We start from the raw sequence: 163,873 nt of genomic DNA, 5'->3' as shown, positions 1-163,873 counted from the left end.
GTGAACCGTTTTGTTGACGGGATCAAGTCCCACGGGCCATAACGTTCTACCCCGGCTACTATCAATCTATAAATTGAATAAAAAATAGTCAACCAGATTTCTCTGGCTGACCTTATAATACGAACTGGCCATATTGTTGAATAACACTTCTTTATAAAAGAAGGTCCGCTAACCACTTCACCAATTCTTTAAAAACAATATTTATATTCATTTCAACCTAATTACCGATAGCATATTAAACGATTATCCTTTATGGTTAATAGGTCGTAAAAGAAACTATCAGGTATATCCTGCAAATATGTGAAATGATAGGTGGAAACAATGAATTATCAAGTTTTATTATATTACCATTACACGAAGATTGAAGATCCAGCTGCGTTTTCAGCAATGCACTTAGAAATGTGTAAAGAAATCGGTTTAAAAGGTCGTATTTTAGTAGCTAATGAGGGCATTAACGGAACTGTTTCGGGTACGATTGAGCAAACAGAGCAATATATGGCAAACATGCAAGCAGACTCATTATTTGAAGGCATTGTCTTCAAAATTGATGCGGCAGATGGCCATGCATTCAAAAAAATGCACGTACGCCCACGTCCTGAGTTAGTAAACTTAGGCTTAGAAGAAGACGTAAATCCGCATGAATTAACAGGTCGCTACCTGTCACCAGAACAATTCCTTGCTGAAATGCAAGATGAAAATACAGTAGTATTGGATGTGCGTAACACGTATGAATACGATGTCGGCCATTTTCGTGGCGCGATTCGACCAGATGTAGAAAACTTCCGTGATACACCGGAATGGGTACGTGAAAACCGCGAGCTATTTGAAGGTAAAAATGTTTTAACATATTGCACGGGTGGGATTCGTTGTGAGAAGTTTTCAGGATGGATGAAACGTGAAGGCTTTGGCGATGTCGGTCAATTACATGGCGGTGTTGCAACGTACGGAAAAGACCATATTACGAAAGGCCAATTATGGGACGGTCAAATGTACGTATTTGATGAGCGTTTAACGGTGCCAATCAATCAAGTAGAGCGTGTGATTATCGGTCGTGATCACTATGACGGTGAACCTTGTGAACGTTACATTAACTGTGCAAACCCTGAATGTAACAAGCAAATCATAGCATCTGAAGAAAATGAAGCAAAGCATTTAGGGGGCTGTACAATCGAATGTACAGAGCATGCGCGCAATCGCTACATCGTGCGTCACAATTTAACAGAAGAGCAAGTAGCTCAAACAATTAAGGCGTTACATGCATAAGCATGAAAAGCTGTCTAAACATAAAAAACGTCATTAAATATCTTTTATAACCTAAACCAACTATATAGAGGTACTTAAATCACTCTATGTAAGTGTTCAAACTATCCATTATAGGACTAGTCTGCTCGCTTACATTGGGTGTTTTTTCTTTTGTAAGGAAAAAGTAAATGACTAGAATAGCATTATTTAATAATAACACAGTATAAAATAATCGAAGTCTCTTAATCCTATAATTTCCCAACTACTTTTCTTTATTATAATGATATTCCATAATCCGGCGCAATTCTTGAATTGGAATTGGGCCTTTTTCAGTGCTATGGACTCTACTAATCTTTATTGGAATTTAATACTACATATTTTGAACTAAGTATCTACTGTAATAAAATTAATATTTTAATATGATATTATAAATAGATTAACTATGTTAATTTATGTTTTATTCAAAGATTTCTTGAATGTTCAATAGAAAAATACTATAAGGAGTACTAAAATGAAAAAGAAAATAAACTATTTAATCTTACTTTTAACTGCCATCTTTATAATTGGTTGTACTAACGTAGAAGATGCATCCGTTACTGATAAAGAAACAGATTCACAACAAGTAACCACAAATAATAGTGAAACAGAAAAAACTACTGTAACTGAAAAATCAGTATCAGAAAAAACATCAACTCAATCAAAAGATGAACTGTTCAAAGGATACAAACTGATTGAAGTTGATGGTGGCGATTTGTCAGGACATCGCGAACCTAACGTCGTCGTTGACATTGGCTTTGGGGACCGACATTACTATGCATTCACGAATGAGGCAGGGCAATTGGTTCGAGTCATTGCTGACGAAATCGTTCTACAAGATGACCGTACCGAACCCGTAACATCATCTGGCAGATACTACGCTGATGAAGCAAAAGTTCCTGGTGTTGAGAAAGCAGATTTAGATGAAGGACATATTATTGCAGATTCTCTTGGTGGGGTATCAAACGCTTATAATATTACGCCACAAGATAGTACGCTTAACCGACATGGTGATCAAGCATATATGGAAGACGCTATTCGTAAAGCGGGTGGAGCTACTAATTTCGAAGCAATTATCACATATCCTAATACGGAAACGCAGATTCCTTCTCATTACAAGTACACATACACTTTAAAAGGGAATAAAATTGTAGATGAGTTTGATAACGGCAACCCTGATGAAATAAATAAATCTCTAGGATTAACTGGAGGTAAATCAACTAACTCAAATAAGTCCAATGCTTCGAATGGCACTGAAGATATTTCTAAAGTTGATACAGATGGAAATGGACAAGTGACGATTAAAGAAGCAAAAACAGCAGGTTATAGCATGCCAATAACAAGTGATCATTGGTTATATCCATATATGGATGATCGAGATAATGATGGTATGGTTGGGGAATAAGCACCTAGAACTCAAGGAATGGAAATAAACGAATGACTTTACAGAAACAATCAGGCGCGATTGTTAAATAAATCTTAGATTTTCAAACGACTTTATTGTTATATTTTTTAGTATAGTGATGTTTCGTAAATTAATAATTAATCAACTATATTTTAACCCCGTCCTAACTTGAACGGGGTTATGTTTGTTTGAGCTTATAAAATTAAATAACTTTATTTTCATTTCATAGCAACTTATTTTAACTTAATTTCAAACTAAATATTCTTAAAGAATTAACGACCTTCTCATTTTTTTCTCGCAATAACTTATTTTCCTTTTCGAGTAAAACGTCTCAAACTTTTATTTTTAAAAATTTAAGGCGTTTATATTTTTTTGAGATATCCGAAAGAATATAAAAAAATTCAGTTTTTTCATACTTTCTAAAAGTTTCTCTTTAACTTTATCAGTAATGATGGTGCTTAAAATAAATGCTGTAAGGATGTCCGTAACATAAATGTGAGATTGCAAAAAAATAACTACAACAAAATTTATCACACAATTTTTAGACAACGATCATGTCATTTATCGAAATTGATATACGACTTAAAAATAAATAAGTGTCATCGGCTATAATTGACACTTATTTTCAAATAAGTTGTATATCGAAATCGCTTATTGCGCAAAACGCGATTTAGAAAATCCACTTTCAAAAACTCCTTCAACTTTTTAAACAGCTTGCAAAACCCTAATCGTAGGTATTTTTATTTCTCCACACTTGATGTAATTAATGCAAAAAGAGAAAAAAAGCATTAAATATCTAAATTACTTGTAGAATAATTAGTTGATTTACAGCGAATTTTAGCATTAATCATAAAGTTAGAGTGGAGAATTAGTGAGTAAAATGATAAATTAAGCGCAATTTTTATAAGATTTTTGGATCAACATTGTCACATAATAATGTGAAAACAGATGAAAAAAGAATAAAATACATGAGCTAATAAGGCGATTTATATAATAAATTTGAGCAAAAATAGATTGCACAGCTTGAACACATCTAAAATCCATTTCCATCAGTAGTGCAACATTGCTGTCTGAAATGCCTCGTATATAAGTGAAATTATCCCGCAATAATATCAATTTTCTTTCATTTCACGCTTTTCTAGCATAATATCTCACACCCTATGCTATTTATTTTCCACAAATATTCTCTTTTCAACTTTATTTCCTCGCATTTACAAGTATTAATGGAAAGTATTCAGTATGAGAAATTGTTGTAATTAACAAAAACATCTACGTAGTGTAGTGAAAATTCTAAATTATGCATTTACATATTTTTCCCTGTATTGTAGAATGAGAAAGAACAAAACAAACTACGGTCTGTTTTGAGGAGGGGGAAAAGTATGTGGAGTTTACTGACGATTGTTATTTCTTTAGCACTTCTCGTTTTTTTAGCAATGAGAGGTTTTACTATCGTTATTATTGCACCAGTTGTTAGTTTATTTGTTATCTTGAGTAACAACCTACCGATTTTAGAAACTTTCCAAGGCGCGTACATGACTGGTTTCACTAATTATGTAAAGAATTATTTCTTAATTTTCCTATTTGCAGCGATGTTCGGAAAGTTTATGGATGATTCTGGGGCAGCACGTACAATTGCACACGGTTTATTAAAATTACTAGGTCGAAATAGTAAGTTACGTGTATTAATTAGTATTATGTTTGTCTGTGCGTTTTTAACTTTTGGGGGAGTTAGTTTATTCGTAGTAGTATTTGCGATCCTACCTATTGCAAAACCAATTTTCCGAGAAATGGATATCCCTTGGCATTTATTTATAGCAGCATATTTCACGGGTGTTGCGACATTCACAATGACAATGGTTCCTGGTACACCAGCAATTCAAAACATCATCCCAATCAAATATTTAGGGACAACAGTAACTGCGGGAGTATGGATTGGTATTGTTGCAGCTATTACTTTAATTGCATTTAATATTTGGTATATGAATTATGCGTTGAAAAGATCAGAGAAGAAGAATGAAACATATGCAAATATGAAAAATCTTGAAAAATCTGATGATCCCGCACTTCTTGTAGATAAATATGCCAATAGAGCATTGCCTAATATGATTGTTAGTTTGATTCCGCCAGTATTATTAATTGTGCTATTAAATGTATTTAAGTTAGAAGTACTTTACACATTGATGATTACTTGTTTAGTAGCAATGATTATCTTTTGGAAATTCATTGAGAAAAAGAAAGAATCTATTAATATAGGTGCTACAAATGCTGTATTACCAATCATTAATACATCAGCTGATGTTGGATATGGGGCAGTTATCGCTGTGACAGCTGGTTTTACAGTATTCCAAGATATGATTACAAATATTCCAGGTAATCCATTAATTTCGTTATATGTTGCAACAACATTATTAGCGGGAATTACAGGATCAAGTTCTGGTGGTTTAGCGATTGCGATGGAAACCTTGACGGATACATATTTAAAATTAGGTGTAAATCCTGAAGCGTTTCACCGAGTAGCAGCCATTGCATCTGGTGGTCTTGATGCTTTACCACATAATGGCGCGGTTATCACTACTTTAGTAGTAACTGGATTAACGCATAAAGATGCCTATAAACATGTATTTTTTGTTGCAGTAGTTGGACCAGTCCTTGCCGCAATTCCAGCATTAATTGTTGCGATTATGTTCTACTAAGGGAGATGAGCACGTTGAAACAAGTGGGTGTAATAGGTTCAGGTACTATGGGATTTGGTATTGGATTTTACTTTGCCATACATGGTTATAACACAGTAATTTTTGATGTTTCAGAGGACCATTTAAATTTAGCAAAAGAGAAATTTAATACGTATTATGATTTATTTGAGAAAGCACAGTTTCCACTTCAATTATCAAAGCAAAATGCATTTAAACTAATAGAGTGGACAACAACACTAGATAGTTTTAAAGAAACGGATTTAATTATTGAAAGTGTTATAGAGCAAATTGAAGTAAAACAAAATGTATTTGCAAAGCTAGACACTATAGTGAAAAGTGATGCAATATTAGCCTCGAATACTTCAAGTCTTAAGTTATCTGAAATTACTGAAAACGTGTCGAGGATGAAAAATCGAGTTATATTAACGCATTTCTTTAATCCAGCGCAAATAGTGCCGTTAGTTGAGTTGTTACAACTACCAAACACTGACCATGGTGTTTTAGAAAAGGTACATGCCTTATTTGAGTCAATTGGAAAGACACCAATTAGAGTTTATAAAGAGGTAGCAGGTCTAGTAGCAAATCGTATTCAAGTAGCGTTAGCTCGTGAAGCAATATCCCTTTTAGAAGATGGTGTTGTCACGAAAGAAGATCTTGAAAAAACAATATTTGATGGGCCAGGCTTTAGATATGCTACAAGCGGTTTACTAAAAATAATGGATTTTGGTGGCTTAGATATTTGGGATAAAGTATTAGGGAACTTGCAAGGAGAAATTGAATCTTCTATACGAACTTTCCCTGTAATTAAAGATTTAGTAAATGAGCAAGCATATGGCGTAAAAACGGGTAAAGGGTTCTTCGAATATCCAGGAAAAGGATTTGATGAGCTCGTCTTGCAAAGAGATGAAGAGTTATTGAAACATTTACTTACAACGCATTATTAGGAGGAATTTGTATGACACCAAAAGTAGTATTAGTAACTGGGGCAACAGGTGGTTTAGGTTCTGCGATAGTTGAGAAATTCATTGCACAAGGTGATTTTGTTTACTTACTTGATTTAGACGAAAAACGTATTGATGAAGCTGTAAACCACTACGGCAGTCAAACAAGTGGTTTTGTTTTAGATGTTCGTAGTGAAGAGTCTGTGGCAAATGGAATTGCACGTATTATAGCTGAAAAAGGGAAAATCGATGTATTAGTTAACAATGCTGGCTTGCAACATCGTGATAAAGTGGAAGATTTCCCTTTAGAAAAATGGCAGCTTTTAATCGATGTCATGCTTACAGGCGTATTCCTAATGACAAAATACGTATTCCCACATATGAAAGAAGCGCGATACGGTCGTATCATTAATATTTCTTCTGTTCATGGGAAAATGGCTTCACCAGAAAAGGCTGCTTACGTTGCGGCAAAACACGGGGTCATTGGTTTAACAGATGTAACAGGTATTGAAGGCGCTAGCTTCGGTATTACTGTAAATGCTGTTTGTCCAGGAGCAGTAAAAACACCATTACTCGTAAAGCAATTAGAAGACTTAAATAAATCAGAGGGATTAACAGAAAGCGAAGCATTAAGTCGTATCGTATATCCACGCCAAGCTATGAATCGTTTTATCGAAGCAGAAGAAATTGCAGATACAGTTGTATTCTTAGCATCAGAGGCAGCTAAAGCCATTACGATGGAGCATATTAAAGTAGCTGGTGGAATGTAAGAAAACTTTAAGAAAAGAGGAGAGTATTATGGCATATATCGTTGAAGGTGCACGTACAGCGTTTGGTAGTTTTGGAGGTATTTTTAAAGATGTTTCGGATATTGATTTAGCAGTAACCGCGGTAAAAGAAGCTTTAAACCGTTCAAATGTAGATCCGGAAGAAGTAGATGAGATTATTATTGGTAATATCATTCATACTTCTGCCAACTCAGCTTATTTAGCGCGTCATATTGGCTTAAATAGTGGTTTGAAAAATGAATCACGTGCTCTAACAGTAAACCGTTTATGTGGTTCTGGTATGCAGTCAATTGTATCGGGCGTTCAATCAATCTTACTTGGTGACGCACATATTATTGTAGCTGGTGGTACAGAAAATATGTCACAAGCACCTCGTATTTTACGTGATACACGTTTTGGTTCGCCAAATAAAGTACCACAAATTGATGACATGCTATGGGGGACATTAACAGATAACTATATTGGCTGTGGAATGGGCGTAACAGCTGAAAACCTTGCAGAAAAATATAATATTTCTCGTGAAGAACAAGACGCATTTGCGATTGAGTCACATAAAAAAGCATCTACAGCAGTAGAAAGCGGTCGTTTTGCAAAAGAAATCATTGGTGTGGAAGTAAGAGACCGAAAAGGTAATGTTCTAGTTTTAGATAAAGACGAGCATATTCGACCTCAATTAGATCCTGAAAAAATTGCACAATTAAAACCAAGTTTCAAAAAAGACGGTACAGTAACTCCAGCAAATGCTTCAGGTATTAATGACGGTGCAGCTGCTGTTGTTGTTATGAGTGAAGAAGCAGTGAAAGCACATAATGTAAAACCACTTGCCAAAATTGTTGCCTATGCTGTTGCTGGTGTGGATCCTAATATTATGGGAATTGGACCTGTTCCTGCTACGCGTCAAGTAGTGGAAAAAGCAGGTTTAACACTAGAGGATATAGATTTATTTGAGTTTAATGAAGCGTTTTCTTCACAGTCTTTAGCTGTAATAAAAGAATTAGGTGTACCAGCTGAAAAAGTGAATGTAAATGGGGGGGCAGTTGCACTTGGCCATCCTGTAGGTGCTAGTGGAGCACGAATTTCCTATTCTTTAGCATTAGAATTACATGAAAAAAATGCTCGATACGGTGTTGCATCATTATGTATCGGTGGCGGTCAAGGCATCGCGATTTTACTAGAAAGAGTCTAAAAAATCGTATATAAGGTGTCTTATAAGTGATGGCTTATAGGACACCTTATATTTCTCAAATAATTTAATAGAAGCTATACAAAAAGTGATGAATAGGGGCATTTGCACTTTCGTGTAATGATTTATCGTTTCGTAATGTACACCAGTAATAGATACTTCCCATTACGACCTGAATGAGTGCTTGCTTTAATGCATGTAATTGTAAATCAGAAGAATCCGGATTTTCTTTCAATATTTCAGCTAATAATTCTTCCAAAAGAATGAATAACTTACGATTCGGATTACGGAAATATAATTGTTCTTCAGATTCTAAAGATGTTGAATACATGATTGCCAAAAATTCACGGCCAAATGTTTTTTCTAAGTAAACATACATTTTATGCAAAAAAAGTCGTAAGCGCTCTTTAGCTGATAGATCAGTTGGAAGTGTTATATACATTTTTTCATAGTATTTATCTGCAATAGTAAAATGTTCGTTTAAAATATCGGCTTTAGAATTGTAATGATGATAGAATGATCCTTTTGATGTGTTACATACTTTTACTATTTCATCAACGGTTACATTGATATAACCATTTTCTTTAAATAATTTCAAGGCTACTTTTGCAATAAGTTCTTTCTTTTCCTCTCCTCTTTGTTGTTTTTTCTCTATTTTGTTCATATTTTTTCTTCCTCCGTATGCAGGTTATATTTGTATTTTAAAACAAAATTATACTACGGTATAGTTTTGTGATTTGAAAGGGTGATAGACATGAAAAATAAAGTGGTTCAATGTGTTACAGAATTGAAGGATATATTTAAAGATAACCAAGTAATTTTAGCAGGCGGATTTGGTTTATCTGGTTCACCACTAACTGTAATTGATTTAATGGCAGAAACGGATGTAAAGGGATTACATATTGTAAGCAATAACTTAGGGGATCATGGAATTGGATTACACAAATTATTTATTCAAGGGCAAATAGAGAAAGCTATTGGTTCATTTTTTACGATGAACCGTGAAGCTGTTGTTGCTTGGTCAGAAGGAAAGCTTGAAATTGATTTAATACCACAAGGAACGTTAGCTGAAGCTTTACGTTGCGGTGGTGCTGGTATTGGTGGGTTTTATACGAAAACAGCTGTAGGGACAGAATTAGCAAAAGGGAAAGAAGAACGGGAAATTGATGGAGAGCGTTATATTTTTGAAAAAGCAATTAAAGGCGACGTTGCTATAATTCGAGCAAAAACAGCCGACCGTTTAGGGAATTTAACTTATCACACGACTGCTCGAAATTTTAATCCAATGATGGCAACTGCTGCGAGCGTTGTCATAGCTGAAGTAGACGAAATATTAGAAGTAGGCGAGTTAGATCCAGAAGTAATTGTCACACCGCATGTGTATGTTGATTATATCGTACAAACAAAATATACAAAGGTAGGTGAAAGTTATGTCAAAGCTTGATGTTCGTGCTGTCATTGCGAAACGCATTGCACAAGAATTAGAAGAAGGGCAAGTGGTCAATTTAGGGATTGGAATTCCGACTTTAGTTACTTCATTTATGGAAGGTAAAGAAGTATATTTACAATCCGAAAATGGTTTACTTGGAATGGGTCCTCCACCAACAGAAGATCAAGTCGATGCTGATTTAATATCAGCTGGAAAAGAGTCTATTACTATTTCAAGTGGTGCTTCTTTCTTTGATAGTGCAGATTCGTTTGCAATGATTAGAGGAGGACATATTGATGTCGCTGTTCTAGGTATTTTGCAAGTAAATACAATGGGGGAAATAGCAAACTGGGCAGTTCCAGGACAACCAATTTTAGGTGTAGGTGGTGCCATGGATTTAGTTGTTGGTGCTAAAAAAGTCATTGGTGCCGCCACGTTATTTACTAAAGACGGGGAACCGAAAGTGGTGAAGGATTTATCCTATCCAACAAGTGGTATTCGCCAAATTGAATTACTTGTAACAGAATATGCTGTTTTCGCTTTTGAAAATGGAGAAGTTATAGTAAAAGAAATCATTGGCGATTTATCGTTTGAAGAATTGCAGGAGAGGTTAAGCATCCCACTTCGTAATGAGGCGATTTCTTTAATTAATATGTAATAATTGATTTACTCTTAATTGCTGGCTGTTTTACTAAGAAAGAATTAGACACTTAACTGCATTATTTGCAGCTAAGTGTCTAATTTGCTTTATGTAAATATCTTTTGGAAATAATGCGCGGCTTCTTTCATCTTTGAACCGTACCAAAACATTTCGCCATTAATAATTTGGATAGTCGTATTTGGCAAATGAACGGCTAATTCATCAATATGCTTTTGAGCAAAAGGGAAGGGCTCTGTCGATAAAAATAAGTAATCGAGTTGCTCCTGTTGCAATGCAGTTATATCAACGGCTGGATAGCGTCCTTCATACGTTGTAAATGGATTTTCAAAGCCGAGAGTTTGCAGTACATCGTTAATGTATGTAGTTGCACCCACAACCATATAAGGTTTACGCCACATCATATAGGCTGCTCTTCCACGTTTTTTTGGTAGCTGTTGAAATGATTCAGAAACTTCTCCGAGTAATTTTGTGCTTTCTTCCTCTCGTCCTGTTAGCATACCAGCATCTTTTATCATGCGATAAGCTTCATGAATAGATTCTATTTGGAATACGAAGACAGGGAAATGGGTTTCTAGCATTTCAATGATTTCTGGCGTATTTTCTTCTTTCTCAGCGATAATTAAATCAGGTTGTAACGATTGAATTACATCAAATTCTACTTGTTTTGTACCACCAACAATTGTCGCGTGCTCCACTTGTTGCTTCGGGTAAATACAATATTTAGTTCGTCCAACAATTTCCTCTTCTAAACCTAAGTGATAGAGCGTTTCTGTAATAGCTGGACAAATCGAAATAATACGCTTTGGAGGAAATGGAATTTGTACTTTTCTACCTAAATGGTCTATGATTTCTCTCAAGTGAACATCTCCTTTATAAATAGTTTGTTAAAAAAAATACTAACACTAATTAATATAGCGAAAGTCGGCGAGTGTGGCTGACGGCTACGCCTTTCGCTGCAGAGCAAAGCTTTCGGTGAGAAAGCAATAAAAGAACGAAGGCTAAAAACGTCACATCGTGTGACAATTTATCTGCGCGAAAGCAAAGCGACAGCGGCAACGCCTTCGTGACTAACATCCCTGCAACTTAGTGAAAGAGGCTCATCTCTCGCCCACGGAACGAATTCGTATGTAGTGCGAAAATACGAATAATTCAGATATATTTATATAACATTATCCGTAAATTTAGATGAGAAAGTTAATAATGTAATTGTTTCATTTGAATTTACTTATGAATTTCTGATAAAAATAATAAATGATTAAATAAGAGACGAACAATAAAATCGTAAATACAATTGACGAGTAAAGGAAACTACCATATTTAGAATAATTATATATTAATACTAAATATGAAGAGATCAACATTATTAAAATAATACAAATAAATGCTATATTGATTAGTGTCTCTTTAAATCTACCTTTTAACACTCAATATCAACTCCCTTATATGTCATGGTCGCACTATTATTCATTATTCTTATTATACTATGATTTTCCTGTGGAAGTGAAAAGAAAAACGATTACGTGAACAAAGATCCATTCACGTAATCGTTTAAGTTTTTTCTTGGCCTTTTTCAGTGCCGCCATCCATAAAAGGAGAGAATGGTTTTTTTACGACTGTTTACAGCTTAGCCCAACGTTCCTCTAACCAAGTCATAAATTGTTCACCTTTGTCGCCTTCATACGCATCATATACATCTATACGCATGCGTTTTAGCTTCTCTGCAAAGTCAGCCACTGTGTGGTCTTTTGGTAAGCTTTTTTTCACACGTAGGAAAATTTTATCTGTACCTTTAATAATATCAAAACGAGCAGGTGTTGGTTTTTCTACGTTCTCACCAAACGCTACAAGAGCTTTGTAAGCTGCCATTTGCACTTTGTAAACTGTATCATTTTTCATACGATTATTTAATAAATCGATAACTTTTGCATGTTGATAAGCTGATAACGTTTCAACTGCTGCTAAACGCTCGCGCCAGCTAGACGTATAGTTTGCTTGTTTCTTTAATGCTTCATATTGTTCTGGTAATTCTTTTTCAAACTGTTTCAAGTAATTGCACCTCTTTTTTTAACTAGAGGAAAAATTGAATTCTTCTTCTGCTTCTTTACATTATACGTTGTTTCGATGGAAAAAGCGATGAATAGTATTTAATGATTCCGTTTATTAAATGTCAATACTATGCGCGGGTACATATACAAACAGCATGAAGCGGTCCCATGGTGTAAATAGATGTCCTATTGGCGAAAAGAATGTTCCCATGAGCGGAAATTAGGTTGCCACGGGCGAAAAGTGGGTTGCCATGAGCGAAAATTAACCTCCCACGGGCGAATCGCTACTTTTTTCATGGTACATAGTAAGTATTTGCTTATAAATTTTATAATAGTAGAAAATATAAAAAAGAGTGATCTCCTGCCTTTTTCGGCAAAATTAAGTACATACCCCAACAAATATAATAGAACCAATTTAATATTAAAAAATCCCCCGATCTCCTCCCAAAAAACAGGGGGAGAACGGGGGAATGCGGAAAGGCTAAAAATTCGTCACTTTATAAAACGTTGATAAATCAACACTTTGAAAGTTGTACGGGTTATTTAATTTTCTCTTTATCTTTCCACTCAAGGAATTCATCATAAGTTAATTGCTTGTCAAGAATTGAACCGTCTTCACGGATTTCAATTACACGGTTAGCAATTGTTTGAATGAATTGGTGGTCATGAGATGTGAATAACATTGCACCTTTAAAGCGGATTAAGCCTTCGTTTAGTGCTTGGATTGATTCTAAATCTAAATGGTTCGTTGGTTCGTCTAAAATTAAAACGTTTGAGTTTGATAGCATCATTTTAGAAAGCATGCAGCGAACTTTTTCTCCCCCTGAAAGTACAGAAGGGGATTTTTTCACTTCTTCACCAGAGAATAGCATACGTCCTAGGAAGCCGCGTAAAAAGCTTTCTGTTTCGTCATCAGGTGAGTATTGGCGTAACCATTCAACTAATGATTTTTCGCTACCAGTAAAGTATTTGTCATGGTCATTTTCAAAATAGCTTTGTGAAGTTGTTACGCCCCATTTGAACGTACCAGCATCCGCTTCAGCTTGACCAGTTAAAATATCGAACAATGCTGTTTTCGCGATTGGACTACCAATTAGTACGATTTTATCTTCTTTATTCATAGAGAAGCGAATGTCTTTAAATAATGTTACGCCTTCTTGTGAGGCAGATAAACCATCGACTGTTAATACATCATTACCAATTTCACGTCCAATTTGGAAGTTGATGAATGGATATTTACGGCTAGATGGTTTAATGTCATCAAGCTCGATTTTATCTAACATTTTCTTACGAGAAGTGGCTTGGCTTGATTTAGAAGCGTTCGCAGAGAAACGAGCAACGAATGCTTGTAGCTCTTTAATCTTTTCTTCTTTTTTCTTGTTTTGATCTGCCATCATTTTTTGTGCTAATTGACTAGATTCATACCAGAAATCATAGTTACCAACGTATAGTTGAATTTTACCGAAATCAAGGTCCGCGATATGCGTACATACTTTGTTTAAGAAGTGACGGTCATGGGATACTACAATAACTGTATTTTCAAAGTTAATTAAGAACTCTTCTAACCATTGGATAGCTTTTAAGTCAAGGTGGTTGGTAGGCTCATCCAGTAATAGTACGTCTGGCTTACCAAATAGAGCTTGAGCTAATAAGACTTTGACTTTGTCAGAACCTTCTAGGTCAGCCATTAGCATGTAATGAAGGTCGTCGCCAATTCCTAAACCATTTAATAATGTTGCTGCTTCTGATTCAGCTTCCCAACCATTTAGGTCAGCGAATTCACCTTCTAATTCTGCAGCACGCATGCCATCTTCATCAGAAAATTCTTCTTTTGCGTAGATCGCGTCTTTTTCTGCTTTTACTTCCCAAAGACGTTTGTTCCCCATAACAACTGTATCTAATACGTTAAACTCATCGTATTCGAAGTGATTTTGTTTTAGGACAGATAAACGCTCATCTTTACCCATAGATACGTGGCCTTCTTGTGCCTCGATATCACCAGATAAAATTTTTAAAAATGTTGATTTACCAGCACCATTAGCACCGATTAACCCGTAACAGTTGCCAGGTGTGAATTTAATATTTACGTCGTCAAATAATTTACGGTCGCCATAGCGAAGACCTACACCACTTACTTGAATCATGTAAGTTCCTCCTCGTGATTTGGATTATAATTTTGTGGTTTGTTAATGATTTAAACCTTTTTACACAATACTTTTTATTATATCACATAGGATAGGTGAAATTAAATAATGAGATAACTTTTGTAAAAAGGTAAAAGATTAGGTTAGCAAATATCATTAATTTTCTCTGTTTATTACTTTTTCCTTAGCTTCAACAAGTGTAAAAAGTGTACCTGAAATAAGATTCAGCGATGGACAACTAATAGAAATAGCACACTATACCTACAATCAAACTTTTGATAAATTCACTTATATAAAAAGCAGTTTAGTTGAACAAGAAAGTTTGTTAAAATTGTAAAATATGTATGAAAGGATTAAATATCCATGTCGATACATTCGGTTTACAGAGAAAGGGGCAACAAATACATGTCAATTCACCATAAAGTAATTGGAGATGGATATCCCATCATTATGTTGCATGGTTGGACACTTGACCATCAAGTAATGTTACATGCAATGGAACCGTTATTCGAGAAACGAAGCGGTTGGAAGAGAATATACATAGACTTACCCGGTATGGGGCATTCCGAGTCACACCCATCTATTCAGAACTCTGATGATATTTTAGCAGCGATATTACGTCTTTTGGATGAGATTATCCCAAGTCAACCGTTTATTATTTGTGGTAATTCATATGGAGGGTACATTGCAAGAGGTATAGTCCGTTCACGACAAGACACAGTTCGAGGATTATTACTGATGGCACCATTGACTATACCTGAATTCGATGAAAGGGTAGTACCACCGCACACCGTTCTAAAAAGAGACAGTAAATTGATTTCACATTTGTCCCCAGAAGAGGCTGATGAATTTTGCTCCATGGGGGTAGTACAAGGTCAAACTGAATGGGAGAGGTTTCGAAATGAAATTTTACTTCCTTCTAAACAAACTAATTATGAATTCGTAAACCACATTCGTCAAAATGGCTATGACTTTACATTCGATATTTCATCAAAACTTGAGTATCCCACGCTAATTATCACTGGGCGTCAGGACAATGTAGTCGGATACCATGATGCGTGGCGACTAATAGAAGATTACCCAAGGGCAACTTTTGCAGTGCTTGATATGGCTGGTCACAACCTACAAATCGAGCAAACCGATGTATTTAACGCATTAGTTCATAATTGGTTAAATAGACTTGAGTCAGAAGTTTTTCTGATGGAATAACTTTTCATAAATATGAGTTTCCTATTACATTAACGAGGTCTTTACTTGAATACTTATTCGAATGCACCCAAACACTGCTTTGGGTGTATTTTTTATTAAACAAAAGAGGTAGGTTGTTGTACAATATTATGTTTTATATTGAAACTTTTACCAATATATTACGTCGGATTTACGTATGGAGAATTGTTGTGGAGTGTGCAATTTGATTTTGAAAGGGGAATTTAGATGTGATGAAAAAAGCTATAATTTCAGGAATTGCATTTAGTTCAATTTTGTTAGTTGGGTGTAATGGAGAGCCCGAAGTGGAAGTAATAGATATTATGGAAAACGGGGAATTTGATGCAATTTTACCACCAGAAAATATATTTCTTTCAGAATTAAAAGATGAAATAATCGTAGCTATTACAGAACAAACGACAATTGAGGCGGATTCAATGATGTTAGAAGGTATTTTAAAGAACTTTCTATATCAGTAGGTTTCCTGAAGGATGTAAAAGTTGATGATACGTTGATTCAACAAATAGTTGAAGATTCTATTAAGAAAGTTTCTAAAACAGAAAACGTAACAATTAGTGAAGAAAATATCAAAATAAAAATTGAGAAATACTAACGGAGAAGTTCTTAAAGGAAAAATGAATTTATTTGATAATAACGATTATCTGAGAGAATTTAAGGAGGAAATGATGGACTACATACAAACAATTCGTAAGTTAATTGGAAATGAAGTGCTAATGACTGTTGGCTGTGGAATTATTATTGAACAAGAGAATAAGATTTTACTACAACATCGAAAAGATCGAGATGTTTGGGGTATCCCAGGCGGTTTTATGGAGCTTGGGGAAACCGTTCTTGAAACTGCTGTGCGCGAAACATTTGAGGAAACAGGATTGAGAGTTGAACAATTAAAGTTGTTTGGTATTTATTCAGGTAAAGAAGGATTTGCAGAATATCCGAATGGAGATAAGGTTTTCAGCATTCAGATCATTTTCCATTCAAGTTGTTTTTCTGGAGAATTAATGCACGATACAGAAGAAAGTCACGAACATAGATTCTTTACTCGCAATAACCTACCTCATTTGAATGCACATCAAGAGCGATTCATCCAGGATTGGGTAAATCAAGTGACCTTGCCTATAATAAAATAATCTGATGGAGTTCGACCATTAAAAGGGTAGAGATAACAACTTTTTCTTGAGCAACTTACGGGTGCTTTAGTGCAACAAGAACTAATAAAGTATACAAAACAAACCTAATAAAAGTTCCCAAATGACAGTTTGGAAATGATCCTAAAAGCCGTAGATGTTGTTAAATCAACGTTTGTTGGCTTTTTATATGAACATTAAACAAAGAAGCAGATTAATGATAATAGCTAAGGCAATATTGAGAATTTTATTCAAAGATATTTACTTACCTACCTCATTAACTATCCTTGATTTTAAAGGGTATACCACTTATAAACTTCATAATCCATCTTCAACGTGAATTTAATATTTACGTCGTCAAATAATTTACGGTAGCCATAGTGAAGACCTACACCACTTACTTGAAGAGTTCCTCCTTAATAAATACGTCAATTTTCATATGATTGTTTGGAAAAGAACGCAATGTCCTCTTTTGTACACAATACTTTCTATTTTGGCGTGAAATAAATATTATTGATATTAGCAATAATGGACAAATTAAAACACAAAATAAATTTATGCGATGGACAGTAGAAAGGTTATTGGACATCTGTTAATATGTTTTACTAGCATTATGTATAGAAGAAATGAGGATTTTTATGCAACAAATGAAAGGTTGGAAATTTATTTTAGCTCTTGTAGCAATTTTTTTAATTTCCATTAATTTAAGACCATCGATTACGTCTGTTGGTCCATTATTGAATACGATAGGTGAGGATTTGCAAATTTCCAATACGAAAATGAGCTTACTGACATCAATTCCAGTATTCTGTATGGGGTTATTTGCACCACTCGCAGTTCAATTCCAAAAGAGAATGGGTTACCGCATGGCGATATTCTTTTTTGTAACATTAATTGGTATCGCCACATTTGCAAGATTATTTTTCACAAGTTATGCATCACTACTTGTAACTTGCTTTGTTTTAGGCTTTGCCATAGCAATAATAAGTCCGATGATCAACGCATTTATTAAAGAAAAATTCCCAGAACAATTGGCATTAGTTATCGGATTATATTCACTAGCAATCGGTGCGGGTGCAACAATAAGTGCAGGATTTTCAGGGATCTTTTATGAGCGTTTTAATAGCTGGTCATTTGCACTAGGCATATGGGGTGTACTAGCTATTGTCGCAATGATTATATGGTTAATAGCAATTGATAAAGACAAGACAGTAAACGACGTTACAGTTACCGATGAAGCGGCTCGCAATCCATGGAAAACGAAAACTGCCTGGCTATTACTATTTTACTTCGGCTTACAAACATCGTTATTCTTTTCGTTAACTACGTGGCTATCACCAATTGCAATGGATGAAGGATTTTCACTACTAACTGCGGGGTCAATTTTAACGACAATGTCGATTGTACAATTAGTTAGTAATATTTTTATTTCAATGCTTATTCAAAGGTATCCAAATCGTATTGCGTGGTTATACGGCTTACTGGCCATTGGTGCTTTAGGTGTTGCTCTTTTATTTTTCGAAGCAGCATGGGCAACATGGACTGGCGCAATCATTTTAGGGATTACATTAAGTGGTTTATTCCCAATTGGCTTGATACTACCATTAGATGAAGCGAAAAATAAACGTGAAGCGAATGAATGGAGCGCGATGGTTCTTTCAGGAGGATTTATGATGGGTGCGATTACCCCATTATTAATTGGTATCGTTTATGATATGACCGGTACGCATTTCTATACGAAAGTGATTTATGCTCTATTATTTATCGCACTGTTTATTTCAGTGTACTTGATTCAGCGAAATAGAAAATAAAATCGACAGGAGAAATCAATTACGATTTCTCCTGTTTTTTAATAGCTTCATGCGCTAATATAAATACAGAAACTTGAGGTGAATTATATTGAAAAAGATTCTATTAATAATGGTGATGCTATTACTGAGTGGTTGCCAAAGTAATGCCAATCAATCAGTTAACTCGATGTTTGAAAAACAAGAGTCAGCACCCGTTGAAAATGTTGAGCCAAATGTAAAAGTATATAGTACTAGTGGTAGTGCAGATGGTTATGTTATTTATGTAGATGGAAGAGAAAAATGGATTGTGACTATTGGATCTGTTGTGAGAGCTCATCCAAAGGCACTTGTTGTACTAGCAAACGGTCAACAGCTTGAAGGGGAAATACGTGTCCTGAATTCTGAATATAATTTCGCACTTATTTCTATAAAATCATCTGCCAATATTATCCCTTATGAATTAGCAAATACACCAAGTGATTCTACTAAGGAAATTGGGGGAATTGTAGCAAAAGATAATATATTGCAATCCTTTACATCATTTAAAATGGTTGATGGGGAAATACAGCCTGTAATTATTCAACCTGCAATAATTAAACAAGCAATTAATCCGAAAGCGAAGTCAATTCTTGAAGATCGTCAGGCTTTTAACAGCGCAATGAAAGATTATGAGGTTATAGAAGTGTATGATATGTCAGTATTAGACCAATATGAGAAGGCAACATTTACATACAATCCAGATGATATTGAGCAGTTTACCCATTTGTTTATAGAAGACTTTAATACATTTTTACAAGAAGGTAAGTTGGATGAAATTAATAAATATATTGCATCTGATGATTTAAAGAAAAAGCTAATAGAAAGTTATTCAGTTACAGAAAATGTTCGATTTGAAGTGAGCAAAATTAAACAGATTACGTATGCAGATACTCAATTTATTGTTGAAGCAGTAGCGGACTATGTTACTGGCAAAGAAACATCGGAGGTAAAGATTATTTTGAAACTTATATTGATTGATAGCGAATATAAAATCATCTCAATGAATATAATAGAATAATGGGAATGTTGTATTTAAGAACTAATTTGCGTTTAAGAGCGAATTAGTTCTTTTTTGACTCTTTTTTTTGACGAGCATTCGAATTTTGTTTATTGTTAATATAGATATAATTTTCTGATTATTGAATAGTTTAGATATTTCGTTTGCGATAATATTAGATTGTAGGTGGAATAATGTATTTTCCGAAAGAGGTAGAAATAATCGAAGTTGGACCGCGTGATGGATTACAAAATGAAAGTCAATTCGTTCCAACAGCATTAAAAAAAGAATTAATAAAAAAACTTAGTGCAACAGGGGTTAGGCGAATTGAAACAGCTTCATTCGTTCATCCAAGGGCAGTACCACAAATGGCTGATGCACAGGAAATTGTTGAATTTTGTAAAGAGATCAATCTTGATTTTATTGTGCTAACTCCAAATATGAAGGCGTTGCAGCTTGCAATAGATGCTGGAGTAAAACAAATTGCAGTATTTGTTGGAGCTAGTGAAACTTTTAATCAAAAAAATATTAATCGCTCCATCGAGGAATCATTACAAGAATGTGTAAATATGTTTGCTAAAGCTAAAGAGCATAATCTATTTATTCGAGGGTATGTGTCGATGTGCTTTAGCTGTCCATATGAGGGGGCTGTGTCCTTTGATCAAGTGGAACGGGTTGTACGCCATTTTGTACAACATGGAGTAGATGAAATTTCAATTGGTGACACGAATGGACAAGCGACACCTAAAATTGTTTATGAACGTTTTAAGAGATTACTAGAACTTTTTCCAAACACAGTGTTTGTTGCTCATTTCCATGATACGAACGGTTTTGCTTACGCCAATACTATTGCTGCGATACAAGCAGGTATAAAGAAGTTTGATAGTTCAATAGCGGGTCTTGGTGGATGTCCTTTTTCACCTGGTGCAACAGGCAATATTTCAACAAAGAAACTTGTCGAATTACTGCATAAAATGGATATCGAAACAGGTATTGATGAACAATCATTACAACTAGCAAATCAATTTGCCAAACAGCTTATTGATTAACATGACTTTGAGCGTCTTTAAGGCGCTCCTTTTTTAATGTAACTATATATACTTTTAATAATATTATTATGTAAACTAAATCACAGAACATAACGTTCAAAATCTATGTATAATAGAAAGAGAGGAAGGATGAAATAACGAGATTATGATGACATTAGCAAAACAACATTTAAAAACTTACTTTGGATATGATACGTTTCGAGAGGGCCAGCAGCAAGCAATTGAGCGTGTATTAGCTGGACAAGATACTCTTATCGTTATGCCGACGGGTGGAGGTAAGTCACTTTGTTACCAAGTACCTGCGCTCGTACTAGAAGGAACAACAATTGTAATATCGCCACTTATTTCATTAATGAAGGATCAAGTTGATATGCTTGTTGCAAGCGGTATACGGGCAGCATTTATTAATAGTTCTCAATCGTATGAAGAAGTACAAGATGTAATGTATGGTGTGCGCAGTGGGCAAATAAAGCTTCTTTATATTGCTCCAGAAAGATTAGAAAATGAAGCTTTTTGTACGGAGTTAATGAATATTCACGTACCGCTAATTGCTATAGACGAGGCACATTGTATTTCGCAATGGGGCCATGATTTCCGCCCTAGTTACCGTGGAATTCAAAAAATATTGAGGCTATGGCAACAACGTCCGACTATTATTGCTCTTACTGCAACAGCTACACCAGCAGTTTGTGACGATATTCGTTCGATTTTAGCTATATCAGATGATAATACGTTTATAACGGGATTTGCGCGGGATAATTTACATTTTTCAGTACAGTCTGCTGTTAGTAAAGATATGTTTGTCAAGCAGTTTATAAAAAACAATCAAGCTGAGTCAGGCATTATTTACGCATCTACAAGAAAAACAGTGGAATCGGTTTATGACATGCTACAAAAAATGGGTGTGAAAACTGCAAAATATCACGGAGGTATGGGGGAAGAAGACCGTACATATGAGCAAAATCGTTTCTTGCGTGATGAAGTGCAAGTAATGGTGGCGACAAATGCCTTTGGTATGGGTATAAATAAGACAAATGTGCGCTTCGTTATTCACTACCAAATGCCTCGCAATATGGAAAGTTATTATCAAGAAGCTGGGCGTGCGGGACGAGACGGCTTGCCTAGTGAATGTATTTTGCTTTATGCCTCTAGTGATGAGCAAACGCAGCGCTTCCTAATCGATCAAGCATTAGACCGCTCGCGAATTCCTTTAGAATTAACAAAGCTACAGCAAATGGTCGATTATTGTCATACAGAAAATTGTTTGCAAAGCTATATTATTAAGTATTTTGGTGAAGAAGAAGCTGTTAACTGTAAGCGATGCAGTAATTGTGCAGATGAACGACCGAAGGAAGATGTTACAGAGCAGGCACAAAAGGTATTATCATGTGTTGTAAGAATGGGACAAAAATTTGGGAAAACGATTACGGCACAAGTGTTAGCAGGCTCTCGCAATAAAAAAGTAACAGAGTTTGGTTTTGAAAGACTTCCGACATATGGGATTTTAAAACCGATGTCAGCAAAAGATATTGCCAATTTTATCGAGTTTTTAATAGCTGAAAAACTCCTCGCTGTTAGTAATGGACAATTTCCTACGATATATGTGGCAGAGCGCGGCAAGGAAGTTTTGATGGGGAATTCACAAGTTGTTCGCCGCAAACATGTAGAGCAGCGTGTTACAACGGAGAACGACCCATTATTTGAACAATTACGTACCATTCGTAAAACAATTGCGACACAAGAGGGCGTACCACCATTCGTAGTATTTTCGGATAAAACATTGCAAGATATGTGTGCAAAACGCCCGCAAAATGCAACAGAGTTTCTTGCAGTTAGCGGTGTAGGGGAAAGTAAGCTTGAAAAATACGGCGATGCATTCCTAACAGCAATTAACGCTTTTGTTCAACAATAATATTATTATGTAAACTAAATATTTTTACAAATGGCTGTACTGCATTGAAGCGAGTACAGTAGGTTTGAATTAAGTATAAATGTTGGGGGTGTGGTGATAAATTCATTGCACCCCTTTCTAACATAGGGCGTTGATTTCCGCTTTGGTCCGCGCGGTTTCCCCGGGGCACGGCTCCAACTAATTTTTTCCGAGAAACTCCCGGAAAAAATGGATTTTCCGCTCGCGCTTATCCCGGTGGAGTCGGCGGCCCTCCGCTACAATCAACGATTCTAGAAGGTAGTTCAATCGAAAAAAATTTAAGTATATAAGAAATAGCGGGAAAAACGAATGAAATAGGCGATATTTTCATTCGTTTGAATTTTGTGGGAAAATTCTTAAGTAAGATTTTATCGAACTTTATTATTAATTATCAATCATTATTTGAAACCAACTAGATCAGCCATTTCGTTATTTTTCCCAATGCACTTGGATAAAATCATCACGACCGGATTTACTACGGTCTTCTTTATAATGCTCAGGGTCTTTTTTGTAATAATCTTGATGATAATCTTCTGCTGCGTAAAAAGTATGTGCTTCTCTAATAGGAGTTACAATTGGCTTGGAAAAACGACCACTTTCAGCTAACTTACTTTTTGATGCTGCAGCAATTGACTGTTGCTCTTCGCTATGTGTAAAAATCGCCGTTGTATAAGATTCACCTCGGTCATGAAATTGCCCACCTGCATCAGTTGGATCAATTTGCATCCAAAAAATATCGAGCAATTTTTCATAGCTAAAAATCGCTTCATCAAATTCAATCTGTACGACTTCTAAATGCCCCGATTGGCCACCTTTAACATCTGCATACGTAGGTTTTTCTACATGACCGCCCATATAACCGCTCGTTACTTTATGTATACCGTCCCATTCATCAAACGGCTTAACCATACACCAAAAACATCCGCCAGCAAATGTAGCTTTTTGCACGATAATCACTCCAATCATTTAAGACATATTGTAGCATGACATAAAAATGCTACACAATATTCAATTTTTTCGTAAACTACAAGGGCTAATCTGTGACAGGCTGGGAGAAAGTAGTATAATGGTTGTACTACTAGGAACAAAATGTGAGTGACAATCGTCAACATAGCACGAATAAAAAAAGGAGAAAGAGAATGGCACAACAAGATCGTGAAACTCGCTATAATAAGAAGCGTTTAAGAAAAGGGCGCTTGCTTATTTTCTTGCTACTAGTACTATTTATTTTGTGCGGAGTTTATATTGTACAGCAATATAACAGTGGGAAGGAATATGCAAGCCAAACGAAGATTCCTGAAGAAAAATTTGTCCCAGATGAAAAAGTAAATAAAATTGAAAACTATTTAATACTTGGCGTAGATAGTCGAGGAGAAGAGAAATCTCGAACGGATACAATGATGCTGCTTTCATGGAATAGAGAAACTAATAAAATGAAGCTTGTTTCATTTATGCGTGATATTTATGCAGAAATCCCAGGTTTTCAATCTTATAAACTAAATACAGCATACTATTTAGGTGGTGTGCAGCTTTTAAAAGATACGCTAACAAATATGTTTGATGTGCCAATACATCATTATGCTCTAATAGATTTTAAAAGCTTTGAAGAACTGATTGATATATTAGCACCAAATGGTATAGAAATATATGTTGAAAAAGATATGTCAGCTTATATTGGTGTCTCGTTAAAGCAAGGAACGCAAAGGCTAAATGGCCAACAATTACTTGGCTATGCGCGCTTCCGTCATGACGCTGAAGGAGATTTCGGTCGTGTAGCACGTCAGCAAAAAGTAATAGAAGCATTGAAAGACGAACTGTTTTCTCCTAGTAATGTGAAAAATTTACCTAAATTTGTTGGTGCAGCACAAGGTTATATTACAAGTGATTTAACATCAGCACAAGAACTCAAAACAGTCTTATCTGTCGTGGCAGGTGGTCCAGTCACAATTGAAAAAATGACGGTTCCATTAGAAGGGACGTATTCATTCAATTCTTATAGCCATGCAGGATCTGTCCTTGAAATTGATAAAGAAGCAAATAAAACAGCGTTACATGAATTTTTACAGCTAAAATAGTATTTTTATTACTAATTGGTTTTTTCATGTTAATATAGAAATATTAGAAAATTTGACAATTGGTCGGGGTGGTTTTTTGGAACACGAGAAAGAAAATTTACAAGATAAACAATTGCCACAAGAGAAGTCCAATTTTTTCTCGACGCGATTTATCCGATTTTTAGGCGGAAAAAATTTATTGTTCTTGCTAATTATTGTATTGTTAATAGGCTGTGTTATATTAGTTTACGACAAAATAGCCTTTATTTTTCAACCACTGCGAGTATTATTTGAAGTTGTCGTTTTGCCAGGGGTATTAGGGGTTATTTTATATTATTTACTAAGACCGTTCCTACGTCTTTTCATGAAATGGCGAATACCAAAAATATGGGGCATTCTCATAATTTATTTAGGTGTAATAGGGCTCATTACGTTACTTGTATTGCTCGTTTATCCATTTTTACGCGATCAATTTACAAATTTAATGCAAGAATTCCCAATTTACTTTATGTCTTTTGTTGAAGACATTGTATCTTGGATGAACAGTTCAAGGATAAGTGAATATTTTGAATTGATTAACTTAAATTATGATGATGTAGTGATGAAGTTAACAGGTGACCTAGTCAATACGGTAAAAGATCTTGTTACAGGCTTTGCTTCTGGTGTAGCTAGTGGTATTACAGGCTTTGTATCTGCTTTAACAGGGTTTGTTTTATCGCTAGTAATTGTACCGTTCATCTTATTTTACTTACTGTATGAAGGCGAAAAAATGCCGAAGTTTATTTTACGTTTATCGCCTCCAGGTATACGCGGCTTCGTTGGTGAAGTGTTGCATGATATGGATAAACAGTTTAGCTCTTATATTCAGGGCCAAATTTTAGTATCCATATGTATAGGGATGATGGTAACAATTGGCTTTTTAATTATCGGTTTAAAGTATGCATTACTCCTTGGCTTCTTAGCGATGATTACGAGTGTTGTTCCATATCTAGGTCCTGTTATTGCCATTACACCGGCTTTTATTATTGCCATTGTGTCAGAACCATTCATGGTCGTGAAGCTAATTATTGTATGGACAATTGTACAGCTTATTGAAGGGAAGTTTATCTCTCCTCAAATTATGGGGAAATCACTCAGTGTACATCCAATTACAATCATTTTCATTTTGCTAACAGCAGGTTCATTGTTTGGTGTACCAGGAGTAATTTTAGGGATTCCGGTATATGCTTTAATGAAAGTACTCGTAACACATTTCTATACATTATTTAAAATTCGTTACAACCGATTCCAAACGGATCCAGACAATTTATACAAAGATATTAATCGATAGCTTATGCTATCGATTTTTTATAACAAGGGGGATGCCAATTGAAAGTATTTACAGTGATTGAATTCGATTCAGTAAAAGTGGAAACCATTTTAACGAACATGGAGATTATTGAAGGGGATACGCTAAATGGCTCTCTCTTTGTAACCGCAGAGGACGAGGCAGAGCATATTGATTTCATTACATTGAAGGTGCTTAAAATGTCGGGTGAAAGTTATTCAATTATCGGCAAGCATTCAGTAGAAATGGTAGGGACGATTCACACGAAGGACGCAGAAATAGTACCGTTTGAAATAATCCCAGATGAGCGTTGGGGATGTTTAGAAGGAGAAAAAATTATTTTCCAAACAATTGTAACTTTCTTAAATGGCACTGAAGTTAAGGCTGAAGAGGAAATTACATATACGTTATTAGACTAAAAAAGCTATCTTTCACATGTATTTTCGTGTGGAAGATAGCTTTTTATTGTAGTTTGAATTTTATAAACAGCAAGAGTACTATTTCGAGGCTCTAAACTATATGCTGTTCCAGGACTAATGCTGTTTATAAGGTACTGGATAAGCATTTAGATTTAATATAAGTAACATCGCTTTTTATGCAATCTCTACTGACACACTCTTTAAGTTTGATATTTAACCATTTTCTTAATTATTGCCATGTAAAAAGGTTCCCGCACCTGTTCATTCTTTAATACGTTAGAACTATTCAATTTGAGTAATAGATAATCTGGTTGTCTTGTTCCTAAAATGACGTTTTACATAATTATACAATCACTTTGTATTACTATACTATCTATTTTTACATATTTAGGTATTTTAGGTTTATTTTGGCAATCGGTGTTTTATACTTGTTCAGGAAATCGATAATGGGAGTGTAAAATTATGGTAAAATATTTGAAAATTTCTTCAGCAGTTCTTTCTTTAATGTTACTAGCAGCATGTGGTGAGGATAAATCAAATGAATCACCAAAGGATTCAGAGGCAGCTGAAACATCAAGCAATTCAGAAACATCTGCTGAAGATACGACTAATGAAGCTACAACAAATGATAAGGAAACAGAAGAGGAGGAGTCAGAAGTACAGGAAGTGGGGGCAGCTTCCGGAGAAATATTTAACCCAAACATTGCCAAGCAATCGGAAGGGAATGTTGAAGTTATTTATACAAATGAAAATCCAGGTTATTTGCATGATATGGATGGATTTAAAGTAAGTGTAGACGCATATCAAATAGTTAAAGTAACCGATATGAATACTGATTTCTATATCGAATTTGATGATCAAACAGAAGGGTATGTAATTACAGCAAAAGTAACAGTCGAAAATACAATAAACAAGACAATGAATTATCCTCTTAACATGAACATTCAGTTGACAGGTCCATCCGATTATATTCATAAACGAAATACGTTTGTGAGAGATGAATATCCAAAATCAGCTACTGAAAAAGTGACAAAATGGGCTGCAGGAGAAAAAGTCACTGGCCTTGTAACATTTACTTTGACGAATGATGATTTTAAGCTTTTAGATACTGTGAAGCCTAAATTTGTCATTGAAGGTGGCGTTGCCGATAATGATCAATTCTCCGGTAGCTACAAAGGAAATGCGATTTTCGACTTTACGTATAATGAGGTACAAGCCGAGGCTGTTGCTAGTGCACATGTGTTTTACCCAGATCGTCTAACTACAGATAACATGGCTGATAAAGAGCTGATTTTTGAGAACATGGCGATAAATGAGACGCAACAATTGGCAGATGTCAAAGTAACGCTTGAAGGGATTCAATATACTGAAATAATCCCAACGAAAGCTCATGAAGATCGATTCCGAAATTTTGGGGATAATGGCATTGTCGCATTAACAGCAAAATTCATTATTGATAATCAATCTAGTGAGAAAATTAGCATTACGAATTTAAGTTCAAAAGTAACGATTGATCAAAATCGAGGAAATGTTTTTGCGCAAGGAATGGTAGAGCCTAATAATCCTCGATATATTGAAGCAGGGGAACAAGGTGAGAAATATCATGTTTTCTTATTTAGAAAAGATGAGTTCGAAATCTTTAAAAGGTTTGATTTAGAATTCGGTCCGTTTGTACAAGATGATGGCAAAAAACAATTTAAAGGTCATTCAGTGATATTCTCATTACCAAGATAAGCTATATTATTGGAGAATGGATCCCCAAATAGGTTTTAGTATATTTTTAGTGTTGAATAAGCTTATGCAAAGTAAAGTCGCCGGTAATTCAAAATTATTGCCGGTAAACCACCAAAAACTACGAAAGTATTGGTTTTCAAACTAAAAAGCTATCTTTCACACGACGTATAATCCCGTGGAAGATAGCTTTTTCTTATAATGTTAACTGTTTTAATTTTTCAACAGCTCGTGTTAATGTATCAACGTCCTGCACTAAAGCTAGGCGCATATAGCCTTCACCAGCACTACCAAATGCAGTTCCAGGTACCATAATGACACCTGTTTGTTCAATCGCTTTAAAGGCTAATGTTTTACTATCTATATCATACGGATGTTTTGCCCAGACGAACATACCGCCGTTAGATGGGGCAACTTCCCAACCGATGTCAGTTAAACCGTTCATTAACGCTTTATGACGTGCTGCAAATGTAGTACGTAAATTTGCAGTAATTTCTTCTGCATGATCTAAAGCAAGTGCAGCTGTTTGTTGTATTGGCTCGAAAATACCGAAGTCTAAGTTTGACTTTAAATCTTTTATTATACGAATCATTTCCGCATTACCAACGATATACGCAATACGAGTGCCTGCTAAACTAAAGCTTTTTGACAGCGAGTTAATTTCTAAGCCGACTTCTTTTGCCCCTGGTGTTGCAAGGAAGCTCAATGGTGCGTCGCCTGTAAAGTAAAACTCTGAATAGGCTGCGTCATGTAAAACGATAATATTATATTTTTTTGCAAAGGCCACTACTTCTTCAAAGTAAGCTACTGAAGGCATTGCGGGTACTGGATTACCAGGTAAGTTTAAAATAAGTAGTTTTGCTTTTTGAGCAATCTCTTCAGGAACACTTGCTAAGTCTGGTAAAAAACCATTCTCTTTATTTAATGACATATAGAATGGTTCAGCACCAGCTAAATGAATACCCGCATCGTATGCCACGTATGCTGGATTTGTTGTTAAAACGATATCTCCTGGATCACAAAATGCAACTGGCAAGTGTACAAGCCCTTCTTGTGAACCAATAGTTTGTACAACTTCTGTTGCAGCTTCTAAATCGACTCCATTTACTCGTTTATAATAACGGCAAACCGCTTCGTTAAATGCTTGAATGCCTGTTAATGTATAGCCGTATGAACTAGTTAAAGCACTAAGTTTTGACATATGTTCTCGGAGCATTTCGGCGGGAGGGATGTCGGGACTACCTAAACTAAGATCTATACATTCCATCCCTTTTTGTTGCTGCTGTTTTGCAAATGCTTTTAAATCGCCAAATATCGCAGGTGCAAAGAGCGACATTTTTTTTGATGGCACAATATTCAACTTCAAACACTCCTTAATAACTTTCTGATGTAAATAATATTTTAGCATATTAGCTTGTGAGTGTGTTTACTATGACAGAAAAAAGAGTTTATTCTTAATATATAGCAAATGTCTATGTAAAAAGAGCATAAACCGTATCGTAAAAAGAGATGCTATACACTAAACTAGTAGTAGGGGGCGATCGGATGATTGTATATTCACTAAGTGGTGCAAGTGGGACAGGCAAGAGTACATCTGCCTTACAATTTGCATATGAGCATCAAATTGAAGGTATTATTGATGATGGAATATTGATCGTAAATGGAGAAAAACGTGCTGGCACAAGTGCAAAGTTTGAAAAAAATACAGTAACAGCCGTACGTCGAGCGATTTTTGACGAGTCAACACATAGGGAAGCTGTCAAAAAAGCTATTACAGAAGCCAATTTAACTTCAATTTTACTTATTGGTACATCCGATAAAATGACAAAAAAAATAGCGAAACATCTCGACATTGAGCCTATTACATATTTTTATTACGTACAAGATATTCGTTCTCCGCGTGAAATAAAGATGGCTCGTTTTGTCAGGGAGACGAAGGGGCAACATGTAATGCCAATTCCTTACAGACAAGTTGAGCAAAACTTCTTTAAGCGCTTTATCAAAAAAGGTAGAGAAATATTTACGAGTAATCGTGTTAAGCTTGGTGAGACAACGATTGTAAGACCAGATTTCCATCATGAAACGATTAATATTAGTAAAAGGGTATACCACGATGTACTACAGCATGAAACACAACAACAAAAGTTTGTAGCTCGGATTGATAGCTTGCAAGTAGATCTTTCAACAGTTCCGACAGTGAAGCTTGTAATTTATATAAAAGCACCGTTGGATTATGAGGTCATCAAAGAAATTCAACAATTACAAATACTATTGGTTGGGGCATTTATAAAAACTTTTATGATTGAGCCAGAAGTTATTAACATAGAAGTGAAGGGGATTCATAAGTAAAAGTTGAAACTATTAATGAAAAGGGATTAAACTGATTCATCGCTGCATAATAAGGGTACAATTTAATAAAAATCAAAAGGACGTACATTACTATGAAAGAAGACTTGAAAGCGAAATGGATGGTTCATCATAGTGGTTGCCCTATCCCAAATTTGCCGTGGGTAATGAAGCAAACTTGGTCCGATTTATTATTTGCACATTATCCAGTAAAGCTCGAATTGCTACAAAAACATGTTCCAACAGTCCTCCCTTTAGATTCTTATAACGGTACTGGCTGGATTGGTATCGTGCCATTTTTCGTTAATAATCAACGAGTGCGGCTATTCCCACCAATTTACGGTACGAATAGATTTTTACAATTAAATTTACGTACGTATGTAACTATTAATGGGAAGCGCGGTATATATTTTATTAGGATTGATATGAATAACTTACTTGCAGGTGTACTGGCCAAAACATTTTACTATATGCCTATTCAAGCAGCTACTATAAAGATGAAGCAAGATGAACAACATATAGACTTCAGTAGTAAAAGGCATAATGTTGATGAATTTGAGTTTCATTGCCGTTATAGCCCTATTACTCAACCGTTTTATGCAGCGAAAGAATCTTTTGAACAATGGTTATTTGAACGCTACTCTTTGTTTTCATTAAATAGAAGAGGTGAAGTAGTGCGCTGTGATATTTTACATGATTATTGGCCGCTACAGCATGCTGAAGGTGAAATATATAATAATTCAATTTTATTTAATGAAGGTATTCAAGTAGCAAGCAATGAGCCGGTTTTACATTACGCTAACAAAATGGAAGCTCTATTATGGCCTATAATGCGAGTGGAAAATCAATGAAATAATAACTACGTTAGCTTATTGAAGGAAAAAAGACTGTCAATGTTCTGTAGTGGATGTGAATCGTGTCAATATAGAAAAACTATTAATAATAAAAGGAGTAAAAAGAGATAATTATGAGGTTACAAGAAATTATCGGGATACTTAGAGGGAATATTTTTTTCGCATTTAGTGCGCTTATCGTTTTAAGTATCCTTTTTTTAATCGCTTATTATGTAATTTATAAAAAGTTTTTAGGTGAAAAAAAAGGGATTAACAAGAAACGATTTTTACTAGTTGGATTATTTTTGAGCTACTTATTAATGGTGCTCGGTGTGACGTTTTTAAATCGAGGGGCGAACAATTTTTCAGGAAGCGTAAATTTATCATTATTTAGCTCTTACCGTGAAGCTTGGTATCTTTTTAGTGTAAGGCATTGGCAGTTTATTTATTTCAACATTTTAATGTTCGTGCCGTTTGGAATGATACTACCACTGCTACATTCTCGTTTTCAAAAAGTGCGTTGGACAATCGGACTTGCTATGATCTTCACACTATCGATTGAAACGGTACAATACATAACTGGTTTCGGAATTTTTGAATTCGATGATTTATTTAATAATGTACTTGGAGCTGTTATTGGTTACGGTTTTACCATGGGAGTAATGGCTTATAAAAGTAAAGGAATAAAGCAATCAATTGCATTTTTTTCGCCGTTCTTGTTAGTTATATTGTTCTCGTTTGGAATGATTGCTTACTATGAGACAAAAGAGTTTGGAAATTTATCGATCGTACCGAGTTCGAAGACAAATATGAAGAATACAACTGTTACGACAAGTATCCAACTAAATAATGAGCGGGATACGGCAATAGTATATAAAGCAGCAGGTCTAACTAATGAGTCGGCAGAACAATTTGTCAAGAATTTCTTTGAAGGGATGCAACTTGATTCATCCAATATGGAAATTATCTCGTACCAAAACGAAGCCATTTATTGGCTGGGTGAAAACAGGACTCATAATATGTGGGTGGATTTTTTAAATGGCAGCTATCGTTATCAAGATTTTTCAAGTTTTGATGAAAACGTTAAACCTCAGGTCAGTGATGAAAATACACTAAAAAACCGATTAAAAGAATTTGATATCACTATACCACAACAAGCAGACTTCAAGCAGCTTAAAACGGGAACCTATGAATGGACTGTTGACAAATTGGAGGTTGATAATCAATTAATCGATGGTTCGTTAAAAGTAGATTATTATGATGATGATACAGTGAAGGGATTCGATCATCAAATCGTTACATATGATAAAGCGAAGGACATCCAGTTGAAAGGTGAACTAGCAGCATATGAAGAAATTTTGGCAGGAAACTTTAAATATAATGAAAATAAAAGAATCAAAACCGTTCAGATCGAACAAGTGGATTTGAGTTATCAATTAGATTCTAAAGGTTTTTATCAACCAGTTTACGCATTTAGTACGCTGATTGATGGGAAAGAGGTAACGATATTAGTGCCGGGCATTCTATAAAATAAATGAAGAGCCAGAAATAAAAGTAAAAGGTTTGAATAATAAAATGCCTACACCCCCTTGTATCTTTTGGAATACAAGGGGGTTCTTCGTTATGATTTTGATTCTGTAAAAATTGCTTGATTGACCATTATTATTACAAAGTAAATAAGTATCGTTAATGTTTCCTTGTAAACTGAGGCTGACGCTTTTCAACGAATGCGCGAACACCTTCTGAGAAATCAGTTTGCGATACGAACGGTGTTGAACCTTGCCATAAAGCTGGAGTTGAATCAACACATTCTTTTACTGAGCGTTTAACTGCTTGTAGTGAGTCAGGGGACATTCCTGCTACAAGTTTACCCATACGGATCATAAATTTATTAAGATCTTTCTCAGCAACTAAATAGTTCAGCATGCCTGATTTATACGCTTCATCGGCTTTATACATACGGCCAGTAAAAACAAAATCCTTCGTCGCAGAAGGGCCGACTAAATCAACTAAACGCTTTGCAAATTTATTATTCAATGTAATCCCTAACTTACCTACAGGAATCCCCATTTTCGTTTTTTCTGAACCGATGCGTATATCGCATGCTAATGCTAGCTCAAGCCCAGCTCCCATTGCCGGACCGTTAATAACCCCGATTACAGGAATCGGTAAATTTTCAATTGTAGAAATAGTCTTTTCCATATGAATAAAAGCTTCTTCGGCTTTTTCCAATGAAATCGAATTGAATTCTTTTATATCAGAGCCTGCTGTGAAGTTTTCACCAGAGCCTCGTAAAATTAATACTTTATTTTTTGGATTTTCAAGTGTGCGAATAGCGATTTTTGCTAATTGATCCCACATATTTGCAGTTAACGCGTTTTTCGCTTGAGGGCGGTGTATTGTAATAATTGCGAGCTCCGCTGTTTCCTGATAAATAATCTTCGCATCTTCTGCTTCTAATCTTGTCGTACGAACTTGCATGATTGAACCCCCTGACTGTGAATTGGTCTTATTATATACTACTATAACAATTTATCCTACCGTTATGTGAGTATTGAACTAAAAAGGAGTTAGCTGTAGAAAAAGAGTGAAAAATAACTAAATACTTGCACGGCATTAGTGGTGAAAAAATAATAAAAATGCTATATAATAAAGATGGGAACAAGTGTTTCCTAAATATAAAAAAGCACTTTTCTTGTTAATAACTATGTTCTAATGGCTACACTAATTACATATTATCCGACACTTTGATTGATAAATACTAACCTTACTACGAACATATACTATAAAAAAACTAAATAACTCACGCCAGATTATATAAGGAGCATAGTATGAACAATTTAACTGTTTATGTGGAACACTTTAAAACATTTCTTGATGGACAGAGTAAATCAGCCCATACAATAAAACAATACAGCTTAGATAGCGCACAATTTATACAATTTGTTAAAAAAAATAAACTTGAATCGATTACTGCTGAAAGTATCGAACAATATAAAATACAGCTGCAAGAAAATTATTCATCAATTACTACGATCAATCGTAAATTGGCTAGTTTGAAAAGCTTTGTTCACTTTCTCCAATCACGAAATATTATGAAACCGGTTGATGATCAACTATTTTTACCGTTAGAGAACAGCAAAAACGAACTCAATGTTTTAACTAATAAGCAAATAAGGCAAGCATTACAAATTTGGTTCACTGTGTATGAAACAGTAGATGAAGTGGAAGTGCAGTGGATGGCACTACGAAATTATACAATTATGAGAATCATTTCAGAGCTTGGTATAAAACCAAGTGAAGTTGTTCGCATGAAATGGTCCCATATAAATAGTGAAAGTATCCGCATAATAAGCAAACAAAGCTATCGTGATTTGCCAGTATCTAAAGAACTGCTAAGATGGCTAGACCTATATAAGCTTTCAACCGAAGAGGTACTACCAATTGCTCAGCAGATTGATTATATATGGCTCGGTCTTGGCAATAAACAAGGGGAACCAATCTCTGTGAAGACGATTGAGCGGTTATTTAAGCATGTTTCGATAATGGTAGGATATAAAGTGACATGTACAAATGTGCGCTATTTTGCCATTCAAGAGGATATGCAAAAGCAAGATAATACGGATCTCGATCTTTTATTTGAAAAATATGGTTATGCTAGAAAAAGTGTATTAAAAGAGCGTGCTCTAAGAATGGAAGGGGATGCCTAATTCCCAGTAAAATGCTACAATTAAAATAGTTAAAAGAATTGGAGATGACAGCATGCAAATTTCAATGATGGAAGCATTTATTATCGAATCATTAAAAACAAAATATGATTACGAACAAGTAGAACAACAATTAAATACACGTGATCTGTCGTTATTTAAAGACTTTAATGTTGACCTTACGTTAATTCAAAAATTATACGATAATAATCCAACTGAATTAAAAGAAGCGTATACTAATACTTACACAGTAAAGTTTCTTACAATAAACGGTTTGAAAAACATATTACGACTGCGCTATGGTCTTAATGAAGAAAACTATGATGTACAGGAATTCGGTCTATACGGAATTACTGTTGATACTGACACAGAAAAAGCTATTTCTTCGATTCTTTCGTCAAATTGGAAAATCACACGTGATGGGGAAAAAATTAATCTTTTCGTATAGATTGACATAATTAGATTATGTGAGCTAAAATGTGAACTAATAAAATATGTATAGTTTTCTAGGGTTCCGTAGCAGCCGCTAGTCTGGTCCGAGAGAAAACACGCACATATTTGTGTGTCACGGAAGGATAAAAGCCTGGGAGAACTACTGTTAAAACAGTATTCTTTCAAGCTTTTTCTGATTTTAGGGAGGATTTTTATGAACACATGGTTACAAGTCGTTATTGCTGCCGTTTTTGAAGTCGGATGGGTAATCGGATTAAAGCACGCAGCTAGTCCATTTGAATGGATAATGACGATTATTTGTATTGTAGTAAGTTTTTATTTAATGATTCATGCAAGTGGCAAGCTACCGGTAGGAACTGTGTATGCTGTTTTCGTAGGGCTTGGGACTGCTGGAACTGTAACAGCTGATATGGTATTTTTCGGTGAGCCGGTGCAAATTATAAAGCTTTTACTCATCGCTTTATTATTAACAGGTGTAATGGGACTAAAACTCGTTTCTGGTAATAAGGAGGCTGATGTTTAATGGCTTGGTTTGCATTAATTTTAGCTGGTTTATGTGAAATGATGGGCGTTTTTATGATTGGGAAAATGTATCAGGTTCGAAATTGGCAGTCTGCTTTGTATATGATATTGTTTTTCACAGCTAGCTTCTTTTTACTATCTATTGCGATGAAAACTTTGCCAATGGGCACAGCCTATGCGATTTGGACAGGAATTGGTGCTGCTGGTGGTGCGATATTAGGAATGGTCGCATACGGTGAATCAAAAGACTGGAAACGAATTCTTTTTATCGCGATGATATTAAGCGCTACAATTGGATTGAAATTAATTTAATCGAGTAACGACGATTTAACTATGAATCGTCGTCGCTCGTTTTTTTAATTCATCAGCATTTAAAATCATATAATTTCGACCGCGCTTTTCTAGTATACCTGATTCACAAAACATGGATAGTACATGTAATAAATGACGGTAAGAAACGCCTAAATAATCACAAACTTCTGTATGCTTTTCATTATATACGTCATCATCTGCTGATAGTAAAATAAACTCTGCAAGTCTATTTTCCAATGGATAAGCTAGGCTTTGTGTAAATTTCGCAGTCATAAGTGACGTTTTATTGCCTAAAAAAGTACATAAATAACGTAGGAAAATAACATCTGATAAAAGTTTGTCTTTACATTTACTTAAGGGTAGCGCAATACAAATCGATTTATTCATTGTTTGTATGCCTTTAGAGTAGTAATCGTTATTCAATAACTCAATTTCACCTATAAATGTCCCAGGCTGTGCAAAGCTAATCAGTGCGACTTTACCATTTTCCTGTGTACAATATATTTTTGCTTTTCCTTCTATTAATAAATACAAATACTCTGGAAAAGATCCTTCACTATTAATCCACTCACCGCGCTCGAATTGATGAACTTCTAAAATGTCCGCAACATCGAAAGAGAAAAACTGTTGAATCGGGAATTGATCAATATAATCTTTTTTTAGTTTGTTTTGTAAAATTTGCATAAAACACCACCTAAATATGAGATATCTCACATTATTTTATGTGGAAACATGCTATGATGCAAGTCATACGGAGGGATTACAATGAATCAACAACGATGGATGTCTCAAAACTTCTTTACGTTTTTCATGACTTGGGGCATTTTCTTACCTTATTGGTCAGGGTTTTTAATCTATGGGAAAGGATTAACAGTTCCTGAGGCAAGTTTAATTATGAGCTTCGGATTAGTAGCAAGGGGTTGTTCAACGCTTTTTGCATTTCCGTATGTATCGAAAAAATGGAGTAGTAAACGAGTTTTAGATGTACTTGCAGCAGGTTCTTTCATTACAGCATTTTTCTATATTCCAGCAAGTTCATTTAGTTCATTACTAATTGTAACGATAGTTTTTAGTTTATTTTATCCAGCACTGATGCCTGCACTTGATAGTGTAGCTGGATTACTTGTACAAAATGGCCAGCTTCATTACGGAAAAAGTCGTTCTTACGGCTCAACTGGCTTTATTATCATGGTACTTATTATTAGTATGATTACTGCAAAATTTGGTGACGGGACGATTTTGTGGCTAATGATAGCGGGGTTAGGTGTATTATTTTTATTAAACGCTAGACCTGCGCCAGAAATATTGCTGGAAAAACCGAAAGCATTACACAGTAACGATTTTACAATAAAAGGCTTGCTAAAGGTGAAGTACTTCCCGGTCGTACTATTAATTGCGATATTATTGCAAGGGGCACACGCTTCTTATTACAATTACGGTTATATTTATTTGCAGCAATTAGGTGTGTCTAAATTTTATATCGGACTTATTATTAATATTGGTGTGATATTTGAAATTTTATATTTTGCAAAAGCAGACCGCGTGTTTGGTAATTGGAAACCGGCTTCATTATTAATTTTTGCGGCAGCGGGTTCAACAGTACGCTGGTTGCTCGTTTCGTTAATTCCATCTATTCCAGTGTTTATTTTCTCACAAGCACTGCATGCATTATCCTTTGCGATGGCCCATTTTGCAGTTATCTTATTTTTCACGCAATATTTACCGAAAGAGCAAATGCCAAATGCACAAGGGATGTACGGTGCACTTGCAATGAGCTGGAGTACAGCTGTGCTAACACTGTTCGGTGGGTTTTTATACGAAATTGAACCGCGCTTTGCATTTTTAGGAATGGTCGTTTGTACAATTCCAGCACTCTTACTATCAATTAATTTAAAACGCCGATTAGGGTAAACAGTATGGTTTTTCCATGCTGTTTTTTTTATATAGTGAGCAGTATTACAGTTAATGGCGTATAACGTGATTATACCCTAATACATATTAATGACAAATAAGAATGTTTCTCGGATGATTCAACAAATGATGCTAATATTAAAATCCTACATTAATTATTGTGAGTGCGATACACGTACTTAAACAAAATTAAAAGTAGGATTTTTTTGCCAAAATAAGAATTCGGTGACGTACGTGGAAGCCACAAGAAAATGGACAATATGTCTCCTGTTCTTTAGGGAATAAATGGGTTGACAATTATCGGTAAAAGAAATATACTGACAATTAATTTAATGATTAAACTATTTGATGATAAAACTAATGAAAAGGGGAAAATAAATGTCGCCGGATAATCAACAACTTTTTTTGCAATTTGAAAAGCTATTCTGGAATTTATCTAAAAATATGAGTTATTTATGGAAAGGTGTTTTTGAAGAACGCTTTCCGGGTTCACAATCGCATATTTTGTTTTTGCTTGAACGAAAAGGACATCTGAAAATGTCCGAGGTAGCTGAAGCATTGCATCTTACGCCTGGAGCAGTGACAACGGCTTCTGACAAACTAATAGATAATGGATATATTACAAGAGTTCGTGACGAACAGGATCGTCGTGTCGTTTATTTAGATATGACTAAAGAGGGGAAGGAAGTATTAGCTAATTTGCAAAAGGAAGCGCGTAAGGTAATGCAATTAGTGTTCAGCAATTTATCCGAAACAGATTTGAATTTTTTAATTAGCACTTTTGAACAGGCTGAGAAAAATATTAAAGAAATGAGAGAGGAATAGGATAAATGATTCATTTAACAGAGAAAAAGAAAGTTACAATCATGATTGCGATTATGATAGCTATGTTCTTTTCTGCAATCAACCAAACAATTATAGGGGTTGCTATGCCACGAATTATTGCAAAGCTTGGTGGAATTGATTACTATACATGGGCTATAACTATTTACTTACTGACAACGGCTGTCGCTACTATTCTCGTTGGTAAGCTTTCAGATATATATGGACGAAAACCGTTCATATTGGCAGGTATTGGTTTATTCATACTAGGCTCATTCTTGTCAGGCTTATCAACTAACATATTTCAACTAATTACGTTCCGTGGAATAACTGGATTTGGTGCAGGTGTCATTACGTCAACAGCCTTTACAGCTATTGGTGATTTATATTTACCAAGAGAGCGAGCACGTTGGACAGGATTGATGAGTGGTGTATTCGGTATCTCTAGTGTCCTTGGACCATTAATAGGCGGATATATCGTGGATCATTTAGATTGGCATTGGGTGTTTTGGGTTTTCCTACCTTTAGGAGTTTTCGCTTTTATAATGATTGCTGTCTTATTTCCAAAAGTACCACGAAGAGAAGGAGAAACAATCGATTATTTTGGTTCCCTTTTCCTAACTGTAACGATTGTTTCGCTGCTACTTACTTTTAGTTTAGCAGGTGAAGGTCCTGGGAAATATGCTTGGACATCATGGGAAATTGCTAGCTTAATTGGATTAACGATTGTTGGTCTTGGTGCTTTCATTTTTACAGAGTCAAAAGTAAAATCTCCAGTTTTGCCATTGTCTTTATTTAAAAATGATATTGTTACTATGTCGAATATTATCGGATTTTTACTTGGTGCGGGCATGATGGGGGTTATGATCTATGCTCCATTCTTCATACAAGGTGTAAAAGGCATATCACCTAGTGGTTCAGGTTTTATAATGATGCCAATGTCCATTGTGATGGTTTTTGCAACAGCTTTTGCTGGTCAACTCATGACAAAGATAGGGAAGTATAAAGGTTTGCTCATTTTTGGATTACTTATGACTACCATTGGCATTTTTCTACTGTATTTCATAACGATTGATACACCTATTTCCTTAATTATACTTTATTTATGTATTGTCGGAATCGGTCTTGGTGCAAGCATGCCTGTTATTTCATTAAGTGTGCAGAATGCGGTCCCTCTAAGACAATTAGGTGTGGCTTCTGCGTCTTCGCAATTATTCCGTTCATTGGGGAGTACAATAGGAATAGGTGTCCTAGGTACGGTTATGAGCTCCCGAATGGCAACAAGGATGACAGAAGTGTTCGCTAGCGACTCACAGACAGGTCAACTAAATATTCCAACTGAGCAAGCAAAACAATTCGGTGAACTTATGAATCCTGAAGTACTTTTGGATCAACCTAAGTTGGAACAAATACAAAAAGCGATGCCAGCAGATATGTTACCATTTGCAGAATCTGTAATTAGAAATGTGAGAGATGTTTTTAATGATGCTCTAACTTCTACTTTCCTTGTCGGTTCTATTATCATGCTTGTTGCAGTAATTGTAGCTGTTTTCTTAAGATCAATCCCACTTGTATCTGAAAAGGATTACCAGCAACAGCAGCCAAAAGAGACAGAATAGTCGAAATCGATGGGGTTTATAGCAACAAACACATATTACAATTTATAGAAAGTATGAATAATATCATCTCACCTCTATTCATTTCATAGAAGTGAGATGTTTTTTTATTGGCCCAACATCGTGGTATCCTCAGCCGTAGCGGAAATCAACTCACTTGATATTAATTTATTGTTAGGTAAAGCTACTTATCCTATGATTTTTATCATTGATAAGTAGCTTATTTATGGTTGAAACTTCTTGCTATACTAACCTATTTATAAAATTGACAGCCCTCTAAACTCCGCAAATTAGACAATTAATAAAATCTCCACTCGTTGCACATTTCCTACAAAATAAAATAGGGTGTCCAGATAGTCAGTAAAAATTCAAAAGCCGTTGTAGATATTTTTCTACAACGGCTTTATTTTAGGGGCTTGGAGCTTATTGGAAAGCCTCACTCTCTGTTGAAAAGTTATTATAATTCCTTTCTATATATGTAACTATTTGTATTTTAATCCGTCTAATAGAAAGTGAAGTCAGTTTAGAGGAATGATAGACAAATGCTTTACTTAGGAGAGATCAATAATGAAATTACGTCATAATAAAATCGTGTTGATGGCCATGGCATTATCTTTAACGACGCCTGTTATTATCGCACCCACAACAACAGATGCGGCAACTTATACGAAACTTTTTAAAGACGTAACAAAAAAGAATCCAAACTTTGATGTTATTCACATGATGGCAGAGAAGGGGGTTATTAGTGGTTACCCAGATGGTACATTCAAGCCAAATCAAACATTGTCTCGCAAACATGCCGCAGCACTTATTACGCGTACTGTCAAAACATTGCCGAAAACATCGACTTTTAAAGCACCTAAAGATTTATCAATAAATAATGCATATTATAGTGACATCAAAAATTTAATGGAAGCAGGCCTATTAGAGCTGGACAAGAAGGGTAACATTAACCCTGAAGCTCCATTAACACGTGGAGAAATGGCGAAAATTATTGCCATTGCTTATCAATTAGATACTAAAGAGACACATCCATTATCAGATGTATCAACTAAGTACGATCCATATGTAACTGCACTTTATCAAGCAAATGTAACATCAGGTTATGAGGATCGAACGTTTCGTGAAAACACGTATTTAACAAGAGCCCATTACACGGCTTTTATTTATCGTGCGATGCGAGAAGCGGGAGAAATGCCAGCAATTAAGCCAAGTGGTGATATCTTTTTACCGACGAATTACACAAGCGAGGATTATCGTCAATTTATACTGACCTATGAATACATGAATCTATGGAATGAGTCGCGACCTACAGCCATCCATCCGTTGTTCCCAGGTTGGACAGTATCTGAAGGTTACCAAGTAAAGCCTGTTCAGTATTTGATGAAAATAGGTGAAAAAGAGTATTATTATTCACAAGATATGGCTGAAAGAGTTGCAAAAAATTCTACTTATAACATGCCTACCCCTGATGAGATCGAGCAATTTTTACAGTTAAAGCAAACCGATTTTAAACGTCATGATGATTTGAACAAACAAGATCGAACAATTTTCTTTAATACTCCTAATACTATTACATTACCAAAAAAAGGTCCAGATCAGCATTCAAATAGTATCATAATAGAAGCTCTGTATAATAATAAAGAGGTGCTCAATCAAATTTTAGCTTATTTAATGAAAGAGGAAGCTAATGAAGCCATCGCTTGGTATGAAGAAAAAATGAAAATTCTTTATAATCCGCTTTATATGCACCAAAATTTACAAACAGGCTATTTTGCCAAGCAATTTGGCGACTACCTTATTCATTTTAAAGTTGCTTATTGGGGAGCTGTGGATGTTAGTGAAAACTTTGTTGGTAGCCAAGCCTTTTTGGATGATAAAATGTCTTTTAACTTCACAATTACAACGGCCAATCAGCTAAAATTAATTGAAAGTACGCCATTAAAACCAATTGAATTTAAAAAAGAAACATATGACCAATTTATGCGTGAAGTTATGCGAATACATGAAAGATATTAAGAGGCGCTCTAAAACTGCTTAACGTCAAGGCTTAAACATTGATGTTAAGCAGTTTTTCATTACACAATTACACTAAGGCATAAAAGCAGTACTAAGTCTTTTTCTAAGGAGATACTAATGCCGGAAATACTAAAGATATTTGATGAGAATTATAAACAAATTGGTACCAAATCTCGCGATGAAGTACATAAACAAGGATATTGGCATGAAGTGTTTCATTGCTGGGTATTGCAAAAGAAAGAAGATGAGTGGTTAATATACTTCCAGCTACGAAGTAAAAATAAAAAGGATTATCCTAACCAATTTGATATTACAGCTGCTGGCCATCTACTTGCCACTGAATCTGTAGAAGATGGTGTTCGTGAACTACAAGAAGAAATTGGATTAACGGTAGCATTTAATGATTTAACATCTCTTGGTGTCATTCAATATGTAATTGATAATAAATATATAAAGGACTATGAGTTTGCAAATGTATTTATATATGAACTTCAAGGGTCGATAGAAGATTTTCAGTTGCAAATTGAAGAACTCGACGGAATGTTTTATGGAAAACTTGCCGACTTTATGGAACTTGCTAAAGGCTTACGAGAAAACATACAAATTACTGGCTATCAATTGGACAATAATAAAAAACGCTACATAAATAAGCATGTAGCGCTAACGGATATGGCAGCACTGCCACAACAGTATCTACACTCATTTTTATCAAAACTTGAAAACAAATTATAGAGAACATTTTCATTTTCTAATTACACAATACATTCAATTGAAATTATGCTAACATGGCAATACTAGAAATAGAAAATGGAGCTAAAACTGATGAAAATAAATCAATTAATTGCTAACAATATTCACCGCATAAATATAGATTTACCGGATGATCAATCACTAGCGATTGCCGGATTATCTGGATCGGGTAAAACGACTTTTTGTCAAACAATTGGTGAAGAATCCAAGAAACGCCTTGTATCCTTATTGCCTAAAGCTGAATATCAATATTTATTCCCTAACATAATGAAAACGAATTTTAGTGCGATTAAGATGGAAGAAATGCCATTAGTCCTTTTTTTAGGACGATCATCTATTTCCTCTAATCCACGTTCGACAATCGGTACACATACTGGTGTGTTTACAGAGATTCGTGTAACGCTTGCAGAAAAACACCATCTTTCTCCAGAAGTTTTTTCATTTAATAATGAATTAGGTTGGTGTCCACCTTGTAAAGGTCGAGGTACGAATAAAAATATCGAGTGTAAAAAGTGTGAAGGAAAGCGCTACAATCCAGAAGTACTACAATATACTATCGAATTATTGGATCGACCACATAATATTTCTGATATTCACGAATTAAGCATTGAAACGATTCTTTCACTTGCAGAAGTTTTAAATATTAGCGAAGGTAAGCAAAAAATTCTTAAAAATATTATCAATATGAATATTGGCTATTTAACATTGAATCGTATTATGGGAACGCTGTCTGGTGGGGAATTAACACGATTGTACTTAGCTGAATTCATGGCAGCAAGTGAAAACACGGTCATCATTATTGATGAAATTTCTGTAGGTCTTGATCACAATACATTAGTGAATATTTTAGAGGAGATACAACAATTAGGTTGTAAAAATCAAATTTGGTTCATTGATCATTCTGATACGGTACTAAATACAACGGATGAGCAAATATTCTTCGGACCAGGTAGTGGTAAATACGGTGGGAAAATTGTTGAAGAGTCTCCGCGACCAAAACCAATTAATAAAGAACTCAATCAAACAACACCTACTGAGTATTACGAATTCCGCGATTTATATTGTCGTAATATCCAAATGGCCGAAATCCGAATTCCTAAAAATAGACTTGTAACGTTCACGGGTGAGTCAGGTTGTGGAAAATCTACACTTGTGAATGAATGTATAGCGAAAGATTTTGTAAAACGTTATCCAAAAGATAAACTCGTAATGGTTGGACAAGATCGAAACCAATCGATTACAAGCAGATCCACAATTGCGACATTCCTTGATATTAAACAGAAGCTAAAGAAGTATAGTGATGACATTGATGATTTATTTGAGCGTTCTATTGAAGATATTATTGATGAACTGCCAAAGGAAGACATCGTTCAAAAACGATTAAGCTTATTGATTAAACTTGGTCTCGGCTATTTAACATTGGAAAGAAAAACACAATCTTTATCTACTGGAGAGTTTCAATGTATCCATTTAGTTTCTGAGCTATTTGCTCAAACTAGAAACCCACACACGTTATTTATTTTTGATGAGCCTTCGAAAGGATTATCGCAAAACATCCTAAATCAATTTATCGATAGTATTAGAGATATTTTGAAGGATGAAACGATTTCCATTATTATGATTGAGCATAATTCGTATATGATTGATAACTCAGATTTTATTGCTGATTTTGGTAAAAGACAGCTTGAACCTGTAGAGGACCTTGATGTTGTCAGTCATAATGACTATAAGCAACAAGTAATTAGTGTCGCACCTGAGCATATTTCTTCAACATTGAACGAGCAAAAAGGTTTAAATTATTTAAACGAAAACCACATTGCCTATTTTAAAAATGCTGAAAATATTTATAAAGGTGGTATTTTAAAAAGTTTATCATCAATGGCTCGTTTAATTTATGGTGAGTACGAATCAAATATTATTGCCCCCGTAATCGCGATTGATTTGGAAAGGCACTTATATAGTCAATATAGTTTTCTTTTTGAATTAGGTGGGGTGATTAATCATATCGTTGCAGCTCATCCAACTAATAAAGATACGAATAGCTTTGATTTCTATTCTCAAGACAATCATTGCCCTTGCTGCTCTGGTCGAGGAGTAATAGAAAGATTCGATTATAATCTTGCCTTACAAGATAAAACGGTGCCGTTCTGGGATGGACAATTGAAACAAGAAGTAATAGAAGTATTAAAATTTTATCAATTGCCCAAAATCGAGTTTATATTTAATGAAATTAAAAACGAATTAGGACTCGATATGAGTAAAAGCTTTAATGACATGACTGAGGATGAAAAGCATACGTATTTATATGGTTATTGGGAAAAGTCATTTTACGATAAAGCTACGAAAGCATCGAGAACATGGGAAGGCTTCAATAAAATCATAGGTATGTATATGGTTGTATCAAAATCCGAGCTGAAGCAAGAAATTAAAGAATCAAAAGAAATGATTACTTGTCCAATCTGCCTTGGTACGGTATTAAAGCATCGTAAAAAGCTAACATTTGGTGACACAGATATTCGGGATATTATAAAGCAGCCAATTGATCAAGTGTTGAAATCTGTTGGAAGTATACCTATTTTAGAAAAGTTAAGAGCGATAGTTGGAGGAGATATGACTTTGCTAGAAGATGTTTCTCTATTACCAAGGGAAACTCAGGTCGCATTGAAAATGTTTGAACTTGAAATGGCAAGTTTCTCTCACTATGAAATCGTTTTACAAAATGCTTTACCATTCTGGAATCATATTAGCGTAAATATCGAGGCAATTAGCAAAAACAACAGAGTTACTATTTGCGATTTTGCCAATATAACAGAAACGCGAGAAACTTTTATTGACCAATACTTCACGAATGGAAAGTACAAAAAACTTACGTATGTGTATGAAGCATTTGGTTACAAAAAGCTTGTAACACAAATAAATAAGATTAAAAAAAGTCATCCATGTCCTTTCTGTAAAGGAAAGAAAGTAATATCAGAAGACAATCTGCATGATGGCGTATATAAATTATCTATTCCATGTGTGAGCTGTTTGGCAACGGGTATTAATGAAGAAGGGCTTCAAGACGTAGTTGAAGGAATAGATGTGAAAACATGGCTAACAGGCAATGTAGGCGATGTTATTTCTGAAAGCTTAAATATTGAGGCAGTTGCGGATATTCCAATCTTCAATCGAATTCGAGAATTGAATAAAAAAGAAATGATGGACATTTATCAATTCCTTGAGAGAAATAGTTAAATAAGCTTTTAATACATGGTTAGGCTAGGGAAGAAAACTCATTTGCATTTTTATTGCAAATGAGTTTTTTTTTAAAATCGAACTGATTGTTTGAATTCAACAATCAAGTCTTTTAATAGTGAATTTTATGAGCCGATTGCACCGTTTTTACCGTTTTCGCTTTTGTAAAAGTAACAGTAAAACAATTGTAGGAGATACTTGTCCAAATTTTTATTAATGTTCGTTTAACTGAAGTATAGATTGGATTAAAAATTCAAAATCTTCTTCATTTGGCATATGTGCTGAGTTTTCCAGAGTGATAAATTTCTTCTTAGGGGCATCAATTCGATCAAAGTAACTCTTTGCTAACTCAAAGTTTGCCACCTTATCGTGTTTTCCCTGAATTATATAAAAGGGTGTCTTAAATATTGTCAATTCATTAAAATCAGTATTAATAATTTCCTTTTGCAATTCCTTGCTATCTATTAAGCTAAAGGTTGCCCCTGAAACAAAACTTGCATAAATATCTTTCAAACTATAGTCGGGAGAAACAAGCGATCTTCCAGCTAACTTAAAAAGATTTGCACCTTTCGTATTTTCATCCTTGTAGTTAAATCCATTATATTTATTAACGATGTCGCTATATTGTGATTCTAGCTCCCCATAATACGGTGGTTCTCCAAAGGACTCAATTTGGTCTAGAAGATTCTTATCGTCTTTCGCTATATCCTTCAGCCATTGCTTTCCTAGAACTTGACCATCTTTAATATTTACTATTTGATCTATTCCAATGTAACCATAGAATTTGTCCGGATCTCGATTTGCTAACTGCAAGCCAATAATACTACCCCAGGACATTCCAACCAAGTACACCTTATCCTGAGAGTATTCCTTACGCACAAAATCAATTACTTCATTCGTATCAGAGATGAATTGTTCAATATTCATTGTCTCCACATCAATATTTTTATCGAAACTTTTCCCTGAACCTCTTTGATCAAAATAGACCGCATTAAATTTCTCAGTAATGACAGGGAATTGATTTCGTGAACTTACCCCAAATGGAAACGGCTGCCCTGGACCTCCATGCAAAAAAATTATGAATGGATTCTCTTTACTTTGTCCATCCACTAAAATATATTGAGATATTCCACCGATCGTTAATTTCCTAACTTCACTGATCCCGCCATTTTGAATAATCTCTTTAGATTCCATATTAATCTGATATTGCTTATATTCCCTAAAAACAAGCATTAATAAAATTATACTGACCAATGCTATTACAACATATAAACCTATCCTGATGAATAATTTCATAATTTTCCCCTTATACCTTAGTTTCCGGAAAGAACAGTAATATTATAGTTTACTTTCTAATTTTATACAATCCCTTATTGGAAGAACCTACTCCTGAAACATATGGTTAAGATAATGTGTTATATTATGGAATATAGGGATTAGGAATAATTATATAAAGTAGAAAGGCTGTGAAGTACTTTGAAAGCAATGCTGTTTGATTTAGATGATACGTTACTTGATAGAGATAAAGCAGTAGAAAAAATGTTTTTACTTATTTTAGATAAGTGTTATGAAGACCTTGAACTTACAATGAAAAATGAAATGTTGCAGCAATTTAAAGAGTTTGATAAAAGCAGTTATGGCCATAATGATAAATCAAAAGTTTTGGAAGCATTTTTCGAGAAATTCCCACCAATATATAGATTGCCAAGCAACTCTATTCAAGATTTTTGGAATGAACATTTTCCCCATTGTTTCTCTATTAACCAAAACACTATTAATATTGTAAATACAATTAAGAATCAAGTTAAAGTGGCCATAATAACAAACGGCTCAACGCAGAGACAAAAAGATAAAATAAATAACACAAATTTAAATAGTTGTTTTGATACAATAATTATTTCTGAAGAAGTGGGATATAGTAAACCTGACAGACGCATATTTGAATTAGCATTAAAAAAGCTCAATGTACAACCAGAGGACGCATTATTCATTGGAGATGACATAGAAAAAGATATTGCTGGTTGTCAAAATGCTAATATGAAGGGCATATGGTTCAATCCTCATATGATCAAGAATTCTACCGAAATAAAACCGTATGCCGAAATCAATTCTTTAGATAGATTATTAAGTTATATACCACAATAATATATTCAGAGGTTCTTTTACTTAACCATATTTTTAAATGAATGGAGCATTCGACAATGATATCTGAATTAACTAAGAATGAGTTTTATATATGTAAACGTTTATTAAGTCATCAAGGGCAATTAGAAGTAAAAGCTGTAGTTGAAGGAATTAATCCTGGCCGTGTTTTTGTGGATGATACTACATCTCCTAAATCTGCACTTGTATGGTTAGGCAATAATGATGGATTTATTTTTATTGGAGATGAAGAAAATGAAGTATTTAATAACCAAATGAATAGTTTTATTGATACCGTTATCAAACCCGAAGCTAAGAAAGTCGGACTAAATTGGTTTGAAGCAATAGGTAATCACCCCAAATGGAATAAGATTATAGAAAAGATGTTTGAACATCGTAAAGTAGGCAGCTGGAACCAGAGAGTCTATACACTGCAAAAAGAGATCTATAACGCTAGAAATGAGCCAGTCCTTGAACAGGGATATGCTGTAATAAAGATTAGTAGCACTCTCTACGAAAATAATAACAACGAAATTCATAATATTAAATTTTTACACTCTAAAATTTTAGAGTATTGGTCTTCGCCTGATAAGTTCTTTAATCAAGGAACTGGTTATTGTATTGTTCACAACAACCATATTATTAGTATATGCTTTTCGGGTTTTGTTGTTGGAAATATACATTGTGTAGATATTGAAACGTTAGAGTCTTATCGAGGGAAAAAAACAGCTCAAAAAGTTGCCCATCATTTTGTCAAAGATTGTTTAGAAAATGATATCGTTCCATATTGGGATTGTATGGAATCGAATAAGCCCTCTATTGCAATTGCAGAAAGTTTAGGTTTTAACAATACATTCAACTATATTGGGTATGAATTTTCATTAGATTAAAATTGTGTAGCTTTATAGCAGAATTACGGGCAGTAATACCCCTTGAAGATTAACTTTATAATAAAGATTTATAATTTGTAATAGGGTCCCTTTAGATTTATGAGGTTTTACAACGTTAAGAAGTAATGTCACTAAACGAGAGTTTGATAACTGGTTTGCTATGATAAAATTTTATTGGAAAATTTAGTGAGACAATACAAAGTTTAGAGGTGTAGATTAGGTGAAAAGAATTATAGTATGCTTAAGTTTTATGTTTATTCTTGTTGCTTGCTCAAATAAGAATGAGGACAACTCTACAAATAGTGACAAAATAGAGGAAGTAAACGCCTCAACACAGCTTCTGGAAGACAAAACTACTCAAATCAACAATCTAGAAAAGCAGAAAGAGGAACTTCAAGCTGCATTGCATAATATTCAAATTGATTTTAACTATAAGAAAGAGGAAGCAGATTATTATAAACAATTGATTGATGACCTTATTAAAGGTTATAGTAACGCTCAATTAAAAGATTTAGCAATAAAGTTATGGGATTATAAATTGCTAATTAACGGAGTAACTGTTCCAACAAACGGTAAAGTTGAAATACAAGAAAACGCAATTGAGATTTCTTTGACACAAAGGCAATCAGAATATCCTATTTTACCATATGAAATTTTTATACAAGGAAAAATAAGTGGAGATTATATGGAGCATTTAAAAGTGAACTCTAATCCTGCTGAAACATATGTCACTGATGGCACCGTTGTTACTGGAATACATCATAAATTTGTAGATGTAGAAAAAGGTTCAACTATTTCATTTACTATTACTGAAGAATTAAAAAAACGATTAGGATTAGAAACCACTCAAATTATTATTTTTAACAAATAAATCACTATTGTCGCATAAACGTTATTGGAATTCTCTGTCTTTTCCTAAGCCAACTATGTGTATTATTGCATTAATAATAGGTGCAGCATACATCGGTTGGGAGAATATGAAGAATTCAGAATTCACGATAAAAAAACAGCAATCTAATAAATAATTTTTTAAATACATATTTTTTACAACACTATAAGGAATCTCGTCCGATTTATGCGGATCTACAAGGTTAAGCAAAAAAATGTACCCAAACGACGCTTTTGGGTGCATTTTTTATTCAACTAAAAATAGGTGGCTTCATCCCTGTTTGACGCTCTAAATCTTGTAAATAAGCGGTTAACTCCTCTAACCTTCTTCCCTATGATTAACTTTCACACTGTTTTTATCTGGCATCTTCTTATCCAAGAACATTTGAACCTGACTTTCACCTTTTGCGATATCAAGTCAACAACTAGATTCATAAATTATCTACTCCTTAGGTAATGGATTAACCGCTGTTGATAAAGTGATTTGGGTTTCAAGAACTTGGATTAGAATGTATAGGTGCAGTTGTTTTTGTTGAAAATAAAGGTTCGAGTCAGTTATTAATAAGATTAGGTTATACAAAGGAAGGTACGCTAAAAAAGTATATGTATCCAAATGATAAACCATATGATACGGATGTTTATTCACTGTTAAAGAGAAACAGGTTTAGTTATTTTTTAACATTCTAATAATGATATAAATCTAAAGGCAGACTTTATCGCAGATTAACGGGATGTAAGACCTCCACTTCAAGAAGTTGAGAGAAACAAAAATTTCTAAGTATATAATGATAATTTTTTTTGTGATTTTTGTAACGAAATTTACTTTACTTAGTCTTAATTATGAAAGGAGGTAGAAATGTGAAAGAGTTTGAGAGTATATACAATCAATATTTCCGAGATGTATACTCGTTTGTATTATCGATAAGTCGTAACGAAAAGATTGCCGAAGAAATTACGCAAGAAACATTTTTTAAGGCTTTAAAAAGTATTGATAATTTCAAAGGCAATTGCAAAATCAATGTATGGCTTTGTCAAATAGCCAAAAACACATATTTTACTTATCTCGATAAACAAAAGCGATATGAAACAGACGAAATACCAGAAGAAATAAGCGAGAATAGTATTGAATCAATAATAGTAAATAAAGAAGATACCTTTCGTTTGCACAAGGTCTTACATTCCTTAGAAGAGCCATATAAAGAAGTTTTTACATTAAGAGTATTTGGAGAGCTTTCCTTTAAGGAAATAAGTGAGCTTTTTGAGAAAACAGAAAGTTGGGCAAGAGTCACATTTCACCGAGCTAAAGGTAAAATTCAAGATTTGTTGAGGGAGGAATAGGAATGAGTAAAGTGTCATGTGAAATAATTAGAGATATGCTTCCATTGTATTACGACAGTGTATGTAGTGATGAAAGCAAAAGAATGGTGGAAGAACATCTTGCAAAGTGTAATAACTGCAAAATGGAATTAGAAAAAATTCAAGATGAAATCCATATTCCAGAAAAAAATATTATTGAAAATAAGAAGAGTAGCAATGCCATAAAAAATATATCTATTTCGTGGAATAGATTACGCTTAAAGTCCCTTATTAAAGGTGGAATAATAAGTGCACTATTGATAACATCAATTATTTTAGGTTATGTCGGCTTATTTAAGTGGGAAATGAATAGTGTTGCAACAGATGTAGCGGAAATTAGCGAGATAAGTGAAATGGAAGATGGAAAAATTGTATATTATCTCGAAATAAACGATGGATATAGATTAGATAGAATTAAAACCCATGTGGACAATGAAGGGAATTTATATATTACTCCACTACGTCCAATAATAAAGAAAGAAGCACAACCTCCGTATGCATTCGAAAAAGGGTATGATTTTATAGATATTAAGGAACTAGAATTAATTAGCGGCAAGAAGATAAAAACAGTTTATTTTGGTACAAAAAAGGATAAAATTTTAATTTGGGAATATGGAATGGAATTGCCAAAAGCAAGCGAAGAAGTAGAGAAATACCTTGAATTTCGAGGGCTTTAGTGAAACAGGATTTGTAAATTATTATTAATAAATGTTGCCAAATCTACCCCTAATAAAATTCGATAACATAGAAAATAGTTTGATAAAAATCACCTCATGAGATATCAATCTCTTAAGAGGTGATTTTTTGTCTAAGAGTAAATTCTATAGAAAATAGGGTGAAAATATTAATAAATCTTTATGCTTCTTTCTCGTTGTAAAGAGCGAATGTAACTTCTGCTTCACAAGCGACTTCGCCATCTACTGTAGCAACAGCATTAGCTTTTGCAATTAATCCACGAACTCTAGTTATTTCTACTTCTAAACGTAATTGATCGCCAGGGTGGACTTGTTTCTTGAACCGACACCGGTCAATACCAGCAAACAAGCCAAGCTTTCCTCGATTTTCTTCTTTCATTAACATAATAACTGCACTTACTTGTGCCAACGCTTCAACTATAAGAACGCCTGGCATTACTGGATAATTTGGAAAGTGACCATTAAAGAACTCTTCATTAGCTGTAACATTTTTAATTCCGACTGCACGTTTTCCTTCCTCTACTTCAAGAATACGATCAACTAATAAAAAAGGGTAGCGGTGTGGAATAATTTCTTTAATTTGTTGAGTATTGAACATAACTATCTCTCCTTTATACCTATACTTTAGGCATATAATCTTCATAATTAGTATCTGGTGCTTATACTAAATTATAAAAGCTAGTACCAAAATAGTAAAGAGGGCAAAAAAAGCAGTCAAAAATAAAAATTACACCTATTAGTGAAAACTCATATTCCACAAATTGGTGTAGTTATATAGGTTATTAAGAATTTAGCTATAGTAACTAAAAAATATGCCTGCTCGATAGACACTTGAGCAGGCTTTTCAATTTTTTACTATGATGAAAAATTAAGCTGCCATCGCAAAATGTGTGAAAATCTCTTTGACTATGTTGTTGACCGCCATTTTGTTTTTCAAATTTAAGTGCATAATTTTTTCACTTAGTTCTGTGTCTGTTTCGAATATAGCTTTATTATGCAGATAGATTTCGTAGGCTTTTGGATGATTAGTTTTGATTTTCTCCATTTTAGATTCAATTTTGTGTTCCTTTGTTCCATAGCCTAACGATGTATAGATGTTGATAACGATATCAAACAGTAAATCAAGTAACATCATAAATCATCAAACCCTAAATTCACTGGCTCTAATGGCAATTCACCAGCAGAGCCTATTATGTTAGTAGATGGTATTGAATCATCCACTTCTTCAAATGCAACCCCGTCAATCCATACTTCACCTGAGCCTACAAGTAAAATTCCAAAATGAATGGCTGCACTTTCTTCAGATACATCTAAAACAATTGAATAATAATTCCAGTCTGTCGTCCCATGGATAGAACGATCGTCCATATTATCAAACTGCAGCAAATCTCCGTTTCTAGTATCAATACGGCACCAAGCCCCACATTTCATTGCATCTTTTGTTTTTATGAAGCATGACATTTTCATCCGCTTACCAACCCAGTTTTTAGCAGAGAACACTTGCATCATCGTACCAAATTGTCCTTCCTCAGCAGGACGTTTAGAGCTAAGATAACCTGATTTTGAGCCTGTATGGAATACTTCGTGGTCTGCCTTCATTGTATAAACAGATGGATTTGTCCCAGTTAATAGCCAACCTTTTACCTCATTTGTCGTTGTCATTTCCTTTTCCTCCTTTATGTGTAAAGAACGCATAACATGGCGATATTTACCGGGTGGCATGTTGTATAGCTCTTTAAATGCGCGTGTAAAGGCTTCTTGCGATTGAAATTGACATTCGAGCGAAATGTCAAGAATTGTGTAATCGGAGTGAAGCAATAAAAAGGCAGAAACGGCAAGACGCCTTTTTCGAATATATTCGCCAATCGTTAAACCAGTTTCTTTTTTAAATTGACGCGTTAAATAAAATTTTGAATATCCTATTTTTTGTGCGTAATGATCCAACTGCCACGTTGTTAATAATTTTTCTTCTAATGTATCTACGATTTGCTGAACGATTTGACTATACATAACTGCTCACCTCAAGACTAAGTATACGGGGGAAATAAGAAAAGTTTTTGATAATTATTGCACTAATGTAATTATAAGGGTTAATTAGGGGGATTAAAATACGGTGAAGTTTATGATTAAATCGAATGTCAAACATAAATGCTTTTGAAGTAGGGGTTTATGAATCATTCTAAAATATGTAGCGCTAGTTCCGAAATATATTTAGAATTGAAGAAGTATTTATAGGAGCTATATAGCTGATAAAAAGAGTACTTAATCAAATGGATTAAGTACTCGATGGATATTTAAAAAACAGATAATTATTTTCAGATTTTGATAGAAAATATCCGATTGAAAACGTAATAAGAGTATAGGGCCCTTATTTTGGAGGTAGTAAATGAAAATTACAGAAGAAAATGTAGCGGAACAATTGCTAGTAAAAAATGAAAAAGCACTCTTTTTTATAGTTGATGAATATGGAAGTATCATCAAGTCGATTATTAAGAAATACTTAGGAAATTTAGAAATCATTCAAGATGAATGCTTGGATGACGTACTCCTTTTAGTATGGCAAAACATTGCTTCTTACGACAAAAATAAAAATTCATTAAAAAACTGGATTGCCGCTATTACAAAGTACAAGTCGATTGATTATCAAAGGCAATATAAAAAATTTCTTCATCAACAAGAAATAGAAGAACATATGTTGGTAGATTTTAATAATGCCGAGACAAAAATAATGGAAAATACACTGAGCAGTGAAACCGAGCAGCTCCTTTCTTCTTTGAAAAAAGAAGATCAATTATTATTTTTACAACATTATGGCGAGCAAAAAAGTATAGAGGAACTGGCGAAAGAGCATGGTGTCCATAGGTCGGTACTTTATAATCGATTATCACGTGGTCGTAAGAAATTGCGTACAGCATTTCGCAATCGATTTAATAATTAGGGGGATGTATATGAAGGATATATTGAAAGAATTGAATAATGAAAAAATCGATTTTGACCAATTTGAAAAACAGTCCTTAACGGATATAGAAAAGAAGGTTATTAAAAAACGTATTAAAAAGAAATTAAACGGTCGTCGTTCAATGCCCGTGAAAATTATCTCACTCGTTGCCTCAATTGCACTTGTTTCGATTATTGCTGTTAACTCTAATTTTGCCTTAGCGAATATCTCGATTATTGGCGAAAAACTAGAGGCTTTTGTTTATTCAAAAGCAGGCACACTGACTGATTATAAAACGATTGTGGGCGAGTCTGTTGAAGATAACGGTGTAAAAGTAACGTTAAATGAAATCATTTTAGATGAAGGACAACTTCTTATTAGCAGTACATTTCATACAAATTTTAAGGGCGATGATTTAGCTTATAATTGGTTTACGGATATTGATGTATATATTGACGGTCAAAAAATAGAAATGGGTGGTGGCGGTGGTCCACGAGAAATAACAGAGTCTTACATTAATTATTTTTGGGCAGCTGATATTGGGGATATTGATTTAAAAAATGAAAAAGCGATTCGCATCGTATTTAATGATTTAGAAAGAAGCGATTCCGAAAAAATAATGAAAGGTAAATGGAAATTTAAATTTAAAGCTTCTGGAGAAAACCTAATCGCAAGTACAAATCGAATTCCAATTAATCATAGCTTTACTTTAGAAAATGGTCAAAATATTGTAGTAGAGGAATTAATTTTAACACCGATTACTTCAAAATTAGTCTATAAAATGACGAATATTTCAGAGGATTTATTCTTTAAAATTGAGGATGAATACGGAGAAGAAATACAAGAGATAGGTGGACGATACTCCGGCTTAGAAAACTATAATCGCTTTGCGGCAATAGAAGGTGGTAAGATAAAAATTATTCCAATTAGTTATAAGGAACATAAGCAAGAATATATTCATGCTGATGAAATATTCGAACTAGACTTAGATGAAATGATCAAAGAACTAGAAGGAAAGTAACTGTTATTAATTGAATGGAAAAACTTAACTTTAGTAGTCTGCTAGTGGACTTGCTGTATGAAACTATAACCATAGCGAAACCCGAACAATAATCAATCATAAAAACAATTTTAAACAAAACAGCATGGCTAAATCCATGCTGTTTTTCTATTCTCAAAATCACTCTCAGAAGAAGTGAGATGGGTAAGTATACGCAAAACAAAATTTCACTGCTTTAAAATGCGATTTCAAGAAACAGGAACACTAGTTCTATTTATAGCTGTTTTCAGCCTAATATTCTAATAAAGTTCCCAAATACATATTTGGGAACTTTATTTATGGTATAATTAGCTCTGAGGTGAATAGTTTTGAAAACGAAACAACCGAAAATATTAAAAGACTTCCTAATATACTTAACAACGATTACAGGTAAATCACAGCGTACAAGAAAAGAATATGAATATGATCTCGTTTTATTTTTTCGATTTTTAAAAGCAGTGGAAGATGATATCCCGACTTCACAAATACATACGATTGATATATCAGAAATTACAATTGACTGGATTAAGCAATTAACGCTTGAAGATTTATATTTATTTATGGAATATTGCGAAATACAACGACAAAATTCCGCTGCTGCTAGAGCAAGGAAAGTAGCAACATTAAAATCCTTTTTTAAATATTTAAAAGGGAAGCGCCGTTTAATAGAAGAAAATCCAGCAGATGAACTCGAAACACCGAAAATCGGAAAACGAGCGCCTGTTTATTTAAATTTACAAGAAGCACAAACGTTTATTGAGGCAACGAAGCTTCAGCAGTACTCTGCACGTGATTATTGCATAATAATGTTTTTCTTAAATTTAGGCATTCGTGTTTCAGAGCTATGTTCATTAAATATGCATTCTGTACAAGGTAGGAATGTAACAGTGATTGGGAAAGGTGATAAAGAGCGAATCGTTTATATGAATGATGGCTGTTTGGATGCACTAAACCGCTATTTACCACAACGTCATCTTTATAAAGGAGATGGGGTTGAGCCCCTTTTTGTTTCACAAAAAGGAACCCGTTTTGCAAGGCAATCAATAGCAAAGATTGTAAAGCAGCTAAATACTTCTACATTAAACAGAGAGAAACTAACACCACATAAGCTACGACATACTTCCGCCACTTTAATGTATAAAGCTGGTGCGGATATACGAAGTTTACAACATATTTTAGGACATTCTAGTGTTGCGACAACACAAATATACACGCATATTGAAGATGAGCAAATTCAAGAAGTAATGAAAAGTAATCCTTTCAATAATATTATTATGTAAACTAAAACCGCACCCATATTAGGTTGCGGTTTTTTGTATGAATTTTTCAGATTATTTATTGACAACTCATTGCATCTGTACTATATTAAGTACATAAATAAACAGCTGTTATAGTACAAAGCGAGAGGATGAAATAAATGTCAATGTATAGAGAAGGCTATGAATGTTATTTAGAGAAATGTGAGCTGTTTGGATTAGAACCGGTGAATTTCCGTTACTATGTTATTCAATTATCGCCAGAGCAATTAACTGCTTTTAATGAACAAGCTCGATCAAAAAAGGGGCTTAATTAAATATGGCAGATTATCGAACAGGGTATGAATATTACAAAGAAGCATGTCAAAAACTTGCGATAGATCCAGTAAATTTCTATTATTTTGTTTTGAATTTATCACAAGAACAGCTCGATGCCTATAATAAGAGTGCCGAGCAGAAACGAGGCGCCGATGACTATGCCAGTTAATAGTAATAATAGATCGTAAACCTTATGGAAAATAACAGTCCGTAAGGTTTATTTTTCTTTTATAACCATGAAGTAGTATATACCCATTTACATAAATTTCTCTTTTAAGTAACATATAGCATGGCACAATTATATTACTAGTTATTCATTACATTGGTATGGTATTTATAGCACTTCTTGTTCGTTTCAAAAATACATTGAAAGGTCGTTTTATTATTGATTACAACACAAAAAGATTCTAAAATCATGCCCTTATTTTACTTAACAGGTTTAGTTGTACTTTTATCTATTAGTATACATATATTACATCGTGTATTTGGCTTTTTAGATGATTATGTAGTATTACTTGGAGTACTTAATTTAAGTGGTGGCTTAACAATCATCTTAAATTTGATGTTTGTCACACCGATTATTTTATTCATAATAGCCGCTGTATTGTTAAAAATTGATCGTGAACATAAACTTTTACCGTTGTTTTTAACATTAACCCTTACAACCGCAAGTATTAGTATTATCGCAGGTGGAGATGGATTAACTGAATACCATTTCTCCATTTTTATGGTCATCGCAATAATCGCTAGTTTCCAACAAGTAAAAATGATTATTGTTAGTACCGTTATATTTGCGATTCACCATTTCGTAGGTTTTTTCTTCTTCCCTGAACTTCTCTGTGGAACACCGACTTATCGTTTCTCATTACTATTATTGCATGCTGTGTTTTTAATAATGACAGCTATTGCTACTGGTATAATTATTTACAATACTCGGGTTACTGAGCTTCGTTTGACTAAAGAAAGAGAAGCAGCTGAAGAACAGTTAAAGCAATTATTTAAGGAAATCTCAAATGAAGGCAATGAATTAAAATCACTCTCAACTTTATTACAGGATGCGTCTGATGATACAACAGCATCTAGTTTAAATATTGCAAACTCTTTAACGCAACTTAATATAAATTACTGTGGAAGAAGCACAAGCGCTTGAAGAAGGTATCCAGCAAAACAGTGAAAATATGAAGCTATTTACAGTTATTCATGGAAGCACAGATAATGTACTGCTTAAATCTCATCATGGTATACAAGAGGCGTTAATAGGTAAAGAAACAATACAAGAAGTAACAAATCAAATGAAAATCATTACAACAACAGTTACATCTGTCAAATCATTAACTGAATCACTTGCTAGTCAATCTACGCAAATAGCCAATCTATTAACGGTTATCCATTCCATATCTGAACAAACAAAGTTATTGGCATTAAATGCATCGATTGAAGCTGCGCGAGCAGGTGAACATGGAAAAGGATTTTCTGTTGTGGCAACTGAAATTCGCCATTTAGCAATGAATACACAAGGTGCAGTATCTGAAATCGACACGGTAATGGAAGATATTCAACAGAGAATTGATCATATAGCCGGTAAAATGCAAGACAGCGTACATGAGATCGATAAAGGACATGAATCTATTGAGAGAAGTGAAGTGGCTTTTGAAAAGATTTTTACGACTATTTCCGAACTAGAACAAGAAATAACGGACATTTCACTTGCCACAACAGATTTGATTACACATACAGAGAGCGTTGTCGCATTGTTTAATCAAATTGCGAAAACAAATGAGTTGAATGTCGACCAAATCGGTATTATTTCTAATACTTCCCACGAACAGTATCGTTCAGTAGAAGACTTAAATGGTGCAATCACATCACTGAACAACATCAGTTCACATATGTACGACTTAATCGAAAAAGTTAAATAAAAAATAGGGGCTATCCAGAGAGTTGCGATTTCTGGATAGCCTTTTTCCAATGCATACTAAATATCCACTAAATATTATTGCTGCTGTGGTTGTTACATCAGTTGCCATCTTCGTCGCAAAGGTTTCGGTTCAAAATTGCTTTTCATAATAACCCTTTTTTGATGCAATTATGTAATAATAAACTCGATAAATCGACATAAATAGCGAAATGTATTGTAATAAAAGTAATACAAGCATTATAATTGTAATAATAGAATTCAAAACCAAATAACTTTTCTCATACAATTTGTTTTTATCGAGTGAATCGAAGGAGATTATTATGCATATGAATAATTCTACAGATTTAACATTTGAAGAATTGAAAGATATTAAAGCTGCGCTTGATAAATCAGCAATCGTAGCTGTCACTGACGCAAAAGGTACCATTACAAATGCGAATGACTGCTTCTGTGATATTTCTAAATACTCTAAAGAAGAGCTAATTGGCCAAAATCATAGACTGTTAAACTCTGGAGTTCATCCAAAGTCGTTCTTTAAAGAAATGTGGCGTGTAATTGGTAGTGGCCAAACTTGGTATGGTGAAATTTGTAACCGTGCTAAAGATGATTCACTATACTGGGTACAGACTACGATTGTGCCTTTTATTAACGCGAATGGCAGACCATATCAATATATTTCAATACGCACAGATATTACAGCACAAAAAAACTTGAAAGAAATTACATATATTGCCTATCATGATGATTTGACAGGCTTACCAAATCGCCGGAGCTTAATAAAACGGCTGGAAAATGAAATCGAACAATCACAACATACACAATCAAAATTTGCTTTATTTTTCATTGACGTCAATCGTTTTAAAAGTATTAATGATGGATTAGGACATAAAGTAGGGGATTTGTTTTTAAAAGAACTTGCTAGTCGTTTTGTGAGTATTGATGATCAAGTTGATTCCTTTTATCGATTAAATGGGGACGAATTTGTATATTTATTAAAGGATGTATCACTTACTCATAAAATCGCAGGGAAAATTGCCAATGTTCTAAAAGAAAGCTTTACTTTTTACGAATATGAGTTTTATGCGAGTATAAGTATGGGTATTAGCATGTATCCTGAACATGGTAAGACTGTAACGAAATTATTGAGATGTTCCGATATTGCCATGTATGCTGCAAAAAGTAAGCGGGGAAACAGCTATGAAATATATGAAGAAAATATGAAAGGTACTGATGACCGCACATTACTATTAGAAACAAAATTGCATACCGCATTACGCAATAATCTGTTCGAATTGCATTATCAACCGAAAATGAATATCCAACAAAATGTGATGACAGGTATGGAGGCATTAATTCGTTGGTATGATGATGATTTAGGCTATATGTTACCTGATAAGTTTATTCCATTTGCGGAACAGTGTGGCCTTATTTCGGACATTGGTGAGTGGGTACTGCGCCAGGCATTATGTCAAATGAAACAATGGAACGAAACATACAATACTGAATTACGTGTAGCCGTAAATATTTCGCCAACTCATATTTCAGAAATAGACTTTATCCAAAGATTAAAACAAATTATTAATGAAACTACAATCAATCCCAAATTTTTAGAAATCGAAATTACTGAAATGACGATGATGGACTATACAGATGACTTGATAAAAAAAATCATGGAAATGAAGGAAATGGGCATTACCATTTCTATTGATGATTTTGGTACAGGGTATTCATCATTAAACTATTTACGTCAGTTCCCAATTGATACACTAAAAATTGATAGAACTTTTATTCGAAATATTACGCTTAGCAAATCGGATGAAGCGATGGTAGCTGCTATTATAAAGCTTGCTCATGCACTTAATTTAAGTGTAATAGCAGAGGGTGTAGAACAATTAGAAGAATTACAACTTTTAAAACAACATAATTGTGAATCTGTCCAAGGGTATTTTTATAGTAAACCTTTAAATGTAGAAGATTTCACGAAAAAAATGGAAAGTCTTTACGCCAGTTAATAAAAACAACGCCCAAGAGCCACAAATCTTGGGCGTTTACTTATTCTATAAACATATTTTGTAGTAAAGCTAATTCCTTTTCATCTATCGTCTCACCGTATTGCTCGAGAAGCTGTAAATCTACTTTAATTGTATCTTTAAAATCGATATATAGCTGCACAGTTAAATTACGAATGACAAGTGGGACCGGTTTTTGATGATTAAAACGTTTCATATACTTATATAGAAAATCCTCAGATAACTCACAGCTTTTATTGTCACCTAGCGCATCAAAATCGATAAATTTTATGTGTGACATAATAAAATCTTCGGATAAATATGAATTATAGCGACAAATCGTTGCCCAGTTTAATTCATTTCGATATCGATGTAACCAATGCGGCTCTAAAATAGCACAGAGTAGTGTTAATTGCTGCTCTGAATATGTGTGAATTAACAGGTCCATTTCTTTAATTGAAGGCTTTTTAAATCCTTCTTGATCGTAAATTTGACAGGCGAGAGAAGGGATTCCTTTTATTAAATGTTCGCTTCCTGCCCATTTGTATGGACCGATATCATACTCGAAAAACTGTAAATACACTTCCTCTTCCAATTCCTCAGGATCCAAATAGTTAATCTCGTAATGTTTATAGTAATCTTCATCCTCTATAAATGCCTCTACATCAGATGCAAACTCCGGATTTATGGCCTGCTTGTCGGCCTTTATGCGTTCTATTAAGTAACGTTTAAAGGAAGAAGAAAGACGATTTAAAACAGGATAATTATATTGTAATAATGGAGATACTTCATCTAGATGATGAATCAAATATTTTTCTGAAAGAAATGGATTAGCTAAGCAAATATAGTGAAAGTTTATAAACGGTAAATATGTCTCTAAATCGGCTGGATGCATTTTTGCAGCATGATATCGCCACGTGATATATTTTTTAATAAATGTTTTCGTTAATGACGGGTGTTTCTCTATTATTTGTTCAACATTGCTAGTTTTCAGCTGGACAATACTATCATCTATCATTTCAGGATAGAAATTAGTTGGAAAGTTCAATAGTTTAAATTCCTTTGCGACATTGTACCGCTTTTGACGACTTTTATGCGTAGGGAAGCTATATGAGCCTACTGAACCGCGTTCCTCAAGTAAAATATATGCTAGTTCTTGTTTTTGATCACGTGTTAAACCGATATTTTTCGGGAATTTCACTGATGCAAAGTACGATATATGCTCCATATCATAGAAAAACTTATAATCGCCTTCTGGTGTATATTCAGCTTTAGTCGTATTTTGGCACCAGTATAGCAAAGCACCGTAAATCGGCTCGTAGTTTGAAAAAGTTATATTTGCAATGGAAAAGATGTTGTGGGACATCGATTCATCATAAACAACTTTTATAAATTCAATGTGTTTTATTTTCAGCATTTCTGACCCTCCCAACTTATTATATACTGCAAGTCGCTGATGAATAGTGAAAAGTGTCCGATTTTTTCCAATAAATTCGTGAAATTAGGTTTAAATCTTTCAAAAAATTTTATTTGACTTATCTTTTTATTATTATTCTCGATGAGTAGAGTAGTCGTAGGTGCTTGTTATAGGCAATCTTCTATGGCTTGTTTTACAGATTCATCGAAGAAATGTACACCGGAAATATTCAACAGATAATTGAGTGCGAATGTTTTGTATTTCTGAATTAATACTAGAAAAGCAAATTTAATAATTAGTAGGTACTCCTTAAATAGGTATACACACTAATCATTTCAACAAGCAGATAATTATCTCCAACCTAAAGAAATAATCGATAACAATATTAATCAAAAGACAATGGCATCTATTTCCGTTAAGATAAAAATATAGAATTGTAGGAGGACATATAGATGAATCAATTTATGGAAAGAGCTATACAACTAGCCGTGCAAAATGTACAGGAAGGTGGACAACCGTTTGGTGCAGTGCTTGTAAACAATGAAGAAGTAATTGCTGAAGGTGTCAATGAATTACACAAAATACATGATGTAAGCGGTCATGCGGAGCTACTTGCTATTCGTCGTGCCCAACAACAGTTACAAACTGGTAATCTATCAGGCTTTACGATGTATGCAAGTGGTGAACCATGTGCAATGTGTTTAACAGCAATGTATTTTGCAGGCATTGAGCAAGTATTCTATTGTCAATCTGTAGAAGATGCTACCCAAGTAGGCCTTGATAAATCTAAGTTCATTTACAATGAGCTAAAAAAAGAGAAGCATGAGCGTGCAATGGTAATAAAACAAATGCCATTACATAGTAATCAAGACAACCCTATGGAGTTTTGGGGTAATAAATAATTTGTATTGATTAACAGAGCTGTCCCGTAAGTAGGACAGCTCTTTATTTACGTAAACTTTTGAGCTATCAGTGCAGAAAATAGCAAAAGAGGTATTGGTAAACCAAACCCCACTTTACGTTAAAATTACCCTATAATTGAATCATAATATCGGATATTAACGTATAACAATAAAGAGCAGTTGATACATAAAGACAAATCAGGGGGGATTTAATTAATATGGATTGGAAAACCTTACAAATTCAATCTGAGTACGTCAATCGGCAAATTAATGAATTAGAAAAATTAAAAGAAAAAAAGAAGGCAATTGAAAAACAATTAAAAATTGTGCAAATTGATATTTCTAAATACGAAACGGATATTCAGCAACTTAAATTACAATTAGACAAAACAGAGAAACACTCATTTATTACTTCCATACGCAGTTTATTTGGTAAGAGCGATGTTCAAGAACAGGAAAAACTAGCTGCAATTAAAGAATTCAAGTTGAATGAAAGTTATGCTGTAGCCGAGGAGTATTCACACCAACTAAAAGAGTTGCAACTGCGTATAGATTCACTGGACGAAATAACGTTACAAAACACTTTAGAAAAAAACGTTTTAGATAAAAAGGAATGGCTACGTGTAAATAATAAGGATCGAATTGCCGAGATAGAGCAGATTGATATAAAAAAACAATTATGCCAACGATTAATAACAGAAATAGATGATACGATCGAAGCGGGAAAAAAAGCATATCAAGTTCTATTAACCGCATTAGAAGATATGAAAAAAGCGAAGGACTACTCAGATTGGGACCTATTTTGGGGCGGTGGAATCAAAGCAACGAAAATGAAATACGACAAACTAAAAGATACTTCATACTTTATTCATCATGCTCAAATGGCGCTTCAAAACTTTAAAAATGAGCTACTCGATGTTGAAGAACTTAAACTACATGACGTAGAAATTAATATTAATGGATTTGTAAAATTTTTTAATTTTTTCACTGATGACATATTTAGTGCTTGGAAAGTGCATGAAGAAATTGATTATGTCTTTATAAAACTACAGCGAGTCATTGATGATATTTCTGAAACGATAAATAAGCTAAAGGATAAGCGATATACTGCTACAAGAGAGCTACAAAAAATTGAAAAACAACTGAATCAACTATTGGCATAATTTAAATATGACTTGTTTACCATCAGAAAAATGCGGTTTAACTCTAAACAAGGATGTGTCTAGTACATCTGAATATAGAGAAAATATCTATTAGTTTAACAAAGTATTAAACATTCAATCTCAAAAGCTAATCCCTTAACTATCAAGGGTTTGGCTTTTTTAACATTGGGCTAAGCGCTATAACTTGACGACGAAAACCTACTTACACTTTAAATTTTTAATAAAATAATTAAATTTTTGTCACAAAACAGTACTTTAAACTGTTATAAGGGTACAGTTGACTGATTACTAATTAATAAAGAGGTGAGCTTTTGGATAAAAAAATTATTGAAATGGGAGAAGAGGAGCTGGAAGAAACAATCAATCTTTATGGTGAAAAACTACTTCGCTATGCAACAACGATATTATGTGATTATCATGAAGCAGAAAATATTGTACAAGAAGTTTTTCTTTCAGCCTATAAAAAATGGGATACTTTTGATGGTGATAATCTCTCTGCATGGTTGTACAAAATTACATATAATCGCTGTTTAAATCAACTGAAAAAGCGTAAGATCTTATTTTTTTATGAACTTCGTAGTGAAGTAGTTATTCCAGAGGAAGATACAGGTTTGAGTGATGAGACGCTTCGTGCTTTACAGAAACTTAAACCGAAAGAGCGTGCCTTATTATATGGGCGGATAATGGAGGATCGAAGTTACGAAGAACTATCAATGCTTACAGGAAGTTCCACAGCTGCTTTACGGAAGCAATATCAAAGGGCTAAAGATAAATTCGTTAAATATCTAAACTTTGAATATTGTAGAAAGGAGTCTAATTATGAGCAAATTTGATAAGGACGAAAAAACTATCTATGATACGCTTTCACAAATCAATGTTGATTCAAGTAAACTTGTAGAACAGGTTAAAAGCAAATTACATGAGGAAAGTGCGACTATCCCTGCTAGGCAAAACAGACGATGGGCATGGTCAACGGTTGCGACTATTGTATTGTCGGTGGGGATAGTTGCAAGTGCAACAGCTGCTGCTATAGGAAATTTCGATTGGTTCATAGAGAGATTTAATCCTTCTTTTGGTGAGATTATTGAGCCAGTTGAAGTTTATAGTGAGGATCAAGGAATCCGCATGGAGGTAATCGGTGCACAGAAATATAATAATAAAGCAATTGTTTACTTATCTCTTCAGGATATAACAGGTCAAAACAGGCTTACAGAACAGACTAGCTTCAAAGACGGGTTCAATGTAAAAATGAATTCAAATGAAGCAGTTAATGGAGAAGAGGAGCTTATTTCAGCCGGCTTTTTATTAAGCCAAAAAATCCTTTATTTTAATGAAGATACGAATACCATTTATTATGAGTTTGATATTACAAGTGATCCGAATTCTCCATTAGCAGATCCATTGGAGCTTAGCAGTTTCCTTATTTATTTTGACGTAAAAAACTATATAGACGAACCTATTTCTGTCGACTTTACAGGAACTGAAGATGTTGAAACAATACCAATTGAAAATGAACAAATCTGGGGAGGAAGCAACTGGCCTGAAGATTTAAGTTCAATATCAGAGGCGTTAATGCCAAGTCATTATGCTAATATGCCCCATGGTGAAAAAGATCAGTGGGTTTCAAATATAGGTATAATAGAAGGAAAACTACATGTGCAACTAGGGAAAATTTTCGACAAAGAGTTTGGTCCTAGTGATGCAATGCTTTCTTTAAAAGGTCCAGAAGGTAATTTAATTGAACATGATTATAGTTTCGTATTTTACAGAGATAAGGAAAATAACTTACTTGATCAGAAAAATGACGATTATGCTGATGCAGTTTATAAATACGAAGAATATGTATTTTCTGTAGAAGAAGAGAATATTAGTAACTATGATCTGCTTTATAATGGTGCCGTTACTTCTGGCGTTGAAGGCAACTGGAAGGTAGCAGCAAATATAAGTGATTCAGAACAAAATATTCGCACTTGGAAAAATGACATTTTAGTTGAAGGGCAACTCTTTGAATATATAACAATTAGTCCTCTAGGATTACAAGTAATTGGTACCTATAAAGAAGAAAATAACATGGTCAGTGATATGTTAGTAGAAGTTGAAACTGTAAATAGTATTATCCAGTTAGAAGGTGAAGGGGGAAGTCAAAACCCAAATAAACATACTTTCAATTCAAGTTGGGGTACGAAAGAACCTCTGGATGTTAACGATGTTACAGCTATCATTGTAAATGGCACACGAATACCGATTAAATAATAAGGTGACTAAGAATATAATTTCACACATTAGTTAAACAATAAATCCATTTTATTAAACAGGAAACCCTTGATCCAGTCCGAGATTGAGGGTTTTTTTATTGTAATTCCCTTAACGTTATATTTTCGCATTTTCCTAGCGCTACCTTTGTTAGAAAACCAATAAAAGCTGTTTGTAATTCATTTACACAAAATGGGAGAGTTTGTTTTGAAATAATGATATGGTGTAGTGAAGAGAAAATGAAAAAGGAGGGACCAGGCGCAGCCTACAGATGCACGCCCAGCCTTCAATACATTCAACAATATATTGTCATTTGCTCAATAGATAAACAACGTAATTTACTAATTTTATTTTATAGAATTTTATGTTACCAAATTTATGTTATACGGATTTAAGATAATTTTTGAGGAGAGAAAGCATGAGCAAAAATAATATATGGTCATTTAATGAAAAGTATTTAAGTGAACATCCATTACCGAATAATTCGAAAATAAGTTTAAAAAATTTACGAGATGAGTTGAGAAATTCCACAAAGAAAGCTCTTATTCCTGGCTGTGTCATTGTATTAGCTGAAAAAGGAGAAATTAAGTGGGCAGAAGCTTTTGGTTCTCGTCAAATTCAACCTACTCAAGAAAAAATGACTTTAGATACAATATTCGACTTAGCGTCTTTAACTAAAGTTGTAGCAACCCTCCCCGCCATACTTCATTTAATAGATCAAGGTATACTTAGTTTACAATCCTGTTTAAAAGAATTCTATCCAGAATCTGAAGATGGTCCATTAGGGAATGTTACGATAGCTCAATTATTAACACATACTTCTGGTCTTTCGGCTCGTACTTATTTAAAACAATACGGCGAAAGTAAAAATGAAATGATTAAAGGCATCCTACAAAGTCCGCTTGAAAATGCCAACGGAAGTATGGTTTCTTATAGCAATAGAGGTTTTATTTTATTAGGTGAAATTGTTGAAAAAATAAGTGGTGAATCTTTATATGATTATGTCCAAAAACATATTTGGAACAAGATAGATATGCATGAGACTATGTTTACCCCACATAATCAAGACTATCTTTTACGAGTAGCTCCTACAGAATTTAGAGAAGAAATTCAGGCATGTTTAAAGGGAACTGTTCATGATGAAAATGCTTCTATTTTAGGTGGTATTGCAGGGCATGCTGGAGTCTTTTCAACTGCTAATGATTTAGTTCAATTTTGCAATATGATTATGTCAAAAGGTTTTTATAAAGGACAAAAAATATTAAACGAACAATTAATAGCTAATTCTATGATAAATCATACTAGTCATTTAAACGAGCCAAGAGGTTTGGGTTGGGATTTCTTTTCTACTGATGTAAGAGAGAATGCGATCATAGGACATCTCGGATTCACTGGAACTAGTTTATGGTTTGATCCATTAAAGGAGATTTACTGTATCTTTTTAACAAATAGAATACATCCATCACGAGAAGCATTGTTTATAAGATCTATTCGATCATCAATATTAAATACAGTTTTTTAATTGAGCTTACTAATAAAAGCGGCAGATTAATGTTTTTTTATAAATAATTATTAAAAGGAGCTCAGCTATGGAGCGAGATAAATTTATACCTGATCAACATAGAAAAGCACGTTCATTTTTCCGTATACTAGGACCTACACTACTAATTATAAGTTTAGTATGCATGATAGTAGCCGCTGTTGATTTTTTTACACTGCAAATATTTGAGGAACCGAAATACTTTTGGCTATTTTTTGTAGCAATACCGCTCTTATTTGTCGGATTTACACTTTCAGGATTAGGTTACGGTGGAAATCTTGCAAAGTATCAGAGTAGAGAATATGCACCAGTTGCAAAAGATACATTTAACTATTTAGCAAAAGAAACAACAGTTGGAGTAAAAGAAATTTCTAATGCAATTCAACAAGGAAACAAATCAAATCAATCTTTAAATTGTCTTAACTGCCATCAGCAAAACCCTATTAATGCAAAGTTTTGTAATCAATGTGGTGAACATTTAATACTGATTTGCCAAAGTTGTAAACAAGAAAATATCGTAAATGCAAGTTTTTGTAATCACTGTGGTACCGAGTTAAGTTAGACATTCATTCAGGAACCTTTTTGCAGTACCTATAATAGACTAATATTTATCATATAAATATCTCATTATTGGAGGATATTATGACATTCGACAAGCTACTGAATGGTGGTTATATCATCTATTTTAGGCACGCTGAAGCAACAAGCGGGAAAGATGCACAAAATGTAAATTTTAAAGATTGTAGTACTCAAAGGAATTTAACCGAAAAAGGGAAAGAACAAGCAATAATGATTGGCAACGTCCTGAGGCAAAATGGAATACCAATTGAACCAAGTGTCATTTCAAGTCCTTTTTGTAGAGCAGTTGACACTGCAAAGCTAGCGTTTCCCAATAAGATGATTAGAATTGATTATTCATTAGCGGAAATTGTTCCTTTAAGTGAAGAACCAAAGATGACTGCTGCTAAAAGAAAACAAATAATTTATGAAATTAATAGGTTATTCGAATTACCAACGCAAACAGGAAAAAACAGAGTAATCATTGGCCATAGTTTTCCTAAAGATATTGTGCTAGGTGATGTACCGTATTCGACTGGCACTATTATTCAACCAAAAGGCTGGAAAAATGGATATGACGTAATTGGACAATTAAATATTAATGAATTAGATTAGCAGCGTGGATGTAAACAATCGACGCTGCTTTTATTTATATTATGGCTCGAACGATATAACGGGAAAACGTTATAGGTAAGCCGTCTGCTGTTGCATTTTGCTCAAAAATAGTAGTAATTTCTTTTAAGTGTTTTTCTTTTAATGTTTCGTAAACTGAAGGCAGCTGTCCAAAACAGCATAACTTTAGGACATCTAATGGGGAATGAATAGTTTCAATACTATTGATTTCTTCAATCTTACTTGAAGAAAAGTTACTAGCAGAAAGTCTTTCGTTTAGTGTATCTAAAATTGGAGTACCTTTTATGCAATGGAACAGATTTGGAAATAAAACCGGTAACTCCTTACCTTGCTGATCTCCTGGATGAAGACCCATTACTACACCATTCTTTTTGACGACTTTTTTGAGAGAGGGATATGCAGAGGTTGGACCTTTTCTAATAATTGCGCAATCAAATGCATCTTTTTCAAAAGGTAAACCATGTTTTGTATTTCCAACAACAAATGATACATTTGCCTTTTTATTCTCATTAGCGACTTGAATGAATTGATCTGTCACATCAAAACCAACTATTTCTTTTGCCACTACACTACATTTCAATGTGAAATCGCCATGTCCACAGCCTATTTCAATTACTTTTTTATTCTTTATAACTTGAAATACTTCTTTATCAAAAATTGATTCTCCATTCCAATCCGATACTGTAGAATTCCAAGGATATAAGTACTTCTCTTGCAGTTCACCAAGCTGTTTATACCATTGTATTGAGTGAGGGGACAACCACTTTTTTAAAGTCGATGGATCAATGAATGCCATATTTTTAACCCTCCGCTAACAATTCTTTTGTTTTTAGCAAACCCAAATCAACTGAAGTTTCTATATAACCAATAATCTGATTAAATGTAAATACATTAAGCTGTTCATTTATAACTTCATTACCGTATTCCATATCTCCAAGTGCATAAGGAACAAATTTTTCAACATCTATAGATTTAACTTCTTCTAAATCCATAATTGTTGGAAAATGACTAAGTTGTTTTTTTAGTTCATCTTTTACTCCATAGTATTCTAATAATTTTCCATTTAGCAATTTGAAATCATTATGGTATAGCTTATGTAATCCTTCATCGGCTTCCATTCGGTTCCTTAACCACGAAAGGTTAAAACCTCTTAAAAAGATATCATCAGCAATTAAATGTGTATAGTATCCTAATATATAATGATTTACATTTTCGTTTTGTGAGCTATATTTATCTAAAAACCCTTTATAATCAACCCTTCTTGAATAATCTTTAACATCCCCTATAAAAAAATGTGATAAGTTCTTTTGCTCAAATGCAAAAACAGCATCTGGAGCAATACTGCCAAGCAAAAATAGAGTTTTATCTTTTATTGATAAAGAATCTGCTATTTTATTACCAATGATTAAATGCATTATTCTTGAACCCAAAATACTCAACCCCTTTTAATATTGATGAATAAAACTTGAACAAATAAAATAAGGAACTATCATTTTATTATTGCATATATTTCCTTTTATGGCAGTATCTATTTGCCATTGTGACAAGCTTTTAATACTTAATAAAAGTAGCGAAAATACATAGATATAGATAAGCTAAGGTTGCTCCCTTGAAATTGGATTCAAGCTTTCGCAAATAAAAAATTTATATTGTTTAGATGATACTAAATTAAACTCATCCCACTTTTCAAAGGAAAATCATTTGATTTGTAGAATAAATTTTATATTAAATGATTTTTGAAAATCATTAGTTACTGAAAACCTGAATAAGCTTTTATTCTCTAAACATAGAAAATCGTTAAAGGAGATAAGGAAATGGATTACAGAATTGAAAACATAGAATATGAATTAAGAATCGTAGGAAGAGGAATGCCAGTACAAACAAGCAAGGCATTTAAAACGATTCCAACGCTCTGGAACAATGCTAAAAAAGAAGGGGTTATAGAACAACTAAAAGAGATGGCTTGGGAAAACCCAAAATGTACCCTAGAAAGCTTATTAGGCGTATGTGGGAAAGAAGCAGCGATTACCGATGATGAGTTTACCTATTTCATGGGCGTGCGATTTGATGGGGAAATTCCAAAAGATATGGAAACCATAACGATTCCACCATCTACATGGGCAGTTTTTCCGAATATAACTGAAGCTTGGAAGCAACTTTATACAGAATGGGTTCCAACGTCAGGTTTTAAGTTAGCTCATTTGCCTTATATTGAATGCTATTACGGTCCCAAACATAAACCTAGACATGAGTTATGAGTTCCAATAATAGCAAAATAATTTTATTCAAACTAAAATAAATGGATAACACTTTTAAGGTATTACGCGCGTGAGATTGACATCATTTTACTGTTTTGTTAAAGTTGAATGAAATATTAAATCAATGATGTGGCCAAGTAAGTAAGAATTGTGAAACAGAAAATATAGCAGTTGCTGAGAGCTATATCACCACTTCTTTTCTGAAACCCTACCACGGAGACGTTATGCAAACATAACCGAGTCGTTTTCGTTACAAAACGGTAAAGGGTTTTAAGCCTCGCTTAAAACTAAATCTAGGTGGTACCACGTTGATACGCACAAAGACGTCCTTATGCATAGGGCAGCTTTGTGCTTTTTATTTTGTACAATAAGGAGGATGTTCAAATGTCATTACAACAATCAGACTTTTCAAAATGGTATATCGAAACAATTCAAAAGGCAGATTTAATGGATTATACACCGGTGCGCGGCTGTATCGCTTTCAAACCAGATGGATATGAGATGTGGGAGCATATACAAGAAGAAATGGATCGTCGTTTTAAAGAGACCGGTCACCGCAATGCCTATTTCCCAATGCTAATACCGGAATCCTTCTTCGAAAAAGAAAAAGATCATATTGAAGGTTTCTCCCCTGAGCTTCCTTGGGTAACAGAAGCAGCGGGCGAAAAACTAGAAGAACGTTTAGCACTTCGCCCAACATCAGAAACAATGATCGGTCACCTATATTCTATTTGGATTAAAAGCTATCGTGATTTACCAGTTTTAATCAATCAATGGGCAAATGTATTTCGTTGGGAAAAGAAAACACTGCCTTTCATTCGCACATCAGAGTTTTTATGGCAAGAAGGGCATACTGCACATGTTGATGAAGATGATGCACGTCAAGAAACGATGCAAATGCTCAATATCTATAAGGAAGTCGTAGAGGAGTTACTCGCTATTCCTGTCTATGACGGAGGAAAAACACCTTCAGAGCGTTTTGCCGGTGCTGTTGATACGTATTCGATTGAAGCGATGATGAAAAATGGGAAGGCTGTACAAGCAGGTACATCTCATTATTTAGGCACAAAATTTGCAGAGGCATTTAATATTAAGTATTTAAATAAAGAAAATCAGCATCAATATGTACACACTACTTCTTGGGGTACTTCAACACGCTTAATTGGATCCGTTATTATGGTTCATGGTGATGAACAAGGGCTAGTGTTACCGCCACGTATTGCTCCAACCCAAGTCGTTTTAATTCCAGTTGGGCCATGGAAAAAGAACCCTGGCATTATGGAGAAACTTGATGAGATTTATGCTGCCTTAAAGAATAAGGGAATTCGAGTCCGACTTGATGATTCCGACCAATCACCAGGCTTCAAATTTAATGAATGTGAATTAAAAGGTGTACCAGTTCGTATTGAACTTGGACCACGTGATTTAGAAAACAATCAAGCATTACTGAAAGCACGTGATGAAGGAGAAAAACAAATCATTCAGCTGGATGAAATTATTTCAGCAATCGAGACAGAGCTAACAATGATGCAATCTCGCTTATTAGAAAAAGCACGTTTACTCCGATATACTCATTCTCATACAAATATAGACACATTGCAGCAATTACAACAGCATATCGCCTCTTCAAAAGACAACGGCTCCATTCCAGGTTGGATTCTTGCTGGATGGTGTGGCAATAATATGTGCGAGGAAAGAGTAAAAGAGGAGACAAAATTCACTTCACGTAACATTCCGTTTAACCCACCAATAACGAAAAATTCATGTATTTGTTGTGGGGAGGAAGCAAAGCATACAGTTTGGTTTGCTCATGCTTACTAATAAATTTTTATTAACCCAATGTATTTAGGAAAATTGCTGAATTTAAGCTATGATTAGGAGTTGATTACTTCGAAAACAAAACTCAACTATCCGTATATCTATCTATTAATGGAACCAAATATAGTGTTTGTATATCAAATTCACACACATAAATATTTAACTTCAGCAGATTTTACTGAAGTTGGTCTGTTCGAGGTATATGAAATAAATAATCCGGATGAATTTGAGCAGTTTCTACATGAAGAACATCGACAAGTTCAAGGTAGGAGCATGTTCTTAAGTCAAGATGAATTAAACGGGTTGATAGAAGAAATAAATAGGCAAATTCATTCCTATCGTCAATCCACAACTATACAGGAAAAACAACAAGGGGCCATTCATATCGTAATGTCAGAGTCAGCAGCAGGATCTTTACGTGTAGGATTACCTAGACCAAAAACGGTGATTGGCGTTCCAGATTCTTTATCGATTGGCCCCCTATGGAAGTTGCATGAAAAAATAGGACAAAATTTCCGAAATGAATGGTTGTTTGAAAATATCAATTACGAGCAGGAAGATGGTGAAATGCAACAAAAATTCAACAATACATTATTGCAAATTGAGGATATTTCGAATGATGTTCCCATCTATATTTGGTATGGCAATAATGCAGACGAACAAATTGGCCTTCGTTTTATTCTCTATTTACTACGAGAAAAGACAAATGATATTTATCTAATGAACTCAACAGATCTATATGAGAAATATAGAAAAACTAATGAAAAGCAGGCTATTTTTCATACGGCGCAAGTTGATGCAGATTTTTTAGAACTAATATTTGAGCGTATTGACAACCATAAACTATTAACGGCTGAAGAATGCAGACAATTTCGTAAGGAATGGGAAAAGCTATCTGAAACGAGAGATGTTTTATGTTCATTTGATAGTGATGAAATATTAGCTTTACCTGAAGATCATTATGATTCACTTATTTTAGAATCAATTGAGAACCTACACAATGGTCAGGAAACTAAAGAATTTATCAAAGTAGGGCTCATTATCGGAGAAATATATCAGCATCAATTTATTGATATTTTCTTTCTAGAGTATAGGATACGACATTTAATTTATAACGAATTACTCGAGTTAAAAGGAATCCCTAGATCCATGAGACACTATAGTGTTCGATTACGCTGATACATCCTTTAATAAATGGCTGCCGGGTGCTTGGATGGAAACATCAGTGAAACTTTATTATTAAGTAATGCACACACCTCCATTATATGGTAAAATAATATACATTAAATGAAAGAAGGTGAGCAAAATGACAAACTTATTTATTCAACTAGATCGACTAAAGTTGTCATATTTATCGTGCTCCCAGTATGCGTATTTTTAATGGACGTAAACTCTTTTTAACGTGCAGATAAACCTTATGGCTACTTTAATGTGCCATAAGGTTTTTTATTTTGCCTTTATTTGTACTTTCATTAGCCTTTTTTTAGGAGGAGATAGAATGACAGGAAATATATTAATAAAAAATATGACATTTAAATATGTATCTATGCTGCAGCCGCTATTTAAAAATGTCAGCTTAAACATTAATGAACATTGGAAGTTAGGGCTTGTTGGTCGGAACGGTCGAGGGAAAACGACCTTTTTAAACATCCTTTTAAATCAACTAGAATATGAAGGGGCAATACAATCTACGTTAGATTTAAACTATTTCCCTTCATATCCGAACAGCCATGACGATTTCACCGCTTTAGAAGTATTAATGAAACATAATCCGCATATCGATATTTGGCAAATCGAACGTGAACTAACATTAATGGATTTATCACATGAAATACTAGATAGAAAATTTCACGTATTAAGTGGTGGAGAACAAACAAAATTGTTACTCATAGAGCTATTTTTGAATGAAAATTCATTTCCTTTAATTGATGAGCCAACAAATAATTTAGATTTACATGGCAGAAAAATCGTTGGACAATATTTAAAAAGTAAAAAAGGATATATTGTGATTAGTCACGATGAATCATTTTTAAATCAATTCATCGACCATGTATTAGCTATAAATAAAGAATCGATTGATTTAATAAGTGGCAATGTAGAGACGTGGAAACATGAAAAAGCAAATGCTGATAAACTCTCTGAAGAAACGAATACTAAACTTAAAACGGAAATAAAAAGGCTAAATGATGTTTCGAGACAAGTGAGTGCTTGGGGGCAAAAAAAAGAAAATAGTTCAAATGATGCTTCAGCAAGGCGACTAGCTGCGAAACAAATGAAAAGAGCCAAAGCCATTAAGAAAAGAACCGAAACGATGATTGAAGAAAAGGAAAGTTTGATACATAATATCGAGCATGTATCCGCGCTTAAAATGATTGTTGAACATCCACGAAAACAAGTGTTATTCTTCCGTGATTTTTCAATTTTGCGTGATGGTATACCACTTTTTGAGCCAATCAATGTAGATGTATATCCAAATGAGCGATTTTTTATAGAAGGAAAAAACGGAGTTGGAAAATCGACCTTATTCAATTTTATTCTCGGAAACGAACAGCTAGAAACGATTGGAGAATACCGAATAAATCTCCCTGAACATGTATCAATCTTAAATCAAAAAAGCCAAGAGGAATTAGATTATTCTTCCTTTATTACGCAATTATCAACTAAAGAAGAAAAAGAAGAATATTGGCATTTGTTATATCAACTAGGTATCCAGCGAGCTAGTTTTTCCGATAAATCCAGCAAAAATTGGAGCTCTGGGGAACAGAAAAAAGTATTTTTAGCGCATGCATTATTAGGGAAAAACGAGTTATTTATGTGGGATGAAGTGACCAACTACTTAGATATTATGGTAATTAATCAGTTGTTAGATGCTATTAAGAAATATCAGCCGACAATGATAGGGATAGATCATAACGAATTTTATGTTAACGCTATTGCTACAAAAAAGATAGAATTATTGCCTTATTGAGATGAATATACAGAATCCTTCTGATAAAATGAAGAGCAAATAATACAATATAATAATAGTGAACAAAAAGAAGCGATTTATTAACTACTTTTAAGTATATATCAATGAAATTGGAGGGTTTTTATGATTAGAGAGGCGACAATTCTAGATACTAAAGAAGCTGCTGAACTAGCTTTGCTGCTTTGGCCAGACCACACTTTAGAAGAATTTATTCAACAAATGGAGGAACTGATTGAACAACAAGATGCAGCTATATTTTTAGCTTTCCATGAAGGTGAGTCCATTGGGTTTGCGCAATGCCAATTGCGCTATGATTATGTTGAAGGGACAAGTACGAGTCCAGTAGGCTATCTAGAAGGGCTTTATGTAAAAGATGCATTTCGTCAACAAGGAGTTGCCAAAAGCTTAGTAAAGAATTGTGAGAAATGGGCAAAGATCAAAGACTGCCAAGAGTTTGCAAGTGATTGTGAATTAGAAAATAACGAAAGTCTAGCAATGCATCTTAAATTAGGCTTTACAGAAGCAAATCGTATTATTTGTTTCAAAAAGACGCTTTAAGATGTGGTCAAAACATATTAGTATTTTTCTACATGCTTATGACTATATTCAAAAAGACGTAAATAAAAGACTAATTGATTTTACACAAAATTTCGTTAAACGTAAAATAATAACATAATACTTTGCTTTGAAAAGCGTTGTACCTTAATATGGTTTGACGCTTTTTTCATTTATAAAATATGGTATTATTAATATAGTGAGAAAGTAATTTGAATGAAGGGCTAACATATTTTTCTTTAAAAACAGGAAAAAGATGTACTGCTTAGTGAATCTATTTGCAAAAATAGAGTCTATATCAAGCAAATAGATGCGGCGATGACATTTAATCAGCATACATATGAAGCACTGATGGAATCACTATAAGGAATGACGGAAATTGGATGTTAGATTAATATTATTTAATCTTTTTATTAATTACATCGAAAAAAACATCAGGTTGTTGTAGCTAAGTATTAGAGAGAAGGTTTTTCATGAAGAAGTATAAAGGTGAATTATTAATGATGATTACCGCTGTTATGTGGGGTAGCGGTTTTATTGGGATGTCAATAGGCTTAGAGCATTGGAGCGTAATGCAATTAATGGCGCTCCGTTTTACACTAGCAACGATCTTATTAGCGGTTATTTTTAATAAAAAACTAAGGCTTATTTCTAAAAGTGTATTCTGGAAAGGCTCCATTTTAGGTGCTATTTTATTTATAGGGTTTACCTTGCAAACACTAGGCCTTGAGTATACAACTCCGTCTAAAAATGCCTTTTTAACGGCCATTAACGTCATTGTTGTACCAATCATTGCGTACATCATTTATAGACGGCGATTTGACCGCTTTGAGATTTTGGCAGCTATCATCGCGATTGTCGGTATCGGATTTTTATCGTTACAAGATTCCTTTAATATGAATCTCGGGGATATGTTATCAATCCTATGTGCCATTGCTTTTGCATTCGATATTTTTTATACGAATGTTTTCGTAAAAAAAGAAGATGCATTAGCATTAACAATCGTTCAATTTATCGTAGCATCGATTTTAAGCTGGATTGGTGTCTTTGCACTTGGGGAAATTCCAACATCAGCAAGTACGGAAGGCATCTTAACGATTATTTATCTTGCAGTTTTTTGTACGCTCGTTGCTTATGCATGCCAAAATATTGGAATGCAATATGCAGACCCAACAAAATCTGCGTTAATTCTGTCAACAGAATCTATATTTGGTACACTTTTATCTGTCCTATTATTAGGCGAAATATTAACAGGGCGAATGATTTTTGGTTGCTTCCTGATCTTTATAGCGATTATTATTGCAGAAGTGAAGCCTTCCTTTAAAAAATCTATAATAAACGCTTAACAAAAACTAGGCTTTCATTTAATTATGAAGCCTAGTTTTTTTATTATCTGTATCAATAGAAAGCATACTGTTAGCGGATTCTTATTTTAAGCTGCCTATTTTAATGTTGATAGAGCAAAAATATAGATGAATCGATGAAAAGAATATGGAAATAATTATTAAAAAAGTTCGTATTTTAGGTAAAATTGTATAATATGAAACTAATACAGTATTCATTCGTAAATTAATTAATATATACAGAATGTTCAGGATAGAACTATAGTAGAATATTAGGTAGCTATACATGACGCTAAGAGCAATAATTCAGATTTGAGGTGAAGAAATCGTTGAAAAATAAAAAAGGCTGGGGAGTAATTATTGCGGCTGGGTTATTTGTTTTATCTAAATTTAAATTTGTTTTAGTAATATTAAAAGTTTTGAAGTTTCAAACATTAATCAGTATGGCCGTATATTTATGGATGTATGCGCTCCTATTCGGGTGGAAGTTTGCAGTAGCTTTGGTTTATTTAATATTTATACATGAAATGGGACATACATACGCTGCTAGAAAATTAAAATTACCTGTAAGCCCTGCAATTTTTATACCTTTTGTTGGAGCCGCCATTTCTATGAAAGAAATGCCGAAAAATGCGAAGGATGAAGCCTATTTAGCCTATATGGGGCCAGTTTTCGGGTTGCTTGCCTTTTTACCGGCGATTCCATTGTATTTTTATAGTGGGGATTCGTTTTGGGCACTAGTTATCTTTTTAGGAGGATTAATAAATTTATTTAATTTAATTCCAATTACGCCGTTGGATGGAGGACGAATTGCAGCTGGTATTAGCACAAAGTTGTGGGCGATAGGGTTAATCATTATACTTGGTTATTCGATTTATACCTTTAGTTTTTTAGCATTTATTATAACAATTGTTGGTGCAACAACGTGGTATAAAATTTATAAGCAACAAAAAAATCTAGTGAATGATGAAAAAGAGGTAGCAACATATATTGAGACAAACAGATTGCTAAGAGAACATTCTCGAAATGCATCATCCATTAGTAACTTTACGTATTTTGCACGATCGTTTAGATCCAGTATTTTAAACGAATCATTGAGAGATTCATTTGATATTTTAAATAAAGTGGAAGATTTAGAAACAACAGAAGAACAAGATAAATATTATATCAATGAATTTCTATTACGTTTTGATGAACAGGTTCAAAAAATCAAAAATGAATACGAGCAAACAGCTACTTATTATAAAACTGATAATAAAACAAAACTAAAATTGTTTATGATTTATTTAGGTCTAGCTGTATTTTTGGCAGCAAGTACTTACTTTGGAAATGCTGCAATTATGGAGTCTGAAGAAATGAAAACAATTTTAGGTAAATAGGTTTGTTGAACAAGTGAATATTTCCCAAAAATTATGAGAGCGTTAATCAAATAAGTAGATTAACGCTCTATTTGTTGAATATTATAGTAGGACTTTACCGTTAAACGACTATTACTCTCTTAGTCGTATAATGTACAACTCCTTTATTTAAAACATCTAAGGGTGAACACGTTCAAACGCGAAACCTTTACCAATTATTTCCGTCAAATTGTATACAAAATATATAAAGGGGGACTTGGAATGGAAAGTTTGAAAAAACGAAAACTTTTTATTTACTTAATAGTAGCTACAGCTTTTTTGTTAGTTGGGACCTTTGTTTATGCTTTATTACGGGATGACGACCCTTATAAGTATTTCACTGGTATGGGAGATGAATTTGATATTTCACCTGATGATAAACACTTTCTTTTTTCCTATTACATAGATGGTCAAGAAGGGATTTATAAAGCTAATGTGGACGGTACAGACGTTGAGCAGTTAACTAGTTCTGAAACAGATAGACATCATGCACCGAAATACTCTCATGATGGTACGAAAATAATATTTTTATCTAAAAATCCAGAGGGTATAAACTCGCTGTATATAGCAAATGAGGATGGAAGTCAACAGAAGCAATTAATACCTACTAGCGTTCACGTTTCCGAAGCGGTCTTTTCCTATACAGGAGAAACCATCTATTACATTGGAATGCCGGCAGAGGCTTTTAAAAAAGCTGAGGGCGAAACGACTGAGGGATTTGATTTATATAGTGTTAATATAAATGGTGAAAATATCAAACAATTAACTAATGAAAATTATTTTGACATGGAATCACTTATTGTTTCACATGATGGAAAAGCAATATATTATAGGTTGTTTGATATGAATAAAGAAAAAGTTACTATGTATTCACTTGAAAACAAGTTGGAAAAAGAAGCGGCAATATCAGAAGCGCTGCCAAATGATAGCTACTATATTCAACTGTCCCCAAATGAGGATAAACTGGCTTACACGGCTATTGCGGAAGAATCTCTAAACAGTCCTCTTTATGAATATGAGCTATTTATAATAGATACCGAAGAGCGTCAACCGAAAAGATTAACAGATTTTAATTCTTCTGTAGTTGCGCCTATATTTTTCCATCATCAAAATCAAATAGCATTTTTAAACTATACGAATTGGCCAATTGACCCTGCCAAAAATGATCTTTTTGTATTAGATCTTGGTACGGAAGAATTACAACCTGTTCATATGGCTGTTTCTAATCAAAATTCCAGTAATTGGTTAATAAAAGGGATTAATCAACTCGTAAACGGAACGACAATTACGGTTATATATATAATCATGATTGGATTATTGATAACTTATCTTCATCAATTTCATTCTAAAAGAAAAAGTTATGTACCCGCTATTGCAAGTTTAATCCTTACAATTATCGTATTTATCAGTAGCGTTATCGTAGCATTTAATGTTGATCCATGGTATGGGATTGGACTTGGGACGTTTGCTGCAGTTCTGATGGGTTGTACTCTTTTAGTTTTTGGGTATGCATTTGTTTTAAACCTTGTCGGGAAAAGTAGAAAAGAATAGCAATTAAAGGGAGAGTGGTTCATATTATAACAATTTCATCCGTAGTACTAATAATTTTTTAATACTAACTTTCATTCTTACTTTTAAACGGCCTTGGACACTTAATTTTATAATATGGGGCTTGTACTTTGCATTAATTTTTACGCCCATCTTTACTGTTGCTGGTTCATTTATCTATAGAGATATAACACAAGATGGATTTGCAGGAATCGGATTTCTGCTTTTATTCGTACCTTTTGAAGTAATTTCAATCCTTATGATAATTGTAGGATGTATAGGAGTTATTGCGAAAAAAAAGAGACAGAATGAAAATCTATCTAATGCGAAATAATTAAATGTACAATTATATTCAATGATTAAGGCATTGATCCGAAAAGGGTTAATGCTTTTTTTGTTAAACATCTTTTCTTCTGATAAAACGCATATCCCTTCAACTGAATATGAGTCAGAAAAGAGTTAGTTGCTTAAGTCTGTTATGTTCACGATGAACCTTTTAATTAGATGGTTTACCAAATATTTATATTTATTTACAAATTTGGTTGACGCAATAGGTGTATTAAGCCTATAATACAGTTCAAGGAATACATTAACAATTTTACACATTTTTTGAGGAAGGTGTATGAACTGGTTAATACACCCGACGGATTAGCGAAGTAAAGATTTAACGGAAGGTCTTTTTTAAAAAAGTACCTAGCTCATCATTATGCACAATGTGTATTAAGCGCTTAATACACTTTAGTTTGATTTATAAGGAGTTGAGTTGATTGAATGTAAAGTTTAATAATCGCGATCCGGTTTATGTGCAGGTTATAAGGCATTTTAAAGAGCAAATCGCTAAGGGATATTTTGAAACTGGCCAAGAGATTCCATCAAGAAGGGAATTGGCTAATCAGCTAAAGATTAATCCCAATACTGCACAACGAGCTTATAAGGAAATGGAGGAACAAGGATTGATTTTTACTGAGGGAAATATGCCGAGCTGCATTACGAAAGATGAAGCAGTCCTAAAAAGTGTTCGTGAGGAATTAATTATCGAAGCGGTTGACTTATTTTTAGGTTCCATTAAATCCATCAATGTGCCGTTACCTGAAGTGTTGGAACTCGTTAAGAAAAAACATGATGCCGAAAGCGGGGAAGCGGAGGAATAGTTATGATTGAAGTGAAAAATATTAAGAAAAAATACGGCAGAAAGCAAGTTTTAAAAGGTCTTAGCTTCACTGCTAAAAAAGGGGAAATTACTTGTTTAATCGGTATTAACGGAGTAGGAAAAACAACAATTATGAAAGCGATTATGGCCCTCACTCCGATTAATAGCGGGGATATTTTGATAGATGGGGAAAAGGTTCGAAAAGAAAGCTATGAAAAGATCACCTATATTCCCGATACAATCACGATGCTGCCTCAAATGAAAATAAGTGATGCGTTTACGTTCATGGCGGATTTTTATAACAGCTGGAATCCACAAAGGGCAGAAGAGCTGCTGCAATTTTTCAAACTAGATCCTACAGACCGTATTGGCAATTTATCAAAGGGCAATGCGGCTAAAGTCAATATGCTATTAGGTTTGGCACTAGATGTGGATTACTTACTGATGGACGAACCATTCTCTGGTATTGATATTTTCTCGCGTGAACAAATTGCAGAGGTGTTTACAAGTCATTTAATTGAAGAGCGTGGTGTAATTATCACAACTCATGAAATCAGTGATATTGAACACTTAATTGATACAGCAGTTCTTATAAATGACGGTGAAGTTATTAAGGAATTTAACGTAGAGGATGTACGTGAAAATGAAGGGAAATCGGTCGTTGATGTCATGCGGGAGGTGTATCGTGGATGAAAAGCTATGTAAAACTTGTTAATTTCGAAATAAATCGTTTTTTCAAACTGTACTTAATTTTAATGGGGTTAACAATTGTCTGTCAGGTCTTTGGCGCAATTATCTTCTCAAAAGGATATATGATTAGTGCGAATCGCATTATTTATGAAAATCAACTATCAGTAAGTCAATATACTGAGCAATACGGGACTTTCTCATTTGACCATTTCTTTTCTTCTGGATGGATTGAAATACCAATCTACTTTTGTATCGCAATGTTGACGATATATGTTTTCTTTATTTGGTATCGAGATTGGTTTGGGAAAAATACATTTATTTATAGATTATTAATGTTGCCGACTGAAAGAATAAATATTTACTTTGCTAAACTGACGACAATTATGCTTTTAGTACTTGGCTTAATCACTATGCAAATATTATTAATACTAATAGATATGCAAATTGTTAATAGTATTGTACCAGCAGATTATAGAACGTATTTTTCAATTTTTGAAAATAATCATCTAGATTTATGGCTCTTGCTCTATCCGAACACATTTATTGAATTTATTATGATGTATGGGTTCGGGCTAATTTTTGTAGCAGTCCTATTCACGGCCATTTTATTTGAGCGGAGTTACCGTTTAAAAGGTATTTTCTTCGCAATTGTTTATGGAATGCTTTCATTCGGTGTCTTTATTACGCCGTTTTTATTAGCTGGTAATACAAGCTATTTTTATCCGCTTGAAATATTTCTAATGGTAATCGGAGCAAGCATCCTCGTGTTAGGCAGTGCCATTTGGATTGCGAATCATTTGCTAAAACATAAAATCAGGGTCTAATGGGGGGAATGACATGAAAAAATATTGGAAAATTATATTGATTAGTGTAGTAATCGTGATCACTATCAGTTCCTACTATATCCAGCTAGCAATGGCTTCTAAAAACGATGTATCCTTTAAAATTGAAACAATTAGCGGAAATAACGAAGAAATCAACAATCTTCTTCTTCAGGCTTCTTATCATAGTGATAAAGCTCATCATTTGCTGACTATTTCAGAGGGAGGGGTGACTGTTTCGGATCAAATGAACCGGTCTTTTATTGAAGATTTGATGTCTGGTCGTTATGTACCTTTGGTGTTTCAAAATTACATTCAAGAACACCGTAATTTTATGCGCGGAAAAGTTTTGCACGAAAGTAGGTATTTTGAGGATGAAGCGCGTTTGATTTACGCAACTTTTCTTGATAATGACCAAAAAGTGATCCTAGGAAATCCTTTAACGCTGCAAATCGATATACTCGATAAACATACAAATGACAGTTCATCATTTAAAATCAATACGCCAGCACAAGCAAGCTATGATTGGATAAATTTAACTGATATCTATGTGGAAAATGGAAAAATAAAAATATTAGCAAGTGGCTTTTCCATGAATGGTGGACAGGAGCTACGTATTTTTACGGTAGATGAAAACAAAAAAGAATTTGAACATGACTTAAAAATTGCGCCTATAAAGCCAGACGAAGAAATGTACAATATCCGTTTATTTATTCATTCCGATAAAATTCAAAATGAAAAGTATTACTTATATTATGTAAATGAAAATAATAATCAATTCGGACGTGGCCAATCCGAATCAATCCCAGGCATAATGTATCTTTATAACAATACGAATAATGAAGTTGAAGAGTGGGAGATTCCTGCTAAACTAAAACCAAATATCGGCAGTATAGTTGTTCAAGGTGAGTATATATATATTCCCGTCCATTCAGTAAAAGGTTTAGAGCTGAACCGTTATAATATTGAAAAGAAACAATGGGAAGAGTCTATACACCACAATTATGCAAATACTTCTAATTTTGGAAGCGAACCATTTTTACAGCTTTCAGATGGGAAACTTTATTTAGTGAGTCGTGTTTCTGATGGTCATTTATTAATGATTGATGATTTAAATACAGGGGAATCATTGTATGAAGGTAAAATCATCATTGAAAATAGAGAAGACGTAGATTCAGATTACTCACTTTATATCAATCAATTATATATTATCAATTAAAGAAACTTGCTAGTTCGTTCATTTGAGGATTCACCTATCATTAATAAGTACCCAATCTGCAGCAATTCAATATTGGATTGCTGCAGTTTTTTAGTTCTTTAAAGTCTTTTGAACAAATTATTATGGCGCTCACATTTACAAAAAATATATCATTTGGTTTTTTTTGCAATCTCACTAATTTATACTATACTATTAACTAGTAGTAAAAATTAGTATAAAGAAAGGAGAGCAAAATGAGATTAATGTACCGTAAATTGATAATGGCTATTATTATTTTGTTGCTGATTGGAAATTCGGCTACAGGGGTTGTAGCAATTCAAGTAGAGCAGTCATTGAACGAGAGCCAGAAAACTTTGACAAAAGTATCAGTATTTGCAGGGAGCGGTGATTTTGATGATTGGGATGGAACAGCATCGGATGCCTCTTTCCGAGTACCACTAGGAATTGCTGTATTGAAGGATGGTTCTGTACTTGTGGCAGACAGCAAAAACCATCTTATACGTAAGGTTAAAGATGGACAGGTTTCTACATATGCTGGTTTCATGTTGAAGGCAGATGCTAATGGGATTCCGAGTGGAGGCTGGCGCGATGGTACTTCACAAACAGCTGTATTCAACGGTTCGTCGGGCATGGATACAGATTCGGAAGGTAATGTTTATATCGCAGATACAGAAAATCATCTTATTCGAAAAATTTCTAAAGATGGAATAGTAACAACTATTGCTGGAGACGGCATTCTCGGCCAAAAAGACGGAGAGGGTAGCGGAGCGAGATTTTATTACCCACAGGATGTTGCTGTAGCTGCGGACGGAACTTTATACGTTGCGGACACACTGAATCATTCAATTAGAAGAATTACGCCAGGTGGTCAAGTCACTACTTTAAACGCTCCTTCTGTACGTGTTGTCGAGGTTATTGATGGTTATGCGGTTCCTGCTGGTGATTATAAGGATGGCAAATTGGCAGAGTCCAAATTTAATGAGCCTACTAGTATTGCAATAGACAATAAAGGCAATTTATATGTTAGTGATACAGGTAATCATGTTATACGATATATAGATTTAGCTGAGGGTAACGTTACTACGGTAGCAGGCTTATCTCAAGGAGAGCTACCTATTTATTCGAAGGGTGCTCTGTATGCTGAAGGTGGTTATGTTGATGGATACAGCTCAGCGGCTCGTTTTCATTCTCCTATGGGAATTGCCTTAACGGAAGAGCAAGGACTAATTATTGCTGATAGCTTAAACCACTCGATTCGTTATCTTGTTGATGGACAAGTGACTACAATTGCCGGTGTACCTGAACAATTTGGTAATGTAGACGGCATTAACGGTCATAACCTGCTACATCTTCCGACAGACGTTGCTGTTTTACCAAACGGCAATTGGCTTATTGCAGATAGTTATAATAATAAAATTCGCGAACTTGAATTTTATGAGCTCCCGAGCAATCTACCTCAAAATAATAAAGTTAAAGTTGTGTATGGAGATCAAATTACTAGCTTTGATGAACAGTTCGAAATTGTGAATGGACTCACTATGGTACCTATAATTGCATTAAGTGATACTATGGGCTACGAAGTTCTTCTCGATGCTAGCAATAGCAAACGTTCTATTGAATTAACAAAAGGCGATTTAACAATAAAGATGCAAGTTGGAAGTCCTATAATTACTACCAAAAATGCTGCAAATAATGAGGAAGAACAGCAAGAGATGTTAGCTGCGCCTTATATTAAAGCTGGTCAAACTTTTGTCCCAGTTAAATATTTCAGTGAGGCATTTGGTGTGAATGTAGAATGGGATCCTAATACACGGACAGTTATTTTGAGAGAAATAACAGAAATAGTCGAGAAACTTCCTGCAATGGATCGCTATACGAGAACAGCGACCCTTGATCAAATTAAAGGAACGGTATGGATAAATCAGGCGGGCGGTTCATTAATCTATAGAGCCTATAATGGCATACCTCTTCATCATGGTGACAGAATCGCCACTGAATATAATTCCAGTGCGATATTGAAAACAGTTGATCGCAAGGATGAAATTACGATTAGCGAAAACTCAGAGCTGTACATTTCAAATTTAAGCAATGCTTCACATGTCAAGCATACAAGCTTAGTACTTTGGAACGGAATGGTTGGAGCTAGTGTATCCTCACTAGTCAATTCTAAGGATACGTTCAAAATAATAACACCTTCCATTGTGACAAATGTTCGAGGGACGCAATTTTTTGTAGGTGTGGATCCTATTACTGGAAACTCGAGTATTTTTGTAGGTAGTGGCCTTGTTCAGCAAGAGGGCAATAGAACCAATCAAATGCCTAGTTATGTCTATCCTGTGCAAAATCTGATTGTTCCAGGAATAGGTACTGAGGAGTTTAATGTGCCTAATATAGTAATTCCAGCCGATTTCGTTAAATCTGCTTCACCTGCTATCATCGAAGCGCTGTTGAAGCAAATAGACAAGATTAATCAAGAAAATGCGGCGATGTTGGAGAAATTAAAGAATGATGCTTCTGAGTCTAACACTAATGACAATCCATTTGGTCTATCACAAGACGATATTGAACAATATCAGCATAATATGAATCACCTGCTAGCGAATATTTTGAAGCAGGTCATTGATCAAGAGTTAATGGATAAAGACAAATTACAGGGACTTATCGATGAAATCAATAAAAATACAACTAATAAAATCGATTTGGATAATGTTCCACCGCTTCAATTAACTGAGCAGCAAAAACAGCAGCAAGAAAAACAAAAGCAATTGGAAGATCGATTAAAGAAACTTCAAGAGGAACAAGACAGAAAACGTGAGCAGCAACGTCAGCAAGCAGAACAAAGCTCATCATCATTGCTGGATAAAATCTTAGCAGAAAAGGAGCGACTAAATCAGGAAAACAAGAAACAACAAGAAGCAGCTGCGAAGAGAGCGGAAGAATTATTAAAGCAAAAACTTTCTGAAGTAGAAAAACAAAAATTCGTTGCCCAGCAGCTAGCATTGGAGCGGGAAAAGCAACAGCAGGAGGAAGCTCAACGTCCAAAGGTTCCAACAATAACACCAGAGTCAGAACCAATGCCAGAACCTGAACCAACACCAGAACCAAAGCCAGAGCCGACGCCAGAACCTGAGCCATCACCAGAACCAAAGCCAGAGCCAGAACCGAGCAATACTGCACCAAAGGTTAGTAACCCAATTTCAAATATAGTAGTAAATAATGAAAAATCATTTGAAATAGATTTGAGTAATGTTTTCAGTGATGATGAAGGAGATACGCTAACTTATAAAGCCATTTCGAGTAATGCAGAAATTGCTAATGTTAAAATAGAAGGTGCTATTGTAACCATTACTCCAAACGGTATCGGTTCAGCTAAAATTACGATTACTGCTGATGATGGCAATGGCGGAGTAGCCGAAACATCCTTTGATTTCGGACTTTATTCTGTAATAGCTAACTTGAGGGCTGAAGTATCGACGAATTTTATTCAGCTTTATTGGGAGTATTTTAAGGATGAAGGCTTGAACTATAGTATTTATATTGATGATAAGCTATTCGGAAACACTGATAGCAATCATATGGAGCTTTCTGAGCTTAAGCCAGATACGCCTTATATGCTGCGCGTAGTAGCTGTTAATAATGATAAAGAAATTGTGGCATACGCAGAACTTTTGGTAACAACATTTCCGATTGAATCTTAGATTAAATAAGTGTCTACCTTTGGGGCGAATAAATAATAAACGGAGAGCCAGCTAGATTTGGGCTCTCCGTTTTATTTTGTCACAGACTCTATTTATTATTTGCACTAAACTTTTGTATATTTCTCAAGATACAGTTCTTTTAGAGAATGGTATTAATATACGATTTTATATCATCATCGCCAGATGGTTTACACTCGCCAGAAAATGAAAGACTCTGCACAAGTTGTTTTGTGAAGCTCTCTATAAAAAATCAATAAATATAGTAATAACCGACTCTTGGATTTTGGAGAGGCGGTTATTTTATGCTTTAAAATTTTTAATCAATAATTTTAAGCTGATTTTGATACTATGAGAGAACTTTAGACGTGCTATATGTCATTATCTTTGTAGACTTTAGCCAAAGTCATGAGGCATTCACTACATTTAAACCAATTGGGGATGTGCCTCATTTTTATATATTTATTATCTTTGGAGACAAGAGTGTAATAAAGGAAATATAAAAAAATTTAATGAGTTTTGAAAAAAAATTTGACAAAACCCTTCACATTTTTTTGTTCTAGCTATAAAATAATAATACAACATTTTCCCTAAGGAAACTTTATTTCTATTAAGATACTTTTTGAAATGAGGAAACATTATGGTGTATAAACAGAGAACAAAATCATCTGCTGAAGGAGTTTTAAACGGGGATATTAAAGGCTGGCGAAAAATTTTACCGTTCCTTGGCCCAGCCTTCATCGCAGCAGTTGCCTATATTGATCCCGGCAACTTCGCTACAAATATTACAGCAGGTTCACAATATGGATATTTACTGCTTTGGGTAATCGCCTTTTCTAATTTAATGGCGGTCTTAATTCAGTCCTTATCCGCAAAGCTCGGTATTGCGACCGGCAAAAATTTACCCGAAGTAGCGCGGGAGCATTTTTCTAAAAAAACATCTATATTTTTATGGATCCAAGCTGAATTAGTTATCATAGCAACTGACCTTGCAGAATTTATTGGTGCTGCATTAGGGCTTTACTTATTATTCAATATTCCGATGTTACCTGCAGCCATTATTACAGCAATTGGCTCATTTGCGATTTTGGAATTACAACGTAGAGGATTTAGAGCATTTGAAGCAGGTATTTCAGGCATGGTGTTAATTGTCGTTCTTGCCTTTGCTTTTCAAACATTTTTAGCTCAGCCAAATTGGGGTGAGGTCACTATCGGGATGTTGACACCTCGCTTTGAAGGGGTAGAATCCATTTTACTTGCAACAGGTATATTAGGAGCAACGGTTATGCCACACGCAATTTATTTGCACTCTTCATTAACACAAAGACGTGTTATTGGTCGAAATGATGAAGAAAAAAAACGTATTTTCCGTTTTGAATTTATCGACATTATTATTGCTATGATTATTGCTGGAGCAATCAATATGAGTATGCTTGTTATTGCTGCAGCGGTATTTCATACACAAGGTGTCGTAGTAGAGGATTTGGATGTTGCTTATAACGGATTAAAAGATGCGCTAGGTCCAATAGCGGCAGTATCTTTTGGTCTTGGTCTTCTCATTGCAGGGCTTGCCAGCTCTTCAGTTGGTACACTAGCAGGTGATGTTGTAATGCAAGGCTTCATTCGGAGAAAAATTCCTTTATACTTACGTCGGGCAATTACAATGTTACCTCCGTTATTGATCATTGCTTCCGGAGTCAATGCAACATACGCACTTGTGTTAAGTCAGGTCGTGTTATCGTTTGGTATTGCATTTGCCCTTGTACCACTCGTCATGTTTACAAGTAAACGAGATATTATGGGTAATCTTGTTAACCACCGAATAACAACTATTTTAGGATGGATTATTGTCGTAATAGTCGTCTCATTAAATATTTACTTATTATGGGAGACAATTATCGGATAAAAATATGCCAGGCACAAGACCTTTCATTTGGTTTTGTATCTGGCATTTTCATTTGTAAAAACAATGCATCATTTTATTTCATAGCCTTTATTTTTTACAGCTGTACAAGGCGGCGTATTCCACACAAAAATTTGGTCGTAATTTTTTTATTACATATTTGGTTGAATTATACCATCACTATAAGCCGGAAATGAAAGCCATACAGGAAGTGAGAATTAATAGGGCGAGTAGGATTGGTGCATGAGGGAGAAGATAAATTAACGAATATTTTTTAGATGGCATTGATTTTGAAAAGGCATATTCAAAAGTTATTATAGATTGGATTCTTTACCATTACGCCGATTGTTGAAATCCGTTCGAAATTTAAAGCAGAAAGATATTTTTTCTTTGTCATGTGACATATTGTCATTTATAATGTATCCGTATGTGACATCGTGTCATAATTACTTTAAGAATGGAGTATTAAATGCCAAAACAAACCTTTTTTAATTTACCAATAGATAAAAAAGAAATGTTAATACATGCGGCTATGAAAGAATTTTCAAGAGTTTCATTATTTGAAGCCTCAATAGCCAATATTATTAAGGAGGCAGGAATTCCAAGGGGAAGTTTTTATCAATATTTTGAAGATAAAGACGATGTATTCTTCTTTTTATTAGATGAATACTCTAAACAAAACAATGAGAGATTTATTTTAATATTAAAGGAGCAAGATGGAGACTTGATTGACACATTTCTCATTTTTTTTCAATTCATATTAAAAAACTTCCAAAACTTAGAATATCGAAATTTTTTTAAAAATGCCTATTTGAATATGAATCATAAAGTAGAAAATGCAATGACTCAGAATGCGAATGTAGAAAAATTAAATAATCATCTTTCAGAAACTTTAAGTTTGATTAATACCCGAAAATTAAATATAACGGATGAACGAGAAACATTTCATATTATGAAAATTATCATGGCTGTAACTTTACAAAACCTAATTCAAGTTTTTGCAAAAGAATTATCTATCGATGAAGCAACGAAAATCTATACTTTAGAAATTAATTTGTTAAAAAAAGGTCTTTATAAGGAATAAGGTCATGGATATTTCTGAAGAAACAAAGAGAGAACACCTAAAGAAAGATAAGAAATGGAGATGATCTACTTGATAAAGCTTGCAAAATATTTAAAGCCATTTATCTTCGGGTTAGTAATGGCTATTGTGTTATTGTTCGGGCAGGCCCTAAGTGATTTAAGCTTACCTAACTATATGTCGGACATTGTAAATGTAGGTATACAGCAAAACGGCATTGAACAACCAGCTCCAGATGCTATCAGCCAAGACGGAATGAAACTAATGACTACCTTTATGACTGTAAGCGAGAAGCAACTTGTCGAAGAAAATTATGAATTGGTATCCAGCACAGATAAGAATGTAAAAGAGAAAATAAATCTCAAAGCCGACACACAATTTTTTGTGAAAAAGGATGTAGACAAATCGGTTAACGATAGTCTTAGTCATGCTTTCGGAGCGGCTACAGGAACATTAATAAATGTATTAAAGGATATGGGGGGGCAAACTGGTGAGGCTGCAGATGGTGCCAAACCAAATGATGCAATCGGTATTGAGCTCGTACAATTGTATCAGTTGCAACCGGTACTAGAGACGTTACCGGAATCAACCGTTGCTGCAGCACATAAAAAAGCTGTCAACGATGAGACTACGCTAGAACAAGTAGGTATTATGTTCGCCAAGGCTTTTTATAATGAACTAGGTGTAGATATAAGCAGTATGCAAACATCTTATATTATTCGAATAGGACTGCTAATGCTTGCGATAGCCTTATTGGGTGGTGTGGCAACCGTTTTAGTTAGTTTATTATCATCAAGAATTGCTGCCGGTGTTGCCCGTAACTTACGCAAAGATGTGTTTGAAAAAATTGAGAGTTTTTCAAATAACGAATTTGATAAATTTTCGACTGCATCTCTTATTACAAGATGCACAAACGATATTACCCAAATACAACAGCTCCTAATGATGGGAATCAGAATGTTTTGTTATGCACCAATCTTGGGAATTGGCGGTATTATTATGGCTGTAAACAAATCGGCCTCAATGAGTTGGATTATCGCTACAGCTTGTATTGCACTTATAGGCTTGATAATAGTAATTATGACCATCGCCATGCCGAAATTCAAGATCATTCAAAAACTGGTTGACAAATTGAATCTTGTTTCCAGAGAAAATTTAAGCGGTATGATGGTTATCCGCGCGTTTGGTACGCAGGAGCATGAGAAGAAACGCTTTGGGGAAGCAAATGAAGATTTGACAAAAACGAATTTGTTTGTAAACCGTGTCATGATGTTTATGATGCCTTCTATGACAATAATTATGAATGGTGTAACTCTAATTATTGTTTGGGTCGGTGCTCACCAGATTGCAAACTCTACTATGCAAGTAGGCGATATGATGGCCTTTATGCAATATGCCATGCAAATAATAATGGCCTTTCTGATGCTTTCCATGATGTTTATTCTTGTCCCGAGAGCAGCGGTTTCGGCTGGTCGAATAGCAGAAGTGCTGGAAACGGAGAACTCCATTATTGACCCAGAGAACCCAAAATCCTTTAATTCGGATAAAAAAGGTCTTGTTGAGTTTAATCATGTTTATTTTCGTTATAATGGCGCTGACGAAGATGCGCTAAAAGATATTACGTTTACGGCGAAACCTGGACAAACAACAGCTATTATTGGTTCCACTGGCTCAGGAAAATCAACAATCGCTAGCTTGGCATTACGTTTTTATGATGTAAGGAAAGGCCAGATTTTGGTCGATGGTGTGGATGTACGAGACGTCAAAATTAAGGATTTGCGTTCTAAAATAGGCTTTGTACCGCAAAAAGGCATACTCTTCTCAGGGACAATTGCTACAAACCTTAAATACGGCAAAAAAGATGCATCAAATGCTGATGTTGAAACTGCGGCGAAAGTAGCCCAAGCAATGGAATTTATCACAGAAAAATCGGAAGGACTTGATTCCTCCATTTCTCAAGGTGGTGCGAATGTTTCTGGGGGGCAAAAACAGAGACTAGCCATTGCGCGTGCATTAGTAAAAAAACCGGAAATCTTTATTTTTGATGATAGCTTCTCGGCTTTAGATTTCAAAACTGATGCCGCTTTGCGTAAAGCTTTGAAAGAACACACAGGTGACAGTACTGTGATCGTAGTGGCACAACGAGTAAGCACGATTATGAATGCTGAGCAAATTATTGTGCTAGATCAAGGCGAAATCGTTGGTCGCGGAACGCATAAGGAACTTTTGAAAAACTGCACGCAATATTATGAGATTGCCTCGTCGCAACTATCAGAGGAGGAATTAGCGTGAGCCAGGAAAACAATAGAACGAAAAATAGCGCGAAAAAAAACTCTATGGGCGGAGGTATGATGCCTGGTGCCATGATGCCTGGAGCAAAACCTAAAAACTTTAAAGGTTCAATTGTTAAGCTAATAGGGTATTTGGGAAAGCATACTCGTATGATTCTTCTTGTATGTGTACTGGCCATTTTCTCTACAGTGTTTACCATTCTTGGACCAAAAATTTTAGGGAATGCCATTGATGTACTTTTCACAGGTGTTATGAACCAAATTGCAGGTACTGGCAGCATAAACTTCAAAAAAATAGGAGGAATTTTATTATTCCTAGCAGGATTGTATGGTGTGAGTGCACTCTTCACTTACTTGCAAGGCTATGTGATGTCGGGTGTAACTGCTAAGGTTACGTATAAGCTGAGAAAAGACATAAGCGATAAACTTCACAAGTTACCTTTGGGATATTATGATAAAACATCCCAAGGCGATGTGCTAAGTAGAATCACCAATGACGTGGACACGATCAGCCAAACACTAAACCAAAGTTTGACACAAATTATTACTTCTGTGGCATCGATCATAGGTATATCCATCATGATGCTTTCTATCAGTTGGCAACTTACTCTTGTTGCAGTGTGCATTCTTCCTGTCTCCATGATCTTTATTATTGTGATTATGAAAAAATCACAAATGCACTTTAAAAACCAACAGAAATTTTTAGGAAGTGTCAACGGACATGTTGAGGAAATGCTCGGTAGCCATGTTGTAGTAAAGGCTTTTGGTGGTGAAGAGGATTCTCTAAAAACCTTCGGGGAATATAATGCATCTCTTTACAAATCGGCATGGAAAGCGAATTTCCTATCTGGTCTTATGATGCCAATAACCGTCTTCATAGGAAATTTATCTTATGTAGCTATTTGTATTTTAGGCGGTTATTTTACTGTTAACGGTACAATGACTGTCGGTGGTATACAAGCTTTTATCCAATATGTACGCTCATTTACGCAGCCTATTTCACAAATCGCGAGTATTTCAAACATACTTCAGCAAACCGCTGCTGCTGCCGAACGTGTATTTGAGCTTTTGGAAGAAGAAGAAGAAGTGAAAGAAGATACAGATGCTCTGGCTATATCGTCAGTGCAAATAGAAGGTTACGTTAATTTTGATCATGTTTCATTTGGTTATAGTTCGGATAAGAATATTATTAATAATTTCAGCACTAAAGTTAAACCTGGCCAGAAGATTGCAATTGTCGGCCCAACTGGTGCGGGAAAGACCACTATTGTGAAACTTTTAATGCGCTTTTATGATGTCAATAGTGGGGCTATCACGATTGATGGACATGATATCCGAAAGTTCAACCGTGATGAACTTCGATCGTTATTTGGCATAGTTCTGCAGGATACATGGCTATTTAATGGTTCTATTGCCGACAATATTCGGTATGGCAAGCTAGATGCCTCGGATGAGGAGGTCATCAACGCAGCTAAAGCCGCACAAGTAGATCATTTTGTGAGAACATTGCCAGAAGGATACAATATGACATTAAATGAAGAAGCTGATAATATTTCAAGGGGGCAAAAACAGCTACTAACTATTGCTAGAGCTATTTTGGCAGATCCAAAAATATTGATTCTGGATGAAGCTACAAGCAGTGTGGATACCCGTACTGAGGCTTTAATTCAAATAGCAATGGATAACTTGATGAAAGGGCGCACAAGCTTTGTGATTGCCCATCGACTATCTACCATTCGTAACGCTGATTTGATTTTGGTTATGCGTAATGGTGATATTATTGAGCAAGGTACACATGATGAACTTCTTGCCAACAATGGTTTCTATGCTAATCTTTACAGCAGTCAATTCGATACATCAGTATGACATTAAAAGCATGAACAGAGCATATAAAAGTAACTGACTGTAAAGATGGAAACCTGTATTCTATTTAGGTAGCCTTTAAATAAAGGTTGATAAAAACGGCTTATTGATTTCAAAATCATAAGCTGTTTTTATTTTCTATTTTAAAGAGATGGCACATATGAGTTGGTAGGACTAACTCTTTTATCACTGCTTGTATAGCTGGCATAATATCGTAACAATCCGTTTCCGTAAGTCATTTAAAAGTTAAGTAATGAACAATTTGTTAATTTTCAAGATAAGTTACTTCACTGTTCTTTAAATATGACAACTTTTTGATATATCGAGACTTATTTTTAGTAAATTTACATCGAAATATTTGTATTCGTTATTAATCCCTTATAAAATGAAATCAAATTCACACATTAGTGGATTTACGTTTATGAATTAAAATGATTTCTTACATTTGAGGAGGCATTTAATTATGAAAGCAGCAGTCGTTACTAAAGACAAAAAAGTAAGTGTAGAGGAGAAACAACTTCGACCATTAAAACACGGTGAAGCATTAGTGCAAACAGAATTCTGCGGTGTTTGTCATACAGACTTACACGTAAAAAATGCAGACTTCGGTGATGTAACAGGTAGAGTTTTAGGACATGAAGGTATCGGTAAAGTTATCGAAGTTGCTGAAGGTGTTACTTCACTAAAAGTTGGTGACCGTGTTTCAGTCGCTTGGATGTTTGAAAGCTGTGGTCACTGTGAATATTGTACAACAGGCCGAGAAACTCTATGCCGTGACGTGAAAAATTCAGGGTACACAGTAGATGGTGCGATGGCTGAACAAGTTATCGTAACAGCTGACTATGCTGTAAAAGTACCTGAAAATTTAGATCCAGCAGCAGCTTCTTCTGTAACTTGTGCAGGTGTAACAACTTACAAAGCTGTGAAAGAATCGTATATCCGTCCAGGTCAATGGATTGGTATATTCGGTGTTGGTGGTCTAGGTAACTTAGCAGTACAATACGCGAAAAATGTATTTGGTGCTAAAGTAGTTGCTTTCGATATTAATGATGACATGCTTGCGTTTGCTAAAGAATCAGGTGCAGACGTTGTGATAAACTCATTAAAAGAAGATCCAATTGCAAAAGTGAAAGAACTGACAGATGGTAAAGGGCTAGATGCAACAGTCATTACAGCTGTAGCTAAAACGCCATTCAACCAAGCAATCGATGTAGTAAAAGCGGGTGCACGCGTTGTAGCAGTCGGCTTACCTGTAGATAAAATGGATTTAGATATCCCTCGTTTAGTATTAGATGGTATCCAAGTAGTAGGTTCATTAGTAGGTACACGCCAAGACTTACAAGAAGCATTCCAATTTGCTGCAGAAGGTAAAGTAGTGCCGAAAGTAGCATTACGTAAAATCGAAGAAATTAATGAAATCTTCGAAGAAATGGAACAAGGTAAATTTACAGGTCGTATGGTTATCGACTTTACAAAATAATAAATTTTTTAATGCCAAGACAAGTGTAGATTAATTTTACACTTGTCTTTTTTTGAATACGTAATCGGAAAAGTCCCGTGAGGAATCCTTCAAAATCCTAATTTATAAAAGCTTTTCAATCTTAATAAATACCTTTACTGAGGGCACTCATGACTCTTTTTTTTATTTAGAAAGCAGTTGTGAATCTAAAAACTATTTCGTACATGAATAAATTCTATAGTCTAAAATACCATCATACTCCAAAGCCAATTCAAAATGCTTATACATTACCTCGTAAAGCTCAGGTTCAATATCCTTCGAGTGATGGAATTCAGGTATAGTAAAGATTGATTTGTTTTTTTGTATACGAATATTTTGAAAACCAGCCTGTTGTAACAAAGCAACCCAATCTTTTTTCATTGAGAAAGAATTAAAACCATAAAACTGTTTAATTTCCTCTTCAGTCTTTGTATCAAGTCGTTGATTAACGGTAAATTCAATTGCAATAAACCGACCACCTTTTTTTAATAAACGAAAGATTTCTTTCAGAGCTTTGGGTTTATTGACAAAAGAAAGAACAGATTCAGAAATAATAAAATCAAACGTATTATCCAATAATGGCGTTTGTTCAATAGAACACTGGATGATTCTTACAGGTAAGCTGTCTTTTTTCATTCTTTTTATAGCTTTCTTAACCATAATTGAATTAGTATCGATACCAGTTACTTTTGCTCCATATTCGGAGGCTAAATAGGCAGCAGTTTGGCCTGTACCACAGCCTACATCTAATATTTGCGAAGATTTGCGAATGTTTTCAGCCTTAAATATTTCCTTAGTTAAATTAATTCCACCAGGATGTGCACCCCCAACACCAAATTTGGACAAAAAATTTAGATAGTTGGAATTTTGAATCAGGACCACCTTCTTTATTGTACTTTTTGTATAATATGAAATAAAAATAGTATCGTTACTGGTTAAGTTAAAGTTGGTCTGAAATGAGTTATTACAGAAGCAATAGTAGATTTCAATGTTTTTTGCGCAACTTTTTTGAAAGTCTAATCATAAAGAAATACAGACGTATACTATAGAGTTTTCTATATAGAGGGGAATTAGGTGTAAATTACAGTATCTTCTTAATGTAGCGTTATAGAGATTCGGATGTTCATAATACAGAAGCGATTGTTGATGCTGCACGTCATCTCGGTGGAGTTTTTTATATCTGCAGCTATCATTCTTGGCGGTACATTGGCTACACAAATTACTTCCGAGGACATTACGGTTATTGAAGTAGCGATGACTGTTATTCTAAATCTTTTCTTACCAGCTTTGTTATATTAATTATCGAATTAATATAATGAATTTGATGATAATTTTAAAAGCATGGTTTTACTGTAAAAGTATAAACCATGCTCTTTTTCATATTAAGAAAGAAGGTACTGGTTTTGGAATGATAGATTTCGTTAATCTTACTAATGTAGTACTTGGGCTAATTTCTTAGAAACTTCGTATTGTTCATCTAAAAGAACGGCGGTAATAATTGGATAATTATTACCATTAATGTAATAATCAATAAAAGAACGGGTTCCTTATTAGGATGACGGGTGCGATTCTACATTAAGTTGAGACGCTCTGTTAGAACGAAGGAGGAGAAAATGATGAAGATTAAAAGGGGTATTTTAAAGTGGATTACGTTTATTGGCATAGGAATAGTACTTCTAGGAGTGGCAGGATTAACTATATGGGACTCGGCTGAAAGAACAAAGGAAGTTAAACAAATCGAGTTAGAATTGGGTTTTGAGATTAAAGTAGTAGATAGACAATCACACGGTACATTGAGAGCAGCAACGAGAACATATAAAGTGAAATCATTAAATGATGATAAGGAAAACGATTTAGAATACCTATTATACTTGAACGAAGAAGACAAAATCGAACATTGGGCTATTGTTAAAAACGGAAAGGTAATCAAACCAAATAACACAGAAGACGAATTGTAAATTATGAAATGGTCAAGCAGGATGTCTTTTTCTTCCGAACATCATAACATGAAAGGCATGTAATTAGCATAATGAGACGTGAAATGAAATTATTCTTTAAAATATTTATTGGATTGCTCTTTGCTTTTACACTAACAGGCTGCATTGGCGAAGACTATGATGTTGGAGTTCCAACTGCTCAATTAAGATTTGATTTTTTAACTGTCCAATTAACAGAAGCAAATATCAGTTGGAATACAGCTAGTGAAGATGTACAGAAATCAATAAAAGATATTGAAAAATACGCAGCATCACTCGATGAAATAAAGGTTTTTCCAGGTCAGAAAGCATATTTGGATTTTGAAGAGAACGAAAAAAATGGTGGAGATATTTGGACTGATCCACAAATATCAGCTGTCTTATTAAAAGATGACCAGCGAACTGAGCTTCTCTTTGGTGACTACAGAGAATTTCAATTTCCAACCGACAAAGGGCGTTATGTCCTTGAAGTTAAATTTAGAAATACAGCAGGCAGTGCGCAATATGTAGGAAATATCGTTATTGGGAAAGTTGATTAAATTAAAAAGGTTGTTATAGTTAAATTTGAATTGTAAGTTATACGCCAAAAAACGCTTAGAGTATATTCTGAGCGTTTTTGCTATTTATGATTAAGATTGAGTCTATTGCGACTTTTAATAATACTTCTACATCGAGTTTTCGAACACATTCCGCTTAAGTTTTTTCTGGGACAACATCCCAAACAGAATACAAAATCCTCGTAAGCCTATGTTTACGAGGATTTTGTATAAAAACATTAATATAAGCTAGTTTCTAATATTAATAAATCCGATTTCGAAAACTTCACCATCTTCCCAACGATCGGCATGTGAATCCAAGCTTCTAAAACCGGCTTATTACTCGCAACTTCTAATGCATGTGCATAGATTTGAAGCTGTGGTAAATAAGATACGGCACGCTCAGCCCATAATTCTTCACGGCCTGGGAATGTTTTATGGTCAATTATAACCCAACCATTTGGTAGCTCGATTAAATAGTCAATTAAACCAAATGCCTTTTGATTATTTAACTTAAGATGAATAGGGAACTCTTTATGAATTTCCAAATTCTCAGGATATGTCTGTTCAACAAATTGATGCAATCGATTAGAAGCGTCGATTAAATCAGGCACCTTCAAAGCACTCAAATCGTAATTTTCCAAAATAGATTGCGCAAGTTGCTCAAGTTTTGCTTGCTCTATATGCCGTGAATCGGCAGCTAAAAATGTATGCACCATCCTTCCCAATACATCCATCTCAGGACTACCGATGATTGGTAAGCGTGTACCGATAGAGTGAATAGGGACATTTAATTGTAGCGTTTTTACTACATTTTCATCTTCTTCAACAAATTTTGTCATGCTTGGTCTAAACGTAGCAGGTTGGAATTCAACTGATTTATTAGTGTCCCCAACATATATTGTTTGTTCAATATTTTTTGAAATTTCTAGCGGTTGTTCGGGTAATTGTATGTTTCGTGTTTTGATGTTGAACGAAACTCCGTTAATATTAATTTTATCGCTTGTTAAAGAGTTAATGACTTGATTTCCTTTACTCTCTTTTTGCTCATTCAACCACGAAGCTTTTGAGAAATCACGTGTTGCAAGTACTAAGTAATCTCTAGCGCGCGTCATTCCGACATATAACAAGCGCTGGCTTTCTTCATGTAGCTGCTTTTTTCTTAATGCTAGTTGAGGCGTATCTTCAATATACGAATCAAATCCAACATCCTTATAACTTTTTCCATATGGCCATGGCCAGTAATACAACGTACGTCCGATTAACGGTTTTTCAACATCAAATGGCTGCGTACTTGTAGCAATAACCCGATTAAACACAGGTGGTATGTTATTACTTATAGCAGCTTTATTTAAAGAGTACAGAATAACAAATGGCCATTCCAAACCTTTTGAGCGGTGATAAGTTAAGATTTTTACAGCATTCTCGTTTGTAGATTCAGCAACACGATTTAGTTCTTTATCTTTTTTCACATCTTCTAAATAAAATAATAGCCCGTTAACCGTTGCAGCATAGCCGTTATTTTCTGCTCCATGTTCATATAGTTTAACGAGTGAACGAAGATTATCGATGTTAGCAATTCGTTGCATTCCGTTACCCCAGCGCATTACTTGTTCATCTACTTTTGCTTTCACAAGTGCTAAATCTAAAATTTCAGAAGGACTCATTTTAAAAATAGCTTCCCGTGATTCAGCTAAACGCTTAATAATCGGCTCATTTTCACCTAATTGTTGTGGTTTTTCGCTTTGCAACCAAACTTCTAACCATTCACCATTTTGCCATTGATCAGATGAGAAATGAAGGATTTTCGCAAGTGATAGCGTATCTCGTTCATCGATTAAGTAACGTAATGTTGCAATTGCATAAATGACTTCCTCTGTATCCATTAATCCACTACCGCCAACAGATGCTTGTATGCCTATTTTAGCTAAGGCACTTGCAATGTCTGAGCATTCATCATTCGATCGGCAAAGTATTGCAATGTCACAAGGCTTTAGAGTTCGTTGTAAGCGCGTTTCTTTATCGATAATAATATAATCATCTTTTTGCAAAATGACGTCGTATACGCCTTGCGCGACTGTTTTCGCATCTGTTTCCTTATTTTTAGACTCAGGGAACGTCCAAGCCTCCAAAGAAAGCTGCTGATTATCTAAATCTTCACGTTTAGGATTTAGTTCAACAAATTCTTTCGGTAATCCGATAACGTCAAATACTGGCACAAATATGGCATTCACAAAATCTACTAGTGATTTACGTGATCGATAAGAATCACTTAATACATCTTGCTCAATATTTTTTAAACTGTTCATCGCGGTTTTCATTAAATCTGGGTCCGTTCCACGGAAGCCGTAAATCGCTTGTTTTGTGTCACCAACCCACGTTGCACTTTTAGCTACTTCAAGTAGCTTCATGTTTAGCGCTATTTGTAACGGACTAGAATCCTGAAATTCATCAACAAAGACTGCTTCAATACGTTCTTTCAATGCGTCTGTATATTCAGGATTTTCAAGCATTTTTAATGCTAAATATTCTTGGTCAGTGAAGTCTATTAAGCCGCGCACATTCTTTTCCTTTTCATAAAGCGCCATCGCTTCAGCCGCACAATAAAACACAGCTTCTATAATCATTTGAATATCTTCATGAAGCTGAGGATGTGTATTGTGTATACTCGCAGCATTCAGAATAGGCGAAACTTCTTCTTTGCTAGTCTTTCCGGGTTTTAGTTTGCTAGCTTTTGCCCATTGATCCCACGTTAAATAGCCATTACGTTCATAGTAGGATAGCATCGTATTAATAGCTTCTACTACGCCTAGTGTAGTTTTTGTTGTATCAGCACCAGGTAATATTTTGCTTGCATTTTTTAAAGTGACAATTAAATTGGCTGTTAGTTGTTCACTATCGCCAGTAGGGGAAGGGAGCCACTTTTGCATCGTTTCCCAAGAATACTTTGCACATGCTTCAACTTCTTCTGCTTTCAAACCATTTTCACGCGCAAGCTTTAATACATCGAGTACATACTTATTCCAAGGATACTCTCCACCTATTAGTTGCAAACGCTGTAAAGCATCGTAATGTTCTACTTCGAATTTCCGAATCGCTTCATATGCAATTGAATTAAATAAGGAAAGTGCCTCTGAATCTTCTAAAATGTTTTGCTCCGGTGATAGACCGAGTTCTAGCGCAAACTCTTTGATTAACCGACCAAATACACTATTCATCGTGCCGACATAACCATCTAAAATACGTGATGCTTCTTCTGTATTACCGCTTTTCAGTAGCTCTAATCGAATTCGTTCGATTAATTCTTCCGCAGCTTTTTTCGTAAACGTTGTCGCCACGATTTTTTCAGGTGAGACCTGCTGCTGAACAACAGAAATAATTTCTTTTGATAAGCTGGTCGTTTTACCTGCGCCTGCACCTGCACTAATGATCTTTAAAGAAGCTGTCATGCTTGAACCCTCCTAACTCCGCATAAATCTTGATAATCACAAAATGCACATAATGGTTTAAATGGTGATGATTCATCAAGTTCAACACCTGTCGCAATAGCTACACCTGAAGATAGCGCTTGTTGGACATTATTTAACTCATGTCGTATTAGCTGAACAGTATCCTTTAACGACAGCCTATCAACATGATATTGCTCAGGTATTTCATCATCTGTAACGGCATAAAATTCTCCGCTCGAAAGCATGAAATACGCAACTGGAATCACATCTTCGTCATTTGTTGACATAAGCCACTGATACAAAGCTAACTGGATTGAACCGTCTATTAACTTTTGCTTATAGTTTGAAGGGCGACGTGACCATTTCGCATCCAAAATAACTTTTCGATTTGAAGGTGTATTACCAAGTAAATCTAAACGACCTTCAAATTCAACGCCGTTATCCCACGGTTTTCGGTGTGTACCTTCTGTTTCAGTGATGCTAATGTTTGATTCATTTAAAAACTTTGCAAATTGCTGCATCGATTTTTGTAAATCGTTCCGAACTTTTCTGTACATTGATTGATTTTCGGGTAGTAAAAGTGTCGCAGCCATTTTAGGAACTAGTTCATCATAGAGAAAGGCTGTCATGTGTTGAATGTCCGATCCTTCTGTAAAGGCTTGTTCAGTAATTAACCGTTCTAATATAGCGTGACCTAAGTTACCAAGCATAATAGATTCATTCGGCAATGAAAGAGTATTACTCGGTAAGATTTTACCACTGTATTGAAACGTCCATTTCAATGGGCAGCTAAGCATCGTTTCAAAGCTTGTTGCCGATTCTTTTTCACGTAAATTTACTTTTTGCTGTGGTACGTGCCATTGTTGAATTGGATTTGGTATTTCCTTGCTAGTTATTGCAACCCGTTCAAAATCATTGTCAATAATCGCTACTTTCTCTTGCTCATATAATAAAGCTGGATTAATGGTTATTTGTTTTTCATCAGCATTCATCTTCGCTAAAGCAAATCGAATTTCATCTAGTAGTGGATGGGCTTTCACATCTTCCGCGCGTACTTTAGACGGAATAAATAGGATAACACGATCTTTCGCAAAGTGGATTGCATTGTGCCAAGTTTCGTTTTCACGTTTTCGAATTTGTTCTGGAGAAGTTAAGTGAATATCGTGTGATTTTAAAAATGCTCGTTCAGCATCTGACCATTTTTTTAAATGTGAAGTCGTATTTTGCGTGAATTCCCACCAAAGAACATTGCTAACTTGTCCCCATAAGGCGCCAGGTTGTTGTATAGTTGTCCATGGTGCTGATTCCTCTACATAATCTGGCAACTTAGCCCCGTCACCTAATATTGACCCTAAAATATTTGATAATTGTAGTTGATTGATTTTCTCGACATTTAAAGCGTGGATACCTGCGATTAATTCATTCGCGGCAGCGTGTGCTTGAGCAAAAATAGGGTTAGGCTCTATTAAATTTCTGCTTAAAGCCCACTTGCTCACTTTTCGACATATATTTTCTATTACTGTAGAAGGTAAGCCCTCTGACGCATCAAAATACTCATGGTTCAACCATATATCAATTTTTTCTTGTAGTTCTTGTTTCTTCTTGTTGATTTTTTTTATATCTAGGTCTTGTTCTAACCAATTATTTTCAAACTCTTCTACAGCTTCAGCAATTGCAGCGTGCCATTTATCTCCACCGATCCCAGGTTCATTAGAGATAGCACGAGCCAGTTTAGAAGTTAGCTTTTTAGGGAGCGGTGAAACTGGTAAAGTGAGTAGCTCCATAATACGATCAATACGGATAGGGTGCCAATACGTTTCTAACGTAAGTGGTAACACTTGCAAAGCTGAACGCCACTTAGAATATTCGTTTACTTCACTTGAAGGCAGACCGCGTCTATGGAATAGCTCAGCTAATAGTAGGTTATTCGAATTGTTGATAAGAACTGTTTGGTCATCGCCTTTAACATCTAACCAGCTAATTAGAAAGTCGGCAGCAACCCATTCTTGTACAGAACGGACAATCATAAACGAGCTATCACCAGACACTGTTAAATCATTTGGTGTATCGCTTGCATACAAAGCTAGCTTAATCTTTTCTAAGTCAGTAGAAGGTTGCTCTTTTACTTCCGGTAGTTGCAATTCTACTTGCTCAAATTGAACACCATTTTGTTTTAATAACGCTACAAGTTCGTTTTCCCAGTTGTCCCAAACGGATGAGTCTTTGTCCACAAGACATATTTTCTTAATTGCAATTGGCAAATAACTTTGCTTCAGTAATTCAAACAAAGTACGAACGCGGTCTGAAAATCCTTTGCTATGATTGTGATCGGAAAGTTCTATTTCTGCAATTGCTTCAATCCATTTACCACCACCAGGATGTAACGTAGGATTCCACCCAGCTAAAATCAATTCATCGCGCTTTGCTTTCAATTCACGCGCGGTATTCCATGAGTCCGTTTGAAAAGACTTCGAATAAGATTTTTGTCCATTATCAAGTTTAGCAATAGTCGTTTGCCATTCCGCTATACGGACACTATCCGCAATCGTCGGATTAGACTGCCCAAATTGCACTTCTAAAATATTTATCAGCCCTTGAAAACCTGTAATGATTTTACCGATACTCGCGGAATTACTTGTTAGCTCATCTGGGTATGGCTTAGAATCAAGCCAATGTCCTAAAATAATCTCCATCTTTTACCCCCCATAAATAGTACTAATTACATTTTACAATTTTAGGGTTATGATTGATATGAAAATTCTTACAATTAAATATAGATTTAACATAATTTAAAACGTTGTGAAATAGGAGACTTTTATGACTTACCCAATTTTGAATTATCATATTCGGGAATGACATATTGCACCAACGTATCGCGTGCTTTCACGATCAATATAAAGTTGACGTATTAACGAAAGCTATCTAGAAGCAAATCGCTAAAAGGGGAAGTAGTGGTTAGCAATGTCTTTTCGTCTACAACATGAGCCATTTTGGTATTAGTTTTAACATACATATTTCGTGAAAAACTAAGCGAGGCGATATACAAAATGCTTATTTTAAGACAGCCAAACATTTGTTCCCTTAAAACGAAATCGCATTTTAACGGATCGGGCTATAATAAAATGACTGCCGTTTCGTCACAATTCATTTTTATCAAAAATTAATCTATTTCCACTAAAGCAATAGCTAAAAGTAGATTAGGTAAGATGCTATAGTATATATTTTACGCAGTTTATATAACGAACTGAGAACCATGCTAATATTGAAGCTGTTATGGGTTACTTAATATAGCAATCTATCATTACTGACTCAGAAAAATATGGATTTACAACGTTAAGACAAATATGAATAAAACAAGAGCAAACGCAACCTCCTTTTGTGTTTGCTCTTGTTGCTATTTACGATACATATCTGCTGTGTAGTCAAACCTATGTTGAAATAAAATAATAAAAATATTTTTAATTCTATGCAACTAATTACTATTCAAAATACTCTAACGTTATGTAAAGGAAGAAGAGGTGTTATAAATGGAATCTGAATTTCTAGTGAAACAAGCGCAAAAAGGAGATGGAGAAGCGTTTATACAATTAATTAGTCAATACGAATTGATTCTTTATCGTACTGCAAAGAGGCTAGGGCTAAATGATGAGGATATAGCAGATTTACTGCAAGAGACAGTTTTAACTGCATTTGAAAAAATTCGTACTTTAAGAGAAGTAAAATATTTTAATACGTGGATTTGTCGCATTTTATTAAACAATTGTTATCGATTTATGAAGCAGCATAAGCAGGTTGTATTACTCGATTCGGAAACACTAAATGCAACCGCACATCGAGATGATTTACCAATTGAGCTTGATGATATGTTGAATAGTTTAGATGAAAATTATCGTATTGCGTTAACACTTTATTATGTGAATGGGCTAACAACGAAGGAAATCAGCGAATTTCTTCATGAACCCGAAGGCACTATTAAATCAAGAATATCGAGGGCAAAACAGCATTTGAAAAATAACTATTATTTTGAGGAGATGCTACCACAATGAAAAACAATGCAGAGGAACGTTTACAGCAGCAAATGAATAAAGAGCAAGAACTGCCACAATCAATTCGAATGACTTTTGATAAATCCTATGAACAAATTCGTCAGCAATCAAAGAAAGGGAGAAAAAAATCATGGCTAAAACTTGTATCAGCAGCAGTAGCGACGATTGCATTAAGTTCAGCTATCTTGTTAACAAATGATACAGCCATAGCAAAATTACAAGCCTTTTTCGGATTTAATGATTCCGGATTAAATTCAGCGAGTGAAAATGGTGATGCGCAATATGTGGGACAATCACAGCAATCCGAAGATATTACCATTACAATGGAACATTTCTTTGCAGATGCTTATCGACTAGGTCTACAACTAAATATTGAATCTGAACATATTCAAATGGACGATTTGTATAATATCGGTATGGAATATCGCCTCTATAACGCGCAAGGTGAAGTGATAGATACTTTTTTATCTGATACGAAACCAATAGTTGCACCATTAATGTTTTCAGGTCATACGTTTCAATTGGAAAATGTAAAGAATAACGTTGCAACACTAGAAATGCTGACAGAGTCTAGTACTAAGGCTGTTCCTTCTTTAGATGGTGCAAGAATAGTTATTGAAACGATGCATTTTTCAACCAAACAAGAAGGCACCATTTCAGTGGACGGAGAATGGGCATTTAATCTACAGTCTGCAACTGTTGAAACACAGGTCTTTGTAGCTGAAAATGAGGTAGCAGGTCTTGAATTATTGCAAGCTACGTTAACAAACGGTTCGATGCATATTTCCTATAAAATCAACCGTAATGTTAAAGATGAAAATTACTATTTCGATACAGCATTAATAAATAACAGTAATGAAGAATTCTTTCCGAATGGTGCAAATATTGAATATGCTGATGGATACACTACTATTAATTCAGTATTCCCTTATAGTATATGGAATGAGCAAGATTCCTTTTTGTTATCTGTAAATGGTTATGAAAAATTAATATTGGTGAAAAAAGAATAACCTGATATTCCTTTTAAAAGATACTTTTTTCTAGTGAAATTATTTTACTATTGTAGTCCACTATAAGTAGAAAAGATAGTGGACTTGCTGTATTCATATATAATTAAAGATCAAGAAGGCGCGAGAAGATTATTACCGAACTATTTTATATGAAATTACCTAAAATATTCGTTTTTTAATGATAAAAATGCTAATCTTCCACCGGCAGAACACTTCGTCAATCGACTAAAACACGAATATTATATTTGGGAGTTATTTGTATTGGATAATGCGACGTACTTGGATCATGGTAATTTCTTTTAAACGGCTTGAACAGCTACGATCTGTTAAAAAGGATAAGAAGAGCTGTAAATCGTATTCATAACTTGTGACCATATTGTCCTAGTAATTTTTTTCAATCTCAATATACAAGATAAATTCATCAATGGGAGCATGTTGATGCACAAATAAAGCAATAATTATATCTGTACAAATAAAACCCATTATCGTAAAAAAGGAGAATTATCGTTCACATAAAAATTATAAGGAACTTCACAATTGAAAGTAGAATAGATCTAATATTATAGGGCGTTTATGTATCCAAGCCTATGCCTAATGTCAGAGCTTGGGTTGTGTGTATGCCCTAAATAGTTTATGTAAGAGGATAGCAGCCACTGCTGAATAGACAAGCTGCAATTCCTTATTACTTAAACTAACGGGGCCTTTATCCAAGAAGCATTAATGTCTATTTTGTTGAATATATTAAACTAAAAGGGAGTTTAGTTGAAATTGTGTTGCTTAGATATCCAAATTCAATTTCAACAAAATATATCCTACTTATTTACTGGTCATATAATTCACGCGGTAAATTATGTGAGTGATCGGATTGCCGTTATGTACTTGGGGGAAATCGTGGAAATTGGCGATGTAAATGATTTGTTTGATAATCCCAAACACCATTACACTACTTCTCTTCGGGCTGCAATCCCTTTACCTGATCCGAAGCTAAGAGATAGAGAACGCATAATATTAGATGGTGATTTACCGAGTAATTCTAATCTGAATACAGGTTGCAGATTTCATACACGTTGTCCCATGGTTAAGAATCGGTGTAAAAAAGAAAAACCTGTCATGAAACAATTAAATGAAAATCGATTTGTATCTTGTTTGTTATATGATTAATAGGATAGACGGTTAAGGGATGTCTATACCCTTTGTTTGATTGAAATATTTGAATTTTATACGAGAGGGGAAATGAAATGTCAACCACTATTGTTAGAACTCGATATGGAAAAGTTGCTGGAAAAAGGGAAGGAAAAGTTAGTGTTTGGAAGGGTATACCTTATGCGGCTCCGCCGATAAATCATTTGCGATTTTGTCCCCCGATGCAGCTTGAATCTTGGGATGGCGTGAGAGAAGCTAAAAGTTTTGGCCCGGCAGCGATGCAATCAGAAAGGGAAATAATGAAGTTTATGGGTGATGCTCCAACAAACATCAGTGAAGATTGTTTATATTTGAATGTTTGGTCCCCCGGGGCAGATACAAAACAACGTCCGGTAATGGTTTGGATACACGGAGGTTCATTTTTATCTGGCTCTGGTTCAAGTAGTTTGTACGATGGTACTTCTTTTGCAGAACAAGGTGATGTAGTCGTAGTTACAATCAATTATCGTTTAGGTGTATTTGGTTTTCTACACTTAGCCGAAATGGACGGTGAAAAATATGCTACATCTGGAAATTGTGGGCTACTTGATCAAGTAGCCGCTTTAAAATGGGTGAATGAAAATATTGAAGCTTTTGGAGGAGATCCGAACAAGGTTACTATTTTTGGAGAATCAGCAGGTGCAATAAGTGTTGGATCACTACTTACAATGCCTTCCGCAAAAGGGCTTTTTAATCAAGCAATACTTCAAAGCGGATCTCCAAGCCATTTGCTGAATAGCGAAGTAGCCACTAAAGCAGCCGAAATACTGTTGTCCGAGCTTCAAATTGGAAAAGAAGAACTATCTAAATTAGAAAGCATTCCAGCTGAAGTATTATTGAAAGCAGCCGAGGATATTCCTTGGATGAGTTTAGGACCTGTTATTGATGGTATTTCAATTCCTCAACAACCGGAAAAGGCATTAAGTGAAGGGTTCGCGAAAGACATTTCTATATTAATCGGAACGACTCTAGATGAATGGAGACTTTTTACTTTCTTTAATCCAATGTGGAAACAAATTAATGAAAATGAACTAGTGAAAGTTTTCGAACAATCATTAGGACCCTTATGGCCTGAAATTTCTCGATATTTATTGGATGAAGGAGAGTTAAACCAAGCCCTTTATGAACATATGATGACATATAATGTTTTTACTTTTCCAGCTATTCATTTAAGTGAAATTCAAATAATGCAAGGTACACCAGTCTGGATGTACCGATTCGACTATCAAAGCACTGCTTTAGATGGAGTTTTAAAAGCTTGCCACGGACTGGAGATTCCTTTCGTTTGGAAAAGTATAACGAAATCCGAAACAGAAAACCTTACTGGTGATGCACCTGAACGGTTTAAATTAGCTAATCAGATGCATCGAGCATGGATTGCGTTTGCACATACTGGTAATCCAAATACATTGGAAGTACCAGATTGGCCAAGTTACGATCTAGAAAATAGGGCTACAATGCTATTTAACGTGGAGAATGAGATTGTGAATGATCCGGACAGTGAAAAACGTTTGATCTGGAAAAATGCTACTGAAAAGTTAAAAGTGAACTAATCTTTCACCTTATACTCTAATACATTTCTTCTAATCGTATTTACATGTTTCTAATTAAATATGATTGATTTTACAGAATCACAGATTGTTTAATTAATCTAGAAATCAAAAAAGACAGTTTCACTTGCTACAATTGAGGTCAAGAATTACATGAATATATCGGAAATCCCTGTTTTTGAAATTAGCTTAAAACCCTTATGTATCAATGGTTAGTGAGCGTGCTGTATGACATTACTTCTAAGCCACCTGCAACGATTGAGTGGGAATAGGCTACCTAAAACAATTGAATGATAAAAAATACTCTCTTTTATTGGCGTTATTTGCGAATAGAAGAGAGTATTTTTTAATGACAAAAATAAGCGTTATAAGTGTCTCTCACTAAACTCTGAAGTGAGTCCTAATTTTTTTGCACACTCGCATTTAAAATATTTCTGCATTTCCTAATTTGCTGTTTTATTTGCCGATTTTCAAAAAAATAAACCTCTGTACCTGCCCAAATAAAAACCCAACACACAATGCTTAAAACTCCTGCAATATAGGTATTAGTACTTGAAAAATTCAAGAATATTACCCCGACAAGAATACCAATCATAAATAAAAAAATAGCTTTTTTGACATTTCTAGCATAGGTATATTCCTCTTCGTTTAAGATGTTAGAAAAAGTGTTGTGTGTGGCAATCTGCAATTCCTTTTCGTTAAAATTATTCTGACCTAAAAAGACTAATTTTGTTTTTTTTCTTCTGCCGCTATGTAGCTTGGATAAAATAAAATCTACAAGATCAGAGCTTAGGTGAACATCATCTAAGCTATAGTATTTTGAAAACGGAGTATCCGTTTCATCTAAATAGATATTTATTATTAACTCATCCTTCATATTTACCATCCTCTAACTCTAATGTAGTAGTTGAAATCCAACCTTTTATCAGTATGACCAAGGACAAGCGATAATCCCACATTTTTTGTACGGAAATACCGCTTTTTTTAATCGCAAGACAGCAAACTTTAATATTGCATTATTGTTCTCATTTCGCCAAAATGTTCACCTAAAATTTATTTCATCACACGAGCCGCAAAGATAATTTTATTTTTCTGGATGATCTACATGTAATGGTGGAGGTACTAGCCAACCTTTATTTTTATTTAGTCGTAATAGTTTGGCGCCAAGCTGTGCTTTAGCTGCATGGAGAAGAACGCCTCTATTACCAAGAAATAATTTTAGTTTACATAATATAAATATACCTTGGTCACAACTTTCTAATTATCTGATGCTTCTCATAATTTATCGTTCAAAAGGGGATTGTTCGTTTAAATAACGCTAATTATTGTTTAATGTAAATTTGTCCAATATTCATAAAAATAATTCACATAGAAATACATACAAAAGGATTAAACATTGTGCCAACAGACTTTTTTCGAAAAAATATGAAACCATTTTTTTCTTTATTGCTGATTTGGTTTTCTCAATACAAGATCAAAAATATGCACTAACTGTTTTGACAGATATTAATCGCTCCACCGACCAAACTGTAGCAAAAACTATCAAAGCGAGGGAACAGGATTTTGAAAAAGGATATATGTTGAACGGATCCAATTAGCTATTGATACAGATAAAAAATCTTTTGTTTTCTGGACAAGTGAACTTGCTAACTTACAGGAACAAAAAGAAGATATAGCTTGGACTCGGTTCTTACAGGACGATGAACTTGTAAATATTTCGAATTGGGACAATTCACATATAAATTCTTTTATTGAAGTAAAAAGTATAGTTTACGTAACAACCGCAAATGAATAAATTGCATCACTGATTTATCGTGTTGTTGAATACCCTTTGGCAGATTTCAAATGTAACTTAAACCATTTCTACATGCGAAAGTATTTGAAATACATATACAAGTTAATTTATTTGGATACCGGCAATGACCAGTTATGTGCAGTTTTTGCTTATTTAGCAGAAGATATCGAGGCATAAAAGCGTTAAAATTAACGTTTCACAAAATAGATGTGTGTAATAGTGGCATAGGTTGTTACTGTTAAGAATTAGTGAAGTGAGAACATTTTATCACCTGGAGAGCAGCATGATTCAATTCTTGCTGCTTTTTTACGTTAAGATGAACTGAATTCAAGTGCCACGTCATTTGTTGTGCTTTCAAATGTGAACGTTAGTATTTTGAGAATAATTATTATTCAAAGCAGGATGATTGCTGCTATAATGAATCTATAATGGTGTTAAAATTTTACATACTTTAAAAAGGAAGTGCTGTTATGGGGATCTTGAGTAAACTTTTTAATAAAAATAAGAAAGACGAAGCGCTTGGGGAGCAGAAAAAATTTGAAGATTTCAATTCTAACCAAAAGCCAGTTTCAAAAAATACAAACTCAAGAAAATTAGCGTACACAGGTGGTCTAGTATTTTCTATAGGACTTAACAATGAAGGAAATATAAGTATAATTTTATTACCCGAAGAAGCTCGATAGGATGCCAGCAGGGGAATTAAGTGGGGTGAAGGGGCAATATCCCTTCTTTTTTCCCTTTTCCATCAATCCGTATCGTTTCATTTACCAAATCTACTTGTTCCTATGTGAGTGAGACAAGTTCAGAACGTCTCAGACTGGTTGTAGCTAACAATTTAAACATTAGCTCATTCTGCATCGAAAAACGTGTTAGGTCGTGTTCTAAATAGCTAAATAGCAGTTGTAGATCCGTTAATGTCATATAGACAGGAAGTTTATCGACATATGCAGTTACACCTTGTAGTTCGGATAGGATTGAAAATATTAAACCAGCGGGTATTCGATACGCTTAAAATATAGCCTTCTTGTGACTTAAAGTGTACTTTTTGTAAAGGACATTTTGAAAAAGCTTAGGCAACTTGTTGTAGCTGCTGTCTGTATTTTACAGGCGGCAGCTTTTTAATATTCCATTGGTCTCGATAATGATACAACTCTTTACTTGTTTTACTACTTCTTTGGATAGGCTCATGTTAGACAGATAAAATAAGGGCTTAAAATTAATGTGGTGTGTTTTGATGCAACAGTAATTACAACTATAGCTTAAGCGCCATTCAACTAAGCAATCGAAGTTGTAAAAGCAGGTGCACGCGTAGTAAATGGTATATCAATCAATGTTATAAAAAGCTACGTTGTTACCACTTCCAAAGAAACGTATGTTCTTATATAATAAAGATATACTCATCTAGAATTTAAATCATTACACACAAAATATATTACAATGAACCTCATAAATTTTGAAATGCCTACAACATTTGTTATACATAACCTAATGGGAGGGAATTTCACATGCCAAGAAAACCAAATATAGAGGATGAAGATATTATTGCGATGTATGAGAAACGAATGTCATACAAAGAGATGATGGAGCAAACGGGCTTATCTGATCGGGCCATTCGAAATGTCATAAAAAAACACAACGTCGATATAAGACCAATTGGCCAACCAAGAAAGCATAAAGTAAACGAAGATTTTTTTAAGGTATGGAGTGATGAAATGGCATGGGTATTAGGCATTCTTGTTACAGATGGACATATTAATAGAAGTACGCATAGTATTTATTTCTCTCAAAAAGATGAAAGAATTCTAAAATTAATAGCAACTTATATGGCAGCTGACTATGTTTTGATGCCAATTGGTACAACAAAAACAACGCCCACAATTGTAATAAATTCAAAAGAAATAAAAAAAGACTTAGAACTAATCGGCATTAAACCAAATAAATCATTAACAGTTCAATTTCCAGAAGTTCCTGAAAGGTATTTACCGTCATTTATTAGAGGTGTAATTGACGGTGACGGCTGGGTTCAAAATAAAGGATATGTAATGAATGTAACAACTGCGAGTAGAAGTTTTGCTGATAGTTTACAGAAAGTATTTCAATCGTGGAAATTAAAAAGTGAAATTACAATTGAGAAAAGCCAAAAAGGCAACTACGTATATAGAATTTGGGTCAAAGGTAAACAGAGTATAACAAAATTAGCTTTAATCATATATAGTAATTGTGATGAAAGCTGCAATTACAATAAAAAAGAAAGATTAACACTGTGGATAAAAGAAATGGAGGCAAATTATTATGTGGAAGAAAATTAATGGACGACTAATTCAAACAATTGATACTACAAGGTTAGAATATAAAACAAGAATAAGTAAAACACTTTTGGACGAATTAAAAAAAATGGCAAAAGAGCACAATTCACATATCGGCTATTTACTTGAAAACGGATTTGAAAATTTACTTCATGAAAATTATATAGTCTATGATAAAAAAAATCGTCCTAAAGATCGTATAGAATTTAGAACGACTTGTGATAAAGAAATACTCGAAAATTTAAGAGCATTTGCCAAAGAAAATAAATTAAATCTAAATGATGTGATTGAATCAAGTGTTCAACACATTAATGTAGATGATGTTAAAAATGGAAAATGGAGATATAGAATTGAACAGTAATAGGAGGAGATAAAATTCCTCTATTACTTAAATTTAAAATAGGGATGTGGTCATAATATAAATTATAGGAAGTTACGTTTCATCTTAAAAGTATACTTATAACAGTGAGACAAAAATGAAAAAATACTTTATATGGCTGCTTATTAATGGTATTTAATTACGGATTTTAGTTTTTATAATAACCGATTCAATTCATTGCTTCGTCTACAATTAATCATAATCTATACATGTATTTATATAAGAAAATCTTTGAATTTCCTTCTAAAACTTTTCAGCGGCTCTTTATAGGTACTTAAATGCAAATCAATTAAACTAACAATATCTCAAAATCGTATTGCGAATTTTTATTTACAGCACATGTTAATTGAACAAAATAATTTTAATTTCTATTCGAATCATCAATTTCAGAATTTAATGTACTTTCCCACCATATATCCTTGTTTCCGTTTAAATATTTTTTTATTAGTTTTCTAAATGGGTACGGTTGTAAGTTTATATTATCCAACTCAACTGCACTACACCAGAAAAACTTAAGATGAGATTCACTTGATTTTGGGTTAACATTTAATATTAATTCATCGCTTTTCGCCTCAAATACTTGATTAATTTCGCAATGTAATATGCCTTTTTTCTCCCATCTATGTTCAATTACTCCAAGAAAATTACCTACTGTACAAGTTATTCCTAATTCTTCTGCAATCTCTCTCATTAGTGCGTCTTTTGCACTTTCACCAAACTCAATGTGACCACCAGGTAAGAATGTATTTGTATATCCAGTTGCTTGTGCGAGTAAAACATTATTATCTTTTATAAAGATACCCCTAGCTAAATGATGAAATGGATTTTGCAACGATTTCTCTCCAATCAATATGATATATTTTCGACAGCATTTCTACTATTCAATATCTCAGTTGAAAAACCTTTATATTACGGTTATTTTTTATTTAACTAAAAGTTAGTTGGAGATTATATACGGTTGGTACCTTACTAGTCAATTTTCGTTGGTCGGATCATCTTACCAACGATGATATATTCAAACTTATATAATAGAAAGATGGAATGAAAATAGATTTTCATCCCATCTTTCAAGCTTACATGAAATTTTTGGTTAGTCTTATGACCGTACAGACACTTCCCCGCTACTTTACGAAGTACTTTTCACATGTTTAAAGATATTAACTACAAACAATAAAATTGATAGGAATACAGCTATTCCGCCGCCTGATACACAAATCTCTAACAACCAACGAGGTACATCTAAATAAATCATCATCATACCAGCAAATAAAAACGGTAGGCCAATGTTATAAAGCCAAAATTGCCATTTCGCTAGAGTTGTTTCCGCTGCTTCTTTATAAATTGAATAAATAACACCAATAAGGCCTGTGGATAACCAACCTACAACGTTAATATGAGCATGTGTCGCTTTCCATTGTAATTGAATTGTATAGTGCATAAATAGTCCATACGCAAGACCGATTGCAAAATAAATTACTGCAATTTTCACCCATTTTGCACCCATTATAAACCCCCCCTTCATCTTGATAATACATTTTATTCTAATAATCGATATTAGATGAACGTATTTACAAAGAAATTCGCGTTAAAGCGATTATAGGGTTTCTGTATCTGATATTTTAGCTGTCCAAAGTCGTTTGAAAATCGAATATTTGGGCATCTTTTTCTCATTCCCACTCAAAATAATTCTTAAAAATACTTATAAGACTATATTATTCTGAAACAAAACGTTTTTTTAGAGGAGACTTTTCCTAAAAAAATCTCTCTACAATAATCACTAAATCTTGTACTTTAAGCGCAATTATTATTTACCGATATTTAAAGAAGCGTTGATTTATCAACGTTTGTCGCATATTACTAAAATATAAAATATCACTTTTTTTCTCTTTAACATTTATAATATTCTCGCATAAGTTGTTTTTTTGAAAATTTTTTTTACATAATTTCCAGGAAAACTATTGCAATTTTGCGAACACTCAAATAGAATAAAAATTGTAAATTCCTTGGAAGAGAAATTTGCGCACATAAAGCAGTAAATATCGCAAATAGGGGGTATGTTTATGGGGAATAATCAAAAACACATTGATTATGACAAAATCGCGCAACTAGATTCATTTAAACAACTAGTAAAAAGAAAAAATGCATTTTTATGGACGCTTACAGCAATTTTCTTAATAGCGTACATGACGCTTCCGGTGTTAACGTCTTTTACAGACATTTTACACCAAAAAGCATTTGGTAATATTACATGGGTTTGGATTTATTCTGCTGGATTATTCGTTATGACTTGGGGCTTAGCGCATTTATACGTAGCAAAAGCAGGATCTTTTGACCGTGATGCCAAATCAATTATAGAAGAATACGAAAGAGGTGTTAGCTAATGAGTATTGTAGCGATATCATTCTTCGTAGCTATCGTAGGTTTAACATTAGTAATTACTTGGTGGGCATCAAAGCGTACTTCATCAGCAAGTGATTTCTACACTGCAGGTGGAGGATTAACGGGTTGGCAAAATGGTCTTGCTATCGCTGGTGACTACTTATCAGCTGCTTCATTCTTAGGTATTGCCGGTTCGATTGCATTATTCGGTTTCGATGGTTTCTTCTTCTCTATCGGATATTTAGTAGCCTACTTAGTAGTGCTTTATATCGTCGCAGAACCATTACGTAACCTAGGTAAATTTACATTAGCTGACATGATTACTGCACGTTTCGACAAAGCAAAAGTTCGTGGTACAGCTGCATTAAGTACAATTACAATCGTATTATTTTATATGATCGCACAGCTTGTTGGTGCGGGTGCACTTATCCAATTACTACTAGGAATCGAATATTGGATGGCGGTTCTTTTAGTAGGTGTTATGATGACAATTTACGTATTATTCGGTGGTATGACAGCAACTTCTTGGGTACAAATTATTAAAGCATGTTTACTAATGCTAGGTACTGTAATTATCTCTTTCTTAGTTTTAGCGAAATTTGATTTCAGTATTGCGAACATGTTCACTCAAATGGCAACAGCAACAGAGCATGGAGAAGCTTATTTAAATCCAGGTTTACGTTATACTAACGGAATTGATACGATTTCGATGTTAATCGCATTAGTACTTGGTACATCAGGTCTTCCACATATTTTAATGCGTTTCTTCACAGTTAAGGATGCAAAAACGGCACGCTCTTCAGTAATTTGGGCTACTTGGATTGTAGGTATCTTCTATGTTCTTACTATTTTCTTAGGTTTCGGAGCTGCTGCATTCGTAGGTAAAGATGTAATTGTTGCAGCAAACCCTGCCGGTAACATGGCTGCCCCATTATTAGCTGAAGCGCTTGGTGGCGACATTTTATTCTCATTCGTTTGTGCGGTAGCATTCGCAACAATTTTAGCGGTAGTAGCAGGTTTAGTACTTTCTGGTGCATCTGCCCTATCACACGACATTTACGGACAAATTATTAAAAAAGGTAAGGTTACAGAAAAAGAGCAAGTTATGGCTGCTCGTGTAGGATCAATCATAATTTCAGTAGTATCAATTTTATTAGCTTTAGGTGCTCAAACACTTAACGTTGCGTTCTTAGTATCTATTGCTTTCTGTATTGCAGGTTCAGCAAACTTACCTGTAATTATTTATACAATTTACTGGAAACGATTTAATACAGCTGGAGCAGTTACAGCAATGTTAACTGGATTAATTTCAGCATTAGTATTAGTAGCAGTATCACCAAACGTATGGAATCCAGTTGAAGGTAAAGCGATTTTCGTTGGTGATCCGTTAATTTATTTAACTAACCCAGCTATTATATCAGTTCCTCTTGGTTTCCTTGGTGGTTTCATTGGTACAATGTTATCGAAAGAAAATGACGCTAAGAAATATCGTGAAGTTGATGTTAAAGCGAACACTGGTATTTCAGTACAAGACGTTTCTCACTAATTAAACTAAAAAGCTCTTAACTAATCCTAGTTGAGAGCTTTTTCCTTTTTCTGTACACTATATATGGAGGTGTTGAAATGGCAAACTCAGGTGCAAAAAAGAAACGATTAGCAAAGTTGCGCGAAGAAGGTAAAGATATGGCTCTGCAGCGTGGCGAAGTACCCTTCTCTACTCACGAGCGTGTAACGAAAACGAAACAAGAGACGATTGATAATATGTATAAGAAATATAAAAAACATTTCCAAGAATAATCTCGGAAATGTTTTTTATTTTTTGGCTAGTATAACGATCGTCATTAAAATGCAAAGTGTCCCTAGCCAATCTATCCAACCAAAAGCAACCCCCATAAAGAGTACTGCTGTGATTGCTGCTGATAATGGCTCTGCACAGGCTAGTAAGCTCGTTTCCGTAGCAGATAAGTATTTCAAGCTTTCTAAATAACTGTAAAATGAAATGACTGTTCCACATAAAATGACAAATAAAAAGGCGAAGTTTGTTGTAAAGTGCCACTCTCCTTCAAATTGCCATGGTGCATGAACGAAACTGAATGCAACTCCACCGACTAACATTCCCCAGCCAACGACAACGAGTGAACCCCATCTTCTTAACAAGTTAATTGGTTGAATCGTATAAAACGCTAGACCTAATGCAGATAATAGTCCCCAAATTAATGCTGTTTTTGAAATCGATAGCGACTGAATATTGCCATGAGTAACGAGTAAAAAAGTACCTAATAACGCCATAGCAACAGCAGCTAGTTCCTTTAATGTTGGCCATCTTTTTGCTAAAACAATAAAATAACTTGTTACTAATGCTGGACCTAAGTATTGTAATACAGTTGCCGTTGCTGCATTACCATGTTTAATAGCTGCTAAATATGTATATTGAACACCAATCATGCCGATGATCCCAAAAATCACTAACGCCACTACATCCGCTTTATGACGCCAAATATCAAAAATTCGATTTCCTTCTTTTTTATACGCTACCGCTATTAAAATACCTCCTGCACAAAGTAAGCGTACCGTTGTTAGCCACTCGGTACTTATGTGTAATGTTTGAAACATATATTGTGACACTGTTCCTGAAATTCCCCAAAACAGTGCAGCCATTAGGACAAGTACAATCCCTTTTTTCCGATTTTCTAACGCCATGATGTACTCCTCCAAAAAAAATCATTGTTCTAATCGTATCTTGTTTATTACACAAGTGCAATATAAAAATAAGTACTCTGTCTTACAAAAACAACAATGGGCGTCTCAGTTGTTCCAGAGACACCCATTAATTGAATTATATAGCCATATTGATCTTTCTTCTACGTAATTCGAGTAAGAAATACGTACTTAAAGATAAACTAAATACACCAAAAACAATTCCCATCCATTGTAAGCCTATAAAATCAAGTAATGCTCCGGTAGATAATAATACAACCTGGAATAATATTTGATCTAGCATATTACGAAATGCGAAAAATCGTCCGTGGAATTCCTTTGGTACTTGACGTTGGAAAATAGTCATTGTAGTTGGGTAGAAGCACCCTAAAACCAATCCAAATATTCCGAATGTCATAAGGGCGAATAGTTTCACATCAGCTACATACAGCATTAACTCCATTGCTCCCATACAATACACAAGTGCAAAAAGCATCGTGACTGTTTTAAAGGTTGTATTTAAGTACTTCACAACTACGGCACCAAACATAAAAGCAATGCCTTCAATGGCATAAATCAACCCTGATAAACTTTGAGATTGATGAATTTCTGTTATTTTCATAATAACTAAGTTAAAAGAGCCTAAAAATAGTGTTGGAATAACCATCAGTACAAGGGTCATTAATACAACAGGCTGCTCTTTAAGCATAGGATATACTTCTTTAAAGCTTCCTTTCCCCTTTTCCTTGATTGTTGAAGGAGTTTGCTGCTCTTGCAAATTTAAGTTGAAAGTTATGGCAAACATAGCGAGATACATAATCATCGATATTATATACAGCCATTTAACATCAAAATAGCTTAATAATAATCCAGCTGCTGCTGTACCAACAATACGTGACACTGTTCGCGCGTTCATATGCCAACCATTTAATGCAATTAAGTCTTTATCTTTCACAATCATTGGTACGACTGCTTGTAATGCAGGCATATAAAATGATGCAGCTATTTGCAAACTTATTAAAAATAGAATCATCCATAGTACTGAATTTGTAGCAAGTGCAATAAACATAAATAACACGCTCACAACACGTCCCGCACTGGCAATAACTAAAACCTTCTTTTTGCTTGTAGAATCGATAATTCTGCCTGCTAATGGCCCTACAGCTACCCCAGCAATCATACCAACTGCTAGAATGAGAGATTTGTGAAAATCAGAAGGTACAAGTTCTTGCATAAAAGCTAAATTTCCGATTATTCCAGCCCATAGTCCGAGCCCAACTACAAATTCCCCAATTAAAACTATCCAAACATTTTTATTACGCCACATATGTACCTTCCTTCTGTAAAGTATGTTTAAATCAATAACGAAATATTTCATAATACTTTATTATAAATATATCGGAATCCGAAATACTTTGAATATTATAGTATTTAATTATAAATGTCAATATACGTAAAAAAGCTGCAAGAGGCTTACACCTTTCGCAGCTTTTTCTACACTTGTATTTAAAAATCGATAAGTTTAATTGCTAATACGAACTTCTTTTAATTTTTCATAACAACCGCACGCACTAATGCACCATCTACTGTAGTATCTACTTTTAAAGAACCATTTGAATAGCGATCTGCACGATTTAAGTTCACGACTTGTACTGTTTCTTGTATTCCATTTTCTGTTTCGAGTAAAATTTGATTGCTAACAGTAACTACAAGCACATCAAATACTCGGTGTGGATTAGCTTTTAATTCTTTTAAAATAACGACGCCGCGCTTAGCACGATTGCCAAGTTCGACCTCACTAACACTCATTCGTTTTACAGCTCCACGCTGCGTCACAACAATGACATCTTGTTCAGCACCTGGACGGAGTAAATTAGCCGCGGCTAAATATTCCCCTTCTTTTAATAAAATGCCTTTAACGCCACCTGTTTTAACGCCAGTAACAGGCAATTCTTCCGCGCTAAATCGAATAGAATAACTAGTATTGCTCGTTAATAAAATTTCTTGATTTGACGTCATTAAAGACGCTTTAATCATTTCGTCTCCAGCCTTCACATTCATCGTTTTAATCGGCTTTGAGTAACGTGTTACAACATAATCAGCAAGTGGTGAACGCTTAATTTGTCCGTCCTTCGTTGCTGTAAAAATAAAGACTTCTTCTTGTTCAAATTTATCTATACCAATCGCTTCAATTATTTCTTCTTCCACATCTAACGGAACAATACTTGAAATATGTTGACCTAGATCTTTCCATCGAATATCAGGTAGTTCATGAACAGGCTGATAAATGTAATTGCCCTTATTCGTAAATAGCAGCAGATGATGCTGAGTATTTAATGTTTCTTCATACAGTAAATAATCCGATTCTTTCATTGCAAAATCTTTACCATTTGAAGCGGAATGAGACCGAAGACTTGTACGTTTCACATACCCATCCTTCGTCACCGTAACAACTACTTCCTCACTTGGTACTAGCACATCAAGCGTCACTTTAATTTCTTCTATTTCTGCTTGAATTACAGAACGGCGAGGCTCTGCAAAACGCTTTCTTATATCCAATAGCTCTTTCTTAATTACACGTGCAAGTTTTTTTGCATCATTTAAAATACTCGATAACTCTTCAATAAGCGCTATTAATTCTGCCTCTTCTGCGCGCAGCTCTGTAATATCTGTATTCGTTAAACGATATAATTGTAAGCTAACGATTGCTTCAGATTGTATTTCAGTAAAGTGAAATTTAGCTTGCAAATTATTTTTAGCATCTCGTTTATCATTAGATGATCGAATTGTATGAATGACTTCATCTAAAATCGACAATGCCTTCATCAAACCTTCAACGATATGTAAACGATCTTTTGCCTTTGCTAAATCAAATTCCGTACGCTTAGTTACGACCTCTTTTTGATGTGCAATATACGCGTCTAACATTAAAGGTAATGTCATCATTGTTGGACGGCGATTATGAATAGCGATCATATTGAAGTTATATGTTATTTGTAGGTCTGTAGATTTAAATAAATAATTTAAAATCCCTTGAGCAGCAATGTCTTTTCTCATCTCGATGACGATACGTAAACCGTTTCGATCCGATTCATCTCGAATTTCAGCGATACCTTCTAATCGTTTATCAACACGCTGCTCGTCCATTTTTTTAATTAAATTTGCTTTATTGACGTCATACGGCAGCTCCGTAACAACAATTTGCTCTTTATTGCCTTTAATTGCTTCTATTTCTGCTTTCGCACGAATAATTATTTTACCCTTACCTGTTTCGTACGCCTTCTTAATGCCGTCTACCCCTTGGATAATACCACCTGTTGGGAAATCCGGTCCTTTAATAACAGTCATAAGCTCGTCTACTGTACAATCCGGTCTGTCTATACGCATTAATACAGCATCAAGCGCTTCCAGTAAATTATGTGGTGGAATATCAGTCGCATACCCCGCAGAAATCCCTGTTGAACCGTTCACTAGCAAGTTCGGGAACCGCGCAGGTAGAACAGTAGGCTCCATATCTTGATCATCAAAATTTGGCACGAATTCAACTGTGCGCTTCCCGATATCACGTAACATCTCACCAGCGATTGCAGAAAGACGAGCTTCTGTATAACGCATGGCAGCTGCTGGGTCTCCATCGACTGAACCGTTATTTCCGTGCATTTCGATAAGCATATGACGCGCTTTCCAATCTTGACTCATACGTACCATCGCTTCATACACAGAAGAATCACCGTGTGGGTGGAAGTTACCGATTACGTTACCGACTGTTTTCGCTGATTTACGGAAAGGTTTGTCCTGTGTATTACCTTCATTGAACATCGCATATAAAATCCGGCGTTGTACAGGTTTAAGACCGTCACGTGCATCAGGCAACGCGCGGTCTTGAATAATATATTTGGAATAGCGACCAAATCGATCGCCCATTACTTCTTCTAAAGGTAAATCTTGAAATCGTTCTGTCGTCATTAACTAGTCCTCCTCATGCTGGATGAATTCATTTTCTAAAATATTCGCTTCATCCTCCATACCGAAGTCTACATTTGCTTCGATCCATTTACGACGAGGTTCAACTTTATCGCCCATTAATGTTGTTACTCGACGTTCAGCACGTGCACCGTCATCAATCGTGACACGAATTAATGTCCGCGTTTCAGGATTCATCGTTGTATCCCATAACTGATCTGCATTCATCTCTCCAAGTCCTTTATAACGTTGTAGCATATACCCTTTACCAACTTTTTTTATCGCAGCATCGAGATCATTTTCTGTCCAAGCATATTCAATTACTTCTTTCTTGCCTGTCCCTTTTGACACTTTATAAAGTGGTGGCAATGCAATATACACTTTACCAGCCTCAATTAACGGACGCATATAGCGATAGAAAAACGTTAACAGTAACACTTGAATATGTGCACCGTCCGTATCGGCATCGGTCATAATAACGACTTTATCGTACGCGGCATCCTCAACTGTAAAATCAGCTCCGACACCGGAACCAATAGCGTGAATGATTGTAGAAATTTCTTCATTTTTCATAATATCTTGTAGCTTAGCTTTTTCCGTATTAATTACTTTTCCGCGCAGTGGTAATATTGCTTGGAATGAACGATCTCGGCCTTGCTTTGCAGATCCACCAGCAGAATCACCTTCGACTAGATACAACTCGTTTTTCGCTGCATTTCGTGATTGGGCAGGTGTTAGCTTACCAGATAGCAGTGTACTTGATTTTTTATTTTTCTTGCCATTACGAGCATCCTCACGCGCTTTACGTGCTGCTTCACGGACTTGCTGTGCACGAATTGCTTTACGTACGAGTGAGGCAGATAGCTCAGCGTTTTCTTCTAGCACATATAAGAGCTGCTCAGACACGACTAAATCAACTGCTGAGCGGGCTTCACTAGTCCCGAGCTTCCCTTTAGTCTGCCCTTCAAATTGTAATAATTGCTCAGGTATACGAACGGAAACAATCGCTGCTAATCCTTCCCGAATATCTGCGCCTTCTAAGTTTTTATCTTTTTCCTTTAGTAAGCCTATTTTACGAGCATAATCATTAAATACACGTGTCATTGCCGCTTTAGCACCTGTTTCATGTGTACCGCCATCACGTGTCCGTACGTTGTTGACAAATGATAACATTGTTTCTGAGTAGCCATCATTAAACTGGAAAGCAAACTCGACTTCAATATCTTGCTGTGTCCCCTCTACATACTTTACAGGGTGAAGCACATCTTTTTCCTCATTTAAATAAGCGACAAACGCTTCAATTCCGTTTTCATAATGGAAGATTTCGTGCTGTCCTTCAGCTCGCTCATCAATAAGTTCTATTTTTAAGCCTTTTAATAAAAACGCTGATTCACGCAGGCGCTCTACTATTGTGTCGTAATTAAATTTTGTTACCGAAAAAATCGAATCATCTGGTAAGAAATGAACAAGTGTCCCAGTTTCTTTTGTTTTCCCGATAATTTCAAGTGATGTCACAGGTTTCCCGCCTGCTTCAAATCGTTGACGATGGATTTGCCCATCGCGATGAATCGTAACTTCTAAAAAACTACTAAGTGCATTAACGACAGATGAACCTACTCCGTGCAAACCACCACTCGTTTTATAGCCACCTTGTCCAAATTTCCCCCCTGCATGCAGGATAGTGAAAATAATTTCAGGTGTTGGTTTTCCCATTTTATGCATTCCAGTAGGCATACCTCGTCCAAAATCACGTACACTAATACTATTATCAGCATGGATTTTTACAATGATATGGGAACCGAATCCGGCAAGTGCTTCATCCACGGCATTATCTACAATCTCATAGACTAAGTGATGAAGGCCTCGCCCATCAGTTGAACCAATATACATCCCTGGACGCTTTCGGACTGCTTCCAAACCTTCTAATACTTGTATCGCATCGTCATTGTATGCGATCGGTTGACTTTTCGCCAAAACAAATCCCCTCCAAAAAAACAAACAAACGTTCTAATACTTTTTCATCGTACTTATAATAACACTAGCTGTCAATACACTGTCTAGTTGCATAGACATTAATTGTAACATCAAAATTACTAGTTGGACAATGAGCGCTCTAAATGAATTCCAAATAAACATCTAACTTTCCTAAAAAAAGAAAAGAACCTTGCAAATTCACTATTCCCTAATCAATAAAACAGTGTATAATATTTAACACAATGTATTAGTACCAACTAATAACTTTTTTTGAAAGGAGCACATGTATGATCAATGCAATCGTTCTCATTTGTGCTTATTTAATCGGTTCTATTCCTTCTGGATTATGGATTGGTAAACTATTTTATAAAACGGATATTCGTGAACATGGTAGTGGAAATTTAGGTGCAACAAACACATTTCGCATTCTTGGTAAAAAGGCCGGTTTAGTCGTAACAATTATGGATGTGTTAAAAGGTACTGCTGCTGTCCTATTACCATTATTACCTTTCTTTGCTGAAACGAACATTCATCCATTAATTTTAGGTATTGTATCTGTCGTTGGACATATGTTCCCAGTTTTCGCTGGTTTTCGCGGTGGAAAAGCGGTTGCAACTTCAGCAGGTGTCGTGCTTGGGTATGCGTGGCCGCTATTCGTAGTATTATTCTTTACGTTTTTCATTACACTAAAGTTAACAAAAATGGTTAGCTTAACATCTATGATGGCCGCATTGGTCGCACTTATTTATAGCATTATTTACTGGATTGTAACAGGTGATTTTGCCTTATTTATTTTAATTGCGTTTTTATTTACGTTTATTGTATACCGACATCGAGAAAACATTAAACGTATTAAAGACGGTACTGAACCAAAAGTCAAATGGATTTAAAGGTTTATTATATGTATAAGCTTTCGATAAAAGGTTTTCCTACCGGGAAGACCTTTTTTTCTATTAGAATTCTATAACATCGTTAAATGGGTGACTTGAAAATTGTAATATTTGATAATGTACTCCCCATTTCTTCCTCAAGGAGTATAGTCATACCTGATTGTAGCAAGTGTTTTTTTAATCGATAGTATAGCTAATTGGTTGCAGAATATCGGTAAAATAATGCCGCTTTATTATAATGCAGTTACTTTAGTAGGCGTAATGTAGAAAGCTAATCATTGCGTTGTTATTTTAATAAGGATTATTTTGTTGTTTTACAGTACTTAATATTCGAAACTTGCTTATATATCGCCAGTTTTAATGAAGTAGCCTAGCCACTGTTACTTCATTAAAAAATCCGCTACAATATTAGTATAAAATGTTAGCGGAGGGTTCTTATGAATATTGTAATAACAGATGCAGCAATGAATTGGTTTATAGAAGAAATGGAAGTAGAGCAAGGCGATTATATTCGATTTTATGCACGTTATGGCGGGACATCTCCATTTCATGAAGGTTTTTCTCTTGGTATGAATCGTGAACAACCACATGAAATTGGTGTGGAAACTGAAAAAAACGATATTCATTTTTACATTGAGAAAAGTGATGAGTGGTTTTTTAATGATCATGATTTACATGTTGCTGTTAATCAACAAACCGACGAATTATTATACGAATATAAAAAATAGACTGAAAAAACATTCTTTTGAAGTTTCCCTTGTAATATCTATATAATGATGAATGACATCTAGATTATACAGAATTGAAGGGTTAGTTTGTGAAAGAAGCATTTTTTTGGCGCTGGCTATTTTTTATAGTCGGTATTATTATTTTATCACTCGGCATCTCATTAACGATTAAAGGTCAAATTGTTGGCGTAGGTTCGTGGGATGTTCTTCATATCGGGTTAGCACAATCTATTGGTTTAACGATCGGTATTTGGTCCATCATTATTGGGGTAGCCATTATAGCATTTGACTCAATCCTTAACAAAAGATGGCCACTTGTCGGTACGGTGTTAGATATGCTGTTAGCTGGGATTTTTATTGATATTTTTAATTTTTTGATCCCAACATTTAATAGCGTTTGGATGCAGTTCTTCGCCTTTGTTAGCGGGTTCTTCCTACTTGGAATAGGCTGTGGGATGTATATCGTAGCAAATTTAGGGGCCGGTCCACGCGATATGTTAATGCTATTCATTGTCCATCGTTTCAACTGGTCTGTCACTTTTGCGCGCACAACTATGGAAGTTTCTGTCGCACTACTAGGTTTTCTACTAGGTGGTCCAGTGGGAATAGGTACGGTATTAATGGCATTATGTCTCGGACCAATCGTGCAATTTGCTATCAAATGGAACGAAAAAATATTTACCCGTTTAAGTGGTGTTGAAAGTACCATATTAAAAGCTAAGTAAAAAAAGTGCCGTGGAGAAAATAACTTCCCCATTAGGCACTATTTTTTATATATAATATTCAATATCCTCATCAACAAAATGCCATACATACGGTGTTTCTTGATAGACATAATAGTTTAACCAATTATAAAACAGTAAATGAGAATGAGCCCGCCATGTATGTTTCGGATCCTTTGTTGGATCATTGTTAGGGAAATAATTTATTGGCATGTCAATCTCTTCGCCTTTCGCAACATCTCTAGAATACTCATCGGCAAGTGTTGTTGCGTCGTATTCTAAATGACCTGTAATCATTATTTGTTTATTATCTTTCGACTGCACGATAAATACTCCTGCATCCTCTGAGTAGCTTAGTAAACGCAAATCAGGATGAGCACGTACTTCTTCAATGGAAACGGAAGTATGGCGTGAATGTGGTGCTACATATTCATCACTAAAGCCGCGTACTAAATCAACCGTTAAATCAGTAATAACGTGTGAATAAACACCTGAGCATTTCTTAGGCAATTCATATTTACCGATACCGTAATGATGATAAAGTGCTGCTTGTGCACCCCAACAAATATTCATAACTGACGTTACATTAACCTTAGCCCAGTCCATAATTGCTTCGATTTCTTTCCAATATAAAACGTCTTCAAACTCCATTTTCTCGACAGGCGCTCCAGTAATAATCATCCCATCAAATCGACGATGCTTAATTTCGTTAAATGTTGAGTAAAATAATTCTAAGTGTGATTTAGACACATTTTTTGACTCGTATGTAGCAGTATTTAAAAACGTCACATTTACCTGTAATGGTGTATTTCCTAGTAGTCGTAGCAATTGCAACTCTGTTTTCTCTTTTTCCGGCATTAAATTGCATATTAAAATATTTAATGGTCGTATTTGTTGTGTTTTCGCACGGTCCTCTTCCATTACGAAAATTTTCTCTTGTCGCAAATGCTCTCCTGCAGGCAGTTGCTTCGGAATGTTAATTGGCAATGTAATCCCCCCATTTCTAAAATAAAAAACCTCTCATTCCAGCATAAGAGAATGAGAGGCTTTATCCGTTCACTCTTATCTCTCGGGGTATTCCCCCGCTGGAATTAGCACCTTTCTAACGCAGTTAGAGGTTGCTGAAGCTTCGACGGGCCATATCCCTCTGCTTCTCTTGATAAGACTATTCAATTGAAAATTATTGTAACATCAAAAAATGAATTTTACAACAATTCTAAATACAGTTATTAGTTTTATTTTCCACTTCTTATTAAACCTATGTATTTTTTATTAAAAATCATACTTCTCGAAAAAAGAAGCGTAGTGCATATGTAAAATATAAGCCTTGCAAGATTGACTCTCGCAAAGCGATTTGTAATATAAACAGTCTCCCGCACACTTACCCCATTTCTAGAATTTATGTCACCAACCTGGTTGATCTTTTGACTAATCACAGGCTTTTTAGTAATCGTTATAAAATTTTTTACAGTACGACCTGTTTCATTTTGAATCTCTCTCGCAGTAAAGGTTGAAAGATGTTAATAATTCGAACCTGATACATAGTGTGTCAAATCTTCTACTTCAGTCTTTTTGTATCAGTGTTATTTAAGAATGTACTTTTCATCTTCTTTCCTTATTGAAGTAATTGTAGTACACCTTCTGGTTGCTTATTAGACTGAGCTAACATGGATTGCGCAGCCTGTATTAATATATTACTTTTCGTAAAATTCATCATTTCTTTTGCCATATCAGTATCACGAATACGTGATTCAGCAGATTGAAGATTTTCAGAAGTGTTCGAAACTGAATTATATGTATGCTCTAATCTATTTTGATATGCTCCTAAATTAGAACGCACACCAGAAACGGCATTAATTGCGCTATCAAAGCTACTTATAGCATATTGAGCTAAAGCGTTGTTTAAAACTGATACATTATCTATTCCAATTGCCTGTGAACGAACATCTGATATTGATAAATTAATAGTTTGTCCTGAATTAGCTCCAATTTGAAAATTCAAGCTGTTATCTACATCGTTTATTATTTCACCATCGTTATTTCCTGCTGTTAGATCGATGTTGCCTTGGTGTTGAGACCCACTTGAACCATTAGGTGGTTTTGATTGACTCAAATCAATTGTTATACCGTTATATGAAAATATTAAACTAGGATTGTTATGTGTGATAATAAATCCGTCTGGTATAGAGTGTATACTCAAACTTTGTGGAACACCATTATCGTAATAAACACCTATTGATAATTTTGTAAAAAGCCAATTTGCTGGGTCGTCTATAACCTTTTCACCTTCATTGAGTTTAGCTTTGTGCTGATTGCTTGGATCGTTTCCGAAATCAATCCATCCATCATCTACTGTAAAACTTCCACCTCCTGCTCCTGTAGCCTTTAATGTAGATTGGGGAGTAGAAGGGTTAGTTTGGTATGAAACTGAACCATCAAGTAATTTCTTAGTATTAAATTCAGTATTGTTTCCGATAGATGTTATTTCTTTTTTAATTTCTTCAATTTCCTTTTGGATTGCCTCCCTGTCGATATCTGTATTTGTATCATTTGAGGCTTGAACACTTAATTCTCTTCCGCGCTGAAGAAGTGAATGTACTTCATTTAATGCACCCTCAGCAGTTTGTACTAGTGAAATTCCATCTTGAATATTTTTACCCGCCATATCCAAACCACGAATTTGTCCAAGCATTTTTTCAGAAATCGCTAATCCAGCAGCGTCATCACCTGCACGATTAATTTTAAAACCTGAAGATAATTTCTCTAAACTTTTTTCAAGTTTTCCTCTATTATTTTGTAGCCTGTTATTTGTATTTAAAGATGAAATATTATGCTTTATTCTCATAAGTAACTTCCTTTATCAAGATTATCTTTGTAGTAACAAAATAATTTACGAATATAAACAATAATATCAATTTTGATACTTTTTATCTAGATATAGAAATTTTTTATAAGAAAATTAAGTACGTCTCAATTATTAAAAGAGGAATGGATTAACTCGTGTTCCTCAATAGTTTCTTATGTATTATGTACTTGCCTAATATCGCTCTGAGAACAATCGAGATATACAGTCACCTATCTAGTATCAACTCAACTCTTCTGAGGCCTCGTTAAATTATGTATTATTGTGCTTTTTTGTCCTAAATATTTTACTTGTACAGTGTGATATGCACATCCGAATGTACGACTGATAATTTCGTACTTCATGTGCTTTTGTCCCTGCCGCGTTAACTATTGTTTTTCGAATCTGTTGTATTGTTAAATCTCCTGTCTGCAATAAAGCCACCAGATGCAAATTTTAACAACAAAAAAATACACTCCTCAACATCTAAATTAATAGATAATAAGAAGTGTACTATTGATAACATTCTAAACACGGTTTTAGAAAAGTTCTTTTAATAATGTAAACGACTTCGCACGTGCCTTCTCATCATAAATCGATGTTGTGACCATAATTTCGTCTACACCAGTGTCAGACACGAATTGCTCCAGACCTTCTTTTACAGTTTGCTGGCTACCGATAAACGTATATTGACGTTGCTGCATGACAGCGTCTTTTTCAAATGATGACCAAATTTCATCCATATTTTCAACAGGTGGCTTTAGTAGCTGATGGTCACGGCGAATAATGCTTAAGAAAAATTGGTAATAGGTCGTCGCCAAAAAGTGCGCTTCTTCATCTGTATCCGCAATAATGACATTTACACACGCCATCATATGTGGTTTTTCTAAGTGTTCAGATGGTTGGAATTGCTCTTTATAAATTTTGATAGCACGGGTTAAATAATCTGGCGCAAAGTGACTAGCAAAAGCATAAGGTAGCCCACGCCGAGCAGCTAAATCCGCGCTAAATAAGCTGGAGCCAAGTAACCATAATGGAATATTTGCGCCAAATCCAGGATAAGCTTTAATATGGTCTGTCTCTTTAGCTCCACTTAAATATCGATACAACTCTAGTAAATCCCCTTCAAAATCTTCTCCAGCATGGCGACGTAATGCGCGGGCAGTAAAGGGATCAGTACCAGGTGCACGACCTAGCCCTAAATCAATGCGTCCCGGATACATTGCATCGAGCGTACCGAATTGCTCTGCTACAATGAGGGGTGCATGGTTCGGTAACATGACACCACCTGAACCAATGCGAATATTTTTCGTTGCACTAGCTAAATACCCAATAACAACCGAAGTAGCTGAACTTGCAATCGCACGGCTATTATGATGCTCAGCTACCCAATAACGTTTGTACCCTAAGTCATCTGCTAGCACTGCAAGTTGTTTAGCACGTTCGAATGCTTGCTTAGTCGTTTGTCCTTCTAATACGGGTACTAAATCTAAAACCGAAATCGGCATTCCTTTTAACATTAAATCACCTCTCTGTAACTATAGCGGAAAAGAAAAAAGATGCCTATAAAAGACACCTCTATCTATCAATAAATTGTTTTAATGCTTCCATCTGCGCTGTACTTTGCTCATAGCCCATCGCATAGTTTTTATGAATTTGTGGGATATGTTTCTCAAAGCTATTTAGTGCATGATCTGGGCGGAACAAAAAGGCCTTCCCCTCAGCTTCTAACTGCTCGCAATAGGCAATTGTTTCATTGTATTTATCTGCACGCTGCAGCATACTTTGCACTAGCGCGGGATATCGTTTTGATAATAGTTTCATAGCAAATTTTGTTTGGCGATCCAACGTTTTGCGGTAGCCTTTTGGACGTGTTAACACAATAACATGTTTATCGTATCCTTTCTCCTCTGCCTGGAAAACAGGAATCGGATCAGCTAAACCCCCATCATAATAGGGCACGTTATTTAGTTTTATTTCCGGGAACAAAACTGGAATTGCACAAGTAGCACGTAACATCATACATTCCTTATCCATTTGTAGTGCATCCATATATTCTACTTGTCCCGTGTAAGCATTTGTTACCCCAATTTCGAGCTTGCCATCAAACTGTTGATACGTATCCCAATCGAATAAATCGAGTTCATTTGGAATGACATTATAGGCAAAATCCAGTCCGAAAAGGCTACGTTCTTTAAAAAAGTTATTTATCCCCATATAACGCTTATCATGTCGATAATTTGTAAATACACGAAGCGTTCTTTCTTTTTGCTTTGAAACATATGAACAGGCATTAATCGCACCAGCAGAAATTGCTAGGATATACGGTAAATGGACGTTATGATCTAAAAAAGCGTCAAGCACCCCACCCGAATAAATCGTACGGAAAGTGCCTCCTTCTAAAATTAAACTTGTGTTTGTCAATTGAATCACACTCATTTCATGTTATATAGGTCGCGCCAGATCATAAGTTCTTTGTCCTTTATTAATTGCTCTAGCTGTTCATCCCACGCGATTGTTAAAGTATTAAATACTCTTACATCAAAAATATCATTCTCTGTATCGTACAAAATATATTGGAAACACGGTACATCATTAATTTGCAGTTCTTCAGTTGCTTTCACTGAGGTAACAATTGTCTGTGGTGTTTCCGCTTCATCAGTTTCTGTATGATGTGCTACTGCTAGTTGTAATGCATCAAGTGTTTTTTGTTCGTCAAATTCAACAGTTAAGCCTAGTGCATAGTCAATCTCTTCTGGAAACTCATCAAAATCTAGCACATCTTCAATATCACCCTCTATATAAGCCTGATGTAACGGGCTATATAGAAGCTCACGACGATCTTCATCTAATTCTTCCTCAAAAATGCCGTTCGTCAACTGTTGCTTCCCTTTCTCGGTTAAAGAGATTACTTCATCTTGTATAAGGAGCCCTGTTTTCTTCATTTTATTAAGTAAATCATTTATAAACAATGGCTCAACTAGTAATACATCCGCAAGTGTTTCCCCATCACGAAATGTCCCTTTTCCAAAAGCAATGAGCATCATTTTCATTAAAATATCCATCGGTGTGCGGCTCACTGGATGATACGTAACTTGTACTGTATGAATTGGAATGCAAAATTGTTTTTCAGCAACGAGCTTCGTTGACTTCGGGAGTGGTAGTTTACTTTTAACTTGCTGTTCAAATTTTTGTAGTTCCATACATCCTCCTATGCGCGGTATCCGTCCTGCTCTTTAACAACATTTAGCAAATGGCTATACATGGCACGTGTTTCTGATTTTTTCGGGCGTTTCGTAAACATTTCAGTACTACCTATCATGATTAGTAATTCCCGCGCACGTGATAATGCCACATTGAGACGACGATAATCTTTGGCAAAGCCTATATCGCCGTGACCATCATTATTACGTACCATACTAACTAAAATAACATCCATCTCCATTCCTTGGAACTTATCGACAGAACCCGTTCGAATGTGAAGATGCGGAATATTGAGTTCTTGCTCAATCATTCGGTTAATACGCTTCACTTGCTCTGCGTAGAAGCTAATAACCCCTACTGATTTAAGCGCATTGGCATCCATTAGCCCGGCTTGTTTCGCTTGCGCCGTTGCATCGTTCATCTCAACTAGTAGTTGACGAATTTTTTCGAGTTCTGATGTATTAAATAAGCTTGCGCCTTCCTTCATACGTTCCTCGAAATGAGCTTTGTTATGCGGAATGTCGAGCCATAATAAATGATTGTCTCGATTGAATAGTGACGTTTCAAGTAAGTGATCCCGCGCTTTATTTGAATCTATTAACCCACATTGTAGTGCATCGTTTTCATTTTTATAAAACGGTGCGATTGTCTGCATAATGTTTTCATGCATACGGTACTGAATTGCGAGCATTTTTTTATTTGCTTGTGGCAAGTTTTTATATAATCGTTCGAAAAGTGATTCCTCTAGTAGTTTTTCGAGCTCACGTTTTTCTTCAAAAGTGTCACTATCTTTAATGACTTGCTCCAGTGTTTCCTCGAACGTATCATCTCCGACAAGCGGTGGTAGCTGGTGATGATCCCCTACTAAAATAATTTTAGCCCCTTTTAACATAGGTAATAGTAGTTCAGGTGGCGTCGCTTTCGACACTTCATCAATAATGACAACATCAAACGTTGGATAATTGTCCATAAATTCTTTATTCGCGGATGCGACACAAGTTGTCCCAATCACATTTGCATGTTTCACGTATAATTTTCGAATTTCATCTAAATCATAATCACTTGCTGTTGCCAACATAGACTGCCATTCGTTTTGCAATTCTTGCGTTAACGGTAAAATATCTAGCTGATTATGCAGTTTTTCCTTTTTGGCGGTCATACTCATTATTTGCTGCTCAGTATTCGCAAGTGCGAGTTCAGGATTTTGCTTTGTAAGTTGCTCAAGTTCTACTTTATCTTTTTCAAGGGCCAGCCCTTGTGTATTTACTTCTTTTAATTGTTCTATTACCGATGTTAATACATTCTCACCGTTTATTAGCTGTTCATCTATTTGCTGTATGTCAGAATACTTTGCATTATATTGTTCTGCAACTTGTTTACGCTCGTTCAACTTCGCCTCTGTTGATTGTTTTTCCGTATCTAACTGCATTCGCTTTTGCTGTAAAGAATGCACACTTTCTTCAGTCGGAGCTAGCGATTCCAAATGTAATGTCAGCGCTGTGAGTTTTCCTTTTAACTGGTGCTCTTTTGCGCGCAGTTCATTTACTTGCGCCTCACTGCTGCCAATTTGTTCTTTAAATAAATCGATTAACTCTTCTTTGAGTTTCGTAAAAATGATTAACACTTCGCGTATTAAATCTTGGTACTTTACTTGAAGTTGGTCAATATATGCTCTTCGCAACAATAAACCTTGTATGGAGCGCGTGCCATTTTGGGCATTAATCTTCTTTTCTGCGAAAGCACGACTAAGCTTCGTTAAAAATTCATTTACTTCGAGCAATGAATAATGATGATTTTGTAGAGATTGCGGTGCTTCTATCCGAATACCTAGTGTAGTCTCACTATACACAATAGCTTTTTCTAAGCGCGCCGAAATATCTTTTAAAGGTTTAAATGAATCAAGCTCGGGTTGAAGTTTTTCCAAAGAAGTGAGTAATCGATCGAGTACAAAATTACGACGAATATGATGTTCCTCCATAAATGCCTCTACTTCATGGACTTTTTTCAACTGTGAAATACGTTCAGCTAGTTCATCAATAGCGTTTGTACTAGTTGTCATAGTACCGATGCGTGCAGCGATATCTGATACTTGTTGCTGAAGCGACTGTTGTTCGATCTTTAGTTCGGCATATTGTAACTGCGACGTAACCGTTTCATATTGTGCTTTTAACACTTGTAATTTTTCTACAAGCACTTGTTCAGTATCAAAAGAATCAAGTTGCTGTTTAAAATTATTCAATAAAACCATCGCATGTTGTTTCGTTTCAGTTAGCTTTGCGATTGTGCCTTCAACTTTTTCGCGCTCTTTTTTTAATGGGGCAAGTTGTTTTTTTAACTCTGAAATTTCTTCTTCAAGTTTAATTAATTGTTCCGCAGCTGCGTTTTTTCGTTCAATATCAAGCTCTAGCTTTACTTTTTCCTCAGCAAGCTCACTTAATTTTTGCTCGCAATCGTCAATTGTAGCCTTTAATTCAGATTCTTTATTCGGTTGGTTGTCGATTTCAAAGGAAACAGCTTCATATGTTTGCTTTTTCCAATAAGCAGCGACGTTTTCCTCGATAAATTTCTTACCTTCTTCTTCAATGCTTTCAGTACGACCGTAACGCAAAATACGAATATCTTTATTCGACAATAGACGGCTAAGGGCATTATCAACAGCTAAATTAGACTGAGATGCAACGAGTGTTTTCAAGCCCGCCTTTGCATTTTGATAGCAAATTTCAGAAATAACCGTCGTTTTCCCTGTACCAGGTGGCCCTTGTATAACATATAAGTCTTCAGCACTCATCGCGCCACTAACTGCCTCTTGCTGAAAAGCATTTAGTTGATTATGGAATTCTAGCTTAATATTTTGTCTACGCTCTGTAATAACTGGCTTATCTTCGAATAAAATATTTTCTAAATTGGCATTCGCAGCTAAACCTTCTTTTAAACGTTCAAAGCCTTTTAAAAGCCGCTTTAATTGTGATTTTGTTGAAGCATTACTAAATTCAACGTGCTCTGATGAGAAATGCAATTCATTTTTACGGGCTAGTTTAGCGAAATCTGCTTTTAATTCGATGTCAACAGTGCGATCGTTACGATTCACTTTGATGACCTCACCAATTTCTTGCCTGAAGCCCTTCATACGTGCACTAAGACCTTTTAACTGCTTCCATTGCTTTTGGTCAATGCCGTCACATTTAAATGTCATATGTGCGAAATCCGTGCTAAACGTACAATTTGTAAAATTTGCTACTATATCATCAATTGCTGCATTTTTATCAAGTACTTTTAAATACCCTTCCCAAGAGGAAATCCGTTTATTGACATAATCAAAACGCTCCTGTGCTACAGGGAGCGCGGCTAAAGTTTGAATGAATTTTTCTGGGTAGCTATGCCCGCTAATGCGAGATGGTACAAAGTTAATCAGTAGTTTCTCTCGGCGATTCGTTGCAACAGGTGTCCCTTTGCCGCGCGTGCGGAAGCTTTTTGCTACAAGACCGTTTTTTAAATCAAATACACAATCCATAATGACAACGCGGTCATTGAATATTTTATTCAGTCCACGGTTTTTTTCATTATCGAAATATAATGTAATCGCAAGCTGTGTTTGTTCAATGGCCAGTTTCTCTATATACACAATGAAGCTTTTTTGCAAGTTGAAAAAGGCGTGTTCATCTGGAACATGCTGTTTTACTGCTTCGCGTGCGGTATTCGTTAATAAAATATGACAACGAACCGTTTCGATGGCGATTTTTTGCGTCATGAACACACCTCCTTTTTCCGTTCAATCAAAAATAGTCACGAACTTAATTATACCAAGAAAACTACTGTTAAGACTATAAAAAAAGCGTCCTCGATTTGTACTATTAAATATTAATAATTTATCATTATGAGAAAATCTGTTAAAAACAGTTGATTTTCAAATTGGCATTTTATACAATTCATTTAGATGATTGTCTAAATACCTAAATATGGAGGTGAGAAAAAAATGAATGATGTTTTTAAAGCTTTAGCGGACCCTACTAGAAGAGAAATTTTAGGCCTTCTTCAAGAAAAAGATTTAACAGCTGGAGAAATCAGTGACAATTTCAATATTAGTAAGCCAAGCATATCGCATCATTTAAATATTTTAAAAAACGCTGATTTAATCATTCAAGAAAGAAAGGGACAACATCTGTATTATTCACTAAATACTACGGTGTTCCAAGATATTATTCATTGGGTTCTAAGTTTTAAAAAAGGTTAAAGGGGATGAGATTTTTGAAAAAGTATTTCTTTTCAATTGCAGTATTACTAGTTGCTTTCATAACAGGTGGGATAGCCTATCCAAATTTAACGCAGGAAGTACCAATCCATTGGAATATACAAGAGGCAGATTTATTTGTAGTAAAAAGTTTAGCGATTATTATTGTGCCTATTTTGATGATGCTATTACTAGGAACTATTATTTTAAGTAAAAAAATAAAAAGTACAGAATCTACAAATAAAATGACATTCAATGTACTTAACGGAATGATGATTGTTTTATTAATGTTACATGGATTTATTCTTGCGCAAGGGCTTCAATTTGAATTAAACAGTAATCTAGTAACAGGTGTCATTGTTGGAATTACGATTATTTTACTAGCAAATCCAATGCAAAAAACGAAACCAAATGCAGTATATGGTTTGAGAACACCATGGACTTTAAGAAACGAAACCGTGTGGAAAAAATCAAATCGTTTTGCAGCGAAATTACTAATGCTTGTAGGGGTTATCATTTTAGGGCTTTCATTTGTAGTACCAAACCACATGCCTAGTATTATTTTAATCTTATTATTATTTTCCTTGCTTATTGCAGTTATAACTTCTTACAAATTCTCTCGAAATCTTCATCATTAATCTAAATGGTCTATCTTTTAATAAAACATTTATTCTTTTTACCCCCAAAAAAAATGCACACTACTAAATTAAATTTAGTAATGTGCATTTTCTTAAAAATATTTTAACTTTAGTCATTTTTCAAGCGGATACTTGTCTTTAATATTATTGTGTAAGTACACTCCACAATTATTTATCGGCTTTCTTCCGGGCATTTGCTACATAAGCAGCTTCCCATTCCGGTGATATTTTCGATAAAGCAATCGGGCGGAAATTTTCCTTTTTCACTAAAGTATGTACAGATGTTGCAGTCGCCGCAACTGTCCCGTCCTCATGTAAAATTTCGTAACCGTATGTAGTACGCAAGCGCGAATGCGATTCAATCCAAGTACGAATTGTTGCTGTTTGTCCATAACGCATAGCCGCTTTATACTGCACTGAAAAATCTAATACAGGCGATAAAAAACCATCACGCTCCAGCTGCGCATATTCAAATCCTAAATCTTTTACAAGCTGCGAGCGACCAATCTCACACCAAATAATATAATTCGCATGATACACGACACCCATTTGATCCGTTTCTGCGTAGCGCACCTCGATTTGTTTTTCTGATATAAACATTTTTGTCACCTCAACTTCTATAATACATCGATAGTACAGCATTTGTAACGTAATGTGCGAAATAAAGAAATTCTTTGTTCGAAACAGATATATAATTACTAACCATCTTTTAGCACTAATATTCCTGTAATTATTAAGAAACTCATATAAAAAAGACCGAAGCAAACTCTCTTTTTCGAGTTCACCTACAGTCTGAGGGATGTACTATATTTACAGCCACTATTGATATTTTTAGTAAAAAATCAGCAGTAATGTTCCGACAATAAAGCAATAATATGAGAAATATGCTAGCTTGCCATTTTTCATAATGCCCATAAACCACCGCATTGCAAAATAAGTCATGATAAGTGTTGCAATAAATGTTGCAATATACGGAATAACAAGCGATGGTTCAGCTGGATGTTCAATAAATTCCTGCACACCTAACACTACTCCGCCTAAGCTTATAGGGATATAGAGCATAAAAGAGAAACGAAGCGCGGTATCTTGTTTCATGCCAACAGCCATCGATGAAATGATTGTTGCCCCTGATCGGCTAATACCTGGTGTTAAAGCAATTGCTTGACCGAAACCAACAAAAATAGCATCCTTCAAAGTTAAATCTCCATCACGCTTAGTACCGCGTAAATTACGAATGAGCCACAGCGCAATTCCCGTAATGAACAAAGTAATTGCAATCGTAGTCATACTAGTATTTTCAGCAATAAAATCACTTAAAAGTACGCCTAATACCCCAGCAGGAATTGTTCCTACAATAACAAATACAGCAAATTTAAAATCTGCTAAATAACGTTTTTCTTTCTTTTTTAAATATAGAATCGAATGCACAAGTAAACGTGCAATATCTTCACGGAAAATATAATAAATGGCAATTAAAGAAGCCGTATTCGTTAAAATGGCAAAAATAAAGCCTTGCTCTCCCAATCCGAGAAGCTCACTAGCAATCATTACATGACCACTTGAGGAAACAGGTATAGGTTCGGTAAAACCTTGTACTAAACCAATAATAATGTACTTGATTAACACGATAATATCAAAATTTTCCATGTGATACTCCTTATGTGTATTTACAAAGCTCTGTTAACCCAATATGTAATTTTCCCAATATTATATGAAGAGAAAACAGTAGATACTACTATGAATTGTTTCAATCCTATAATAAAAAGCTAGGAGAATTCCCTAGCTTTATTATTATTCTATAGTTGCTGCAGTTTCGTTTTGAACTTCAGGTAATTTTTTCACTTCAATAAAACGTAAATAATGATCTTCTTTTTTATAAATTGAAAATGCATAGTTTTCATACTCAATGACAACATCATCAATTAAATCTGTATTTTGAGCATAATACCAGCCGCCAATCGTATCGATATCCGGATTTTCAATATCAATGTAAAGTAGCTTTGAGACATCATCTAATAACACTTTTGCGTCCAAAATATAATGCCCGTCCCCCACTTTTTGTACTTCTGCAATTTCGTCTGTATCAAATTCATCACGGATTTCACCGACTAATTCTTCTAAAATGTCTTCAACTGTTACTAAACCAGAAGTACCACCATATTCATCGAGCAACAACGCCATATGAATACGTTCTTTTTGCATTTTTGCAAGTAAATCTTGAATAGGTATAGTTTCAATCGTTTTGATTATCGGATTAACAAATTCTTCAAAACGGAATGTATCTTCTGTTACACGATTACTAATTCCTTGCGTTAAAAAATCTTTAATGTTAAAGAAACCGATAATATTATCACGATCTCCGTCATAAACCGGGTAACGAGTATAACGCTCTTCAGAAATTACCGTAATAATTTCTTTAAACGAAGCAGTAATATCGAAGCCAACAATTTCTGTACGGGGTACCATAATTTCACGGGCAATTGTATCATCAAATTCAAATACATTATTCACATATTTCAATTCGTTTTTGTTTATCTCACCGCTTTTAAAGCTCTCTGCTAATAATAAGCGAAGTTCTTCTTCTGTATGGGACATCTCATGCTCACTTGCTGGCTTCATGCCAAATATGCCTACTAACAAACGTGCTGAACCGTTTAAGAACCAAATAAATGGATACAAAATTTTATAGAAAATCATAATTGGTTTAGCAAATGCAAGCGTAATAGCCTCTGCTTTTTGTATTGCTACAGTTTTCGGCGCTAACTCACCAACAACTACATGTAGGAACGTAGCAATCATAAACGCTCCACCAATCGTGAAAAAATGAATATAGTCTGTACTAATTCCTATTGAACTGAATAGCGGATGTAAAATAAACTCAAACGTTTTTTCTCCAACCATACCAATACCAAGGGCTGTAACAGTAATCCCCAGCTGACATGCTGATAAGTATTCATCTAAATGCGTCGTTACATGTTTGGCAGATGTTGCACCATGTACACCTTCAGCGACTAACTGGTCAATACGAGATTGACGCACCTTTACAATCGCGAACTCTGTTGCAACAAAAAAGGCAGTCATCACTAATAAAATAATAAAAATCGTCAAATTTATTCCGGTCGTCAAATAGTTGTCTCACGTAATAACGTAAGACTTCACCTCCTAAGGTATAAGTAATAATAATGATTGAATAAGTCCCATACTTTCTGACTTCATGTTTTTTAAAATTTTCTGTTTGTCACGCTGATCTTCTTTTGACAGCTGCTTTAGTAAAATAGCTACATCCTTTTCAAGTTGTTGCATTTGTACACGTATTTGGTGAATATCAATTTCTTCCATTTCAACTTCAATAAGTGCTTTTATTTGTTCTAATGAAAGCCCTTCCCCTTTTTTCTGTTCAATAAAGCGAAGTTGCTCCACTGCATCTTCGGTGTAATAGCGATAGTTTGACCTAGAACGTTGCGCTTTTAGCAAACCTAAATTCGTATAATAATCAATTGTACGTTTCGTAATACCTGTCATTTCAGCTAGTTCGCCTATTTTCAGCATCTCGATCCCAAGTAAATCCCTCCAAACTGTCACGTGATGGTTTTAATATACTAAATGGAATACACAGCTTTCAATAGCCACTACTCGCCTTCACAACTTATTCACATGTTTATGCTTTTTTTAAAGAATTAATCATTTTAAAGGAACTATTTAAAGTTATAATCGTCAATGTCTAAACAAATATATACATAGTCTTTTCTTTTACCATTAAAACAAAAATGGCTTTGTTATACATTGCCTGTATTAGATGACACCTGCTTGTCAAAGTAGAGTAGCTAGTAAATACAGGTAATGGAAAATTAGTTATTTTTAGATTGTACCGCTAATTTTTTTATGGTAAAATTTAATAATAACATTGATATATTAAACTTTTATGTATTTTAATACGGTTCTGTAGCTCAGTTGGGAGAGCACCACCTCGACAAGGTGGGGGTCGCAAGTTCGAGACTTGTCGGGACCATCATTTTTGTAGAATTTCATGAAAACCCTGTTATTTCAACGTTTAATCACGCTGACACTGACAGGGTTTTTCCTATTTTTAGGGATTGCAGGGTGGGGATACTTACTCCCTGTCAGGGTGGGGGTCTAGGAGGAATTCTATGAAGAAAAGACGTAATACGAAAAAAACCATTGCTCAAACCACAACGGAACAAAATGATATTCGTTATTTATTTAAGCAGTTCTTGAGCATTAAAACTTCTGAGGGTAATGCTGAACGAACGCTAAAACAGTATCAAGAAAACTTCAAATTCTTTTGCGAATACTTAAACGAAAAGAACCGTTCATTTTCAATTGAAACAATGAATACAGAAATATTTAGAGATTGGGTTATGTACATGCAATTTGAGCATATCCAATTTAAAGACATTAAAACAAAAACAGTGAAAGAAGTAGGCTTGAAACCATCTACAATTAATACTCGCATTAAGACAATGAAGGTCATGTTTAATACACTTATGCGAAACCGTTTAGTCGATTCAAACCCATTATTACACATTATTAAAGTAAATGAGCCTGTAGAGCTAATTGAGGTGCTTTCAGAAAAAAAAATAAATGCTTTACTAGCTGTCATGGATAAAAGCTCCTATACAACTTTTAGAGATTATGTACTAACTGTATTTTTACTTGATACAATGCTACGGGTATCAGAAGCTGTTACTTTAAGAAAAGCCGATTTAAACAAAGAAGTAAGCTTGATTATTGTACGTGCAAGTGTCGCCAAAAATCGAAAAGCCCGAACAGTTCCTGTAAGTAAAAAAGTAGTGAAGTTGTTAAATCAATTAATACAAGAAAATGAGTATAGTTTTCAAAGTGAGTATATTTTTGCTGTTAGTGAATTCAACTATTACAATCGACACAACTATAACCAACGCTTAAAAGAATACGCTACGTTAGCAAATCTCACTAAAAATGTACATCCTCATTTATTTAGACATACTTCCGCTACAAAATGGCTTGAAAATGGAGGAGGATTAGAAGAATTAAGACTGATACTTGGACATTCTAAATATGACATGGTAAAACGCTATGCACATATAGCCGATAGCTCCATCGTAATTGCTTCTGAAAAGTTTAGTTTAACGAATTTCATTAAGATTTAAACCATTAAAAAGAAGAGTAAGTGACTAAACTTGCCATTCACTCTTCTTTTAGACTATATACTACTGCTTTCGCCATAAAAAACAAAATCGTACTGATAACATCGTTTCGTTTTTCTTCTCTCGGTGTGTGCGTGTAACAGGTCTAGTACCATTCCATAATACACATACCGAAATATCGGAAACCATGCCCCCCACAAGTTATTCACTATAAGCTCCACATGCGTTCACTGCTCCTCCACAGAATGAATCAACCTCGCTCATAGGGAGGCTAACAGATGCTCATATAGCTCCACGGATGATTGTTTGGCTTAAATGACCTACAACTTAATACTATTATTTAATCTTGAACCAAGCCTTTTCTCCAATTGAAAAACGAGATAAACACTTTGTTTATCCCGCTTCTCTACTAATTTTATCAAACTGCTTCCCTAACATCTGAGCTTGCTCTGTACGCTCATTGGAACTCACTTGACCCGTTCATTTAGGCTTACAGGAACACTCACAAGCCATTCTGAGAACCTATTCTATCCTTTACAGTGCAACTAAAAATAATAAACTACTTCAAGAATTATCCTGTAATAGCTAAACGAGCACTATCTCCAATCTTAATAATTGAATCACCTTTTATCCTACCTGTAATTTCTTTTTCATCAATTTCAATTTTTTTAAGTGTCTTTACTATCTTTGTACTTCCTTGAAATTGCCCCATAGGCGCAATTACACGTTCAATAGCAGAAGGGGTATACACTTCTTTTTCTTCAAATTTTTTACAAACAGAGAAATTCCTATAAACTTCAACTGCTTCTAAAGAAGCTTTAATAAAATCTAAAGTACCTAACTCTTTATTATCATTAAATGGGTCAGTTATAACATCACCCTCAACAAATATCTCAATTTCATCACCTTTACAGATTGATTCATCTAGACCTCCATTAATAACAACACTATATTCATCAATTATCTTTATCACTTGAAACACTGAATAGTTGGTCATCAAATTCCCTCTTTTCATCATCAATTATTTTAATTACTTCAGTCTTTATAGTTTGAAATTCTTTTCTCATATCTTCATGTGCTTTTCCCCGAAAACTATCTCTAAGGTATCCATTATATTCATTCATTATAGAGCTAATCCTCTCTAAATTATGTACTCTAAATATTTTCCTCTTATGAATAAATTCTTTGTATGCACTTATATTTCCAGACAGTTCTTTATTTAATTCTTCAACTTTCTTAACGCTTTCTTCTGCCTTATTTTGTTTGAACATAAAGTAGATTGTTGTCATAATAAAATAAATAAAACTCGTAGCACATACAATAATCCATCTTAGTAATGGTTCTAAATTAGGTATTAAAAATCCCACTACCGTTGCAACAGCAGGTATTATTGTAAAAATAAGAACGGTTGGAATGTATTTCATAGGTAAGCACCCTCTTTCATAGCCAAAGTAACTATATAAATTATACCTATTTATAATTTTCAGAGACAATTTTTTGACATTTTCTCAACAATTTATATAAATAAAATATAAATTTTACTCAAATAACAATATGAAACTCTCTATACAATTTATTTTCTCTCATTGTACAATTGCATAAACTCATCAGCAAATTTCTTAACAAAACTTCTATCTATAGCTGTTGCCCACGTTTCCTTATTATTCCGTGCATTTTTACTCCAATTATAAGAGCCATGCATAACAAATTCAAAATCTATTATGCAAAATTTATCATGCAGTCGATTAGATAAATAATACCCTTGTAAAGGAACTTTAGTCACTTCAAAATTACTTTCCAACTTTTCTAATAAATAATTATTAGATTCTTCATCAGAAGTAATGATTCTAATATGAACACCTTCTTGTTTTCGTATCTACAATTCATTATAAATTTCATTATCAGTAAACCATGCTACAGCAATCCAAATTGTGTACTTCGCTTCTCTGATTCCTTGAATAATTGTATCTTTAATACCATCAAAAACAACATCATGCTCAACCACTTCATTATTAAGTTCAATTGGCTTAGGCTTGATAAATAAGCCTCCGAAATCATAAGATTCACTTTCCATATAAACCATTGAAGCTACTTTTTCTAAATCACTTTTTAATTCTTTTGCGACACTAAACATAGGTATCGGAACTCGTAAGTCAATATATCCCCAAAACTGCCACGATTTAGTTGTAAAAGAATTTGATTTATCAAATGTCACAATTGAGTTGTTAAGAATACCTATTAGTTCTTCTTTTCGATTGAAATCAACATACTTAACGGTTTCAATCATAGTTCTCAAATACTGATTTTCATCCAATTCTACAATCCCCCTTAACAAATATATCCAATATACATTTTACCTTTAATATGATTACCAGTAAATCATATTAGAACGACACAAACTTCTAGTCTATGTCGCTCTTATAACTTTTCTTTACTTCAATGTCGCTTCGTATTCCTTCACAATCTTATAGAAAGTGTTCTTCTTTAACTCCAACATTTCAGCCAATTGAACACCTGTGATAGTCTTACTCTTCCATGCATGATAGTTAGCTTCTAAATCTGCACGTTGCTTCTTAGTAATTGTACTTAGATTTAATTGTGGTCTACCTAAATGCTTTCCATTAGCTTTAGCAACGGCAATGCCTTCTTTCTGACGCTGTAACATCTTCTTACGCTCCTGTTCAGCTACATAAGCCAACAATGATAGAAATTGGTCTTCCATTAGCTTCCCCATGTCACCCATCGTTTTGAACTTTCTACTATCAAAAAGCTCTCGATTTTCTAAAATCACAATATCAGCGTTCACCTTACGAGTTATATATTGCCATTCTGATTTGATTTCATCATAGTTTCGTCCTAAACGGTCTAAAGCATCAATATAAACTAGGTCACCTTCTCGAATGACACTCTTTAAAGCTTGATACTGTGGACGTTCAAAATTCTTACCACTTGCCTTATCTACGAATATGTCACGCTCCACTACTCCTAGCTCTAACATCTTAATATCTTGACGCTCTACATTCTGTCCCTTGTCACTGACACGAACATAGCCGAAAACTTTTGTGTTTGTCATGTTGATTCCTCGCTATCTGTTTATTAAGGTTATGATTACATAATAAACGTTTACCAAATAAATACAATACCTTTATAAACTATATTTTGATTGTTTACGAATAGTTGTTAAAGGCATGCCTTTACAAACGTCATCGTCAGAACATACGTTCTATCATAATGATTATCTATGTAAAATCATCCACTTTTAATCAACGAAACATTTTGACCTGTAACTCTCTGCTCTTTCATCTATTTATCCATTGGTACAATTAATACAGGTTTATGATGTGGTTCATCATGGATTAGTAATTGATTAGATTAGTAGCGGTTTGGAGCTTATCGTATCGTTGCGGTAACGGTCATTCATTCTTGTTACACTTACACAAACCCATTGAACCAATATTTGTAAATATGTTAAAATATAACCAACAACTGATTATTCGGTTATTCAACAATCGAGCCAAATTGCAGAACTTTCCAAACAACTATATCAAGGGAAAGTGAGGTGAAACAATGGACATATACTTTATTCTTAATATGCTCAGAAGTATTACTTTTACCTTTTTTAAAAATGGCATATGGGTAATAGGATTCTTTTTCCTATTAAATAAAACATACGAAAATGAAAAGCTAAAGCAAGTTTCTAAATATATTGTCGGTATCTTATTAATATTATTATTTATTGACTCCGTTATGGTAAGTAGATAGTCGTGCTACAAACAGGTGCTTCTCTCCAATAAGAATAGGACTTGCGTGTATGATTGAATCTCATTATGCAAGTCCTTTTGTTATGCTCTCACCATAGCCCCTGTCGCTCAATAGTTGGCTCTGTAGCTTCATTCAGACAACCTGTGTAAATGATTCCTCTGCTCCACTAACAATGCTCACAAGCTCGTTAAATTGCTCTATGAGGTTGCTACGGTTGTTGTTGTATAGTCAATATTTATAAATGCACATTTGTCTTTTTTCCATAAAATTACATAACACTCTGTTATAATATTATTTAAGAATGATTTTTCAATTAGTTAACTAAAACGCAAAGGTAGGAGAAATAGATGGAAAAATACAGAAAACTAATCATTGTAGGTTCATATCTAGGAATTACGGGATTAATATTAAGTTTTTTTAGTGTTAGTTTTGGAACTGCCATAGCTGATATTTGGTTAAACACAATAACGGGAGTAGTTGATACACGAAAGTATGAGTTAATAATGCAATCAAACACAAATAATTTCTTAGTTATTGGGAGCATACTTGTTAGTGTTAGCATAGTTTCTATTATTTTTTCTTGGTATAGGATGTTAGATATTAACGACAAATAGAGGGATAACTATTACTTTTTAACCATAGAAACAATAACCTTCACCACAATCTGAGGACTTGTGCTAAAATTACACGCAAGTCCTTTTGCTATGCTCTCAACGGTCACAAGAAAGCTTCTTAGAATCGCTCTGTGAGATGAATCCACATGACCAACTATCCACTTGAACCAATCTCGTTTGCTTACAATCCTGTTCTGCGAAGCTTCAAAGTACCCCCTTAGAAACTAAACCTTTTAATACCTTTTAAAATACTTTTAAAAAATCTTAAACTATTTTAAATTGTTTTAGGTTGTTTGAAATACTTCAAAAAGCTTTCAAAGCATTTCAAACTGTTTAGTTGTTGCAAGCTCAGTGTTTGGTAACAGTAATAAGCTCCTCAGTTATGTGAGGTTGCTTCGAGTGGGATAGGAATAGAAAAAGCACACCAATTAATGATGTGCTACCGATACTTATTCGAAAAAATTTCAAATGCTATCATAATTGGTTATTTTAAATATTTGTAAATAATAATATCACAAAATATTCATCTAATCATTTAATAGCTCAATCCCTAATTGCTCTGCTGTTAAATACCATTGTCCTACTAACAAATCATACATTTCCGCTATTCCACTACCCACATATTTAAACTCCATTTCTAAAACCTCTTTTCCGTTTAAATAGAAGTTAGCACTCATGAATGGTGTTTGGTTATCTTTAAAACTCTTAAACTCTTGCGTTATAGATTCGAATACTTCAATGTCATCTCTATTAAATTCTAACCCTATCTCTTTATTGTTAATAGTTTTTGCATATCCATTTATAACGTATTCATAAACCTTACCACCTAAAGAGGTTAACGTAAATTTATCATAATTAAATACCTCATTCTTAGCAAACATATTAGCACCCCCTCCCAATTTTCATTTTCTCCTTCATAAGTGAGCTTTTCATCACTTCCAATTTGTCCAAATAGAAAATAGCTCCCAATGCCTAAAATTCCTACTATAAAAATTCCAATGATGAGTTGTATCAAATACTTAAACAACTTTTCCCTCCTGATAAAATCCATTATTACGGTGTTTAATTAAAAAAGCTATCTTTAACAAATCCGCAGCGTTAGTGAAAGAGGGGGACCGATTGATACCAGTACCGCCCTATCATATTAAAAATTCACTTTAAATCCATTAACCATAATGGATTTAATTTGTTCAAGCTTTAATGGTTCCTCAGACAGTAACTTCAGTTTCACTTGATTTTCATCCGTGAAGGAAACTAAACTTGTCAATTCCTTGTGGCTTCCGTCTTTATTAACAATTGTAGCCGTTAATTCTTCCGTTTCTGTCGCATCGCCTTCCCCTATGATCGTTAAACCCAATGGGGAAATCTTCAGTTCTTTCGCTATCCAGTCACCAAAGTCCAAAACAAATGGCACCGACTGCCCTCTCATCTCTTCGAGTTTGAAGGATGCTTCCCAATCTCCCTCCACATATTGACCAGCTGTATAAATCTTTGCCTGCAACTCATACTCAGCTATATCGATATCCTTCACATCAAATATATTTTCCTCATAATTATACGCATAAATTGGTTTTCCTTGTTCATCTCTCCCGTAAAAATAACTCTCTGTAGGATGAATCTTCTGCCCGGCTTGATTTACTAAATAAAATTGTCCGTGATCAATCGCATTATTGGCTGGCCACTCTATTTGCACATAGAGTTTGTCATTATGAAGTCCTATATTTGTCATTCGCATTCCATAGTATAGTTGGGTGTGAATATTCAATTTACCCGCGGGTAGTACATATACATTCTCTCCTGGGGACGCTCCACCTCGAATTGTCCCATCTGGCAAAAGCTCTGTTTGTTGTTCTTTTACATCTTGTAAATCTAGTGGGAATGTTACATCCTCTAACACTGACTTATCGCTTAAAAAAGAACGGATTTTCAGCTTAAAATTATCTGTACTACTCCCATTAAACGACATAAATCTAACTAAGGCTGTTTTCGTTTTAGCATCAAAACCAATTCTTTCAACAGTAAAAGACCGTCCTTTTGACATGAAATAATCATAAATATCCAATGTTTCATCAATACGATTCCCTTCAAGATCCTGCATTGTCACATACACTATGGCCATATCTTCATCCTGCATGGCTGAAACGATGTTCATTTTTATGCCATCTTGTTCAACCGTGCTTTCTATTGGTTCAAGTAATGCGGCTAGGTCCGGGCTAATATACCATAGGAAATTTTTCACATGGTCATTCATTGCAGCACCCACTGTAATGGAACTAGCTAGAAATACGGTAGCTGCAGATGCGATGAGCCATGTTTTCTTCCTTTTTTTCCGTACTTGGCTAACACCCATTTTCGCTCTTTTATGTAAATCCTGCGGCAACGGAATCGACGCTACTGATTTTTTTAACTTATCCATAAAAATCTGCCTCCTCTACTTGAACACGTAACTTTTTCAATGCACGATATAGGATTGACTTTACTGTTCCTAACGGGATATGGAGCGTATCAGCAATTTCTTGAAACGTATAGCCCTCGTAATACTTCAGTAAGACAATTCCTTTTTCCTCACTTGTTAATTCCTCTAGTATTTGTTGTAGCAAGACTTTAACGGTTGGGTCACCCTGTTCAAACTGCATAATGTCTATGTATTCGTTTTGCATAGGCACAATCTTTTCTAGCTTTTTCAAACGATTTAATGAACTACTAATAGCAATCTTAATAAGCCATGTTTTAATGTAAGCAGGCTCTTTTAGACTTTCAATTTTATCAAATGCTTTATAAGCCGTTTCCTGTACAATATCTAAAGCCTCCTCTTCATTCTTCAAATAGACAAATGCCATTCGATATATATCTGCTTCATACATTTGAAACAGTTTTAAAAAGGCTTTCTCATTTCCTTTTTGAGCTTTTTTAATTAAACGAATAATAAAACTCACTCCCTTCTATACATTAGACAATTTAGTTCATGATTTAGCTTAAATAATATCCATTTTTTCATAAAAAAAGTAGGAAGAAGATTCTCCCTACGATTTCACTTAAATTAATTCCAATTAATCTTATTACGGAATAATACCACTATGATCTAATACGATAAAAGAATATAAGTATTTCATTTTGCTTAGCAAAAAATCATTCCTGCTTATTAAAGAAAACTGCACCGTTAGCTTAAGTACATTGTTTCACAAACTCACATCAAGATTAACATAAAATCCTATTTTTAATTTAGAAGTGTAATTAATTAAATGGCCCTTTAATGAAAACAAGCGCTGATCCTTATTACAGTATCGCGCCCGATTGTTGAAGTTCATATTTCTGTGTCCCCAAACTTTGATTTGGGAACGGTTGATGAATAATGTATAAGTTAATATAGATAATCTATATGCTTTTCCTTAATCGTTTGTTTAAGGAAATCAAAAAAGAATAGACCATTAATAGTACAAGTAAAAAAGCTGTTGGGAATAATGGTTGTGTTAAGTTCCCAATAGGTGATCGTAAGAAAAAGGATGAAATATAGCTAATTAAAAAAAGAGCAGCAAAGAAACACACGTTTAATATGATAAACTGGACCAACTTCTCTCTATTTTTCTTATATAGAAAGAATAACGCTCCGATTATAAATAAAACTATAAATAACCATTCAAAAACAGCATTTAAGGATGCTAATTGTTGAATAGTTTGAACATCTTCTAACGTGAGATTATTCGTGGATTTCCACTTTTCAGATTGATGTAAACGGTAATTATCTAATAAAATATAGCTAAAATAAAATAGCAACATAGCTCCAACATAAAAATATTGGACTAAAGTAGTTTTTCTATTCGTCATTTCTTTATATTTTTTCACTTGTTTCGAACATCCCCTCTTTAATTAAAACTCATTTCCATGCACTATTTTATTTTAACATAAATATCCAATTTCGAATCTACAACCTTCCCGAAGTGTCATTAGGGAACATAACAATCATTAGCAGCCAAAATAACCCCTCATTCAATTGAATAGGGGGTTATTCCCTAACTTACATTTGGGAATGTTTTTTAGGTTTGTTTTGTATACCTTATAAATCCTTAACCATAGGAAATACATTAGTCAGTTTTTTTCAAAGGTAATATAGGTTCTTCTTCACTATATCTTGAATAAGTCCAACCTTCATTCGAAACGTCTGTACAAGCTTTATCCGTACAGCTAAACATATACGTCTGCTTTTCCGTTTTTACATAAATTCCATAATGATAAATAGACGATGGATTCGCAACATTAAATCGATTAACCCCTTGTTTAATTGCATAAACCGTTTCTCTTGAAGCAATTTCCTTATATTGTTTGCTTTGAATGACCATGCTTGTCATTTCCGCTAAAATGTCCTGATCATCTAAGTTCGGCGTATATGTACTTTTGATATAACTGTTAATTCCAAAATATAAATTTAATACTAAGCTGATGACAAGTAAGATAGAAATTAACTTTGATTTTTTTTGCATTTATACACCTCACTTCAAAATTATATTTTCATCAATTTTAACATGATATTAATTAAAACGAAGTAAATGGAATAAAGTTACCAAAGCGTCGTTTGGCAACTTTCTTAATAGCATGTTGTTCAAGAATCTGGCCCTTAAATGAAAAATGAGCGCCCGATTGTTGAATAAAACAATTTAGGTCAGATATCTCATTTGTAATCCTTAATCAGTACAATTATTTTCTTCCCCATTTATGCATAATAAGATTGGAGAGTGTAACTTCTATAATAGGATTTTCTGAAATATCTATAGTTACCTCTGTATCATGTGGGATTAAATATAATCCAAAGTAATCTCCATCTTTATAGTTTATTCCAGATGTACCAGACTCGTATATTTTAAAAGTATTGCCACGATAAGTTGCCTTTGCAGTTGCTAAGAAATTGTAAGTAAAACCACCCTGTACGCGTTTATGTTCAGTACCAGATACTAACGTTGCACCATGTAAATTATATTTACCACTTGTTCGAAAAAACACTTCGTAATCTGCTTCATTTCGAACAATTATATCGGACACGTAAATCTGATGTTCACTATCATTGTAAAGAAATTTTCCTTCGTTACTTTTAGGGTCACTTAGATCAATCATTACGGAATACTCACCATCTATTGGTTCTAACTCAAGGTAATAATCCTTTACGTTTTCAGCAATATCACCAATTCCATAAAACCATAAATTAATAGAACCGGTAATCCAAAGAAGAAACACAACGATTGGAAGGCCTATTAATATCGTTTTTAATAGTAAACGTTTTCCTTTCACGAACTCCCATCCCCCTAATATTATTCACTTAATTACTACACTGCTAAAATTATAAGTTCAATTATAAAGCGTTGAACCCTTCTTCAATCAGATTCAACGTGGAATTTTCAGGTTAAACAAACTTACCCCGTTATTTTAAGAACATTATTTCACAAACTCGGAAAAATTTTAACATAAATTCTTATGTATTTCTTATTTTTATTCCATAAAATGGCCCTTTAATGAAAACAAGCGCTGATCCTTGTTACAGAATCGCGCCCTTTCTGGAATAACAATTAACTTCTATTAGCTGGTTTAGTTTAATAAGAACGGTGACGCCTATTAAACATTCGCGCATTATTGCTTAGTTTTTGTTGGCTAGCTCATACAAATCTATAATTTCTTTGTGTGCTATTCCATCGTCTTGTCCTTCCCAATGAATCACCGCGTATATTTTATCTATATCTTTAAACGTTATGGCCTTTCCATCCTTCGTTATTGGTGGTGGTCCTTCGATAGCTCCAGTATCAAACTCGTTTTTAAAATCTTCAGTTCCTGAGACTGCTATACTTTGCAGGGTTATATCTTTCTTGTTTATAACGGCGTTCATTTCAAAGACAAAATAATTAGTAGTATAATCATTCCCTCGTGTTTTAAAACGAAGCTTACCATTTCCCGAATTAAGAATCCCTGAAGTCAGTTCTACTTGGTAACCATCTAACTCCCAATGAGGACTTTCTCCCGATAATCTTAAATGATAAAAGTCATTTGTGGCATTTCGATGATTCAAGTAGATAACAATGGCTAATAATACGCAAATAATGAATATCAGTACTGGATAAACGATTTTATGAACCAAAAGTTTCTCACCCCTCTGCTACTTTACCTCTGTTAAACAATCTGTCCCTATAGGTCAATAAGAAAAAAGTGCTGCCTATGTAACTAAATAATCTTTAAGTAAAGCCTCCGTTAGTTTAAGTAAATTGCTTCACAAACTCAATTAAACTTTAACATAAATATCCAAATATTTCTTGATGAGAGTTATTCAATTAAATGGCCCTTTAATGAAAACGAGCGCTCATTCTTAATACAGAATCGCGCCCTTTAAGGGAACATTTTCATTCGATAACACCGATTTTTATCCTTCACTAATGCCGTCTAATGCCTCCTGTATTTCTTTTTCAAATGGCACACTATCTGAATTTAAATTTTGCCCATGTACATAAAAAATAAGTATATTTCTCTTTTCGAACTTACTCGCAGAAACCAGATTCATTGTCTCTGTCTTTTTAGCAAATTCTTTTTTGCCCTTATCTAAATCATTTTCTGTTTTGAATTCGAAGATAAAAAATGGTTTTCCACTTACCTCATAAGCTCTTGGTTTCACATTTTCAAGTTTTGACCCGTAGACACTTTTCGGAAATTCAGCTTCTAACAAGTTAACACCATTGCCTTGCAAAGCTTTTACTACTACTTCTTCCGTAATATTAGAGCTATCATATACCTGAACAGGTTGACAAGCAGCTAAGAACAACAGTAAACATAAACTAATAACTTTTTTCAACTCGTTCACCCCGCTTTACTGTATTTTACCATAAATATACTTTATCCTTGTTCAACTCTTCTGCGCGTTAGCTTAAGTACATTGTTTCACAAACCCACTCCAATATTAATATAAAACCCCTTTTTAATTTAGAAGTGTTATTCAATTAAATGGCCCTTTAATGTAAAAAGACCCTTTCCTTATTCAAGGAAAGCGCCCGTTTGTTGAAGATCATTTTTGAACTATAGCCCCTGTAATTGAAGTAATATTTGTGCATACTTCATTCATTAATCTTACAAATCTATAAACATACTCACTTTGTCTCTAAATAATAAGAATTCCAGCTTTTTTTCTTTTCTAATTGTAGTAACGCTGCGAATTGCCATGCCATGTGGTTAGTTGTGTCGATTTCAAATTCGACTGTTTTGACACCTTGGCGTTGTAATTGGATAAGCTGTTGCTTCAGAATTTGAAGAAGGTTTGTGGGATTATTCTCGCCAACCCAGCCTATTTCGTAATGGTCTTGTGATACGGGATGAAGAAAAATGTAGGCCATTACTTTATTTTCTTCAACTGCTACAAAGCTTAAATTAAAGTCTGGTGTATCGTCTAATAAAATTCCCTTCCAAGTTTGCCAAGGAACGTCTTTTGCAGGATTATCTAAATGGGTTTGCTCATAGTTGTATTTTAGTAGTTCAAAAAGATTCTGTTCTAAAGTAGGTTCTTTTAATATTTCGAGTAATGGGATGAGTGTTTGTGTTGATTGCTCTTGTTCTAACTGTTTTAATAATAGGCTTATTTCGTAAGTTTCAATGTATGTTTTGCGGAACAGTTTGAACTGAAATTGTTTCAACAACTGTATTTTTTCTAATTCATGGTCCCAGCATGATAAAATGATTTTATCATGCTTAGCAGTGGCAGCAAGTAAGTGATTCATCAGTTCATAAGATGAGTCGTTAGCTATGACATCAATATATTTTGCATAAGGGTGAAAAGGGCTTGTCCAGCTAATGGCAATGCCTTTTATAGTATCCTCTGAAATTTGGGCAAATAGTTCGGAAAATTTCTTAGATTGAATACGCCATTCTAGGTCGGTTAATTTTTGCTTGAGAGTGTAGCCTAATTTAAAGTCATTTATGTTATCGATTTTTTTGATTGTTAGATTTGTATTCATGTTGGTTCTCCATTCGAGTTTTATGAAAGAAATTTAGGGTGGTTGTTTATGAAGTATAACGGGTTTTCAAGTATCACTTTAGCATATTTCACCTTTGTTTAATATATTTGTATGGAGTACCTCATATTTCTAGACTTAAGTAAGTTTAGAGTGGAGAGAGATGAATTTAGGTTTAACGAAGGATGAAGTGAATATTGTTCCATATGATGAAAAGTGGAAATGTAAATGTGCATTTCACAGCGCAAAAAAATCCCAAACCTCGTTTGGTAACCTTTCATAAAAGAATGTTTTCAATAATATGGCTTTTTAATGAAAAATGAGCACTTATCCTTGTTCAAGGAAAGCGCCCGATTGTTGAAGTTCATTTTTCTGTGTCCCCAAACTTTGATTTGGGAACGATATTGGATTTATTTGGTATACATATAGTATTTAATTCTCTAAAATGGTAAAGGAAAGGAGGTTTGTGTATATGAAAAAATTATTATATTTAGGGGCATTATCAGCAATACTACTTACAGCTTGCGAAGAAGAAAAACCAACCACAGAAGTTGAAACGGGGTTCGTGACATCTGAATCAACACAAGAAGAATTAAACGCAAAATTGAAGAGTGAAGCAATTGAATTAGATTTTATTGCTGTTAACGAAAATAAAGTTAAAGCTGGTACTAAAGTTTTTGCCAAAGGCATAGTATCTGAATTAGTAACAGAAGAAAGCGTTAATTTTGAATTTGTACTTACTACAGAAGGTAAAGAGCCTGGTATGTATGGCATTGAAAATTACGCGTTAGCTGACACAAACTATGGTGCTAAAATTACAGTTTACGGTACATATAATGGCTTGAATAATTTGGGTATTCCTACTATCACGGCAACTTTAGTAGAATAAATTAATTCACGCATCCTAATAACTTCTTATCTACAAAAAAGACCAGTTCGGCTAAATTAGCTTTGCTGGTCTTTTTAGTTTATCGTGGTTATTCTTGTAACAAAAAGTCCCCAAAGGATCGCTTGGTAACTTTTCTTAACAGAATGTTATTCAACAATATGGCCTTTAATGGAGAAAGGCACATTCCTTATTAAAGAAATGCGCCAGATTGTTGAAGATCGTTATTGAACTAAGCATCCTTTAGTTGAAGTGTATTCCTTCACACATTCACAGATTCCGATTCTAATTCTTTAATATCCTCTATCAGCATTTCAACATGCTCTTCTTTTGTAGCCCAACTAGTACAAAATCTAATAACACTATGTGTAGAATTCACTTTTTCCCAAAACGTAAAAGAATATTTTTCAGACAATTTCTCTAACACATCATTAGGCAAGATGGGAAACTGTTGGTTTGTTTTGGAATCGTATCGTAATGAAAATCCTTTTTCAACAAACGCTTTTCGAATAATCATCGCCATTTCTACGGCATGATTAGAAATTTCATAGTATAAGCCATCTTCAAACAAGGTTTCAAACTGAATTCCTAATAATCTCCCCTTAGCTAACATTCCTCCCTTTTGCTTGATTAAATACCGAAAATCTTTTTTCAGGTTATCATTTATGATGACTACGGCTTCCCCAAACAATGCTCCAATTTTCGTTCCACCGATATAGAACACATCACAAAGTCTAGCAATATCTGCTAAGGATAAATCGCTGTCTTTTGAAGCTAGACCATATCCCAATCGGGCGCCATCCAAAACTAACGGCAAATCACATTCCCTACAAACTTTGCTCAATTCCTCTAATTCGAATTTACTGTAAGTCGTCCCATTCTCGGTAGGGTGAGTAATGTAAACCAAGCCTGGCTGAACCGTATGCTCGTGAGCGCCTTCATTCCAATGAGTATCAAATAATTCTTTTACTTGTGCGGCTTGAATTTTTCCATCATCACTCGGTAAAGTAAGTACTTTATGACCAGTGGCTTCAATTGCTCCCGTTTCATGTACTGCAATATGACCAGTAATTGCAGCAACTGCACCTTGATGCGGACGTAATATAGAAGAGATAATCGTAGTATTGGTTTGTGTTCCTCCAACTAAAAAGTGGATATCTGCATTCTCTACATCACACGCTTTTCTTATGTAATTTCTGGCTTTTTCACAGTATTCATCCATACCATAGCCAGGTGTCTGCTCTTCATTGGTCTCTATTATTCGTTGCAGAATGCGTTTATGAGCACCTTCTGCATAATCATTTTCAAATCGTATCATCCATATTTCCTCCGAACCTATTGTACTTATTCTGAATCATCTCTTTGCGTTTTGAACAATACAAGTATAATTCATTATCGTGCAATAGTGAATTATACTTGTCATTTCCCCATTTTTTCGTACCAACTTTCATCTTCATATCAGGGCGAATTCAAAATCCTTATTACTGTAACCTGCTTCGTTGAATAAAAAATCTTACCACAGCGAAGTTTGATAACAATTCTTTCCTTACTGTTGTAAATCCGCATAAATCTAACTAGACCCCTTATTCAACAATCTGGCCATTTAATGGAGAAAGGCGCTGATCCCTGTTACAGAATCGCGCCCGATTGTTGAAGATCGCTATTCAATTAATGGCCCTGTAATTGAAGTATAGGAACGATAAAAAAATGCAGTTTTAAAGCGTCAAATATACAGGTTTTTATTCAGATAACACACTCTGCATAATCTTGAAAAGTACTATCGTTGCCCTGTTTATATATTTGCATAAAAAACTGTATTAACAATACTCAAAGGAAAACCTAAGAAATGTTGGTTTAACAGCATTTCTTGGATTTCGGCCCCTATCCAAACTTTCATTTAGGAACGTTTTATGTATGATTAATACACAATATTTTAATACTTTAAATCAAAATTTTAGGCTTCTGGCAGTTTTGTAAATAACCAAGTTAAAGAAAAAATAATAAATACAAATGAAATGCAAATAGAAATGATATTTATTTTAACTTTATCGAAGTCACCTTTTGCAGCTTTTAAAATTAGAAAACAAAGATTAAGTGAAAAAATTAATGCACAGATAGGATTTAAAAAAAATGACAATACCAAAATAGTTTCTAGCAAACTTCAGACCCCCTCATTACTGCTAGTTCTCAACTATATAATTCGATATAAGTGCCAAAAAACCTTCACAAAGCGTCCTTTGATAACATTTCATTGAGATTCTATTTATATGTTACCGCCATTCAGAACAAGTGGATCGAACAGTCTTCTTTATAATTATTTTTCACAGCGTCTCAGAGTGTTATTTTCTATAAAAAAACAGCGACAAACACCGATTTAACAGTGTTTGTCGCTGTTTGAAATGTTACCAAGCTTTGATTTGGGAACGTTATTGTGAATGGTATTGAATAAATATCACTCTTTAGATTTTAGCTGAATGTATGGTTCAACAACTTTTTTCATACTCAACAATGTTGCAGGTAAATGACTTTGGTCTATCGCAAATTCAAATTCCAACTTATTTTCTTGACTAGGGAATTCTTGAAATTTACCTTCCAGACTAATTTGTCCAAATGGATTAAATTGAAGCGTGAAATACAACGTTCTATCTAAATTAAAAAATGTAATATTCCCTTTTAATGTTTTATAAGCTTCTTGTAGCTGTAGATATAACGAAATAAGCTCATCTATCGTAATCCAAATTTCTGCATTCATTACATAGTAATTCCCACTTTGAATGGACACTGTTCCTTGAGTCTGCCAATCTGTTATTTCGTCTAAATTTATTTCAATAAATCCTTGATTAGCACCAAGTTTAATTTTATTCAAAATTCATCACCTCGTACTAGAATGCTACCATAAAAGCTGCCAAAGGGTGGTTTGTTACCAAGCTTTCATTTGGGAACGTTATTTGCATTCGTTTTGTATATTTTATTAACCCTTGTAACACTAAACCATCTAACTTATCGGCTCTGAAAAATGCGGTTATTTAACAATACCTATACTATCAAATGGATAAAATCTAATAGAGGTTTTTCCAAATACCTTTTCCATTGGTACTAATCCCACACTAGAATATCTACTATCAATACTATTTCTCCTGTTATCACCTAAAACAAATAAGTAGCCTTCTGGTATCGTTGAATGATCTGTTAAAGACTGTAAAGTGAAATCTTGTGTTAGTGTACCAGTGTCTAGTAGTTGTTTTTTATGCAAATCTAAATAAGGTTCTTCCAAGGCTTCATCGTTTATATAAAGGGTGTCATTCTCATAACCAATATGGTCTCCTGGTAATCCTATGACACGTTTAATATAAATCTCATCATTAGGGGTTTTGAATACGATAACATCAAATCTTTCAATACCAGAAATTTTCTTACCAATTTTATTTACTAAAACGAAGTCTCCATCTTCATATGTTGGCATCATTGAAGTACCACCTACTCTAGTTGGGGAAACAATAAATGTCATCGTAGCGATAACAAAAACACACGTTATCACTGTAGACTTAACCCAGTTTAATAATTCCTTTATCGTTGATTTATCCAAAACAACACCACACCCCTTAATTACCATATTATCAATTGTAAACCATTATTTCCACTTGTACTATTCTGCTCGTTCGTTAAAGTATAAACCTTCCCAATGCGTCGTTAGGTAACATTTCATAAAAGTCTTTTATTCCACAATCTGGCCATTTAATGGAGGAGGGCGCATTCCTTATTAAAGAAATGCGCCCAATAGTTGTAGTTCTACCCTTTCTGACTATAAAATCCATAAGCGATAGATCCAAGTAATAACCCAATTCCAGCTCCTATAGCAATTGAAAATCCTTGAGAAATTGGTTCGAAAAATATGCCAAAAATTACACCAATTGCAGAACCGAAAATCATCCCTAGTGGTATTAAACTATTTATTAGATCTTTATTTTTCACACCTAATGTTTCTCCCCTTCATGTAACTGTAATTTTATATCCTCGTTTCCCGAACACTCGTTTTGCAACAATTCTTAAAAGCTTGTTATTTATTCAACAATCTGGCCCGATCGTATTATAAGGTCAGCCAGAGAAATCTGGTTGACTATTTTTTATTCAATTTATAGATTGATAGTAGCCGGGGTAGAACGTTATGGCCCGTGGGACTTGATCCCGTCAACAAAACGGTTCAC

General features: G+C 34.6%; 145 protein-coding genes, 1 tRNA gene, 2 pseudogenes, 2 riboswitches and 1 other annotated feature. Of the genes and pseudogenes, 93 read left to right on the top strand and 55 right to left on the bottom strand.

Going from position 1 to position 163,873, the window contains the following annotated elements:
• The first annotated feature begins 321 nt into the window (after positions 1–321).
• From trhO to AAFN87_RS17530, 6 genes are all read left to right on the top strand, one after another.
• Entirely contained in the window at positions 322–1,263 is a 942-nt protein-coding gene (trhO, locus tag AAFN87_RS17555) for an oxygen-dependent tRNA uridine(34) hydroxylase TrhO (protein ID WP_347792365.1), read from the top strand.
• A 490-nt stretch (positions 1,264–1,753) separates the two neighbouring features.
• Positions 1,754–2,683 carry a DNA/RNA non-specific endonuclease gene (locus tag AAFN87_RS17550; protein ID WP_347792364.1) on the top strand — a complete coding sequence of 310 codons (930 nt, stop codon included), beginning with the start codon at positions 1,754–1,756 and terminating at the stop codon, positions 2,681–2,683.
• Positions 2,684–4,062: 1,379 nt separating this feature from the next.
• The gene (locus tag AAFN87_RS17545; RefSeq protein ID WP_347792363.1) at positions 4,063–5,376 is read left to right on the top strand and encodes a GntP family permease; all 1,314 of its coding nucleotides are present in this window, start codon (positions 4,063–4,065) and stop codon (positions 5,374–5,376) included.
• Between the two features lie 23 nt (positions 5,377–5,399).
• Entirely contained in the window at positions 5,400–6,320 is a 921-nt protein-coding gene (locus AAFN87_RS17540) for a 3-hydroxyacyl-CoA dehydrogenase family protein (RefSeq protein ID WP_347792369.1), read from the top strand.
• Positions 6,321–6,331: 11 nt separating this feature from the next.
• The gene (locus tag AAFN87_RS17535) at positions 6,332–7,087 is read left to right on the top strand and encodes a 3-hydroxybutyrate dehydrogenase (protein ID WP_347792362.1); all 756 of its coding nucleotides are present in this window, start codon (positions 6,332–6,334) and stop codon (positions 7,085–7,087) included.
• Between the two features lie 28 nt (positions 7,088–7,115).
• A complete protein-coding gene (locus AAFN87_RS17530; protein ID WP_347792361.1) occupies positions 7,116–8,291 on the top strand; it encodes a thiolase family protein in 1,176 nt (391 codons plus the stop codon).
• Positions 8,292–8,355: 64 nt separating this feature from the next.
• Here the strand turns inward: AAFN87_RS17530 and AAFN87_RS17525 are convergent, their stop codons facing one another.
• Complete coding sequence (locus AAFN87_RS17525; protein WP_347792360.1) at positions 8,356–8,952, bottom strand: TetR/AcrR family transcriptional regulator; 597 nt, start codon at positions 8,950–8,952, stop codon at positions 8,356–8,358.
• Between the two features lie 90 nt (positions 8,953–9,042).
• On the opposite strand from AAFN87_RS17525, the gene AAFN87_RS17520 reads away from it, so the two are divergent.
• A complete protein-coding gene (locus tag AAFN87_RS17520; RefSeq protein WP_347792359.1) occupies positions 9,043–9,732 on the top strand; it encodes a CoA transferase subunit A in 690 nt (229 codons plus the stop codon).
• Positions 9,719–10,375, top strand: coding sequence for a 3-oxoacid CoA-transferase subunit B (locus AAFN87_RS17515; protein WP_347792358.1), 657 nt, complete (start codon positions 9,719–9,721; stop codon positions 10,373–10,375). The genes AAFN87_RS17520 and AAFN87_RS17515 overlap by 14 nt, the downstream gene beginning before the upstream one ends.
• Positions 10,376–10,464: 89 nt before the next feature.
• Here AAFN87_RS17515 and AAFN87_RS17510 read toward each other — a convergent pair whose 3' ends face one another.
• From AAFN87_RS17510 to AAFN87_RS17500, 3 genes are all read right to left on the bottom strand, one after another.
• Positions 10,465–11,235: an ABC transporter substrate-binding protein gene (locus tag AAFN87_RS17510; protein ID WP_347792357.1), complete on the bottom strand. Its 771-nt coding sequence runs from the start codon at positions 11,233–11,235 to the stop codon at positions 10,465–10,467.
• Positions 11,236–11,995: 760 nt separating this feature from the next.
• A complete protein-coding gene (locus tag AAFN87_RS17505) occupies positions 11,996–12,424 on the bottom strand; it encodes a HEAT repeat domain-containing protein (RefSeq protein ID WP_347792356.1) in 429 nt (142 codons plus the stop codon).
• A 538-nt stretch (positions 12,425–12,962) separates the two neighbouring features.
• The gene (locus AAFN87_RS17500; protein ID WP_347792355.1) at positions 12,963–14,567 is read right to left on the bottom strand and encodes an ABC-F family ATP-binding cassette domain-containing protein; all 1,605 of its coding nucleotides are present in this window, start codon (positions 14,565–14,567) and stop codon (positions 12,963–12,965) included.
• A 405-nt stretch (positions 14,568–14,972) separates the two neighbouring features.
• Here AAFN87_RS17500 and AAFN87_RS17495 point away from each other — a divergent pair, with 405 nt between their 5' ends.
• From AAFN87_RS17495 to recQ, 7 genes are all read left to right on the top strand, one after another.
• Positions 14,973–15,776, top strand: coding sequence for an alpha/beta fold hydrolase (locus AAFN87_RS17495; protein ID WP_347792354.1), 804 nt, complete (start codon positions 14,973–14,975; stop codon positions 15,774–15,776).
• Positions 15,777–16,003: 227 nt separating this feature from the next.
• Positions 16,004–16,252, top strand: a complete 249-nt coding sequence (locus AAFN87_RS17490) for a hypothetical protein (RefSeq protein ID WP_347792353.1) — start codon at positions 16,004–16,006, stop codon at positions 16,250–16,252.
• Between the two features lie 207 nt (positions 16,253–16,459).
• Positions 16,460–16,921 carry an NUDIX hydrolase gene (locus tag AAFN87_RS17485; protein WP_347792352.1) on the top strand — a complete coding sequence of 154 codons (462 nt, stop codon included), beginning with the start codon at positions 16,460–16,462 and terminating at the stop codon, positions 16,919–16,921.
• 635 nt (positions 16,922–17,556) lie between these two features.
• Positions 17,557–18,729 carry an MFS transporter gene (locus AAFN87_RS17480; RefSeq protein ID WP_347792351.1) on the top strand — a complete coding sequence of 391 codons (1,173 nt, stop codon included), beginning with the start codon at positions 17,557–17,559 and terminating at the stop codon, positions 18,727–18,729.
• Positions 18,730–18,817: 88 nt separating this feature from the next.
• Positions 18,818–19,765, top strand: coding sequence for a hypothetical protein (locus tag AAFN87_RS17475; RefSeq protein WP_347792350.1), 948 nt, complete (start codon positions 18,818–18,820; stop codon positions 19,763–19,765).
• A 173-nt stretch (positions 19,766–19,938) separates the two neighbouring features.
• Positions 19,939–20,793: a hydroxymethylglutaryl-CoA lyase gene (locus tag AAFN87_RS17470; protein ID WP_347792349.1), complete on the top strand. Its 855-nt coding sequence runs from the start codon at positions 19,939–19,941 to the stop codon at positions 20,791–20,793.
• Between the two features lie 145 nt (positions 20,794–20,938).
• Complete coding sequence (gene recQ / locus AAFN87_RS17465; RefSeq protein WP_347792348.1) at positions 20,939–22,705, top strand: DNA helicase RecQ; 1,767 nt, start codon at positions 20,939–20,941, stop codon at positions 22,703–22,705.
• Positions 22,706–23,152: 447 nt separating this feature from the next.
• Here the strand turns inward: recQ and msrA are convergent, their stop codons facing one another.
• Entirely contained in the window at positions 23,153–23,671 is a 519-nt protein-coding gene (msrA, locus tag AAFN87_RS17460; protein ID WP_347792347.1) for a peptide-methionine (S)-S-oxide reductase MsrA, read from the bottom strand.
• 191 nt (positions 23,672–23,862) lie between these two features.
• On the opposite strand from msrA, the gene AAFN87_RS17455 reads away from it, so the two are divergent.
• From AAFN87_RS17455 to AAFN87_RS17440, 4 genes are all read left to right on the top strand, one after another.
• Complete coding sequence (locus AAFN87_RS17455; protein ID WP_347792346.1) at positions 23,863–24,798, top strand: LCP family protein; 936 nt, start codon at positions 23,863–23,865, stop codon at positions 24,796–24,798.
• Positions 24,799–24,874: 76 nt separating this feature from the next.
• Positions 24,875–26,107, top strand: a complete 1,233-nt coding sequence (locus tag AAFN87_RS17450; protein WP_347792345.1) for an AI-2E family transporter — start codon at positions 24,875–24,877, stop codon at positions 26,105–26,107.
• Between the two features lie 38 nt (positions 26,108–26,145).
• Positions 26,146–26,523, top strand: a complete 378-nt coding sequence (locus AAFN87_RS17445) for a cysteine synthase (RefSeq protein WP_347792344.1) — start codon at positions 26,146–26,148, stop codon at positions 26,521–26,523.
• Positions 26,524–26,985: 462 nt separating this feature from the next.
• On the top strand, positions 26,986–28,257 hold the full coding sequence (locus tag AAFN87_RS17440; protein WP_347792343.1) for a DUF5068 domain-containing protein: 1,272 nt from the start codon (positions 26,986–26,988) through the stop codon (positions 28,255–28,257).
• A gap of 193 nt (positions 28,258–28,450) precedes the next feature.
• On the opposite strand, the gene AAFN87_RS17435 is transcribed toward AAFN87_RS17440, so the two are convergent.
• The gene (locus tag AAFN87_RS17435; RefSeq protein WP_347792342.1) at positions 28,451–29,614 is read right to left on the bottom strand and encodes an aminotransferase class I/II-fold pyridoxal phosphate-dependent enzyme; all 1,164 of its coding nucleotides are present in this window, start codon (positions 29,612–29,614) and stop codon (positions 28,451–28,453) included.
• 185 nt (positions 29,615–29,799) lie between these two features.
• On the opposite strand from AAFN87_RS17435, the gene AAFN87_RS17430 reads away from it, so the two are divergent.
• From AAFN87_RS17430 to AAFN87_RS17420, 3 genes are all read left to right on the top strand, one after another.
• A complete protein-coding gene (locus tag AAFN87_RS17430) occupies positions 29,800–30,603 on the top strand; it encodes a hypothetical protein (protein ID WP_347792341.1) in 804 nt (267 codons plus the stop codon).
• A gap of 92 nt (positions 30,604–30,695) precedes the next feature.
• Positions 30,696–31,451, top strand: coding sequence for a YqjF family protein (locus AAFN87_RS17425; protein ID WP_347792340.1), 756 nt, complete (start codon positions 30,696–30,698; stop codon positions 31,449–31,451).
• A 116-nt stretch (positions 31,452–31,567) separates the two neighbouring features.
• A complete protein-coding gene (locus AAFN87_RS17420) occupies positions 31,568–32,962 on the top strand; it encodes a VanZ family protein (RefSeq protein WP_347792339.1) in 1,395 nt (464 codons plus the stop codon).
• 157 nt (positions 32,963–33,119) lie between these two features.
• Here the strand turns inward: AAFN87_RS17420 and AAFN87_RS17415 are convergent, their stop codons facing one another.
• Positions 33,120–33,914 (bottom strand): enoyl-CoA hydratase/isomerase family protein, encoded by a 795-nt coding sequence (locus AAFN87_RS17415; protein ID WP_347792338.1) that lies wholly within the window; start codon positions 33,912–33,914, stop codon positions 33,120–33,122.
• Between the two features lie 350 nt (positions 33,915–34,264).
• Here AAFN87_RS17415 and AAFN87_RS17410 point away from each other — a divergent pair, with 350 nt between their 5' ends.
• The 4 genes from AAFN87_RS17410 to AAFN87_RS17395 all read left to right on the top strand — a co-directional run bounded on the left by AAFN87_RS17410 (position 34,265) and on the right by AAFN87_RS17395 (position 36,427).
• Positions 34,265–35,143: a tyrosine-type recombinase/integrase gene (locus AAFN87_RS17410; RefSeq protein WP_347792337.1), complete on the top strand. Its 879-nt coding sequence runs from the start codon at positions 34,265–34,267 to the stop codon at positions 35,141–35,143.
• A 52-nt stretch (positions 35,144–35,195) separates the two neighbouring features.
• Positions 35,196–35,588, top strand: a complete 393-nt coding sequence (locus AAFN87_RS17405) for a hypothetical protein (RefSeq protein WP_347792336.1) — start codon at positions 35,196–35,198, stop codon at positions 35,586–35,588.
• Positions 35,589–35,635: 47 nt separating this feature from the next.
• Positions 35,636–35,732, top strand: a riboswitch (guanidine-I (ykkC/yxkD leader).
• Positions 35,733–35,786: 54 nt separating this feature from the next.
• Positions 35,787–36,116, top strand: a complete 330-nt coding sequence (locus AAFN87_RS17400; RefSeq protein ID WP_347792335.1) for a DMT family transporter — start codon at positions 35,787–35,789, stop codon at positions 36,114–36,116.
• Positions 36,116–36,427 (top strand): DMT family transporter, encoded by a 312-nt coding sequence (locus AAFN87_RS17395; RefSeq protein WP_347792334.1) that lies wholly within the window; start codon positions 36,116–36,118, stop codon positions 36,425–36,427. The genes AAFN87_RS17400 and AAFN87_RS17395 overlap by 1 nt, the downstream gene beginning before the upstream one ends.
• 15 nt (positions 36,428–36,442) lie before the next feature.
• Here the strand turns inward: AAFN87_RS17395 and yeiL are convergent, their stop codons facing one another.
• Positions 36,443–37,111, bottom strand: a complete 669-nt coding sequence (gene yeiL, locus AAFN87_RS17390; protein ID WP_347792333.1) for a transcriptional regulator YeiL — start codon at positions 37,109–37,111, stop codon at positions 36,443–36,445.
• Between the two features lie 81 nt (positions 37,112–37,192).
• Here yeiL and AAFN87_RS17385 point away from each other — a divergent pair, with 81 nt between their 5' ends.
• The 6 genes from AAFN87_RS17385 (at position 37,193) to AAFN87_RS17360 (ending at position 46,779) form a co-directional block, all read left to right on the top strand.
• Positions 37,193–38,338: an MFS transporter gene (locus AAFN87_RS17385; RefSeq protein ID WP_347792332.1), complete on the top strand. Its 1,146-nt coding sequence runs from the start codon at positions 37,193–37,195 to the stop codon at positions 38,336–38,338.
• A 378-nt stretch (positions 38,339–38,716) separates the two neighbouring features.
• Positions 38,717–39,163: a MarR family winged helix-turn-helix transcriptional regulator gene (locus tag AAFN87_RS17380; RefSeq protein ID WP_347792331.1), complete on the top strand. Its 447-nt coding sequence runs from the start codon at positions 38,717–38,719 to the stop codon at positions 39,161–39,163.
• Between the two features lie 5 nt (positions 39,164–39,168).
• Positions 39,169–40,779: an MDR family MFS transporter gene (locus tag AAFN87_RS17375; RefSeq protein ID WP_347792330.1), complete on the top strand. Its 1,611-nt coding sequence runs from the start codon at positions 39,169–39,171 to the stop codon at positions 40,777–40,779.
• A gap of 564 nt (positions 40,780–41,343) precedes the next feature.
• Positions 41,344–42,795, top strand: a complete 1,452-nt coding sequence (locus tag AAFN87_RS17370) for an S-layer homology domain-containing protein (protein ID WP_347792329.1) — start codon at positions 41,344–41,346, stop codon at positions 42,793–42,795.
• Between the two features lie 117 nt (positions 42,796–42,912).
• Positions 42,913–43,527 (top strand): NUDIX hydrolase, encoded by a 615-nt coding sequence (locus AAFN87_RS17365; RefSeq protein ID WP_347792328.1) that lies wholly within the window; start codon positions 42,913–42,915, stop codon positions 43,525–43,527.
• 90 nt (positions 43,528–43,617) lie between these two features.
• Positions 43,618–46,779 (top strand): ATP-binding cassette domain-containing protein, encoded by a 3,162-nt coding sequence (locus tag AAFN87_RS17360; protein ID WP_347792327.1) that lies wholly within the window; start codon positions 43,618–43,620, stop codon positions 46,777–46,779.
• 213 nt (positions 46,780–46,992) lie between these two features.
• Here AAFN87_RS17360 and AAFN87_RS17355 read toward each other — a convergent pair whose 3' ends face one another.
• Entirely contained in the window at positions 46,993–48,075 is a 1,083-nt protein-coding gene (locus AAFN87_RS17355; RefSeq protein ID WP_347792326.1) for an alpha/beta fold hydrolase, read from the bottom strand.
• A gap of 189 nt (positions 48,076–48,264) precedes the next feature.
• Here AAFN87_RS17355 and AAFN87_RS17350 point away from each other — a divergent pair, with 189 nt between their 5' ends.
• The 5 genes from AAFN87_RS17350 to AAFN87_RS17330 all read left to right on the top strand — a co-directional run bounded on the left by AAFN87_RS17350 (position 48,265) and on the right by AAFN87_RS17330 (position 52,732).
• Positions 48,265–48,924 carry an HAD family hydrolase gene (locus AAFN87_RS17350; protein WP_347792368.1) on the top strand — a complete coding sequence of 220 codons (660 nt, stop codon included), beginning with the start codon at positions 48,265–48,267 and terminating at the stop codon, positions 48,922–48,924.
• Positions 48,925–48,980: 56 nt separating this feature from the next.
• Positions 48,981–49,811, top strand: coding sequence for a GNAT family N-acetyltransferase (locus AAFN87_RS17345; protein WP_347792325.1), 831 nt, complete (start codon positions 48,981–48,983; stop codon positions 49,809–49,811).
• Between the two features lie 220 nt (positions 49,812–50,031).
• Positions 50,032–50,682 (top strand): hypothetical protein, encoded by a 651-nt coding sequence (locus tag AAFN87_RS17340; protein WP_347792324.1) that lies wholly within the window; start codon positions 50,032–50,034, stop codon positions 50,680–50,682.
• A gap of 875 nt (positions 50,683–51,557) precedes the next feature.
• Entirely contained in the window at positions 51,558–52,037 is a 480-nt protein-coding gene (locus AAFN87_RS17335) for an RNA polymerase sigma factor (protein ID WP_347792323.1), read from the top strand.
• Positions 52,038–52,039: 2 nt separating this feature from the next.
• Positions 52,040–52,732: a zf-HC2 domain-containing protein gene (locus tag AAFN87_RS17330; RefSeq protein WP_347792322.1), complete on the top strand. Its 693-nt coding sequence runs from the start codon at positions 52,040–52,042 to the stop codon at positions 52,730–52,732.
• Positions 52,733–52,910: 178 nt separating this feature from the next.
• Here the strand turns inward: AAFN87_RS17330 and fabZ are convergent, their stop codons facing one another.
• The 3 genes from fabZ to AAFN87_RS17315 form a co-directional block, all read right to left on the bottom strand.
• Positions 52,911–53,348 (bottom strand): 3-hydroxyacyl-ACP dehydratase FabZ, encoded by a 438-nt coding sequence (gene fabZ / locus AAFN87_RS17325; RefSeq protein WP_347792321.1) that lies wholly within the window; start codon positions 53,346–53,348, stop codon positions 52,911–52,913.
• A 270-nt stretch (positions 53,349–53,618) separates the two neighbouring features.
• Entirely contained in the window at positions 53,619–53,885 is a 267-nt protein-coding gene (locus AAFN87_RS17320) for a hypothetical protein (RefSeq protein WP_347792320.1), read from the bottom strand.
• Entirely contained in the window at positions 53,882–54,760 is an 879-nt protein-coding gene (locus AAFN87_RS17315) for a helix-turn-helix transcriptional regulator (RefSeq protein ID WP_347792319.1), read from the bottom strand. The genes AAFN87_RS17320 and AAFN87_RS17315 overlap by 4 nt, the downstream gene beginning before the upstream one ends.
• 376 nt (positions 54,761–55,136) lie before the next feature.
• Between AAFN87_RS17315 and AAFN87_RS17310 the strand changes: the two genes are divergently transcribed.
• The 8 genes from AAFN87_RS17310 to AAFN87_RS17275 all read left to right on the top strand — a co-directional run bounded on the left by AAFN87_RS17310 (position 55,137) and on the right by AAFN87_RS17275 (position 62,231).
• On the top strand, positions 55,137–55,688 hold the full coding sequence (locus AAFN87_RS17310; protein WP_347792318.1) for a sigma-70 family RNA polymerase sigma factor: 552 nt from the start codon (positions 55,137–55,139) through the stop codon (positions 55,686–55,688).
• 10 nt (positions 55,689–55,698) lie between these two features.
• Positions 55,699–56,709, top strand: a complete 1,011-nt coding sequence (locus tag AAFN87_RS17305; protein WP_347792317.1) for a DUF4179 domain-containing protein — start codon at positions 55,699–55,701, stop codon at positions 56,707–56,709.
• 347 nt (positions 56,710–57,056) lie between these two features.
• Positions 57,057–58,007: a tyrosine recombinase XerC gene (locus tag AAFN87_RS17300; RefSeq protein ID WP_347792316.1), complete on the top strand. Its 951-nt coding sequence runs from the start codon at positions 57,057–57,059 to the stop codon at positions 58,005–58,007.
• A 137-nt stretch (positions 58,008–58,144) separates the two neighbouring features.
• Positions 58,145–58,300 carry a transcriptional regulator gene (locus tag AAFN87_RS17295; RefSeq protein ID WP_347792315.1) on the top strand — a complete coding sequence of 52 codons (156 nt, stop codon included), beginning with the start codon at positions 58,145–58,147 and terminating at the stop codon, positions 58,298–58,300.
• Between the two features lie 2 nt (positions 58,301–58,302).
• Positions 58,303–58,470, top strand: coding sequence for a transcriptional regulator (locus tag AAFN87_RS17290; RefSeq protein ID WP_347792314.1), 168 nt, complete (start codon positions 58,303–58,305; stop codon positions 58,468–58,470).
• Positions 58,471–58,686: 216 nt separating this feature from the next.
• On the top strand, positions 58,687–59,451 hold the full coding sequence (locus AAFN87_RS17285; RefSeq protein ID WP_347792313.1) for a hypothetical protein: 765 nt from the start codon (positions 58,687–58,689) through the stop codon (positions 59,449–59,451).
• Positions 59,429–60,220, top strand: coding sequence for a methyl-accepting chemotaxis protein (locus AAFN87_RS17280; protein ID WP_347792312.1), 792 nt, complete (start codon positions 59,429–59,431; stop codon positions 60,218–60,220). The genes AAFN87_RS17285 and AAFN87_RS17280 overlap by 23 nt, the downstream gene beginning before the upstream one ends.
• 325 nt (positions 60,221–60,545) lie before the next feature.
• Positions 60,546–62,231: a sensor domain-containing protein gene (locus AAFN87_RS17275; RefSeq protein WP_347792311.1), complete on the top strand. Its 1,686-nt coding sequence runs from the start codon at positions 60,546–60,548 to the stop codon at positions 62,229–62,231.
• Positions 62,232–62,271: 40 nt separating this feature from the next.
• On the opposite strand, the gene AAFN87_RS17270 is transcribed toward AAFN87_RS17275, so the two are convergent.
• Entirely contained in the window at positions 62,272–63,645 is a 1,374-nt protein-coding gene (locus tag AAFN87_RS17270) for a nucleoside-diphosphate sugar epimerase (RefSeq protein WP_347792310.1), read from the bottom strand.
• 452 nt (positions 63,646–64,097) lie between these two features.
• Between AAFN87_RS17270 and AAFN87_RS17265 the strand changes: the two genes are divergently transcribed.
• The 7 genes from AAFN87_RS17265 (at position 64,098) to AAFN87_RS17235 (ending at position 70,676) form a co-directional block, all read left to right on the top strand.
• The gene (locus tag AAFN87_RS17265; protein ID WP_347792309.1) at positions 64,098–64,547 is read left to right on the top strand and encodes a nucleoside deaminase; all 450 of its coding nucleotides are present in this window, start codon (positions 64,098–64,100) and stop codon (positions 64,545–64,547) included.
• A 218-nt stretch (positions 64,548–64,765) separates the two neighbouring features.
• Positions 64,766–65,710 (top strand): hypothetical protein, encoded by a 945-nt coding sequence (locus tag AAFN87_RS17260; protein ID WP_347792308.1) that lies wholly within the window; start codon positions 64,766–64,768, stop codon positions 65,708–65,710.
• A 311-nt stretch (positions 65,711–66,021) separates the two neighbouring features.
• The gene (locus tag AAFN87_RS17255) at positions 66,022–66,543 is read left to right on the top strand and encodes an RNA polymerase sigma factor (protein WP_347792307.1); all 522 of its coding nucleotides are present in this window, start codon (positions 66,022–66,024) and stop codon (positions 66,541–66,543) included.
• Positions 66,530–67,963: a hypothetical protein gene (locus AAFN87_RS17250; RefSeq protein ID WP_347792306.1), complete on the top strand. Its 1,434-nt coding sequence runs from the start codon at positions 66,530–66,532 to the stop codon at positions 67,961–67,963. Before AAFN87_RS17255 ends, AAFN87_RS17250 begins: the two co-directional genes overlap by 14 nt.
• A 418-nt stretch (positions 67,964–68,381) precedes the next feature.
• Positions 68,382–69,485, top strand: coding sequence for a serine hydrolase domain-containing protein (locus AAFN87_RS17245; protein WP_347792305.1), 1,104 nt, complete (start codon positions 68,382–68,384; stop codon positions 69,483–69,485).
• A 67-nt stretch (positions 69,486–69,552) separates the two neighbouring features.
• Entirely contained in the window at positions 69,553–70,065 is a 513-nt protein-coding gene (locus AAFN87_RS17240; RefSeq protein WP_347792304.1) for a double zinc ribbon domain-containing protein, read from the top strand.
• An 80-nt stretch (positions 70,066–70,145) separates the two neighbouring features.
• Entirely contained in the window at positions 70,146–70,676 is a 531-nt protein-coding gene (locus AAFN87_RS17235; protein ID WP_347792303.1) for a histidine phosphatase family protein, read from the top strand.
• A 34-nt stretch (positions 70,677–70,710) separates the two neighbouring features.
• On the opposite strand, the gene AAFN87_RS17230 is transcribed toward AAFN87_RS17235, so the two are convergent.
• Together AAFN87_RS17230 and AAFN87_RS17225 are read right to left on the bottom strand one after the other, a co-directional pair.
• Positions 70,711–71,490, bottom strand: coding sequence for a class I SAM-dependent methyltransferase (locus tag AAFN87_RS17230; RefSeq protein WP_347792302.1), 780 nt, complete (start codon positions 71,488–71,490; stop codon positions 70,711–70,713).
• 4 nt (positions 71,491–71,494) lie between these two features.
• Positions 71,495–72,124 (bottom strand): zinc dependent phospholipase C family protein, encoded by a 630-nt coding sequence (locus AAFN87_RS17225; protein ID WP_347792301.1) that lies wholly within the window; start codon positions 72,122–72,124, stop codon positions 71,495–71,497.
• A 366-nt stretch (positions 72,125–72,490) separates the two neighbouring features.
• On the opposite strand from AAFN87_RS17225, the pseudogene AAFN87_RS17220 reads away from it, so the two are divergent.
• From AAFN87_RS17220 to adhP, 18 genes and pseudogenes are all read left to right on the top strand, one after another.
• Positions 72,491–72,952 (top strand): annotated as a pseudogene (locus AAFN87_RS17220) (GyrI-like domain-containing protein); the annotation flags it as partial.
• Positions 72,953–73,067: 115 nt separating this feature from the next.
• Positions 73,068–73,286 (top strand) — a binding site (T-box leader).
• Between the two features lie 50 nt (positions 73,287–73,336).
• Positions 73,337–74,773 (top strand): proline--tRNA ligase, encoded by a 1,437-nt coding sequence (proS, locus tag AAFN87_RS17215; RefSeq protein WP_347792300.1) that lies wholly within the window; start codon positions 73,337–73,339, stop codon positions 74,771–74,773.
• A 123-nt stretch (positions 74,774–74,896) separates the two neighbouring features.
• Positions 74,897–75,949: a DUF1835 domain-containing protein gene (locus AAFN87_RS17210; RefSeq protein WP_347792299.1), complete on the top strand. Its 1,053-nt coding sequence runs from the start codon at positions 74,897–74,899 to the stop codon at positions 75,947–75,949.
• Between the two features lie 319 nt (positions 75,950–76,268).
• Positions 76,269–77,738, top strand: a complete 1,470-nt coding sequence (locus tag AAFN87_RS17205) for an ATP-binding cassette domain-containing protein (protein WP_347792298.1) — start codon at positions 76,269–76,271, stop codon at positions 77,736–77,738.
• A gap of 123 nt (positions 77,739–77,861) precedes the next feature.
• The gene (gene aac(6') / locus AAFN87_RS17200) at positions 77,862–78,296 is read left to right on the top strand and encodes an aminoglycoside 6'-N-acetyltransferase (protein WP_347792297.1); all 435 of its coding nucleotides are present in this window, start codon (positions 77,862–77,864) and stop codon (positions 78,294–78,296) included.
• Between the two features lie 470 nt (positions 78,297–78,766).
• The gene (locus tag AAFN87_RS17195) at positions 78,767–79,639 is read left to right on the top strand and encodes a DMT family transporter (RefSeq protein WP_347792296.1); all 873 of its coding nucleotides are present in this window, start codon (positions 78,767–78,769) and stop codon (positions 79,637–79,639) included.
• 326 nt (positions 79,640–79,965) lie between these two features.
• Positions 79,966–81,015: a site-2 protease family protein gene (locus tag AAFN87_RS17190; RefSeq protein WP_347792295.1), complete on the top strand. Its 1,050-nt coding sequence runs from the start codon at positions 79,966–79,968 to the stop codon at positions 81,013–81,015.
• 240 nt (positions 81,016–81,255) lie between these two features.
• Positions 81,256–82,584, top strand: a complete 1,329-nt coding sequence (locus AAFN87_RS17185) for a TolB family protein (protein ID WP_347792294.1) — start codon at positions 81,256–81,258, stop codon at positions 82,582–82,584.
• Between the two features lie 764 nt (positions 82,585–83,348).
• On the top strand, positions 83,349–83,732 hold the full coding sequence (locus AAFN87_RS17180) for a GntR family transcriptional regulator (RefSeq protein WP_347792293.1): 384 nt from the start codon (positions 83,349–83,351) through the stop codon (positions 83,730–83,732).
• Between the two features lie 2 nt (positions 83,733–83,734).
• Positions 83,735–84,424: an ABC transporter ATP-binding protein gene (locus AAFN87_RS17175; protein WP_347792292.1), complete on the top strand. Its 690-nt coding sequence runs from the start codon at positions 83,735–83,737 to the stop codon at positions 84,422–84,424.
• Positions 84,421–85,245: a hypothetical protein gene (locus AAFN87_RS17170; RefSeq protein ID WP_347792291.1), complete on the top strand. Its 825-nt coding sequence runs from the start codon at positions 84,421–84,423 to the stop codon at positions 85,243–85,245. Before AAFN87_RS17175 ends, AAFN87_RS17170 begins: the two co-directional genes overlap by 4 nt.
• A 13-nt stretch (positions 85,246–85,258) precedes the next feature.
• Positions 85,259–86,461 (top strand): hypothetical protein, encoded by a 1,203-nt coding sequence (locus AAFN87_RS17165; RefSeq protein WP_347792290.1) that lies wholly within the window; start codon positions 85,259–85,261, stop codon positions 86,459–86,461.
• Positions 86,462–86,694: 233 nt separating this feature from the next.
• Positions 86,695–90,159: a stalk domain-containing protein gene (locus AAFN87_RS17160; protein WP_347792289.1), complete on the top strand. Its 3,465-nt coding sequence runs from the start codon at positions 86,695–86,697 to the stop codon at positions 90,157–90,159.
• Positions 90,160–90,796: 637 nt separating this feature from the next.
• Positions 90,797–92,062: an Nramp family divalent metal transporter gene (locus tag AAFN87_RS17155; protein ID WP_347792288.1), complete on the top strand. Its 1,266-nt coding sequence runs from the start codon at positions 90,797–90,799 to the stop codon at positions 92,060–92,062.
• A 466-nt stretch (positions 92,063–92,528) separates the two neighbouring features.
• Entirely contained in the window at positions 92,529–93,143 is a 615-nt protein-coding gene (locus tag AAFN87_RS17150; protein ID WP_347792287.1) for a TetR/AcrR family transcriptional regulator, read from the top strand.
• A 69-nt stretch (positions 93,144–93,212) separates the two neighbouring features.
• The gene (locus AAFN87_RS17145; RefSeq protein ID WP_347792286.1) at positions 93,213–95,432 is read left to right on the top strand and encodes an ABC transporter ATP-binding protein; all 2,220 of its coding nucleotides are present in this window, start codon (positions 93,213–93,215) and stop codon (positions 95,430–95,432) included.
• Positions 95,429–97,297: an ABC transporter ATP-binding protein gene (locus AAFN87_RS17140; RefSeq protein ID WP_481886491.1), complete on the top strand. Its 1,869-nt coding sequence runs from the start codon at positions 95,429–95,431 to the stop codon at positions 97,295–97,297. The genes AAFN87_RS17145 and AAFN87_RS17140 overlap by 4 nt, the downstream gene beginning before the upstream one ends.
• Positions 97,298–97,757: 460 nt before the next feature.
• The gene (adhP, locus tag AAFN87_RS17135; protein WP_347792285.1) at positions 97,758–98,774 is read left to right on the top strand and encodes an alcohol dehydrogenase AdhP; all 1,017 of its coding nucleotides are present in this window, start codon (positions 97,758–97,760) and stop codon (positions 98,772–98,774) included.
• A gap of 192 nt (positions 98,775–98,966) precedes the next feature.
• On the opposite strand, the gene AAFN87_RS17130 is transcribed toward adhP, so the two are convergent.
• Positions 98,967–99,674 (bottom strand): class I SAM-dependent methyltransferase, encoded by a 708-nt coding sequence (locus AAFN87_RS17130; RefSeq protein ID WP_347792284.1) that lies wholly within the window; start codon positions 99,672–99,674, stop codon positions 98,967–98,969.
• A 237-nt stretch (positions 99,675–99,911) separates the two neighbouring features.
• On the opposite strand from AAFN87_RS17130, the gene AAFN87_RS17125 reads away from it, so the two are divergent.
• From AAFN87_RS17125 to AAFN87_RS17115, 3 genes are all read left to right on the top strand, one after another.
• Complete coding sequence (locus tag AAFN87_RS17125; protein ID WP_347792283.1) at positions 99,912–100,091, top strand: hypothetical protein; 180 nt, start codon at positions 99,912–99,914, stop codon at positions 100,089–100,091.
• 317 nt (positions 100,092–100,408) lie between these two features.
• A complete protein-coding gene (locus AAFN87_RS17120) occupies positions 100,409–100,750 on the top strand; it encodes a hypothetical protein (RefSeq protein WP_347792282.1) in 342 nt (113 codons plus the stop codon).
• 83 nt (positions 100,751–100,833) lie between these two features.
• The gene (locus AAFN87_RS17115; RefSeq protein ID WP_347792281.1) at positions 100,834–101,307 is read left to right on the top strand and encodes a hypothetical protein; all 474 of its coding nucleotides are present in this window, start codon (positions 100,834–100,836) and stop codon (positions 101,305–101,307) included.
• Positions 101,308–101,543: 236 nt separating this feature from the next.
• Here AAFN87_RS17115 and AAFN87_RS17110 read toward each other — a convergent pair whose 3' ends face one another.
• Together AAFN87_RS17110 and AAFN87_RS17105 are read right to left on the bottom strand one after the other, a co-directional pair.
• The gene (locus AAFN87_RS17110) at positions 101,544–104,753 is read right to left on the bottom strand and encodes a UvrD-helicase domain-containing protein (RefSeq protein ID WP_347792280.1); all 3,210 of its coding nucleotides are present in this window, start codon (positions 104,751–104,753) and stop codon (positions 101,544–101,546) included.
• Positions 104,750–107,446 carry a RecB family exonuclease gene (locus AAFN87_RS17105; RefSeq protein ID WP_347792279.1) on the bottom strand — a complete coding sequence of 899 codons (2,697 nt, stop codon included), beginning with the start codon at positions 107,444–107,446 and terminating at the stop codon, positions 104,750–104,752. The genes AAFN87_RS17110 and AAFN87_RS17105 overlap by 4 nt, the downstream gene beginning before the upstream one ends.
• Positions 107,447–108,280: 834 nt before the next feature.
• Between AAFN87_RS17105 and AAFN87_RS17100 the strand changes: the two genes are divergently transcribed.
• From AAFN87_RS17100 to AAFN87_RS20090, 5 genes are all read left to right on the top strand, one after another.
• The gene (locus AAFN87_RS17100; RefSeq protein WP_347792278.1) at positions 108,281–108,799 is read left to right on the top strand and encodes an RNA polymerase sigma factor; all 519 of its coding nucleotides are present in this window, start codon (positions 108,281–108,283) and stop codon (positions 108,797–108,799) included.
• The gene (locus AAFN87_RS17095; RefSeq protein WP_347792277.1) at positions 108,796–109,809 is read left to right on the top strand and encodes a DUF4179 domain-containing protein; all 1,014 of its coding nucleotides are present in this window, start codon (positions 108,796–108,798) and stop codon (positions 109,807–109,809) included. Before AAFN87_RS17100 ends, AAFN87_RS17095 begins: the two co-directional genes overlap by 4 nt.
• 891 nt (positions 109,810–110,700) lie before the next feature.
• Positions 110,701–110,970 carry an oligopeptide/dipeptide ABC transporter ATP-binding protein gene (locus AAFN87_RS17090; RefSeq protein WP_347792276.1) on the top strand — a complete coding sequence of 90 codons (270 nt, stop codon included), beginning with the start codon at positions 110,701–110,703 and terminating at the stop codon, positions 110,968–110,970.
• A gap of 77 nt (positions 110,971–111,047) precedes the next feature.
• Positions 111,048–112,544: a carboxylesterase/lipase family protein gene (locus tag AAFN87_RS17085; protein WP_347792275.1), complete on the top strand. Its 1,497-nt coding sequence runs from the start codon at positions 111,048–111,050 to the stop codon at positions 112,542–112,544.
• 197 nt (positions 112,545–112,741) lie between these two features.
• Positions 112,742–112,813 (top strand): GMP synthase (glutamine-hydrolyzing), encoded by a 72-nt coding sequence (locus AAFN87_RS20090; protein WP_481886492.1) that lies wholly within the window; start codon positions 112,742–112,744, stop codon positions 112,811–112,813.
• Between the two features lie 128 nt (positions 112,814–112,941).
• Here the strand turns inward: AAFN87_RS20090 and AAFN87_RS17080 are convergent, their stop codons facing one another.
• Together AAFN87_RS17080 and AAFN87_RS20085 are read right to left on the bottom strand one after the other, a co-directional pair.
• A complete protein-coding gene (locus tag AAFN87_RS17080) occupies positions 112,942–113,418 on the bottom strand; it encodes a hypothetical protein (RefSeq protein WP_347792274.1) in 477 nt (158 codons plus the stop codon).
• 207 nt (positions 113,419–113,625) lie between these two features.
• Positions 113,626–113,727 (bottom strand): annotated as a pseudogene (locus AAFN87_RS20085) (DUF3231 family protein); the annotation flags it as partial.
• Between the two features lie 1,079 nt (positions 113,728–114,806).
• Here AAFN87_RS20085 and AAFN87_RS17075 point away from each other — a divergent pair.
• The 3 genes from AAFN87_RS17075 (at position 114,807) to AAFN87_RS17065 (ending at position 117,003) form a co-directional block, all read left to right on the top strand.
• Positions 114,807–115,019: a hypothetical protein gene (locus tag AAFN87_RS17075; RefSeq protein ID WP_347792273.1), complete on the top strand. Its 213-nt coding sequence runs from the start codon at positions 114,807–114,809 to the stop codon at positions 115,017–115,019.
• A gap of 822 nt (positions 115,020–115,841) precedes the next feature.
• Complete coding sequence (locus AAFN87_RS17070) at positions 115,842–116,645, top strand: LAGLIDADG family homing endonuclease (RefSeq protein WP_347792272.1); 804 nt, start codon at positions 115,842–115,844, stop codon at positions 116,643–116,645.
• Positions 116,629–117,003 carry an rRNA methyltransferase gene (locus AAFN87_RS17065; RefSeq protein ID WP_347792271.1) on the top strand — a complete coding sequence of 125 codons (375 nt, stop codon included), beginning with the start codon at positions 116,629–116,631 and terminating at the stop codon, positions 117,001–117,003. Before AAFN87_RS17070 ends, AAFN87_RS17065 begins: the two co-directional genes overlap by 17 nt.
• A 379-nt stretch (positions 117,004–117,382) precedes the next feature.
• On the opposite strand, the gene AAFN87_RS17060 is transcribed toward AAFN87_RS17065, so the two are convergent.
• Both AAFN87_RS17060 and AAFN87_RS17055 read right to left on the bottom strand, forming a co-directional pair.
• Positions 117,383–117,853 carry an NUDIX domain-containing protein gene (locus tag AAFN87_RS17060; protein ID WP_347792270.1) on the bottom strand — a complete coding sequence of 157 codons (471 nt, stop codon included), beginning with the start codon at positions 117,851–117,853 and terminating at the stop codon, positions 117,383–117,385.
• A 294-nt stretch (positions 117,854–118,147) separates the two neighbouring features.
• Positions 118,148–118,525, bottom strand: a complete 378-nt coding sequence (locus AAFN87_RS17055; protein ID WP_347792269.1) for a hypothetical protein — start codon at positions 118,523–118,525, stop codon at positions 118,148–118,150.
• A gap of 556 nt (positions 118,526–119,081) precedes the next feature.
• On the opposite strand from AAFN87_RS17055, the gene AAFN87_RS17050 reads away from it, so the two are divergent.
• The 3 genes from AAFN87_RS17050 to AAFN87_RS17040 all read left to right on the top strand — a co-directional run bounded on the left by AAFN87_RS17050 (position 119,082) and on the right by AAFN87_RS17040 (position 121,197).
• Positions 119,082–119,402, top strand: coding sequence for a DUF485 domain-containing protein (locus AAFN87_RS17050; protein ID WP_347792268.1), 321 nt, complete (start codon positions 119,082–119,084; stop codon positions 119,400–119,402).
• Positions 119,402–120,946: a solute symporter family protein gene (locus tag AAFN87_RS17045; protein WP_347792267.1), complete on the top strand. Its 1,545-nt coding sequence runs from the start codon at positions 119,402–119,404 to the stop codon at positions 120,944–120,946. Before AAFN87_RS17050 ends, AAFN87_RS17045 begins: the two co-directional genes overlap by 1 nt.
• A gap of 77 nt (positions 120,947–121,023) precedes the next feature.
• A complete protein-coding gene (locus AAFN87_RS17040) occupies positions 121,024–121,197 on the top strand; it encodes a hypothetical protein (RefSeq protein ID WP_347792266.1) in 174 nt (57 codons plus the stop codon).
• A 15-nt stretch (positions 121,198–121,212) separates the two neighbouring features.
• Here the strand turns inward: AAFN87_RS17040 and AAFN87_RS17035 are convergent, their stop codons facing one another.
• The 4 genes from AAFN87_RS17035 to parE all read right to left on the bottom strand — a co-directional run bounded on the left by AAFN87_RS17035 (position 121,213) and on the right by parE (position 128,034).
• Positions 121,213–122,100: an EamA family transporter gene (locus AAFN87_RS17035; protein ID WP_347792265.1), complete on the bottom strand. Its 888-nt coding sequence runs from the start codon at positions 122,098–122,100 to the stop codon at positions 121,213–121,215.
• Positions 122,101–122,236: 136 nt separating this feature from the next.
• A complete protein-coding gene (locus AAFN87_RS17030; RefSeq protein ID WP_347792264.1) occupies positions 122,237–123,424 on the bottom strand; it encodes an MFS transporter in 1,188 nt (395 codons plus the stop codon).
• Positions 123,425–123,642: 218 nt separating this feature from the next.
• The gene (gene parC / locus AAFN87_RS17025) at positions 123,643–126,063 is read right to left on the bottom strand and encodes a DNA topoisomerase IV subunit A (protein WP_347792263.1); all 2,421 of its coding nucleotides are present in this window, start codon (positions 126,061–126,063) and stop codon (positions 123,643–123,645) included.
• 3 nt (positions 126,064–126,066) lie between these two features.
• Positions 126,067–128,034 carry a DNA topoisomerase IV subunit B gene (parE, locus tag AAFN87_RS17020; RefSeq protein ID WP_347792262.1) on the bottom strand — a complete coding sequence of 656 codons (1,968 nt, stop codon included), beginning with the start codon at positions 128,032–128,034 and terminating at the stop codon, positions 126,067–126,069.
• A 287-nt stretch (positions 128,035–128,321) separates the two neighbouring features.
• On the opposite strand from parE, the gene plsY reads away from it, so the two are divergent.
• The 3 genes from plsY to AAFN87_RS17005 all read left to right on the top strand — a co-directional run bounded on the left by plsY (position 128,322) and on the right by AAFN87_RS17005 (position 130,377).
• Positions 128,322–128,924, top strand: coding sequence for a glycerol-3-phosphate 1-O-acyltransferase PlsY (plsY, locus tag AAFN87_RS17015; RefSeq protein WP_347792261.1), 603 nt, complete (start codon positions 128,322–128,324; stop codon positions 128,922–128,924).
• Between the two features lie 437 nt (positions 128,925–129,361).
• Positions 129,362–129,652, top strand: coding sequence for a HesB/YadR/YfhF family protein (locus tag AAFN87_RS17010; RefSeq protein ID WP_347792260.1), 291 nt, complete (start codon positions 129,362–129,364; stop codon positions 129,650–129,652).
• Between the two features lie 89 nt (positions 129,653–129,741).
• Positions 129,742–130,377 (top strand): YczE/YyaS/YitT family protein, encoded by a 636-nt coding sequence (locus AAFN87_RS17005; RefSeq protein WP_347792259.1) that lies wholly within the window; start codon positions 129,742–129,744, stop codon positions 130,375–130,377.
• 45 nt (positions 130,378–130,422) lie between these two features.
• On the opposite strand, the gene metA is transcribed toward AAFN87_RS17005, so the two are convergent.
• The 6 genes from metA to AAFN87_RS16975 form a co-directional block, all read right to left on the bottom strand.
• Entirely contained in the window at positions 130,423–131,361 is a 939-nt protein-coding gene (gene metA / locus AAFN87_RS17000) for a homoserine O-acetyltransferase MetA (RefSeq protein WP_347792258.1), read from the bottom strand.
• Between the two features lie 72 nt (positions 131,362–131,433).
• Positions 131,434–131,540, bottom strand: a riboswitch (SAM riboswitch).
• 449 nt (positions 131,541–131,989) lie between these two features.
• A complete protein-coding gene (locus AAFN87_RS16995; protein ID WP_347792257.1) occupies positions 131,990–133,219 on the bottom strand; it encodes a flagellin N-terminal helical domain-containing protein in 1,230 nt (409 codons plus the stop codon).
• A gap of 536 nt (positions 133,220–133,755) precedes the next feature.
• Positions 133,756–134,736, bottom strand: a complete 981-nt coding sequence (locus tag AAFN87_RS16990; protein WP_347792256.1) for an LLM class flavin-dependent oxidoreductase — start codon at positions 134,734–134,736, stop codon at positions 133,756–133,758.
• 58 nt (positions 134,737–134,794) lie between these two features.
• Positions 134,795–135,649 (bottom strand): patatin-like phospholipase family protein, encoded by an 855-nt coding sequence (locus AAFN87_RS16985; RefSeq protein ID WP_347792255.1) that lies wholly within the window; start codon positions 135,647–135,649, stop codon positions 134,795–134,797.
• 2 nt (positions 135,650–135,651) lie between these two features.
• Positions 135,652–136,419 carry a nucleoside-diphosphate sugar epimerase gene (locus tag AAFN87_RS16980; protein ID WP_347792254.1) on the bottom strand — a complete coding sequence of 256 codons (768 nt, stop codon included), beginning with the start codon at positions 136,417–136,419 and terminating at the stop codon, positions 135,652–135,654.
• Between the two features lie 8 nt (positions 136,420–136,427).
• On the bottom strand, positions 136,428–140,168 hold the full coding sequence (locus AAFN87_RS16975) for a DEAD/DEAH box helicase (protein WP_347792253.1): 3,741 nt from the start codon (positions 140,166–140,168) through the stop codon (positions 136,428–136,430).
• A 225-nt stretch (positions 140,169–140,393) separates the two neighbouring features.
• Between AAFN87_RS16975 and AAFN87_RS16970 the strand changes: the two genes are divergently transcribed.
• Positions 140,394–140,651, top strand: a complete 258-nt coding sequence (locus AAFN87_RS16970; RefSeq protein ID WP_347792252.1) for an autorepressor SdpR family transcription factor — start codon at positions 140,394–140,396, stop codon at positions 140,649–140,651.
• Between the two features lie 14 nt (positions 140,652–140,665).
• Complete coding sequence (locus tag AAFN87_RS16965) at positions 140,666–141,286, top strand: SdpI family protein (RefSeq protein WP_347792251.1); 621 nt, start codon at positions 140,666–140,668, stop codon at positions 141,284–141,286.
• Positions 141,287–141,454: 168 nt separating this feature from the next.
• On the opposite strand, the gene AAFN87_RS16960 is transcribed toward AAFN87_RS16965, so the two are convergent.
• The 4 genes from AAFN87_RS16960 to AAFN87_RS16945 all read right to left on the bottom strand — a co-directional run bounded on the left by AAFN87_RS16960 (position 141,455) and on the right by AAFN87_RS16945 (position 144,835).
• The gene (locus AAFN87_RS16960) at positions 141,455–141,886 is read right to left on the bottom strand and encodes an acyl-CoA thioesterase (RefSeq protein ID WP_347792250.1); all 432 of its coding nucleotides are present in this window, start codon (positions 141,884–141,886) and stop codon (positions 141,455–141,457) included.
• A 231-nt stretch (positions 141,887–142,117) separates the two neighbouring features.
• Complete coding sequence (locus AAFN87_RS16955) at positions 142,118–142,933, bottom strand: undecaprenyl-diphosphate phosphatase (RefSeq protein ID WP_347792249.1); 816 nt, start codon at positions 142,931–142,933, stop codon at positions 142,118–142,120.
• 144 nt (positions 142,934–143,077) lie between these two features.
• Positions 143,078–144,412 (bottom strand): hemolysin family protein, encoded by a 1,335-nt coding sequence (locus AAFN87_RS16950; RefSeq protein WP_347792248.1) that lies wholly within the window; start codon positions 144,410–144,412, stop codon positions 143,078–143,080.
• Positions 144,413–144,448: 36 nt separating this feature from the next.
• On the bottom strand, positions 144,449–144,835 hold the full coding sequence (locus AAFN87_RS16945; RefSeq protein WP_347792247.1) for a MerR family transcriptional regulator: 387 nt from the start codon (positions 144,833–144,835) through the stop codon (positions 144,449–144,451).
• A gap of 387 nt (positions 144,836–145,222) precedes the next feature.
• Here AAFN87_RS16945 and AAFN87_RS16940 point away from each other — a divergent pair.
• Together AAFN87_RS16940 and AAFN87_RS16935 are read left to right on the top strand one after the other, a co-directional pair.
• Positions 145,223–145,295: transfer RNA gene (locus tag AAFN87_RS16940), tRNA-Val, on the top strand.
• Positions 145,296–145,434: 139 nt separating this feature from the next.
• Positions 145,435–146,436 carry a tyrosine-type recombinase/integrase gene (locus tag AAFN87_RS16935; RefSeq protein ID WP_347792246.1) on the top strand — a complete coding sequence of 334 codons (1,002 nt, stop codon included), beginning with the start codon at positions 145,435–145,437 and terminating at the stop codon, positions 146,434–146,436.
• A gap of 568 nt (positions 146,437–147,004) precedes the next feature.
• Here AAFN87_RS16935 and AAFN87_RS16930 read toward each other — a convergent pair.
• The 5 genes from AAFN87_RS16930 to AAFN87_RS16910 all read right to left on the bottom strand — a co-directional run bounded on the left by AAFN87_RS16930 (position 147,005) and on the right by AAFN87_RS16910 (position 149,506).
• Positions 147,005–147,430: a hypothetical protein gene (locus AAFN87_RS16930; protein ID WP_347792245.1), complete on the bottom strand. Its 426-nt coding sequence runs from the start codon at positions 147,428–147,430 to the stop codon at positions 147,005–147,007.
• The gene (locus AAFN87_RS16925; protein ID WP_347792244.1) at positions 147,390–147,857 is read right to left on the bottom strand and encodes a hypothetical protein; all 468 of its coding nucleotides are present in this window, start codon (positions 147,855–147,857) and stop codon (positions 147,390–147,392) included. The genes AAFN87_RS16930 and AAFN87_RS16925 overlap by 41 nt, the downstream gene beginning before the upstream one ends.
• A 149-nt stretch (positions 147,858–148,006) precedes the next feature.
• The gene (locus AAFN87_RS16920) at positions 148,007–148,309 is read right to left on the bottom strand and encodes a phospholipase D-like domain-containing protein (protein ID WP_347792366.1); all 303 of its coding nucleotides are present in this window, start codon (positions 148,307–148,309) and stop codon (positions 148,007–148,009) included.
• A complete protein-coding gene (locus tag AAFN87_RS16915; RefSeq protein WP_347792243.1) occupies positions 148,310–148,747 on the bottom strand; it encodes a phospholipase D-like domain-containing protein in 438 nt (145 codons plus the stop codon).
• A 117-nt stretch (positions 148,748–148,864) separates the two neighbouring features.
• Positions 148,865–149,506 (bottom strand): recombinase family protein, encoded by a 642-nt coding sequence (locus tag AAFN87_RS16910; protein ID WP_347792242.1) that lies wholly within the window; start codon positions 149,504–149,506, stop codon positions 148,865–148,867.
• A gap of 1,036 nt (positions 149,507–150,542) precedes the next feature.
• On the opposite strand from AAFN87_RS16910, the gene AAFN87_RS16905 reads away from it, so the two are divergent.
• On the top strand, positions 150,543–150,809 hold the full coding sequence (locus AAFN87_RS16905) for a hypothetical protein (protein WP_347792241.1): 267 nt from the start codon (positions 150,543–150,545) through the stop codon (positions 150,807–150,809).
• Positions 150,810–151,336: 527 nt separating this feature from the next.
• On the opposite strand, the gene AAFN87_RS16900 is transcribed toward AAFN87_RS16905, so the two are convergent.
• The 9 genes from AAFN87_RS16900 to AAFN87_RS16860 form a co-directional block, all read right to left on the bottom strand.
• Complete coding sequence (locus AAFN87_RS16900; RefSeq protein ID WP_347792240.1) at positions 151,337–151,690, bottom strand: hypothetical protein; 354 nt, start codon at positions 151,688–151,690, stop codon at positions 151,337–151,339.
• Positions 151,691–151,953: 263 nt separating this feature from the next.
• On the bottom strand, positions 151,954–153,225 hold the full coding sequence (locus tag AAFN87_RS16895) for a hypothetical protein (protein ID WP_347792239.1): 1,272 nt from the start codon (positions 153,223–153,225) through the stop codon (positions 151,954–151,956).
• Entirely contained in the window at positions 153,218–153,745 is a 528-nt protein-coding gene (locus AAFN87_RS16890; protein WP_347792238.1) for an RNA polymerase sigma factor, read from the bottom strand. Before AAFN87_RS16890 ends, AAFN87_RS16895 begins: the two co-directional genes overlap by 8 nt.
• A gap of 439 nt (positions 153,746–154,184) precedes the next feature.
• Positions 154,185–154,652 carry a hypothetical protein gene (locus AAFN87_RS16885; protein ID WP_347792237.1) on the bottom strand — a complete coding sequence of 156 codons (468 nt, stop codon included), beginning with the start codon at positions 154,650–154,652 and terminating at the stop codon, positions 154,185–154,187.
• A 239-nt stretch (positions 154,653–154,891) separates the two neighbouring features.
• Positions 154,892–155,287: a hypothetical protein gene (locus tag AAFN87_RS16880; protein ID WP_347792236.1), complete on the bottom strand. Its 396-nt coding sequence runs from the start codon at positions 155,285–155,287 to the stop codon at positions 154,892–154,894.
• Positions 155,288–155,501: 214 nt separating this feature from the next.
• Entirely contained in the window at positions 155,502–156,089 is a 588-nt protein-coding gene (locus AAFN87_RS16875) for a hypothetical protein (protein WP_347792235.1), read from the bottom strand.
• Between the two features lie 343 nt (positions 156,090–156,432).
• Positions 156,433–156,927, bottom strand: a complete 495-nt coding sequence (locus AAFN87_RS16870) for a hypothetical protein (RefSeq protein ID WP_347792234.1) — start codon at positions 156,925–156,927, stop codon at positions 156,433–156,435.
• A gap of 279 nt (positions 156,928–157,206) precedes the next feature.
• Positions 157,207–157,632, bottom strand: coding sequence for a hypothetical protein (locus AAFN87_RS16865; RefSeq protein WP_347792233.1), 426 nt, complete (start codon positions 157,630–157,632; stop codon positions 157,207–157,209).
• Positions 157,633–157,924: 292 nt separating this feature from the next.
• Entirely contained in the window at positions 157,925–158,785 is an 861-nt protein-coding gene (locus AAFN87_RS16860; RefSeq protein ID WP_347792232.1) for a hypothetical protein, read from the bottom strand.
• Positions 158,786–159,254: 469 nt separating this feature from the next.
• Between AAFN87_RS16860 and AAFN87_RS16855 the strand changes: the two genes are divergently transcribed.
• The gene (locus tag AAFN87_RS16855; protein ID WP_347792231.1) at positions 159,255–159,671 is read left to right on the top strand and encodes a hypothetical protein; all 417 of its coding nucleotides are present in this window, start codon (positions 159,255–159,257) and stop codon (positions 159,669–159,671) included.
• Positions 159,672–159,930: 259 nt separating this feature from the next.
• On the opposite strand, the gene AAFN87_RS16850 is transcribed toward AAFN87_RS16855, so the two are convergent.
• The 5 genes from AAFN87_RS16850 to AAFN87_RS16830 form a co-directional block, all read right to left on the bottom strand.
• Complete coding sequence (locus tag AAFN87_RS16850) at positions 159,931–160,986, bottom strand: threonine aldolase family protein (RefSeq protein WP_347792230.1); 1,056 nt, start codon at positions 160,984–160,986, stop codon at positions 159,931–159,933.
• Positions 160,987–161,622: 636 nt separating this feature from the next.
• On the bottom strand, positions 161,623–161,826 hold the full coding sequence (locus AAFN87_RS16845; RefSeq protein ID WP_347792229.1) for a hypothetical protein: 204 nt from the start codon (positions 161,824–161,826) through the stop codon (positions 161,623–161,625).
• Positions 161,827–162,120: 294 nt separating this feature from the next.
• Positions 162,121–162,534 (bottom strand): WapI family immunity protein, encoded by a 414-nt coding sequence (locus tag AAFN87_RS16840; RefSeq protein WP_347792228.1) that lies wholly within the window; start codon positions 162,532–162,534, stop codon positions 162,121–162,123.
• Positions 162,535–162,690: 156 nt separating this feature from the next.
• Positions 162,691–163,281 (bottom strand): signal peptidase I, encoded by a 591-nt coding sequence (gene lepB / locus AAFN87_RS16835; protein ID WP_347792227.1) that lies wholly within the window; start codon positions 163,279–163,281, stop codon positions 162,691–162,693.
• A 176-nt stretch (positions 163,282–163,457) separates the two neighbouring features.
• Positions 163,458–163,640 carry a hypothetical protein gene (locus tag AAFN87_RS16830; RefSeq protein ID WP_347792226.1) on the bottom strand — a complete coding sequence of 61 codons (183 nt, stop codon included), beginning with the start codon at positions 163,638–163,640 and terminating at the stop codon, positions 163,458–163,460.
• Positions 163,641–163,873: the final 233 nt, after the last annotated feature.

It is taken from the genome of Solibacillus sp. CAU 1738 (genome assembly GCF_039888725.1).
Classification (GTDB): domain Bacteria; phylum Bacillota; class Bacilli; order Bacillales_A; family Planococcaceae; genus Metasolibacillus.
This window is presented reverse-complemented; position numbering and strand designations above follow the sequence as displayed.

Coding starts and splice junctions, on each gene's coding strand:
- trhO (WP_347792365.1), top strand. CDS start 322: ATGAATTATCAAGTTTTATTATATTACCATTACACGAAGATTGAAGAT.
- AAFN87_RS17550 (WP_347792364.1), top strand. CDS start 1,754: ATGAAAAAGAAAATAAACTATTTAATCTTACTTTTAACTGCCATCTTT.
- AAFN87_RS17545 (WP_347792363.1), top strand. CDS start 4,063: ATGTGGAGTTTACTGACGATTGTTATTTCTTTAGCACTTCTCGTTTTT.
- AAFN87_RS17535 (WP_347792362.1), top strand. CDS start 6,332: ATGACACCAAAAGTAGTATTAGTAACTGGGGCAACAGGTGGTTTAGGT.
- AAFN87_RS17530 (WP_347792361.1), top strand. CDS start 7,116: ATGGCATATATCGTTGAAGGTGCACGTACAGCGTTTGGTAGTTTTGGA.
- AAFN87_RS17525 (WP_347792360.1), bottom strand. CDS start 8,952: ATGAACAAAATAGAGAAAAAACAACAAAGAGGAGAGGAAAAGAAAGAA.
- AAFN87_RS17520 (WP_347792359.1), top strand. CDS start 9,043: ATGAAAAATAAAGTGGTTCAATGTGTTACAGAATTGAAGGATATATTT.
- AAFN87_RS17515 (WP_347792358.1), top strand. CDS start 9,719: ATGTCAAAGCTTGATGTTCGTGCTGTCATTGCGAAACGCATTGCACAA.
- AAFN87_RS17500 (WP_347792355.1), bottom strand. CDS start 14,567: ATGATTCAAGTAAGTGGTGTAGGTCTTCGCTATGGCGACCGTAAATTA.
- AAFN87_RS17495 (WP_347792354.1), top strand. CDS start 14,973: ATGTCAATTCACCATAAAGTAATTGGAGATGGATATCCCATCATTATG.
- AAFN87_RS17485 (WP_347792352.1), top strand. CDS start 16,460: ATGGACTACATACAAACAATTCGTAAGTTAATTGGAAATGAAGTGCTA.
- AAFN87_RS17480 (WP_347792351.1), top strand. CDS start 17,557: ATGCAACAAATGAAAGGTTGGAAATTTATTTTAGCTCTTGTAGCAATT.
- AAFN87_RS17470 (WP_347792349.1), top strand. CDS start 19,939: ATGTATTTTCCGAAAGAGGTAGAAATAATCGAAGTTGGACCGCGTGAT.
- recQ (WP_347792348.1), top strand. CDS start 20,939: ATGATGACATTAGCAAAACAACATTTAAAAACTTACTTTGGATATGAT.
- AAFN87_RS17455 (WP_347792346.1), top strand. CDS start 23,863: ATGGCACAACAAGATCGTGAAACTCGCTATAATAAGAAGCGTTTAAGA.
- AAFN87_RS17440 (WP_347792343.1), top strand. CDS start 26,986: ATGGTAAAATATTTGAAAATTTCTTCAGCAGTTCTTTCTTTAATGTTA.
- AAFN87_RS17430 (WP_347792341.1), top strand. CDS start 29,800: ATGATTGTATATTCACTAAGTGGTGCAAGTGGGACAGGCAAGAGTACA.
- AAFN87_RS17425 (WP_347792340.1), top strand. CDS start 30,696: ATGAAAGAAGACTTGAAAGCGAAATGGATGGTTCATCATAGTGGTTGC.
- AAFN87_RS17420 (WP_347792339.1), top strand. CDS start 31,568: ATGAGGTTACAAGAAATTATCGGGATACTTAGAGGGAATATTTTTTTC.
- AAFN87_RS17415 (WP_347792338.1), bottom strand. CDS start 33,914: ATGCAAGTTCGTACGACAAGATTAGAAGCAGAAGATGCGAAGATTATT.
- AAFN87_RS17410 (WP_347792337.1), top strand. CDS start 34,265: ATGAACAATTTAACTGTTTATGTGGAACACTTTAAAACATTTCTTGAT.
- AAFN87_RS17405 (WP_347792336.1), top strand. CDS start 35,196: ATGCAAATTTCAATGATGGAAGCATTTATTATCGAATCATTAAAAACA.
- AAFN87_RS17400 (WP_347792335.1), top strand. CDS start 35,787: ATGAACACATGGTTACAAGTCGTTATTGCTGCCGTTTTTGAAGTCGGA.
- AAFN87_RS17395 (WP_347792334.1), top strand. CDS start 36,116: ATGGCTTGGTTTGCATTAATTTTAGCTGGTTTATGTGAAATGATGGGC.
- yeiL (WP_347792333.1), bottom strand. CDS start 37,111: ATGCAAATTTTACAAAACAAACTAAAAAAAGATTATATTGATCAATTC.
- AAFN87_RS17385 (WP_347792332.1), top strand. CDS start 37,193: ATGAATCAACAACGATGGATGTCTCAAAACTTCTTTACGTTTTTCATG.
- AAFN87_RS17380 (WP_347792331.1), top strand. CDS start 38,717: ATGTCGCCGGATAATCAACAACTTTTTTTGCAATTTGAAAAGCTATTC.
- AAFN87_RS17375 (WP_347792330.1), top strand. CDS start 39,169: ATGATTCATTTAACAGAGAAAAAGAAAGTTACAATCATGATTGCGATT.
- AAFN87_RS17370 (WP_347792329.1), top strand. CDS start 41,344: ATGAAATTACGTCATAATAAAATCGTGTTGATGGCCATGGCATTATCT.
- AAFN87_RS17365 (WP_347792328.1), top strand. CDS start 42,913: ATGCCGGAAATACTAAAGATATTTGATGAGAATTATAAACAAATTGGT.
- AAFN87_RS17360 (WP_347792327.1), top strand. CDS start 43,618: ATGAAAATAAATCAATTAATTGCTAACAATATTCACCGCATAAATATA.
- AAFN87_RS17355 (WP_347792326.1), bottom strand. CDS start 48,075: ATGAAATTATTCATCAGGATAGGTTTATATGTTGTAATAGCATTGGTC.
- AAFN87_RS17350 (WP_347792368.1), top strand. CDS start 48,265: ATGCTGTTTGATTTAGATGATACGTTACTTGATAGAGATAAAGCAGTA.
- AAFN87_RS17345 (WP_347792325.1), top strand. CDS start 48,981: ATGATATCTGAATTAACTAAGAATGAGTTTTATATATGTAAACGTTTA.
- AAFN87_RS17330 (WP_347792322.1), top strand. CDS start 52,040: ATGAGTAAAGTGTCATGTGAAATAATTAGAGATATGCTTCCATTGTAT.
- fabZ (WP_347792321.1), bottom strand. CDS start 53,348: ATGTTCAATACTCAACAAATTAAAGAAATTATTCCACACCGCTACCCT.
- AAFN87_RS17320 (WP_347792320.1), bottom strand. CDS start 53,885: ATGATGTTACTTGATTTACTGTTTGATATCGTTATCAACATCTATACA.
- AAFN87_RS17315 (WP_347792319.1), bottom strand. CDS start 54,760: ATGTATAGTCAAATCGTTCAGCAAATCGTAGATACATTAGAAGAAAAA.
- AAFN87_RS17310 (WP_347792318.1), top strand. CDS start 55,137: ATGAAAATTACAGAAGAAAATGTAGCGGAACAATTGCTAGTAAAAAAT.
- AAFN87_RS17305 (WP_347792317.1), top strand. CDS start 55,699: ATGAAGGATATATTGAAAGAATTGAATAATGAAAAAATCGATTTTGAC.
- AAFN87_RS17295 (WP_347792315.1), top strand. CDS start 58,145: ATGTCAATGTATAGAGAAGGCTATGAATGTTATTTAGAGAAATGTGAG.
- AAFN87_RS17290 (WP_347792314.1), top strand. CDS start 58,303: ATGGCAGATTATCGAACAGGGTATGAATATTACAAAGAAGCATGTCAA.
- AAFN87_RS17275 (WP_347792311.1), top strand. CDS start 60,546: ATGAATAATTCTACAGATTTAACATTTGAAGAATTGAAAGATATTAAA.
- AAFN87_RS17270 (WP_347792310.1), bottom strand. CDS start 63,645: ATGCTGAAAATAAAACACATTGAATTTATAAAAGTTGTTTATGATGAA.
- AAFN87_RS17265 (WP_347792309.1), top strand. CDS start 64,098: ATGAATCAATTTATGGAAAGAGCTATACAACTAGCCGTGCAAAATGTA.
- AAFN87_RS17260 (WP_347792308.1), top strand. CDS start 64,766: ATGGATTGGAAAACCTTACAAATTCAATCTGAGTACGTCAATCGGCAA.
- AAFN87_RS17250 (WP_347792306.1), top strand. CDS start 66,530: ATGAGCAAATTTGATAAGGACGAAAAAACTATCTATGATACGCTTTCA.
- AAFN87_RS17245 (WP_347792305.1), top strand. CDS start 68,382: ATGAGCAAAAATAATATATGGTCATTTAATGAAAAGTATTTAAGTGAA.
- AAFN87_RS17240 (WP_347792304.1), top strand. CDS start 69,553: ATGGAGCGAGATAAATTTATACCTGATCAACATAGAAAAGCACGTTCA.
- AAFN87_RS17235 (WP_347792303.1), top strand. CDS start 70,146: ATGACATTCGACAAGCTACTGAATGGTGGTTATATCATCTATTTTAGG.
- AAFN87_RS17230 (WP_347792302.1), bottom strand. CDS start 71,490: ATGGCATTCATTGATCCATCGACTTTAAAAAAGTGGTTGTCCCCTCAC.
- proS (WP_347792300.1), top strand. CDS start 73,337: ATGTCATTACAACAATCAGACTTTTCAAAATGGTATATCGAAACAATT.
- AAFN87_RS17205 (WP_347792298.1), top strand. CDS start 76,269: ATGACAGGAAATATATTAATAAAAAATATGACATTTAAATATGTATCT.
- AAFN87_RS17195 (WP_347792296.1), top strand. CDS start 78,767: ATGAAGAAGTATAAAGGTGAATTATTAATGATGATTACCGCTGTTATG.
- AAFN87_RS17185 (WP_347792294.1), top strand. CDS start 81,256: ATGGAAAGTTTGAAAAAACGAAAACTTTTTATTTACTTAATAGTAGCT.
- AAFN87_RS17175 (WP_347792292.1), top strand. CDS start 83,735: ATGATTGAAGTGAAAAATATTAAGAAAAAATACGGCAGAAAGCAAGTT.
- AAFN87_RS17170 (WP_347792291.1), top strand. CDS start 84,421: ATGAAAAGCTATGTAAAACTTGTTAATTTCGAAATAAATCGTTTTTTC.
- AAFN87_RS17165 (WP_347792290.1), top strand. CDS start 85,259: ATGAAAAAATATTGGAAAATTATATTGATTAGTGTAGTAATCGTGATC.
- AAFN87_RS17160 (WP_347792289.1), top strand. CDS start 86,695: ATGAGATTAATGTACCGTAAATTGATAATGGCTATTATTATTTTGTTG.
- AAFN87_RS17155 (WP_347792288.1), top strand. CDS start 90,797: ATGGTGTATAAACAGAGAACAAAATCATCTGCTGAAGGAGTTTTAAAC.
- AAFN87_RS17150 (WP_347792287.1), top strand. CDS start 92,529: ATGCCAAAACAAACCTTTTTTAATTTACCAATAGATAAAAAAGAAATG.
- adhP (WP_347792285.1), top strand. CDS start 97,758: ATGAAAGCAGCAGTCGTTACTAAAGACAAAAAAGTAAGTGTAGAGGAG.
- AAFN87_RS17125 (WP_347792283.1), top strand. CDS start 99,912: ATGTTCATAATACAGAAGCGATTGTTGATGCTGCACGTCATCTCGGTG.
- AAFN87_RS17120 (WP_347792282.1), top strand. CDS start 100,409: ATGAAGATTAAAAGGGGTATTTTAAAGTGGATTACGTTTATTGGCATA.
- AAFN87_RS17115 (WP_347792281.1), top strand. CDS start 100,834: ATGAAATTATTCTTTAAAATATTTATTGGATTGCTCTTTGCTTTTACA.
- AAFN87_RS17110 (WP_347792280.1), bottom strand. CDS start 104,753: ATGACAGCTTCTTTAAAGATCATTAGTGCAGGTGCAGGCGCAGGTAAA.
- AAFN87_RS17105 (WP_347792279.1), bottom strand. CDS start 107,446: ATGGAGATTATTTTAGGACATTGGCTTGATTCTAAGCCATACCCAGAT.
- AAFN87_RS17100 (WP_347792278.1), top strand. CDS start 108,281: ATGGAATCTGAATTTCTAGTGAAACAAGCGCAAAAAGGAGATGGAGAA.
- AAFN87_RS17095 (WP_347792277.1), top strand. CDS start 108,796: ATGAAAAACAATGCAGAGGAACGTTTACAGCAGCAAATGAATAAAGAG.
- AAFN87_RS17085 (WP_347792275.1), top strand. CDS start 111,048: ATGTCAACCACTATTGTTAGAACTCGATATGGAAAAGTTGCTGGAAAA.
- AAFN87_RS17080 (WP_347792274.1), bottom strand. CDS start 113,418: ATGAAGGATGAGTTAATAATAAATATCTATTTAGATGAAACGGATACT.
- AAFN87_RS17075 (WP_347792273.1), top strand. CDS start 114,807: ATGGGGATCTTGAGTAAACTTTTTAATAAAAATAAGAAAGACGAAGCG.
- AAFN87_RS17070 (WP_347792272.1), top strand. CDS start 115,842: ATGCCAAGAAAACCAAATATAGAGGATGAAGATATTATTGCGATGTAT.
- AAFN87_RS17065 (WP_347792271.1), top strand. CDS start 116,629: ATGTGGAAGAAAATTAATGGACGACTAATTCAAACAATTGATACTACA.
- AAFN87_RS17055 (WP_347792269.1), bottom strand. CDS start 118,525: ATGGGTGCAAAATGGGTGAAAATTGCAGTAATTTATTTTGCAATCGGT.
- AAFN87_RS17050 (WP_347792268.1), top strand. CDS start 119,082: ATGGGGAATAATCAAAAACACATTGATTATGACAAAATCGCGCAACTA.
- AAFN87_RS17045 (WP_347792267.1), top strand. CDS start 119,402: ATGAGTATTGTAGCGATATCATTCTTCGTAGCTATCGTAGGTTTAACA.
- AAFN87_RS17040 (WP_347792266.1), top strand. CDS start 121,024: ATGGCAAACTCAGGTGCAAAAAAGAAACGATTAGCAAAGTTGCGCGAA.
- AAFN87_RS17035 (WP_347792265.1), bottom strand. CDS start 122,100: ATGGCGTTAGAAAATCGGAAAAAAGGGATTGTACTTGTCCTAATGGCT.
- AAFN87_RS17030 (WP_347792264.1), bottom strand. CDS start 123,424: ATGTGGCGTAATAAAAATGTTTGGATAGTTTTAATTGGGGAATTTGTA.
- parC (WP_347792263.1), bottom strand. CDS start 126,063: ATGACGACAGAACGATTTCAAGATTTACCTTTAGAAGAAGTAATGGGC.
- plsY (WP_347792261.1), top strand. CDS start 128,322: ATGATCAATGCAATCGTTCTCATTTGTGCTTATTTAATCGGTTCTATT.
- AAFN87_RS17010 (WP_347792260.1), top strand. CDS start 129,362: ATGAATATTGTAATAACAGATGCAGCAATGAATTGGTTTATAGAAGAA.
- AAFN87_RS16995 (WP_347792257.1), bottom strand. CDS start 133,219: ATGAGAATAAAGCATAATATTTCATCTTTAAATACAAATAACAGGCTA.
- AAFN87_RS16990 (WP_347792256.1), bottom strand. CDS start 134,736: ATGTTAAAAGGAATGCCGATTTCGGTTTTAGATTTAGTACCCGTATTA.
- AAFN87_RS16980 (WP_347792254.1), bottom strand. CDS start 136,419: ATGGAACTACAAAAATTTGAACAGCAAGTTAAAAGTAAACTACCACTC.
- AAFN87_RS16975 (WP_347792253.1), bottom strand. CDS start 140,168: ATGACGCAAAAAATCGCCATCGAAACGGTTCGTTGTCATATTTTATTA.
- AAFN87_RS16970 (WP_347792252.1), top strand. CDS start 140,394: ATGAATGATGTTTTTAAAGCTTTAGCGGACCCTACTAGAAGAGAAATT.
- AAFN87_RS16960 (WP_347792250.1), bottom strand. CDS start 141,886: ATGTTTATATCAGAAAAACAAATCGAGGTGCGCTACGCAGAAACGGAT.
- AAFN87_RS16955 (WP_347792249.1), bottom strand. CDS start 142,933: ATGGAAAATTTTGATATTATCGTGTTAATCAAGTACATTATTATTGGT.
- AAFN87_RS16945 (WP_347792247.1), bottom strand. CDS start 144,835: ATGCTGAAAATAGGCGAACTAGCTGAAATGACAGGTATTACGAAACGT.
- AAFN87_RS16935 (WP_347792246.1), top strand. CDS start 145,435: ATGAAGAAAAGACGTAATACGAAAAAAACCATTGCTCAAACCACAACG.
- AAFN87_RS16930 (WP_347792245.1), bottom strand. CDS start 147,430: ATGACCAACTATTCAGTGTTTCAAGTGATAAAGATAATTGATGAATAT.
- AAFN87_RS16925 (WP_347792244.1), bottom strand. CDS start 147,857: ATGAAATACATTCCAACCGTTCTTATTTTTACAATAATACCTGCTGTT.
- AAFN87_RS16910 (WP_347792242.1), bottom strand. CDS start 149,506: ATGACAAACACAAAAGTTTTCGGCTATGTTCGTGTCAGTGACAAGGGA.
- AAFN87_RS16905 (WP_347792241.1), top strand. CDS start 150,543: ATGGAAAAATACAGAAAACTAATCATTGTAGGTTCATATCTAGGAATT.
- AAFN87_RS16900 (WP_347792240.1), bottom strand. CDS start 151,690: ATGTTTGCTAAGAATGAGGTATTTAATTATGATAAATTTACGTTAACC.
- AAFN87_RS16895 (WP_347792239.1), bottom strand. CDS start 153,225: ATGGATAAGTTAAAAAAATCAGTAGCGTCGATTCCGTTGCCGCAGGAT.
- AAFN87_RS16880 (WP_347792236.1), bottom strand. CDS start 155,287: ATGCAAAAAAAATCAAAGTTAATTTCTATCTTACTTGTCATCAGCTTA.
- AAFN87_RS16860 (WP_347792232.1), bottom strand. CDS start 158,785: ATGAATACAAATCTAACAATCAAAAAAATCGATAACATAAATGACTTT.
- AAFN87_RS16855 (WP_347792231.1), top strand. CDS start 159,255: ATGAAAAAATTATTATATTTAGGGGCATTATCAGCAATACTACTTACA.
- AAFN87_RS16850 (WP_347792230.1), bottom strand. CDS start 160,986: ATGATACGATTTGAAAATGATTATGCAGAAGGTGCTCATAAACGCATT.
- lepB (WP_347792227.1), bottom strand. CDS start 163,281: ATGGTAATTAAGGGGTGTGGTGTTGTTTTGGATAAATCAACGATAAAG.